The organism is Ensifer adhaerens, assembly GCF_028993555.1.
Classification (GTDB): Bacteria; Pseudomonadota; Alphaproteobacteria; order Rhizobiales; family Rhizobiaceae; genus Ensifer; species Ensifer adhaerens_I.
The window spans coordinates 2,965,001-3,190,538 of sequence record NZ_CP118610.1; the positions used below are offsets into that span (position 1 = coordinate 2,965,001).

Genomic DNA, 225,538 nt, shown 5'->3' on the forward strand with positions numbered 1-225,538 from the left:
AAGGGCGACGAGGCCCGCATCGTGCGCGCCACCATCTACTCGCGTAATCGCCATGTGCTGACCATGGCCGTCGACGACAAGGGCCGCTTCGTTCCGGGTGCGGAACCGCCGAAGCTCGACGCGGTCGCCACCGCGTTTGACGACAACGGCGCGCCGGTCATGACCAGCAGCCACGATCTGCCGCGCGTCTATGACGGCATCTACCGTGCCGCTCTTTCCTATGGCATGAGCTCCGACATGGTCGGCCTCGTCGTCAAGCTGCTCGCCAGCAACGTCGATTTCCAGGCACAGCTGAAGCCGACGGACTCGCTCGAAGCCTTCTTCTCCGTGACCGACGAGCGCGGCATGGCGACGGAAGACTCCGAGCTTCTCTATGTCCGAGCCAAATTCGGCGATGCGGTCACGGCCTTCTACCGGTTCCAGGATCCGGAAGACAATTCGATCGACTACTTCGACACCGAAGGCAAGAGCATCCGCCAGTTCCTGCTGCGCAACCCCGTGCCGAACGGCCATTTCCGCTCCGGCTTCGGCATGCGCCGCCATCCGATCCTCGGCTTCTCGCGCATGCATACCGGCGTCGACTGGGCCGCTCCACGCGGAACACCGATCATTGCCGCCGGCAGCGGTGTCGTGGAGAAGGCCAGCTGGGATTCTGGCGGTTATGGCAACCAGACGCTGATCCGCCACGCCAATGGCTACGTGTCGTCGTACAACCACCAGAGCGCCATCGCCAAGAACGTCAAGGTCGGCAACAAGGTCGTCCAGGGCCAGGTGATCGGCTGGGTTGGCACGACGGGCCTTTCGACCGGTCCGCACCTGCACTACGAGTTGATCGTCAACGGCAACAAAGTCGATCCTCTGCGCATTCGCCTTCCAGGCGGCAAGTCGCTTTCCGGCGACGCACTGGCGAAGTTCGAGAAGGAACGCGACCGCATCGACGAGTTGCTGAGCAAGGATGGCTCCGGCGCCGAAGTCGCAAGCAACTAGAGCAAGTCCCGGAAAAGTGTAAAACGGTTTTCCGTCCGGAATTGCGCAGGTGCAACGAGTTCGATCAATTCAACGTTTCGTCCAAACAATGAAATGATCTGCTCCCCTCCCCTCTTCAAAAGTCTGCACAAGCAAAAAGGCCGCCCCGAAGGGCGGCCTCAGACTGCTGACAAACCTCTGGCGCAAGCCGGAGGTTTTTGATTCATTGGGTTATGTTGAAGAAACCCGGCCTCGAACAGACCGCGCTTGAGATGGTGACGCTGGAACAGTTGGTCCCGAAGGATCACCTGCTGCGCAAGATCGATGCGGTGATCGACTTTTCCTTCATCCACGCTCGGGTTGCTGGGCTTTACTGCGCCGACAACGGCCGGCCGCCGCTCGATCCGACGTTGATGTTCAAGGCGCTGTTTCTCGGCTACCTGTTTGGGGTGCGCTCGGAGCGGCAGTTGGTGCGCGAGATCGAGGTCAATGTCGCCTATCGCTGGTTCTTGCGGCTGAAGCTGGCCGACCCGGTCTTCGATGCCTCGACGCTCAGCCAGAACCGTCGTCGCCGGTACAACGACACCTCGGTTGCCCAAGACATCTTCGATGCGATCGTCGAGCAGGCGATCGGCCACGGGCTGGTCGATGGCACGGTGCTCTACACCGACTCGACCCATCTGAAGGCCAATGCCAACAAGGGCAGATACGACCTGCAGATGATTGAGAAGTCGCGCGCCGATTACTGGGCCGATCTCGACCGGGCGATCCAGGCCGAGCGCGCCTTGCATGAGCAGAAACCGCTGAAGACCAAGGCGCGCGCGCCTGAGGTCAAGGAAACCAAGGTGTCGCGCACCGATCCCGACAGCGGCTACATGGTGCGCGACGGCAAGCCAAAGGGCTTCTTCTATCTCGACCATCGCACGGTGGACGGCCGGCACGCGATCATCACCGATACCCATGTGACGCCGGCCAACGTGCATGACAGCATCGTCTATCTCGATCGGCTGGACCGGCAACGCCAGCGCTTCGCCTTCGACGTCAAGGCGGTGGGGCTTGATGCCGGCTATGCCACGTCCGGCATTGCCCAGGGACTGGAGCAGCGCGCCATCCTCGGCGTCACCGGCTATCGCAATCCGACCCCGCCCAAAGACGGCATGATGCGCAAATCGAAGTTTGTCTACGACGGCCAGGACGACGGCTATCGCTGCCCGCAAGGCCAGGTGCTCGCCTATGCCACCACCGACCGCAACGGCTATCGCCACTACCGCTCCGACCCGACGATCTGCCGCGATTGCCCGCTGCTGGCCTCATGCACATCGAACGCCGCCGCCACCCGCACCATCACCCGCCACGTCTGGGCCGAGGCTCGCGAGCGCACCGATGCCAATCGCCTGACCGCCTGGGGCAAGGCGATCTACAAACGCCGAAAGGAGACGGTCGAACGCTCCTTTGCCGACGCCAAGCAGCTTCACGGCCATCGCTATGCCCGCTTCCGAAGTCAAATCCGCGTCGCATGCCAGTGCCTGCTGGCAGCCGCTGCCCAGAACATCAAAAAGATCGCCATGGCGATGACCAAAGCGCCAAAGGGCAGCATGGCGTAAGCCAACGCACCCTGCTTTCTCTCCGACAAATCAAACCACAACAAAAAATGCCTGACCAAAAACAAAACCCGCCGAAAATATCGACGGGTTTGTCAGTGGTCTGAGGCCGCCCCGAAGGGCGGCCTCTGTCTTTGGTCTTATGCCTTGTCAGGCGGCTTCCTTGTCCGCCGTTGCTCCGCGCTTGAAGTTGAGGCGGTCGGAGCCCGAGAGCACCTTGACGGATGAACCATCGGGGAACTCGCCCTGCAGGATCTTCTCGGCGAGCGGGTCCTGCACGTACTTCTGGATCGCCCGCTTCAGCGGACGGGCGCCATAGGCCGGATCGTAACCCTTGTCGGCGAGGAATGCGCGAGCATCGTCCTCAAGTTCCAGCGTGATCTTGCGCTCGGCAAGCAGCTTGCGCAGCCTTTCGAGCTGGATATCGACGATCGCGCCCATCTCCGAGCGACGCAGGCGGTGGAACAGGATGATCTCGTCCACGCGGTTCAGGAATTCCGGCCGGAAGGCAGCCTTCACCACCTCCATCACCTGGTCGCGAACCGCATCGCTGTCTTCGTTTTCACCAAGCCCGACCAGATACTCCGCGCCAAGGTTTGAGGTCATGATGATCATCGTGTTGCGGAAGTCGACGGTGCGCCCCTGACCATCGGTCAGGCGACCATCATCAAGCACCTGCAGAAGCACGTTGAAGACATCCGGATGCGCCTTCTCGATCTCGTCAAACAGCACGACCTGGTAGGGCCGGCGACGGACGGACTCGGTCAATGCGCCGCCTTCCTCGTAACCGACATAGCCAGGAGGCGCGCCGATCAGCCGGGCCACGGAGTGCTTCTCCATGTATTCCGACATGTCGATCCGCATCAGCGCCGTCTCATCGTCGAACAGGAAGCGGGCAAGAGCCTTGGTGAGCTCCGTCTTGCCGACGCCGGTCGGGCCGAGGAATATGAACGAGCCGATCGGCCGGTTCGGATCCTGGAGCCCGGCGCGCGAGCGCCGGACGGCACGGGAGACCGCCTGCACGGCGTCGCCCTGGCCGACGACCCACTTCGCCAGTTCGTCTTCCATCCGGAGCAGCTTGTCGCGTTCGCCTTCCAGCATCTTGTCAACCGGGATACCGGTCCAGCGCGAAACCACGTGCGCGATGTTGTCGGGGGTCACAACCTCCTGCACCATCGGATTGGCATTGGCGTTCTCCTGGCTTTCGGCATCCGCCAATTCCTTTTCGAGCTTCGGAATGACACCGTAGGTCAGTTCGCCAGCGCGCTGGAACTCGCCCTTGCGCTGGACGATCGCCAGTTCGTTGCGGGCTTCGTCGAGCTGCTTCTTGAGATCGGCAGCACGGCCGAGCTTCTGCTTTTCCGCCTGCCAGCGGGCAGTCAGGGCCGATGCCTGCTCTTCGAGCGAAACAAGGTCGAGCTCGAGCTTCTCCAGCCGATCCTTCGACGATGCGTCGGTTTCCTTCTTCAGGGCCTCGCGCTCGATCTTCAGCTGGATGATGCGCCGGTCGAGCTCATCGAGCTCTTCCGGCTTGGAGTCCACCTGCATGCGCAGACGCGACGCCGCCTCGTCCATCAGGTCGATCGCCTTGTCCGGCAGGAACCGGTCGGTGATGTAACGATTGGAGAGGGTCGCCGCGGCAACCAGGGCCGAGTCCGAAATCCGGACCTTGTGGTGCTGCTCGTACTTTTCCTTCAGGCCACGCAGGATCGAGATCGTGTCCTCGACCGTCGGCTCCTCGACCATGACAGGCTGGAACCGGCGGGCAAGTGCCGCATCCTTCTCGACGTGCTTGCGGTATTCGTCGAGCGTGGTGGCGCCGACGCAATGCAGCTCGCCGCGGGCAAGCGCCGGCTTCAGCAGGTTGGAGGCATCCATCGCCCCTTCCGCCTTGCCCGCACCGACCAGCGTGTGCATCTCGTCGATGAACAGGATGATCTCGCCGTTTTCGGCCTGCACCTCGTTGAGAACGGCTTTCAGCCGCTCCTCGAACTCGCCGCGGAACTTCGCACCGGCAATCAGCGCACCCATGTCGAGCGCCATCAGCCGCTTGTCCTTGAGGCTTTCCGGCACGTCGCCATTGACGATGCGCAGCGCCAGGCCCTCGGCAATCGCCGTCTTGCCGACGCCGGGCTCACCGATCAGCAAGGGGTTGTTCTTGGTGCGGCGCGACAGCACCTGGATGGTGCGGCGGATTTCGTCGTCGCGGCCGATCACCGGGTCGAGCTTGCCTTCGCGGGCATCGGCCGTCAGGTCGCGCGCATATTTCTTGAGGCTGTCGAAGCCCTGTTCGGCATTGGCGCTATCGGCAGTGCGGCCCTTGCGGATGTCGTTGATCACCTGGTTGAGCTTGGTCGGGGTCACGCCGGCCTTGGCCAGTATGCCAGAGGTGGCGGCGGAACTCTCGATTGCGAGCGCAAGCAGCAACCGTTCGACGGTGACGAAGCTGTCGCCAGCCTTCTTCGCGGCCTCTTCCGCACTCGAAAAGACCCGGGCGAGCGGCTGCGACAGGTAAACGGAACCATTGCCGCCGGAAACCTTGGGGAGCTTGGCAAGTGCGGCATCGTTGCCGGCGCGCGCCTCGCGGGCGTCACCTCCGGCCCGCTCGATCAGCGAAGCGGCCATGCCTTGATCATCGTCGAGCAGCACCTTCAGCACATGCTCGGGCGTGAACTGCTGGTGTCCTTGTGCCAGCGCATAGGTCTGTGCCGACTGCAGGAAACCGCGCACGCGCTCGGAATATTTTTCAATGTTCATACTCTACCTCCATAACCCGGCAGGCCCATCTCGTGGCGCCCGTCGGTGGTTCAGGATCAGGCTCCCGCATTCGGCAAGCCTGTCAGTGTGGAGCGATCCCCGCCTTGCGCCGGATCAACGCATCCGAAGCGAATATGGGGCACCGATTTTGGAAATTAAAGAGCCGTCGCCGGTCTCTGGACGGAAATCTGCAACCCAAATATGCGACCGCCCGACGGTTTGCCAGGCGGCCGCATTTGTACTCGAGGAGGCGCGAAGCCTGTTGGTTCGCTAAGCCGCCAGCAGCGACCGTTCGGCGAATGACGCACCGAACTCTTGCATGCGGCGCACGTAGTAGGCCGGGTCGATCAAAACCTCCGGGAGATAGAGGCCGGGGGCCGAGGCTTCGCCGCCTTCTAGGCCGAGCATACGCTCCACCGCAAGCGCAATACCAAGGGCAGTTAGCGGCGCCTGACCCTCGGGGTGCACGATCTCATGGCGGTGGCCGAGAGGCCGGCCATCCCTTCCCCGTCCCACGATATCGATGACGATCTCCGTCGAAAACGGCTCGCCGCGACGCCGGCTCGCGGATTCGCTGTAGGCGAGATCCAGCCGGATATCGCCGGCATTGGTCCTGGCCGAAAGCGCCATGACATCGAAGGGTGAGTAGGCGACCGCGTCGAGTTCGACACCGTCGATGCTGACGTAGCGCGCCTTCGAATCCTCGCCGCCGGCCCAGTGGAGCTTGCCGTCCCTGACCGTCAACGCCGCAGGCGCAAGGCCGGTGATGCGATTGTAGTCGGCAAGTGCTGCCGGCCCGCCCATATCCTGTTCGTCAAGCAGAACTCCGATACGGATCGTGTCGATCGCCTCATAGGCTTTGGCGAATTCGAGGATCGGGAAGATGGCGGCGCCGGCGAGCCAATGGCTGGCGAGCAGGATCGGCGCCTTGTCCGGCGCGTGGATATACTGCGCCATCTCCGGCCCCACCTCGAATGTGCCGCTGGAAAGGCTGATATAGGGAATGCCGTGGCGCTGCGCGTAGCGCATCGAACTCAGCTTCTCGTCCTTCAGGAAGATCACGACGGCACTGAAGCGCGGCCCGTCGCCAAGGCCAAGATCCGGCCGCGCCAGATCGACACTGACGCCGATAGCGTTTCCGACCTCGCTTGCGACGGCCTCAGCCTTGCCGAGATCACGACCACCGATCGCGATCGGCAATGTCGGGTGTAGCCGGCGGATGATTTTCGCTGCCTGCGATCCAACGACCCCGGAACCGCCGATGATCAAAACAGGCTGAAACTTGCTCGACATCTTCCTATCTCCTAAACGAAAGGTGTCCGGCGGTTTGCCGAACCTACCATTAGTAAGTTACTATTAGTAGATAAGTTGCCGAACGCCACTTTCAAGAGCCGCGAGCCGACGCGAAAAGGATTGCGATCGATGGCCCCGACCAAAAGCCGAAAGCTGGCCAAGCCCGAACGGCGTGCGCAGTTGATCGAGACTGCCAAGGAGATCCTGCGCGAATGCGGGGCCGATGCGCTGACGCTCGGCCACCTCGCGGAGCGCGCCGGCGTCAGCAAGCCGATCGCCTACGAGCATTTCGGTACGCGCGAGCGGCTGTTAATCGCGCTTTCCCAGGAGATCGAAGATCGCCACGCAGCCAAGCTGCAGGCAGCACTTGAGGACGCACCGAAAGCGCTCGATGTGGTCGCCGACATCATCAGCTCGGTTTACATCGACTGCGCCGTCGACAGTGGTGAGGAATGGCAGGCCATCTCCGGGGCGCTGCGCGGCAGCGCCGACATGATAGCGACGCAGCAGCAGCAGGCCGACGACTATGTCGCTGCGATCCAGGCGGCACTCGGACCTTTCGCGAAAATCCCCGCGGACGATTTGCGCCTGCGGTGCACCGGTATTGCAGGAGCGGCCGAGGCGATCGGCCGTGAACTGATCCGCGGTCGAACAAATGAGGCGGCCGCCAGCGCCAATCTCGCGGCACTGATCGTCGACAGCGTCGACGTTTGACCGCCCATCGCCCGACCGAGACAAAGAAAAACCCGGCCGTGACAGGCCGGGTTTTTGTCGTGCCCTGAGAACGGGCAACGCTGATGGACTGCCGCTTACTCGGAAGCAGCGAGCGCCGGCGCTTCCGGAGCGGCATCGCCCGAAGCCTGGGCTTCGTCAGCGGCACCTTCCTGGGCGCTGCGACGCGGACGGCGCGGACGCGGCGTGTTGCGGCGGCGCGTTGCGGCGCGGCCCGAGGCAGCCGGAGCTTCCTCTTCCATCGCGACTTCCGCCGGTGTGCCTTCGATCACCGGCTGCGGACCAGTGCCGTCGATGACGACAGGCTGCGGCTCGGGAGCGGGCGCTGCCGCAGGCGCGGCAACCGGGGTCGGCATGTCGTCGCTGTAGCCCTGATCCAGGTCGTCCTGATCCTGATCGGACCCGTCGTGACCGCGGAAATCCTGACGCTCGTCACGCTGGAACCGGTCCTGCATCTGCGCCTGTGCGGCAGCAATGATGCGGTTGTAGTGTTCGGCGTGCTGCAGGTAGTTTTCCGCCATCACCCGGTCGCCGGAGCTCTGGGCATCGCGCGCGAGCGCTGAGTACTTCTCGGCGATGTGCTGGGCAGTACCGCGAATCTTCACATCCGGGCCGGAGCTGTCGTAGGTCCGCGTCAGCGGGTTCGAGCCCTTGCGGTTGTGATTGTTGTTATTGCCATTGTTGTTATTGTTATTGTTGTTATTCCGCCCGCGGCCGCGCTTGTTTTGCTGTCCTGGCCTCATAGTACATTCACCCGAATTCTCTTGATAATGATGATCATGTGGTTTCGTCTTCCGGCCGGATCCGTTCACGCCCGACAGAACACACACCGTTGTGCTCGCACAATGGCGGCTTCGGCGCCGACTGACGTCAAATTAACAGGTACCTGCACAAGGCACGTGTTGAACCCTAGCAACTCTTTCTTGAGAGCAATCCCCGTGGCCAGGTCATACCGGAACGAATCTTAGGTCCATGACCTTCTGCCCAGTGCGCGGGCAAACTAGCCCGCTTCCTCTGGGATTCCAAGCCCTTTCTTTGCCTGAGCAAGAAAGAAGATGCGTCAGTGCAGCATTTTTTCAACGGTTGATGTCGCGTTCGAAGATCAGGACGCGGTCATTACCGCCGAGATCCTTCGCTTCTTCACGCAGACGGAAATTTTCGGCGTTAAACAACGCCGTCACCGCCTCTTTCTGGTCGAAACCGATTTCCAAGCCTATCACGCCGTTTGTCTCAAGATGATGACCAGCCTGAGAAGCGATGGCGCGATAGGCATCAAGCCCATCTTTTCCGCCATCAAGCGCTGCCGCCGGGTCGTGAAGTCTCACCTCCGGCTCAAGCTCGTCAACGACACTGGACCGAATATACGGCGGATTTGAGACGATCACATCGTAGCAGCCATCCACCTTTTCGTACCAGTTGCTGAGAAGCGGCCGGAACCGATCCCCAACACCGAGCGCCGCTGCATTCGCCGTCGCCGTTGCCAGTGCGTCCTTGGAAATATCGGTAGCCGTGCCGCTGGCTTCAAGAACCTGCGACAGCAGCGCAATACAAATCGCGCCAGTGCCGGTGCCAAGATCGATGAGCGCGCAGCTGCCTTTTCGCGCAACCACCTCACGCAGATAGGGGATCATCCGATCGACGAGCGTTTCGGTGTCGGGGCGCGGCTCCAGTGTTTCCTTCGAAAGCTTCAGCGGCAGGCCAAAGAATTCGCGTTCACCAAGAATGCGATAGACTGGTTCGCGCGCCAGTCGCCGTGCGACCGCCGCCCGGATCCGCGCGGCGTCCGCCTCCGACAGGGGCTCCCTACCCCGCGATACGACCGCGCTCAGCGAGATGTCGAGCAGGCCGGAGATCAAGTGCCGTGCATCGAGCGCTGCATGCTCGATGCCGCCCGCCTGCAGGCGATCGCGGCTTTCGGCAACGAGGCTCGCGAGCGTCTCGGCCATCTCCCTAGCCCCGTTGTTCGCCGAGCTGCGCCAGCTGGCTTGCCTGGTAGTCGGCGAGCAGCGCATCGACGACCTCGTCGATCTCACCCATCATCATTCGATCTAGTTTGTAGAGCGTCAGATTGATGCGGTGGTCGGTCAGGCGGCCCTGCGGGAAATTGTAGGTACGGATGCGTTCGGAGCGATCGCCCGAGCCCACCTGGCTCTTGCGGTCGGCCGATCGTTCGCTGTCGGCGCGCTGGCGCTCCATGTCGTATAGGCGCGAGCGCAGAACCTGCATCGCCTTGGCGCGGTTCTGGTGCTGTGACTTTTCCGAACTGGTGACGACGAGTCCCGTCGGAAGGTGGGTGATGCGCACAGCAGAGTCCGTCGTGTTGACGTGCTGGCCGCCGGCGCCCGACGAGCGCATCGTGTCGATGCGGATATCTTCAGGCCGGATCTCGATATCGATGTCTTCGGCCTCAGGCAGCACGGCGACCGTGGCGGCTGACGTGTGGATGCGGCCGCTGGCCTCCGTCTCCGGTACGCGCTGGACCCGGTGAACACCGGATTCGAACTTCAGCCGCGAAAACACACCGCGCCCCGAAACTGTCGCGATGATTTCCTTGAAGCCACCGGCTTCACCGTCGCTCGCCGAAAGCACCTCGACACGCCAGCCCTTGGCCGAAGCATAGCGCTCGTACATGCGAAAAAGGTCGCCGGCAAAGAGTGCCGCTTCCGATCCGCCGGTACCGGCGCGAATTTCGAGGATCGCGCTCTTCTCGTCGGCCGCATCCTTCGGCAGAAGCAGGATCTGGATTTCCTGTTCCAATGCCTCGATCGATGCTTCGACCTCGGGCTTTTCCATTTCGGCGAGATCGCGCATCTCCCGGTCGGTCGATTTGTCCGAGAGCATCGCCGTAATATCGGCAAGCTCGGTCGTCGCCTTTTCATAGGCGCGGATCTTCGTCACGACCGGCTGCAGTTCGGAATATTCCGAGGCGAGTTTGACATAGACGTCCGCGGCCGGGCCGGCCGACATGCGGGCCTCGATCTCACCGAACCGACGTTCCAGTTCGCGCATCTTTTCAACGGGAAGTTTTGCCAAGCCTCACTCCAAATGCGTCTTCCCTCGCCCGGAACATGGTCTGGACGAGGGTCGCGACGCGCCAATTCAATCTAAACCGGAATGCCGTTTTCCGCGGCGAAATCCACCAGCATCTGGCGAACGGGCGTCTGATCGCGTGTGTCGTCCAGGGCCGCGTTGAGGGCGGAACCAAGCTTGCCCGCGTCGAGCGCCAGAAGCATCGCCTTGATTGGCCCGACGGCCGTCGGCGACATCGAAACCGAACGGAAGCCCAAGCCCAGCAACGCCATGGCCGAAAGCGGCTTGCTTGCCATCTCGCCGCAGAGCGTCACCGGGGTTTCGTGTCGGTCGCCGGCGCGCACGATGTCGCGCAGGATCCTGAGGAACGGCCTTCCAAGCACGTCGAATCGATCAGACACGCGGGCATTGCCGCGATCGACAGCCATCGCGAACTGGAAGAGATCGTTCGAGCCGACCGAGACGAAGTCCACTTCCATCATCAACTCGTCGAGCTGCCACAAGAGAGCGGGCACTTCAAGCATGGCGCCGAATTGCAGCTTGCGCGGCAATTGCTCGCCAAGTTTCGATTGCCGCTCGATTTCCTTCTGCAGCAGGTCGCGTGCAATCCTGAGTTCGGAAACTTCGGTGACCATCGGCAGCATCAGCTTGAGCTCGGCACCGGCCGCCGCGCGCAGCATCGCGCGAAGCTGGGTGCGCAACAGCCCCGGCCGGTCGAGCGAAAGCCGGATCGCCCGCCAGCCGAGCGCCGGGTTCTCCTCTTCCGCCGCGCGGAAATAGGGCACCACCTTGTCGCCGCCGATGTCGAGCGTGCGGAAGGTCACGGGCTTGCCGCCCGTCTGCTTCAGTACATTTCGGTAGAACGCTTCCTGCTCTTCCGCCTTCGGCATGGTCGAGGCGATCATGAACTGGAGTTCGGTGCGGAACAGGCCGATGCCTTCCGCGCCCGCCTCGTTCAGATGCGGCAGGTCGACCAACAGGCCGGCATTCATCTGCAGCGTGATGCGCTTGCCATCCCTGGTCAGTGGCTCGACGTCCTTCAGCGCACGGAACTGCGCCTGACGCCGTGCCCGGAAGCGAACTTTTTCCTCGTAGGCCCTCTGCAGGTCGCCGAGCGGGCGCAGGTGGACCTTCGCGTCATCGCCGTCGATGATGATCGCGTCGCGATTTTCGGCAAGCGCGACCGCGCCGGTCGCCTGCCCGATGACAGGAATGCCCATGGCACGGGCAACGATCACCACGTGGCTGGTGACGGCGCCCTCTTCGAGCACCAGGCCGCGCACGTTTTCGCGCGGGTAGTCGAGCAGTTCGGCAGCGCCCATGGCCCGCGCGACGATCACCGCATCGTTCGGGAAGTCGCTGGCCGAAAGCTTGGCGCCATAGCCGGACAGCTGGCGCAGAAGACGGTTGGCCAGATCGTCGAAATCGTGCATGCGCTCGCGCAGATAGGGATCCGTCAGACGGATCATGCGCGCCTTGGTTTCGCTCTGCACCCGCTCGACCGCGGCTTCCGCCGTCAAACCGTTGCGGATCGCCTCTTCGAGCTTGCGCACCCAACCCCGGTCGTGGGCGAACATGCGGTAGGTTTCGAGCACCGCCCGGTGCTCGCCCTCCATCGACACCTCGCGGCGCGACAGCATGTCGTCGATCGAGATGCGCAGCGACCCCAACGCCTCGGCAAGCCGCTGCAATTCCTGGTCGGTATCCTCGTTAAGGAGGTTGGTGACAACGATCCTCGGTTCGTGCAGGACGACATAACCGAGACCGATGCCTTCGCCGTAGCTGTTGCCTTCGATCGAGACCGGGCGCGAGAGATCAAGCTCGAGACCGGGCTTGGTGATCTTCTTGAGCTCGCCGGTCGCCACCATCTCGGCGAGAACCATGGCGGTCGTCTCAAGCGCCTCGACTTCGTCCTCGCGATAGTTGCGCATCGCCTTGTTCTGAACGACGAGAACGCCAAGCGCGCGGCCCGTGCGCAGGATCGGCACGCCGAGGAACGAGTGGTAAATCTCTTCGCCGGTTTCCGGAAGGTAGGTAAAGGCCGGATGCGACTGGGCGTCGGACAGGTTGAGTGGCCGCGCAGAGGCGGCGATGGTGCCGACGAGGCCCTGGCCCATCTTCAACTGCGCCAGGTGGACGGCCGCCTTGTTCAGACCTTCCGTCGCGTAGAGTTCGAGCACGCCGTCGGAACGCAGCACATAGACCGAACACACTTCCGCGACCATGTTCTGCGCGATCTGGCGCACGATACGGTCAAGGCGCTCCTGCGGCTCCAGCGGTTCCGCCATCAACTCGCGCAACCGCTTGAGGAGAACGCGCGGACCTGCGGAAAGGTCTCTCATCGCGTGGGGTCTCCCGAAATAGAGGTGACGGCAGTAACGGGATACGCGGCAAAAACCGCCGCGAATCCCAAATCGGTCGTCTGTCGATTAACTCTTATCGAGACCGTAGGCGGAATGCAAAGTGCGAACCGCCAATTCCGCATAAGGACCGTCGATCAGGATCGAAATCTTGATCTCCGAAGTGGTGATCGCCTTGATGTTGATGCCCTTGTCTGCCAGCGCGCGGAATGCGGAGGCTGCAACGCCGGCATGGCTACGCATGCCGATGCCGATGACCGAAACCTTGACAAGGCCGGCCTCGGACTGGACGACGTCGTAGCCGATCTTTTCCTTGTTGTCGCCGAGCACCTTCAGCGCCTTGTCGACATCACCCGACGGAACCGTGAAGGTCATGTCGGTCTTCGAACCGTCTTCGGAAATGTTCTGGACGATCATGTCGACGTTGATATGGGCTTCAGCCAAGGGGCCGAAGATCGCGGCGGAGACGCCCGGCCGGTCGGCAAGACGGCGCAGCGAAATCTGGGCTTCATCCTTGGCATAGGCAATGCCGGTTACGACTTCCTGTTCCACGATCTCATCCTCATCACAAATCAGCGTACCGGGCGGATTGAGAAGGTCACCCATGCCCGGCGCATCGGGATCTTCGAAAGACGAACGCACGAAGGTGCGAACCTTGTGCACCATGGCGAGCTCGACCGAGCGCACCTGCAGCACCTTGGCGCCGAGCGATGCCATTTCCAGCATTTCCTCGAACGCGATTTTCTTCAGCCGCCGCGCCTTCGGCTCGATGCGCGGGTCGGTCGTGTAGACGCCATCGACGTCGGTATAGATGTCGCAACGGTCGGCCTTGACCCCGGCGGCGATCGCCACCGCTGAGGTGTCGGAGCCGCCGCGGCCGAGCGTGGCGACGCGATTGTCCGGCCCAAGCCCCTGGAAGCCGGCGATAACGGCGACCTGGCCCTCACCCATGCGGCGGATGAGTTCGGCGCCGTCGATGTCGAGAATGCGGGCGGCGCCATGGGCGTTGTCGGTGCGGATCGGGATCTGCCAGCCCTGCCAGGAACGGGCGTTGATGCCCATCGACTGCAGCGCGATTGCAAGAAGACCGGAGGTTACCTGTTCGCCGGAAGCAACGATCGCGTCGTATTCGCGCGCATCGTAGAAGGGCGAGTTGGCGCCGGTTGCCTTCGGCATGTTCTGCACCCAGCCGACCAGTTCGTTGGTCTTGCCGGACATGGCGGAAACGACGACGGCAACCTCGTGGCCGGCATCAACCTCGCGTTTCACATGGCGTGCGACATTGTGGATGCGTTCCAAATCAGCGACGGACGTTCCGCCGAATTTCATCACGATGCGTGCCATGTGCCTCTACCGGTACCCAATTTGCGCGCGTGAGGCGCGCGTGACAGGAAAGCCCCCGCCGGCGCCCGACGGTCAAAAAGCTTGGGAGACTTCTCGGACATCGGCAGTCACCGCTTCGGGGAGCGGAAAGTCGCGGCGTCTCTTAGCGGATCAGGGGGCCGCGCGCAATGGCAAGGCGGCAGGAATAAGGCACAAGCCGGGGACTGGAAACGTGCGCCGGCTCTCAGCGTGCCACTTGAAATTGCGACCACGCCAGCTACGCTGCCATTGGGTGATTTGGGGGTCGACATGCTGACAAGACGCATAGCTGCAACCGGACGCGCCGCTGGCTATCTCGCCGGCACACTCTCGACTATGCTCGTGTATTCGACACCGGCGCGCGCCGCCGACTTCGACCAGGCGCGCATGGCGCCGCAGAGCGACTGGACGGTGATTGTCAGCCCCTATGTCTGGGCGGCCAGCCTGAAAGGCGACGCATCTCTCGCCGGCTTCGAGACAGATGTCGACGTGCCCTTCAGAGATACGCTCGACCATCTCGATCTGGCATTGATGGGCAATATCGAGCTGACCAACGGTCAATGGGGTGTCTATTTCGACGGCCAATACGTCCGCACCAGCCAGGACGAAGAGTTGCTCTCCCATGAGATCGGCCTCGATATCAAGATGACAACGCTGGCGTTCGGTGCGTTCTATCAGGTCTACGAGCAGGAACTTGGCGGCAACACCGCCTTCGGCAAGCCCCGAACGCTCTCGATCGAGCCGACCGTCGGCCTGCGCTGGACAAAGCTCGAAGCGGACGTGTCGGTGCTCGGGTTCAATACGAGCAAGAGCGCCGACTGGACCGATCCCTTCGTCGGGTTGCGCGTCAATGCCGACCTCAGCGAACGCTGGAACCTCGTCGCCGAGGCCGATGTCGGCGGTTTCGATGTCGGCTCGAAGCTCAGCGTCAACGCCCAGGCCTATCTCGGATACCGCACCGAAATGTTCGGCCAGCCGACGATTCTGCGCGCCGGCTACCGGCTGCTCTATCAGGACTACGAAAGCGACGACTTTACCGGAACGAACAAGTTCCGCTGGGACGTGAACCAGCATGGTCCGGTCATCGGATTTTCCATGCTGTTCTAGAGCTCCGTGCGTCCTTGAATGCACGAAGGACGCAGCACGACACATTCAACCCGCAAAGGAGAATGGCATGCTGTTCATCGGAAAGTCCGCTGTTCGTTCTGTGACCTCGGCGCTTGCCGCCCTTCTGATGCTCGGCCAATCCACCGCCGATGCCTGCACCCGTCTCGTCTATCTCGGCCCGAACGACAACGTCATCACCGCCCGGTCGATGGACTGGAAGAGCGATGTTGCGACCAATCTCTGGGTCCTACCGCGCGGCATCGAACGAGACGGTCAGGCGGGCCCGAACTCGTTCAAATGGACGGCGAAATACGGCAGCGTCGTTGCTACAGGCTATGACGTCTCCACCACCGACGGCGTCAACGAGGCGGGTCTCAATGCCAACCTGCTCTGGCTGGTCGAATCCGAGTATCCCAAGTTCGATGACAAATCGAAACCGGGCCTGACGATCGCCGCCTGGGCGCAATATGTGCTCGACAGCTTCGCCACCGTCGAAGAGGCGGTCGCGGCGCTCGAAAACGAGCCCTTCACCATCGTCACCGACAACGTGCCCGGCGAAAACCGCCTGACGACGCTGCACCTTTCGATCTCGGACAAGACCGGCGACAGCGCCATCGTCGAATACATCGGCGGCAAGCAGGTGATCCATCACGGGCGCCAATACCAGGTGATGACCAATTCGCCGACCTTTGACGAACAACTGGCGTTGAATGCCTACTGGAAGCAGATCGGCGGTACCGTCATGCTGCCGGGCACGAACCGCGCTGCCGATCGCTTCGCTCGCGCGTCCTTCTACGTCAACGCCATCCCGAAGGACGAGAACGCGGATCGGGCGCTGGCAAGCGTCTTCAGCGTCATTCGCAATGCCTCCGTGCCCTATGGCATCAACACGCCAGAGGAACCGAACATCTCCTCGACCCGCTGGCGTATCGTCGTCGACCACAAGCGCAAGCTCTACTTCTTCGAGTCCGCGCTGACACCGAACACGTTCAGGGTCGACCTGAAGAAGATCGATTTCGCCAAGGAGACCGGCAAGGTGATGCAACTCGACCTCGGCGAAAACCAGGACCACACCTATTCGGGCGACGCCACTGGCAACTTCAAACCGGCCGAACCGTTCAAGTTCCTCGGCCTGCAGATGTGAGCGTCCGGACCCGAGGCCATTGAAAATTGCGCATGACGATGGTATTCCCACCGTGCAACTCAATTCGAGAAAGGGGGGCTGCACGTGATGACATTTTTCCGGCACCACCGCCAGCGTGGCCCCGTCCAAGCCCTGCAGATGCGTTTGCAGGGCTGACCAGACATCCTTTCGCGAAATCGCGAGCCTATCCCTGGTCTGCCCAGAGTGATGCAGTGCGGAACCGTTTCGGTTCAGACGCCTGCATTGTCTTCCAATACCGAGCCGATGCGGCCCGAGCACAGCATGTCTGTGTTGCGGGCTCGACCATCCGAAACCCCGGCCTGAAGTGCCGCCCCGGATGATCCGCCATCGCTCGTGCAGTCCAGAGAACGACCATGGCCTTGATCAATATCCGCAACCTCGGCGTCAGCCTGAGTGCACCACTATTCTCCAGTCTCAACCTCTCCGTCGCATCAGGTGACCGGATCGGCATCGTCGCTGCCAACGGCCGCGGGAAGTCGACGCTCTTGAAGTCGATCGCAGGCACCTTCGAGCCAACCGTGGGCGAAATCACCCGTTCGCGCGGCCTGACGGTCGGCCATGTCGAGCAGAATGTGCCTGCCGCCTTGCTGCCCCTCTCCTTCCACGACGCCGTTCTCTCCGCACTTCCGGCCGACCAGGCGGAAAACGAAAGCTGGCGTGTCGACATCGTGCTCGATCAGCTCGATGTTCCGGAGGTTCTGCGCCGCCGTGCCGTCTCGGAATTGAGCGGCGGTTGGCAGCGGCTGGCGCTTCTTGCCCGCGTCTGGGTGACCGACCCCGACGCGTTGCTCTTGGACGAGCCGACCAACCATCTCGACCTCGCCAAGATCGCCCGGCTCGAAGCCTGGTTGAACGCACTGCCGCGGGACGTGCCGGTGCTGGTTGCCAGCCACGACCGCGCCTTCCTTGACGCCACCACCAACCGCACGCTGTTCCTGAGGCCTGAGCAATCGCCGATCTTCGCGCTTGCCTATTCGCGGGCGCGCGCCGCTCTCGACGAGGTCGATGCATCGGAGGAACGGCGCTACCAGCGCGACATGAAGGTGGCGCAGCAATTGCGCCGGCAGGCCGCCAAGCTCAACAACATCGGCATCAACTCCGGCAGCGATCTTCTGACGGTGAAGACCAAGCAGTTGAAGCAGCGGGCGGAGCGGCTGGAGGATGCGGCGAAGCCTGCGCATCAGGAGCGCTCCGCCGGCGCGATCCGGCTCGCCAATCGCGGCACCCACGCCAAGATCCTGGTGACGCTCGACGACGTGCAGGTCGAGACGCCCGATGGCACAACGCTCTTCCGCACCGGCAAGCGCTGGATCTGCCAGGGCGACCGCATTGTGCTGCTCGGCGAAAACGGGGCGGGCAAGACCCGCCTCGTCAACCTCATCCGCACGGCGATCGAGGAACCTTCCCGCGCGCCGGAAAACCTGAAGGCAACGCCCTCGCTGGTGCTCGGCTACAGCGACCAGGCGCTGGTGGGATTGTCGGACGACGAGACGCCGCTTGCAGCATTGTCGCGCCGCTTTTCGCTCGGTGACCAGCGGGCCCGCACCCTGCTGGTCGGCGCCGGTGTCGGCATCGACATGCAGGAAAAGGCGATCGGCCGGTTGTCGGGCGGCCAGAAGGCCCGCCTTGCGATGCTGGTGCTGCGCTTGAGGGAGCCCAACTTCTACCTGCTCGACGAGCCGACCAACCATTTGGACATCGAGGGCCAGGAGGCGCTCGAGGCCGAGTTGTTGAAACACGAGACGAGTTGCCTGCTGGTCTCCCACGACCGTAGCTTCGTGCGCAATGTCGGCGATCGTTTCTGGCTGATCGAAAAGCGTCGCCTCGTCGAGGTGGAAGATCCCGAAGAGTTCTTCGCCTCGGCTGCAGCAAGCGAACTTGGCTAGCGATCGCACAGGTACGCCCATGCTCACCGTACCGGTGACGCCCGCGTGGAGCGGGCGTCACCTTCCACAACGCCGCTAGGTACGCGACTTGGCGGCAACTCGCCCCGATTCCGAAAAGCAGCTCACGCAGGTGTGCTTCCGAGCACGCCTATCCGACTCAATAACTAAACCACTTGCAAAACAATATCAGTTTTGACAGATTTCTCTGTGCAGCCCATGGCGAAACGGGAGAAATGCGATGCGCAAGGTCATCATGTGGGACATGGTCAGCGTCGACGGCTTCTTCGAAGCACCCGGCCATGACATCGGCTGGTTCGTCTTCGAAGACGAACTCGCGGCCTATATCGGCCAAACCCAGCTCGGAACGGGTACCTTGCTGTTTGGCCGTGTGACCTACGAGATGATGGCCAGCTATTGGCCGTCGGCAGAGGGCGATATCGCCACCTTCATGAATGGCGTTGAGAAGTTCGTGTTTTCGCGCACGCTGAAATCGGCCGATTGGCACAACACGACACTCGTCAGCGGCGACGCCGTCACGGAAGTCGAGCGGCTGAAACGGCTCGACGACGGCACCATCTTCGTTTTCGGTAGCGCGGATTTCGCAGCCGGTCTGATCGAGAAAGGCCTCGTCGACGAGTATCGCCTCGGCATCAATCCCGTGCTTCTCGGCAATGGCGTACCGCTGTTCAAGCCGGGGCTGACGCGGACGAACCTCAAGCTGACCCACACGCGCCCGCTGAAGTCGGGTGTGGTCATCCTGCACTACCAGCCGGTGCCAGATGCCTGACAAGGAAGGAACGGGCACCATCCACCCGCATGCGCCGATCTGGCCCAGCGCCACCTCTTGACTTCCTTGTCCGATCGTCCGACTTCACCAATGAAGATGCAAGGAGACGGCGACATGAGCGAGACCGCACGCACGACCATCGACCAGAGCGAAGTGGACCGGTTTTCCGCCATGGCCGCGGAGTGGTGGGACCCGACCGGCAAGTTCCGCCCGCTGCACAAGTTCAATCCCGTTCGCCTCGCCTATATCCGCGACAAGATGGCCGAGCATTTCGGCCGCGATCCCAAGGCCCCCCAGCCGCTCAAAGGTCTGCGGCTGCTCGACATCGGTTGCGGTGGCGGCCTGTTGTCGGAGCCGATGGCGCGCATGGGTGCCGACGTTCTCGGCGCCGACGCCTCGGAGAAAAACATCGGCATAGCCAAGACGCATGCGGCCGGCAGCGGCGTCGCCGTCGATTATCGCGCTGTGACGGCAGAAGCGCTCGCCGAAGCCGGCGAGAGTTTCGACATCGTGCTCAACATGGAAGTGGTCGAGCACGTCGCCGACGTCGATTTCTTCATGACCACCTGCGCCCACATGGTACGCCCCGGCGGCCTGATGTTCGTCGCCACCATCAACCGCACGATGAAGGCGGCAGCCCTTGCCATCTTTGCCGCCGAGAACGTGCTTCGTTGGCTACCGCGCGGCACCCACCAGTACGAAAAGCTGGTGCGTCCGGAAGAGCTGGAAAAGCCGCTTTCGGCGAGTGGCATGGAAGTGACCGAGCGGACCGGCGTGTTCTTCAATCCGCTCGCCAACCAGTGGAACCTCTCCAAGGACATGGACGTCAACTACATGCTCGTCGCCAAGCGGCCAATTTAACGGTCGCCGCAGACTGTTCGCAGGTCGAGATTACCCGACCTGCGACCTTGCCTGCCATTCGCGCTTCAAGAGCGCATAGACGAACTCGTCGCCCCAGATGCCGTTGAACCGGTCGTTCTCGATGAGATGCGCCTCGCGCCGCATGCCGAGGCGCTCGACGACTCCAATCGAGCCCTTGTTCAGCGCATCGAGCCGGGCAAAAATCCGGTGGAAGTTGAGCGTCGAAAAGCCGAAGTCGAGGACGGCTCGCATCGCCTCGGTGGCATAGCCCTTGCCGGCAAATGCCGGATTGAAGATGTAGCCGCTCTCCGCCTGCTCGGCCGCCCGGCTCGCGAGTTTCAGCAGGACTTCGCCGATCATGGCGCCATCCTCCTGGCGTTCGACCGCGAACACCGCGACATCTCCGTCTTCATCGAGGCGCGGTGCCGACGCTTTGGCGAACTTCGCCCGCGCAGCCGTCTCGTCCAGCGGCTCCTGGTAGAGATAGCGATAGACGTCCGGCAGCCGGTGATAGGCGAAGAAGGCTGGAAAATCGTCGGGCACGAATGGCCGAATGACGAGGCGATCGGTGGAAATGCGAAGCTCGGACAATGTCATTGGTTGAAAATTCTCCCATTGCGATGCCGCGAGGTGGGAAGCAAGACGTTGTTTTTAAAGAGCAGGCAACCAAAAACGCGAAGCCGAGGCGCCAATCGGCCGCGTCAATTGACCTCGTCAGGCAAGATCGGCAGCGGCGCGACCGCAATTCCTTCTTCGAGCAACGCCACGGCCTCTTCCGCCGTCGCCTTGCCGATCAGGCCGCGTTCCTCCGCTTCGCCATAGTGGATCTTGCGCGCTTCCTCGGGAAAGCGCTCGCCGACGTCCTCCGCGTTTTCGCGCACGGTCTTCACCAGCTCGCGGATCTTGGCGACCGTTTCCTTCTGCGCCTGATCCATGATTACCGCCCGCGTCGCTTCCTTCTTGCGTGCGGTCGCGACCGACGGCGCCATCAGTTGCTTGGCGATGGACGTTGAATTGCAACTGGGGCAGGAAACCAGTTTTCGGTCGACCTGGCGGTCGAAATCGTCGCTCGACGAGAACCAGCCTTCAAACGCGTGGCCGTTGTCGCAGGAAATTGTGTAACGGATCAAGCGGCAACGCCTCCCTTCCCGGTTGGCGCCACTTCATCGAGCACGAAACTGCGGGCGTTCTTCAAATTCGGTATTTTGCTGCGCGCAGCGTGCACGGCGGCAACGTCGATCTCGGCGAGCACGATCGCCTCGCCGCTCGGACCGGCCGAGCCGAGCACCCTGCCCCAGGGATCGACAATCATCGAATGACCGAAGGTCTCGCGCCCGTCCTCATGGGTGCCGCCTTGCGCCGCGGCGATGACGAAAAGGCCGTTCTCGATGGCGCGGGCGCGAAGCAGGATTTCCCAATGCGCCTCACCGGTCTGGCGCGTGAAGGCCGCGGGCACCGACATGATCTCGGCACCGGCGACCGCCTGCTGCCGGAAAAGTTCCGGGAAGCGCACGTCGTAGCAGATGGTGAAACCGAGCTTGCCGAAGTCGAGATCCGCGACATGCGCCGTGTTGCCGGGCTGATAGGCAGCGCTTTCGCGCCAGCTTTCGCCGTTGTCGAGGTCGACGTCGAACATGTGGATCTTGTCGTAGTGGCAGATCTTCCGTCCGTCCGGTCCGAACAACAGGCCGCGATTGGCGATCTTGCCGTCGGCAAGCGCGATCGGCGTCGAGCCGACATGGAGATAGATGCCGAGTTCGCCGGCAAGCATCGCAGCCTCGGCGGCGATGATGTCGTTCGGCTCATCTCTCAGGACCGCGCGCAAGGCCGCCCGGTCCCGCTGCAGCGCACCGGTCATTTCCGGCGTCTGGATATACGTGGCTCCCCGGGCAGCAGCCTCACGCGCAAGCCGCACCATCGTCTCCGCATTCTTCTGCGGATCGACGCCGGAACACATCTGAATGGCCGCGGCCGTGAAAGTCATCTTCGTCCAACTCCCGGCGTTCGCCGCTCACCGAGCGGGTCATCACCTTTGCAGGGTTGCGGTGCCTCAGGCAGCCAGCATCGCGTCGAGCTTGCCGGCGCGTTCCAGCGCGTGCAGGTCGTCACAGCCGCCGACATGAATGTCGTTGATGAAGATCTGCGGGAAGGTCGAGCCGCCATGCGCCTTTTCGATCATCACCTGCCGCACCTTCGGATCATAGGTTGCGTCATGCTCGAGGAAGGGCACGCCCTTGGTTTCCAGTAGTTTCTTGGCGGCCGAACAATAGCCACAGAACTGACGCGTATAAATGACCACTGAAGCCATGATCCTGAATCGCTCCTTCGCCGGCCACCGTGCCGGACAACTGATTGTCATATAAGACCGGATATGGCTCTTGCAAAGGTCAAAACCGTGACCGGCCCGGCCCCCGCCCGCTTCAGCGCACGGGTCGCTGCGGAGACGGTTGCACCGGTCGTATACACATCGTCCACGAGAACCACGCTTTTCCCACGGAGACCCGCCTTGCCGCTTTCCGAGATCGCGAAGGCGCCGCGCACATTGTCCTCACGCGCCTGCCGGGTGAGACCCACCTGTCGGCTTGTGCGTCGGACGCGCTTGAGCACGTCGGGTTGATAAGGCCTGCCGGAGAGCCGCGCGATGGCCCGCGCCAGTTCCGCCGATTGATTGAACCGGCGCTTCCAGAGCCGAAGAGCATGCAATGGCACCGGGATGATCGCATCGGCCGAAGCCACGGCACCGTCGCTCGCCCGGATCATCCATTCCGCCATCATCGGCGCGAGATCGGTCCGGTCGCGATATTTCAGGCCGTGCACCAGATCGCGGGCAATGCCCTCATGGATTGCCACCGACCGCAGACGGTCGAACGCCGGCGGATTGGCAATGGCTTCGGGCGAAACGGAACCCGGCCCATGGTCGACGGAAAAGGGCGTCCCGAGAATGTCGCAAAAAGGGCGCTCGATCAGCGGCAGCGTCGACCAGCAAGGCGCGCAAACAGCCCGGTGGTTGCCAATCATCTGGCCGCAACCGCAACAGACCGGCGGATAGACGAGATCGATGGCCCCGGAGACGAGTCGCCGCAGCACGCGTCCCCACCCTTCCTCCGGAAACAGCGGTCTCTCCCATGCCATGCAGTTGACTTTGAACCTCCGAAGGTCTCTTTGCTCGCCAGCTTGCGGAGACAGTATCGTGGAAAAAATCTTTGACCAGAGCCTCGTCGAGGCACATCGGGCAAGGGCGCTCAGAGACGCCGATCCGAAGGCCGGTTTCCTTCTCGATATCGTCGCGCAGGAACTCGCCGAACGCGTCAGCGTAGTCGAACGTCATTTCGATCGCGCGCTGGAGCTGCATGGCTACACCGGGCAAACCGCCCACCAACTCATGGCAACCGGCAAGGTCGGTGCCGTCGAGCGCGTCGAAACGGATACGCGTTTTGGTTCAGCGCAAAGACCGGTAACGATCGCCTCGCTCGAGGAGGTTCCGGGCGAACCGGAAAGCTTCAACCTGGTGGTTTCGCCGCTCTCCCTGCACCTGACCAATGATACGCCGGGCGCCTTCATCCAGGTTCGCCGGGCGTTGAAGCCCGATGGGCTTTTTCTGGCCGCTATCCCGGGTAGCGGTACGCTGCAGGAACTGCGCGAGGCGCTTCTGGCCGCAGAGGCGGAGTTGACGGGCGGAGCCAGTCCCCGGGTCATCCCCTTCGCCGATGTCCGCGATGTCGGCGCACTGCTGCAGCGCGCCGGCTTCGCGCTGCCGGTCACCGACACAGAAACCTATACGGTGCGTTACGATTCACTGTTTGCGCTGATCCGCGACTTGCGCGCCATGGGCATGACCAGCCCGCTCGCGGCCCGAAGCCGCCTGCCCGTCTCACGTCGCTTCTTCCTGCGGGCCGCGGAAATCTATGCCGAACGCTTCTCCGATCCGGACGGTCGCGTCCGCGCGACCTTCTCTATCATCTACCTGTCCGGCTGGGCGCCGCATGAAAGCCAGCAGAAGCCTTTGAAGCCGGGGTCCGCGAAGCAGCGGCTGTCGACAGCGCTCGGCACCAAGGAGCAACCGCTTTAACAGGGGCGGTCGGGCGCGCCTCGAACTCAAGCCCCCTGAAAGGCCGTCGCGACAGAGTTGTAGACGGCTGAGAGGACGTTGCCGATCTGTTCGGCTCCGAGGATCACGCTCAGGGAGACGATGGCGGCGATGAGCGCATACTCGATTGCGATGCCAGCGCTTCGATCACGAAACAGGCGTTTCAGCTTTTCCATGCGTCCCCAGTCCGGTTCATGTTCAATCCGAAACGTGCGGCAGCAGCCGAAAACCGGAGGGGTTCTGGTCAGCACCCGCTCTTGCGACCGTCCGCATCGATGATGCAGACCGCACCAGGCATTTCCTGCAACACGCTACGCCGTACCGTGTAGCGCTTGGTGGTCCCGCTCGAAGGGATGGAGCCGGTGGAAATGTTGTCGTAGTCGACGGGTGTATTGGCCATGATGCGCCTGTCGTTCTTCGAAGACAGCATCGGCGTCAAGATCAGCGTCAGCGCGATCACTGCCGTTCCAAACAGCAGGGACAGATTGAGCACACCCGTCCGGCGGGACTGATTAGTCACCAGATCCTTTTCCTGAACCGTGCTCCAGAAATCGTCGTCCACCATCCCAGCCTCACAAACACATGAAAGCACAGCGAACGCAAGCGCCCTTCCCAAGCTTGGTTCCACCGCACTGCCTGAAATCAGTACGCCGTTCACCAACAATGCGTACCGAAAATGAATTGAGCTATCTTTGCGCGAGGGAGATAAACGATCGATTAATAATCAATCGGATTTCGGGTAGGTTCAGAGCAAATCCATAAGAAATGGTATCAGCGGCTCGTCAGCCGGCGGCATCGGATAGTCGCGCAGGGCTTTTGGCCGGACCCATTTGATCGCCTGGCCCTCCCGTCCGATCGCCACCCCTTCGTAGCGCCGGCAGACATAGAGCGGCATCAAGAGGTGGAAATCCTCATAGGTGTGGCTGGCGAAGGTCAGCGGCGCGAGGCACGCAACTTTGGTTCGGATCCCGAGTTCCTCGTCCAGCTCACGGATCAAGGTTTCCTCGGGCGTCTCGCCGGCTTCCACCTTGCCGCCCGGAAACTCCCAGAGGCCCGCAAGCGACTTTCCTTCCGGCCGTTGCGCCAGCAGGATCCGACCGTCACTATCGACCAGAGCGCAGGCCGCAACGAGTACGATCTTCTTTCCGTTGATGTCCATGACCTCAAGCCCCAGGCGTTCTGTAGATGTAGCTGTAGACTTCGGAGAAACCGGCGCCACGATAAAGCGCGAGCGCCGCGCTGTTTTCCGCCTCGACCTGCAGCCAGGCCTTTTTGGCGCCTCGGAGGCGCGCCCAGCGCAGGCAGACGTCGAGCATCGCCTTGCCGACACCCTTCCCGCGAACCCGCTCGTCCACGGCAAACTGCATGATGCCGGCGAGGTCGTTGTCCTGAACGACGAGTGCCACGGCGGTCGGCCCGGTCTCGGCATCCTCAAACAGGAAGAGACCGCTTTCCGGCTTGATCGCGTTGATGATCTCTGCGAGTGCAGCCTTCCTCTTCGGGTCGCTCTTGGCGATCCCGATACAGGCATCAACAAAGCGGCCGATATCCTTGATCGGCAGGTGATCGATGCCTTCGCCGAACTCACGCTCGGCAAGATCGGCCGTCATCACCAGGCTGCGGCTGAATGCCGTCCAGCCTTCAGCATCCATATGGGCAACGAGTTGCGGCGGCGTCAGCGGCGTCTGGCGCACGGTCAGCGGCCGCCCGTAGTCGGCAAAGCGCCTGGCGGCCTTCTCGAGGCGCACCGCAATATCGCGATAATCGGACGGATCGAGCGGGTTGACGGAATTCAGCCGCTTGGAATCGTGACCGGCGTTGAGCCGGATCAGCCAGCTGCCGTCATATTGCACCGATGCCGCCGGCCAGGCCCGGAAGCCAACGGCCTCGAGACGGCGCACGCTCGGAAGATCTACCATTACCATTTCCCCACCTTCGGCCGCGACGTTGCCCGCCGGCCGAGCATCACTCGATGTCATCTTGCTACCTCTGGCCAGTCTGGAATGCCAGACTGCTTGCGATCGGTCGACCGGAGCCTCAGCTCCGGTAATCGCCGTTGATCTCGACATATTCCTTCGTCAGGTCACAGGTGTAGACCGTGGCGCGACCGGAGCCGAGGCCGATGTCAACGCGGATCGTGATGTCCTCAGCCTTCATGACCGCGGTGGCTGCCGCTTCCGAATAGGTCGGATCACGCTCGCCTTCGACAGCCACGCGCACGTCGCCGAACCAAATCGCCAGCCGATCGCGTTCCGCCATCTCACCCGATTTGCCGACGGCCATGACCACGCGGCCCCAATTGGCGTCCTCGCCGGCAACGGCCGTCTTGACCAGCGGCGAATTGGCGATCGACAGCGCGATGCGCTTGGCGGCTGCGTCGTTTTCCGCACCTTCGACGGTGACTGCGACCATCTTGCGTGCGCCTTCGCCATCGCGCACCACTTGGAGCGCCAGGTCGCGCAGCAGGTCGTTGAGCGCGACGCGGAAGGCGTCGAGGCGCGCGTCGGCTGCATCGGAGATCACCTGCTGCCCGTCAGCGGCCGCAGCCCCCGTTGCAAAGAGCATCAGCGTGTCGGAGGTCGACGTATCGCTGTCGACCGTGACCGAGTTGAAGGTCGGGCCGACACCGGCGGAAAGCAGAGCCTGCAATGCGGCCGGCGCGATGTCTGCATCGGTGACCACGAAGGAGAGCATCGTTGCCATGTCGGGCGCGATCATGCCGGCGCCCTTGGCGATACCGTTGATAGTGACCTTGACGCCACCGATTTCGGCCGTGCGGGTCGCAACCTTCGGATAGGTGTCCGTCGTCATGATCGCCTTGGCGGCTTCGAACCAGAAATCCTCCTTGCCGGCAACGGCCAGATCGTCGAGTACGCCGGCAAACTTGGTCGCATCCAGCGGTTCGCCGATGACGCCGGTCGATGCGAGGAACACTTCGCTCTCCGCGCAACCGACTGCCTTCGCCGCCGACTTCGCGGTCAATTCCGTGGCTTCGCGGCCCTTCTTGCCGGTAAAGGCATTGGCGTTGCCGGAGTTGACGACGACGGCGCGCGCGACGCCGCCTGAAAGGTTCTGACGGCAGAAATCAACAGGAGCGGACGGGCACTTGGAGCGGGTGAAAACGCCGGCTACGGCGGCCGGCGTGTCGAACACCATCATCAGCACGTCGGTGCGGTTCTTGTACTTGATGCCGGCAGCGGCAGTCGCCATGCGGACACCGCGAACGGAAGGCATTTCGGCGAAAGTTTTCGGAGCAAGCGGAGAAACGGAGCCGGACATGGGAAACCTGCTGTGACGTGTTGGAGCCAAAGCATTTCCAGGAAAAGTGCGTAGCGGTTTTCCGTCAGGAAATGCCTGAGAACAAAGATCTGGAGCGATTTACAACCGAAGCTGCTCCAGATCGATCTTGCGACAAATGCCCGAACGGTTTTCACCGCCGGGCATCGACAAAAAGCGGTGACGGCAGGTCCCGCCAGAGGCAGGCCTGCCGATCGAAATTACTTGGCTTCCTGCGCCTTGTTGGCCTCGTCATAGGCCTTCTTCAGCGCGGGATCGGAAATCTCGACGCCTGCGTCCTTCTTGGCGGCGGCAAGCAGTTCAACGTATTTGTCACGCATGACAAGCTGACGAACCTGCGGCTCGACCTGCTCCAGCGGCGGCGGTGCCTGCGGGCGCTTGTCTTCGACCAGGATCACGTGGAAGCCGAACTGGGTCTTGACCGGGGTCTTGGTGTAGGCGCCCTTGTCGAGCGCGAAGACGACCGTATCGAATTCCGGCACCATGCGGCCCTTGGTGAAGTAGCCGAGGTCGCCACCGTCGTCCTTGTTCGGATCGGTCGACTTCGCCTTGGCGAGATCGACGAAGCTCTTGCCGGCGTCGAGTTCCTTGATGATTTCCTTGGCCTCATCCTCGGTCTTGACCAGGATGTGACGTGCCTTCACCTCTTCCTGCGGCGGGATCGCGGCGATCTCCTTGTCGTAGCGCGCCTTCACCTCTTCCTTGGTGATGGCATCGACGACATGCTTCTTGAAGTAGGCGTTGTGCAGTTCGCGCTCGGTCAGGTAGGCGACGCGCTGCTTGAAGGTCGCATCATCCTGCAGGCCTTCCTTCTCGGCCGTCTTCGACAGGAGCTTGACGTCGATGATGGCCGAAAGCGCGGCGGCACGCTTCTGCTCTTCCGGCATCTGCTGAAGCTGCGGGTCGAGACCGCCCAGCGCGAGCGTGAGTTCGGACTGGCGCACTTCCTCGCCGCCAACCTTGGCGATCACCGGATCGGCGTCTTCCGCCCGCGCGCCACCATGAACGGCCATCGCCGCAACCAGTGCCGCGGCGGCCAGGGTTTTCAACTTGGACATGCTCACTAACCTTTCACATTAGCCTTCGGTGCAATTACCTGCGGCTTGTAGCGGCTGCACACCACCAGAATGTGGCGGTTCTGTAGCCGTCCGGCAGTGCAAGTGCGTTGACATAATTCGACCCCCCTCTTATCTGTCACGCAACCTCGCGTCCAGAACAGTTTCCGGGCGTTTCACGGCATTGCGCGGTTTTCGCGGCGCGGCCATGAGACCTAAGGCAACAAAAAAGAAAGGACCATTCGTATGGTCAGTCTCGGCGGCCTAGCCCGCAAGTTGTTTGGCTCTTCCAACGATCGCCGTGTGCGTGGCTACAAGGCCAGGGTGGATGCCATCAACGCACTTGAAGCCGACATGAAGGCTTTGTCGGACGAGGCACTCGCCGCCAAGACCGTGGAATTCCGCCAGCAGTTCGCCGACGGCAAGACGCTCGATGACCTGCTGGTGCCGGCCTTTGCAGTTGCCCGCGAAGCGGCCCGCCGCGTGCTCGGCCTGCGTCCGTTCGACGTTCAGCTCATCGGCGGCATGATCCTGCACGAACGTGCGATCGCCGAAATGAAGACCGGTGAAGGCAAGACCCTCGTCGCGACGCTTCCGGTCTATCTGAACGCGCTCGCCAGCAAGGGCGTACATGTCGTGACGGTCAACGATTACCTCGCCCAGCGCGATGCCGGCACCATGGGCCGCGTCTACAGCTTCCTTGGCCTGACGACGGGCGTCATCGTCCACGGGCTGACGGACGAACAGCGCCGCGATGCCTATGCCTGCGACATCACCTACGCTACCAACAACGAGCTCGGCTTCGACTATCTGCGCGACAACATGAAGTACGAGCGCGGCCAGATGGTCCAGCGCGGCCACTTCTTCGCAATCGTCGACGAAGTGGACTCGATCCTCGTCGACGAAGCGCGCACGCCGCTGATCATCTCAGGTCCGCTCGACGACCGCTCGGATCTCTACAACACGATCAACGAATTCATTCCGCTGCTTTCGGCCGAAGATTACGAAATCGACGAAAAGCAGCGCTCCGCCAACTTCTCGGAAGACGGCACGGAGAAGCTCGAGAACCTGCTGCGCGAGGCGGGTCTTCTCAAGGGTGAATCGCTCTACGACATCGAAAACGTCGCGATCGTCCACCACGTCAACAACGCGCTCAAGGCCCACAAGCTGTTCCAGCGCGACAAGGACTACATCGTGCGCAACGGCGAGATCGTCATCATCGACGAATTCACCGGCCGCATGATGCCGGGTCGCCGTTACTCGGAAGGCCAGCACCAGGCACTTGAAGCCAAGGAAAAGGTACAGATCCAGCCCGAGAACCAGACGCTCGCCTCGATCACCTTCCAGAACTACTTCCGCATGTATTCCAAGCTTGGCGGCATGACCGGCACGGCAGCGACCGAAGCGGAAGAATTCGGCAACATCTACGGCCTCGAAGTGGTCGAAGTGCCGACCAACCTGCCGATCAAACGTATCGACGAGGACGACGAGGTCTATCGTACGCAGGGCGAGAAGCTGAAGGCCATCATCGACGAGATCAAGTCGGCGCATGAGCGCGGCCAGCCGATGCTGGTCGGCACGACGTCGATCGAAAAGTCCGAACAGCTGGCCGACCTCCTCAAGAAGTCCGGCTTTGCCAACTTCCAGGTTCTGAACGCCCGCTATCACGAGCAGGAAGCCTTCATCGTCGCGCAGGCCGGCGTTCCGGGTGCCGTCACGATCGCCACCAACATGGCCGGCCGCGGTACCGACATCCAGCTCGGCGGCAACATCGACATGCGCATCCAGCAGGAGCTCTCGGAAGTCGAGCCGGGTCCGGAACGCGACGCCCGCATCGAGGCTATCCGCGCCGAAGTGCAGAAGCTGAAAGAGCAGGCGCTCGCCGCCGGCGGCCTTTACGTTCTCGCCACCGAGCGTCACGAAAGCCGCCGCATCGACAACCAGCTTCGCGGCCGTTCCGGCCGTCAGGGCGACCCGGGCCGCTCCAAGTTCTACCTGTCGCTTCAGGACGACCTGATGCGCATCTTCGGCTCCGACCGCATGGACAGCATGCTGCAGAAGCTGGGCCTCAAGGAAGGCGAAGCAATCGTCCATCCCTGGATCAACAAGGCGCTCGAGCGCGCACAGAAGAAGGTCGAAGCGCGCAACTTCGACATCCGCAAGAATCTTCTGAAGTACGACGACGTCCTCAACGACCAGCGCAAGGTGATCTTCGAGCAGCGCATCGAGCTGATGGATGCCGAGAGCGTCACGGAAACCGTGACCGACATGCGCACTGAAGTCGTCGAGGACATGGTCAGCAAGCGCATCCCCGAGAAGGCCTATGCCGAGCAGTGGGATGTTGCGGGCCTCAAGGCCGACGTGCAGCAATACCTCAATCTCGACCTGCCGATCACCGAATGGGCTGCCGAGGAAGGCATCGACGAGGCCGATATCCTCGAGCGCGTTTCCGCCGCTGCCGAAAAGGAAGCCGCCGACCGTGCGGAACGTTTCGGTCCGGAGATCATGCAGTATGTCGAGCGCTCGGTCGTACTGCAGACGCTCGACCATCTCTGGCGCGAGCACATCGTCAACCTCGACCACCTGCGCTCGGTTATCGGTTTCCGCGGCTACGCACAGCGCGACCCGTTGCAGGAATACAAGTCCGAGGCCTTCGAACTGTTCCAGGCCTTGCTTGGCAACCTGCGCCAGGCGGTCACCGCACAACTCATGCGCGTCGAACTGGTGCGCGAAGCAGCCGAAGCGCCGCAACCGGCACCGCCGGTCATGCACGGCCACCATATCGACCCGCTGACCGGCGAAGACGACTTCGGCGGCGGCGGCGCAACGCTTCTGGCGGCACCGCCGGTGCAGCGCGACGCGACCAATCCGCTGTCATGGGGCAAGGTCTCGCGCAACGAGCTCTGCCCCTGCGGTTCCGGCAAGAAATACAAGCACTGCCACGGCATCTACGAAGCCTAAGCAACGCCAGGGCTCTCCCGGCGCCCTTTCTCAATCGAAAAATGCCGCCTCTCTGGCGGCATTTTTCTTTCTCAAGGCCGTACCTAGCGATCGAACGTTTTCGCGTGGCCGACTTCGGCTATCGCATCGGCCGTCGATTTCAAGGTGATGATGTCGACGCCCAGAGCGCGGAGCGCGCGCGCCGCCACGCCATGGGACATGCCTGCAACAATTCCGACGACATGAGCACCGAGCAGCGGGCTGTGACCCTTCCGGGCTGCTGCCAGTGCCTGCATGATTTCCCGACCCGAGGGAGCAGCCTGATGGATGCCGGCATTTGCCGACATCGGCGTGCCGGTCGGCATCTCCGCTCTCAGACCGATTGAGCGAAGGGCATCGCCATACTGCCGTTCGATCGCGGCCCTCAGGGCTTCGGGCTCCACCCCCGCCCGTTCGAAGGCGAGACGCGCGGTGCCATCCGGCAGATCGAGTGCTGCCAAGAGGAAATGTTCGGCACCGGGTTCCCGCTGGTGATCCTGCAAAGCGTGGGCTTCCGCCCGCTCGCAGAGACGCTTGACGGTGCTCATGTCATTTAGCTTGGATTTGATTTCTTGGAACATCGCAATCCCCTTATGTGGAACTGTTATCCGCCGCCACGTCAGATAGCCGCTTGTGGGCCGCCTGTTTGGTGATGCCGAGGGCTTGGGCGATCCTGGACCACGGCCAGCCCTGGCGCAGGGCTGAACGCACGGCCTGGCGCTCGATGCTGTCGGCCAGTCGACGCAGAGCAACGACAGCGGCGAGCGCTTCGTCAGGGTCGGTCGGAACGGTAATGTCGCGCAAGTCAACCATGCGTCAACTTTAGTTGACGATATTGATGTCGTCAACTAAAGTTGACGGCCGTCGAGAGCCTGCTGCCATTGTCCTCAATCGGCATGGTTGCCCCCCATTCGTTACAACCGCGCTGAACCGTTTGTTAACGCTGTTCTGGCAGTACTGAAGCCCTGTATTGCGTAATCTCAGGGTGTTCTCGTGTTCATGGCGGTATGTCAAACGGCCGGACGAATGCTGCCGTCGGCGCTGAGACACCGTCTGTCCGCGCTGATCGGCGCAGTCGTCGCGATCCTGACCGGCACCGACATGAAGAACACGGCCAGCCGGATGGCGCTCGTCGCCTTCACGGTTCGCATATTCAGCGCCGCAATCGCCTTTCTGTCGCAGATCATCCTGGCCCGGATGATGGGTGAGTTCGAATACGGCATCTTCGTCTTCGTCTGGGTGCTGGTGATCCTCTTCGGCAGCCTCTCCTGCGTCGGCTTCCATTCCGTCGTGATCCGGTTCCTGCCGGAATATCAGGCAACTTCTGCGCTCGACGAGATCCGTGGCGTCACGACGACGGTGCGCGTTTTCGCGCTTGCCTCCGCCACCACGGTCGCCGTCGTCGGCCTGCTCGGCCTCTGGCTCTTCTCAGCGCACATCGAGGCCTACTACCTCCTGCCGCTCTATCTCGGCCTCTTCACCTTGCCGATGATCGCCCTTGGCGACGTCATGGACGGGACATCGCGAGCCCATGGCTGGGCGCTCGCTGCCCTCAGCCCCACCTTCATCATCCGCCCGCTGCTGGTGCTGGCATTCATGGTGCTGGCGGTTTCGGCGGGCGCGCCGCACACGGCGCAAACCGCGATGGTCGCAGCCATGGCGGCTGCCTATGTGACCACCGTGTCGCAGTTCCTCGTGCTCACCTACCGGCTCCGCTCGCGCTACGTGGAAGGACCCCGGCGGGTCGAGCTTGGCCGCTGGCTCCGGGTCTCGATCCCGATCTTCCTGGTCGATGGCTTCGGCTTCCTGCTGACCAATTCCGATGTCGTGATCGTCGGCCTCTATCTCGATCCCGATGACGTCGCGATCTATTTCGCAGCAGCCAAGACCATGGCGCTGGTGCATTTCGTCATGTTCGCGGTGAAGGCGGCAGCGGGTCCACGCGTTTCGACCGCCATGGCCCGTGACCGCCGGCAGCTCGCCGGCATCGCGATCGAAAGCGCGCGTTGGGCCTTCTGGCCGTCGCTTCTGGTGGGCGCGCTGGTGCTGCTCGCAGGCCCGTTCCTGCTCTCCCTCTTCGGGCCCGCCTTCGTCACCGGCATGCCCTTGATGATGATCCTCTTTGGCGGGATTCTCGCCAAGGCCTTCGTCGGGCCGGCGGAAACACTCCTGACGATGGCAGGCCAGCAGACGCTCTGCGTGATCCTTTATGCCGGTGCGCTGGTGGCCAACATCGCACTCAACCTCACTCTCATCCCTCTCCTCGGACTGAGCGGCGCTGCTCTTGCAACCGCAGGTGCAATGTTCGTCGAGGCGATGTTGCTGCATATCGCCGTCCGGCGTACCTTCGGCTTCGCGCTCTTCGCCTTCGCGAGCGTGCGGGCCGGCAATGATAACAACGGGGCTGTCCATCCATGATCGGCAATACCAATCTTCCGAGCGATGCAAACAGTCGCGCCGCCCGGGTCCTTGGCGGGCTGGCACAGCCAGGCGACGCTGGCCCGACCGCAGAGCATTTGATCGAAGTCGGCCGCCCTGGTCGCCACCTTGCCATCTACCCGGCCAAGGCCGGCTACGAGTTGCAGCGTGAGCTCGACTTCCTGTCGAACCGGGCGCTCGAGCCGAACGTCTTCTTCACCGGCCGCTTTCTTGCCCCGGCGATGCCGCGCCTTGAGGAACGAGTGATCCGGCTCGCGATCATGCGAGACAACGATGAACGCCGCAGCCGACTGCGCTTCCTGATGCCGTTCTCGATCGAAAAGCCCGGCTTCTCGATCGGTGCGCCAATCATTCGCGCCTGGTCGAACCCCTTCGGTCCGCTCGGCGTCCCACTGCTCGACGCCGAGGATGCGGCCGAGACCATCGACAATTTGTTCGAGGCGTTTGCAGCACCGGCAACCGGCCTGCCCTCGATCCTGGTGCTGCCCGACATGCGATTGAACGGCAAGGTCGCCCGCCTCACCCGCGCCGTCGCCATCGGCCGCAACCTGCCTCTGACAGTGACCGACACGTTCAGCCGGCCGATGCTCGAAAGCCTGCTCGACGGCCCGACCTATCTTCGCAACGCCATCAGCCCGGCGCATTTCCGCGAGTTGCGCCGTCAGTGGAACAACCTCGCAAAAGAAGGCGTGCTGAACTATTCGGTCGCTCGCCAGCCCGCGGAGATCCGCCTGCGCATGGAGGAATTCCTGGCGCTCGAAGCATCCGGATGGAAGGGGAAGAGCCGCAGCGCCATGGTACTCGATCGGTTCCGGGCGGCCTTTGCCCGCGAGGCGATCACCAATCTTGCCGACGGCGACAGCGTGCGCATCCACACGCTCGACCTCGACGGCCATGCGATCGCATCCATGGTCGTGTTCCTGATGTCGGGCGAGGCCTACACCTGGAAGACCGCCTACGACGAGCGTTATGCCAAGTTCTCGCCCGGCAAGCTGCTGCTTGCGGAACTGACGGAGTGGCACCTCGACGATGCCAACATCGCCCGTTCCGATTCCTGCGCCGTGCCGGACCACCCGATCATGAGCCGGTTCTGGCAAGAGCGCGAGGACATGGGCACGCTGGTGATCGGCCTGCAGCAGACCCGCGACCGAGAAGTACGCCAGGTCGCCGCCCAGCTCCACCTCTACCGCAACACCCGCAACATGGCGCGGATCCTGCGCGACAAGATCAAGGCGCTGGCCGGGCGCTAGCGCAATTCCAGGAAAAGTGTGCGCGGTTTTCCGTCCGAAATTGCGCTATTTTCAACGCGCTGGCCCGGTCAGCCAAGCTGACGCTGATGTGGGTCAGGATGCCGACGCTCTAACCTCGTCTCCGCGCGCCTCTGCGGCAGCCTGCTCACGCAGGAATCGTCTGATCACCTTGCCCGAGGTCGTCAGCGGCAGGCTGTCGACGAAGGCGATCTCGCGCGGATACTCGTGCATCGAGAGCCGGGTCTTCACCCACTCGCGAATAGACGTTGCGACACGCTCGTCACCAACCACGCCGGGCCTGAGCACGACATAGGCCTTGACGATCTCGGTGCGAACCGGATCGGGCTTGCCGACGGCAGCGGCGAGCTGCACATCCGGATGACCGGCAAGGCAATCCTCGATCTCCCCGGGACCGATGCGGTAACCCGACGAGGTGATGACATCATCGTCGCGGCCGAAGAAGGTGAAATAACCCTCCTCGTCCATCACGCCCTGGTCCCCCGTCGTCATCCAGTCGCCGATGAACTTCTTCTCGGTCGCCGCTTCGTTGCCCCAATAGCCGAGGAACATCACCGGATCCGGTCGCTTCACCGCCACCTGACCGACGCTGCCGGCCGGCAGTTCGCGGCCGTCGCCGTCGATGATCGCGACACGATGGCCGGGTGCCGCCTTGCCCATCGCTCCCGGCTTGACGACGCCGAGATCGGCGGCCGAGGAGATGACGATGTTGCACTCGGTCTGGCCGTAGAACTCGCTCACTTCGAGACCGAGCGCCGCCTTTGCCCATTCATAGGTTTCGCGACCGAGGGACTCGCCGGCCGAACCGATGGTCCGCAGATTGAGGCGATAGCGCTCGCGCGGATTTTCGACCGCCTTCATCAGCCTGAGCGCCGTCGGCGGAATGAAGGCGTTGCGCACGTCCATCTCTTCCAGGATGCGGAACGCCGTATGCGGATCGAACTTCTGCGCCGGCGACGACACGACGGGGACACCATGCAGCAGCGACGGCAGCAACGCGTTGAGCAAGCCACCCGCCCAGGCCCAGTCGGCCGGCGTCCACATGCGGTCGCCAGGCTGCGGCAGAAAGTGATGGTGGAACTCGAAGCCCGGCAGATGGCCGAGCAGCACACGATGCCCATGCAGCGCGCCCTTCGGCGGTCCTGTGGTGCCCGAAGTGTAGATCATCAGGGCCGGATCGTCGGGTCCGGTATCCGCCGGAAAAAAGCCGGAAGTGTCGCCGGACGCAAGTGCCGAAAAGGCAATCGTGTCTGGCTGCGGTTCGTCCTCTGCCAGCACGACCAGCCGCAGGTCCGGCAGCCGGTCACGGATCGCGGCGATACGCTCGAAGCCGAAAGCGTTGGTGACAACAGCCGAGACGCCAGCGTCGCGCAGCCGGTATTCGAGTGCCTCGACGCCGAAGAGCAGCGCGAGCGGCAGGGCAATCGCACCATGCTTGTAGATCGCCGCATGGGCGATCGCCGTTTCGAAACCTTGCGGCAACAGGATCGCAACGCGCTCGCCGGTGGCAATGCCTTCCCCCGCAAGCCCCTTAGCAAGGGCCGAGGATTGCCGGGCGAGTTCACCATAGGTCAGCGCCCGATGCGCGCCGTCGGGGTCGAAATGCTGAAGACAGACACGCTCCGGGTCGCGCGCCGCCCAGGCATCGCTGACCGCCACGCCGATGTTGAACCTTTCCGGGATCTGCCATCGGAAGGCGCGGTAGAGTTCGTCGTAAGTCTCTATTCTCGGTAACATGACGCTGCCATGACAGATTTGTGCTGCAGCGCACCTAACACCTTCGAGCACGTCTGTTCAATGACTGGCGCGGCAAGCACTGGCCAAGGCGCGTCCGACCGGAAACATCGTCGGGCGGGATGACGTTGGTGAATTCGGTGGTGGTGCCCCATGCCGAAGCACGGCAACAGCCTAAATTCAAACACTTGCGGTCTTGTGGGACATAACCACGGCCTTCCGATTTGTTATGTTTTTTCTCGCACATGTCTCACGGATCTGTTGCAAACTCTGACGGAAGCAGCAGAGTCACCTGCAGCACGATGACGTGAGCGAATGCCCAACGACCCTGGCTAAAAGAGCACTAATCATGAAGGTAAGTCCAAGGCAGATGGAGGCAGTACTAGCCCTCCCAGGCGTTGAACGGCTCGATCACTTTATAAAAGTCATCGCCGATTGGCAGGAGGTATGGGGGTTGTACCAAGATGGCTGGGCTCTAACCGCAGCGGATGATGGAACAACTGTTTTCCCACTCTGGCCTGCAAAGGAATATGCACAACTCTGCGCACTGAGCGAGTGGAAAGGGTTTGAGCCACGCGCAATCAGCTTGATCGACTTCACGGAAGTGCTGTTGCCGCGGTTGAAGATGGAAGGTGTCTTCCCGGGCGCATTTTTCACACCGACGAGCAAAGGTATCACGCCGCCGGTGGATGAACTGGTGGCGGCACTTGAGGCAGAGTTGCAGAAATATTGATCAGGTAACAGGTCACATGGGCGTTGGGCGAGATCAAAGAACGTGCCATAGCGGGGCTGTTCCCGGAGGGCCTGCGAAGATCCAACGATTTCAATCGGCTACCGGAACGGTAGCGCTGAACCGTCTCACACAATCCCCCCCGATTTCTTTTGGCCGTTTTGTCGCGTAGTCACGAAGGAACTCTTTGAGGTATGCGTGTTGCTTCGGAGGCTACTTGGCCAGCTCCAGTAGCACCAACTAATGTAATCTCGTGCATGTGAGCTAACGGCGGCGCCTGGCACCATGGTTCAAGCCGCCCAGAAGAACCCAGCGTCAGCAGTTGCTGATTAGGCTGATGAAATCCCTGAAACAAATCTCGAAGGAGGCGTGCCATGCACGATCTGGATTCGTTTGGGCGGATGTCTGACGCGGGCTCGACTGATAGACAGCCGTCGGTAGCTGAGTTGTTTCCCACGTTGGAAGAGAAATACGTTGTCCGTGATACTGGCGCGATACACAGGAGCGTATGCTCATGAAGTATCGGTATGCACAAACAGCAGACGGCGCGACAGTTGACATCGTGGACCTATCCAGAGAGCGGCCCCGGGAACAAGGGCAGTTCATTTGCTTCAGCTGTAAACGCGACCTTATTCCAGTACTTGGCCTCCGCCGCGAGAAACACTTTCGCCACCGGTTCGAAGGCGAAGTACCGTGTACTCGCGAAACGTACCTGCACACCCTCGCCAAGAAACAAATAGTCGACGGGTTCGTGGCGGCGGTCCAATCTCAAAGGCCGTACACCCTAACGCTACCTGTCGAACGCCATTGCACCCGGTGGATGGATGAATTGGGCGTCACTTGCGTACAAGCGATGGGGTGGCACGATTTCGATCTCACTCATTACTTTGACAGGGTTGAAGAAGAAGCGGGTGTAGATGGATTCGTATCGGACGTTTTGCTCACTTCATCGAAAAGCAACGAGACGCTCCTGATTGAAGTTGCGGTCACGCATCGGTGCGAGGCGAATAAAATCAATAGTGGGCTACGGATCGTAGAAGTTTCTGTCACCGTCGAAGACCAGATCCGTCCTTTGTCCGGCGGTATCGATACTCGATCGAACAATGTATCTACCCACAACCTGAGGCCACAGCCTCCGCAGGATGTCCACTGCCGAGCCAACTGCGGCACTGAGTTGGCAGCATTTTTCGTCTACAAAAGCGGCAAGACGCGCATGTTGACCGACATTCCGAGCAAGATAGTAGAGGAAAGGAAGCGCGCGGATCTAATCTACAACCGCGTCGGGAGGGTAGATCACCCCTTTGTTGACTATCGAAGCGAGGCGCTCCGGGCGCTCACGGAAGGTGTTCCAATTAAATGCTGCCTTCTGTGCCGATATGCGGGCTTCGACACCTTGGAAAAGCCGGTGTTCTGCAAAATTCGGAAGTTTGAAGTCGGGGTCAACGAAGCCGCGACGTGTTCTCATTACCGCCCGGAGTACACCGAGTTTGGGTCGCAAGGCATTTCGATCGAGATCAGAAAGGGCTACTGGACCAAGATCACCAACATACATCGGAACTGAGCTGGGAGACGGAACGAGCAACGTAAATGCGCTCCCCGTTCTTTGGGATCGTCAACGATGTGGCGCCTCATCCAGCGCATATGGTGCCCCATGCCGGGGTCGAACCAGCACTCCTTTCGGAACTCGATTTTGAGTCGAGCGCGTCTACCAATTCCGCCAATGGGGCTCAGGGAAGTGCGATATCAGCGGCTCGGATTTACACTGAGGATTTCGCGATGGTCAACCACCATTTTCAAGAAGCGGCGATGACAATCACGAAAGCGTGCGGACCTGTCGCGGCTACCGCGATTTACAGGGCGCGCGATCGTGCCTAAGAAGGCGCCATCCAGTTTGCACTGCGGCATGTGTCGGTTCCGAGCAGCCGCCCGCGAGGTACAGATGATCGACACCGCCACCCAATCCCGCCAGCACCTGCTGATCGCCATTGTCGTGACACTCGGCATGGCAGCGACCGTCGGTGGGGCGCTCGGCTTCGAGCATATCGGTGGCTATATCCCCTGCGCGCTCTGCCTTTTGCAGCGCGATCCCTACTATTGGGGCATCCCGGTTGGCATTCTCGCCATCATCACCAGCGCGCTGAAGCTGCCGGTCTGGCTCACGCGCACGCTGCTCGCCATCGTCGGCATCCTGATGCTCGTCGGCGCCGGCATGGGCGTCTATCACGCGGGCGCCGAATGGCACTTCTGGGAAGGTCCCTCCACCTGCGCGACGACGGCGCAGGGTGTGTCGTCGAATGTCGGCGACCTGCTCGGCGATCTCGATTCCAAGCACGGTCCGTCCTGCACGGAGGCCGCATTGCGGGTGCTCGGCCTTTCCTTTGCCGGGTGGAACGTGATCGCCAGCCTCATCCTCGCAGCGATCGCGCTTCGCGGCGCTGCAAAGGCGCGCTGATCTCCCAGGCGGCTCCAGGAAGCAGGACACCATCGCAACGTGACCACCCGACAGGGGTAGGCAAGCGCACGCACCTGTCCTGATCCCGCTTTGGGGCTTGATCCGGCAAGAAGGCACGAACAGCGTCAGGGCTGCAGTTCGACGTCCCAGTAAAGATAGTCCATCCAGCTTTCATGCAGATGGTTCGGCGGGAAGAGCCGGCCGTTGTTGTGCAGATCCTGTACCGTCGGCTGGTAGGGCCTCTGGTGCGGGAACATGCCGGCCTGCTTCGGCAGCTTGCTGCCCTTGCGCAGATTGCAGGGGGAGCAGGCTGCGACGACATTGTCCCAGGTCGTCTGGCCGCCGTGAGCGCGGGGCACCACGTGATCGAAGGTGAGATCGTCGGGCGAACCGCAATACTGGCATTCGAATTTATCGCGCAGGAACACGTTGAACCGGGTGAAGGCCGGGTGGCGCGAGGGCTGCACGTAGCTCTTGAGGCAAACAACGCTCGGCAGTCGCATCGAGAAACTCGGAGACGACACCGAATGTTCGTACTCGGCAAGGATGTTTACGCGGTCAAGGAAGACGGCCTTGATCGCGTCCTGCCAGGACCAAAGCGACAAGGGGTAGTAACTAAGCGGCCGATAGTCAGCGTTCAAGACGAGCGCTGGTAAGGCCTGAGGTGAGACTGCAATCGTCAAGCGTATTCTCCTGATCGATTCGGCATCTGCACCTTCTATATTAGGCCCGTTGCAACAGGATTGTGAAGCCGGAAACAAAAATGCATGCGCTGGATTCGCTTTTTCCTTCAAGGTGTCACAGGAACGGCATCACGCCGCATTTCTTGCGCATAATAGGCCCAGAAGAGCCGCGCGGCGACACTGCGCCAAGGCGACCAGGAGGCGGCGAGCGAATCAATTTCACGGGCGGTCGGGCGCAACTCGAGGCCCAGTCCGTGGCCGATCGCATTCTGCAGCGCCACGTCACCTGAGGGGAAGACGTCCGGGTGCCCGGCGCAGAAGAGCAGATAGACCTCCGCCGTCCAGCGCCCAACGCCCTTGATCGCCGTCAGATCCCGGATCGCCTCGGTCGCTTCGGCGTCGCAGATCGCATCGAGATCGATCTCGCCGCCCACCACCACATCGGCGACACGACGCAACGCATCCGCCTTGGCGCGCGAGAGGCCGATGACGCGGCAGTCCTCGTCGCTGAGCGAAATCACGCCTGAGGCGGAGACCTCGCCGAGCCTCTGCTCCATCCGCCGCCAGATCGCCGCCGCGCTTGCCTTCGATACCATCTGCGAGACGATGATGCTGGCGAGGCCACGATACCCGGGATCGGTTCGGCGAAGCGGCACCGGCCCTGCCCTGGCAACGACATGCTCCAGGCGTGCGTCGAGCATCACCAGACCGGAAAGCCCGGCTTCGATATCCTCATGTGTCCGGATGATCCGCATGACGCCTCCACAAAGCGGATGATTTTTATACGCCTTCCATGGCAAAGGGGAAGGATGCCAGACACGCCACCCGTTTTCCGCTTTGCCCCCAGCCCGAACGGCCTGCTCCACCTTGGTCATGCGCTTTCTGCGGTGCTGAACCACGACATGGCGAAGGCCGCGAACGGGCGTTTCCTCCTGCGCATCGAGGATATCGACCAGACCCGTTGCCGCCAGGAATTCGAGGCCGCAATCGTCGAGGACCTCGCCTGGCTCGGCCTCGACTGGGAGCGTCCCATGCGCCGCCAGTCGGAACACCTCGATGCCTATGCCTCAGCGCTTGAACGGCTGAACGGGCTCGGCGTGCTCTACCCTTCGGTCATGACCCGCGGCGAGATCAAGGCAGCCGTTGCCGAAGCCGAAGCCGACGGACAGACCTGGCCGCGCGATCCGGATGGCAGCCCGCTCTATCCCGGACGCGAGCGAACCTATTCGACCGGCGAGCGGACAGCCTTGCTCGAGAGTGGCAGAGCCTATGCCTGGCGGCTCGACATGCAGAAAGCGATCAGCCTCCTCGGCAACGCCTCTCTCACCTGGAGCGAGAGCGGTGCCGGGCCAGTGGGCGAAACCGGCATCATCGTGGCTGACCCTGGCGCCTGGGGCGACGTCATCCTGTCGCGCTCCGATGCGCCGTCGAGCTATCATCTGTCCGTCGTGACGGATGATGCGCTGCAAGGCGTCACCCATGTCGTGCGCGGCCGCGACCTCTATCACTCAACCGCCGTGCATCGGCTGCTGCAGCACCTTCTCGACCTGCCGGAGCCGCTCTATCATCACCACCGGCTGATCCTTGGCCCGGACGGCCGCAAGCTTTCCAAGAGCAACCAGGACACCGGCATTGCCGCGTTCCGTGCCGCCGGCCACACCCCGCAAGAGGTCCGGGCTCTAGTCGTCTAGGTCCTCTTCTTCGCGGCTTGCATCGCTGCCGTTGCGGAACTGAAAGCTGCGCCTCACCATGCGCTTGACCCGGTATTTCAGGATCGCGGCGTTGATCTCGGCACCGATGATGAAGATCGCCGCGATCATGTAAAGGAACACGAGCACGATCATGATCGACGCCAGGCCCGCATAGGTCGAGACATAGGTGGCGAAGGTCGCCAGATAGGAGGCAAAGGCATAGGCGCCGATCGTCCAGCAGACGAGCGTCAGCACGATGCCGGGGAGCACGTCGACCACCTTGCGGTGACCGTCCGGTAGCCAGAGATGCGACACGAGCAATCCGCCGGTCAACATGACCAGAGCGAGCGGCAGGCTCCAGTTGTCGACCGTCGCCAGCACGCCGCCGAGCCACGGCCACCATTCCCCGGCGTAACGCACCGCCAGGGGCACTGCGACCAGCAGGATGCTGAGTGCCGCAAGGATCAGCACGCCGGCGAGCACGAAGCCGAGGCTCGCAAGCCGGGTCACGTACCAATAGCGGCTTTCGGTAACGCGATAGGCGCGGTTCAGCGAGACGCGTAGCGCCTCCACGCCGTTGGAGGCGAAATAGGCCGCAGCAAGAACGGAAATGGTCAAAAGCCCGCCGCGCGGGATCGTCAGCACCCGCACGATCTCGTCGGCGACAGGCTTTGCGATCGACTCGGGCCAGGCGTCGAAAATCAGGTGCACGGCCGTTTCGGCGAATTGGTCGGCACCGAGAAAGCTGCCGAGTGCCGTGCCGAAGATCAGAAAGGGAAAGACGGCAAGCAGCGACGACAGAGCCACATGGCTCGCCATCGCCCAACCGTCATCGAGGCTGAAGTGCCAGAGCGCATCGAAGACAACTTTCCAGGTGATGCGTATGAATGCTGGCATTCCATTCCAATCCTGCAGGGCTCCACGACCGCATACTCCCGCGCTACCGTCCCGGTGCCGTTTCCTTGGCTTCACACGATCCCAACGGCGACAACGCTGGCGGGTTCCGGCTTGCGCAATTCAATTGTATCCCGCCGATGAATATGGGAAACGGAGGCAGGATTTCTACAGGAATCGATCGGATGACTGATCGCCCCACAATCATTGTCACCGGATGTTCGTCCGGGATCGGCGCCTATTGTGCGCGTGCGCTCCATGCCGATGGCTGGCGCGTCTTTGCCACCGTGCGCCGCGAGGAAGACCGGCAGTCCCTTGAAGCTGAGGGTATCGAAACCTTCCTGATGGACTACACCAAGCCGGAAACCATCGCCGCTCTGGCGGACACGGTGCTGGCGCTTTCCGGCGGACGGATCGACGCGCTGTTCAACAACGGCGCCTATGGCCAGGCAGGTGCCGTCGAGGACCTGCCAACCGAAGCGCTTCGGCTTCAGCTCGAGACCAACGTTATTGGCTGGCATGACCTGACGCGGCGGGTAATTCCGTCGATGCGGGCGCGTGGCAGCGGCCGCATCGTCCAGTGCTCCTCCATCCTCGGCATCGTTCCCTATCGCTGGCGCGGCGCCTACAACGCCTCCAAGTTTGCGATCGAGGGCCTGTCGCTCACGCTCAAGATGGAGCTTGCCGGTAGCGGCATCGAGGTGAGCCTCATCGAGCCCGGGCCGATTGCATCCAAGTTCACGACCAATGCGGTCGCCTATATCGAACGCTTCATCGACCTCAAGAATTCGGTGCACCGCGTCGAATACGAACGCCAGATGCGCCGCCTGAAAGGTGAAAGCAAACCCGCCCCCGGCAAGCTCGGCCCGGATGCTGTTTATGCGGTTTTGAAGCACGCGCTCACAGCAAAGAAGCCGAAACCGCACTATATTGTAACAAGGCCCGCCAGGCAGGGCGCGCTTCTGAAGAAGCTCCTGCCGGCTGCATTGTTTTATCGCATCATCGGCCGACTTGGCTGAAGTAGAATTGCAAGGAAGAGTTCGATGTCCAGCTTCTTTACCGGCCTGACCCTGTTCGTCATGGGCTTGGTCGTGATCGTCCTGATCCGCGGCCTCGTGAACATGGCAAAGGGCGGCAGCGGCAACACCTCCAACAAGCTGATGCAGGCACGCGTGCTGCTGCAGGCGATCGCGATCGTCCTGATCATGGTGACGCTGTGGCTCACCGGCGGTGGCCGCCCGACCTAAATGACGCAATTCCGGACGGAAAGCCGTTCCACACCTTTCCTGGAATTGCTCCAGAGGACCGTGACGACAGATGGTGAAGCTCAACAAGATCTACACCCGGACGGGTGACAATGGCACCACCGGGCTTGTTGCAGGTCCGCGCCGCCTCAAGAGCGACCTGCGGGTCGATGCCTATGGCGCTGTGGATGAAACCAACGCCTTCGTAGGCCTGGCACGGCAGCACACCGCCGATATGTTCGCGCTCGACGACGCGCTGATGCGCATCCAGAACGATCTCTTCGATCTCGGCGCGGATCTCGCGACGCCGGATACGGGCGAACCACCGCAATACGAACCGCTCCGCATCGTGGCAGCGCAGGTGGCCTGGCTCGAGACCGAAATCGACCGGCTGAATGCCGAGCTCGAACCCTTGCGTTCCTTCGTGCTGCCGGCCGGCAGTGCCGCTTCTGCCGCGCTGCATGTTGCCCGCACCGTGGCGCGGCGGGCCGAGCGGCAGATGGTGGCGCTCGCCAACGCCGAAGGCGAGATCGTCAGCAAAGAGGCGATCGCCTATATCAACCGGCTCTCCGATTTCCTGTTCGTGGCGGCGCGCTCGGCAAATGACAAAGGTCAGGCCGACGTCCTTTGGATTCCCGGAAAAAACAGATAACGTCCGCTTCGACATCGTTCCCCGACCAGGATTTGGCCTGGGAACCGTGGCATGAATCCGCGCTTCGGGAGACCGCATGTTCATACCGCTTCACGACACGAACACCCTGAAGCACATCAAGGTCCAGTACGTCACGATCAGCCTGATCGCTATCAACATCATCGTCTGGTTGATCACCGGCCCCATTGCCTCGGAAGAGTTCGCCAATGCCGCGATCCTCGGCTTCGGCTATATCCCGGCACTCATTTTCGACTATGCCCAACTCGATCCGTCACTGATTATCGTTCCCGACGGCTTCACCTTCATCACCTATTCCTTCCTGCATGGCGACTTCATGCATCTGGCGATGAACATGCTGTTTCTCTGGGTGTTCGGCGACAATGTCGAAGACGCGCTCGGGCACGTCCGCTACCTCGTCTTCTATCTTCTTTGTGCCGCCGCGGGGGCGCTGGCACATGGGCTTCTCGACCCGGCGTCCGAAGCGCCGCTGATCGGCGCGTCCGGCGCGATCTCCGGCGTCGTTGCCGCCTATTTCCTGCTGCATCCGAAGGTGCGCGTCTGGGTTCTGGTGTTCTTCCGCATCCCGCTGCCCCTTCCCGCGGCCATTCCACTGGCCTTCTGGATCGGCCAGCAATTCTTCATGCTGGTCGTCGATCCTGGCAGCGGCGTTTCCTGGAGCGCCCATGTCGGAGGCATTGTCGCGGGCCTCGTGCTGGTGGTCATTTTGCGACGCCGCGACGTGCCGCTTTTCGACCGCACCATCGTCACGCCGCGCGCCGTCCGACACAAGGCGGAGCCGGTCACGGCCGGACAGCAGCCGCCTCCGGATGCGACAAAACCGCCGATGCCTTGGGGTCGCCAGACCTGAGCGGAGCGCGGCCTTTGCCCCCCAATCGGAGCGGATCTGGCGACATTTCAAGGACTTGCCAGCCGCCGGCCTCGCATTGACCACCTGTGGACGACTGGCATCGGAAGCTGCTTGCCATGCACCTATCTTACGTGTACGTAAACGTAATTCCAATTCTCGGGATTATATCGATTTAGCGCCATGCACAGCGATTGTAATTGGAGAAAAAACGCGTATCGATGTCGCCAACCGACAATCAGGCGGCTCCGTTAAGGCGCATTTTCCTGCGAAAGCTCTTGGAGGGAAGAATCCATGAAAATACTTGTGACGGTGAAGCGGGTGGTTGACTACAACGTCAAGATCCGCGTGAAGGCAGACGGTTCGGGCGTCGAACTTGCGAACGTGAAGATGTCGATGAACCCGTTCGACGAGATCTCGGTCGAAGAAGCGCTCAGGCTGAAGGAAGCCGGCAAGGCTGAGGAAGTCGTCGTCGTTTCCGTCGGTCCGGCCAAGGCCGAAGAGACGCTCAGGACCGCGCTCGCCATGGGTGCCGACCGGGCCATCCTGGTCGAGACCGAGGACCAGGTCGAGCCGCTCGCCGTTGCCAAGATCGTCAAGGGCGTCGCCGACGCCGAACAGCCGGGGCTGATCATCGTCGGTAAGCAGGCAATCGATGATGACAGCAACCAGACCGGCCAGATGCTGTCGGCGCTGCTCGGCTGGGCGCAGGGCACCTTTGCCTCCAAGGTCGAGATCGGCGATGGCAAGGCAACCGTCACCCGTGAAGTCGATGGCGGTCTGCAGACCATCGACATCAAGCTGCCGGCCGTCGTCACCACCGACCTGCGTTTGAACGAGCCGCGTTATGCCTCGCTGCCCAACATCATGAAGGCGAAGAAGAAGCCGCTCGACAAGAAGTCGCCGGCCGACTTCGGCGTTGACACGGCCGCCCGCCTGAAGGTGCTGAAGACCGAGGAGCCGTCGGGCCGCAAGGCCGGCATCAAGGTCAAGTCGGTCGCCGAGCTGGTCGAAAAGCTCAAGACCGAAGCCGGCGTCCTCTAAGTTCAGGAAAGGGAGATTACATCATGGCCATTCTTCTTCTGGCTGACCACGACAGCAACCACCTTTCCGACCAGACCGCCAAGGCGCTGAGCGCGGCCTCGAAGATCGGAGCCGAGGTTCACATCCTCGTCGCCGGTGCCGGCGCCAAGGTGGCAGCCGAGCAGGCGTCGAAGCTTGCCGGCGTTGCCAAGGTGCTGGTTGCCGAGGACGCTTCGCTTGCCAACAACCTCGCCGAACCGCTGGCCGCGCTGATCGTCTCGCTTGCCGGCAGCTACGACACCATCGTTGCCGCCGCCACCTCGGTCGGCAAGAACGTCATGCCGCGCGTTGCCGCGCTGCTCGACGTTTCCCAGGTCTCGGAAATCATCGAGGTCGTTTCGCCCGACACCTTCAAACGGCCGATCTATGCCGGCAACGCCATCCAGACGGTGCAGACGACGGAAGAAAAGCGCGTCATCACCGTGCGCACCGCCTCGTTCGCCTCCGCCGCTGAAGGCGGTTCGGCGGCAATCGAAACCGTCTCGGCTGCCGCCAACCCGGGTGTTTCCTCCTTCGTCGCCGACGCGCTGTCGTCGTCCGACCGTCCGGAACTGACCTCGGCCAAGATCATCATCTCCGGTGGCCGCGCGCTCGGTTCGTCGGAGAAATTCCAGGAAGTAATCCTGCCGGTGGCCGACAAGCTCGGTGCTGCCGTCGGTGCAAGTCGTGCCGCGGTCGACGCCGGTTATGCCCCGAATGACTGGCAGGTCGGCCAGACCGGCAAGGTGGTCGCCCCCGATCTCTACATCGCCTGCGGCATTTCCGGTGCGATCCAGCACCTCGCCGGCATGAAGGATTCGAAGGTCATCGTCGCGATCAACAAGGACGAAGAGGCACCGATCTTCCAGGTCGCCGATTACGGCCTGGTTGCCGATCTCTTCGAAGCGCTGCCAGAGTTGCAGAAGGCCCTGTAACCCAAGGCAAGAGCCCGCCGGCCGCCCATGAAAAGGGCTGGCAAAAGCGCGGACTTGGCATTAACAATCTACCGGGCCGGCCAAACCGGCCCGGTTTGCGTGTCTGATGGCGGCCTCACCGCCAACCCTTTGAAGATGGATGTTCGCCGCAATGATCAAGACGGTCGGAATTATTGGTGCCGGGCAAATGGGCTGTGGCATCGCGCATGTTTCGGCAATCGCCGGATACAAGGTGCAGATCTACGATCTTGCCGCTGAACGGATCGAAGCAGGCCTTGCCACCATCAACGGCAACCTCGCCCGCCAGGTATCGTCCGGCAAGATGACCGACGAGGCCCGCAAGGCAGCACTTGCGTTGATCAAGGGTTCGTCCGACATCAACGACCTGTCGCAGGCCGACCTGGTCATCGAGGCCGTCACTGAAGACGAGACGATCAAGCGCAAGATTTACGGCCAGGTTTGTCCGATCCTGAAGCCGGAAGCGATTCTGGCCACCAACACCTCGTCTCTGTCGATCACCCGGCTGGCCTCGGCCACCGATCGCCCCGAGCATTTCATGGGCATCCATTTCATGAACCCGGTTCCGGTCATGAAGCTGGTCGAGCTCGTGCGCGGAATTGCCACGGACGAGCAGACCTTCAAGACCGCCAAGGAATTCGTGGCGACGCTCGACAAGACCGTAACGGTCGCCGAAGATTTCCCGGCCTTCATCGTCAACCGCATCCTGCTGCCGATGATCAACGAGGCGATCTACACGCTTTACGAAGGCGTCGGCAGCGTCGAGGCCATCGACACGGCGATGAAGCTTGGTGCCAACCATCCGATGGGTCCGCTGCAGCTGGCCGACTTCATCGGCCTCGACACCTGCCTGTCGATCATGCAGGTGCTCTATGACGGTCTGGCGGATTCGAAGTACCGCCCCTGCCCGCTTCTGGTAAAATATGTCGAGGCTGGCTGGCTCGGCCGCAAATCCGGCCGCGGCTTCTATGATTACCGTGGCGAAGTGCCGGTTCCGACCCGTTAAGTCTTGAGCCTCGGAGGCATTCAAGTACGAGATGCCTGTTCGGTCGGTATAAACTCGACCCTGAATACGTCTTCGAAAGAAGATGCCCGCGGCGATCGTAGTACAATCTAAAGAAGCTGCCGTTACTCTCTCCCAGTCAGGCGGGAGAGAGAATGAGTTCGCAAGGCATATCCGCAATAGCAGCGCGGTCGGTCCCCTCATTGTTGAGTGCGAAGGCGTGGCGCTTTGCGCTGGTGCTCGGTGTCGCGCCCAATCTGGCGATGCTCCTGGTGTTGCCGTTCTACGTGGTCGCGCGACCGCTTTCACCACTCCTCTACGTGCTTGCGGGGTCACTGGCACCGCGCGCCCGGCCGGTGCTCGCCTACCTTCTGTTCCCGCTCATTGCCATCGTCGATTTGGGCCTCGTGGCGATGGCGGTGTTCAATCTGCCGTTCGGTACTGCGATCCAGTCGATGCGCTACATGGCGTCTCTGGATCTCACCTCATCGGTCTTCTACGTGGTGGTGTTCGGTTTCTTTGTCGCCAACGGCGTTGCCATCGCCTGCCTTTTCAATCGCAATCGCAAGGTCTTGCAGGGCGCAATGGTGCTGCCGGCGGTCCTGGTCGCAATCGGCGTGGCGTCGCTGGAGCGTCAAGTCAATCGCCCTTTCCTGAAGCAGCCTGCTCAATCATTTGAAAGCGCTCTCTCGATCAATGGCGTCGACCCCGCAGCCCTGGCAGATGCTGGCCGCAACGTGTTGTTCGTCATGGTGGAGGGGCTTGGCGCGTTGTCTGACCCCGCGCACGCCGCAATTCTCTCGCAGCGCCTCCAGCCGGCCCTCGATACCGGGCGCTACACGCTTTCAAGCGGTCTCAGCAACTTCGAGGGCTCGACGACCGGGGCTGAATCCCGCGAACTCTGTGGGCAATGGGGTGACCACACGGACTATCTTGACCAGGCCACCTACGACTGCTTCCCCGCCGCGATGGCCGACGTCGGCTACCGCACCATCTCCTATCACGGCTTTTCTCAAGAGATGTTCGAACGGGAGACCTGGTATCCCAGAATTGGCTTCCAGGAATCGCACTTTATCGAGGGTCTTGCGACCGCCGGTGATCGGTTCGCCCGGCGCTGCGGCAGCGTATTTGCGGGCTTGTGCGACAAGGACGTCGCGGACGCCATCCGCGATCGGCTGTTGAAACAACCGACCGAGCGGAAATTCCTGTACTGGCTGACGCTGAATACCCACATACCATACGTGCGCAAGCAGGATGGTGATCTGAAGTGTGGCAGCGAGGCGGCCGCGATAGCGAACGCGCAAGTCTGCGAGTTGACCGAGTTGTGGGCCGACGTCTTTGACAGCGTTGCAACGATTGCCAAGGACCCGACCCTGCCGCCGACCGACATTTTCATCGTCGGCGATCATCCCACACCGCTATGGAGCCGCGCAGCGGCAGGGCATTTCACACCCCACAAGATTCAGTGGTACCTGTTGCGCGACAACCGGGACGTACCTGGCAGAGAGTAAACCCTATCCTCCAACGGCAGCCGTGATCAGCGCCTTGGCATCGTCGCTGTCCCAGGCGGCCGGGCCGTTCATCGAGCCGATGAGGCAGCCCTTGTCGTCAAGCAGCAGGGTCGCCGGCAGACCGAAGGCAAGGCCTTCCTTCTTCATGTTGTTGAACACGCCCATGGACGCATCGCGGTAGTAGCCAAGCTCATGCACCGCGGTTTCGTCGAGAAAAGCCTTCGGCTTCTCGTCGTCGCCGACATCGATGTTGATCGCGACCACCTCGAACTTGTCGCTGCCGAGCGACTTCTGCAGCGCATTGAGCGCCGGCATTTCCTCGCGGCAGGGCACACACCAGGTGGCCCAGAGATTGACGAGTAGGGTCTTGCCGGCAAAGGCCGACACATTGGTCGGCTTGCCATCCGGTCCATTGAAGTCGAGCGCGATCGGCCGCGGCGAGGATGCCGGCGCCATCGCGGCGACATGACCCTTCATGAACGGTGTCAGCGACGCGACCTTGGCTGATGTCAGAGGGCAGCTGGCACTGGCCGTTTCGGTCGCCTCGCCATTGCCAGACCCCGTCTCCTTCACGTATACCGCTGCCGCACCGACGATCACGCCAAACAGGGCGGCGAGCGCGAACAGTTTCACGGCCGGGGGGGATTTCTTCTGGTCGGGCATTTCATTCTCCAAGGCGGGCATTCTTCATGACTGACGGCAATTCCGAGACGAAATCCTCCAACCAGATGTGGGGCGGTCGTTTTGCCTCGGGTCCGGACGCGATCATGGAGGAAATAAATGCCTCGATCGGCTTCGACAAGAAGCTCTATGCCCAGGACATCCGCGGCTCAATAGCGCATGCGACGATGCTGGCGCATCAAGGCATCATTTCGGCTGAAGACAAAGACAAGATCGTTCACGGCCTCAACACGATCCTGTCAGAGATCGAAAGCGGTCAGTTCGAGTTCTCGCGCCGCCTCGAAGACATCCACATGAACATCGAAGCACGGCTTGCAACGCTGATCGGCCCCTCGGCCGGCCGCCTGCACACCGCCCGCTCGCGCAACGACCAGGTGGCGCTCGACTTCCGCCTCTGGGTCAAGGAAGAGCTGCAGCGCACCGAAAAGGCGCTGACGGCGCTGATCGCCGCCTTCCTCGACCGCGCCGAAGAACATGCCGATACCGTCATGCCGGGCTTCACCCATCTGCAGACCGCGCAGCCCGTCACCTTTGGCCATCATTGCATGGCCTATGTCGAGATGTTCGGCCGCGACCGCTCGCGCGTGCGCCACGCCATCGAGCATATGGACGAAAGCCCGATCGGTGCTGCAGCCCTTGCCGGCACCGGCTTCCCGATCGACCGGCACATGACGGCCAAGGCACTCGGCTTCGCAGGCCCTACCCGCAACTCGATCGACACTGTGTCGGACCGCGACTTTGCGCTCGAATTCCTGTCGATGGCGTCGATCACCGCCACGCATCTGTCGCGCCTGGCCGAGGAAATCGTCATCTGGTCGACGCCGCAGTTCGGCTTCATCCGCCTGTCGGACGCGTTTTCGACCGGTTCCTCGATCATGCCGCAGAAGAAGAACCCGGATGCCGCCGAGCTGGTGCGCGCCAAGACCGGCCGCATCAACGGTTCGCTGATCGCCCTGCTCACGGTCATGAAGGGTTTGCCGCTCGCCTATTCCAAGGACATGCAGGAAGACAAGGAACAGGTCTTCGATGCCGCCGAGAGCCTCGAACTGGCGATTGCCGCCATGACCGGCATGGTGCGCGACATGACCATCCGCACTGACCGCATGAAGGCGGCTGCCGGTTCCGGCTATTCGACCGCGACCGATCTCGCCGACTGGCTGGTGCGCGAGGCGGGACTGCCTTTCCGTGACGCCCACCACGTCACCGGCCGCGCCGTGGCGCTTGCCGAACAGAAGGCCTGCGATCTGGCTGACCTCTCGCTTGCCGATCTGCAATCGATCCATGCCGATATCACCGAGAAGGTCTTCGACGTTCTGACGGTCGAGGCTTCGGTTGCCAGCCGCACCTCCTTCGGCGGCACTGCCCCGAACGAAGTGCGCAAGCAGATCGCCTGGTGGCGCGCCCGCAACTAGGCGGCCGACCGCGCTCTGCGGGCGTTTTGCGCCCGCAGAAACAGGGTGCACAAGCGCCTGAAAAATCGATAAGACATCGCACCAGCATCAGTTCCCGCAAAGGAAAATAACGATGACATTCACGAAGGCGGCCCGGCTTGCGCTCCTGCTGGCGATCCCCGGGCTGGTTCTTTTCGGTTGCGGACGCAAGGGCGATCTCGACCGCCCCGGTTCGACGGCACCGATTAACACCAAGGCGCCCGCCGGCACCGTCGAGCAGAAGGAAAAACCGGACGACCGTCCCTTCCTGCTCGATCCTCTCCTCTAGATCGTTCATCGTTTCCCGCGAAACACTGACTTGATCTAATTCTTTGAAATTTCGCAGTTCCGAACGGAAGAATCGCTACAAACTTTCCTGGAATTGCTCAAAGCCGAGCTGCAGCCCGTGAACCACTTCCAGTACCGCGACGGAATCCTCTACGCTGAAGACGTGCCGGTCACCGACATCGCGCGCGCCGTCGGCACACCTTTCTACTGCTATTCGACCGCCACGCTCGAGCGTCACTACACGGTCTTCTCCAAGGCCTTCGCCGATGTCGATGCGATGGTCTGCTATGCGATGAAGGCCAACTCGAACCAGGCGGTGCTGAAAACGCTCGGTCGGCTGGGCGCGGGCGTCGATGTCGTCTCGGGCGGCGAACTGCGCCGCGCACTTGCGGCCGGCATTCCGGCAAGCCGGATCATGTTCTCCGGTGTCGGCAAGACGCCGCAGGAAATGGATCTCGCGCTGGAGGCCGGCATCTATTGCTTCAACGTCGAGTCCGAGCCGGAACTCGAGGTGCTGAACCAGCGTGCCGTGCGCGCCGGCAAGCGCGCCCATGTTTCCTTCCGCATCAACCCTGATGTCGACGCCAAGACCCACGCCAAGATCTCGACGGGTAAAAAGGAAAACAAGTTCGGCATTTCCTGGGAGCGTGCCCGCGCCGTCTATGCGCACGCCGCCTCCCTGCCCGGCATCCAGGTGACCGGCATCGACATGCATATCGGCAGCCAGATCACCGAGTTGCAGCCGTTCGACGACGCCTTCAAGCTGCTGCGCGAACTGGTCGACACGCTGCGCTCCGACGGTCATTCGATCGACCACGTCGACATCGGCGGGGGCTTGGGCATTCCCTACAAGGACGACAACAACCCGCCGCCGCTGCCGGATGCCTACGCGGAAATCGTCAAGAGCCAGCTGCAGTCACTCAACTGCAAGATCGTCACCGAGCCGGGCCGGCTGATCGTCGGCAACGCCGGCATTCTCGTGACCGAAGTGATCTACGTGAAGGATGGCGGCGACAAGACTTTCGTCATCGTCGACGGCGCGATGAACGACCTCATCCGCCCGACGCTTTATGAGGCCTATCACGAGATCCGCCCTGTTCGCATCTCTGCGGCCAACGCCCCTCGCATCCGCGCCGACGTCGTCGGGCCGGTCTGCGAGACCGGCGATTATCTGGCGCTCGATCGCGAGATGGCGATGCCGAAACCCGGCGATCTCTTCGCCATCAGCTCGGCCGGTGCCTATGGCGCCGTCCAGGCCGGCACCTACAATTCCCGTCTGCTGATCCCTGAAGTTCTGGTCAAGGGCGACCGCTTCCATGTGGTTCGTCCGCGTCAGGACCATGACGCCCTGATCGGCCTCGATTCGATTCCGGACTGGCTCGCCTGAGGCGACCCGCACCGACGACGACAATCTGTGGATCGGCCACCCGGGCGATCACGATTCTGTTTGCGCCCTCGTCTTCGCCACAAACGATGGTATCCTGAAGACCAGCGGGATAAGCTGAGCTGCGCCGTTTCCGGCCGCATCTCGCTTTACGATATAGGGTCAGCCACGAGCGTTTGATGGGCGACCGAAAGGAAACTTGGGCGGATGACGCAATTCCGGCAGGATGAAACGCCACAACCGAAGCCGTTTTCGAGAGCCCTGGCATTGAAGAGATGGCTGGCGCGCTCGGTGCTGGTCGCCGAACAGCTTCTGCCGCGCATTCTTCTGCCCGGCTCCATCGTGCTTCTGTTTCTCGCCTTTGCCTGGCTCGGCTTCTTCCGGGTGGCACCGTTCTGGCTGCATGCCGCAGCCCTTTTTGTCTTCGCCATCGGTTTCCTCGCATCCCTGTTTCCGCTGACGCGCATTCGTTTGCCCGGAAATGTCGACGCCGACCGCATGCTGGAAGAGCGCAACGCCCTGCCCCACCAGGCAATCCGCGTCCAGGACGATCGGCCGGCAATCGACAATCCGCTCGGCGAAGCGCTGTGGCGCGAGCACCAGGTCCGCATGGCGCGGATGATCGGCGCGCTGGATACGGGGTTTCCTCGCCCTGATATCGCCCGGCACGATCCTTTTGCCCTGCGCGCCGTACCGGTGCTTCTCGCCTGCGTCGCCTTTGCCTATTCCTATTCCAACCGCGCCGGCCTGCTCAGCGACGCGCTGCGCCTGCCGCAAGCTTCGGTCGAGACGGCTGACATCCGCATCGATGCGTGGGTTACGCCGCCTGCCTATACCGGCCGTGCCCCAATCTTCCTCACGGGCAAGCCGGAGGCCGCATCGGTTGCCGGCGACGCCGGAGCCATCACCATCCCGCAATTCAGCGACGTGACGGTCCGGGTCACCGGGGCGGGACCGGACCAGATCGTCCGCTTTGCGGAAAGCGGCGCCACCAAGGCGATCGCCATTCCGGCGGCCGGCGAGAAAGCCGAGGAAACGAAGCCCAAACCCAAGGTGGGAGAAGCCGGGCCCAAGGTCGCCGAAATGGCTGCATCCGAGCCTGCCCGCAACCCGAATGCCGTGCGCAACCATGTCTACAAGGTCGTCAAGGACGGCGAGCTTGTCGTCGGTGATCGGCGCTGGGCTTTCAAGATCATTCCGGATGGCGTACCGCAGATTTCCTTCGACGGCATTCCTCGTCCGACCCCCAATGCGGCGCTGGAGATCCCCTTCGCCGCAACGGATGATTACGGCATTGCCCAGGCCTGGGCCGAGATCCAGCCGCTCGACAAAGCTCCGGAGGGAGCTCGCCCGCTCTATCCGCTGCCGGAATACCGGCTCGACCTGCCGCGCCGCAATGCGCGCGAAGCCAAGGGCACGACCAGCCGAAACCTCAGCGAACATCCGCTCGCCGGCAAGCGCGTGCGGGTCACCCTCGTCGCCCGCGACGCCGCGGGCCAGGAGGGGCGCAGCCCGCCGCAGGAAATGATCCTGCCCGCCCGCCAGTTCACCCAGCCACTCGCCGGCGCCGTCGCCGAGCAACGCCAGGTCTTCGCCCTCGATGCCAACGACCTGCCGCGCGCGCTCGACCTCAACGATGCCGTTGCCTCTCTTGCCGAGGACTGGATCCCCAACCTCACGCATTTCCTGCTGCTGAAATCGGCCCGCACGCGCATGGCGCTTGCCTACAACGACGACATGCTGCGTGACGCCGCCGGATACCTGTGGGAGATTGCGCTTGGCATCGAAGACGGCGACCTGTCGCTCGCCGAGCGGCGCCTGCGTGACGCGCAGCAGGCGCTCTCGGACGCGCTGGAACGCAACGCGTCAGACCAGGAAATTGCCAAGCTGATGCAGGAACTGCGCCAGGCCATGCAGGAATACATGCAGGCTCTCGCCCAGCAGGCGGCCAAAGACCCGCGCATGGCTGGCAAGATGAACCCGAACAACATCCTGCGCCAGCAGGACCTCGAAAGGATGATGAACCAGATCGAGAACCTGGCGCGCTCCGGCGCGCGCGATCAGGCGCGCCAGATGCTATCGGAACTGCAGCGCATGATGAACAATCTGCAGGCCGGCCGCGGCCAGCAGCAGATGGGCCAGCAGAACGATGCCATGAGCCAGCAGATCGAGAAGCTCGGCAAGTTGCTGCAGGATCAACAAAAGCTCATGGACGAGACTTTCAAGCTCGACCAGGCGCAGCGCGACCGGATGCAGCGCGGCGATCCGTTGCAGGGCGAGGACAATGAGCTTTTCGGTCAGGAGATGCCGCAGGATCCCGGCCAGCGCGGCGATCCGAATGGCCAGCCCAATCCGCTCGACGACATGACCGCCGAACAGTTGAAGGATGCGCTCAAGCAGTTGAAGCAGCAGCAGGATGCGCTTGGCAAGCAGCTAGGCGAGCTCAACAAGAGCCTCGAAAGCATGGGCGTCAAGCCGGGCAAGGGCTTCGGCGAGGCCCAGCGGGAAATGGACGGCGCATCCGGCGCACTTGGCAAGGGCCAGGGCGAACAGGCGGTCGGCAATCAGGGCCGCGCGCTACAGGCGCTGCGCCAGGGTGCCCAGGACATGATGAACCAGATGCAGAGCCAGGGTCAGGGCCCCGGCATGGGCGTCCCGCAATTCGGCCAGAACGGGCGCGACCCGCTTGGCAGGCCTCAGAACAACCGGGGTCCGGAGTTCGGCGATCACGTGAAGGTGCCCGAGGAATTTGACACGCAACGCGCCCGTCAGATCCTCGAAGAGATCCGCCGCCGGCTCGGGGATAACCTGTCGCCGGAGGCCGAGCGGCAATATCTCGAGCGTCTGCTCGACATGCAATGAACCCGCAGCCGGTTCAGACCAGCCGATCCAATGCACACGCGGCTTGCGATGGGCGTAGCCTAACGCCCACGACCTCGGCAGCGATCAATTGTCGGATTGGGGTTCGTCAGGCTGCCAGCGCCAGCGCAACGGCCTTGCGGATATCGGGAAGGGAAAAGGGCTTGGAGATGACGTCGACGATCTTGTCGGCCAGATCATCGGCCCGTTCGCGCTGTTCGGCATAGCCGGTCATCAGCAGGATCTTCATTGCCGGAAAGGCAGCCGACGCCTGGTGCGTAAGTTCGATGCCGTCCATGACCGGCATGCGAATGTCGGAAAGCAGAAGATCGAAAGCCTCGGTCTGGAGGCAGGCAAGGCCATCGGCACCGTCGCCCGCCTCCACCGTCTCATGACCGTCGAGCTTCAGTGCCCGCGCGACGAAGGAACGCAACGCATCCTCGTCCTCGGTAATCAGGATCTTCGCCATCATGGCCTCCGCGTTTCCGAGGCGCGGCTTTCACGCCGACGCCCGCACCTGATCCAAAAGGTTACAGCGGGCGCCGGTCATCGACCGGACACAACGGCGCTGCAGCACCGCGAATCCGATAGGGAATCACCACGCGGCGCATCCCCAACCAACCAGTTTTTCGTTTGTGTTCGGTAAACGCGCGGCGACCGGATTTCAGGATCGTCGTGCCGTTCCGGCACAACTCACTCGGCGTCGCCGGTGACGACGCCGACGAACGGCAGCTCGCGGAAGGCATAGGCGACATCCATGCCGTAGCCGACGACGAAGTGATCGGGACATTCGAAACCGACATAATCGGCTTCGAGCTCGACCTTGCGCTTGACCCGCTTGTCGAGCAGCACGGCGATCGTCACGTTGCGCGCGCCGCGCTCGTACATCAGTTCCTTGGCAAAACGCAGTGTCCGGCCGGATTCGAGAATATCGTCGATCAGAAGCACGTCACGCCCATGCACGTCGCTGTCGATATCCTTGATGATCTTCACGCCCTGCGAGACCGTACCGAGCCCGTAGCTCGACAGCGTGATGAACTCGACTTCCGGTGCAAGTCCGGTGTTGTGCATGGCGCGGATCAGGTCCGCAGCAAAGATGAACGATCCCTTGAGCACCGCGATCACCAGCAGATCCTTGTGCGGACCGTTGACGATCATCCCTGCCAACTCGCTGTTGCGCGCGGCAATCGTTTCGGCCGTGTAGAGAGGTTCGATATTTTTACCGCGAACAACGGGCATCAAGGCTTCTCCAGCGTTTCATCCAGAAGACCAAGGCCTTCCCATCCGCGCCGCTTAGCACAATCAGCGGGCTGAAACACCGTTTTCAGCGAAGGAAACCGTCACATCGGGCATTTTTCCACCTGCATAGGGCAGCCGCGTCATGAAATGACGGCTCTCGCCCGGTGCGATTGCCGCACCTTCGGGCATCACGCGCGTGGTCGTTACCGGACGTCCGTTGGCCGCCACCCCCACCATTACGAGCGGCAGTCGCTGTTCGACATCCGACCGGTTGTCGATCGAGCCGTAGACGGAAAGGACGCGCATTCCACCGGAGTAGTCCAGTGCACTCGTGACCCCTGATATCGCGAGCGGCCGAACATCGGCCTGTCCGTCGCCCGCGGAACCGACGATCACCAGAAAGGATGCAAGTGCGAAACCCGCCACCAGGCCGGCGAAGCGGCGCGCAGGCATGTCGCGAAGCCGCGCTTCGGCATGGCTCAACAATCGGCCGGCAAGCGACGTTTCATCGGTGACGACTGTCAAGGTCGGGCGTTTCTGATTTTCGACCTTGGCATTGTCATTGAACACCGGATAGCGCGTTCGGCGCGACGAGGGAGCAATCACCTCGAACTCGGCATCGACATAGTCGACGCGTCGCGGCATCGCCGCTCCCTCACGTGCGCCCCGTTCGGGCGGCAGGAAGTCCGCCGAAGCGCCGGCGGTTTTGGTCCGGAATGCGTGCATGACCATTTCCTCCTGTCCCACAGGGGGACGGTGCGGCCACTGGACCCTACCGTCGCGACTGCGAAACCATCGGGCAATGCGCGAACCCTTGGCCTGCAAGAATCTAGGCATTGCATCAAATCTTTCCGACACGTAAACCGGAATGGTTAATGTTTCGGAAAGACGTCGCGAAAGCGGCACCTTTTCATGAAAAATTAACCGCTGCTTAACCATGATTCCGCTGGCGGTTTTGCCTTTCGAGGCTGGTCGTCCTATGCGCGGAGGACCGGAACCGGCCGTCGGTTGCAGGGCCGTGAGAGAGACTGGGCTGCCGCTTGATTCATTTTGAGAACGTCGGACTACGCTATGGCATGGGACCGGAAATCCTCCGGGACCTGACCTTCGATATTCCGCGCCGTTCGTTCCAGTTCCTGACCGGCCCGTCGGGCGCCGGCAAGACCACACTTTTGAGATTGCTTTTTCTCTCGCTGCAGCCGACGCGCGGCCTGATCCGGATGTTCGACCGCAACATCTCGTCGATCCCGCGCGAGGAGTTCCCGATGCTGCGCCGGCGCGTCGGCATCGTCTTCCAGGATTTTCGCCTGCTCGAACATCTCACGACCTATGAGAATGTCGCCCTGCCCCTGCGCGTGCGCGGCAAGGAAGAGGCGAGCTATCGGGCCGACGTGATCGAACTGTTGAAGTGGGTCGGCCTCGGCGAGCGCATCAATGTCCTGCCGCCGGTTCTTTCCGGCGGCGAGAAGCAGCGCGCGGCGATCGCCCGGGCACTGATCGATCGGCCGGAGATTCTGCTTGCCGACGAGCCGACCGGCAACGTCGATCCGCCGATGGCCAGACGCCTCCTCAATCTCTTCCTGGAACTGAACCGGCTCGGCACGGCAGTGGTGATCGCCACGCACGATCTGTCGCTGATGGATCAGGTGGAAGCACGGCGCATGATCCTTTCCCAGGGACGGCTCGATATCTATGAGTGACAGCCGCACGAAACGCCAGAACAGCGCACCAGAGCAGCAGCCGGAACAGCGGCCCCGCCGGACGGAAATGCGCGTACGGCCGACCGGCCCGATCGTGCCCTCGACCAATGTCTCCGGCCACGCGCTGATGTGCGTCATCGCCATCATGTCGTTCCTGGCCTGCCTGACGCTCGGCGGCGTCAGCATGGTCCGGGCAACGGCCCAGAGCTGGCAGTCGCAGATCTCCCGCGAGATCACCATCCAGATCAAGCCGGACGACAACCTCGACATGGAGAAGGCGCTCGCGGATGCCCGCGATCTGGCCCTCACCTTCAGCGGTACGGCCGACGGCAAGATCGTCGATCGCGCCGCCACCGCGCGCCTGCTCGAACCCTGGCTCGGCGAAGGCCTCGATCTCGATGAGTTGCCGGTACCGCGGCTGATCATCATCACCATCGACGAAAACAACCCGCCCGATTTCGCCGCCATGCGCAAGGCGCTGACCGAGACGATCCCGCAAGCCTTCCTCGACGATCACCGCACCTGGGTCGACCGGCTCGTCGCCATGGCCAATACCACGGCGATGATCGGCACCGGCGTGCTGGCCCTCGTCTTCTCCGCCATGGTACTCACGGTGATCTTCGCCACCCGCGGCGCACTTTCCGGCAACCGCCACATCGTCGAGGTGCTGCACTTCGTCGGCGCCGAGGCCGGTTTCGTCGCCTCCGAATTCCAGAAGCATTTTCTCCGGATCAGCCTCAAGGGCGCCGGCACCGGCGGCCTGCTCGCCGCCCTTTCCTTCGCGCTTGCCGGCTTCTGGCAGTCGCGGACATTGGCAACGCCGCAGACGGACCAGGCAACCGCGCTCTTCGGCACCTTCACCATCGGCTATGGTGGCTACCTCGGCATCGCCGCCATCATCGTCGTCATCGCCATCCTGACAACCGTAACCGCCCGCCTCACCGTCATGCGCACGATCTACGAGATCGATCTCATCCGTTCGGACCCAGGCCGCACGGACCTCTATCAGAGCTGACCTGTTCGATGTTTCGCCGTGCCTCGATCCATTCCTTGCCGTAATCTGTGGCTATGTGAAGAGAATCATGATGGCGCGAGAGTTACGCGGGAACGGGATGGCCGAAGGAGGCAAATGGCAGGGGAGAGCCGACGATCGCCGGCGGCCCCGCAGTCTCTTGCGCAAAATTCTCCGGCGCACCTTCTTCGTCCTGCTGTTGCCGCTGGCGCTCCTGATCGCCGCCTTCCTGAATTTTGCCGACACGGTCGCATCACTGCAGCCGCCCGTGCATCCCAAGGCGGATGCGATCGTCGTGCTGACCGGCGGTTTCCAGCGCATCGACCAGGCGGTCGATCTTCTGAAAGGCGGCGCGGGCAAGCGCCTGCTCATCTCCGGCGTCCACCCGACGACGACAGGCAGCCAGATTCGCCGCAACACCCAGAGCTCCGCCGATCTCTTCAAATGCTGCGTCGATATCGGTCATGAGGCGATCGATACCATCGGCAACGCCACCGAGACCGCGCAATGGATCCGTGATCGCGGCTATACGAGCGTGCTCGTCGTTACCAACAATTATCATATGCCACGCAGTCTGCTGGAGCTTCGGCGCACCCGCCCGGAGACGGAGTTCATCCCCTACCCGGTCGTCAATTCGGATCTGAAGACGACGAACTGGCTGCGCAACCCGATGGTGCTGAAATCGATCCTGCTGGAATTCGGGAAATACACGATCGCATCGGTTCGCGATTTCGCCGGCGCCCGGCCGACGAGCGGTCTGCGCACGGATTCCTCACGCGCCACGCCGGCCGAAGAATAGAAGGCATCGAGAAGGTCGCCGGCCTAAAGTGAGGGAGGGCAGTTTTCCTTCGGCACGGTTTCGTGTAGGCAGCGATCAATCGGCCTGACGCCGGTTCTTGAGAACTCGCCTACGAGAGCGTGCCTGATGATCGCCTTGCGTTCGATCCTTTTCAACACGGTGTTCTACGCCAATCTGATCGTGCAGATGATCGTGCTGACGCCGATCTATTTCCTGCTGCCGCGCAAGAAGGCCTGGTTCGTTCCCAAGAACTGGGTGCGCAGCAATCACTGGCTGCTCGAAAAAATGGTCGGCACGACCTTCGAGATCGAAGGCTTGGAGAACATCCCTGATGTCCCCTACATCTTCGCCCCCAAGCACCAGTCCTTCTGGGACGCCTACGCACTTTTGCCCTGGCTCAGCGATCCCTTTTACATCCTGAAGCGCGAACTCACCTGGATCCCGCTCTTCGGCTGGTATGTGCTCAAGCAACGCATGGTTCCGGTCAATCGCGCGGCTCGCGGCAAGGCAATGACCGGCGTGATGAACCGCACCAAGCAGGAAATGGCAACCGGCCGCGAGCTCATCATCTATCCGGAAGGCACGCGCCGGCCGCCCGGCGCCCCGCCGGAATACAAATACGGCATCGCACGCCTCTACCGCGATCTGGGCGTGCCGGTGGTGCCGGTCGCCATGCATCCCGGGCTCTTCTGGCCGCGCCGCAAGTTCCTGCGTTTTCCCGGTCACTTCAAGGTCCGCATCCTGCCGCCGATCGAGGCCGGCATGGACCCGGACGCATTCCTTGCCAGGCTGGTGGAAGTCACGGAGAAGGCCAGCGACGAGTTGCTCGTCGAAACGGTGAAAAACAATCCGCACCTGCCGCTGCCGCCAACCGCCGAGCAACGGCTGAAGGAACTGAAGGCGGCGGGCGGGGCCTGAGCCCTCAGGCCCGCGCGCGCTGGCGCGTCTGCTCGAGCAGGCTCACCACCTCTTCCAGCCAGTGATCGCGAATGCCCATTTCTTTCAGATGGGCAAGCGTGTTGAACACATACTCGCTGTTCGGCCCGGATTTCCCCGTCGACACCGCAACGATATCGGCCGCCTCGCCGGTGCTGAGCGTACCGGCATATTGGACATGAGCGCGGTCGATGACATAGGCGAGCGCCGGCACCCGCCGTCCGTCGGCAAGCAGCACCGGCATCGTGCGCTCCTTGTAGACATGCGTGACCAGTTCACGCTCACGCAGATAGTCGACGACATCGGTTGCCTGCCCGCGCTCGACGCGGAAGGCCGTGCCGATGCAGGAGCCGCCACGGTCGAGACCAAGCACCAGTCCCGGCCGCTGTTCGGTGCCGCGGTGCACCCAGGAATGGACGCAGAGTGAACGGCGATAGCCGAATGCGCGCGCCGTCAGCTTTTCCTCGAAGGTAAAGCCGGGGTTCCACATCAGCGACCCGTAGCCAAAGACCCAAAATTCGTCCATATCCACTGTCATTCAACCCGCGCTGTCTGCTCTCGCCACCGAATCATGATCGGCTCTCAGGAATGGTCAGCCATGTCGGTTTCTACGGCACAGCATCTCGGCACGAAAGAGACAAGCTCGTCCTTGTGCACCCGAAGACAAGAATAGTTTTGCGGATCGGCGGCGCCACCCGAAAGGCAGCCGCAGTCCAGTTTAGAGTGAGGTATCCGCGCCCATGTCGGCAACCGCAGTTTCCAATCCCTCGTCAGTCAGCCGGAAATTCCGCTGGCTGACAGCAGGCATCGTGCTTGTCGCCGGCATCTATTCGGCCGGCTGGTTCCTCGCCGCCGATCAGATCGAGAAGCGTCTTGCGGCCCGCCTCGCCGATGGGCAGGCGGCCGGGCTTGGCGGCGAATGCACGAACATGGACGTGCGCGGCTTTCCGTTCCGCATCGGCCTCTTCTGCGACAAGGTCCACCTCGACGACACTCGCCACGGCACGTCCGCCTCCTTCGGAGCGCTGCGGACGGCCGCACAGGTCTATCAGCCCGGCCATGCCGTGATCGAACTCGATGGCCCGGCCGAGATCCGCGCGTCGCCCGGCCTCAACGTCTTCGCCGACTGGACCCTGCTGCATGCGAGCGTGCGCGCGACCTTGTCCGGTGTCGACCGCACCTCGCTCACCTATGACAATCTCAACGGCCGGGTGCGCCTCCCGCTCTCGGGCGACGGGCTTGGCTTCGGCGCCAGCCACGGCGAACTGCACCTTCGCCAGAACGGCGCTGACCTTGATGCCGCCTTGAGCGTCGACAAGCTCGACCTGCGTCCGGAGGAAGGGCCGAGCTACGCACCGCCGGCCGCCGTGGCTGCGGACCTGACCTTTACCGACAAGGCCGGATGGATGGCGACCACGCCGACACCGGAGATGTTTCGCGGCAGCAAGGGCGAACTCAGGCTGCTCACCCTTGATCTCGGCTCCGGCATGAACGCCAAGCTTTCCGGACCCTTCTCGGTCAACGATCAGGGACTGATCTCCGGCGAGTTCTCGCTGACGATGTCGAATATCGAGGCCTGGCGGGCCAATCTGGTCAAGCTGATCCCCGACGACGCCAACCTCGTGGACAACACCGCCAACATGCTGAAGGCGCTCGCCAACGGCAAGGACGAGGCGACCGTGAAACTCAACGTGCGCGACGGCACGGCGTTTCTCGCCTTCATTCCGATCGGTGTACTGCCGACGCTTTGATCGAAGGCCGCCTTCTGCGGCACCCGCAGCGAAAAACAGAAAAGCCCGGGTCGCGGATCATTCCGCCAGCCGGGCTTTCTTGTTGGCTTAGTCGCTATTTCTGATCCATGGCATGCCGGCCGAAGTCCGGCATCGCCGTGTCCTGGCCCGCCTGGATGATCGAGCGGCGGATGGCGCGGGTGCGGGTAAAGAGGTCGAAGAGCTTGTCACCGTCGCCCCAGCGGATCGCCCGCTGCAGATAGGCGAGATCTTCGGAAAACCGCGCCAGCATCTCCAGGATCGCATCCTTGTTGTGCAGGCAGACGTCACGCCACATGGTCGGGTCGGAGGCCGCCAGACGGGTGAAATCGCGAAAGCCCGACGCCGAATACTTAATGACTTCGGATTCGGTGACTGTCTCAAGATCATCGGCCGTGCCGACAATGTTGTAGGCGATGATGTGCGGCAGGTGCGAGACGATCGCCAGCACCTTGTCGTGGTGCTCGGCGTCCATTTCCTCGACCATCGAGCCGAGCGTTTCCCAGAAACGCCGCAGCCGGGCGACCGCTTCCCCGTCAGCACCTTCCGGCGGCGTCAGGATGCACCAACGGCCGCGAAAGAGGCCGACGAAGCCGGCATCCGGGCCCGAATGCTCGGTACCGGCGATCGGATGGCCCGGCACGAAATGTACGGTCTCCGGCAGATGCGGCGCCATTTGCGCAATCACCGAGCCTTTGGTCGAACCGACATCGGTCACGATCGCGCCAGGCTTCAGATGCGCCGCAATCTCGGCCGCGACAGCACCGGAGGCACCGACCGGGACCGAGACGATGACGAGGTCCGCGTCACGAACGGCTTCCGCCGCAGACAGCGTATAGCGGTCGCCGAGCCCGAGCTCCTGCGTACGCTTCAAAGTCGCCTCGCTGCGCGTGGAAACGACGAGCGTACCGGCAAGCTGCTTCTCGCGGATTTCGCGCGCGATCGACGAGCCGATCAGGCCGATACCGATGAGGGCGATCGTTTCAAACTGCTGAGCCATTATTTCCGTCCCATGAATTCGGTCAGCGCCGCGATGACGCCTTCGTTGGCTTCTTCCGAGCCGATGGTCATGCGCAGTGCGTTCGGGAAGCCGTAGCTGCGGACCGCACGCAGGATATAGCCACGGCTGGTCAGGAAATCATCGGCCTCATCGGCCCGCTTGCCGTTTTCTTCCGGAAAGTGGATCAGCACGAAATTCGTGACCGAGGGCGTGATGCGCAACCCGATCGCTTCGAGCGCTTCGCTGACACGCGCGAGCCAGGTGAGATTGTGATCAACTGCCGTCGCAACAAAAGCCTGATCACGGATCGCCGCAGCCCCCGCAGCGATCGAGGGCGCACTGAGGTTGAACGGCCCGCGCACACGGTCGACCGCATCGATCACCTCCGGCGGCGCGTACATCCAGCCGATGCGCAAGCCCGCAAGGCCGTAGATCTTCGAGAAGGTGCGGGTCATCACCACATTGCGGCTGGCCGAGACAAGCTCCAGACCGGCGGCATAGTCGTTGCGGCGCACATACTCGGCATAGGCCGCATCAAGCACCAGCAGCACGCCTTCAGGCAGCCCCGCATGCAGCCGACGGACTTCATCGACGGGGATGTAGGTGCCGGTCGGATTGGCGGGGTTGGCGAGGAAGACGACCTTCGTGCGCTCAGTCACCGCCGCGAGAATGGCATCGACGTCGACGCGCGCATCCTTCTCCTTGACGGTAATGGGCGTCGCGCCCGCAGCCATGATCTGGATCTTGTAGACGAGGAAGCCGTGCTCGGTGATGATGCCTTCATCGCCGGGGCCGAGATAGGTGTGGCAGAGGAGCCCCAGCAGTTCGTCCGAGCCGTTGCCGCACATGATGTTGGCCGGGTTGAGGCCGTGCACAGCGCCGATCGCCTCTCTCAGCGCCCGCGCCTGGCCATCCGGATAACGCTCCAGGTTGAAGGCAGCCGCCTGGAAAGCCTCGATCGCCTTGGGGCTGGCGCCAAGCGGCGTCTCGTTGGACGAGAGTTTGTGCACCTTGGCGACACCCGGCGCGTGCTCCTTGCCCGGCACATAAGCGGCAATATCCAGAATGCCGGAACGCGGTTCGGGGCTCTTCGAAGCAAGGCTCATAGGGTCAGCTTTCTTTGGCCATCAAAGTGCTGCAGCGACGGGTACGTGCCTTGGGAGGCGCGCGGCGCTGCAAGCAGGAAAAGAGGTCAAGCCATTAGCGGCGCAAGCGGCTTTTGTCGAGGGTACGCCGCGGCTCCGGTGTTGGTTAGCGGGTGGGATGCGGCCGCTCACGCGTGCTCGGTACGCCCTGCGGCGCCAGCACCGGTACGAAGACGCGGCGCGATGCGCGTGCGGCGACTGGCAGCCCCTGGTAAAGCCGCTTCTGCGCCTCAACAACAATAACGCCGGAAAAGACAGGCCAGAGCGATCGACCGAGCCGCTCGAAGCCCCGACGCAGCCGCAGGATCGCCCTGAGCTTCGACGGTGGGAAGAACAGCGCATCCGCCGTGGCGCCCGGTGTGAAGTTGGTCTCACGCAGCAGCGCCGTCAGCTGCCCGCGCGAATAGGGCCGACCGGACCCGAAGGGTGTATGCTCCATGCGCGCCCAGACGCCGCGCCTATTGGGCACGACGATGACGAGTCGGCCGCCCGGCGCCAGCACCCGCCAGATCTCCTTCATGGTTTCCCGCGGGCTTTCGGCGAATTCCAACGAATGCACCATCAGCACCCGATCGATCGAGGCGTCGGGCAGCGGTAGTTCCTCATCGAACACCAGCGCCGTCGAGGAGAGCTCGGCAACCGGCCAGTTCACCGCCCCCTGCCCGGCCGGCATGAAGGCGAAGGTGCGCTCGGTATCCTTGCGGAACCGTTCGAGATAGGGAACGGCATAGCCGAGACCGACCAGCCGCTCGTCCGGAAGCCGCGCCCAGACGGACGAAAGCGCCATGGTGACGGATTGCTCCGCCATACGGCCGAGTTCGGAGTGATAGAATTCGCGCAGGTCGACGATATCGGTGTGCATTCGCAACATGTTAGCTTCGAAGCGGTAGACTTCAAGGTAAGGCTCGCTACATTCGGCAGCATTCCCTCTCTCCTGACCGGAGGACGTGCCATGGCCGCGCTCGAACTCGACCTCTTCCTCTGCCGCACCGACAATTTCGGCGTGCTGGTCCATGACCCCGAAAGCGGCCTGACCGCCTCGATCGACGCGCCGGAAGAGGCGCCCATTCTGGAGGCACTGGAGCGGCGCGGCTGGAAGCTCACCCATATCCTGACGACCCATCATCACGGCGACCACGTGGCGGCAAATGACGCCCTGAAGCAACGCTTCGGCGTCACGATCATCGGCCCCTTCGGCGAAGCCTCGAAGATACCGGGCCTCGACAGGACCGTGCGCCATGGCGAGCGTTTCGATTTTGCCGGCCGTTCCGTCGAGGTGGTCGAGACCCCGGGCCACACGGCCGGCCATATCTGCTTCCACTTCCCGCAGGATAAGCTGCTCTTTGCCGCCGACACCCTGTTCGCGCTCGGCTGTGGCCGCCTGTTCGAGGGGACGCCGGCGACCATGTGGCAGTCGCTCAGCCGGCTCATGGCGTTGCCGGACGACACGGCTGTCTATTTCGGCCATGAATACACGCTGTCCAACGCCCGCTTCGCGGTGACCGTCGACCCGGAGAATGCCGAACTCAAGGCGCGCGCGGCTGAAATCGAGGAGACACGCTGCGACGGCGGTTTCACCGCACCGACGACGATCGGCCTGGAGAAGCGCACGAACCCGTTCCTGCGCGCTAGCGACCCCGGCATTCGCGCCCATCTCGGCATGCAGAACGCCGACGATGCCGCGGTTTTCGCCGAAATCCGCAAGCGGAAGGATAATTTCTAGTGGCTGAGGCGCAATCGGCGGCGGAGATCATCCAGGCACTCGGCTTGGTGCGCCATCCGGAGGGCGGATGGTACATCGAGACCTTCCGCGATACGGCCGGCGGCCCACGTGGGCATTCGACGGCGATCTACTACCTGCTGGAGCGCGGCGAGCGCTCGCACTGGCATCGTGTGCGCGATGCGGTCGAGATCTGGCATCACCACGCCGGCGCGCCGCTCGAACTCAGCATCGCCGAGGACGGGCATCCCGCCGAGACGCTGCGGCTCGGGTCCGACATTCTGAACGGGGAACGACCGCAGGGCGTGGTCCCGGCTAACTGGTGGCAGTCCGCCGCCTCGCTTGGCGATTGGACCCTGGTCGGTTGCACCGTCGCGCCGGCATTTGATTTCGCCGCCTTCGAAATGGCGGCTCCCGATTGGCAGCCGACCAATCGATAGCAGACCTTGCTTACTCCGCCGGCTGAGCCACCACCGCTCGCTTTGGGAAAATCATGTCCTTCGCCGCCAGTACCGCCCCGCCGGTCACGAACAGGCAGGCGAGTGCGATGCGCCAGGACGGCTCCGCGAAACCGAACAGGATCAGGATCAGCGTCGAAAGCACCGGTGCCGCATAGCTGCAAACGCCGAGAAGCTGGATATTGCCGTTCTTCACGCCGAAGTCCCAGGCATAGAACGCCGCCCCGACCGGCAGCAGGCCGAGGCCGAGGACCGCCAGCCACTCGAAGGTGTTTGCGGGCCAGACGGTCGTTTCGAGCGCCAGATGGCAGGCGAAAGACAGGATCGAGGTGGCAAGACAAAAGCCAGTGACAACATCCGTCGAGACCGCTTCGAAGCGGCGGGTGATGAGAGAATAGCCGGACCAGGTGAAGGCGCAGAGGAAGGCGGCGCCGTAGCCGAGCAGATAGGCATCGTCGAAGGCAACGCCATTGCGCGCCACGATCAGGATCGTGCCCATGAGGCCGGCGAGCGCGCCGGCAAGATGATACCAGCGCAAGCGCTCGCCCGGCAGCAGCGCCGAGCCGACAACGATCAGAAGCGGCCAGAGATAGGCGATCAGCCCGGCTTCCACTGCCGGGGCGTTGCGCAGGGCCGTGAAGTAGAGAAAGTGATAGCCGAACAGGCCGGCGATACCCGTGATCCAGACCTTGGCGGGCTGCTTGAGCAGCGCCAGGCGCTCCGGCCTCATTGCCAGCACGACAAGTCCTGGCAGGCTGCCGATCAGGAAGCAGATCGCCGAAAGCTGGAACGGCGGCATCTTGCCGGATGCTGCCGTGAACAGCGCGAGCAGCGACCACATCAGGATGGCAGAAAAGCCGATCAACGTTGCCTTGAATTTCATAGTCGTCCCCTCGCGCGGCCTCTCTCGCGGAAACCTGCGCCGATAAAATCACCGTGCTTCGTGGTATTTAACCTTTTAGTTGCACGCGGTCGCGCGTCAACCACCAAATCGCGTCGCCGAGACCGTGACCGGCCCAAGCTTGGTGGGGATGCGGACATAGACGGGGGCGTAGACGTTGACCGCTTGCGCCTTGGCAAACCAGATCTCCATCGTCTGCAGACGACGCAGATACTCGACGTCCTCGCGGCCCTTCTTGTATCCGGCCTTCGGCACGAAACGGATGCCGCAGACGATTACTTCCCCTTCGAAGCCCTTCGTCTTGAAGGGTCTGGTGCCCTTTGGGGAGAGCTTGATGTCGAGCCGCGACTCGCCATCAAAGATCGGCAACGTGTTCGGGCAGACGCGCGCCTCGGCGGGAATGATGAGGCCGGAAAGCGGGTCGAGCACGTTGCGCATGTCGCGCGAGGTGACGGGCACCCAGTTCTTCGGCAACGGCGTGCGCTTGGGTGTCATGCTCGCATGCACGACATTGCCGTTGCGATAGGTGACGCTGATCGCCCGCCCCTTCGAACCGCTGCGATAGGACATCGAATATTGCGACGCCCGCAGGTGATCCTTGTCGATCACACCCGAAACCTGAGTCTGACCCGAGGTCCGGCTGAGGATATCGAGCAGACCGGCCGACTTCAGCGTTCCCGATATCGTGTAGCGATTCTTCTGCAGTTCGGTGTGGAAGGAGGCGCGGGCAACCGGCAGACCGGCCAGCGAGATGCTGTAATCCGTCAGATGCTCGACATCGGCGGCCGATGATACTGTGGAAAACGAGACCGCGGACAGCAGCGCCGCCACGCGAAAGCCATTTCGCAACTTCATGCCTTGAAAAATCCATCGCTTGAACATCGCCGCAATACCCTGAAATGCAGGCTCTTTGCGGCTTTTCTACGCCCAGTTCGCTGCAGCCGCACGTCGGGCCGACCCTGTGGTCGCCACACGTCCTCATGCAAGAAATAACGCATAGCAAAACCGCTTGGAATGGGTCTCGCAAGGCATTATTCTTCAGAGAACCAAGCGTCACATCTGAAGATCGGTCGGGAAAAACCGCGGGTTTTCCCAGAATGCAAGAGGTTTGGCTTGACGGGCGGGCCGTCTCTGACTATAGAACCGCGACTTTCCAATAATGGCCTAGGAACGCGGCCTGGGCTCTGGGCCCGCTACCGCATTGTCCGGCGGCGATAAAGAGAATAGGTGTACCATGTCCCGTAGTTGCGAATTGACCGGCAAGGGCGTCCAGTCGGGCAACAATGTAAGCCACGCCAACAACAAGACCAAGCGTCGGTTCCTTCCGAACCTTTGCAACGTCACGCTGATTTCCGACGCTCTCGGCCAGCGCTACCGTCTGCGCGTTTCCGCTGCAGCTCTCCGCTCGGTTGAACACCGTGGCGGCCTCGACGCCTTCCTGCTGAAGTCGGACGAAAACGAGCTGAGCATGCGCGCTCGCCTGCTGCGTCGCCAGATCGTCAAGAAGGTTGCTGAAGCCGCCTGATCGGCGCCAGCGTCCTGTCTTCGACACGCGTTTAAAAGGCTTGCGGGTTCATCCGGCAAGCCTTTTTCTCGTGCGCATATTTTACATTCGTCGGCCGGATGCTCGCTTCCGGCTTTCATCCCTCTAGCTGGTGGCATCTCCCAGGATAAAAAAATGCTGATCAACCGCACGTTCTTCGTCTATGTCGCGCTGATGACCCTCGTGGTCGTGGCCTCGAATTTCCTCGTTCAATACCCCCTGCCGGGCTCGATTGCCGGCATGCAGCTCGGCGATCTGCTCACCTGGGGTGCCTTCAGCTATCCCTTCGCCTTCCTGGTGACCGACCTTACCAACCGCCAGTTCGGCCCGCGCATTGCGCGCCGCGTCGTGGTTGTCGGCTTTATGGTGGCGATCCTCTTGTCCTTCGTCGCCGCCACGCCGCGCATCGCGATCGCCTCTGGCTCAGCCTTCCTGTTCGGTCAGCTCCTGGATATCTCGGTGTTCAACAGGCTGCGCCGTCAAAGCTGGTGGCATGCGCCGCTTGCGGGCTCGCTGATCGGCTCGGCGCTCGACACCGCGATGTTCTTCTCCTTCGCCTTTGCGCCGTTCTTCGTGTTCTTCGGCGCAAACGACAGCTTCGCTCTGGAAACCGCGCCCCTGCTCGGCGTGCTCACGACGGAAGCTCCGCGCTGGATCTCGTGGGCAATCGGCGACTTGAGCGTCAAGATCCTCTGCGGCCTCGTCATGCTGCTGCCCTATGGCGCATTGATGAGCATCGTCAAGCCGATGCCGGCAGCAGAAGCCAAGGCATCCGTCTAAGCAAAGTCTGCCGAAAAAGGATCGAGCCGATGATTGCGGTCAGACGACCGCAATCATCGGCTCTTTCGTTTTGAGAGCCCGGATCACTGGCCCCTTGGGCCAAACAAGAGGCTATTGCGTCAGCACGGTCGTGAAACGGAACTCGAGCATCAAATTACGCTCGAGGATGGAGTGGTTGTCATCCGAAACGACGATCACCCGAACTTCACCATCCGGCCGCGCAACGACGTCGAGCCCTTCCATATTGTCGATCTGGTGGCGCATATCGGCTTCAAGGATGACCTCACCATCGACCACGGCGCCGGGCTTGATCGCATCGCCGGCAATACGCCGGATCTGCATGCCGAGCCCCGAACCAAACGAGAAGCGCCGCTCCAGAAGCAGCAGGTCGCCGTTCGGCAGGAACGCGCCGTCGGTTACCGCATAGGGATCCTTGCGCACCACAGCAAACGCGCCGCGCTGCGGCCCGTCGAGAATGCCCGCGAGCAAATTGTCCGCCTTGTCGACGCTGCGTTCTGCGACGGCGATCGTTGCGCCGGCCAGGGGACTGTCCTTTGGCGCTACCGCGATGGTCTCGATGCCGCCATTGTTGCGCAGTTCCTTGATCGAAAACGGCAATGGCAGGCTCCCGATCGGCGTCGATGCCGCAAAGCCAGGGTCCGGGTAGATGTCGATCCGATGCGCCTGTTCGTAGGAGACGACCACCTGCCCCGCCCGCAGCGCCAGTCCTTCCGCATCGACCTTCCACTTCGCCAGGCCAACGTCGCCGTTGCGGTCGGCCATCGGCGTGGCAGTGAGATCCGCGAGACCGGAAAGCCGGCCGTCGTCATCGCGGGTGACGGCACCTTCGAGCCAATGCCCGGTGTCCATGATCGCGATGAAACTGTTGCCATCCGGTCGAAAACGGATCGCCGACACGGCGCCGAACAGGGAATTCGGTGAGGTCATTTCCAGCCCGCCGACGAACTCCAACGCGCCGAACCGGGTGGCGTTCGATCCAACCGCGAAACTGCCGATCTGACGGCTGCGGATCGGCAGCGTTTCGCTATTCGAGGCGGCCCATGCCGAGCCGGTCGACGACAGAAGCAGGAGGGCTAGAAGTCCACGACCGAGCATAGGGAGAAATACCTTCAGGAGAACAGCATCATGAATGAAGCAGAGCACGACGACGCGAAACACCTGCCAAGGCGCACCGAGACCATCGCTGCAGCTTGGTAGACTGTAAAACTTTGTCCGTAAATTGACTTCGAGCAGGGCCGCAACGTGCTGACGCCGGTTGGCGTTCGGAAGCGGCACACGCCACCTCCGAACGAAACAGATTACCCCGCGCGACGAAGGCGCGAGGAACCACGCCGTTGGCTCTCGTCCTCAAAGAGCGCCGCCAGTTGCTCGGTCATTGCACCGGCAAGCTCGTCGGCGTCGACGATGGTCACGGCACGGCGGTAGTAGCGCGTCACGTCGTGACCAATACCGATCGCCAGAAGTTCGACCGGCGAGCGCGTCTCGATCTGCTCGATGACCGCGCGCAGGTGCCGTTCCAGATAGTTTCCGGGATTGACCGAAAGCGTCGAGTCATCGACCGGCGCACCGTCGGAGATCATCATCAGGATGCGGCGCTGTTCGCGCCGCGCCATCAGCCGCTCATGCGCCCACATCAGTGCTTCGCCGTCGATGTTTTCCTTCAGCAGCCCCTCGCGCATCATCAGGCCGAGATTGCGGCGCGCCCGGCGCCACGGAGCGTCGGCGGACTTGTAGATGATATGGCGCAGGTCGTTGAGCCGGCCCGGTGCCTGTGGCTTGCCGCCGGCCAGCCACTTCTCGCGCGACTGCCCGCCCTTCCACGCCTTGGTGGTGAAGCCGAGGATCTCGACCTTGACGCCGCAACGCTCAAGCGTGCGCGCCAGGATATCGGCGCAGGTCGCCGCAACGGTGATCGGACGACCACGCATCGAGCCGGAATTGTCGATCAGCAGCGTCACGACGGTATCGCGGAAATTGGTGTCTTTCTCGCGCTTGAAGGAAAGCGGCTGCATCGGGTCGATGACGATGCGCTGCAGGCGGGCCGTGTCGAGATAGCCCTCCTCAAGGTCGAACTCCCAGGAACGGTTCTGCTGCGCCATCAGCCGGCGCTGCAGGCGGTTGGCAAGCCGTCCGACCGCACCCTGGAGATGCGAAAGCTGCTTGTCGAGGAAGGCACGCAGACGGTCGAGTTCCGCTTCGTCGCACAGCTCTTCGGAAGCAATCGTCTCGTCGAACTCGCGGGTGAAGACGGCGTAGTCGACCTTCTCGTTGAAGTCGGAAAACGGCTGGTTCGGGCGCTTGACTTCGCCGGGCGTCTCGCTGTCCTCGTCGCCCTCGTCCTGCAGGTCGTCGTCGGAGATCTCCGCGCCGTCCATCTCGCCTTCTTCCATCTGCTCTTCGGCAGCCTGGTTTTCGTCGGCGGGTGCGGCGTCGTCACCGGCTTCCTCGTCGCTGGCGTTCTCGTCCTGCTCCTGGCTGCGCGGCTGGTCCTCGTCGGTCTCGCTTTCCTGCTCGTCCGGCTCGTTGTCGTCGTCGCCATACTTCTCGGCGACCTCCATCGACGTCAGCATGTCGCGCACGACGCGGGCGAAAGCCTGCTGGTCGTTGATGGCCGACGACAGGTTCTTGATGTCCCCGGCAGCCTTGCCCTCGATGAACTCCCGCCAGAGGTCGAGCACCTTGCCGGCAGAGGCCGGCGGCTTCTCGCCAGTCAGCTTCTCGCGCACCAGAAGCGCCACGGCCTCGCCGAGCGGCGCATCGGCCTGCCGCTCGATCGTTGCGAAATTCGCCTTGGCGTATTTCTCCTCGAGCATGACGTTGAGGTTCTTGGCAACGCCTGCCATGCGCAGCGCGCCGATCGCCTCGACGCGCGCCTGTTCCACGGCATCGAAGATCGCGCGGGCGTCCGCGCCCTGCGGCGACATGGTCGCGTGGATACGTGCGTCGTGACAGGCCTTGCGCAGCGCCATGCTGTCGCCGAGACCGCGGGTGACGGCAAGCTCCTGCAGTGTCGGGCGCTTGGAAAGCTCCGGCAGGCGGATGCGCTCCCCGGTCATGCCCGGTCGCTCGTTGGCAAAGGCCACTTCCACCTCGGCATCGCCCGCGATCGATCGGATGCAGCCGGAAAGCGCCCGCTTGAACGGCTCCGCAGCATTCTCGCGCGTGGTTGGCTTTGCCTTCGAGTTCGAGCTCACGACAGTTCCTTCTTCAGCCAGAGACGATGAAAGCCCGGCGGGAAATCATCGAGTTTGCCATAAACGTCATAACCCAGCTTCTGATAGAAGCCGTCGCCCTGGAAGCTGAACGTGTCGACATAGATGTAGCGGGCGCCGCGACTTGCGGCGATCGCTTCGACACGCGCAACGAGCTCGCGCCCGCTGCCCGATCCTCTCAGCGCCTCGTCTACCCAGAGCAGTTCGATGAAGCACCAGTTCCAAGCGGTGTAGGCGACGATGCCGCCTACGATCTCGTCGCTGTCATCACGCACCGAAACGGCGAAGCGCTTGTATTTGGCACTTCCTGCCTTTTCGAGGTTGAAGGCCTTGAGGCCCTTGAAGACCGCATTGGCGGTCTTCGTGACGCTCTTCTCCTCAACGAAGCGAAGCGCCGCTGCGCCCTTCGCCTCCGCCATGGCTCAGGCGGTGGCTTCCAGCACGATGTTGGCAGCACTTTCCTTCAGCTCGATGCCGAAGGCGCGCTGGTAGTGCTCGGCGACCAGCGCTCGCTCCAACTCGTCGCACTTGTTGAGGAAGGTCACGCGGAAGGCAAAGGCGATATCGCCGAATATGTGGGCGTTCTCAGCCCAGGTGATGACCGTACGCGGGCTCATGACGGTCGAAAGGTCGCCGTTGATGAAGGCCGCGCGCGTCAGGTCCGCAACGCGCACCATCTTGGAAACGGTTTCGCGGCCCTTGTCGGCCGTGAAGCCCTTGACCTTGGCAGCGACGATGTCGACTTCCTTGTCGTGCGGCAGATAGTTCAGCGTTGTGACGATCGACCAGCGGTCCATCTGCGCCTGGTTGATCTGCTGCGTGCCGTGATAGAGGCCGGTCGTGTCGCCGAGACCGACGGTGTTGGCGGTCGCAAACAGACGGAAGGCCGGGTGCGGACGGATGACGCGGCTCTGGTCGAGCAGCGTCAGACGACCGGACGATTCCAGAACGCGCTGGATGACGAACATGACGTCCGGACGGCCGGCATCGTACTCGTCGAAAACGAGCGCGACATTGTGCTGGTAGGCCCAGGGCAGAATGCCGTCCTTGAACTCGGTGACCTGCAGACCGTCCTTGACGACGATCGCGTCCTTGCCGACGAGGTCGATACGGCTGACATGGCTGTCGAGGTTGACGCGCACGCACGGCCAGTTGAGGCGGGCAGCGACCTGCTCGATATGGGTCGACTTGCCGGTACCGTGATAGCCCGACACCATCACGCGTCGGTTGTGGGCGAAGCCTGCGAGAATGGCGAGCGTCGTTTCGCGGTCGAAGAGGTAGTCCGGATCAAGGTCAGGCACATAGGCGTCGCCCTTCGAATAGGCAGGAACGCGCAAATCCGTATCAATGCCGAAAACCTCCCGGACAGAAATCGTGGTGTCGGGGAGGTTGGAAATGTCGAGGTCAATCTTGCTCATCATGTCTCCAGAGCGGCCACCGGACGGCACCCGCGCATTCGCCTGCAAAAGTGCTTCTGTAATAATCCGGGTTGTTAGCAGAAACCAGCCTGTTTTAACAATTGGTAGGCTTGAATAACGGCGCGAAAACGCTCTTCCGATCCTCTATCTCCGCCATTGGCATCCGGGTGATGCTTTTTGACCAGATCCTTGTAGGCCGCCTTGATATCGGCCGCCGTCGCCGAAGCGCCGAGACCGAGCGTATCGAAGGCTTTCGCCTCGAGCGTCTTCAACTTGCGCTGGCGCGGCTCCGGCCGGCCGGAGCGCGCCCGCGCCTCGCTGACGAAGCCGAAGGGATCGCGCATGCGCGCCTGGGCGCCCGCGGTGCCGGATCGCATCTGCGACTGCGTCGGACCGTTCTTGGCATTCTTGTTGACACCAACAGTCCAGGTCGGGCGGTGGCCGGTGATCGCTTCCTTCTGATAGCGGGCAACTTCGCTGTCGGAGAGGCCGGAGAAGAAATTGTAGCCCTTGTTGTATTCCTTCACGTGCTCGAAGCAGAACATGAAGTACTGGCCCTCGGCATTGCGACCGACGGGGGCCCGATGCACGCCCTTCTGATCGCAACCGTCCCACTGACAGATGGGCGCAGCCGGTTCCGCCTGCGGCTCCACCTTGCGCCGGGTTCGAATGCGATCGAAGTATTTTGAATCGAGTCTCATGGCGCTCATTATGGGGTTTGGCCGAGGCCACAACAAGAATTGACAAAGCGGAATGTTGCTGGCTTTGTGCGGGCATTTTGCGCCGCCTGGCCCGCGATTGCCGGGTTCTGCTGAATTGCGAGGGGGCGTCAAGCAAACAGCAAATTGGGACGGAAGAATGTCGCTTACGGAAACGATCGAAAAGAAGCTGATCGAGGCCTTCCATCCTGAACGGCTCATGGTCATCAACGAGAGCCACATGCATGCCGGCCATCAGCCGGGTTTCGATGGCAGCGGCGAATCCCATATGCGCGTGCGCATCGTTTCGAGCGCCTTTACCGGCATGAGCCGCGTCGCCCGTCATCGCGCCATCAACGATCTCCTGAAGCCGGAACTCGATGCCGGCCTGCACGCCCTTGCGGTCGAGCCCGCGGCTCCCGGCGAAGCGACCCGCTGGTAGCAATCAAGCCGTCGGAGCGGCACCGTCTTCCGCTGGGCGGATGCGCAGTTTGGTGATGCGGTTCTTCACCCGCTTCATCACGATGAAGCGTTTGCCGTGGAAGGTGAAGGCCTGGCGCTCCTCGGGAATGCTCTTGGACTCGTGGATCACCAGACCGGCAACCGTCGTTGCCTCCTCGTCCGGCAATGACCAGTCGAGCGCACGGTTGAGGTCGCGGATCGGCACCGAGCCGTCGACGACGATCGAGCCGTCGGCCTCCTGGCGCACGCCCTGGATATCGAGGTCGTGTTCGTCCGCAATGTCGCCGACGATTTCCTCCAGAATGTCTTCCAGCGTCACAAGGCCCTGAACCTGGCCGTACTCGTCGACGACGATCGCCAGATGCAGCTTGCGGCGGAGAAACGCGTTGAGCTGGTCCTTGAGGTTGGTCGTATCGGGCACAAACCACGGCTTCTGCGCGATCTTGACGATGTCGAGGTTCTCCGGCTCGACATTCGGCTCTGCGAGCGCTCGCAGGAGATCTTTGGAATGCACCACACCGATAATGTTGTCGGTCGAGCCACGCCAGAGCGGCAGCCGCGTAAACGGGCTTTCGAGGATGTCGCGGACACAGACCTCCGGCGGTTCCTCGGCGTTGATCGCGCGCATGCTGGTGCGGTGGATCATGATGTCGGAGACTTCGAGCTCGCCGAGATCGAGCACGCCGCCCAGCCGATCGCGGTCGGCCTTGATCACCGAGCCTTCCCGGTGCAGGAAATCCACCGCGCCGCGCAGTTCCTCGTGCGCCGAAAGCATCGACATATCGGCGGCAAGATTGACACCGAAGAGATTGAGCAGACGCCGGACGATGCCGTTGACGAGGCTGGAGACCGGCCCGACGATCGCGACGAAGGGCCGAACCAAGGGCGCAACAGCGAGCGCGAAGCGATCCGGCGAAGCAATCGCCCAGCTCTTCGGCAGAACCTCGGAGAAGATCACGAGCAGCACCGTCAGGGCCAGCGTCGCGATCGCCACGCCGCTATCGCCGAAAAGACCGATCAGCAGGCTCGTCGTCAACGACGACGCAAGGATGTTGACGAGACTGTTTCCGATCAGGAGCGTGCCGATCAGCCGGTCACGCCGTTCGATCAGCCGGTTGACGACGCCAGCGCGTTCCTCGCCATTGTTTTCGAGCGTATGCATGCGCGAGCGCGACGCGGCCGTCAGCGCAGTCTCGGATCCCGAGAAGAACGCCGACAGCACGAGCAGGCCGAAGACCGAGAGGATCGACAGCCAGTATTCAGCCAGAAAAGCTATAAAGGCTTCGCCGGTCATTGCGGATGTTTTTCCCTCAGGAAGCTCAATACCTCCGATGCCGGAACGTCATCGGCGACGAAGGATTGTCCGACGCCGCGCGTCAGGATGAAGGTGAGCTTGCCGCCCTTGACCTTCTTGTCCTGGGCGATCGCATCCATCAGCCGTTCGGCCGGGGGCAAGATACCCGGGATTTCCGACATGCGGGTCGGCAGGCCCACGGTCTTCAGATGGGTTTCGACACGGGCGGCATCGTCCGGGCTCGCAAGGTTCATGCGTGCCGAGAACTGATGCGCGAGCACCATGCCGATCGAAACGCCCTCGCCATGCACCAGCCGGGCGCTGTCATATTCGGTCGCCGCCTCGAGTGCATGGCCGAAGGTGTGGCCAAGATTGAGCAGCGCGCGCAAGCCATTCTCGCGCTCGTCCGCCGCAACGACATCGGCCTTGGCCTGGCAACTGACCGCGATCGCCTCGATCCGAGCCGCGCCCCCGGCAAAGACCGCCTGCCAGTTCTTTTCGAGCCAGGCAAAGAAATCCGGCTTGTCGATCAGTCCGTACTTCGCAACCTCGGCATAACCGGCGCGGAATTCGCGCTCACTCAGCGTGTCGAGCACGTCGGTATCGGCCAGCACCAGGTCTGGCTGATGGAAAACGCCGATCAGATTCTTGCCGTGCGGCGAATTGATACCGGTCTTGCCGCCGACCGAGGAATCGACCTGCGCCAGCAGCGAGGTCGGGATCTGGATGAACCGCGAGCCGCGACGCGCGATGCCGGCGGCAAAGCCGGTGAGGTCGCCGATGACGCCGCCGCCAAGCGCGATGACCGCATCGTTGCGCTCGATGCGGGCACCGAGCACGGTCTCGCAGACCGTGATCAGATGCTCATAACTCTTGGTCTTCTCGCCGGCCGGCAGCACGAGCGATACAGCGTCGATGTCGCGTCCCTTGAGGCTCGCCATCAGCGGCTCGAGATAGCGCGGCGCCACGTTCTCGTCGGTGATGACGGCCATCTTGCGCCCCTTGAGGCGGGCTGCGATCTCCTGGCCGGCGGCGGCAATCAGCCCGGGGCCGATCAGGATATCGTAGGAACGGTCACCGAGATCGACGCGGACCTTGCGTTCTGCGGCGGGCGCAACATGGCTATTCATGGTTTCTCTTGTCCTGGTATTCGATGACGGCGGTGAGAACGTCTTCCACCATCGTCTCTTTCTTCACATCGCGTGACAGTACCGTCAGATCGGCTTCCGAGTAGATCGGGTAGCGCGCGTTCATCAGGTTCTGGAGCGTCTGCTTGGGATTTTCCGTCTTCAGGAGCGGCCGGGTATCGCGCTTGTTGACCCGCTCCCAGAGCACGTCAAGTTCGGCATTGAGCCAGATCGTCAGGCCACCCTTCTTGATCTGTCGGCGCGAGCGCTCGTTGATATAGGCACCGCCGCCCGTCGAGACCACGCGCGGCCCGCTGCGCAAAAGCCGTTTCAGCACCCGCGTTTCCAGCGCCCGGAACTCCTCCTCGCCGTAGCGGGCGAAGAGGTCGCTGATCGTCATGCGCGAAACGCGCTCGATCTCGTGGTCGGAATCGACGAAAGGTATGCCGAGCGCCTGGGCGGTCAATCGTCCGATTGCCGACTTGCCGGCGCCCATGAGGCCTATGAACACGAGATTGCGTTTACCGAGTACAAGCTTCGCCCGCTCGGCAAGCGTTGCGGAAACCGGTTCGATCACGTCGTTCATTGGACTTCTTATTCCCCATTCCCTTTCGGTATCGACAAATCGGGGTGTAGCGTCAAGTCGTCGCGCGCGTCCGCTCACGGTTCTTGAACTCGGCCGAAGCGGCGTTCATATAGGTCTGGCACCCGCCATCGCGCCCGCGTGTTCATTCGAACGCGTCAACAGCGCTGGCCGTTTGAACGCCTGCATGCGTATCCTGGTCTCCGCTTCGATCCAAGGGCACATGCAGAGGAGATTGAAATGCCGACCCTATTCCGGTTCCTGTTCTTCTGCGTCGTTATCGCCGGAATAGTCTACGGCACGATGGTCTCTCTCGTCACCTTCGTCGAGCCCGTAGAGCGGGACGTGACCGTGAAAATCCCGTCCGAGCGGGTGAACAAGGCCCAATGAGCGATCTTTCCGCAGCCCATGTCGAGGCCTTCCTCGAAATGATGAGCGCCGAGCGCGGTGCTGCGGTCAACACGCTGCAATCCTATGAGCGTGACCTGGAGGATGCCGCCTCGCACCTGCGCACGCTCGGAACCGGGCTGACGGCGGCAACCCCGGACGACCTTCGAACCTACCTCGCGCATCTCTCGGGCCAGGGTTTCAAGCCCTCCTCACAGGCACGACGCCTCTCGGCGCTGCGGCAATTCTACAAGTTCCTCTACGCCGAAGGCATGCGCGGCGACGATCCGACCGGCATCCTCGACGCCCCGAAGAAGGGGCGCAGCCTGCCGAAGACGCTGAGCGTCGATGACGTCTCCCGGCTGATCGGCCAGGCAGAGACCGAAGCCGCCGCTGGCGGCCAGGATCGCCTCGCAAAGTTGCGCATGCATGCGCTGATCGAACTGCTCTATGCCACCGGCATGCGTGTCAGCGAGCTGGTCTCCCTTCCTGCAAGTGTGCTTCAGCAGAACGGCCGCTTCCTGGTCGTCCGCGGCAAGGGCAACAAAGAGCGGCTTGTACCGCTCTCGCAAGCGGCGATCCGGGCGATGCGGGCCTACGGCGAGGCGCTCGCCGAGGAGATGGCGAGGCAAGAGGCAGGCGGCCGCGAAAGTCCGTGGCTCTTCCCCTCCTCCGGCAAGCAAGGCTTCCTGCCGCGCCAGGTTTTTGCGCGCGATCTGAAATCGCTCGCCGCCCGCGCCGGCATAAGGGTCGCCACGATCTCCCCGCACGTGCTGCGCCATGCCTTTGCCAGCCACCTGCTCGCCAATGGCGCCGACCTTCGGGCCGTGCAGGAACTGCTGGGACATTCGGACATTTCAACGACACAAATCTATACGCATGTGCTGGAAGAACGGCTGCACAACCTCGTGCAAAACCATCACCCTCTTGCCAAACAGGCGAAAAAACAGGATTAGGACGGCCGGGCACGCTGGTTTCGGCCCGCTGGCCCTTGTCGCAAAATGATCGGAAACGCATCTCATGCACAACTATCTCGATTTCGAAAAACCCATCTCCGACCTCGAAGGCAAGATTCTCGAATTGAAGAAGCTCGCCGGCGAAGACGAGAGCGTGAACACTTCGGATGAGATCGAACGCCTGGAGACGCGCGTCCGCGACGCGATGGTCGAGATCTATTCCAAGCTGACGCCCTGGCAGAAGACCCAGGTCGCCCGTCACCCGTCGCGCCCGCACTTCCTGGATTACGCTGCCGAGCTCTTCACCGAGTTCACGCCGCTTGCCGGCGACCGCAACTTCGCCAACGATGACGCCATCCAGGCCGGCCTTGCGCGTTTTCGCGGCATGCCGGTCGCCGTTCTCGGCCAAGAAAAGGGCAACGACACCAAGTCGCGCATCAAGCACAATTTCGGCAGTCCCCGTCCTGAAGGTTACCGCAAGGCAATCCGCGTCATGGAAATGGCCGATCGCTTCGGCCTGCCGCTGATCACGCTGGTCGATACCGCAGGTGCCTACCCGGGCGTCGGCGCCGAGGAACGCGGCCAGGCGGAAGCGATTGCCCGCTCGACCGAGATGTGCCTCAACGTACGCGTGCCGATCGTCACCGTCGTCATCGGCGAAGGCGGCTCCGGCGGCGCGATCGCGATCGCCACCGGCAACCGCGTCTACATGCTGGAGCACGCGATCTACAGCGTCATATCGCCGGAAGGCGCTGCCTCGATCCTGTGGCGCGATTCCACCCGCGCCAAGGAAGCGGCCAGCAACATGAAGATCACGTCTGAGGATCTGAAGGCGCTCGGCGTCATCGACGGCGTCATTCAGGAGCCGGTCGGCGGCGCGCACCGCGATCCGAACGCGGTCATCGGCCGCACCGGCACTGTCATCGCCGACGCGCTGAAGGAGCTTTCCGGACGCAGCGGCGACCAGTTGCGCACGGATCGCCGGCAGAAGTACCTCAATATCGGCCGCAACCTCTAAGCTGGAACGGGATGCGGGCAGGTAATCCCTCGCCCTCTGTCCCCTCTCGCCTTTGATGGTTCGCGATTGCGCAAGCGGATTTCGCAACCGCAAATCGGAGTGTGGCCAAATCTTGGCCATATTCATGAGGTCATGAACAGCGCATCGGCAGGGACGCCCTGCAGGGTTAAGAATTCGTGAAGTATAATCGCTTAGTGATTCTCTAAAGAGCCCACCTCCGCGGACAAGGGCTCTCCTAGTCGAGTTTGGGTTTGAACGGGCCTCTGCTGATGCGTTTCTGGAACCTTGTAGCTTCCGCCGCCATTGTCGCCGCGCTTGCCGGCTGCACCAATGAAGCGCTGGACACGACGACATCGGTCGACATCAAGTCCGTCAAGAACAAGACCGAATACCAGGTCTCTGCTCCGATGGTCAAAAAGATGAGCGAACTCGGGATGCAGAAGCAGGCCCCGATCGCGCTGCGCATCTTCAAGGAAGAGGGTACGCTCGAAGTCTGGAAGGCCAACACCGCCAACCGCTTCCAGCTGCTGAAGACTTACAAGATCTGCGCATGGTCCGGAAAGCTTGGCCCCAAGGTGAAGGAAGGCGACCGTCAGGCGCCGGAAGGCTTCTACCCGCTCTTCCCGCACCAGATGAACCCCAACTCGAACTATTATCTGGCCATCAACACCGGCTATCCCAACGCCTTCGACAAGGCCAATGGCCGTCAGGGAACGCACCTGATGATCCACGGCGCCTGCTCGTCGTCGGGCTGCTACTCCATGACCGACGAGCAGATGATCGAGATTTTCGCGCTCGCGCGGGATAGCTTCAAGGGCGGCCAGGAAAGCGTTCAGCTCCAGGCCTTCCCCTTCCGCATGACCGCGGAAAACATGGCGCGCCACCGAGACAACCCGAACATCGACTTCTGGAAGATGCTGAAGGTCGGCTACGACCAGTTCGAGGTCACCAAGCGTCCGCCTGAAGTCAAGGTCTGCGAGAAGAAGTACGTCTTCAACCAGCAGGCCTCCAGCCCGTTCAATCCGAGTGGCCAGTGCCCGGCCATGTCGACGCCGCCCGCCTTGCAGGTGGCGATGGCAAGCTTCGAGAAGAGCTACCAGACCGACTACGACAAGGCCATGAAGAAGTATGACGGCATGGTCTGGTACGAGCCGAGCGAAGCCGAGCGCAAGGCGATCGTCGCCAAGCAGCGCGTCGGCCGCGAACTCGCCTATGCGCCGACCGGCAACTCCCTTGACGCAGGCAAGATGATGAAGGCGAGCGATCTCGAGAAGAAGATCGCCCTGCAAAAGGAAGCGGAAGAAACCAAGCAGGCCGTCGAGATCCAGAAGAAGGAGTTCGAAAAGGCGACCGACGGCGGCAAGCACGTCCCGGTCCCGGCCGCCAACCCGATCCCGCAGCTGGTGATGCAGGCGGCCGTCGAGCCCGAGAAGAAATCCTTCTGGAGCCTGTTCTCGAAGAGCGAGCCTGAGTTGCAGATGCCCGCACCGGTCGTCGTGACGCCGGATCAACCGGCAAGCGGACAGCAAGCCGCCGTTCCGCCGCAGGCACAGGAGCCGGCAAAGACGACGAAACAGGCACGTGCTGCAGCGCCCGCATCTGCCGAGCAGCAGACGGCCGCAGTTGCAGCGGCACCGGCACCCGATGCGGTGGCGGAAACGCCTGTCCTCACCGAAGAGCCGCCGAAGAAGCGCCCCTTCTGGAAGATCTGGGGCAAGTGATGCCTGACGAGACCAGGATCATCTACGACCTCAGGGGGCTTAAGTGCCCCCTTCCCGTTTTGAAGACGCGCAAGCGCATGGCCTCGCTGGCCCCGGGCGCATTGCTGGAGATCGAGACGACAGATCCTCTGGCGGTGATCGATATCCCACATTTCTGCAACGAGGACGGCCACACGCTCGAAGAGGCGGCGCCCGCCGACGGCGGCCACCGGTTCCTCATCCGTAAGGGCGCCTGAGACGCCCCGAGCCACCACGCAGCTTGGCGAGTTTTGTGCCGTCGCAACTCCGGACGGAAAACCGCTTCGCACTTTTCCTGGAGTTTGGTCGAAAGCGGGCGCAACTCCAGACAGAAAACCGCTTCGCACTTTTCCTGGAGCTTGGCCGAAAGCGGGCGCAACTCCGGACAGAAAACCGCTTCGCACTTTTCCTGGAGTTGCTTAGAACCGCATGCCGGGCACAGCGAGCGGGTTGTCGGAGAGTGCCTGCGCATCCGGCCGGTCGATACGCGGCTTGCCGGTAAAGGCATCGAACAGGTCGCGGACGAAAGCTTCTTCCAGCCCCTTGGTAATCAGCACCATGCGAGTGCGCCGATCGTTCGGATCCGGCCAGGCGGAAAGCCGCTCCGGCGTGTGGAAGACATTCTGCACACCGTGCAGCACCAGCGGCCGGTCCGGCCTGTCGGCAACCGCAACGATCGCCTTCATCCGAAGCAGCTTCTCGCCATGCGCCGAGCGCAGGAGGTCGATGAACATATCAAGTGCCATCGGCTCGATCGGCCGATCGTGCACGATGCTGAACGAGCGAATGTCGCCGCCGTGCCGGTTCACATGATGATGATGGTGATTATCGTGGTCGTGGTCGTGGTCGTGGTGGTGGTGGTGGTGGTGATCATCATGATGATGGTGATGATGGTCGTGGTGCGCCTCATCCTGCAGCCAGCGCCCGACATCGGCAATCTTCGAGGATGGATCATAGAGGCCGCAGGCGAAAAGCGCTGAGCGCCCCGCCTCGTCACTGTCGCCGTCGATCAGCGGCGCACGCGGGTTGAGCGCCCGGATCCGTGCCGTCAGAACGTCGCGTTGGGATGCATCGGCGAGACTGGCCTTGCTGACGACGATGCGGTCGGCGACCGCAACCTGCTTCAGCGCTTCCTCGTGGTTCGCGATCGTCTGCAGGCCGTTGACGGCGTCGACGACGGTGACCACGCCGTCCAGCCGGAAGTTCTGCGCGATGACCGGATTTCCGATCACCGATTGCAGCACCGGCGCCGGGTCGGCAAGGCCGGTCGTCTCGATGACGATGCGCTTCAGCGGCCTGATCTTGCCGGTTTGCATCCGGTCCATCAGATCGGCAAGCGTATCGACCAGTTCGCCGCGCACGGTGCAGCAAAGGCAACCGTCGGAAAGCTCGATGACGCCGTCGCTGGAGGCTTCTACCAGCAGATGGTCGATCGAAACATCGCCGAACTCGTTGATGATAACCGCAGTGTCCGAGAGATCCGGATCCTTCAGCAACCGGTTGAGCAACGTTGTCTTGCCCGCACCGAGGAAGCCGGTGAGGATCGAGACCGGCACCGCCGGCAAGGGACTAGCCATCATGAACTCCGATCAGAAGGTCGGCCGCGGCACGGGGATCGGCACATTGGCGGCATCGCCCTGGCCGACCGGGTCGCCGGCAATCTTCGGCGCCTTCTCGCCGCTGCCGGCGATCAGGCCGGCGAAGGCGAGCTTCAGCGGCCGGTTGATTTCGTGGATATAGGGCGAAAGCAGCTTCTGGCGCCCGGCCTCATCGCGGCCTTCGCTGCGCACCTTGGCGGCCGCCTTCGAGCAGATCTGCTTGCTGACGTCGGCCACCATGTCTCGCGTCTCGCCATAGGGCGGGATCTGCACCAGCGACGGTTTTCCGGTGCCATTCGTCGTCAGCGCCATTTGCAACAGCCGCGCGGATTCGTCGGTACGCGCGCCGAGGCTATCTTCGCCGAGCACGACCGAAACGACGCTGCGCCCGTCTCGGGTGGCAGACGAAACTTGGTTGAAGCCGGAGGCACAGATGAAGCCCGTCTTCATGCCGTCGGCCCCTTCGAAGCGGCCGATCAGCTTGTTGTAGTTCGGATAGTCCTTCTTGCCGGTGGTAATGCCCTCCAGCGAGAAATAGGAAGCATATTGCGGGAACTCGCGCTTCAGCGTGATCGCCAGCACCGCAAGATCGCGCGCCGTCGTATACTGGCCGGGGCCGGGCAAGCCATTGGGATTGATAAAGTTCGACGACATCATGCCGATGCGGCGTGCCTCGGCGTTCATGCGCTCGATGAAGGCGGGCTCGGAACCGCCGACCGTCTCGGCGATCGCGACCGCGACGTCGTTTGCCGATTTGACCAGCATCATCTTCAGCGCGCTGTCGAGCGTCATCGCCTGGCCGGGCTTGTAGAACATCTTGCTCGGCGGCTCGGACGCCGCATTCTTCGTCATGACGACCGGGCTTTCGAGCGTGAGCTGTCCCGACTTGATGGCGCGGAAGGCCGTATAAGCCGTCATCAGCTTGGTCAGCGACGCCGGATACCATTTCTGGAAGATGTCCTGGTGCTCGTAGACCTTCAGCGAATTGACGTCGACGACGAGCCGCGGATTGGCCGCAGCCGGCAGCGCCGCAAGAAGCGTCGCGCAGGTTGCCGCCGTCACTCCCAGCGCCTTCATCTTGCCACGCATGAAAAATCCTGCTGTCACCACAATAGAACCTCGAAATTCCGCTGTTGCCTCGTCTCGTCCGGCTATTTAGCCTATATGGCGAGGAGATGGCAAAGCCCATTCACGGGCACCCCTGCCAATCCACCGCAGATACAACAGTGATCGAACAGACCGACAGGACGAACCGATGCCGATACTCAACCGTGCCGCCGAACTCCAGAACGAAGTCACCGAATGGCGGCGCCACCTGCACAGGAACCCGGAGCTCCTGTTCGCGGTCGAAAATACGGCATCCTTCGTCGAAAAGAAACTCAAGGAGTTCGGCGTTGACGAAGTCGTGACGGGGCTTGGCCGCACCGGCGTCGTCGGCCTGATCCGCGGCAATCTCGGCGCAGGCCGCACCATCGGCCTTCGCGCCGACATGGACGCGCTGCCGATCACCGAGACCAGCGGCAAGCCCTGGGCTTCGGAAACGTCCGGCAAGATGCATGCCTGCGGCCATGACGGCCACACCGCCATGCTTCTCGGCGCGGCAAAGTATCTGGCCGAAACCCGCAACTTCACCGGCAGTGTCGCCGTCATCTTTCAGCCGGCCGAAGAAGGCGGCGGCGGCGGCAACGAGATGGTCAAGGATGGCATGATGGAGCGCTTTGCGATCGCCGAAGTCTACGGCATGCACAACATGCCGGGCATGCCCATTGGTCACTTCGGCAGCCGCGTCGGCCCGATCATGGCCTCGACCGACGAGTTCACCATCACCGTCAAGGGCCGCGGGGGCCATGCGGCCCAGCCGCACAAGACAATCGACCCGATCGTCGTCGGCACGCAGATCGTCACCGCGCTGCAGACCATCGCCTCGCGCACGGTCGATCCACTTGCCTCCGTCGTCGTCTCCGTTACCAAGTTCCATGCCGGCTTTGCCCACAACGTCATTCCGGAAGACGCCGTTCTTGGCGGCACCGTGCGCACGCTGATGCCTGAGGTGCGCGACATCGGCGAGGCTCGCATCCGCACGATCGCGGAGGGTGTCGCCGGCATCTACGGTGCGACGGTCGAGGTTGCCTACAACCGAAACTACCCGGTGACCGTGAACCATACCGACGAGACCGGCTATGCGCTGCAGGCAGCGGCCGAGATCGCCGGCGCAAGCAACGTCAAGCCGTCGCTCGACCCGATGATGGGCGGCGAGGATTTCTCCTACATGCTGATCGCCCGCCCCGGCGCTTTCGTGTTCATGGGCAATGGCGACACTGCCGGGCTGCATCACCCGGCTTACGACTTCAACGACGAGGCGATCCCGCACGGCATTTCCTACTGGGTCAAGCTCGCGGAAACGCGACTTGCCGCCTGAGGCACGGGCGGGAGGCACCATGCATCAGATCGACAAAATTGACCGCAGAATTCTGAACATCCTCCAGGCGGATGGGCGCATCACCAATCTGGAGCTCGCCGATCGCATCGGCCTGTCGCCGACGGCGACCAGCGAGCGCCTGCGTCGGCTGTTGAAGGAAGGCTACGTCTCGGGTTTCGGCGCGCGACTGGACCCACACAAGCTCGGCTTCGGCTTGCTGGTCTTCATCGAGGTCATGCTCGACAAGACGACGCCCGACGTCTTCGACCAGTTCGCCGCTGCCGTCAAACAGGCGCCGGCCGTGCTCGAATGTCACATGGTGGCGGGTGGGTTCGATTACCTCGTCAAGACGCGGTTCGAGGATATGGCCGCCTATCGCAACTTCCTCGGCCAGGTGCTCTGGACGCTTCCGGGCGTCAAGGAAACCCGCACCTACGCGGTCATGGAAGAGATCAAGAACGACGGGCCGCTGCCGCTCGTTTGATCTCACTGCCGCGAACAGAAATCGGCCCGGAAACCATCGGATTCCGGGCCGCTTCATTTCAGTTCAGGCGGCGTCCTGCAGCGACGCCATGTCGATCACGAAACGGTAGCGCACGTCGCTCTTGACCACGCGCTCATAGGCCGCGTTGATCTCCTGGATGCGGATCGTTTCGATTTCCGAGACGATGTCGTGCTCGCCGCAGAAGTCGAGCATTTCCTGGGTCTCCTTGATCGAGCCGATCATCGAACCGGAAATGCTACGGCGCGCCGGTACCAGCGAGAAGGCATGGACCGGCACGGCATTTTCCGGAATGCCGACCAGCACGAAGTCGCCGTCGACCTTGAGCAGATTGACGTAGGCGTTCCAGTCGATCTCGGCAGCAACGGTGCAGATGATGAGATCGAACGTGCCTGCCAGCGCCTTGAAGGTCTCCGGATCGTTGGTGGCATAGTAGTGGTCGGCACCGAGCTTCAGCCCGTCTTCTTTCTTGGAAAGCGTCTGGCTGAGAACGGTCACGTCAGCGCCCATGGCATGTGCCAGCTTGACGCCCATATGACCGAGACCACCCATGCCGACGATCGCGACCTTCTTGCCGGGACCGGCCTTCCAGTGACGCAGCGGCGAATAAAGCGTGATGCCGGCGCAAAGAAGCGGTGCCGCAGCATCGAGCGGCAGGTTTTCCGGAATCGAAAGGACATAGCCTTCCTTGACGACGATGCTATCGGAATAGCCACCCTGGGTCGGCGTCTTGCCGTCGGCTTCGACGCCGTTATAGGTGACGATCAGGCCCGGCATGTAGTGTTCCAGATCCACATCGCGGCTAGCGCAGGTGGTGCAGGAATCGACGAAGCAGCCGACACCGGCGCGGTCACCGACCTTGAACTTGGTGACTTTGGAGCCGACCGCTGTGACGATGCCGACGATCTCGTGGCCGGGGACCATCGGGAATGCCGAGTTGCCCCACTCGTTGCGGGCCTGGTGGATGTCGGAGTGGCAGACGCCGCAATATTTGATCTCGATCACCACGTCGTCGTCGCGCGGCTCGCGACGCTCGAAGGTGAAGGGCGTCAGCGGCTTCGACGCATCGGTCGCCGCATATCCTCTTGCAATGGCCATCAGTCTGTCCTCATTTTGGGAAAGGGTGCAGGTCCGGAGGGAGCCCGGCCTGACGCACCGCCGAATATGGGCGCGCTGAAGGCAAAGGCGTTAGAGCGATCCTGCAAAGTTTTTGCACGATCCTCCGAGATTGCAGCAGGGGCCCTGGAGATGACGCGTCGAAGCCTTATTTGCGCAGCACCTCGCACAATGCTAAGCATCTGGAAAGGCCATAGAATATGACAGTCACGCGACAGACCGCCCGCCACCAGATGATCGATGTGATTGCCCGGTTCGCCGAGCGCGACGGCGACCACATGACCGGGATTTCCGGGTTGACCCTTCATCGCCATGGCGGCGACGCCCCGGTCAACTGCTCCGCCTACCGCCCAAGTCTCGCGATCATCGTGCAAGGAGCCAAGCGCGTCGTGCTCGGTGAAGAGACGCTGATCTATGGCGCTTCGGACTATCTGCTGACATCGATCGATCTGCCGGTTCTCTCCCAGGTTTGCGAGGCCTCGGCAGAGGAGCCCTACCTCAGCATGGCCTTCACGCTCGATCCCGGCAAGATCCAGGCGCTGCTCGCCTCATTGCCCCAACTACCGCAGCCCGCCGCCTCGCCTCGCGGCATGACGGTCAGCAAGATCAACTCTGAACTCGAAGATGCCGCCCTTCGGCTCCTGCGTCTGCTGGAACGTCCGGACGACATTCCGGCGCTGCTGCCGCTGATCGAGCAGGAGATCCTCTATCGCCTCTTGACCGGACCGCACGGCCACCGCCTGAGGCAGATGGCGACGACCGACAGCCAGCCGCACCAGGTGGGCCGTGCCGTCGCCTGGCTCAAGGAACATTACTCGCGCCCCTTGCGGATCGACGATCTCGCCAACCGTGTTTCCATGAGCGTTTCGTCGCTGCACCACCACTTCAAGGCGATCACGGCGATGAGCCCGCTGCAATACCAGAAGCAGCTTCGTCTGCAGGAAGCGCGACGGCTGATGCTGGAGGAACAGTTGGATGCGGGCGATGCCGGCCATCAGGTCGGCTACGAAAGCCAGTCACAGTTCAGCCGCGAATATGCCCGCCACTTCGGCGAGCCGCCGATGCGCGACATCGGCCGGGTGCGCCGCTCGTTGCTCGAACGCTTCGGCGGCGAAGCGGAATTGCTCAGCGAAGGCTAAACGTCAGCTCCAGCGTATACTCGCCGGGGTACCGAGTTCGGCCGAATTCCCGGTTTCAGCTCCGTTCGATATCGCGCCTGAGCACGATCGAGGTCGTCAGATCCTCGACATTGTCCATCGTCGCCACTTCGTTGCGCAACTCGTTGAGGGCGTTGATCGACCCGACCTCCACCTCGACGACGAGATCGAGCTGGCCGCTGACGGACGACACCTTACGCACGGAGGAAAAGCCGGCCAGCCGGTCGAGCACGCCGATTGACGGCGTCCGCTGCAGCGTGACCAGCAGGAAGGCCTGGATCGTTCCCTCGTCCAGCTGCCCGATATCGGCGCGATAGCCGCGGATGACGCCGGCCTTTTCGAGCCGGCCGACCCGCTCGGTCGTCGCACTTCGGGACAGCCCGATCCGGCCCGCCAGCGACTTCATCGGGATGCGCGCCTCTTGCGAGAGGATGCTGAGGATGGTGCGGTCGATCGCGTCTATGTCCTGCATCTCTGCTCCTACGAGGCCCGCCGACAAGATGACGGTTATTATAAACATAGTGCCGGTGCAACCGGCATATTGCCGGATGCATCCCATCACCGCTCATGTAACTCTCGCTTTTGAGATGAGGGTCCCATGAACGATATGCTGAAGACGACGCCTGACTTTTCGACCGATGCCGCAGCCGCACTGCTGAAGGAGCACTACGGCCTCCAAGGCGCGCTGTCGCTGCTTGCCAGCGAACGCGACCAGAATTTCAAGGTCGAGACCAAGGGCGATGGCACCTACATCCTGAAGATCATCAATGGTGCCGAACCCGAAGCCGAAAGCGATTTCCAGACGGCGCTGCTCGGCCACGTCGGCACCCACGCCGCCGATCTGCCGGTGCCGCATATCCGCCCAACGCTATCAGGCGCGAGCCTCGCTTCGACCACGAGTGCGCGTGGCGTCACCCATCGCCTGCGGCTCGTCAGCTGGGTCGAGGGCCTGCCACTCGCCGAAACCGGACGCAGCGACGCGGCCCTTCAGTCGCTCGGGCACATGCTCGGCCGCTTCGACGCCTCGCTCAAAGGATTCATGCATCCGGGCGCGCTGCGCGATCTCGACTGGGACATCCGCCATGCCGGCCGTTCGGCCGACCGCCTGCATCACGTCGCCGCTGCCGAAGACCGCGCGCTGCTCGAGCGCTTCCTCGCCCGCTTCGAAACATCAGTCGCACCGCGGCTTGCAACCCTTCGCGCCGCCGTCATCCACAACGACGCCAACGACTGGAACGTGCTGGTCGCCAAGGCCGACCACGACCAGATCTCTGGATTGATCGACTTCGGCGACGCGCTGCATGCGCCTATCATTGCCGAAGTGGCGATTGCCGCCGCCTATGCCGGGCTCGATCATCCCGATCCGATCGGCGCTGCCGCCGTGATCGCCCGCGGCTTCCATGCCGAGTATCCGCTGACGGAAGAGGAGATCGACCTCCTGTTCGATCTCATCGCCATGCGGCTTGTGACGTCGGTCACCATTTCGGCCTCACGCCGCGCCCACACCGACGACAATCCCTATCTCGCGATCAGTGAGCGGCCAGCCTGGACGCTGCTGCGCAAGCTCGACCGGATGAACCCGCGTTTCGCCACCGCCATCCTGCGCAAGGCCTGCGGCTTCGAGGCGACCCCCGGCGCCCGCAAGGTCGCCGCCTGGATCGGCGCCAACCGCAAGTCGCTGAAGCCGCTGCTCGAACGCCCGGCCGCCACCTACCCGGCAGCGCTGGTGCCCTATGGCGACCCCACCCATCCGATGACGGTGAAATCGGCTGGCGAACAGCCGGACGAAGCTCAGGCGATCTGGGAAGACTATTGCCGTGAGCGCGGCATCGAACTCGGCATCGGCCCCTTCGGTGAAGAACGCACCGTCTATGCCGGCGAGATGTTCGTCTCCCGTTTTATCGACCACACCCGCCGCACCCGCCATCTCGGCCTCGACCTGTTCATGGCTGCCGGCACCAGGCTCTACACTCCCCTAGCCGCCACCGTCGTCAGTGTCGAGATCGAAAAGGATCCGCTCGGTTATGGCTGCCTGATCGCGCTTCGCCATGAGCCCGAGGGCTGCCCGCCCTTCGTCACGCTGTGGGGCCACATGGCGCATGAAGCGATGGACCGCATCCAGGCCGGCGACCGACTGGAGGCCGGCGCGCTCGTCGGCGAGATGGGGGCGCCTAAGGAAAATGGCGGCTGGGCGCCGCATCTGCATCTGCAGCTTTCGACCGACACCACTCTTTCGGCAACCGAAATCCTTGGCGTCGGCGAGCCGCAATTTCTCGACGTCTGGGCCGAGCTCTTCCCGGATGCCCGCACCTTCGCCGGCATCGCGGAGGAATTCTACGAGAAGAAGGGCCGCTCGCACGAGGAAATCGTTAAACGGCGCAAGGAATTGTTGCTGCCGAACCTCTCGATCTCCTACGACAAGCCGATCAAGTTCGTGCGCGGCGAAGGCGTCTGGCTGATCGACGACAGCGGCCGCGCCTATCTCGACTGCTTCAACAATGTCTGCCACATCGGCCACGCCCATCCGGCGGTGGTCGAGGCGATGGCCAAGCAGGCCGCGATCCTCAACACCAACACCCGCTATCTGCACGACAACATCGTCGCCTATGCCGAGCGGCTGACCGCGACGCTGCCGAAGGAGCTGACGGTCGCCGGCTTCGTCAACAGCGGCTCGGAGGCCAACAGCCTGGCACTCCGGCTGATGCGCGCCCATACCGGCCGCGAAAACGCCATCACGCTCGACTGGTCCTATCACGGCACGACGCAGGAGCTGATCGACATCAGCCCCTACAAGTTCCGCCGCAAGGGCGGCAAGGGACCGAAGCCGCATGTCCATGTGGCAACCATTCCCGACAGCTACCACGCGCCGACGGACTGGCCGGCAGAGGAACACGGCAAGCGCTTCGCCGAAAGCGTCGCCGAACTGATCGCGGCGATGCAGGCCAAGGGCGAAGGTCCGGGCTTCTTCATCGCGGAATCGATCCCGAGCGTCGCCGGCCAGGTGTTCCTGCCGGAGGGCTATCTGAAGGAAGTCTATCGGCTCGTGCGCGAGGCGGGCGGCGTCTGCATCGCCGACGAGGTGCAGGTCGGCTTCGGCCGTGTCGGCAGCCATTGGTGGGCGTTCGAGACCCAAGGCGTCGTGCCGGACATCGTCACCATGGGCAAGCCGATCGGCGATGGCCATCCGTTGGCGGCCGTCGTTACGACCCGCGAGATCACAGACAGCTTCAACAACGGCATGGAGTATTTCAACACCTTCGGCGGCAATCCGGTTTCCTGCGCCGTCGGCCTTGCGGTGCTCGACGTGATCGAGGGACAGAATCTGCGCGGCAATGCGCTTACGATCGGCAACTACCTGATGGACGCCTTCCGCGCCATGCAGGCCCGCTACGAGGTGATTGGCGACGTGCGTGGCATGGGCCTTTTCCTCGGCATCGAGCTTGTTGGCGACCGCAAGACCAAGGCGCCGGCAACCGAGTTCGCCCGGGCCGTCTCCAACGGCGCGCGGCGGCGGGGCGTCCTGATGGGCACCGAAGGTCCGCATGACAACATCCTGAAAATGCGTCCGCCGATGATCTTCTCGAAACGCGATGCCGATCATCTGATCGCCGTGCTCGAAGAGACCTTCGCAGACGTGGCAAAGACGCTCGGCTAGCACCGGGCCGAACAGCAGCAAAACCGAACGGATTGGCCGGGATGCGCGACACGCATCCCGGCAGCGAAGACGCATGCCCAAAACACTGGAAGAGGAGAACAGGACAATGAGATTTGGAATTCTAGCACTTGCGAGCGCGGCGTTTCTCGCCGGCACAGCCGCCAACGCCGGCATGCTCGACGTCATCAAGGAGCGCGGCGAGCTTCGCTGCGGCGTCAGCCAGGGCGTGCTCGGCTTTTCCGCCCCCAACGACAAGGGCGAATGGACCGGCTTCGACATCGATTTCTGCCGCGCCGTCGCAGCCGTGGCCCTCGGCAATCCGGACAAGGTGAAGTACGTGCCGCTCTCGACCAAGGAGCGCTTCGCAGCCCTGCAGTCGGGTGAGGCCGACCTGCTGTCGCGCCAGACTACCTGGACACTGTCGCGCGACACCGATCTCGGCATGAGCTTCGTCGGCGTCAACTATTACGACGGCCAGGCCTTCATGGTGCGCAGCGATCTCGGCGTGAAGAGCGTCAAGGAGCTTTCGGGCGCCTCCGTCTGCACCGAGACCGGCACGACGACAGAGCAGAACATGGCGGACTACTTCGGCGCCAACAACATCCAGTATCAGGTGGTCGCTTTCGAAAAGGCCGACCAGACGATCCAGGCCTTCAACACCGCCCGCTGCGACGTCTATTCGACCGACGCCTCAGCGCTTTATGCCCAGCGCCTGACGCTGAACGACCCGGACCGCTTCGTCGTGTTGCCGGAAGTGATCTCCAAGGAACCGCTCGGCCCGGCCGTTCGCCAGGGCGACGACCAGTGGTTCAAGATCGTGCGCTGGACACTGTTTGCGCTCACCGAGGCCGAAGAGCTCGGCATCACCAAGGACAATGCCGCCAAGCTCCTCGAAAGCGGCACAACCGCACAGAAGCGCTTCCTCGGCATCGAGAACGAGGCCGGCAAATCGCTCGGGCTTGATCCGAAATGGGCCTACCAGGCGGTTTCCGCCGTCGGCAACTATGGCGAAGTCTTTGAACGCCACCTCGGCAAGGACAGCCCGCTCAAGATCGATCGCGGCCTCAACAAACTCTGGAGTAATGGCGGCCTGATGTACGCTCCGCCGGCACGCTGATCCCCAGAGCAATTCCAGCAAGGGTCTCCGTTTGGAATTGCTCGACCATGGAAAAGCGCCAACGAGACGCCGCGGCCCTCCCCGCGGCGTCTTCGTTTTTTGGGCCGCCCGGGAAGCACGCGCACTCGCCACCCGGCGGTTCAACAGTCAGGCGGGTCACCCGATTGGCTCCACACTGGCCACCGGCCCCCAACCCAACAAGCAAAAACGCCGCGACGGATATCCGTCGCGGCGTTTACTGTAAGCTTGAAGGTTGGCCGATCTTGCGGCCGCTGGCTCGTCAGAGCTTGACGATCGTCTTGCGGGCAAGCAGCCCCTGCGGCGCGAAGAGCAGCACGCCGATGACGAGCAGGATGGTGAAGGCGTCGCGATAGCTCAAGAGGCTTTCCGGCAGATAGGCCTGCAGGAACACCTCGATGAAGCCGAGCAGAAAGCCGCCGGCGACCGCACCCGACAGGCTGCCGAGCCCGCCGATGATCGCGGCGATGAAGGCCTTCAGCACCGGCAGGAAACCCATCAACGGATCGACGCTGCCGCGCTGGGCCACCCAGAGGATGCCAGCGACGCCCGCGAGCAGGCCAGAGATCGCAAAGGCGGTGGCAACCACCGCATTGGCGCGGATGCCCATCAGCCGGACGATGGCGAAATCTTCGGAGGCCGCGCGCATGGCCCGGCCGAGCACGCTGGTGCGCAGGAAGAGATTGAGGCCGACGAGCATGATGATCGTCACCAGGATGGAGGTTCCCTGGATGAGGCCGAGATGCAGGCCGCCGATCTCGATCGTGCCGGAAAAGCTCTCCGGCATCGGCACCGGTTTCGGCCGGGCGGAAATGAAGTTCTGGAAGAGAACGCGCAGGATGGCACTGACGGCAAAGCTCGTCAGAAGCAGCGTCGTGCCGCTGGCGCCGCGTACCGGCCGGAAGGCGATACGCTCCATCAGCATGGCGAGCACGATTGCGATCGTCAGTGCGGCGCAGACGGCCAACGGAAACGGCAGCCCCAGCAACAAGGCGAAGCAGAGACCATAGCCGGCCGCCGTCATCAGCTCGCCATGGGCAAAATTGATGAGCCCCATGATCGAGAAGACGACCGCAAGGCCAAGGGCGAGGAGCGCATAGGTGCCGCCGAGGCTGAGCGCATTGACGAGCTGCTGCAGGAACATGTCCATGGTTTTGACCTCTTGCCCGCGGGGCCTCAGGCGCCGAGATAGGCGCCCTGGATTTCGGTTGAATTGCGAAGCTCGGCGGCCGTCCCCGACAACACGATCCGGCCGTTGGCCATGACGTAGCCGGCATCGGCGATCTCGAGCGACAACGAGACGTTCTGCTCGACGAGCAGGATCGTCAGGCCTTTTTGCCGGAGGCCAGCGATCAGGTCGAAGATCAGGTCCACCACCTGCGGCGCAAGGCCGAGCGATGGCTCGTCCAGCAACAGGAGATCCGGCGACGACATCATGGAGCGGGCGATCGCCAGCATCTGCTGCTCGCCGCCCGACAGCGAGCCGGCCTTCTGGGTGAGCCGCTCCTTCAGGATCGGAAAGCGCGACAGCATGTCTTCCCGCACTTCCGCTATCGCACCGCGCGCCTTGTGCATGGCGCCGCCAAGAAGCAGGTGTTCGTCAACCGTCAGGCTCGGAAAGATGCGCCGTCCCTCGGGCGTCAGCGTCATGCCAAGCCGGACGATCTGTTCCGGCGCAAGGCTGGAAATGTCCTGCCCGTTGAACGAAACGCGCCCCGCCTTCTTGGCTGCCAGCCCGACCAGCGAATTCAACGTCGAACTCTTGCCGGCACCGTTGGCGCCGAGCAAGGTGACGATCTGCCCCTTGCCGACGGTGAGGTCGACGCCCTTCAGCGCTTCGACCGCGCCATAGGCGACCTTGAGACCGCTGACTTCCAGAAGCGGCTTTGGAACGGGAATTTCACTCATCATCATCGGGGCAAAGTCCTTGCCATGAATTGCGGAGCGCCAACGGCCGGCGGCAGCAGCGGCGATCCCAGACAGACCGGAGATCGCCGCCAAAGGTCGATCAGGGTGCCGGAATGTCGGCAGCGGCCGGGACGCCCTGGCTGATCAGTTCGCGGTTGCCGCCTTCGATGCGCACCAGCGACACCGAACGCAGCGGCATGCCCTGCGTGCCGGCATAGCTGATCGGGCCGGTCACACCCTGGACGTTTTCGAGCGAGGCAATCGCGTTGCGGATGGCGACCGGATCGATGCTGTTGGCTTCCGTTACCGCCGCGTCGATCACCTTGCCGAGGTCGTAGCCGTTGGCGATATAGACCGTGTCCGGCACCTGGCCGAATTTCTCCTTGTACTTCACATTGAAGTCGGCGAGCGGGCTGCCTTCGCTGGCAAAACCTGCTGTCGTGAAGACGACGCCATCAACCGTCGCACCGAGACCGAAGGTGGTGGGCGAGTCGATGCCGTCGCTGCCGAGGATCGGGATCGTCACGCCGGCGCCGCGCAACTGGCGGATGAAGGCCGGGAAATCAGGTTCGTAGGCTGCGGTCATGATGACGTCAGGTGCCGGGTTCATCGCCTTGATCTTGGTGACCTCGGCGCCGAAATCCTGCTGACCCATGCTGAAGGTGCCCTCGCCGAGCAACTCGCCACCCTTGGCGGTGAAGGCGGCGGCGAAATATTCCGGCAGCTTCAGCGTATAGGCGCTGTCGGGCGACTTAAGAATGTAGGCCTTCTTGTAGCCCTTTTCGGTCGCGTAGGTGGCGAGTACCGAAGCCTGGACGTTGTCGGCCGGGTAGTTGCCGAACATGTAGTCGCCGACGGCGAGCGGCATAGTCGGGGTCGTGGCGCAGAAGGAGAAGGCCGGGATCTGGGCTGCCTGGGTCACCTGACCGGCAGCGATCGACGGATCGGCGTCGCAGGGGGTGATCACGATCTTGACGCCCTGGTCGACCAGTTCCTGGGCCACCAGGGCCGTCTGGGCCGCATCCGAGCGGGTGTCCTTGGCAACGAGCTTGATCGGGAACTTGCCGGCCGCACCACCGGCGGCGTTGATTTCCTCGACGGCCATTTCCAGGCCCTTCAGCGACGGCTGGTCGTAGGGTGCAAGGCCGCCAGTCTGGGCGGTTGCAAGGCCGATGACCAGGTCTTCGGCAAGGGCCGGCAGCGGCGAAAGCGCGATGCCACTAAGAATGGTGGTGAGGCACAGGGCCCTGACGTTCGATTTCATCTGAAAAGTTCCCTCTTTGATTATGCAGGCTTGTGAACGCCCGGCGCACCGGACGGAAAATCTGAGGCGGCGGCGGTTTCACTGCGTGCCCGGGCCGATGAGCGGCGACGGCCGATATAGGCCTCGATGACATCCGGGTTCGCCTGGATTTCCGCCGGCGTGCCGATGGCGATCTGCTGGCCCTTGTTGAGCACGACGACGACGTCGCAAAGCCGCATGATCAGCTTCAGATCGTGTTCGACGACGAGCAGACCGAGTCTGTACTTCGTGCGGATACGGTCGAGCACATGCATCAGCTCTTCGGTCTCGGCCGGGTTCATGCCGGCCGCCGGTTCGTCGAGCAGCAGGTAGCGCGGCTTCAGCGCCAGCGCACGGGCGATTTCCAACCGTCGCTGGGCGCCGTAGGAAAGTGTGCCCGCCAGCCGGTCGGCAAATCCGTCAAGGCCGACCTCGGCCAGCACGGTCAGGGCGCGGGCGGCCGGATCTTCGCCATTGGCCTTCAACGCGCTTGCCGCAACCGTGACGTTTTCGAGGACCGTCAGGTTCTTGAACAGGCGGATGTTCTGGAAGGTGCGCGCCAGGCCCGCAACCGGGACGGCATGAACGGCAAGCGAAGCGACATCCTGACCGTCGATCAGCACGCGCCCCATCGATGGCGGCACGACGCCGGACACGCTGTTGATCAGCGTCGACTTGCCGGCACCGTTCGGGCCGATGAGACCGGTGACAAGGCCGGGCTTGATCTCGAAGTTGGCGTTTTCCAGCGCGACGAGACCGGCAAACCTCTTGCCGAGATTTTCGACCCGGAGCGTGCCTTGGCCCGCTGAAGCTGTAACGGCCGCAGGCGTGCTACTCACCGGCGCAACGTCCTTCGCAGCGGCGCGCTTGAACCAGCCGAAACGCTCGTCGAGCTCGCGCACGCCGAAGAGACCGTCCTGCAGACGGTACATGACGACGAGGATCGCCACGCCGATGCCGATATCGGTGAGGCCAAAGACGGTTGGCAGCTTAAGGAAGCCGAGATCGACGCCACCTTCAAGCTTACGCAAGAGCTCAACGATCAGCATGATCACGGCAGCGCCACCGACGGCACCCGAAACCGTGGTGATGCCGCCAAGGATGAGCATCGCCAAAAGCATGAAGGTGAGGTTGAAGTAGAAATCCTTGGGCGAGAAGGCGCCGAGGAAATGCGCGAGCAAGGCACCGGCGGCCCCGGCAAGTATGGCGCCGAGAACCCAGCCGAAGAAACGGTGCAGCTTGACGTTGACGCCGACGGCGGTCGAGGCGATCTCGTCTTCACGCGAGGCCCGAAGCTTCAGGCCGGCGCTTGAATCCCGATAAAGGCGGGCAACGGCAACGGCCGCAATGGCAAAGGGCAGCGCCACCCAGAGATTGACGGCGCGCGGGATGCCGAAAAAGGTCTGGCTGCCACGGGTGAAATCGGTCGAGGCGACGAGCACGACGTGCACGATGACGAGAAAGCCGAGGGTGGCGATCGAGGCTGACGAGCCAGCCAATCGCGCGACCGGAATGCCGATCAACACCGCAACCAGGGCGACAACCAAAAGCGCAAGCGCAAGTGCCGGCAAGAAGGGCATGCCGATACCCGCCAACCATTCCGGCAGATGCGGCAGCGCCGTCTTCTGGATGATCGGGTTGAGCGTAAGCAGGCCCGACGCATAGGCGCCGATCGCCATGAACCCGACGTGACCAAAGGAAACGATACCGGAATTGCCGGCATAGATGCCGATGCCGAGCACGGCGATGACGTTGATCATGAACAACGTCACGAGGCGCTCGCCGCTGCCCGGAAAGAACAGCGAGGCGACGACGGCGGCTGCCAGCATCGGCAGCGACGTTACAAGGATACCAACGACGGTTTCTCGCCTGACGCGCACCATCTGCATTCCCCCAGATTTTCGGCCCGCCTCATGTTTTTGGCTCGGGCCCGTTCCCGAAATGAACGTTATCGCAGATCGACCAAATGTCAATCTTGTTTCAAAAAACATTATCTGCTAGCAATTCTGTAACAAAAAGTAGAAATTGGGGTTCACGCCATCATTTTTGGGAGGCAGAAATCGTGGCAATCCGGGATCGACTGACAGACGGCGCCATCACCTTCACGCGCTCGGAACTGAAGATCGTGCGGCAGCTGTTGTCGAACTATCCGGCAGCCGGGCTGAACACGGTCGCGCATCTCGCCGCCGCCGCCGGCGTCAGCAATCCAACCGTCGTGCGCTTCGCCAACACGTTGGGCTTCGAGGGCTATCCTGAGTTCCAGAAGGCGCTGCTCAGCGAAGTGCAGGAGCGCATGAGCTCGCCGCTCTCCATGCTCGACGAGCGGCGCCCGTCGCTGGAGCAGGAGAATTTCTACCAGTACTTCCTGCGCGCCAGCATCCATGCGCTCGAATCCTCGATGCAGATGCTGCCTTCGGAAGATTTCGAGGCTGCGGTCGATGCCGCGGCCGACATGGGTGCCCGCGTCCACTGCCTCGGCGGCCGTTTCAGCGGCTTCCTCGCCGGACTGCTCTGGTCGCACATGAAGCAGCTGCGCGGCGAGACGCGCTGGATCAACGGCAGCCAGGCCGACCAGGTCGACCAGCTCGTCGATCTCGGCAAGCGCGATGTGCTCTTCGTCTACGACTACCGCCGCTACCAGAACGATACGATCCGGTTCGCCCGCCAGGCAGCGGCGCAAGGTGCGCGCATCGTGCTCTTCACCGACCGCTGGGTTTCGCCGATCGCCGATTTCGCCACCGTGACGCTGACAGCACCCGTCGACACCGTCTCGCCCTACGACACCATGGTGCCGGCGATCGCCCAGACCGAAGCGCTGATCGCGGCGCTGACGGCCCGCCTTGCCACCCAGTCACGGGGCCGCATCGAGCGCATGGAGGAACTGCGCCGCGGCTATCAGATCACCGAGGACGCCTTCAATCCGCAGGTCGAGGACGACCGCTGACCGTTACCGCCGCATGGCGAACCAGACAAACCGAGGAGAATCCGAATGAGTGCAGTTACCGTAAAGGTTGGCGACGATCTCTTGAGGCGCGACAGCGCCTATGAGGCCGGCCGCACCTCGCTGCTGTTCGTCGACATGCAGCGCATCTGGTGCGAGCCGAACCTCGACCCGACCCATCCGCAGGATGCCGACAGCTACTACCACAAGCGCCTGCGCCAGACAGTCATTCCCAACCAGGTCCGCATCCTGGAAGCGGCGCGCAAGGCCGGCTGCGAAGTGCTGCACACGATCATCGAAAGCCTGACGCTCGACGGTCGCGATCGCTCCCTCGACCACAAGCTCTCCGACATGCATGTGCCGAAGGGCTCGCCCGAGGGGCAAGTCATTCCGGAACTGGCACCGATCGACAACGAGATCGTGCTGCCGAAGACGTCGTCGGGCGTCTTCAACTCGACCAACATCGACTACATCCTGCGCAATCTCAACACTCGCTACCTGATCATTGCCGGCGTCATCACCGACCAGTGCGTCGACATGGCGGTGCGGGATGCGGCCGACCGCGGCTACCTCGTCACCGTCGTCAACGACGCCTGCGCCACCTACAGCGAGCAGCGGCACGACGCGGCACTGCGCGCCTACTCGGGCTATTGCTGGACGACCGACACCGACACCGTTGTCGGCCGCCTCGGCGCCCTGCGCCAAGCTTGAATCGCCGCCCGGAAAACAGAGACAAGAGGGAAACCCCATGACCGAAATCAACAACGGCAAGGCGGCCGCCGAACTGACGGAGCTCGCCACCTTCGTCACGACAGATATCGCCGGCATCACCCGCGGCCGCAGCTTCGCAGCCTCCCAGATTGACGACTATCTGCGCAAGGGCGTGGGCTGGGTGCCGGCCAACCTGGCGCTGACGCCCTTCGACCTGATTGCCGAGAACAATCCATGGGGCTCGGCCGGCGACCTCCGGCTGATGGCGGATCCCGCCAGCAAGGCGCGCGTCACCTGCCTGCCCGATGAAACGCCGCTGCATTTCTACCATTCCGATATCACCGACCTTCAGGGCAATGCCTGGGACTGCTGCGTGCGCAGCTTCCTGAAACAGACGCTGAAGGAGTACGAAAAGATCGGCCTCAAGGTTGTCTCGGCGGTCGAGCAGGAATTCCAGCTTCTCGGCGTCGACTGGCCGGACGCCCCCTCCTTCGGCCTGCGCGCTCAGCGTCGGGCCGAGCCCTTCGGCTCGCTTTTGATGACCGCGTTGCAGGAGGCGGATGCTGAACCGGAAATGTTCCTGCCGGAATACGGCAAGGACCAATTCGAAATCACCTGCCGCCCGGCCGACGCGTTGACCGCCGCCGACCGCGGCGCCACGATCCGAGCGATCACCAAGGAAGTTGCAGCCCTCTTTGGCTGGAACGCGAGCTTCGCCCCGAAGACGGCGTCCAACGGCGTCGGCAACGGCGTGCATCTGCATGTGAGCTTCACCGATCTCGACGGCAATCCGGTGACCTTCGACGCCTCGCGCCCGGGCCGCCTGTCGAAGGTCGCTGGTTCCTTCGCCGCTGGCGTCATCAGGCATCTGCCGGCGCTGACCGCGTTCACCGCCCCGTCGGTGCTTTCCTACATGCGGCTCGTGCCGCATCACTGGAGTGCCGCCTATACCTGCCTCGGCGAAAAGAACCGCGAAGCGACGCTCCGCATCTGCCCGACGCTGGACCTGCCGGGCAGCAATCCAGCCAAGCAGTTCAACATGGAGTATCGTGCCGCCGATGCCTGCGCCAGCCCGCATCTGTCGCTGGCGGTGCTGCTGAAGGCCGGCCTCGAAGGCATCAAGGCAGGGCTCGAACAGCCGCCGCTGATCAACTCCGACCCGTCCGATTTCTCGGATGAAGACCAGAAGAAGCTCGGCATCCGCCGCCTGCCTGCCAGCCTGCCGGAAGCACTCGATACGCTTGCCGCCGACCCTGTCGTTACCGGCTGGTTCTCCAAGGATTTCCTCGACTGCTACGTAGCGATGAAGCGCAAGGAGATCGAGATCGTTGAAGGGCTTTCCCCGGACGAACTCTGTGCCCGCTATGCGGCGGTCTATTGATTGACGGATGGGCAGCCCATGACCTCGACAACGGCCATCAAGAGCCCCGAACACGGCGTGCGACCTGACCCGAGCGCGCCGCTGCTTGCGATCGACGAACTGCCGCCTTATGCGGTCTTCAACCCGGACGGCGCCTCGCCGATCCTGCTCCTGTGCGAGCATGCGTCCAACCGCATGCCGCGCGCACTCGGCGACATGGGCCTGCCGCTTCACGAGCGCCAGCGCCACATCGCCTGGGATATCGGCGCCATGGCGCTCGCCCAGCGCTTGAGCGTCAGCCTCGACGCGCCGCTGTTCTTCACCAACTATTCGCGCCTGGTGATCGACTGCAACCGGCCACTGGCCGCACCCTCGATGATCCCCGAGATCAGCGAGACGACGGAGATCCCAGCCAATCGCAATCTGAGCGACGCCGAGCGGCAGCAGCGGATCGACACGCTGTTTAGGCCATACGCTGATGCCGTCACCCGCCGGCTCGACCGGCTGGAAGGCGAAGGAAAACGACCCTTCGTCGTCGGCATCCATAGCTTCACGCCTGTCTATTTCGGCAAGCCGCGTCCCTGGCAGGCTGGCATTCTCTACCGCGATGCGGTTGGCTTTGCCCATTCGCTGATCCGCGAACTTTCGAGCGAGCCGCAGCTGACGATCGGCGACAACGAGCCTTACAACATCCATCCGGACGAGGATTACACCGTGCCCGTCCACGCCGACGCGCGCGGACTTCCCGGGGTTCTGGTCGAGGTGCGGCACGATCTGATCGACACCGATGCGGGCGTCGCCGTCTGGGGCGAGCGGCTCACCCGGTGTCTTAAAGCCAGCATCGGGGAGCAAGAGTTGTGACCACGCTCTACGAAAGAGACAGGGCGGCGATCGCGAACCTGCAGAAACTGCGCTTCTTCCCGCTCGCCGTGACCGGGGGCCGGGGTGCCAGGCTTGTAGAGGAGAATGGCCGTGAACTGATCGACCTATCCGGCGCCTGGGGTGCGGCAAGCCTCGGCTATGGCCACCCCACGCTTGTCGAGGCGATCTCCGGCGCTGCGGCAAATCCGGCCGGCGCCAGCGTACTCTCTGCCGCCAATGGACCGGCGACGGCGCTTGCCGAAAAACTGCTCGCAGCGTTTCCGGGCTCAGGCGACAACAGGGTCTGGTTCGGCCATTCCGGATCCGACGCCAACGAGGCCGCATTCCGCGCCGTCACGAAAGCGACGGGACGGTCGGGCGTCATCGCCTTTGTCGGCGCCTACCACGGCTGCACCACCGGCTCGATGGCCTTCTCCGGCCACAGCGTCCAGGCGGATGCTACCAAGGCCGAAGGTCTGCTGCTGCTCCCCTACCCTGATCCATTCCGCCCTTACCGCGACGACCCGACGGGCGGCACAATCCTCGCCGAGTTGCGAGCGCGCCTCGAAGCGGCACCGGACCATTTCGCCGTCGCCTTCATCGAGCCGATCCAGTCCGATGGCGGCCTGATCGTCCCGCCGCCCGACTTCTTCCGCGCGTTTGCCGAAATCTGCCGTCAATACGGCGTGCTCGTCGTCTGCGACGAGGTGAAGGTCGGGCTCGGCCGCAGCGGTCGGCTGCATTGCTTCGAGCACGAGGATTTCGTTCCTGACATCCTGACCATCGGCAAGGGGCTCGGCGGCGGACTGCCGCTCTCTGCCGTGATCGGTCCGTCGTGCATATTGGATTGCGCCAGCGCCTTTGCCATGCAGACGCTACACGGCAATCCAATCTCCGCCGCCGCCGGGCTGGCGGTCCTCGATGCCATCGAGCGTGAGCAACTCTCGCAGGAGGCGGAACGCAAGGGCCAACGGTTACGTCAGGGCTTGCAGCGCCTCGCCGAGCGCCATCGCCTGATTGGCGACGTTCGCGGGCGCGGCCTTGCCTGCGGTGTCGAACTCGTCACCGACCATGAGAACCGGACGCCGGCGTCGCGTGAAACGGCCAAGCTCATCTACCGCGCCTATGAACTCGGGCTCGTCCTCTATTATGTCGGGATGAATTCGAACGTGCTGGAGATGACCCCGCCGCTGACGATCACCGACGCGGACATAGACGCAGCGCTCGAAATCCTGGACCGGGCCTTCGACGACGTGATCGGCGGTCGCGTTTCTGACGCCGTGCTCGCGGATTTCGCCGGCTGGTAGGCCTGGTTCGGCGGCAGCGCTGCCGCCGACGACCTTACCAGCCTTCCTCCAGCGCGCGGCCCAGCATGTCGGCAAAGAAGTCGGCGCTCTCCTTGCTGAGGCAGAGCGGCGGCTTGATCTTCAGGATATTCAGATGGTCGCCGGTCGGCTGCATGATGACGCCGAGATCGAGCAGGCGATCGCAGATCGCCGCCGTCTCTTCCGTGGCCGGTAACAGGGTTTCCCGGTCGCGCACGAATTCGACACCGAGATAAAGCCCCATGCCGTGCACAGCGCCGATCAGCGGGAAACGTTGTCCGAGCGCTTCGAGGCGGGCTTTCAAGTAGCCGCCGACGACGCGCGCATTTTCGGGAAGCCGCTCTTCCGTCAGGATGTCGAGCACGGTCTGGCCGACGACGGAACTGACGGGGCTGCCGCCGGCGGACGAGAAGAAGTACCCCTCCTTCTCCAGCGCATCGGCGATTTCGCGGCGGGTGATGACGGCGCCGAGCGGATGTCCGTTGCCCATGCCCTTGGCGACGGTGATGATGTCAGGCACGACGCCCTGCTCTTCGAAGCCCCAGAAATAGTCGCCGAGGCGGCCATACCCGACCTGCACCTCATCGGCGATGCACACGCCGCCGCGGGCTCGCACCATGGCATAGACGGCGTCGAGATAGCCTTTCGGCAAGGGGATGCCGCCGGCATTGCCGTAGACGGGCTCGCAGATGAACCCGGCAAGCTTCTCGTCCGCAGCGTCCAGCTCGGCAAGCTTCGTGACGACGGAGCGGACATAGCTGTCTGTCGTATCGGCGCCACGGAACTCGCCGCGATAGGTGTTGGGGGCCGGCACCGGATGCACCCAGGCCGGGCGGGTTTCAAGCGCCTGCGGATTGTCGGCGATCGAAGTGGAGACCGCATCGCTGGCGACGGTCCAGCCATGATAGGCCTCGAGCAGGCTCACGACGTTGCGGGCGCCGGAATGGGCCCAGGCGAGCCTGAGCGCCAGATCGTTGGCCTCCGAGCCGCTATTGACCAGGAACACCGTGTCGAGCCCTTCGGGCGCAAGCGCCGCCAGCCGCGTCGAGAATTCGGCGACGGAGGCGTAGTGGAAGCGTGAATTGGTGTTGAGCAGCGACCATTGCCGCCCGACGGCAGACGCCAGCCGAGGATGCCCATGGCCGAGGATGGTCACGTTATTGACCATGTCGAGATAGCTGCGACCCTCCACGTCGAAGAGATATTCCTTCCATCCACGCTCGATCTGCGGTGGTTTCAGGTAGTAGTTCTTCTGCGGCTTGGCGAAGTGCTGCTGTCGTCGGGTTAGCAACGCTTCGCTGTGCAGTTCCGGCGCATCGCATTCGAAGCCGAGGACGCCGGCCGGTGACGGGCACAGCGCCTTCCACGACTCCGCCTGATGCGGCATCACGAAGAGCGGCGGAACGAGGCCGTGCTCGCGGCAAAGCTGGACACGAATCAGACCATAGGACTGCTGCTCGCCGGAGACGACACCGAGTACCGCGCCATCAGCCGCGGTCTCCCCGAGATCGCCAGCGACCGAGACACCTTCAAGGAAGAGGCTCGCCTCGGCTCCCTCCAGAACCAGCAGCCCATCCTGCCGCAGGATGCGCCCCGCAAACGGGGCATTGATCTCGCGGCCCGCTTCCAGGCAGATGTCGACATGCAGCGCCAGCGTCGCGTCGGGCTTCGGCGATCGCAGTTGCGTCTCGGTCATGCGGTATTCGCCGTAGCGGGTGGTCGCGACACCGATCGCATGGGCGGCGTGCTGCAGCACGGAAATCGGCAGGCCCTGATGCTGCCAGCGTTCCTCCGGCAACAGCGGGCTGAGGATCGAGAGGTCGATCTGGCGCACGTCGGTCGGTCCGATCCCCTGGATGAGGCTATCTCCGGCCACCGGCTGCGATACGGGCGCGAGCGCCACCGCCGCCAGAATGGCGTGCTCCATCAGCACCGGCGGAACCGAGGTCGCGACGTCGAAGATCTCCCGCTCGTGCGCAGCGTTGCCCTCGACGTAAGTGTTGCCGCGCTCGCGGGAAAGTTGATGCTCGGAGCTCGCCACCAGCACGGCGGCGCGGGCGACGATCAGCGGCCAGAGCGCCTTCAGCTCCACCTCGGTCAGCGGGCACGCGGCGTGAAACGCCTTGACCGCCGGCAGGATGAACCAGGGGTCGCCATCAGCATGATGCAGCAAAGAGGCGCAGGTCACGGCAAGTTCGGCGACCAGCCACCCCTTGAGGATATCGCCGAAATCGATGACGCCGTCCGGGATCGGCCGGCCGGCCGCATCCGGTTGGCTCACCACGTTGTCGTCGGTGACATCATGATGGATCGCCTGAATGCGCAAATCCGGTATCAAGGGCTGCAAACGCCGCATGGCGCCGACCATGATCTCGGCGATGCGCTTTTTGCGCTGCTGGTCCGCCATGTCGGTAAGAAGATGCAGCACGACGGGACCGGCGCGGCGCAGGTCCCATTGCAGTTCGCGTTCAAGCCCGGGATGCTCGAAGTCCTGCAGCGCCGCGGCGAGCCGCCCGGCCAGTGCGCCGAGCGCGGCAACCGCTTCCCGCGAGAGATGCTTGCGCCGGGTCAGCGGCTCGCCATCGAGGAAACTCAGCAGACGGATCCGGTAGTCCTGATCGCGAACCGTGACGCTCTCGATCGCCTCGCCCTTGAGCGAAGGCACGACTTCCGCAACACGCGCCGAAGTCAGGCGCTCGGAAAGATGCCCCAAGGCAGCATTCTGGGCCTCCAATTCGAGCGCCCCATACTCCGCACGGCAGATCTTCAGCACGTAGCGTCGCTCGCCGGTATCGATGCGATAATTGCGATCCTGCTGGCTGCCGAGTTCGTTGATCGTGCCTGAGAGACCGTAATGCTCGGCCAGCAACACCCGCGCCTCATCGGCACTGACATCGGGCCTGGGCAGCTCGGTGCGAAGCTTCAGCGCGTCCTCAACCATGATCTCGTCATCCTCCCATTCGGCGGTCGATCCTCCGAATCGACCGGAATATTGTCGAGATTAGAGCGGGATAGGAAAAGATGTGCGGTTTTCTGCCGAAGCCCGATCCCGATCTACTGCGACATGCCCTCAAGGCGATAGCGCGTGCCGGGATAGAGCAGCCGCGCGGTCGTCACATTGGCCGTCTCCGACCAGGTGCGGCGCCGGATCATCAGGCAGGGTTCGTTGCGGTCAATTCCGAGCAGCTTGCATTCCCACGGCTGCGGCGACACCGCCTCGACGATCTGCTCGGTGCGCGTGATCGGCGCGACCGCAGTGAGATAGGCATTCGGCGTCATCGCCTGGAAATCCTGCTCCAGATAACGCGGGCAGATTGCCGAATTGACGAAACGGTCCTCGATCTGGATCGGCAGGCCGTTTTCCGAATGCACCATGATCGAATGGAAGACGCGCGCGCCGGTGGCAAGGCCGAGTGCGTAGCCGATCTCCGGCGTAGCCACCTCTTCCTGCAGAAGCGTCATTAACGACGTGTGCGTATGGCCGCGCTCGTGAATCTCGTCAGCGATGTTGCGGACTTCCAGAAGTGCGGTGCTGCCCTTGTGGGCGGCCACGAAGGAGCCGACGCCCTGCACCCGCGTGATTGCACCCTCGGTCGCCAGTTCCCTGAGCGCCCGGTTGGCAGTCATGCGGCTGACGCCGAGGTCGGCGACGATCTCGTTTTCCGAGGGGATGCGGTGATGGGCCGGCCACTCACCGCTCTCGATGCGGCTGCGGATGAACTGTTTGACCGCTTCGTAGCGCGGCACCGGACCATCCTCGAAGCCGGCCGTATCGTTCCGTTTTCTGAGTGCCGTCATCAACTCACGCCCCGCCTTTCCGGAATGCCGAACAAATCATGCGCATTCACCCTCGAATCTTTTCGTTCATTTCACGCTTGCGCGCCAGCGTAAAATATCTATAGTTCCATATACAACTACGTACAGGAAAATGCACATGGCAACTTTTCCCGTCAACCGGATCTTTGCAGAACGGGCGCTCCTGCCCGGCGGCTGGGCCCAAAACGTCGCGATAACGCTCGATGCGTCCGGGCGGATTGCAGCGATCGAAACCGGCAGCAGCGCCGCCAATGGCGAGCGCGCGGTTGGACCGCTGATTCCGGCAATGGCCAATCTGCACTCCCATGCCTTCCAGCGCGCCATGGCCGGCCTTGCCGAAGTGGCCGGCAGCGGCGACGACAGCTTCTGGACCTGGCGCGAGGAAATGTATCGCACCGTCGGCCTTGTAACCCCTGACGATGTCGAGGCGATCGCCGCCAAGCTCTATATGGAGATGCTGAAGGGCGGTTTTGGCCACGTGGCCGAATTTCACTATCTGCACCATCAGGCCGACGGCACGCCCTATACTGACCCGGCCGAGATGTCGCTGCGTATTCTCGCCGCTGCCCGCACCACCGGCATCGGCCTCACGCACCTTCCGGTTTTCTACGCCCACGCCAATTTCGGTGGTGTCGCGCCAAATCCGGGCCAACGGCCGTTCCTGCATGATCCGGATCGGTTCCTCGCCCTCCTCCAGCGTCTCGAGCCGCTTTGCCGCGAGGCCGACCACACGCTCGGCTACGCCATCCATTCGCTGCGCGCAGCAACGCCCGAGGAAATGCGCACGATCCTTGAGGCAGCGCCCGTCGCCGGTCCGATTCACATCCACGTCGCCGAGCAGACCAAGGAAGTCGACGACAGCCTCGCTTGGAGCGGCCGCCGCCCGGTCGAATGGCTGCTTGACGAAATGCCGGTCGATCAGCGCTGGTGCGCCATCCACGCCACGCATCTGACGGAAAGCGAACGGCAGCGCCTGGCACGTTCCGGCGCCGTCGCCGGTCTCTGCCCAGCGACCGAAGCCAATCTCGGCGACGGCATCTTCCCGGCAGTCGACTTCATGGCCGAAGGCGGCACCTTCGGCATCGGCACCGACAGCCACGTGGCGACCAGCGTTGCAGAGGAACTGCGCCTGCTCGAATATGGCCAGCGGCTGCGGGACCGCCGCCGCAACCGGCTTGCCACCGGGCCGGGCGCCTCGATCGGCCGGACCATCTTCGACGCAGCGCTCAAGGGCGGCGCCCAGGCGGCGGGCCAGAAGACCGCGGGCATCACCGTCGGCGCACGCGCCGATTTCGTCGTGCTCGACGGCGGCAATCCCTATATCGCCGCCGCCACTGACAACCAGATCCTCGACCGTTGGCTTTTTGCACTCGGCGGCGAGAGCGTTCGCGACGTGATGGTCGCGGGCGAGTGGAAGATCCGGAACGGACGCCACGACCGGGAGGAAGAAATCGACCGCGCCTTCGCGCGGGTGCTGATGAAACTCAAATAGTCGTCAAAGCCAAAATCAATACAGGGAACAGCTTAATGTCGATCAACAAACTGAAACTCACGCTTGCGGCCACAGGCCTGGTGCTTGCCGCCTCCACCGGCAGCGCCAGCGCCTCCTATTGCGGTGATGGCAAGACCGTCACCTTCGCCGGCATCGATTGGGAGAGCGGCGCCTTCATCACTGAAGTGATGAAGACCATCCTTTCCAAGGGCTACGATTGCCAGGTTGATTCGATCCCCGGCAACTCGGTGACGCTGGAGCAGGCAACGGCCAACAACGACGTGCAGATCTTTGCCGAGGAATGGCTGGGCCGCTCCGATATCTGGAACAAGGCCGTCGAGGAAAAGAAGGTCGTCGCCGTCGGCAAGACCTTCGTCGGCGCAAGCGAAGGCTGGTTCGTGCCGGAATACGTCATCAAGGGTGACGCCAGCCGCAACATCGAGGCCAAAGCCCCGGACCTGAAGAGCGTGTCGCAGCTTTCCGACCCCAAGATCGTCGAACTCTTCGCCGACCCGGAAGAGCCGGCCAAGGGCCGTTTCCTCAATTGCCCGTCGGGCTGGACCTGCGAGGGTGTCAGCTCCGCCAAGCTCGAAGCCTACAAGCTCGGCGAGACCTACGTGAACTTCCGCCCAGGCACCGGCACGGCGCTCGATTCCGCCATCACGTCCGCCTATCTCCAGGGCGAGCCGATCCTCTTCTATTACTGGTCGCCGACCGCCATCATGGGCAAGTTCAAGCTCGTTCAGCTCGAGGAGCCGGCCTACAACGAAGCCTGCTGGAAGGAGCTTTCGAGCGCGACCGGCAAGCGCGATCAAGGCTGCGCCTTCCCGTCGGTCGACGTCTCCTATGGCCTCAACAGCACATTTGCGCAGGAGGCGCCCGAGATTGTCGCCATCCTCGAAAAGGCGACCTTCCCGCTCGACGCTGTCAATGGCAGCCTTGCCTACATGGCCGACAACAAGGTCGACGCGACGGCTGCTGCCGCCGAGTTCCTGAAGACCAAGGCCGATGTCTGGGGCAAGTGGGTTTCCGATGAAGCCCGTGGCAAGATCGAAGCCAGCCTGAAGTAATCCCGCAATCGCCAGGTCCGGGCTCCGCCGCACGCATGGCGGGGCCGGGCTCGGCCTCTTGCGACCATACCCGAGGCAAGCGCCATTGATGGCCGCAGGAGGCGGCCGCCTTTGGTCCGAGCAAGGAACGTTTCCGATGTTTCCGGATTCTCTCAATCTCTCCATCCGTGGGCCGGTGAACGACTTCATCCAGGCGCTGGTCAGCGGCTATGGATGGGTCTTCAAGGCGATCAGCGGTGTTATCCTGAAAGCCGTTCTGTTCATCGAATGGATCCTGCGTGGCCTGCCCTGGTGGGTCGTCATCCTCATTTTCATGGCGCTCGCCTGGCAGAGTTCCAAGCGCTGGACCCTGACGGTCGCCGTCGGCGTTCTGCTGTTCTTCGTCGGCGTGCTCGGCCTCTGGGACCTGACGATGCAGACGCTGGCCCTGATGCTGATGGCAACCATTGTCTCTGTCGTCATCGGCGTACCCATGGGCATCCTCGTCGCAAAGAGTAGGGTGATGCGCAACATCACGCTCCCGGTGCTCGACGTCATGCAGACCATGCCGAGCTTCGTCTACCTGATCCCGGCGCTCATGCTCTTCGGCCTCGGCAAGGTTCCGGCGATCCTCGCCACCATCATCTACGCCGTGCCGCCGCTCATTCGCCTCACCGATCTCGGCATCCGCCAGGTCGACCACGAGGTGGTGGAAGCGGCGACAGCCTTTGGCGGCAGCCCCAACCAGATCCTCTTCGGCGTCGAGCTGCCGCTCGCGACCCCGACGATCATGGCCGGCCTCAACCAGACGATCATGATGGCGCTGTCGATGGTGGTCGTCGCCTCGATGATCGGCGCCCGCGGCCTCGGCGAGCAGGTGCTGAACGGCATCCAGACGCTCGACGTCGGCAAGGGGCTCGAAGCCGGCATCGGCATCGTCATTCTCGCGATCGTTCTCGACCGCATCACGCAAGGCTTCGGCAAGAGCCGGACGGAGGATCCCCGCAATGGCTGATATCGAGATCCGCAACGTCTACAAGATCTTCGGGCAGGACGCCAAAGCCGCACTCGCCATGGCCAAGGAGGGGCTCAACAAGTCCGAGATCCTCGCCCGCTCCGGCTGCAGCGTCGGCCTCAACAATGTCAGCCTGACGATCGGCGCCGGCAAGATCTTCGTGATCATGGGGCTTTCCGGTTCCGGCAAGTCGACACTGGTGCGCCACATCAACCGGCTGATCGAACCGACGAGCGGCGAAGTGGCGTTCGACGGCAACAACATCTTGGACCTCGACGCCAAGGCGTTGCGCACCTTCCGCATGCACCGCGTCAGCATGGTGTTCCAGAGCTTTGCCTTGATGCCACATCGCACGGTGCTGCAGAACGTCGTCTACGGCCAGCGCGTGCGCGGTCTTCCCAAGGCCGAAGCCCGCGACATCGGCATGAAGTGGATCGAGACCGTGGGTCTCGCCGGCTACGACGCCAAGTTTCCGCACCAGCTTTCCGGCGGCATGAAGCAGCGCGTCGGCTTGGCTAGGGCACTCGCCGCCGATACCGACGTGATCCTGATGGACGAGGCCTTCTCGGCCCTCGACCCGCTGATCCGCGCTGACATGCAGGACCAGTTGCTGCAACTGCAGCAGAACCTTGCAAAGACCATCGTCTTCATCACCCATGATCTCGGCGAGGCGCTGCGCATCGGTTCGGAGATCGCCATCCTCAAGGATGGCCAGGTGGTGCAGGTCGGCACGCCGGACGATATTCTGGAGCGGCCGGCCAACGATTATGTTGCCCGCTTCGTGCAACGCCGCCAGGGACGACCGGAAGCCCATGACTGAGAGCATAATACTTGACACACCACTGACGTGGCCGGAAATCGCGGCGGTCGCCAATGGCGCCCGCCTGACCCTTTCCGATACCGCCCGGCAACGCATCGTCAATGCCCGACGGATCGTCGATGCCCTGGTCGAGCGCGGCATCCGCGGTTACGGCATCAACACCGGCGTCGGCGCGCTGTGCGATGTCATCATCGACCGCAAGAACCAGCAGGCGCTGTCGCGCAACATCATCCTCAGCCACGCCTGTGGCGTCGGCGAGCCGCTTGCCCGGCCGGAAGCCCGGGCGGTGATGGCGGCCCAGATCGCCAACTTCGCCCATGGCTATTCCGGCGTGCGCATCGAAACGGTCGTGGCACTGCTGGCGCTGCTCAATGCCGACCTCATCCCCGACATTCCCTCGCGCGGATCGGTCGGCTATCTGACCCATGCCGCGGCAATCGGCCTCGTACTGATCGGCCACGGAACGGTCGACGACGGCAAGGGCAAGATCAGCGGTGCGGAAGCCCTCGCCCGCATCGACCTCAAGCCTTTGCAACTGGAGGCGAAGGAAGGGCTGAGCCTGGTCAACGGCACGCCCTGCGCGACGGGACTTGCGGCCCTCGCTCTGTCACGCGCGACCCGCCTCTTCGACTGGGCGGATGCGGCGGCCGCCATGACCTACGAAAACCTCGGCAGCCAGGCCAACGCCTTTGCCGCCGTCCCGCTGGCGCTTCGCCGCTCCAAGGGGCTTGAAGACGTTGGGGCATCGCTGCGCGCCTATCTCGCCGAAAGCCCGATGCTTGCCGAGACTGCCGGCACGCGCACGCAGGACCCCTTGAGCCTTCGCGCCGTGCCGCATGTGCATGGCGCCGCCCGCGATGCGCTGGCCCAAGTTGCCGAAGTCGTCGACCGGGAGCTTGCAAGCCTCACCGACAACCCCGCCGTATCCGGCACACCAGATGCGCCGGAAGTCCACTCACAGGCCCACGCGGTGGGTGCTGCCCTCGGCCTTGCCATGGATAGCCTTTCGGTCGCCGTTGCCGAGGTCGCCGCCATTTCCGAACGCCGTATCGACCGGCTGGTCAACCCGCTGGTCAGCGGTCTGCCGGCCTTCCTTGCCGGCGACAGCGGCGTCTCCTCCGGCTTCATGATCGCGCAGTACACCGCTGCCTCTCTTGCCGCTGAAAACCGGCGTCTGGCGGCACCCGCGAGCCTCGACGGCGGCATCACCTCGGCGCTGCAGGAGGATATCCTCACCCACGCGACGCCGGCCGCCTGGAAGGCGCTGTCGATCGCCGACAATCTCGAAACGATCCTATCGATCGAACTGCTCGCCGCATCGCAGGCCTATGACCTGCAGCCACGCGGCCGCGCGGAGCGCACCGACGCGCTCTACCGGCGCATCCGCGCAGCTATCCCGACCTATGCCGACGACCGGCCACTGAACGGCGACTTTGCGCGCATGCGCGCAATCATCGAAGAGAACCTGCCATGAAGATCCTGCGCGCGAAAAACTACAAGCGCATGCCGTGGAAGAACGGCGGCGGCGAGACCGTGGAGATCGCCGTTTTCCCGGAAAAAGCGTCGCTCGGCGATTTCGACTGGCGTGTGAGCATGGCGACGGTGGCCACAGACGGCCCCTTCTCCAGTTTCCCCGGCATCGACCGCACGCTCTCGATCCTGCAGGGCAAGGGCATGCGGCTGATGATCGATGGGCGCGAACCTGTGGTGATGACCGGAGAAACACCGCCGCTCCCCTTCCCCGCCGACGTCGCGACCTCGGCGACGCTGGTCGACGGTCCGATCGTCGACCTCAACGTCATGACACGGCGCGGCCGCCTTGCTCACTCGGTCCAGCGTCTGGCGATCGACCGTCCGCAAACAGTGGAAGGCTCGGCAGGAACGACCCTCGTCCTTTGTCATGGCGGCGCGGTGCGCCTGTCCGCGGCAGAAGCCACGGCCGACCTCGCAACGGGCGACACGGCAGTCCTTGGAGGCCCAGCCACCATCACGATCGAACCGGCGGCCTCTGCCGTTCTGTTCGTGATTACCATCGACAAGCCGGCCGCCTGATCGGGGCCGGCTTGCGCCGTTCATCCGCGGCGCAAATGCAGGAGCGGATAGGGGCGCCCTGCATCATCGACCGGTGAACGGCCGACTGTCTTGAAACCCATACGCTCATAAAATCCCGCGCCCGATGCATTCTGCTCGTTGACGTCGACAGTCAGAACCGGATGCAGGCTCATTGCGTGCTCGACGAGCCGTCGGCCGACACCGACGCCGCGCGCATCGGCGTGGACGAAGAGCGAATCGATCTGTGCATCGCTCATACCCATGAAGCCGAGCGCCTGATCATGCTCGTCAGCTGCGATCCAGAACTCGGCGGCGAGCAGATACTGGTCGCGCACCAGCGCCTCGATAGCCGCAAAATCCTCCGGCGTCAGGAAGTCGTGCGTGGCGATGACGGCGCTGCGCCAGATCTCGAAGGTGCGCGGAAAATCGGACGAACGGGAGGGGCGAATGGAAATGGTCATGAAACAATCACTTTGAAAATACGGCGTCGCTGCGGACTGCAGAGCTTGCAGCTCACGCGCAGGTACGAAACAGGACGCCAGGACGAAGATTTCCGGGCACGAATCCGGCCAGGCGAGAGGCGCGCACCTTAATCGAGAGCGCCGATCGCAAGCCGTTTGGCCAGGTGCGCTTTTCATGCAACGCTGATTAAGTTTCCAGTAACCATATCTCATGTTCCCCGGGGAACAGCGCAATTGACGCCACACGATAGTCTCCATGTCACGGTTTCTACCGACACACGCCAACAAACGCAGGGCTCGGAGGACAAGGACATGATCAAAACCGCTTTCGGCGTCAACGTCACCGTACTGGTCTTCTCGATCACCGTGATCGCGATCATGCACTTCGCCCTGTCCCAATATCGCGCAGCCGAAATCGCCGACATCAGCCTACCCGACTACTCGACGATCACATCATCGATCAGCAGGTGATCTTTTCGTTTTCTCAGTTGGGCGTTCGCCAAGTCCCGGCGAACGCAACGTCGACCCTATGAGCGGTCGACCGGCGTCCTTTACCTTCCGCCGACACAATCCCAGAGCCTTGCAACCGCCGCTGGCGCGCCTTTCAGGTCGACCCTGACCTCAGTGTCATCGACACGAAGCATGAGTTCGACGCTTTGCTCGATTGGCGCTTGGAAGCCACCTTCCTCACCCCCGCCGCGCACGACCAGTTGCTGCGGCGTGAGAACCTCGACACTGACTGCGGGATAAGGCTTGCCATCGAAAAGCAACTCGGCGCTGGGAGGTGTCTCAGTCTTGAACGACCAGGCTTCGTTGTAGAATCCAAGATCAAATGCCTCGTTGACGTTCGCATGGACCATGAAGGTTGTCGCTCCCTCGGTGTCTCGCGACATCACGCAGCCATTCGCGCTGTCGCCCTTCAGGCGCGAACCACTCCAAACGCCGAACCTAAAAGCGCGATCCGCGTCGTTGGCAGTCTCCTCGATCCCATAGTTCAGGAGGTTGGGCTGTGTACCATCCGTCCTGAATTGCAAGACGTAGGCACCTTTCTCGGCATCGGTTCCTTCACATTTGGTCGTCGCCGGTCCTTTGAAAGGGTTCCCGTAGGAACAGCCACCCGTCACCGCTTTCGAGCTGATCGGCCCACCATCTTGCCCACGGTTCACGATGACCCTGTCTACACTCTGAAGCTGGCTATCGGCGTCCGGCTTCTTGCCTTCGATGCCGCTGAAGGTAACAGCGCCACCGGAGCCGATATTCACCGTGAATCCCGTGCGGCCGGTGCGGTAGATCGACTGGATAAGCCGACCGTCGCAGGTATTCGTCATGTCTTCGCCTGCAACGACCAAACGCTCACAGATGCCCGTCACCATCGCCACGCCAGTCAGATCGCCCATCTCTTGCGCAGCGGCCGGCAGACCGGCAAGGCTGCCCGGCATCGCGGTTGCAGCCATCATACTCGAGCGGAGGCTGATCGTCGCACGCATTCTTATCTCCCCAATTCGATCGAATATCCACGGTTGCAATCACGCTACAAAGCTTTCGACTTGGCCGCCAGTGCCGTCAGCACTGTGTAACGTGGATTGAGCGAAGGATTATGATACGAAACGCCGATCGACGAATGAGCGCTTGAGAGAGCGCCGAACAGGACATTGAGAAAGGCCGACAAAATGGCAGAATCGCAAAACGAACTGAAGCTCAGCGCCTTCACGTTCCACGAACAGGCGGTCCGCGCCTCCGTCGGCGGCAAGCAGCTGGCGCTTGATGCCCTCGAACTCGGCGGCGAAATCCTGGTCGTGCTCACATGGCTCGGCAATTCCGAGCGAGGGCTGCGCAAGCCGGAATATGTCCTGCCCTTGAGCGCGGTTACGCACCAGGCGCTCAACAGCGATCCCGAAGCCAAGTACAAATGGGCGATCGGCGCGCCGCTGCCGCAATCGCTGTTTGACGGCAGTGCATCACGGCAGTTCAGAAGGCAGTTCGGGGTCAGAAGCGGGCCGGCACTGACGTTACCGTTGAAGCCGACGAAGCATTGACGTGACGGAGAGCGAGGCTAGGTCGGGCACCGCATGACGGTGATAACGTGAAGGCGTTAGGCTCGTTGCCGTCGCCTCGCGAACCGAAACTCAGGAGGACAGGACAAAGTGCATCACCCGCGTCTTGCGGACTTTTTTATCGATGCTCTCGGACTGAGAAGGAAAAATGGTAGCGGAGGAGGGATTCGAACCCCCGACACAAGGATTATGATTCCTCTGCTCTAACCTACTGAGCTACTCCGCCGGGTACCGCGTCAGGGCTTCGAAGGGGAAGCCGTCTTGACTGGACGGGCGGCTTATAAGGCGCCGTTCCCGCCAGTGTCAAGCCAAGTCTCCGGGAAAATGTGAAGTTTTCACAACAGCCCGGATATCAACGGCTTCAGGCCGCCGCCGGCGCCGAAAGCAGCGCCTTCAGGGCCGCTTCCGCACTGGCTTCGCGCTCCGATTTGCGAATAAATCCGCCGCCATAGACGCGCGCATCCTCACCGACGCCGGAATAGAGTGCGCAGGCCTGACCGGGCGCGATGCCGGCCTCGCCTTCGGCAAGCTCCACATAGATGCCCTCGTCGTCCATCGCGAGCACGGCAGGCGCCGGCTGGCGGGTGGAGCGCACCTTGGCGAAACAGTCGAAGCCGCGCGCAGCCGCCAGTTCGACGTCCTCATCGCCCAGCCAGTTGACGTCACGCAGATAGACGCGGCGGGTTTCGAGCGCCTCCTTGGGGCCGACGATCACCCGGCGCGAGCGGGCATCGAGATAGACGACATAGAGCGGCTCGCCGGTGGCAATGCCGATGCCGCGGCGCTGGCCGATCGTATAGTGCAGGATGCCCTCGTGCGTGCCGAGCACGCGGCCGTCGAGATGCACGATCTCACCGGAAAGTGCGGCGTTCGGCTTCAGCTTCGCGACGATATCGCTGTACTTGCCCTGCGGCACGAAACAGATGTCCTGGCTGTCAGCCTTCTGGGCGACGACGAGGCCCATTTCTTCGGCAAACTTGCGCGTTTCGGCCTTGGAGTAGCCACCGAGTGGAAAGCGCAGATAGTCGATCTGTTCCTGGGTTGTTGCAAACAGGAAGTAGCTCTGGTCGCGGTCGGCGTCCGTCGGCCGGTAAAGCGCCCGCTGGCCGGCATAGCGCGGGTTCGGGCTCGGGCGCGAGCGGATGTAGTGGCCGGTCGCCAGCGCATCGGCACCGAGTTCCTTGGCGGTCGCAAGCAGATCGGCGAACTTGACCGTCTGGTTGCAGGCAACACAGGGGATCGGCGTCTCGCCGGCGATGTAGCTTTCGGCAAACGGATTGATCACCGTTTCGCGGAAGCGTGCTTCGTAGTCGAGCACGTAATGCGGAATACCGAGCGTTTCGCAGACGCGGCGGGCATCGTCGATGTCCTGGCCGGCGCAGCAGGAGCCGGCGCGGTGAACGGCAGCACCGTGATCGTAAAGCTGCAGCGTGATGCCGAGAACGTCGTAGCCCTCGCGTTTGAGCAGGCCGGCAACGACGGAACTATCGACGCCGCCAGACATGGCAACGACGACACGCGTATCTTCGGGCTTGCGGTCAAAATCGAGACTGTTCACGGGATCCAATCCGGCCTTCGGGCGGCAATCCATGCGCCTGCCCTGTTTCACGCTTCATGCGATGCACTGCCGCGAGACCATCTCGGCCCGGCGGGTTCTCGTGGCGACATATAGAAACTTGTCCGTCCGGCGGCAAGGCCGGCACCTAAAGGCCCGTCGCGCCCGCCACTGAACAGCGCAACGCGGATCAGATCAGCTTCAGCCGCATGGCGCGGGCGATCGCCTGCATGCGGTTGACCGCGTCGAGCTTGCGGGTCGCGCTCTTGAAGTAGCTGCTGACCGTATAGGTCGAGATGCCCAGGATGATGGCAATCTCGTCGCTGCTCTTGCCCGCGGCCGCCCAACGCAGGCATTCCACTTCGCGGCTCGACAGCTTCTCGCGCGCCGAATTGCCGGTGTCGAAGGTGCGCTCCAGGCATTCGAAAAGCTGAACCAGCGTCAGATAGAGTGTCGCGCATTCGACGCCGGCCGGTGCCTCGCGGCGGCCGGACAACATGGCGATAAAGGGATCACCATTGCTCGTGTGCAGGAGCACGGCGAAGTGACGGGCCATCTCCGGGTGAGCGAGCAGCCGGTGCACCATGGCCTCGTCCACCGGCTTTGCGGCGATATCGAGGAGTTCGGGCCCGCCGGTTACCGGCAGCTTCGTAAACCGCAGCCGCTCGACCAACGTGCTCGACTGGAAGGTTTCGCAGGCGTCGTACTGGCGGACGAGCTCCGACGGCCAGTTGCTGAGCACCAGTCGCTCGGAAAAACGCTGTTGTTCGGCGAGCGGCATGCGCGCGATCATGAAATGGCCGAAGCCATAGCGGGCGATCAGCCGCCGCATGAGATGCAGAAGTTCATACTCGGTGCGGACGGCAGCCGTGTCGACATCCGAAAAAATATCTGCCGCTTCAGCCTCGCGCAGCAAGGCCGGTTCATTCGATTCCTTCATCTGCGATCACCACATCCCCAGGCGCCACCGCGCCCGGTCGAGAGAATACAAAACGCTTCAGATCACCTGAAGCATGAACTTCACCCCGGCGAACAAAATACAGCCGCCGCTACCGGCCTGTCCGCGCAAGAAACGCGTCCGGTTGTGAAAACTATGACGATGCACCAAGAATGATTGCGGGAGCGCACATACGACGCTCATCCTTATTTCGGCGCCTCGTTACCAAGAATTTTAGTTAAAGTGAAATGTGGTAATTGCATGGCTCCCATGACAATTCCGGGATAATCCAGGCTCTTCTCAAGCAATCACAAGGATAGGGCGCACAGCCCCATGAATTGAATGGAAGCGGATCGTCGATATGGCGCCCCGCCGAAGTGTCTCAAATTATGAGCAAATTGTTACTTCCTGCTTAGGCAAATGTTAAATGTGGCAGGCTAAGGTCTCGGTCATATGGTCTTGAGTTTGTGTAGAGAGTCCCATGACCGAAATGATGCGACCACGCGTAAAATATGTCATCGGCCCCGATGGCAGCCCTCTGACGATTGCGGACCTGCCGCCGGCCAATACCCGGCGCTGGGTGATCCGCCGCAAGGCAGAGGTGGTTGCCGCCGTACGCGGTGGCCTGTTGAGCCTTGAGGAGGCGTGCGAACGCTATACCCTCACGGTCGAAGAATTCCTGTCCTGGCAGTCCTCGATCAACGATCATGGTCTTGCCGGCCTGCGCACCACTCGCATCCAGCAGTATCGCCACTAGTTCGCCCATTGCAGGGCCATAGGTCGAGCGGCGGCTTCGGGTTTCCCGGGGCCGCCGCCGTCGTTTGAGCCTCGCGGCGAAAGGCGATTGGTGCTGTTTCGGGAACAGTCTGTGTGCCGGCAGTACCGGTTTCGTGGATTTCGATTTCCGGATTTCTGCGCTAGCTTTCGGACAAGGTAAACCGGTTCGCCAAGGAAGGCTGTCATGGAAATCGCACACGAGGAAACTGGATCGCACGGCCGCTACTCGACCGTTGTCGAGGGGCATACCGGGGAAATGACCTATTCGCGCACATCTGCGCAATTGATCATCGTCGATCACACGCTCGTTCCGGATGCGCTGCGCGGCAAGGGCGTCGGCCAGGCGCTCGCCAAACATGCGATCGAGGAAGCCCGCAAGGGCGGCTGGAAGATCATTCCGCTCTGCCCCTTCATGAAGTCGCAGGCGATGCGGCACCCCGAATGGCAGGACGTCATCCAGGCATGAGACACGGCTGTCGGCCGTCAAACCCATCCCGATCTCAAAATGAGAAGACCCGCCCGAACGCCAAGGCATCGGGCGGGTCTTTTCGTCCTGTCACGATCGTGCCGGATCGGGTCATGCCAAACGCATGATCCGACAAGGCTGGAAATATCTGCCCCGAAACGGGCTACCCGTCTGACCAGCGCACAAATTCCCCAGACCGGAATCGACCTGGAGATCAAATCGTCCGTTGGATCAAAGGCTTGCGACTCGTCAGCGCCCGGTCGGGGCGCAAGAACCGCAGCTTATGCCCGCAGGCGGGTCGATGTGTCCCGCTCTTCGAGGGCCGCCGCCTTCGCGTATTCAGCCTGCACTTCTTCGAGCGCGAGCTCGGCAGCATCCTGCTGCGCCTTCAGTTCGCGAATGGAAACCTGAAGATTGTCGGCTCTCTGACGTGCGGCCTTGGCGAAGGTGGGATAGGCGAAGTGCTGGGGATCGGAGATGCCCGACTTCTTCTCCTCGAAAATAATCTGATTTTCCAGATCCTTGGTCATCCGTTCGAACTCAGCCATCATCATCTGAAGCTGGTTCAGCTGACGCTGCTTCTCGCGGACCTGAAACTCCTTCAGGCGGACAAGGCTCTCACGTGCTTTCATACGCAATACTCCCGTGGATAACGAGACCCCGGTTACTGATTTGCCCGCAAGCCGGCCCAAACGGGACCGGCAACGAAAAATCTTCAGCGATATTAACAAAAGCCTACCGCTGGTAACCTTTCGTTTACGGGCATCGTTAATCATAGGCGTGATGATTTAAGGCTCCGTAAATGCTGAGGCACGAAATGTGACCGCCCCGGCATTAACGAGTCGGAAGAGTCAGATAGCGGTATTTCCTCATGTTTCACATGAGATTAGCCGTTCTGGATTCACGTTTGAAATCAGGAGACTGCTAAAAATATTTAACAATCTCGATACACCTTGCCAGAGGGAATCAGAATTTGTTAACCATTTGGTGGCAGCCTCCAAATCAGGCAACGACTGGATCCGTATCGCGTAAGGGTGCCACGACGACCTTGGGCGGCGGAAAAGGGGAAGAATATGCGGGTTCTATTAATTGAAGACGACAATGCAACGGCTCAGAGCATTGAGCTGATGCTCAAGTCCGAGAGTTTCAATGTCTACACCACCGACCTCGGTGAAGAAGGCGTCGATCTCGGCAAACTTTATGACTACGACATCATCCTTCTCGACCTCAATCTGCCGGATATGTCCGGCTATGAAGTCTTGAGAACGCTGCGTCTTTCCAAGGTGAAGACCCCGATCCTGATTCTGTCGGGCATGGCCGGCATCGAAGACAAGGTCCGCGGCCTGGGCTTCGGCGCCGATGATTACATGACCAAGCCCTTCCACAAGGACGAGCTGGTCGCCCGTATTCACGCCATCGTCCGTCGTTCCAAGGGTCACGCCCAGTCGGTCATCTCCACCGGCGAGCTGATCGTCAACCTGGATGCCAAGACGGTCGAAGTCGGCGGACAGCGCGTCCACCTGACCGGCAAGGAATACCAGATGCTCGAGCTGCTTTCGCTGCGCAAGGGCACGACGCTGACCAAGGAAATGTTCCTGAACCATCTCTACGGCGGCATGGACGAGCCGGAACTGAAGATCATCGACGTCTTCATCTGCAAGCTGCGCAAAAAGCTCGCAAACGCTGCCGGCGGCGCCAACTACATCGAGACCGTCTGGGGCCGCGGCTACGTGCTGCGCGAGCCGGATGGCGCCGAGTACGCCGAAACCGCCTGATTTCCCGTCCGGGCTTGCACCTAACCCGCATGATGCGGGCCCAGATAGCTCACAAAACCCGCCATGTGCGGGTTTTGTTGTTTCCAGCCTTACCTCACGTCGCCCTCCTCAAGAGGCGTCGCCCCTCCCCCGGCGCATGAAGAAGCACCGACCAGCGGCAGACACGAAAAAGCCGCGGCATTGGCCACGGCTTTCGTTTCACGCGCTGCTTGTGAGCGAGACGGTTCAGGCCGCCATCGACTGGCTTGCGAAAACGCTGGTCAGGATCTTGCGGTCGAAAGGCTTCAGCAGGAAATCGTCGGCGCCGGCGCGCTTGCCGGCCATCATCTTCTTCAGATCCGCCTCGACGACGCAGTAATAGATCCGGACCGACGGGCCGTTCGGAAGCCGGCGGATGTTGCCGATGAGCTCGAGCGCGCCATCCAGTCCGGCGTCGATGACCAGGATGTTCGGGAGTTCAGCTTCGCAGCGGACAAGCGCCTCGAGGCTGTTCGATGCCTCGTAAACCATGAAGCCCATGCCGGACAGGATACGTTTCCCAACTTTCCGGACGACATCCGAGCCGTCGGCAATCATCAAGCGCCGCATGTCCAACTCCCTTCGCAACTTACCTATACGCGTACTCGCAGGCTTGAAACAACTCTATACAAATTTGGGAAAGATTTCGTTACGGAGTTTGCTTAACGACGTCTTTCTTCATCACGACAACCTTTTGAAAACATTAAGTTTTCTACGAATGCACGCTAGCAGAAGGTAAACAAAACGCACGCAAGCGGCCCCACGCCAGGGCGCGGAACCGCACGTTTTAGGGTTTTCGAATGGAGTAATCTGAGCCGGAAATGAAACCTCAGGCTGCAACGCGGGTGGTGAAGATGATCTCTTCTCCGGTCGATGCAACCTCGATCGTCATACCGGCTTCCTCGCCAAGCAGCACCGTGTAGTAAGGCTGGATCGAATGCGCGTCGACGGCTTCCTCCGGCGTACCGGACAAGAGTTCCGTCAGCCTGGGAGGCACGCGCATCATGCGACCCTTCGCAACCAGGGTGAAGACGGCGTCGAATTCCGGGTTCTCCAGCGTGACGTCGATGGAACCGCCACGCGGGATCGCGCCGTAGGCGATGAGGAAGAGATTCAGGAGCAGCTTGACCCGGTTCTTCGCGATGATCGCGCGCGGGCCGTGCCAGTTGACCTCGGTCTTCTTCTCGGCGGCCGCGAAGTCCTTGGCGGCCTTCTCCGCTTCACCGGTGTCGATCGAGGCACCGACCGAGCCGGAGGCGCCGAATGCGAGACGGGCAAACTTCAGGCGGACCGACGCGTTGAGCGCGCTCGTCCGGATCAGGTCCATCGCGTCAGCGTCGGCGCCGCCCTCGTCCAGCAGCTCCAGGCCGTTGTTGATGGCACCGACTGGCGAGATGATGTCGTGGCAAACCCGGCTGCACAGAAGCGCGGCCAGATCGGGTCCCGTCAGTGTCAGGTTCGGATTCGTTGCCATCGTGTATCCTTGTTGGTTCCGCCGGCCCGCCGCTTGGGGGCACGCGCCATCGTGACGCCGGTAAAGCCTCACGCGAAAAGACGCAAGTCATGGGCTGCCCGGCGCAGCCGTTCATCAGTGCATCATAATGACACCACATTTGGTAAACCGATTGTTAAGACCATCGGTTCAAATTGCATGGAATTGGTCCAGACCCCTCACTGGTCGCACAGTGATCTGACTGGCGGCCACTGCAAACCCGCAAGCGAGCAATTTTCGCGCCTGACGGAGGAAACGATGCATCAGATCATGAAGGCAGCCACACAGGCCTGCCGTGTTGTCCTGTCCACGATGTTGCTGGTCGCCGTTGCCCAAACGACAGCGCATGCCCAGTCCGCGAACAACAGCCAATATACGATGCAGGAAATCGTCGATGCCGGTCACGGCTTCTTCGGCGAAACTTCGGGCGGCCTGGCCAAGGTCGTCGAACGCGCCTTCGAGCGCTACGGCCTGCCGAACGGTTACATTCTCGGCCAGGAAGGCTCCGGCGCATTCATCGCCGGCCTGACCTACGGCGAAGGCGAACTCAACACCAAGAATGCCGGCCAGCACAGCGTCTTCTGGCAGGGCCCGTCGCTCGGCATCGACTGGGGCGGCCAGGGCAGCCGCGCCATGATGCTCGTCTACAATCTGCCGAGCGTTCCGGCGCTCTACAAGCGCTTCGGCGGTGTCTCCGGTTCGGCCTATGTCGTCGCCGGCGTCGGCATGACGGTACTGACCGACGAACAGATCGTCGTCGTTCCGATCCGCACCGGTATCGGTGCGCGGCTCGGCGTCAATGTCGGCTACCTCAAGATGACCCAGACCCCCACCTGGAACCCTTTCTGAGCTCCCGGTCGGGTGAGCGCAGGCAAAATCCGGCGCCAAACACTTGCAGCGCACGAAACGTCATGTTTAGTGCAAGGAAGCGGAAATACGGAGCGCCTGCCGGACCTGCTGCACGTGTCCTTGGAGCGATCTGAGGACAGGACATGCAGCGTCGAAAGTGCTGCAGCGACCTTTTGTGCGTCCAATGGAACGCGCGGCGCTGCAGAGGTCCGGCAGACGCTCCGGTTCCGACACAGTTTTGAAACGGCCAGCTTGTGATCCAATTCGCGCTTCTCTTTGCCCTGGGCTTTCTGACGGCGATCATCATCGGTCTGCTGGTCGCGCCGGCGATCCACCGCCGCATCGTGCGCTTTGCCGAAGATCGACTGAAGGCCACCATGCCCCTCAGCCCGCAGGAGGTGCGCGCGCAGAAGGACGCTGCCCGCGCCGCCTACGCCGCTGAAAACGCGCGCACGCAGCAGGCCCTGAAGCGCGAGCGCGACAAGGGCGTGTCGCTGATGCTTACCAACGAGAAGAGTTTGCACGAGGCACGGCGCCTTAGCGGCGAGAATGCCGACCTGCATGCGCAACTCGCCGACATGAACGTGGAAGCGGCAGACATGCGCTCCGCCATCCGGCAATTCGAACAGCGCCTGGAACGGATGAAGGCAACGCTCGACAGCGTCGAGCGCGACAATGTCAGCAAATCCGACGAGATACAGAAGCTTGGCGTCCACCTCAGTCAGCATGCCGCAGACATCGACAATCTCAAGATCACCCTGGCGGCGCGCGAGACCGAGATCGAGCATCTGAAGAGCCGGATAGCCACGCTGCGCGACGAGCGCGAGGCCTTGCGTGGCGATCTCAAGGCCGAGACCACCCATGCCAAGGAAATGGAACTCCGGCTCTCACGCGATGAAACGCGGCTACACCGGCTGGAGGACAAGCTCGCGCGCGAGATGGCAACCAGCGCTGACCGCGAAAGCGCGCTCGAACGGCGCGCGGGAGAAATCGAACGGTTGAAGACCAAGGTCAAGGATACCAATCAGGAAATGCGCGATGCAGCCAAAGCCCTGCGCGCCGCAGGCATCGCCTTCCCGCTGAGGAAGGAACGCCGGCCGGCCACCGAACAGGCTGCCAATGGTTCCGTATCCCCGTCCGATCAGCCGGCCAGCGAGATTGCTGGTTCTGCAGCCGCCGATGATCTGCGCAACCGCGCCACCGCACTTTCGGAACGCTTGACCAATTCGAAATCTGCCGCCCATGACGACGCTCTGCGCGACGAGGTTGCGGCAATTGCCGCCGGCATGGTTGCCTTGACGGCGACGAACGAAGGCCCCTCCTCCCCCATCCTCAATCTGCTGGCAGGTGAAGAGCAAGGCACGACCAAGCGGGAGAGTTTGGCGAAGCGGGCGAAAGACATTCTGCCGCGCGAATAGGGGCCGCTGGGCGGACAGACCGTCGACACCTTTGACGCACGCGCCGGTCACCAGATCACAAGGCCGAGCCGGCTGTTGCCCACCGAGAAGTCTTGGAATCTTGTGTATCAGATACGGCCGTTGACCAACGCCACCTGGTGCAGGGCAATACCGGCAGCCGTCGAGACGTTGAGGCTATCGAGGCCCGGGCGCTGGCGGATGCGCGCCGTGCGGATCGAGGTTAGCACCGATTGCGGCAGCCCCTCACCTTCGGTTCCCATGAGAAGCGCTGTGCGCGTCGCCGGGGGGATTGCACCAAGATCGGTTTCACCGGCGGGCGAGAGCCCCCAGATCGCAAAGCCTGCGCCCTGCAGCCGCTCCAGCATGGCAGCCACCGAACCTTCACGCGCAAAGGGCACCGTCAGCACCGAGCCGACGGAGACGCGTATCGCCTTGCGATACATCGGATCGCAGCTTGTCTCGTCCATCAGCACGGCATCGACGCCGAAGGCCGCGGCATTGCGGAAGAGCGCGCCCATGTTGTCGTGGTTGGAGATGCCGCAGGCCGCAAGCACCAGGCTCGACGCCGGCAGCGACGCGATCAAGGCATCGCGGCCGGGCTCGCCTTGCCGGCGGCCGAGCGCGAGCACGCCCCGGTGCATGTTGAAGCCGGCGATCGCGTCGAACACCTGCGCCTCCGCCACATAGACGGGCACCGCCGAGGGAAATCGTTCGAGAATATCCCGAACGCCGTCTAGGCGGTTTTCGAGCAGCAGGATCGCCTCGGCGGCAAAGCCGCGCCCTGCTTCGTGCGCCGCCCCCAACATGCGCAGCACCACCGTGCCTTCGGCAATGAAGCGGCCCTGCCGCCCGGTCAGGTCGCGCTCCTTGATCGAGATGAAGCCGGCAATCCGGGGATCGGCGGGGTCATCGACGCGTTGGACGGACGGGAGGGCGCTCGTCATGCCGTCAATTGGTTCTGACGGTGATGTCGGCGACGATGCGGCCGGCAGCGATGTCGAACACGATGGCCCGCGGCTCCGATCCCGGAAGGTGACCGTAGAAGAGTACCTGCGAGCCGGAGAGCGCCACATTCGTGACCGTGAAGCCGGCGGGCAGTGCGGCCACCGCATTGACCGGCGCTTCGCTCGGGACCACGGCAGTGGCAGCCTGGACGGGCGCCTTGGCGTCCGTGCGCGTCAGCTTGTAGACAATCGTCCCAAGGACGGCCATAAGCATGACCAACATGACGCCGGCCGAGACGAGTTGAAGCTTCACCATCTTGCGGCGGACATTTTCCATGGCCGGATCTAGCGGCTTGTCTTCCTGGTCATCGGGCTCGATTGCGGTCATGGTTGGCCTTTTTTCGGATTTGGAACGGAATGAACGACCCCTTTAAACAAGCGACGGCCAATAGGAAAGTCCTGACCGCGGGCGAGGATGCCTCGGGACGCCTGGATTCCTTCCTCACGGACGCACTTTCGGGTGAATTCTCTCGCAACCGGATCAAGAGCCTGATCGAACAGGGCGCGGTGTCGATCAACGGCAAACCCGTGACCGAAGCGAAGAAGAAGGTCCATCCCGGCGATGTCTTCGATATCGACCTGCCCGAGCCGGAAGATCCTGAACCGAAGGGCGAAGACATCCCGCTCGACGTGCTCTACGAAGACGACGACCTGATCGTGCTTTGCAAACCCGCCGGTCTCGTCGTTCATCCAGGCGCCGGCAATTGGACCGGCACGCTGGTCAATGCGCTCATCCATCATTGCGGCAGCAGCCTGTCGGGCATCGGCGGCGTCAAGCGCCCGGGCATCGTCCATCGCCTCGACAAGGAGACGAGCGGCGTCATGGTCGTTGCCAAGAACGATGCTGCCCATCGCCATCTCTCAGAGCAATTTGCCGACCACGGCCGCACTGGTCCACTTGAACGGGCCTATCGCGCCGTCGTCTGGGGACGCCCGCGCCAGTTGAAGGGAACGATCGACGCCCCGCTCGGGCGGGCCGTCGACCGGACGAAGCGCGCGGTCAAGCGCGAAGACAGCGACGATGCCCGCGAGGCGATCACCCATTACGAGGTCGTCGAGCGCTATCTCGAAAAACCCGACGGCACCTGCCTGGCGTCAACGGTGGAATGCCATCTCGAAACAGGGCGCACGCATCAGATCCGCGTGCACATGGCCCATATCGGCCATCCGCTGATCGGCGATCCGGAATATGGCGCCGCCTTCCGCACCAAGGCGAATTTGTTGCCGGATGCGGCCAAGGCCGTCGTCAATCAATTCCACCGCCAGGCCTTGCACGCCTTCATGCTGCAATTCGAACATCCCACGACCGGCGAGACCATGCATTTCGAAGCGCCCATGCCGGTCGACATGGAGCAATTGATCGAGGCCCTTCGCAGCGAAGCGTGATCGCGCCCCTTGAATTCCGGTGTCGGGATTCCAATCTAAGCTCAAGTCTCTGTTCGTGACTTTCCTGTCGCCCGGCCTCACAGATTGGTGAAACCGGACTCCTTGAATCATGCTTTCGCCGTACTTATTTTCTAGGCTCGTGGGGTCTTGACGAAGACCCACATGCCCGGCTTGCCGACCGGAGGCCGGAGACTATTAAGGGGGGTGCTTCATATGGCCCGAAACAATTTGCCGACCATTGCCGCTGGAGAAGGCGGCCTCAATCGTTATCTCGACGAAATCCGCAAGTTTCCGATGCTGGAACCGCAGGAAGAGTACATGCTCGCCAAGCGGTACCAGGAACATGACGACCGCAAAGCGGCACATAAGCTGGTCACCAGCCACCTTCGCCTCGTCGCCAAGATTGCGATGGGCTATCGCGGCTACGGCCTGCCGATCGGCGAAGTCGTATCCGAAGGCAACGTCGGCCTGATGCAGGCCGTCAAGAAGTTCGAACCCGATCGCGGCTTCCGCCTCGCCACCTACGCGATGTGGTGGATCAAGGCGGCGATCCAGGAATACATCCTGCGCTCGTGGTCGCTGGTGAAGATGGGCACGACCGCCAACCAGAAGCGGCTGTTCTTCAACCTGCGTCGCCTCAAGGGCAAGATCCAGGCGCTCGATGAGGGCGACCTGAAGCCTGAACAGGTCAAGGAAATCGCCACCACGCTCAAGGTGAGCGAGGACGAGGTGGTTTCGATGAACCGCCGCCTTTCCGGCGACGCATCGCTCAACGCGCCGATCAAGGCGAGTGAAGGCGACTCCGGACAGTGGCAGGACTGGCTCGTTGACGACCACGACAACCAGGAAGAGATCCTGATCGAGCAGGACGAGCTTGAAAGCCGCAGGGCGCTGCTCGCCAACGCCATGAAGGTACTCAACGATCGCGAGCGCCGTATTTTCGAAGCACGCCGCCTGACCGAAGACCCGCTGACGCTCGAAGATCTTTCGGCTGAGTTCGACATCAGCCGCGAGCGCGTACGTCAGATCGAGGTCCGTGCCTTCGAGAAGGTCCAGGACGCCGTGCGCAAGGCCGCTCTCGAGCGCGCCAATGCATTGCGGGTCGTCGAGGGCGCATAACGCCCTTCGCGGTACCCGGGCGCCAACGGTCGCCCGTCATCGATAGAAGCCAAACAAAAAACCCGGCGGATAGCCCCCGCCGGGTTTTTCTTTGTCCTGTCGGATGGCGCTGCCTTACTGACTGTTGGTCGCAGCATCCGTTGCCGGTGCGGCCGCCCAGGCGCGCAGTGCCTGGTTGAAGGCATCGTTTCCGCTCGGCCCCTTTTCCAGCGTCAACAATGCGCGGCGCCCGTTCCTGTAGGTGAGCGGAATGTCGATCCAGCTGCGGCTGCGCAGCAGTTCGATGTTGTTGCCGATCGCGTCCTTCGAATCGTTGAGCGCGATCATGTGGAAATCGTCGGTGATCTTGGCCGGAACCGCAATCAGCGCGTCGCCGCGATCCTGCTCCGTACGCTTCATCGAAACGCGTTGAACGCTGTCGATCGCGCCGCCTTCGAAGTTCGGCGGCAGCGAGAAGACGAATTCGATGACATGGCTTGCCGGCAACGACTCGTCGGCGTTGCGCTTGATCGTCATCAGCGCGGTCAGACCGCGGTCCGGAATGGTGATCTGTGCCTGGATGGCCGGTTCAGGCTTGGCGTCGCCACCAGGCGATTCTTCCTTGACCGACCAAGCAACGGTTCCCGGAATGGCGGTCGGCGATGACTGGCCGAGACGCTCTTCGTAGAGGAACATCTTTTCGCCATTGGCGATGGCAATCTCCGGCGTCGTCGGCTGACCACCGGTCTGCTGGCCCGCAGGCGGTGTGCCTGCCGTCTGCCCGGCCGTTCCACCTTGGGCAGTGGCCGTTTCGACGGGCTTGCTCGCCTCGGTCTGCTGCGCCACGGACTTGCCCTCCTGCGCAGCGCTTTCGCCGCTTGCGGTGGCAGGACCATTGTCAACTTCGGAGCCGTCACCAAGAAGGCGCTGCGTGAACTTGGTCGAGCTGTTGTCCGGGACCGCCGTGTCGTCGTGCTGTGCCGGTTCCGGCTGCGTCGTTTCCCCTTGAGTTTCCGCCGGTGGGGCGCCCTGTTCTGCCGGCGATCCGCCGTTGCTGGAAACGGCCGAGGTGACCGATGCAACGATGCCAGAAAGCCAGGCATTGCCGGCTTCCCGGTTCTGCCAGTAGGCGAAGCCGCCGCCTCCGAGCACCAGCAAGGTGACTGCAGCGATGGCGAGACGCTTGATGTTGAAACGCGATGGCTTCGGGGTGGCCCGGTAGGATGTCGGCCGCGATGCCGTGGGCGCCGATACCTCGGCGCCACGTTCCGGCTCACGCGCAGCCGTCGATGCTGCAGCACCCGCCGTCGCCGCAGCGGCGGCACCTTCGAAACCGAGCAGGTCGTCAATGTGGTCCCAGGCCGTACCTGCACGTTCCTGCTGGCTCTGAGCAGTATCGGTCGAGGCGGCCTGTCCGGTTTTCTCCACCGGCCATGACCAATCGGCAATCTCTGGTTCCGCGCTCTTCTCGGTTCGCCGTTCCTCGAATGGCGCGAAGGGGTCGTTATCGTCAAACGACCAGTTGCGCGCAGTGTCAGCCTTGGGGAGCTCCGCTTCGGTCCGCGGGATCTGTGCCGGCGCATCCTGCTGCAACTCTTCCACCGGATGCATGCCGAGGAGCTCGGGCGTGTGGGCCGGCTCTTCTTCGCCGACCTGCTGGTCGGCAGGAGCGTGCGTCACTGCGGGAGAGGCGGTCTCCCATTCCGGCAGATCCCACTCCGAGGCGGCCGACTTTTCTTCAGCCACCACAGCCGGGGTTTCATCCCATGTCGGCTCTTCGACGGACCGGGGTTCCTCGTCTATCGACGGAGGAACGACGGTCTCTTCATGGGTCTCGACCGGAGCGGGCTCAGAATATTCCGCGGCTTCGTAAACCGGGGCGTCTGCCTGCGGCTCGTCGACGATGGGGGCGCTCGGCTCCTCGACCGATACCTCGGTCGCCTCGACATGTTCGGCAACCGGCTCTTCCGCATCCGGCGTCGCCGGGGCGACCTCAACGGCTTCAACGTAGTGTTCGGTGTACTGTTCCGGTTCTTCGTGAACCGCAGCACCGTGGTCAGGCGCCGCGGTGCTTTCGACTTCGGGAGCCACTTCCTCGGCAACCGCAACCGGCTGGCTTTCACCAACCGGTTCAGGCTGCGTTTCGGGTTCCGAAGGGCCGTACTCGACGGGCGGCTCGACGGCTACGGCTTCGGGCGCTTCCTCCACCACCTCCGTCTCTTCGACCGCGGGCAAGGCTTCGGCATATTCGCTGTCGACCTCGACGATGGCGTTTTCGAGTTTCGCCAACTGGCGATTGATCATGTCGTCCGACGGACGCGGGTTCATGTTTTCGAGTTGGCGGCGCACGGCCGCGCGCGCCTTCTCGTATACCCTGTCCCGCATTTCGGGTGTGTTTTCCGACAGGCCGTCAACGGTCCTGCGAATAACTGCAACAAAATCCGCCATTAGTACTTTCTCATACGCCCAGGTATGTCGTTGCGATCGCGACGCAATGTCATTTCGCCGACACTAGTCCTCAAAGGGGTCCGTCACAAGTATTGTGTCGTCCCGCTCGGGGCTGGTCGAAAGAAGAGCAACCGGCGCACCGATCAGTTCTTCGACCTGGCGAACGTATTTGATCGCTTGCGCCGGAAGTTCCGCCCAGCTGCGTGCGCCGACCGTCGATTCCTTCCAGCCTTCGAGTGTAACATACACTGGCTTTGCCGAAGCTTGCTGCGCCTGGCTCGCCGGCAGATGGTCGATCTGCTGTCCGTCCAGAGTATAACCGACGCAGATCTTCAGTTCGTCGAGGCCATCGAGCACGTCGAGTTTGGTGAGTGCGATGCCGGTAATGCCGTTGGCGGCAACAGACTGGCGCACCAGGGCCGCGTCAAACCAGCCGCAGCGGCGCTTGCGGCCTGTGACCGTGCCGAACTCATGACCCTTTTCGCCGAGGAACTGGCCGATTTCATCGGTGAGCTCGGTCGGAAACGGGCCCTCGCCGACGCGCGTCGTGTAGGCCTTGGTGATGCCGAGGATGTAGCCGAGCGAACCCGGGCCCATGCCCGAACCGGCAGCGGCCTGGCCGGCAACCGTGTTCGACGAAGTGACGAAGGGATAGGTGCCGTGGTCGATGTCGAGCAGCGTGCCCTGCGCACCTTCAAACAGGATGCGTGCGCCCCTGCGGCGAGCCTTGTCAAGCAGAACCCAGATGGTTTCCATGAACGGCAGCACCTTGGCGGCAACAGAAGAGAGCTCCTGCATGATCGCCTCGTGGCTGATTTCCGTTTCGCCGAGGCCGCGGCGCAGCGCGTTGTGGTGCGTCAACAGGCGGTCGACCTTGGCCGGCAGCGTATCGAGATCGGCGAGGTCCATGACGCGGATCGCGCGACGGCCGACCTTGTCTTCGTAGGCCGGGCCGATGCCGCGGCGCGTGGTGCCGATCTTGGTGCCGCTGTTGGAGGCCGCATCTTCGCGGATGCCATCAAGCTCGCGGTGCAGTGACAGGATCAGCGTCGCATTGTCGGCGATGCGCAGATTGTCCGGCGTGATCGCAATGCCCTGCTTGCCGAGCTTGTCGATCTCAGCGATCAGCGCATGCGGATCGATGACGACGCCATTGCCGATGACGGCAAGCTTGCCGGGACGCACGACGCCGGAGGGGAGCAGCGACAGCTTGTAGCTGACGCCGTCGATCACCAGGGTATGGCCGGCATTGTGACCGCCCTGGAAGCGCACGACGATATCGGCGCGCTCGGAGAGCCAATCCACAATCTTGCCTTTGCCTTCGTCACCCCATTGGGAGCCGACCACTACGACATTCGTCATAATTCTCTTCCTGTGCAGGCGCGCAAACGAGGCTGCGCTGTTCTCAAACCCGCGCATCTATACTGTGTTGTCATCTGGAAAGCGACCCCGTTATGTCCGGCGTTCCGCCCTTTTTGCATGACAAGGCCGGGATTTAGCGCCTATATCTTCGTCTCTCCCGCCATCGCGCCTACAGGGCGCCCATCCCCGTACAGGTCAGAGCATCGTGAATTCCAGGGCCTACTTCTATCTCTGCATCACCGCGCTGTTCTGGGGCGGCAATTCCGTCGCCGGCAAGATAGCGGTCGGGCACGTAAGCCCGATGATGCTGACGACCCTGCGCTGGGTCTTCGCCCTGATCGTCATCCTGGTGCTGATGACACCGCAGATCCGCCGCGACTGGGACAAGATCCGCAAGCACTGGCTGCAGCTTCTCGCCTATGGCGCGATCGGTTTCACCACCTTCAACGCCCTGCTCTATTCGGCGCTGAAATATACGAGCGCGATCAACGCCGTCATTCTCCAGGCCGGCATTCCGATGCTGATCTTCCTGTTCAACTTCGTGCTGTTCCGCACGCGAGCGTCGATCGCCCAGGTGATCGGCTTCACCGTGACCCTGATCGGCGTATTGGTGACCGCGGCCCATGGCGACATTTCGAGCCTGTTGTCGCTTGAGTTCAATTTCGGCGACGCGTTGATGATCATCGCCTGTGTCGTCTATGCCGGCTATACCGTGGCGCTTCGCTACAAGCCAACGATGCACTGGCAAAGCTTCATCGCAGCGCCGGCCTTCGGCGCGCTCTTGAGCGCAATACCGCTGTTGTTCTGGGAAATCGGCACCGGCACGGCGATCGCGCCGGATACCACCGGCTGGGTCATCGTTCTCTATGCGGCGATCTTCCCGTCACTGATGTCGCAGGTGCTCTATGTGCGCGGGGTCGAGATGATCGGCGCCAACCGCGCCGGCCTTTTCATCAACGCCATTCCGGTCTTCGGGACGTTGCTCTCGGTGCTGCTGATCGGCGAGACCTTCCATCTCTTCCACCTCGCCGCGTTGCTCCTGGTGCTCGGCGGGATCGCGATTGCCGAAAGGGGTCGCCCGCGCTAGCCGTGTTCGCGCCTGCCGGGCAGGCGTCGCGCGATGCAATCGCTAGAACTGGGGAGGCGACTTAAGGCTTGATTAGCAGATGGGTGTTTCTGTCGCCGCCAGGATATTCTCCCTGGGGCTAAGGCAGTGAAAAATATTAGAATTTCGACACGTATCTATCTGTTGACGGCGATGGCGCTGGTCTTCATGGCGACAGCCATGGCCTACAAGACACAGGTTGCCAACTCGGAAGTCAGCCAGGAGCGACAACAGATGCTGCGCAACATCACCGAAGCGGCGATCTCGACGATCGCAAGCTTCGAGGAACAGGAGCGCAACGGTGCGCTGACCCGGGAAGAAGCCCAGGGGCGCGCTATTTCGGCCGTGATGGCGATGCGGTTCGGCCAGGACGGCTACTTCTTCATCAATAGCTTCGACGGCATGATGATCGCCCATCCGCTGGCGAAGAAACTTGTTGGTACCGACATCCGCGGCCTCAAGGATACCAACGGCAAGGCCTTCAACGTCGAGCTGATCGCGCTTGCCCAGAACCCGGGCAGCGGCATCGTCAACTATTACTGGGACAAGCCCGGCCATGAGGAACCGGTCGAGAAGTACTCCTACATCCAGGGTTTCAAGCCCTGGGGCTGGGGCGTCGGCACCGGCGTCTACGCCGATGATCTCGCCGCCAAATATAACGCTTCGCTGCTGATGACGATCATCACCACGGCGATTGCCGCGATCGCGACGCTTGCAGCCGCCATGGCGATCGGCCGCTCAATCAGCCGGCCGATCAACCGGTTGAAGGACGTCATGCTCGAAGTATCGAACAACGACACCCGTTCGGAGGTTCCAGATACCGATCGCCGCGACGAGATCGGCCACATGGCGGACGCCCTCGTTGTCCTGCGTGCCTCGGTGATCGAACGCAACGCACTCGAAGTTCGCCAGCGCGAGCAACAGGTGGCGCTCGACAGCGAGCGCAGCGCCAACGAGGAAATGCAGCAGGCGACCGCGCGCGTTCAGGCTCATGTCGTCAGCACAATCGGCGGCGCGCTCGAACGGCTCGCGAGTGGCGACCTCACCATGCACGTTCCCGATCTCGGCGCCGACTACGAGAAACTGCGTCAGGACTTCAACACCGCCGTTGCGGCGCTGCGTTCGACGGTTAGCGCGATCGCCGACTCCACCTCTGTGGTCACCGGCAATGCCAACGAGATCAGCAAGGCGGCCAACGACCTGTCGCAGCGCACCGAGCAGCAGGCGGCCTCCCTTGAAGAAACGGCAGCCGCTCTCGACGAGATCACCTCTGCGGTTCAGAACTCGACAAATCGCGCGGACGAGGCAAGCCGCATGGTCGCCGAAGCGCGCAAGGGGGCGGCAACCTCGAGCGAAGTGGTGCGCGACGCGATCAACGCGATGGGGCGCATCGAACATTCATCCTCGAAGATCGGCGAGATCATCGGCGTGATCGACGACATCGCCTTCCAGACGAATCTGCTGGCACTGAATGCAGGCGTCGAAGCGGCGCGCGCCGGCGATGCCGGCAAGGGCTTTGCCGTCGTCGCGCAGGAAGTGCGCGAGCTGGCGCAACGCTCGGCAACCGCCGCCAAGGAGATCAAGGGACTGATCACAGCGTCCGGCGTTGAGGTTTCGGCCGGCGTGCGCCTCGTCGAAGCGACAGGATCGGCTCTCGGCGATATCGAGCGGCGGGTTAACGAGATCAACGACCGCATCGTCGCCATTGCGACCGCTGCCCGGGAGCAGTCGGTCGGACTGCGTGAGATCAACACCGCTGTCAACCAGATGGACCAGATGACGCAGCAGAATGCTGCCATGGTCGAACAGACGTCAGCGGCGAGCCAGGCGCTGGCCGGCGAAAGCAACGTGCTTTCCGGTCGGCTCGCCCAATTTACCGTCGAGGAGAGAGAGTGGCGTCCGGCGGCACGGCGGGCGGCCTGAGGCCAGTCGGCTGAGACAAAAGAAATGGCGCCGGTTTCCGGCGCCATTTTTCATTGGTCAGGCAAGCAGCCGCTCCATGTAGAGCGCGTCCTCGCCATAGCTCGAGAGCTTCAGCGCCAGCCGCTCGTCCATGCGCACTTCGAAACCTTGCCTCTCCCAGAAGCCACGCGATCCATTGACCGAAACGAGCGACATCGACCGGAACCCTTCAGTCCGGGCAACATCCTCAAGCACCGGCAACACGCCGCCCCCTGCCCCGGTGCCACGCATTTCCGGCAACAGAGCAAGGTCATGGATGTACCAGGTGTCGGCAGTATCAGGAATTTCACCAAGCATGGTGTTCAGCGACGGTGGCGCACCCTTGAGCCACGGGTGGCTCAGCACATACCCCCGCGATTGTCCCTTGGAATCGAGCATGAAGCAGCCGGCGGGGCTGAGAGCGATGCGATCGGCAAGCACACTGTCATCCTCGGGGAAGGCCTGGTGCACCACGAGCTGGATCTCCGATACGGAGGCCAGGTCGGGCAAGCTGGCTTCGCGCCAGCGGAACGTCATGTCGGTCATCTCAAGTCACAAGCGGTCTAAAACAGGAAAACGCACCGGCGGTTCGCCGATGCGTGCTGCATTGTCCCAAGATTGGGTCGACAAAGCGGCAGATTGCGCTGCCGCTTGTCATGCGGGCATCAATCGATGTTGAAGACCAGCGGCTTTGCCTGGCGGATTGCCGGATTGGCGCGCAGCTTGTCAAGCACCGCATCGGAAACGGCCCCGTCAACGTAGAGCAGCGCGATCGCGTCACCGGCTTCTTTCTCGCGGCCGAGCTGGAAGTTGGCGATGTTGACGCCGGCATCGCCAAGCGTCATGCCGATGAAGCCGATCATGCCGGGAACGTCGGTGTTGGTGATGTAGACCATGTGGCTGCCGACATCCGCGTCAAGGTTGATGCCCTTGATCTGGATGAAGCGCGGCTTACCGTCCGAGAACACCGTGCCGGCGACGGAGCGGGTCTGGTTGGCGGTCTTGACCGTCAGCTTGATGTAACCGTCGAAGACGCCGGTCTTGTCGCGCTTGACCTCGGACAGGATGATGCCCTTTTCCTTGATCATGACCGGCGCCGAAACCATGTTGACGTCGGCGACCTGCGGCCGGATCAGACCGGCAAGCACGGCGCTCGTCAACGCCTTGGTGTTCATGCCGGCGGTCGAGCCGTCATAGAGGATCTCGATTTCCTTGATCGCACTTTCGGTCACCTGGCCAACGAAGGCGCCGAGCACGTCGGCAAGCCGGATGAACGGCTTCAGGATCGGCGCTTCCTCGGCGGTGATCGACGGCATGTTGATGGCGTTGGAAACGGCACCCTTGACCAGGTAGTCCGACATCTGTTCGGCGACCTGCAACGCGACGTTTTCCTGGGCTTCCGTGGTCGAAGCGCCGAGATGCGGCGTGCAGACGACGTTCGGCAGGCCGAAGAGCGGGCTTTCCGTCGCAGGTTCGACCTCGAAGACGTCGAATCCGGCACCGGCTACATGACCCGACTTGATCGCTTCGGCGAGAGCCTTCTCATCGACGAGACCGCCGCGGGCGCAGTTGACGATGCGCACGCCCGGCTTGGTCTTGGCAAGTGCCTCGGCGCTCAGGATGTTGCGGGTCTTGTCGGTCAGCGGCACGTGCAGGGTAATGAAGTCCGCCTGGGCGAGCAGCTCTTCGAGCTCGACCTTGGTGACACCCATTTCCTCGGCGCGCTCCTTGGACAGGAACGGGTCATAGGCAAGCACGTGCATCTTGAGGCCGATGGCGCGCGAGCAGACGATCGAGCCGATGTTACCGGCGCCGATGACGCCGAGCGTCTTGCCAGTGATTTCAACACCCATGAAGCGCGATTTTTCCCACTTGCCGGCCTGGGTCGAGGTATCGGCGGCGGGAAGCTGGCGGGCAACGGCAAAGAGCAGCGCGATCGCATGTTCGGCTGTTGTGATCGAGTTGCCGAAGGGCGTGTTCATCACGATGATACCGCGGCGCGAGGCAGCCGGGATATCGACATTGTCGACGCCGATGCCGGCGCGGCCGATGACCTTGAGGTTGGTCGCAGCCGCGATCAGCTTTTCCGTCGCCTTGGTGGCCGAACGGATCGCCAGGCCATCATAGTTGCCGATGATTTCGGCGAGCTTGTCCTTGTCCTTGCCGAGCTTCGGCTGGAAATCCACTTCGACGCCGCGGTCGCGGAAGATCTGGACGGCGGTTTCCGACAGTTCGTCGGATACGAGAACGCGAGGTGCCATGAGAGGCCTCCTTAAAGATCAGGTCTGAATGGGAATGCGGTAGCCAAGCCTCGCTCCCATGGGGAGCGAAGCGGATCACTCAAATCAGTGTGAGATACGGGCGAAGTCCATTGTCCCTCACCCCTTGTCTGATCAGGCCGCGGCCTGGGTCAAAGTCGCCTTCTGGGTCTCGAAAGCCCAGGTCAGCCACGGCATCAGCGCCTTCATGTCGGCTGCCTCGATCGTTGCACCCGCCCAGATGCGAAGACCCGACGGCGCATCGCGATAGTGACCGATGTCGAAGGCGACGCCTTCCTTCTCGAGAAGGGCAACGACGCCCTTGGCAAAGGCCGCCTGTCCGTCGGCGTCGAGCGCCAGAACGTCCCTGTCGACGATCTTCAGGCAGACCGACGTGTTGGAGCGGGTCTCGTCCTTGACCGCCAGGTTGGCGATCCAGTCATTGGCGGCAACGAAGTCGAAAATCGCCTCCGCATTCGCGTCGGCGCGGGCCATCAGCCCCTTGAGCCCGCCGACCTGCTGAGCCCAGAGAAGCGCATCGATGTAGTCTTCGACGCAGAGCATCGACGGCGTGTTGATGGTTTCGCCGGTGAAGATGCCCTCGATCAGCTTGCCGCCCGAGGTCATGCGGAAGATCTTCGGCAGCGGCCAGGCCGGAACGTAGGTCACGAGACGTTCGACGGCACGCGGCGACAGGATGATGACGCCGTGGGCGCCCTCACCGCCGAGAACCTTCTGCCAGGAGAAGGTGACGACGTCGAGCTTGGCGAAATCGAGGTTCTGCGCGAAGGCGGCAGAGGTCGCATCGCAGATCGTCAGGCCCTTGCGGTCGGCCGGGATGAAGTCGGCGTTCGGCACGCGCACGCCCGAGGTCGTGCCGTTCCAGGTGAAGACCACGTCACGGTCGAAGTCGATCTTGGAAAGGTCGGGAAGTTCGCCGTAGCCGGCCTCAAGCTTGCGAACGTCGGCGAGCTTCAGCTGCTTGACGACATCCGTCACCCAGCCGGCGCCGAAGCTTTCCCAGGCGACCATGTCGACGCCGCGCTGACCCAGCAGCGACCAGAGCGCCATTTCGACGGCGCCGGTATCGGAAGCAGGCACGATGCCGATGCGGTAGTCGGCCGGCACTTCAAGAATGTCACGGGTAAGATCGATGGCCTGCTTCAGCTTCGTCTTGCCGATCTTGGCACGGTGCGAACGACCGAGCGGTGCATCGGAGAGAGCATCGAGCGACCAACCGGGGCGCTTCGAGCAAGGGCCAGAAGAAAAATGGGTATTGTTCGGACGGAGGTCCGGCTGTGCAGGCTTTGCCATGTGCTATCCTTCCAGATAGATAGCCCTTCGTTGGGGAAGGGTGTCCCGCCGTCGTCGATATTGTGGACGGGATCGGAAGTCAAGCGCTTTGTCGCAATCGAGAAGATTTATGGCGTCGCGGGCAAGATCTGCAAAAACAGGGCGGTGTCTGCCGACCGATTGTTGCCGGCCGGCACTTTCATCCTGGCAATAGAGTGAGGCATCGGCGGAGAAGCGTGACCGGGCTCTCGCCGAAACGATGTTGTTTCAAGGCGTTAGAAGGAGAAGCGCAGGCCAGCGCGAATCTCGTGGCGGGACAGACCGTCGTCGAAGCCCTTGTTGCCGCTCGCGCCCACCAACGCCTCGGCGCCGAAGCCGAACATCTCGCCATCGGCAATATGGGAATAGCGATAGCCGACATCGAGCTTCAGCTGGTCGCTGAGGTCATAGGAGACACCCGCCATCAGCGCATAGGTGAAACGCCAGCTGTCGCGTCCCTCGTAGGAAGTCGAGGTGGGAGAGCCCACGCAGGCGCCGCCGCCGACCACACAAGTGGCACTTTCGATTGCCGTGTCCCAGTTGAGGCGTGTCGCGCCGATGCCGCCGCCGACATAGGGCGTGAAGCCGGCTAGCGTGCCGAAATCCACATAGGCGTTCGCCATCAGCCCGAGGGCGGAGTAATCGGCTCCGGTCGAGAAAGCGCAGGATGTGCCTGCCCCCTGTCCGGCGCAAGGACTAGCAGACGCAGACGAACCGCTGAACCGGCCCTCGAAATAGTCGGCCGTCAGGTCGGCGCGAATCGTGTCGGTGAATTGATAGCCGACGCCGAGCGAACCGGAGAACGGCTTGTCAAAGCGGGCGTTGTCGAAGGAGACGCTGTCATAGGTCAGCGTACCCGCATCGAAGGTGCGATAATAGGGATCGCCTTCGCCCCGCCAGGGCGCATAGCCGATATCGCCACGCACATAGATCGCGCTTGCGCCGACAGTCTCTTTCTCGATGGTGATCTCCGGGGCATTCAGGAGATCCTCGTCAGCCGCCAGCGCGGCGCCGGAGAGAAGCAGGCCGGCACCAAAAGCGGCTCCACAGAACCCGTTTCGCCAATCCATGCCATGCCCTTTCGCTGCCATACGCGGGATGGCAATGCCATCGCTGCTTCGTTCAGCGTTAACTATTGGCAGTGACTGGTTAACCTCCGGTTAAGCATGCCTGTTAAGAAAAGCGCAAAGATTGGTGACAACGAAAAAGGCCACCCGAAGGTGGCCTTGATACTGGTCTGATACAGTCCGATCACTTGTAGACGATCGGCGGCGGCTCGTAGGGAACTTCGCAGGTATTGCCGAAGGAGTAGCGCAGACCGGCGCGCGCCTCGTGGATGTAGAAGCCGTCGTCAAAGCCCGGACCACCGCCGTTGGCGTAGCCGAACATGTCGCCGTCATCGACCTGGCGGAAGCGATAGCCGATATCGGCCTTCAGGTTGCATGTCAGGTCGATCGCGGTACCGGCCATGAGTGCGTAGGTGAAGCGCCAGCTATCCTCGCCGCCATGATTGGTCGTCGGGTCGCATCGGGTGGGGTCACCATCTACGCAGCTCGTGTTGCGCAGTCCGTCCCAGCTCACACGCGTCGCACCGATACCGGCGCCGACGTACGGAGTGAAAGCACCGTAGGTGCCGATGTCGACATAGGCGTTGGCCATGAGGCTCCACGCGGAAACCGAGCTTATGTCACGCGAAACGCAAGGCTCGCCCGGGAAGAGCCCGCAGCCGCCGCTGGTCGAGCCGGCAAAGTCGCCATTGCCCCAGTAATCGGCCGTTATATCGGCGCGGAAGTAGTTGTTGAACTGGTAACCGACACCGCCGCCGATCACCCAGGAGTCATCGATATCGGCCGAGTCGAAATCCGCGATCGAGCCACTCGGCCCCCCCTGGTAGAAGTTCGCGCCGCGCAAATGGTTCCAGGCGTAACCGACGTCGCCGCGCAGGTACCAGCCGCTGGTCTGGATGACCTCGACGGGCTGCTCCGGCACCGGTTCCATAGGCGGTTGGTAGACATCCGCAGCAAATGCCGCCGTGCCGCTGAGCAACACAGCAACAACGCCACTCAAAATTCTCTTCATGGCCCACTCCAATACATTCCGTTGCTTGGTTCACCACGAAACCGGTGCCCAAATCCCGATGTTGGCTATGGATAATGAGGAGGAAAGGTTAAGTTCCGATTAACTACAAACGTTTACCGAGATTGTTAAGAAAGCAGCCTATTCTTGCGGTTGCTGTCCGGCGTTACTGTCGGCCATACTGTTCCCATAAGGAATAGCTAAATAGATCGTCAGGACAATGCACTAGATCGCCTCCGAAAGGAGGCAACGCTTTTCAGATCGGAGTTCCAATGACGGAACGACCTCGCCCCGAGCAAGCTACGTCAGAATAAAAAAGAGGCCGATGCGTCGCACCGGCCCTGGAGGGAAATCAGTCTCGGGATGTATCAGGCGGCGTTTCGAGCGCTGCCGATGACATTGACGAGTTCGTCGACGATGCGCTCGACCTGGCCGCGATCGTCGCCTTCCGCCATCACGCGAATGAGCGGCTCGGTGCCGGAGGGACGGATCAGCAGGCGGCCGGATTTGGCGAGCTCCGCTTCGGCATCGGCGATCGCCTGGCGCACGGTGGCGTCTTCGAGCGGCTTGCCGGCGGAAACGCGAACGTTCTTCAGCACCTGCGGCACCGGTTCGAAGCGGTGGCACACCTCGCTCACCGCCTTGCCCTGGCGCTTGATCACCGCGAGGATCTGCAGAGCAGCGACAAGACCATCGCCCGTCGTGCCGAAATCGGAGAGCACAATGTGGCCGGACTGTTCACCGCCGACGTTCAGGCCGTCCTGGCGCATCTGCTCGACGACATAACGGTCACCGACCTTGGTGCGCCGCAGATCGATACCGCGTCCCTTGAGGTAGCGCTCGAGGCCGAGGTTGGACATGACGGTGGCCGCAACCGCGCCGCCGCGAAGCATGCCGTCTTCGGCCCAGCTGTCGGCAATTACGGCCATCAGCTGGTCGCCGTCGATGACAGTGCCGTTCTCGTCAACCATCAGCACACGGTCGGCATCGCCATCAAGCGCAATGCCGATATCGGCGCGCACTTCGTGGACCTTTCTCGACAGCGTCGCGGGATGGGTGGAGCCGCAATCGAGATTGATGTTGAGACCGTTCGGTTCGGTACCGATGGTAACGACTTCCGCACCCAGCTCCCAAAGCGCCGTCGGCGCCACCTTGTAGGCTGCACCATTGGCGCAGTCGACCGCGATCCTCAGGCCCTGCAGCGTGACGTCACGCGGCAGCGTGCGCTTGGCGTGTTCCAGATAGCGATAGATGTCACCATCGACGCGTTTCGCGCGACCGATGTCTTCCGACTTCGCCAGCTGTCCCGAGAGATCCTGGTCTAGCAGCGCTTCGATCTTCTCTTCGATATCGTCGGAAAGCTTGTAGCCGTCTGGGCCGAAAAGCTTGATGCCGTTGTCCTGGAAAGGATTGTGCGAGGCAGAGATCATCACGCCGATATCGGCGCGCAGCGAGCGGGTGAGCATGGCGACACCCGGCGTCGGGATCGGCCCGAGCAGGAAGACGTCAAGACCGGCGGCCGTGAAGCCCGCCACCATGGCGTTCTCGAGCATGTAGCCCGAAAGGCGCGTATCCTTGCCGATCACCACGCGGTGGCGGTGGGCACCGTTGCGAAAGATCGTACCGACCGCAATGCCGACCCGCATTGCCAGATCCGGTGTCATGGGAAACAAGTTGGACTGGCCGCGGATACCGTCGGTGCCGAAATACTTTCGCTTCATAAGAACTCCATCGTTCTGCCGGGTCAGGGCTGGCTTGGCCACCTCCGCCTGTCTGCGTTTTGCGCGACTGGGTTTCATTGACCGGACCTCATTCATACTTCCTGGATGCCATCTGCCTGGCGACCAGCGTCCCATCCAAGGGCAACCATCGCAGACACGTCATGTCTTCTTTGACACAAAAGCGCACCAAACGGCAGCGAGGCTAACATCAGAAATCGTTACATCCCGTTACCAAATGCCAGAGGGCGCACGGCAACGAAAAGCCGCCGCTCCACTTGAGGAGCGGCGGCTTGGATATTCTGCCAGCAGTGGCAATTATTGCGGCTGCGGCTCGAACCCACCTTCGGATTCTTCGCCCTTGTTGCCCGCCGGACCTTCCTTCTTGGAACCAGCCGACGGAACGGCCGAGCCACGATGCGGCGGCGTGTCGTCGCCAAGGTCGCGTGCCGGCTTTTCGCCGCGGATCAGCGCTTTGATTTCTTCACCGGTCAGCGTCTCGTATTCGAGCAGACCTTCGGCAAGCGCCACGAATTCGTGGTTCTTGTCGGTGAGGATCTTGCGGGCAGTCTCGTAGGCCTCGTCGATCAGGCGACGGATTTCGTTGTCGATCTTCTGAGCGGTCGCTTCCGACACGTTCTTCTGCTGGGCAACGGAATGGCCGAGGAACACTTCCTGCTGGTTCTCGCCGTAGGAAACCTGTCCGAGCTGGTCGGAGAAGCCCCACTGCGTCACCATCGCACGGGCAAGCTTCGTTGCCTGTTCGATATCCGACGATGCGCCCGAGGTGATGTTCTCCTTGCCGAAGGTCAGTTCCTCGGCAACGCGTCCGCCCATCATGATGGCAAGGCGCGAGACCATCCACTTGTAGCTCATCGAGTAGCGGTCGCCTTCCGGCAGCTGCATGACCATGCCGAGTGCGCGACCGCGCGGAATGATCGTCGCCTTGTGCAGCGGATCCGCCGAGGGAACGTTCAGCGCGAGGATCGCGTGACCGGCTTCGTGATAGGCGGTCAGCTTCTTTTCGGCCTCGGTCATGGCCGACGAACGACGCTCCGCACCCATCATGATCTTGTCCTTGGCATCCTCGAACTCGAGCATGGTGACAAGACGCTTGTTGCGGCGGGCGGCCATCAGCGCCGCCTCGTTGACGAGGTTCATGAGGTCGGCACCGGAGAAGCCGGGTGTACCGCGGGCGAGCACCTTGAGGTCGACGTTCGGCGCCAGCGGCACGTTGCGCACATGCACCTTGAGGATACGCTCGCGGCCGTTGATGTCCGGGTTCGGCACGACGACCTGGCGGTCGAAGCGGCCCGGACGCAGAAGCGCCGGATCGAGAACATCAGGACGGTTGGTCGCTGCGATCAGGATGATACCTTCATTGGCTTCGAAGCCGTCCATCTCGACCAGCAACTGGTTGAGCGTCTGTTCGCGCTCGTCGTTACCGCCGCCGAGACCGGCGCCGCGATGGCGACCGACAGCATCGATTTCGTCGATGAAGATGATGCAGGGCGCATTCTTCTTTGCCTGCTCGAACATGTCGCGGACGCGGCTGGCGCCGACGCCGACGAACATTTCAACGAAATCGGAACCGGAGATGGTGAAGAACGGAACGTTGGCTTCGCCCGCAACCGAGCGCGCAAGCAGCGTCTTACCGGTACCGGGAGGACCGACAAGCAGCACGCCGCGCGGAATACGGCCGCCGAGGCGCTGGAACTTCTGCGGATCGCGCAGGAACTCGACGATTTCTTCCAGATCCTGCTTGGCTTCGTCAACGCCGGCGACGTCGTCAAAGGTGACGCGGCCATGCGCTTCGGTCAGAAGCTTGGCCTTGGACTTGCCGAAGCCCATGGCGCCGCGCGAACCGCCCTGCATCTGGCGCATGAAGAACAACCAGACGCCGAGGATCAGAAGCATCGGAAGAAGCGTACCGATGTAGCTGAGGAAGCCGGACGAGCCGTCGGTTTCCGGGCGAACCGTGACCGTCACGTCCTTGGCTTCGAGGCGCTCGGTCAGCGCCGTATCGACCGATGGCGCGTAGGTCTGGAAGGTAGCGCCGCTTTCAGAATAGCTGCCGATCACTTTCGAGCCGGTGATCACGACTTCCTTGACGCGGCTCGCATCCACATCCTTGAGGAACTGCGAGAACGGAATCTCGCGCGAGCCGGTGCGCTCCGTCGGCTGCTGAAACATGCTGAACAGCGCGATCAGCAAAAGCGCTATGATTGCCCAAAGGGCAAGATTACGAAAATTAGGGTTCATCGAACTCCCCGGAACCTGTCACGGCCCGCGCATTTCGCCGGGCCGCTGTCTTGCTCCCTAACATAGGGTTCTGGCGACGCATTGCCAAGGCAAACCGGCTTCTACCGTTCCATTTCTGTCAATAGATCGTGAACCGGTGGCGGAAGATAACGCTCTCGTCCGAACAATCCGGCGATCCTGTCCGCCATGATCCTGTCGAAACCCGGCAAAAAGGTGTCGTAGAGCCCGATCCGCGGCTCGATTGTGGCAGATGCGACATTTTTGACATCGCGAGATACGATGCGGGGCGCCGACAGTGAGGCACGACCGGCAACGCCCGGTGGCAGGCCTGCGGCAATAAGTCTCTCGTGTTGTGGTCCGCGACCGCCTTCCACCGTCAGTGAAAGAGGACCCTCGCCGTCATTTCGGACCAGGAAGCGGCCATCCCAGACGCCGGTTTGCCCAGCCTGCAGTATCAGATCCTCGATACCGCGTGCCTCGCGATAGAGATAGAGGCCGGTCGAGCGCCGATCGAAGACGACCCGCCCCGCAGTCAGCCGCCCAGGTGTCTCCTGCTCCAGGAAGGCCACCAGGCGTTCCACCGTCTCGGCCGCGGGCAGATGTGCGCGTCCACCGATGACGGTCGTCAGCGCAAGCAACGCCCTTCGCCAATCAATGTCGCGACACTGTCCGGCCGTCGACGGTGAGACTTCCGCGACCAACGCCGAATGCACCCGCACGTGCCGTTCGAGCAAGGCGGCGGCCGCCACCGACGATCGTGCCCGGGAGCGGGCATCCCAGGCACCGGCGCCGGTTTCCGGCGAAAATGCCAGATGGGCTCGCGCGCGTACCCGCTCGAATCCCGTGTTCACATTGCTCGGATCATCGAACCAGCCGACTTTCCGGTCGGTGAGAAAGGTGCGAATGGCAGTGCGGTCGACCGTGAGGAACGGTCGCAGCACCCAGATGCGCCGGTCATAGAGCGTAGCATCCGCCATGCCGGCGGCGCCGGGTCCCTCCCCTCGCTGCGTGCGCATCAGGATCGTCTCTCGCTGGTCGTCGAATGTATGACCTGTGACGATTGAGGACGCTTCGAAGCGCTGCGCTGCGTCGGCCAGCAATGCATAGCGCACCTCGCGCGCCGCTGCCTGAATGCCGGTCCTGGGCTTCGGCCCGTCCCATCGCGCAATCATATGCGGAACGCCCAGGCTCTCGCAGAACGCCGCGACACCGCGCGCCTCTTCGGCCGACTCCGACCTCAACGCATGATCGACAGTGCAGGCGGCCAGGGAAAACTGTGTGGGCTTGGTTGCCTCGATCGCCTCGTTGAGGGCGAGAAGCAGTCCTTTCGAGTCGCTCCCGCCGGAGACGGCCACGAGGATACGTGCAGGTCTATCGAAGGAGGCAAGAAATCGTTTTGCCGTTTCGACAACGGCCATTGGCGGGTGGGCCTCAGCAGCCAAAACGGCTTTGCTCGCTCGTCACCTTTGCCTTTACCGCCGGCGAAGCCTTCGGGTAGCGCTTGTTGACCTCGCGCAGCGTCGCGCAGGCAGTTTCCTTGTTGTCGAGCGCGCCGAGCGACATGCCGAGCTTCAGCAGCATTTCCGGCGCCTTCGGCGACTTGCCGTGGGCCTGGTGCGCGTTCAGGAAGGTCTTGGCCGCATCGCTGTACTTGCCTTGCGAATATTGCGCCTCGCCCAGCCAGAAGCTGGCATCGGCCGCCTTGTCGCCCTGCGGGAACGCCGCCAGATAGTCGCCGAATTCCTGTTCCGCCGTGCTGTAATCGCCGGAAAGAACGTGGCCATAGGCCGACTGGTAGAGATCGCCGGGGTTGTCGAGCGAGGCCGTCTGCTGGTTGCCCGGATTGGCGTTCAGGCCGCCATCGTTCGTGGGCAGACCAGCGCCGGCTTCCACGCCGGGCGGTGTCGCGTTTGCTCCGGGTTGCGCATCGGTCGTGGTCGAGACTGGATTGCCGCTCTGGTCGAAGACGATCTGGCCGAGCGTGGTCGGCGGAGCGGCACCATTGGTGCCCTGGTCACCACCGGACGGAAGGCCGGAGGAGGCCATGTCGTTGCCGCCGCCTGCCGGTGGCATGGTCTGGCTATCCGTCACCCCGGGGGTGACGGACGCCTGATCGCTGGTCTTTGGCGTCTGCAAAGCGCCGCTCTTCTTCGGGGAGGCCTTGCCGCTTTCCAGGTCCTGGAAGCGGAATTCGTTGTCCTCCTGGAACTTCCGGATCTGCTCCTGCATCTGCAGAAGCTGGAAGCTCATTTCTTCGATACGCCCGTTGAGCGAGCGGATCTGTTCCTCAAGCTGGCCAATCCGTGCGGTCTCGGCCGACTGTACCTTCACCACGGGCAGCTTCCGCTGCGCGCCGGCTTGAGCTTCAGTCGTTCGGGCCAGCAGCCCTGAAAGCGGCATGGCGTTCGCCGTCTGGCCCAGGCCCGCAAGGGCCGCAAGACCGATCAGCCCCGCCACGACAAATTTCTTCATTTCATTTGTCCTGTTCGAATACCGGTTGTCCCACCCTTGACCAGGGGCCCGCAATACATCTCGCCGAGTCAACTGGGTGATTGCCGCACAGTTTTCCAATTGCCCTGAAAAAGCAACGGAGTTCGGCCAAAGTGTGGTAAAAAAGCAAAGGGCGGCTGAGAGCCGCCCTTTTAATTTAGAAGTCTGTGATCTTGGGAACACGGTGCGTTTCCCCGAACACGACACGCTACCCGACCGAGCCACGCTCGGCCGTGAGATTACATGCCAGCGCCACCGAGAACGGTAACTGCACGACGGTTCTGCGACCAGCACGAGATGTCGTCGCAGACGGCAACAGGCTTTTCCTTGCCGTAGGAGATCGTCTTCATGCGGTTGGAGGGAACGCCCTGGCTGATGAGGTAGTCGCGGGTGGAGGCCGCACGACGGGCGCCGAGCGCAAGGTTGTATTCGCGCGTGCCGCGTTCGTCGGCATGGCCTTCGATGGTGATCGCGTAGTTCGGGTACTTGGCGAGCCACTGAGCCTGGCGGGCGAGCGTCTGCTGCGCGTCGGCACGGATCGAAGTGGAGTCGGTGTCGAAGAAGATGCGGTCGCCGACGTTGACGGTGAAGTCCTGCTGCGAGCCCGGCGTTGCAGCGCCCGCGCCGCCGAGGCCGAGCTCGTTGGCGTTGTTCGGCATGTTCTTCTTCGATGCACAACCAGCGATAGCAAGCGTCATGACCAGGGCGATCATGACCGGGTTGCGAGCGATGGTCTGCATGCGGCCTACGGCCGGGGTGTCAATTCGGCTCATGCGCCGGTCTCCTTGGAAGTGTCTGAATTCACGGTTGCCAGACTGTAACCGGAAGCGGTTAATCGCTTTTCAACAGTTATGGTTAACAAATCGATAATTTCGGCTCGGCGCCTGCTAGACCAGCACTTTGCGGCGAGAAAGCGGCATCGCTGCCACATTTTCCCGCCGCAAATCGGGGCAGGCCAGAGCGGGATGAGGAAAAGTGTGTGCGGTTTTCCGCCCGCATCCCGCTCCTCATCGTGATCTACTCGAGAAGCGGCGACCAGGCCGGGTCGGATGCAAAGCCCTGCGTCTGGATCTGCTGCTCGTTGTAACCGGTCAGGTCGATCGAATAGAGCTGAGGTCCGCCGGCGCCGGCGTTTTGACGGAAGAACATCAGCACGCGGCCGTTCGGCGCCCAGGTGGGGCCTTCGTTGTGGAAGCCGGTGGTCAGGATGCGCTCGCCCGAACCGTCAGTCTTCATGACGCCGATCGAGAACTTGCCGCCCGACTGCTTGGTGAAGGCGATGAGGTCGCCACGCGGAGACCAGACCGGCGTCGAGTAGGAGCCATCGCCGAACGAGATGCGGCGCTGGCCGGAGCCATCGGCGCCCATCACGTAGATCTGCTGGCGTCCGCCACGGTCGCTTTCAAAGGCGATCTGGCTGCCGTCGGGCGAATAGGACGGAGCCGTGTCGATAGCCGCGGTATTGGTAAGACGGGTGGTCGTGCGCGAACGCAGGTCCATCGTGTAGATGTTGGCGTTGCCGTCCTGCTGAAGGCTCATGATGACCCGCTGGCCATCCGGCGAGAAGCGCGGCGAGAAGGTCATGCCGGGGAAGTTGCCGACGACTTCACGCTGTCCGGTCTCAAGCTGCAGCAGGTAAACGCGCGGCTGCTGGTTTTCGAACGACATGTAGGTGACTTCCTGGCGGTTCGGCGAGAAACGCGGCGTCAGAACGATGTCGTTGGAGTTGGTGAGCGCGCGGGCGTTGAAGCCGTCCTGGTCCATGATGGCCAGCTGACGCTTGCGTGCCGTCTTCGGGCCGCTCTCGGCGACATAGACGATACGCGTATCGAAGTAGCCCTTTTCGCCGGTGATGCGCTCATAGATCGCATCGGCGATGATGTGGGCGACACGGCGCCAGTTTTCCGGCTGCGTGAAGAACTGCTGACCGGTCATCTGCGTGCCGGAGAAGGTATCCCAGAGGCGGAACTCCGCCTTCAGCCTGCCGTCACCTTCCTGCGTCACGCGGCCGGTGACGAGCGCCTGCGCATTGATGACCTTCCAGTCCTCGAAGCGCGGCGTCGCATCCGGGTTGCTGATCTTCTCGATGAAGGCGCCCTTGTTGATCGGCGCGAACAGGCCCGAGCGCTTCAGGTCGGCAGCGACCACGTCCGAGATCTTCTGACCGAGTTCGCCCTGAAGGAAATCGGTAATCGCGATCGGCAGGGGTTCGACATTACCCTTGTTGATGTTGATTTCGACGACGGCGTTCGCCGGTGTCGCCGCGATAACCGCGGCTAACATGCCCGCGGCCACCATCAGGGCACGGAAAAGAGAGACCTTGATCATTGAGACAAGCCTTTCAGCTTAATACGAAGGGTTTGTGCGGTTGTGTTTGGCCATCCGGCATGGGTTCCAATCCCGGCGGCTCAGAGTGCGAAATCCGAGGGGTCGAAGTTCAGCACGAGGGTATTCCATCCTTTTTCGCCGTCATATTTTTCAGGCGGCAGGTTCTGTAGCGGTGCCGAGCGGCGCAGCGCGCGCAGCGTGCTGCTCTCGACGGCGCGGCGCGTTCCTTCCGGACCGCCCGTGGCGGTCACCTCCGGCTCACCGACGATGTTGCCGGCCGGATCCAGCTGGACCTTGATCGTGACGCGGACTTCGTCGACGCCCGTAAGACCGGCCATCAGCGACCATTTGTCCTGGATCTGACCCTTCACACCGTCGATCTCGTTGGCGCTCAAGCCCACGCCGATCGTCTTCTTGCCGCCGAGGGCCGCTTCCTGCTTGGAACTCTTGGCGCCGCCCGCAGACGGTTTATCCCGGTTAAGCAGTGTAGCGATCTCATCGGGGTTGAACTCGCTTTCCTCGGTGGACGCCTGCTTCTTCTGCTCCTTCGGCGTCTGCTCGTCCTTGCGCTCCGGCGTCTTGGCGCTTTGGGCCGGCTTTTCGACCTTGGGCTTTGCGGCGGGCGTCGGCACCTTTTCGGGCAGCGCTTCGGCTTCCGGGTTCTCGGCTGGCTTTTCTTCGGCCGGCGCCGGATCCGGCTTGGTCTCGGGCTTCACTTCCTGTTTCGGTTCCGGCAGCGCCGCGACTTCGGTCGCCGGTTCGGAGGCGGGCTTCGTCTCCTCGACCTTCTTGATTTCCTGCTCGACCGGATCGGGCGTCGGCTCGGGTTTTTCGTTCTTCTCAGGCGATGCCGTGGCTTCGCTCTTCGACGGCTTGGCGTTCGGCGTCGGCGGCGTCTTCAGGTCGGTGTCGTTGTCGCCGACGTTTTCGGCCGGCTGGTTCGTCTCCGGACGCTTGGTCGGAACCGGCGACGAATGCTCCTTCTTCGGTGCCTTCTTGTCGCCCTGCTGAACCTGCGTCATTTCCGAATAGGGAACGATGTCGACAGGCAAAGCCTCGACGTCGGCGACCTGGAAGTCAGCCGGGCTGCCAAGCGACACCAGCGCCCAGGTCAAGACCATGGCGTGGAGGACAGCAGATGTAGCGAGACTGCCCTTCATCGTGGACGATCACTTTTCCTGTTCTTGCAGCGTGACGAGGCCGAGGTTCTTGAAACCGGCGGCCGAGATGCGGGCCATGACCTTCATGACCGTGCCGTAGTCGGCATTGGTGTCGCCGCGCACGTAGATGCGTTCGTTGTAGCCGGTGGTAGCGATAGCCTCGAGCTTCGGCACGACCTCGTCGATGGCGATCGGCGTTTCCTGCAGATAGATCTCGCCGGCCGGATTGACCGAGACGGTGATCGGCTGCGTATCGGAATTCAGCGCCTTCGCCTGCGTTTCCGGCAGGTCGATGGGCACGCCTACCGTCATCATCGGTGCTGCCACCATGAAGATGATCAACAGCACGAGCATCACGTCAACGAAAGGCGTGACGTTGATTTCGCTCATCACGGCTTTCTTGCCGCCGCGGCGACGACGTCCGCCGCCCGAACCCTTGGCTCCGCCAACCGACATACCCATCAGCGTGGTCTCCGTATTCTCTGGCGATTATTGCGCGGCCTGGCGCGGGCTCTGCAGCTTCTCGTCGATTTGCCGCGAAAGGATGGCCGAGAACTCATCGGCGAAAGCTTCCATGCGTGCCGAGAGCTTGCCGGCATCGGCCGAGAACTTGTTGTAGGCGATAACCGCCGGGATAGCGGCGAGAAGGCCGATCGCGGTGGCAAGCAGTGCTTCCGCGATACCGGGCGCGACGACCGCAAGGTTGGTCGACTTCGAACCGGCGATCGCCTGGAACGAGGTCATGATACCGACGACCGTACCGAAGAGGCCGATGAAGGGTGCGGCCGAACCGATGGTCGCCAGCGAACCGAGGCGGGCTTCCAGCGATTCCGATTCCCGTGACAGCGTCACGTCCATGGCGCGGTCGATACGCATCTGTAGGCCGATCGGCGATCGGGCGCCACGCTCGAAGCTCTTCTTCCATTCGCGCATGGCGGAAACGAAGATCGCACCCATGCCGGCCGTCTGTCGGTCGGCGAGCGTGCGGTAGAGCTCCTCCAGCGACTGTCCGGACCAGAACACCTGCTCGAAGCTGTCGAGCTGACGGCGCACACGGCCGTAGTTCAGCGTCTTGTCGACGACGATCGCCCAGGTCCAGACCGAGGCGGCAATCAGCCCCAGCATGACCAGCTTCACGACAAAGCCCGCCTGCATGAACAGCGACCAGAGGGTCACATCGTGCGTCGCAGCGGCCAATCCAACCTGTTCCATCGTCTTCAGTCCCCGAATCCAAACACCCGGCAAGAGCGGTTCATGCTCGTGACCGGGTAGCCCAAACGTCCTGTTTGCAAGAGTGCCCGGCACCGCCGCAGATCGCACCATCGCGACCTTAATTAGCTTTAGGTTGCCTTCTTGCCGTCAATTTTGGTCAAAGGATGACGTGCACTGCACAAATCCTGATACAGTGATTAAGACACCATTATGGTTAAGCAACCGTTACCATGCTGTGTCTTTGCAGCGTCACTTCGTCGCCGGAACCTCCGCTCGCTGCGCACGTTCCTTCGGCAGGCCTGATCCAGAATGACATTACGAAAAGACGTCACTCTCGTAATATTCTGAAAGTGGCGCCCCGAGCGGACCAGGTTTGAGGCCGGCCAGGAGACATTGACCGTCCAACCGAGATGCGGGTGACAAGATGACCGAATCCGAAGATGCAACCAGCAATCGCGGCCGAGGCAAGCCAGCCACCGCGACACCCAAGGCCTCATCTGCGAAGCCACATCCGGCCGCTCCCGATGAGATCGTTTCCGGTATCAAGATCACCCACCCCGACCGGATGCTGTTCGATGGCCAGGGCATCACCAAGCTGGATCTCGCCCGCTACTATACGATCGTTGCCGATCGCATGCTGCCATATGCCGCCGGGCATCTTCTGTCCCTCGTCCGCGCTCCACAGGGCGTGAAGGGTCCGCGCTTCTACCAGAAACATGCCGCTGACGGCTTCCCCGACGAGATCAAGGAAGTGCCCGTCAAGGAAAGCTCCGGCGAAACCGAAAACTACATGTATGTGCGCGACGCCCAAGGGCTGGTCGCCGCGGTGCAGATGGGTTCGCTTGAATTCCACATCTGGGGCTCGCGCTGCGACACGCTCGAAACGCCGGACCGAATGGTCTTCGACCTCGATCCTGACGAGGGTCTTGATTTCGGCATCGTCAAGACGGCAGCCATCGCCTTGAGGGACGCGCTCTCGGCCATCGGATTGAAGTCGATGCCGATGGTCACAGGCGGAAAGGGCGTGCATGTGGTCGTGCCCTTGACGGGACACGCCACCTGGCTGGAAGCCAAGGCCTTCGCCAAAGCCTTTGCGCAGGGTTTCGCCGAACGCGAACCGGAGAGGTTCGTCGCCACCATGTCGAAGGAGAAACGCAAGGGGCGCATCTTCATCGACTGGCTGAGAAACGAGCGTGGCGCCACCGCAATCGCTCCCTACTCGACACGGGCGCGTGCCGGCGGACCGGTCGCCACCCCCGTGAGCTGGGACGAACTCTTCGGTCTTCAGGCCGCCAACAGCTTCCACATCCCCGAGATACTCGAACGCATCGAAGGCGGCACCGATCCCTGGCAAGACGTCGCCGGCATCCGCCAGTCGCTGACCCGGAAGATCCTGGATAGCGTCGGAGTGAAGGAGGCGGACTAAGCCGCCTCCACTCCGCACAGTCCCTCGACCCACGAACGCACCGCCGTCCCGATTGCGTCGGGGTGATCCTCCTGCAGATGGTGCGCACCGGCTCCGAGCCTTAGCAGCCGGCAGTTCTTGAGCTCACGCGCATAGGCCTCCGCCTCCCTCGGCGAAATCAAAGCGCCAGGGTCGCCGGAAAACAGCAGCTTCGGGTAGTCCGAGCACTTCAGGGCAGTATGATCGTCCGTGCTGATCCTATGGAAATCGCTGGGCGCACCTTCGATCGGCAGTTCGCGTGGCAGGCGGAGCACCGGCCGGCGCGACGCCGCATCCGGAAACGGCGCGCGATAGGCGGCCATTTCCGCGTCGGTCAGCTTGCGCAGGATCGCATTGGGGACCACCCGCTCGATGAAGACGTTTTCCTCCAGGATCAGTCGCTCGCCGATACCCTCGGTGCGAAACGCCCTGAACAGTTCGCGTGCCTGCGGTTTCTGGTGAAAGGCTTCATAGGTTTCGGCCGGACGGATGTACTCCATGAAGGCGAGTCCCAGCACCTTCTCCGGATTGAGTGCCGCAAAGTGGAAGGCAAGCGCCGTTCCCCAATCCTGGGCCACGAGGAAAAGCGGATCCGGGGCAACCTTTTCGATGAAGGCTTCGAGATAGCGGAACTGGTCGAGGAAGGAATAGTCGATGTCGGGCTTGGCCGAATGACCATAGCCGACGAGATCCGGCGCGATGCAGCGCCCGACCGTCGTCACATGGGGCAAGATGTTGCGCCAGATGTAGGACGATGTCGGGTTGCCGTGCAGGAACAGCACCGTCGGCCCGGAGCCCATCTCGACATAGGCCATCGACGCCCCCAACACGTCGACGAATGACTTGCCCGCAGCAGATGCCTCTTCACGCATGCCTTCCTCCATCAAACACGGTTGAAAAAACGATCTTCCTGAAGGTCGCAAGCGGCCCCGGACTGCGGTCGACCTTCATGCGCAGCATCGCACCCTGCCAGGCGCTGAGCAGGAAATCGGCAAGCTCTGCAGCCGAGCCGAGCGGGGCGATCTCGCCCTTCTCCAGGCCTTCGGCAATGCAATCCTCGAACGGGCCGCGCCAGGTTACGAAGAGGCCCGACAGGTGCGCCCGAAGCCGTTCGTTGTCGAACGAGGCCTCGAGACTGAGATTGCCGATCATGCAGCCGCGACCGTAGTCGGCATCGGCGAGCTTGCCGGTGATGAGGTCGATGTAGCGACGCAACCGGTCGACCGGCCGCAAGCTCCTGTCGCCGAGCGCCTCTTCGACGAGGCCTGAGACATAGGCGAAGTAGCGGTCGAGCACCTCGATGACGAAGTCTTCTTTCGAGGCGAAGTGATTGGTGAAGGACCCCGGGCGCGCACCCGCGGCCGCAACGATGTCGCGCACGCCGGTGCCGGCATAGCCTGTGTTCCACACGAGCTGATCGCCCGCCTTCAGAAGATTTTCACGTATCGATTTTCTGGACATGCAGAAATAATACGTACGTACGTATTATTGTCAATCGGCAAGACGGCAGACGCGGAAACGGCGCCCCATCCAATGAAAAACGCCCCACGAGGGGGCGTTCCGCAGAGATGACCGACGTGTGGCGACGTGCCTAGCCGGCGCTCTCCTTCGCATGCTGGAACTTGTAGGCCAGCGCCTCCGGCAGCCGCCGCGGGCGGCCCTGGCCGTTGATGACGGCGATGATCACCTTGGCGGCAATCAGCAACTGCTCGCCGCGGCGGATTTCCTGCTGCAGCACCATCTTGGCGCCGCCGGCTTTCTCCGTGACCGTCGTGATCGTCAGGATATCGTCCATGCGCGCAGGCAGCTTGAAGTCGATCTCCATACGATGCACGACGAAGACGAGCCCTTCGCTGTCTCCTTCGATCGCAAGCGTCGCCTGCTCGACGCCGAGCAGGCGCAGGAAGTCGGTGCGGGCACGCTCCATGAAATGCAGGTAGCGGGCGTGATAGACGACGCCGGAAAAATCGGTGTCTTCGTAGTAGACGCGCTGGATCAACTGGTGACCGTTTTCGGTCAGTTCGCCTGCGAGCGAAATCTGGGACATGCTTTTCTCCGCAAGTACATCCCGTTTCCTGTGCAGGAACAAAAAGCCATTTGCAAGCATTGCAGCCTTGTCACAATCCTATCCTATCACGTGACGGACTTCCTTCCCTCGATCAGGAGAACGTGCATGAAGATTGCGATTCTCGGCGGCGACGGTTTCGTCGGTTGGCCCACGGCTCTTCACCTTTCCGATACGGGCCACGACGTTCACATCCTCGACAATCTCTCGCGCCGGTGGATCGATACGGAACTCGGCGTGCAGTCACTGACGCCGATGGATTCGATCCAGGAACGCACCCGCATCTGGCACGCAGAGACCGGTCGCCGCATCCATTTCAACCTGATCGATCTTGCCCGCGACTACGAACTGCTCAAGAACTGGCTCGCCGAGCATCGCCCGGATGCGATCGTGCATTTCGCTGAGCAGCGCGCTGCGCCCTATTCGATGAAGAGTGACCGCCACAAGAACTACACGGTCAACAACAACGTCAACGCTACGCACAATCTGCTGAATGCGCTGGTCGAACTCGGCCTCGACGCGCATCTCGTGCACCTCGGCACCATGGGCGTCTATGGCTACTCCACGATCGGCGCGGCGATCCCCGAGGGGTACCTGCCCGTCGGCGTCAAGACGATGGGTGGCGAGACCGTCAGCCAGGAGATCCTGTATCCGTCCAATCCGGGCTCGATCTACCACATGACCAAGTGCCTGGATCAGCTGCTGTTCCAATTCTATGCCAAGAACGACGGCTTGCGGATCACCGACCTGCACCAGGGCATCGTCTGGGGCACCCATACCGAACAGACGCGCCGCCACCCGCAGCTCATCAACCGCTTCGACTATGACGGCGACTACGGCACGGTCTTGAACCGCTTCCTGATCCAGGCGGCGATCGGCTATCCGTTGACGGTACATGGCACCGGCGGCCAGACACGCGCCTTCATTCATATCCAGGACTCTGTCCGTTGCATCGATCTGGCGCTGAAGAATCCGCCGGCCCGCGGCAGCCGCGTTGAGATCTTCAACCAGATGACCGAGACCCATCGGGTGCGCGACCTCGCCGAGATGATCGCCTCGATAACGGGTTCGCAGATCGCCTGGCTGCCCAACCCGCGCAAGGAAGCGGCCGAGAACGAACTCGTCGTTCACAATGAGAAGTTCCTGAGCCTCGGTCTCAACCCGACGCGGCTGCAGGACGGGCTGCTGTCGGAAATCGTCGATGTCGCCAAGAAATTCGCCTATCGTGTCGACAGAACGCGCGTGCCCGCCGTCTCCGCCTGGACCAAGGACATCGCGCCGCTCATCAACCACGACCCGGAGGGCAAGCGGCTGAAATCCGTTTCATGACATCGAACGATCCTTCGGAGGGGCTGCGCCCCTCCTCACCGCCCACCGCCGATCATGCCTTCGTGACACTCGTCACCAATGCCGACTATGCGCTCGGCGCACGCGCGCTCGCTCGCTCCATCCGCCTCACAGGGACAGCCGCCGACATTGTGGTGCTGCATACCGGCGGCGTTTCGCTCGAAGCGCTCGCGCCGCTTTCCGAGTTCGGCTGTCGTCTGGTCGAGACCGACCTTTTGCCGCTCTCCGATGCCTTCAACGAGCGGCATCAGCGCCGGAACGTGCATGAAAAGGCACCCTTCACCAAGGGACGCAAACCGGACTTCCACTCGCCGCTCGACAATTTCTGCAAGCTCCGGCTCTGGCAACTCGCCGAATACCGACGCTGCGTCTTCATCGACGCCGACGCAATCGTGCTCAGGAACATCGACCGGCTGTTCGCCTATCCGGAATTCTCGGCGGCACCGAATGTCTATGAGAGCCTCGCAGACTTTCATCGGCTGAATTCCGGCGTCTTCGTTGCCGAACCGTCATTGACGACATTCGACAGGATGCTCGCCCGCCTCGACGCACCCGACGCATTCTGGCCACGCACCGACCAGACCTTCCTGCAGACTTTCTTCCAGGATTGGCACGGCCTGCCGGTGACGATGAACATGCTGCAATATGTCTGGTTCAACATGCCCGATCTCTGGGACTGGCGCTCGATCGGCGTGCTGCACTACCAGTATGAAAAGCCCTGGGAGAAGGATCACCCGCGCTCCGATACGCTCAGGCCGCTGATCGATCTCTGGTTCGCCTATCTGACCGGCGAGGGCATCCCGGACATCGCCTCTCTTGCCAATCCGGTGAAGCGATGACCAGGGTGCTGGTCTCCGGTGGCGCCGGCTTCGTCGGTCGCTTCATCGTCGAACATCTGATGCAGAACGGACATGAAGTGATCGTCGGTGGCCGAACCCCGCCTCCGACCGGTTGCTTTTCGAGACCCGTCGATTTCGTGCCGCTGTTCCTCGATCCGGACCTGAACCAGTCTGCGGCCTTCGACGACGCGGAGGGCTTTGTCCATACCGCCTTCGAACATGTCGAAGGCAAGTATCGCGGCGGTGAAGGCGACGATCCGGACGGCTTTCGCCGCGCCAATATCGACGGAACCGTGCGCCTTTTCGAAGCCGCTCGCACCGCCGGCGTCAAACGCTGCGTGTTCCTGTCGAGCCGTGCCGTCTACGGCAGCCGGCTTGTCGGCACGGTCGACGAGACAACGCCGACTGCTCCGGACACGCTTTATGGCGACGTGAAAGCCATTGCAGAGAACCGACTTCGGGCGCTCGCGACCGAGAATTTCATTCCGGCGAGCCTGCGCGTCACCGGCGTCTACGGCGCTGCCGGTCCTGGCAGGCAGCACAAATGGACCGAGCTGTTTGCGGGCTACCTCGATGAAAAACCGATCCAGCCGCGGATCGGGACAGAGGTTCACGGCGACGACGTCGGTGCTGCGGTGCGATTGATGCTGGAAGCAGATAGCGCCACGGTGCGTGGCGAGGCCTTCAACGTTTCGGACCTTCTGCTCGATGTCAGGCAAATCCTGTCGGTGGTACAGAGGCTCACCTCCTGTCCGCATGCATTGCCAGAGGCTGCTACGGCGGAGCGCTATCTTGTCATGTCGACCGAGAAGCTGCGCCGGCTTGGCTGGCAACCGGGCGGATTCGAACGGTTGGTTACGACGATCGGCGACTTGGTCAGAAACTCAAGACCCGCGTAAGCCGCTGGAGTGGCATACGGGGCAAGCCTAACCAAGGTCGATGACGACGATCTCCGGTGGCACGCCGAAACGGACCGGTGCGAGCGAGCAGCCGAGACCACCGGAGACGATCAGGTTGCAGTCGTCCTCGACCATGTGGCCATAGGCGTAGCGATCGCCGAAACGCGACGGCACCACCGGTGCGTAGCCGAGAAGCCGCACCTGGCCGCCATGGGTATGGCCCGACAGTGTCAACGCGACCCGAGAGGGAACGCTCGGGAAGATATCGGGCTCATGTGCCAGCAGAATGATCGGATCGCCGTCGCTCACCTGTGCGAGCGTACCGTCGAGATCGTCGAGACCGGTCATGCGCTGGCGTTGCCATTTCTTGCCCGGAACCAGGGCGAGTTGGTCTTCGAGACCGGCGATCCAGAAGCCCTGCCCGTCCTTTTCCAGCCGGATTGCCCGGTTGCTGTAGACGTTGATGCCGACATCCTGCAGCGCCTTGTGCCCGAAGGTCGGGCCACCGCCATTTCGTTGCGCGGTCTTGTCCTCCCACCAGTCGTGATTGCCCATGACGGCATGGACGCCGAGCGGCGCCGTGAGCGTGGCAAGCGCCTTCGACCATTCGCTGGAATGCACGTAGCTGGTGACGAAGTTCATCCCGGCCACGTAGTCGCCAAGAAGCACCGTGACATCGCCGCCGAGACTGTTGGCTTGCCGGCAGATCGAAGCGATGCGGCTCGCCGGCATCCAGGGTTCGCAGGCATGGATATCCGTGAGCATGACGACACGCAGCTTCAAGCCGGGCGTCCAGCCGGGCGGCGTCAGCGTGTAGCGGGTCACGCTCAGGCGCGCCAAAGGCTCGACGGCAAATGCATAGCCACCGAGCGCCGCCATGCTGGCGATGCCGCCGCCGATCACTTTCAATAATCCGCGGCGGGTAATCATCTATTCGTCCTCGAGTGTCAGTCGGAACTGCGCCGCCTCGACCTCTTTCGGCGGATTGAGCCCGATATGTTTCCAGGCATTTGCGGTCAAGATACGACCGCGCGGTGTCCGCTGGATGAAACCTTGCTGGATCAGATAGGGCTCGATGATGTCTTCGATCGCATCGCGCGGTTCCGAGAGACCGGCGGCGATGGTTTCGATCCCAACAGGCCCGCCGGCGAAATTCTGCGCGATCATGAAGAGATAGCGGCGGTCGAGCTGGTCGAGCCCCATATTGTCGACGAGCAGCCGTGTCAGCGCTTCGTCGGCGATCTCTCGTGTCACGGCTTCCGCACGCGCGACTTCAGCGAAATCGCGCACCCGGCGCAACAGCCGACCGGCAATGCGCGGTGTGCCGCGGGCGCGGCGCGCGATTTCGCGCGCACCGTCGTCGGTCATGCCGAGACCCATCAGCCTGGCGCCACGCCGTACGATCGATTCCAGTTCCTCGACGGTGTAGAAATTGAGACGTACGGGAATGCCGAAACGGTCGCGAAGCGGCGTCGTCAACAGGCCGAGGCGCGTCGTTGCCGCCACCAGCGTGAACTTCGAAAGATCGATCTTCACCGAACGCGCCGCAGGACCTTCGCCGATGATGAGATCGAGCTGGAAATCCTCCATCGCCGGATAGAGAATTTCCTCGACCGCCGGATTGAGCCGGTGGATTTCGTCGATGAAGAGCACGTCGCGCTCTTCGAGATTGGTGAGCAAGGCCGCAAGATCGCCGGCCTTGGCAATGACAGGGCCGGAGGTCGAGCGGAAATTGACCCCGAGTTCCTTGGCCATGATCTGCGCCAGCGTCGTCTTGCCGAGGCCGGGCGGGCCGACGAACAGCACGTGGTCCAGCGCCTCACCGCGGTTCTTGGCGGCTTCGATGAAGATCTTCAGGTTGGCGCGCGCTTCGGCCTGGCCGGTGAATTCGTCCAGCGACTGCGGGCGCATGGTCGCATCGAGATCCTCACCACGTTTTTCCGGCGTTATCAGACGTGCCGCGTCAGTCATGCATTCGTTCCAATTGGTCGGTCGTCATGGCGCAGGTACGTATCTGCGCCCGGCCCTCTTCCGTTCTGCCTTGAGCGCCCCGCCAAGGCAAGCGATCATCGCGCCAGTTCCTTGAGGCCGAGGCGAATGAGCTTGGCGCTGTCGCCGCCTTCGCCGCCGTTTTTCAGCGCAGCCGCAACGGCGTTTGCTGCCTGGTCGCGCGAATAGCCGAGATTGGTCAGCGCTGAAACCGCATCCGATACCGGCGCGGAAGCGACCCCTTCGCCAAGCTCCTGCTTGAGGCCGATCGATGCCGCCATCTCGCCGGCAAAGGACGGCGCCTTGTTCTTGAGCTCGGTGACGATGCGAACCGCCACCTTGGGCCCGACCCCCGGCGCGCGCGAGACCGAAGTCTTGTCCTGCAGAGCGATTGCATTTGCCAGCTCGCCCGGCGTCAATGTCGAGAGAACTGCAAGCGCCACTTTCGAGCCGACGCCCTGCACGCTCTGCAACAACCGGAACCATTCCCGTTCCAGCGCGGTCAGGAAGCCGAAGAGCTTCAACTGGTCCTCGCGCACATAGGTCTCGATGAAGAGTATCGCCGCCTCGCCCGCCGATCCGAGCTTGGACAGCGTGCGCGCCGAACAAAAGGCGACATAGCCGACGCCATGCACGTCGAGCACGACATGATCCTCGCCGATCTCGTCGATGGTACCCTTCAGTTTGCCGATCATATGGCGTCTCTCGCGGTGGGGGGATGGTCGCCCAGACCATCGGAAAATTTCCTGTCTACAGCGCCGCGCGTCTTTCAAGACGCGCTAAGGTCGCTGCAACACTTTAGATCTGCTGCAACTACGCCATCAATGCGGCAAGCCGGCTCGTCACCGATTGCCGGTTGTGCGCATGGCAGATGGCGATCGCCAATGCGTCCGCCGCATCGTTGCCCTTGAACTCGACCTTTGGCATCAGAACCTTGATCATCATGTGGATCTGCTGTTTCTCGCCGTGGCCGACGCCGATCACGGCCTTCTTGACGGCGTTCGGCGCATACTCCGCGACCCTCAGGCCCGCGCGCGCCGGCACCAGCATGGCAATGCCGCGCGCCTGGCCGAGCTTCAGCGTCGCCGTCGCATCCTTGTTGACAAAGGTCTGTTCCACCGCCGCCTCGTGCGGCTGGTAACTGTGGACCACCTCGGCAAGCCCATCGTGCAGCTGGCAGAGCCGCGACGCGAGATCCATATCGCCATCGGAAGTAACCGTGCCGGAAGCGACGAAACGCAGCGAATTGCCGAGCGTTTCGATAATGCCCCAGCCGGTGCGCCGGAGGCCCGGATCGATACCGATGATGCGAATCGTGTTCTGCATGAAATTCACCCTATGACTACAGCCCGGACGCTGCCAGCAAAAAGTGAACAAAACAAAAACATACACACAGCCGAGACGGCATGTCAGCTTTTCTTCACCATCGCCCTTGGATTGAGGAAAATTGAGCTTACATAGCCTTTCATCAATTTCCCTCAATGAAGGCTTTTGCCATGGCGACTTTCTCCGTCCTCGATCTCTCCCCGATCACGCAAGGCGGCAGCGTCGCCCAGTCGCTCGAAAACTCGCGCCGCCTGGCCCAGGCTGCCGAGGAGAACGGATACCAGCGCTTCTGGCTTGCCGAACATCACGGCATGAAGGGGATTGCAAGTGCTGCGACCTCGATCGTGATCTCCCATGTGGCCGCGGCGACGAAGACGATCCGCGTCGGCTCAGGCGGCATCATGCTGCCGAACCATTCACCACTGGTGATCGCCGAGCAGTTCGGCACGCTGGCAGCACTTTATCCCGGCCGCATCGACCTCGGCCTTGGCCGCGCACCCGGCACCGACATGCGCACCGCCCAGGCGCTACGGCGCAACATGGAAGCGAGCGGCAACAATTTCCCCAACGACGTGGTCGAACTGCAGGCCCTCCTCGGCCCGGTGGCCGAGGATCAGAAGATCATCGCCGTACCGGGCGCCGATACCAACGTACCGATCTGGCTGTTGGGCTCGAGCCACTTCAGTGCGCACCTCGCCGGCATGCTCGGCCTGCCCTTCGCCTTCGCCTCGCATTTCGCGCCGGACATGCTCTTGTCGGCGCTCGAAATCTACCGCGAACGCTTCACGCCGTCCGAGACCCTCGCCAAACCGCATGTCATGGTCGGCGTCATGGGTGTCGCCGCCGACACCGACGCGGAGGCGAACTACCTCTTCACTTCAATGCAGCAATCCTTTGTGGCGCTGCGTCGCAACGCGCGCGGACAATTCCCACCACCGGTGCAATCGATGGATGGGCTGTGGAACTATGACGAAAAGATCTTCGTCGATCATTCGATGATGTATGCCGTGGTCGGCGGGCCGGAGACGATCCGCCGCAAGATCGGGACCTTCCTCGAGCAGACGAAGGCCGACGAGCTGATCATCTCCATGCCGATCTTCGACATGGACGCGCGCCTGCATTCGCTTCGCCTCTTCGCCGACGCCCAAAGCGATCTCGCCAAGGCAGCCTGAGACTGCGCGATCAGATCACGCCGAACGCCGGCGCGATCTCTTCCAGGCGGGTGAAAAACCGATCCGGTCCGAGTTTTTGCAGGAAGGCCGGGTCGGCATAACCCCAAGCCACCGCTCCTGCGGCGATGCCCGCCTTGCGCGCAGCCTCAATGTCACGCGCTTCGTCGCCGATCGCCAGGAAGCGAGCCGGGTCCAGGCCGGAGTATCGGATCGTCTTCTTGAAATGCTGGGCCTTGCCGAAGAGAGCGGCACCACACTCGAAGATGTCCACTGCCGCAACCGCTTCTCCGAGCGCAGCGCGAATTCCCTCTTCAGCATTCGAACTGACGATGGCAATGCCGATACCGGCAGCCTTCAAGCGCATGAGCAGTTCTGCGACACCCGGAAACAGCCGCACGGATGCGGCCTCGGCCGCCATCGCCCGGCGCATGAAAACGGCAATCTGCGGCAGCTTCCACACGGGCACGCCAAGATGCGCGATGATCTCGCGATTGCCCATCGTCCTCAGCGACTGGAATTCCTCGACGGAAAGCTCGCGGAAACCGTAGTGCCGCGCGGCTCTGTTGCAGGCAAGCATGAAGTTCGCCGCCGTATCGGCCAGCGTGCCATCGAAATCGAAGATCGCGAACTCATAGATCATCGGCACCACACTAAAGCATCCTGCTTTGGAGTGGAATTATCGGATACGAAAGATGGCCTAGAATCAACGCGCTAGAGCACTGGGGTGCAAGCCGCACCGGGCTCGAAGAAAAAACCCGTGCCCTCTCGGACACGGGTGCACAATACGGAAACGATCGGTCTGCCAATCAGGCCGAGAGCTTCGCGAGGATTTCGTCCGAAACTTCGAAGTTTGAGTAGACGTTCTGAACGTCGTCGTCATCTTCAAGGGTGTCGATGAGCTTCATCAGCGACTGCGCCTTTTCTTCGTCGACCGGAACGCTGTTCTGCGCCTTCCAGATCGCCTTGACGGTTTCGGCTTCGCCGAGCGTGTCTTCGAGCGCCTTGGACACTTCGCCGATCGCTTCGAAACCGCAGATGATCGTGTGGCCGTCCTCGTCGGTGGTCACGTCGTCAGCGCCAGCTTCGATCGCCGCTTCCATCACCTTGTCGGCATCGCCGACCGACAGCTTGTAGGTGATTTCGCCGACGCGGTCGAAGGAGAAGGAAACCGAGCCGGTTTCGCCGAGCGCGCCACCGGCTTTGGTGAAGGTCGAGCGCACGTTGGAAGCGGTGCGGTTGCGGTTGTCGGTCAGCGCCTCGACGATGACGGCGACGCCGCCCGGGCCGTAACCCTCGTAGCGGACTTCTTCGTAGTTTTCCGCGTCGCCGCCGGAGGCCTTCTTGATCGCCCGTTCGATGTTGTCCTTCGGCATCGATTGCGCCTTGGCGTTCTGGATCGCCAGACGCAGGCGCGGGTTCATAGCGGGATCGGCCATGCCGGTCTTGGCGGCAACCGTGATTTCGCGCGCGAGCTTGGAAAACATTTTCGAGCGCACCGCATCCTGACGGCCCTTGCGGTGCATGATGTTCTTGAACTGTGAATGGCCAGCCATGGCACCCTCTGCATGCATGAATTTGAATGGAATGGGGCGCCTTATAGTTTTATTGCCGCTTTCCGTCCAGCCGGGGGGCGGCTTTTCAATCGGCCGACACCTGCGCGCGGCTCAAGAGGAAGCTGTGCCCGTCGTCGCGGCGACAGGAAAGACCGGTGCGCTCCGACACGCAGGAGAATGGTCCTCGCGACCAACTTTGCCCGTAGTCGAGCACCGCTCCGGTCGAACAGCAGCCCGGATCGCCGACGGCGTGATCGAGCGTAGCCGCACCGGCCCGGCCGAGCGTCGCCCGGACATAACGCGGCGCGACGATATCGCAGGCAAGTTCCGGGCCGCCATCCTGAGGCTGGTAGACCGGCGTGCCGCCAACCGGCGTGTAGATGCAGCCGATATTGCCCGAAGGCATCATGAACAGTTCCTGCTCGCCCACGGGCTGTGCCGCCGTTTCGGGCAGGTCTTGCGGCTGTTGTCCCTCGGGAGAGGGCATGCGTGGCGGCGGCGCGCCGCCCGCTTTGGCCAATGTCGAGAGGGACAGGAAAATCGAAACGCCGACCACAAGCAACTTCATTGGGCGATCCTGAGTGTTCAGACGCCCTTGAGAATATAAATCAGCGGTTTGCTTGGCAAGGAACGCAACGATACCTTGACGCTGGTGCTGTCGGCGAAGCGCTTGTCGTAGTCGTCACCGAACATGTCGAGAAAAGCGTCGATCGGCGGACCACGGCGGTGCATCGGCAGGATCAGCGACGACCGCAGCCGGCCGACGACACGGCTCATGCTTTCTGCTCCCATGGTCAGGCCGCCATCAACGGGCACCATAAGCACGTCGAGCCGGCCGATCTGGCGATAGTGGCTGTCGTCGAGTTCGTGGTGAAGATGGCCGAGGTGGCCGATGCAGAGATCCGCCACCTCGAAGATGAAGATCGAATTGCCATCGTGCTCCATCACGCCCCCGCCGGCGCGGATATCGGTCGTGACGTTGCGAATGTAGGTGTCGCCGACCACGAGGTCGTGACGGGCAGGTCTTCCGTTGTCGCCCCAGCCATGCAGGACGTTCTTGATCGCCGGGTCGGGCGTCAGCGTGTAATGGCTCGAATGCGCCTTGTTCATCGTTGCGACCGTCGGTGGCGCCGAGGGCGCGAACCAGCCATTGTAATCGGTCGCGATCGACACACCGCCTGGCGTCTCGATCAGAAAGGTGGAATGGCCGAGATAGGTGATCGCGACTTCACCGACCACGGCCGTTCCCTTGGTGGCGGCAACAGGCGTGAAGCTGGCGAAGGTCGCCTGCGGCATGGCCTCTGCAATCGCCTGGCATTGACTGGCGTGTTGGGGCTGTTGTTGTTGGGCATGCGCGACCGACGGCCAGAACGCGTGAATGAGCCATATGGCGGCGAACGTGTAGACAAGGTACCGGAGCATCAGCCTTCACCTCTCTCACTTGCTTGCTTGACCTCGGGCCCGAAGGGCACGCGGCAGATAGCCGTTGAACAGCGAATGGAAGCCTTTGCCTTCGCTCGGCCTGATGTTGGCGTCACGGGCAGCCAGAGAATTGTTCAAGGGCCCGGCCGCGTCCAGTTACAAACGGCCGGCCCCGCTCACGTTTACGTCACCGCCCCCAACAGCGAACGAGAACGTTACCTGATCAACGACAAATGCCCCGGCATCACTGCCGGGGCATCGCAACATTGTTGGTGCCGGTGACCTACTCCGCGGGATGGGTGGCGGGCTCGGTCACCACGGCCGGTTTGCGCCGCCGGAACGACCTGAGGGCCACATAGAACACCGGCGTCAGGAACAGGCCGAGGAAGGTCACACCGAGCATGCCCGAGAACACGGCGGTGCCGAGCGACTGGCGCATTTCCGCACCCGGGCCGGTCGCGATCATCAGCGGCACGACGCCGAGGATGAAAGCGAAGGCGGTCATCAGAATCGGCCTCAAGCGCAACTGGCTCGCCTCCACCGCCGCCTCGATCGGTGTCTTGCCCTCGTCCTCGCCTTGCCGCGCGAACTCGACGATGAGGATCGCGTTCTTGGCCGCAAGGCCGATCAGCACGATGAGCCCGATCTGGGTCAGCACGTTGTTGTCGAGGCCGCGGAGGAACACGCCGACCAGCGCTGCGAGCACACCGAGCGGCACGATCAGGATGATCGCGAGCGGCAGTACCCAGCTTTCATATTGGGCAGAAAGCGCCAGGAACACGAAGACCACCGACAGTGCGAAGATGAACACCGCGGTGTTGCCGGTCTGGCGCTCCTGGAAGGCAAGCTCCGTCCACTCGAAGGTCGTGCCCTGCGGCAGGATCTGGGCGGCGAGCGCCTCCATCTTGTCGAGGGCGGTGCCCGTCGATACGCCCGGTGCCGGGTTGCCCTGTATCGGCACCGAAACGTACATGTTGTAGCGCTGAACCAGCGTCGGTCCGGCAGTATCACGGATCTCCACAAGCGTGCCCATCGGCACCAGCGCGCCGGTGGCGGAGCGAACCTTCAAGGCCAGGATATCGTCACGCTCGATACGGTACTGCTGATCGGCCTGCGCCCGCACCTGGTAGACACGGCCGAAGGCGTTGAAGTCATTGACGTAGGACGTCCCGAGGTTGATCGACAGCGCCTCGAAGATGTTGGGGATCGGCACGTTGAGCGTGCGCGCCTTGTCGCGGTCGATCGCCAGGAAGTATTGCGGGCTGGAGGCGGAGAAGGTGGTGAAGACACCCGTCAGGCCTTCCGTCTGGTTGGCGGCCCCCATCATCTGATAGGCAAGCCCCAGCGCGCGGCCCATGTCGGCGCTCTGCCGGTCCATGATCTGCATCTTGAAGCCGCCGGAGTTGCCGATGCCGCGCACAGACGGCGGCGGCACTGCGATGATGAAGGCTTCCTGGATGCTTTGCAGGCTGCCGTAGAGCTGTCCGATGATCTGGTTGGCACCCTGCCCGTGCTTCAGCCTCTCTTCGAAACTTTCAAAGGAGGCAAAGACCACGCCCGAGTTGGAGGCGTTGGTGAAGGTGGCACCGTTGAAGCCGGCAAAGGCAACGGCGCTCTTCACGCCAGGCACGTCCTCGATGATCTTCGAGGCGCGTTTGACCACGGCGTCCGTCCGGTCGAGCGAGGCTCCGTCGGGCAACTGGATGACGACGATTGCGTAGCCCTGGTCCATGGTCGGCACGAAGCCGCGCGGCACGATCTGCGCCATGTACCAGGTGGCGCCGAGCAGGCCGATGAAGACAAGCAGTGCCACCGCGAGTGCCGTCTTGGTCGACACCAGCTTGCGCACCATCCAGGCGTAGCCCTCGGCCATACGGTCGAAGCCGTTGTTGAAGCCGTTGGCAAGGGCCTTACCGAAGCGTGTCAGCGGGTTACGGCTCTCATGGTGACCGTTCTCGTGTGGCTTCAGCAGGATTGCCGCCAGCGCCGGTGACAGGGTCAGCGAGTTGAAGGCGGAAATGACAGTTGCGACCGAGATCGTCACGGCGAACTGCAGATAGAACTGGCCGGCGATGCCTGGGATGAAGGCCGTCGGAACGAAGACGGCGGTCAGCACCAGCGAGATGGCGATGACGGCAGCCCCCACTTCGTCCATGGTCACGTGCGAAGCCTCGCGCGGGGTCATGCCGCGCGCCAGATTTCGCTCGACGTTCTCCACCACCACGATCGCATCGTCGACGACGATACCGATCGCCAGCACCAGGCCGAACAGCGTCAGCATGTTCAGCGAGAAGCCGAAGGCGTAGAGGAAGGCGAACGTGCCGACCAGCGACACGGGGATGGCCACGATCGGGATGATCGCCGTGCGCCACGATTGCAGGAAGACGAGCACGACGATGGCGACGAGGATCGCCGCTTCGGCGATCGTCTTGTAAACCTCGTTGATCGATTCCGAGATGAACTCGGTCGGGTTGTAGACGATCCGGTACTCGAGCCCTTCGGGGAAGTCGCGCGAGACGTCGGTCATCACCTTCTGGATCTGCTCGGCGGCGTCGAGCGCATTGGTGCCAGGCCGCGAGAAGATGCCGAGCGCCACCGCCGGGCTGCCGTCGAGATAGCTGTTGTTGACATATTCGCGGGCGCCGAGCTCGACGCGCGCAACGTCCTGCAGCTGCACGAGGCGGCCGCTTTCCGTGGCCTTCACAATGACGTAGCGGAACTGCCTGGCATCGCTGAAGCGGCCGTCGGTGGTGACGGTATACTGGAAAGCGCTGTCGCCGGGCGCCGGCGGTCCGCCAATCGAGCCGCCGGAAACCTGCACGTTCTGTTCGCGCAGCGCCTGCACGACGTCACCGGCCGTCATGCCATAGGCGGACAGTTTCTCCGGATCGAGCCAGACGCGAAGCGCATATTCGCGCTCGCCGAACAGGATGACGTCGCCGACGCCATCAAGTCGGACAAGCAGATCGCGAATGCGCGTGCGCGCATAGTTAGAGACGTAAAGCTGGTCGTAGCGCTCGGTCGGCGAGAGCAGGTGCACGACCATCATCAGATCAGGCGAGCTTTTGGCCGTGGTAATGCCGATGCGCCGGACTTCTTCGGGCAGGCGCGGTTCGGCGATCGACACGCGGTTCTGCACCAGCACTTGTGCCTGATCGAGGTCGGTGCCGAGCTTGAAGGTGATCGTCAGCGCCATCGAACCGTCAGCGGTCGAATAAGAGGACATGTAGAGCATGTTCTCGACGCCGTTGATCTCCTGCTCGAGCGGTGTGGCCACGGTGTTGGCAACCGTATTGGCGTCGGCGCCGGGATAGGCCGCGCGCACGACAATGGTCGGCGGCGCAATTTCCGGATACTGCGCCACCGGGAGTTGGAAATAGGCGATGCTGCCGACGATCAGAAGGACGATCGAAAGCACCGATGCGAAGATCGGCCGGTCAACGAAGAAGTGAGCGAACCTCATTGCGCCGCCCCCGTGGCTGGCGCCGCCGCGGTTGGCCCTTCGGGCGGCAACTGGATCGTCTCGGGCTTGACCTTCGTGCCCGGACGCGCCCGCATCAGGCCATTGACGACGATGGTTTCGTCACCCGTCATGCCTGAGCGGATCACCCGGTAGCCGTGCAGCCTCGGCCCGAGCCGCACCGGCTTGGTCACCACAGTTCCGTCGCCGGTCACCTCGTAGACGATGCGCTCGTTCTGGTCGGCGCCGATCGCCTCATCCGGAATGAGCACGGCCTTGTAGGTGTTCGAGCCTTCGATCTGTACACGGCCGAAGAGGCCGGGCTGCAGCACCAGGTTCGGGTTGTCGAGACGGGCGCGCACGCGCATCGTGCCGCTCTGCGGGTCGACACGGTTTTCGGCGAAGTCGAGCTTGCCCTTGAACGGCTCTTCATTGGAATCGGCAATCGTGACCAGCACTTCCAGTGAACCGCCGCCTTCCTGCAGCGCGCTGCCGCGTTCGCGGGCAACCCGCGCATAGGAGAGCAATCGCCGCTCGTCGACGTCGAAATAGAAGTCGATCGGATCGAGCGAGACAATCGTCGTCAACACGGTCTGATCGGCCTGTACGAGATTACCGGTCGAAAGCAGACGCCGGTCGACACGACCACTGAGCGGCGCGGTTATGGTCGTGTAGTCGAGGTCGAGCTTGGCGCGCTCGACCGCTGCTTCCGAGCCGCGCACCAGCGCCTGCGCCGAAAGCAGCTCGCGGCGGTGATCGTCGAGTGTCGAGATCGACAGCGTTCCGGTGCCCGTCAGCGACTGCGTCCGCTTGAACTGCGCGTCGGCAAATTCCAGCGTCGAGCGCGCCGATTCCAGGGTCGACTCGGCCTGGGAGAGGGCCGTGCGATAGGGACGCTGGTCAATGACGAAGAGTTTGTCGCCCTTTTTCACCAGGGCGCCATCGGTGAAATTGACCTCGTCGAGATAGCCGCCGATGCGGGCACGGACCTGCACCTCGTCGACCGGCTCGAACCGGCCGATGAACTCGTCGCTGTCGATCACGTCACGCACGACCGGCTTGGCGACGGTCACGACGGGCAATTGCGCGTCCTGTGCTCGGGCTCCAACCGCGGAAAGAAGGGAAAGAGAAGCGCCGACGATCATCGGCAAATGCCACTTAGACAACATGCATGCCCTCCGAATGCACTTTGGATGACGATGAGCAGCCCGACCGACCAACCACCGCAATCGCTTTGAATACTTCAGAGCAGGACATCAGCGGAAAATCGCCGCCTTACCTCTCCCGCTCCGTACAAATCCTCGGATCGGCAGCGATCCAGGAGGCAAAATCACACAAGCAATTAAATGATAAAGCGGTCTCCGCTCTGGGCCGGCGAACGCTGTTGGATCGAGATCGCCGGGCAGAGAGCGCCTGCTCCCGATTGTCCGGTGACAGCAGCACAAGCCCGCAATCCGTGACTGCGGGCGGTCTTCGTTCTGGAAAACACTCGAATACATCACGCCCCGGCCCGGCGTGATTTCGCGATAACCTGCCATCATTTGATGGGGTTGTCACCTTGAAAAAAATCAATTCCCGGAAGGCGATAAGTGGCGAAGCGCGCTTCAACCAGAAGCGCGTTCGACAAGCCGAAATGCTGCTCGCTTCGCCTTAGGACCAGAAGTCCGGGATCGTTTCGGTCAGTCTCGGGCCGAGGCGCAGCGGCGCGACCTTTTCGGCAAGGCCGGTGCGGTCGGAGATTTCGACACCGAGACCGCAGATCGTCGCCGGGCCGGAGGCGGCCTCGAAACGCCCCTTCGGCATCTTCGAAATGAACCGGTTGAGCGGTTCCTCCTTGTCCATGCCGAGCGAGGAATCGTAGTCGCCGCACATGCCGGCGTCGCTCATATAGGCCGTGCCGCCATTCAGGATCTGGTGGTCGGCGGTCGGCACGTGCGTATGGGTGCCAACGACGAGGCTGGCGCGGCCATCGACGAAATGGCCGAAACACTGCTTCTCGCTGGTCGCCTCCGCATGGAAATCGAAGACGATCGCATCCGCCTGCTCGCCGAGCGGGCAGGCGTCGAGGATGGCCTCGGCCGACTTGAAGGGGTCATCGAGCTCCGGATGCATGAAGACGCGGCCCATCACATTGGCGACCAGCACGCGGGCGCCGTTGCGGGCGAAGAACAGGTTGGAGCCACGGCCGGGCGTGCCGGCCGGATAGTTGGCCGGGCGCAGGAACTGGTCGTGCCGCTCGCAGAAGACGACCGCTTCCTTCTGGTCCCAGACGTGATTGCCCGTCGTCACCACGTCGGCGCCAGCGTTGATCGTCTCAAGGAAGATATCTTCGGTGATGCCGAAACCGCCGGCGGCGTTCTCGCCGTTGACGATGACAAAATCGAGCTTGAGGTCACCGATCAGTCCCGGAAGCCGCTCCCAGACCGCCGTACGGCCCGTCTTGCCCACCATATCTCCCAGAAACAGAAGCCTCATGCTCGCACAAATCCCACCAGGGCAGCCCCGGCGGAAGCGCGTCAGCGGTTGTTGCGTCCGGAACTGCGTAAAACAAAGAAATAGAGCGTCTACACGATCCCGACCGCGCAGGGAACGCCTTAGATGGAATCACCGAAAACGGTGCAACGGCCCGCCGCACCGCCCTTTGCGATCTCAAGGCTTTAGCCGACTCCATGGTCTCGGCGAAATGAACTCAGAAATGCCGAAACCCGCTCTCGGTCAGTACGGCATCCAGTGCGACATCGTGCGGTTCGGATGGGACGGATGCCACTTCCTGGCAGTCGAAGGCGATGCCGATCAGCTTTGGTAGGTGACCCTTGTTGCGCAACCGGTCGATGGCGCGGTCGTAATAGCCGGCGCCATAGCCGATCCGGTGGCCGGTCGAATCGAAAGCGGAAAGCGGTACGAGCATGATATCCGGATCGAGTTCCGGTGCCTCCGGACCAGGCCCCGTGGTGCCGAAGCCGGTGGCGATGATGTCGGCACCGTCGAGCAATTCACGGAAAATGATCGTCTGCTTGTCGACGATCGCGGGCAGGCAGAGCCTGGCGCCTCGTTGTTTCAGCCGCGCCATCAGCGGCCGGATGTCGACCTCGGAGCGGATCGGCCAGAAGCCGGAGACGATGTGCCCGGGATCGAGTGCTATGACGTCACCCGCGTGATCGGCCATGGTCAGGCTCGCTTCGATCCTGAACTCCGGCGACATCGCATCGCGCAACGCCAGCCTTTCCTTGCGCAGTGCTGCCTTCAAATCCCTCGGTGACATCCGTCCCTCTCCTGCCAACCCGCTGCCCGCCATCGTCGCCGCAGAAAAATCACTTCCCGAAATGGCACAAGCTCCCCATCTCTCGCCGATTCCCGGGCCGGCCACCAGCCTGTTTACGCCATCCCGTCATTCCCCCACCCATCGGCATCGCCGCGTTTGCAGCGGTTTGCGACAATCACGTCACTCCCTTCCCGGTTCGGCACAGCATTAGCTTTCCATTCATCATGGGCAAGGGTTCCGCTTTCGCGACACGGGAGGCGCGTGCAAATAAGGACACGATTTCAAATAATTAGCAGGAACTAATGCCCGTGTTCGATGTATGGACGCGCTCCTGCAGGCAGCAGTGGAAAAGCCGACGTCCATGAAGGACCAGATGAACGAACTCGACCCGTTGGAACTGCGCTGCCTGACGCTCGCCGCACGCGGCCGCACGCGACAGGACATGATGCGCGAGACCGACATTCCGCTCGACCGGATCGATCGGGCGCTGACGGATGCCATGCGCAAGTTGCAGGCGGGCAATCTCGCCGAAGCGGTATTTCGCGCCGCCAGACTCGATCTCATCTCCTGATCCCGCATCTGTCGGCAAGATCGCTCACAACAGCCAATGTGACCGGTAGGCGATCGCCAGCCTTTCCCGCCGCATGATGTCGGGTCCCTCGTGATAAATCCCCGCATCGCGCAGGAGCGCCGGCTTTCCAGACGGCACGTCCACCGGCGCCCCGGGAAACAGGACGTCGCGAGACCAGTGCGTCGCTCGACGCCGGAATGCGATGGAGGCTTCGGAGAACGCGAAGAGAGCAAGCACGCTCATAACAAATGACCCTGCGCAAGATGATCGGATCAGATGATCTTCGTCCTCGCGTTGACATCTGACAAACGAATTGCAAGCATGGCTGCTATCAGAACTTCTGATGGATACAACCATGTCCCTCCCCCTCGACAGCGACCTGCTCAGGACCTTTCTTGCGGTCGTCGACACCGGCAATGTCACACGCGCCGCCAACATTGTCGGGCGCACGCAATCCGCCGTCAGCATGCAGATCAAGAAGCTCGAGGACATGCTCGGCGATGCGCTGTTCGAGCGCCACTCACGTGGCGTCGTGCCGACGCCGCAGGGATTGCGACTGCTCGACAATGCGAGACGCATCGTCACGCTGCTCGACGACACGGCCGCGACGATGCGTCAGCCCGCTCTCGACGGCGCCGTCCGGATCGGCATACCCGAGGAATACATCAACTCCACCTTGCCGAAGGCGCTTGGAACGTTCGCCGCCATCCATCCCGGCGTCGAAGTGACCGTCCAGCAGGGCGCGTCGATGACCAACGTCGCAGCGCTGGAAGCCGGCGAGCTCGATCTCGCTGTCGTCTTCGAACCCGGCGGGCGAACGAAGAACGAAGTTCTGATGATGGACCCGACCGTCTGGGTCACCTCGGAAAAGCACCGTACCGACGAGCGGCGTCCGCTGCCGATTGCCACCTATACCTATCTGGAAGGCGGCTGGTGCGACGACCTCGCCCAGCGCAATCTCAGGAAATGCCGCCTGGAAAGCCGCGTTGCCTATGTCAGTCGCACGAGCGGCGGCCTGATGGCGGCGGTGATGTCGGGCCTCGCCATCGCGCCGCTCGCCCGCAGCAGCATTCCGGCGGGATGCCGCGAACTGACGGTCGATGACGGCTATGAGGTGATCGACCACTCGAACGTCGTCTTGCGGATATCGAAGGCGGGAAACGGCAAGGACCGGATCGTCGAGGCCATGGCCGATGCCATTCGCCGGGCCTTTGCCGGAGATTGAAACGGTCGCCTGAAGGAGGGAGAGAAGGTGCGATCCACACAACCGATGGATAGTTTACGATCCCGGGTGCCTACAAAGTAGGTGGGCGCCATGTGTCCGGACCCACGAGCCCGGACAGGGACAGCTCCCTTGAGATCGAGTATGGCCCCGGGGATTGTGGTTCCTGTCGGGAAGCGCAGACCGCACCCGATATATAAAGTGTCTCGGTGCTTCGCGCCAGAGGCTCGCCACCGAAACCTTTAGCTTGCCGATGTCGTGGCGCGGCCGTTCAGCTTGGCGGCGATGCTGTGGATTTGCGCCGTGACTTCGCTGAGCGCAGAGGCCAACGCCTCCTCGCTCTTCATCTGGTCGGACATGGCCGCGTCGCGACCGCTGGTCAGATTGCCAACCTCGGCCTCGAGGCTCTTCAGCCGGCGGTTCACCTCGCTGAGCTCGTCCATGACCATGATTCCGGCCATGACGGTGAGGCGCAGATCGCCGATCTCGCCGAACTGGCTCTTGAGGTGCCCGACATATTGATCGAAATTGGTGGCAAGCTCGATCAGATGATCTTCCTGCCCTTCCTCGCAGGCCATCCGGTAGGCCTTGCCGTCGATCGATACTGTCACCTGCGCCATGTCGCTTGTTCCTAGCGGTCGAGCACCGCCCGAATGGTTTCCATCGCCGTCACGAGGCGCCGGGAAACCTCGCGGTTGACCTCCTCGAGCCGATTTGCCCGGAACTGCGACTGATCGAGCTCCTGTGCGAGCCGCGAGCGGTCGGTGTTGACGCGCCGCACCTCACTCTCGAACTCGCCGAAATCCCGTTCCCTGTCAAACCGACCGTCGATCGCATTCTCCAGGGATTGCACTGCGTTGCGCAGTTCATCGATCGCCGCTTTGACAGTCTTTGCCGGCATGTGTTCCGAATACCTCGCCCGTGAGGCCGAATCGCCCGAATCCCGTCCGCCGCTTCGGCTCGATCTTTTTTAAACCTATTACGTAAGTCTCAACAATGCCAAGCTCCGCAAACAACTACGGAAGCTGTGGATGGATTGCGTAGCCGGCTTTCTTCAACGGCAGTGCGAAAGCTCTGTTGCATTGCGAGACAAGGACCGGAGCGACCTGCCGTCAAATGGCCGCGGAAGGCCCGTATTTATTGACTCGCACGGCGCACCTGCTATGTGTCAGCCGCTTCTTGCGCGGTCTTTGGAGGATAGAGACCGTTCCCTGACCACCGAACGCAAACGGAACAGTCATGATCTCTCGCGAAAAACACGACCGGATGGCAAATGCGATCCGATTCCTCTCCATGGATGCCGTCGAGAAGGCAAATTCCGGCCACCCTGGCCTGCCCATGGGTGCAGCCGACATAGCGACAGTCCTCTTTACGCGCTATCTGAGCTTCGACCCCAAGAACCCCTCCTGGCCGAACCGCGACCGCTTCGTGCTGTCGGCCGGCCATGGCTCGATGCTGCTTTATTCGCTGCTCTATTTGACGGGCTACGAAGACATCACCATCGACGAGATCAAGAACTTCCGCCAGCTCGGCGCCCGTACCGCCGGCCACCCGGAGTACGGCCACGCCGCCGGCATCGAGACGACCACCGGTCCGCTCGGTCAGGGCATTGCCAATGCCGTCGGCATGGCGATCGCCGAGCGCAAGCTGCGCGACGAATTCGGCTCCGACCTGATGCAGCACTATACCTATGTGCTCGCCGGTGACGGCTGCCTCATGGAAGGCATCAGCCAGGAAGCGATTGCGCTCGCCGGCCACCTGAAGCTCAACAAGCTGATCGTCTTCTGGGACGACAACAACATCTCGATCGACGGCCCGATCTCGATCGCCGACTCGACCGACCAGCACGCCCGCTTCCGCGCCAGCAAGTGGAACACCATCGCCGTCGACGGCCACGATCCGGAAGCAATCGCCGCTGCGATCGACGAAGCGCAGAAATCCGACAAGCCGACGATGATCGCCTGCAAGACGACGATCGGTTTCGGTGCGCCGAACAAGGCCGGCACCCACAAGGTTCACGGCTCGCCGCTCGGCGCCGAGGAAATCGCCGCCACCCGCAAGGCGCTCGGCTGGGAATCCGAAGCTTTCGTCGTTCCTTCCGACGTGCTCGATGCCTGGCGTCTGGCCGGCCTGCGCTCGACCAAGAGCCGCAAGGAATGGGAAGAGCGCCTCGAAAAGAGCGATGCCGAGAAGAAGGCCCAGTTCGTTCGCCGCTTCTCCGGCGAACTCGAAGGCCGCCTCTCGTCTGCGATCGACGACTACAAGAAGAAGCTTGCCGAGACCAAGCCGTCGCCGGCAACCCGCAAGGCGTCCGAAGACGCGCTCGAAGTCATCAACGGTGTGCTGGCCGAAACCATCGGTGGCTCGGCTGACCTCACCGGCTCGAACAACACCAAGACGAGCCAGACCAAGTCGATCACCCCCGACGACTTCTCCGGCCGCTACATCCACTGGGGTGTGCGCGAGCACGGCATGGCCGCTGCCATGAACGGCATGGCGCTGCATGGCGGCGTCATCCCCTATTCCGGCGGCTTCCTGATCTTCTCGGACTATTGCCGTCCGTCGATCCGCCTGGCCGCGCTGATGGGCATCCGCGTCATCCACGTGCTGACGCACGATTCCATCGGTCTCGGTGAAGACGGCCCGACGCACCAGCCGGTCGAGCACATGGCAGCGCTTCGGGCGATCCCGAACCTGCTGATGTTCCGCCCGGCCGACGCCACGGAAACGGCAGAATGCTGGCAGCTCGCGCTCGAGAGCCACAACCGCCCGTCCGGTATCGCGCTCACCCGCCAGAACCTGATGGCGGTCCGCACCGAATATGAGGAAGAGAACCTCTGCGCCCGTGGCGCCTATGACCTGATCTCGGCCGCCGACGCCAAGGTCACGATCTTCGCCACCGGCTCGGAAGTCGAGATCGCCGTCAAGGCCTGCCAGACGCTGACCGCCAAGGGCATTTCGACCCGCGTCGTCTCCGTTCCCTGCTTCGAGCTTTTTGCCGAGCAGAGCGAGGACTACCAGCAGGCGATCATCGGCAACTCGCCGGTCAAGATCGCCGTGGAAGCCGGCATCCGCCAGGGCTGGGATCACTTCATCGGCAGCGACGGCACCTTCATCGGCATGTCGTCCTTCGGTGCCTCCGGTCCCTACAAGGAGCTTTACAAGCACTTCGGCATCACACCCGAGGCGGTGGTTGCCGCTGCCGAAACAAAGCTCGCCTGACCAATCTGCGGGGCGCGCCGAAAGGTGCGCCCCGCTTTTTTCGCACTACGTCATCCAGACAGGGAGAGACCCATGACAGTGAAAGTCGCCATCAACGGTTTTGGCCGCATCGGCCGCAACGTGCTTCGCGCCATCGTCGAATCCGGCCGCAAGGACATCGAAGTCGTTGCGATCAACGACCTCGGCCCCGTTGAGACCAACGCTCACCTGCTGCGCTATGACTCGATCCACGGTCGGTTCCCGGCCGAGGTCAAGGTCGAAGGCGACACGATCACCATCAACGGTGGCAAGCCGATCAAGGTGACGGCGATCAAGGATCCGGCAACGCTGCCGCACAAGGAACTCGGCGTCGACATCGCGATGGAATGCACCGGCATCTTCACCGCCCGCGACAAGGCCGCAGCCCATCTGACCGCCGGCGCCAAGCGCGTCATCGTCTCGGCTCCGGCCGACGGCGCTGACCTGACGGTCGTTTACGGCGTCAACCACGACCAGCTGACCAAGGACCACCTGGTCATCTCCAACGCCTCGTGCACCACGAACTGCCTGGTTCCGGTGGTCAAGGTCCTGAACGATGTCATCGGCATCAACCACGGCTTCATGACCACGATCCACTCCTACACGAACGACCAGCCGTCGCTCGACCAGATGCACAAGGACCTTTACCGCGCCCGCGCTGCCGCTCTGTCGATGATCCCGACCTCGACCGGTGCCGCCAAGGCTGTTGGCCTTGTTCTGCCGGAACTGAAGGGCAAGCTCGACGGCACGTCGATCCGCGTCCCGACCCCGAACGTCTCGGTCGTCGACTTCAAGTTCGTCGCCAAGCGCAACACCTCGGTCGAGGAAATCACCAACGCCATCAAGGCCGCCGCCAACGGCGCGCTCAAGGGCGTTCTCGGCTACACGGAAGAGCCGCTCGTTTCGCGCGACTTCAACCATGACAGCCATTCCTCGATCTTCGCGATCGACCAGACCAAGGTCGTCGAAGGCAACTTCGTTCGTATCCTCACCTGGTACGACAACGAATGGGGCTTCTCGAACCGCATGGCCGACACGGCAGTCGCCTTCGCCAAGCTCATCTAACGCAGATGTTTCGCGCCCTTTCCCCAACGACGGTCCGCTGGCGTCCGCTGGAAGGGGAAGGGCTCGAACACCTGACGCTGACGCAAACTGATACCACCGACGGCGCGGTCATCCGCGCCGTCGGCGTTCTCATTGGCAACCGCGGCGGTACGCCCTATGGCGTGCGCTACCGGGTCGATTGCGACAACACCTGGCATGTCCGCAAGTTGATGGTCGACACGACCGACGGCCGGAGCCTGCATCTGCGCTCGGACGTTCCGGGCCAGTGGATGACAGCGCGAGGCGCTCCCCTGCCTGAGTTCGATGGCTGCATCGATATCGATCTCGCCGGCACGCCCTTCACCAACACGCTTCCGATCCGCCGCCTTGGCCTCGATCGCAAGTCCGGCACCGTGGAGCTCAAGATGCTCTATGTGCCGTTCGACACGTTCGAGCCCGTTGTGGACGGCCAGCACTACACCTGCCTCGATGATTTCAGGCTCTATCGCTACGAGGCCGAGGACCGCAGCTTTGCCGCGGACCTGCCCGTGGACGAGGACGGCCTCGTCATCGACTATCCCACCCTTTTCCAGAGACTATCACCGGAGACTATCTGATGACTTTCAAGACCCTCGACGATCTGACCGACATCGCCGGCAAGCGCGTGCTGGTGCGCGTCGATCTCAACGTGCCGGTCAAGGACGGCGTGGTGACGGACGCGACCCGCATCGAGCGCGTGGCGCCGACCATCCGCGAACTGTCCGAAAAGGGCGCCAAGGTCATCCTGCTCGCCCATTTCGGCCGCCCGAAGGGAGAGCCCGTCGCCGACATGTCGCTGAAGACGATCGCGCCGGCCGTCGAAGACGTGCTCGACCAGCGCGTCCATTTCGCCGCCGATTGCATCGGCGACAAGGCCAAGAACGCCATTGCCGAAATGAGCGACGGCGACGTGCTGCTGCTTGAAAACACCCGCTTCCACAAGGGCGAGGAAAAGAACGAGGCGGCCTTCGTCGAAGCGCTTGCCGCCAACGGCGACATCTACGTCAACGACGCTTTCTCCGCCGCACACCGCGCCCATGCCTCGACCGAGGGCCTTGCCCATCATCTGCCCGCCTATGCCGGCCGTACCATGCAGGCCGAGCTCGAAGCGCTGGAAAAGGGCCTCGGCCAGCCGAAGCGGCCGGTCGTCGCGATCGTCGGCGGCGCCAAGGTCTCGACCAAGATCGACCTTTTGCAGAACCTTGTGACCAAGGTCGATGCGCTGGTCATCGGTGGCGGCATGGCCAACACCTTCATCGCCGCCAAGGGCGTCAATGTCGGCAAGTCGCTGTGCGAGCATGACCTTGCAGACACCGCCAAGGCGATCATTGCCGCTGCCGACAAGGCCGGATGCGCCATCGTGCTTCCGGAAGACGGCGTGATTGCCCGCGAGTTCAAGGCCGGCGCCGACAACGAAGTGGTCGACATCAACGCGATCCCCGCCGATGCCATGGTTCTCGACGTCGGTCCGAAGTCGATCGCTGCCGTCAACGACTGGATCTCCAAGGCCGAAACGCTCGTCTGGAACGGCCCGCTCGGCGCCTTCGAAATCGCCCCCTTCGACAAGGCGACGGTTGCCGTTGCCAAGCACGCGGCCGCCCGTACCCGCCAGGGTTCTCTGGTCTCGGTAGCCGGCGGTGGCGATACCGTTGCGGCCCTGAACCATGCCGAAGTTGCGGACGATTTCAGCTACGTCTCGACCGCTGGCGGCGCGTTCCTCGAGTGGATGGAAGGCAAGCCGCTCCCGGGCGTCGACATCCTCAAGCAGAAGTAAGACATGCAACCGGCGCGTGGGGAGCCTCTCGCGCGCCGGCCACCAAGAAAAAACCTCATTTATTCAAACGATTAAACAAATTTAAATCGTTTCAGTCGATTTTCTCGCCATTTTCCGGGACAATTTCACCTGTTACTCGCGCTCCTCGTCTGGAGCGTGGCGGCTGCCCCGTGCGCCGTCGGCCCAGAAGCTGTTTCAGTTTTCGCCCGATCGTGACGATCGGCGCTGTCTAGGGAGAGAAAAAGCATGACGGAAAAATTGGAAGACATCGCCGTCGCCATGGTTGCCAATGGCCGCGGGCTGCTCGCCGCCGACGAGTCCACGGCAACGATCAAGAAGCGCTTCGACACGATCGGTCTCGAATCCACCGAGACCTCCAGGCGAGACTATCGCGAGATGTTGCTGCGCGCCAACGAGGCAATGCGCAAGTACATTTCCGGCGTCATTCTCTATGAGGAAACCCTTTTCCAGCATGCGGTCGACGGCACGCCGCTCGTCGACATCATCCGCGCCGCGGGCTCCATCCCCGGCATCAAGGTCGATGCCGGCGCCAAGCCGATGACAAACTTCCCGGCAGAAACCATCACAGAGGGCCTCGACGGCCTCGCCCAACGGCTGGCGCGATATTACGAGGCCGGCGCGCGCTTTGCAAAGTGGCGCGGCGTAATCTCCATCTCCGACACGCTGCCAAGCGCGGGCGCCGTTCGTGCCAACGCCCATGCGCTCGCCCGCTACGCGGCCCTTTGCCAGGACGCCGGCATCGTGCCGATCGTGGAGCCGGAGGTGCTGATGGACGGCGCCCCGGGCGACCACTCGATCGATCGTTCGGAGCATGTGACGGAGTGGACGCTGCGCACCACTTTTGAAGAACTGGCCGCCATGCGGGTCAAGCTCGAGGGCATGATCCTGAAACCGAGCATGGTGATCGACGGCAAGAAGGCGCGCAAGGCCTCGGTGGCCGAGGTGGCCGAACGCACGATCCGGGTGCTGAGGCGCACCGTTCCCTCGGCCGTTCCCGGCATCGCCTTCCTCTCCGGCGGTCAGTCGACCGAAGAGGCCACCGCCCATCTCTCTGCGATCAACGCGAGCCACGATCTTCCGTGGAAGCTCACCTTCTCCTATGGCCGTGCGCTGCAGCAGGAAGCGCTCGACGCCTGGCACGGCAAGGCCGACAACATTGGTGCCGGCCAGCGCGCCTTCTCGCACCGCGCCCACATGTGCAGCCTCGCAGCCAAGGGCACCTGGAAAAAGGACCTCGAGAAGGCCGCGTAAGGCAGGGTCGAGAACCAAGGGGCCGCAGCAAGTCGGCCCCTTTTTCTCCGGCTTCATCCGCAGCAGGAAAGCGCCGTCAATATTACGGCGCGCCTGAAAGGCAGGGCAACCCAGGACCAGGCTGTCCCTGCCGGGCGGAACTTGTCACCGGAACAAGTTGGCGCCTTTGACGGGTGCGATCGCCGGCTTAAGTCTTGGCTTTGCAGCCAACTCCAGTGAAAGCCGGTGCCATGACCTCAGCCGCCTCGCCGCAATCCATCGCCTACGTCACTGTCGACGTCTTTACCACTGAGCGTTTCGCCGGCAACCAGCTCGCCGTCATACCGGATGCCCGGGGCCTGACCGACCAGCAGATGCAGGCAATCGCGACCGAGTTCGGCTATTCCGAAGTCACCTTCGTGCTGCCGCCACGCGACCCCGCCAACACGGCGGAGGTCCGGATCTTCACGCCGACGATGGAAATTCCCTTTGCCGGTCACCCGAATGTCGGCACCGCCTTCGTGCTCGGCCGGCAGAAGGAAATCTTCGGCCGTGTACCCGGAGACATCCTGCGCTTCGAGGAAAAGGCTGGGCTGGTCGAGGCGACGTTGTCGCGGGAGAAGGGCGAGGTCATCGGTGCCCGCATCGTCGTGCCGCGCGGTCTGACGGCCGGCCCGGACATCGACGTCGGGACGATCGCAGCCTGCGCATCGCTTACGTCGGAAGCCATCAGTACGCGCATCCACACGCCAATCCGCCTTTCCGTCGGCCTGCCTTTCGCGGTCGCCGAGGTCAGTGATATCGCGACACTTTCGACGGCGCGGCCGAACGTGACCGCGTTCCAGACGGCCAATGCCCGCTACAAGCCGGAGGAAGACAGTTTCAGCCTGTTCCTCTACGTTCGCTCGGCAGAGGCGCCGTGGCAGATCCGGGCGCGCATGTTCGCGCCGCTCGACAATGTCAACGAGGATCCCGCGACCGGCAGCGCCTCCGCAGCGCTCTCCGCTTACCTCGTGTCGCTGGTGCCGGATCAGGAGATCGATGTCGAGATCACGATCGAACAGGGTGTGGAGATGGGCCGGCGCAGCCTTATCGGGGCGCATGTCCGCAAGCAGGGCGGCACCGTTCGCCAAGTCAGCCTTTCCGGCAATTGCGTCAGTGCCATGCGCGGGCTGATCGAGCTGTAGTGCTTTCCCTCTTAGGTCTTTAGGCGGCGTCGCCGGGCTCCGGCAACAGCGTCAGAATATCGGCAAACATATCCCGCCATTCGGCGTCGTCCATCTCGACGAAGCCGAAACCGCGCAGCAGAAAGACGCCTTCGGCGGCAAGGAAGGCCAGCCGTGCCCGGCGCCCCGCCTCGGTCGAAAGGTCGATGCCATCGAGACGGGCGCGGTACCAGGCGCGGTTCTTCTGCATATGCTCTTCCCGCTGCAGCAGTGCTGCCATCATGCCGGATGTGCGGGCATTGTCGGCCGTGTTCATCTGCGCGGTCACCGACGCATGGGCGCGCATCGCCTTGACCGGATCAGGATCGTCGCCGCCTTCCGCCGCAACCGCGGTATCGAACTCGTCGAACCAACGCTGCATCATCGCGTCGATCAGGCCGTCCTTGTTGCCGAAGCAATACTGCACGCCGCCTTTGGTGATACCGGAGGCCTTGGCGACGGCATCGATCGTCAGGCCGGCAGCGCCGACGGAGTTCACGATCGCCTCCGCCGCATCCAAAACCTTGTCACGATCGATTGTTCGACGTCGTCCCATCTTGACTTCCTATTTCAAATCCATACGTACGTATTTAAATAATGAACCTGACCTTAACAAGACCTAGCCGCCAATTCGCTGTGGGTGGCCATTGAGGTGTACCATGCATTCGCAAAATCGCTGGCTCATACTGGCCATCGTATCGAGCGCACTTCTTTTGATCGTCGTCGATATGACGGTGCTCTATACTGCTCTTCCCCGCCTGACCCATGACCTCGGCGCGAGCGCATCCGAAAAGCTCTGGATCGTCAACGCCTACGCCCTCGTCGTTGCCGGCCTTCTGCCCGGCCTCGGCACGCTCGGCGATCGGCTCGGGCACAAGAAGCCCTTCATCGTCGGTCTCGCGGTCTTCGGCGTCGCGTCACTGATTGCGGCCTACGCCCCTACCCCAGAGGTCCTGATCGGCGGGCGCGTGTTGCTCGCGGTCGGCGCCGCGCTGATGATGCCGGCAACGCTGTCGATCATCCGCCTCACCTTCACCGACGAGCGCGAGCGGGCGCTGGCGATCGGCGTCTGGGCTGCGATCGCCTCCGGCGGAGCGGCCATCGGGCCGGTTCTCGGCGGCTTTCTGCTCGAATATTTCTGGTGGGGCTCGGTCTTCCTGATCAACGTGCCAATCGTTGCCATTGCCCTCATGCTCGGCATTGTCGTGCTGCCGAACAACCCCGGCAATCCCAAGCATCCGTGGGATGCGCTCGCTTCGTTCCAGATCATGGTGGGCCTCGTTGGCCTTGCCTATGCCGTGAAGGAGACGAGCAAGCGTGAACCGTCGCTTGAAGCCGGGCTCGCCGCTGCCGTCATCGGCGCCATCGCGCTCTTCCTTTTTGTGCGCCGCCAGCGCCGGAGCACCCATCCGCTGATCGATTTCAGCCTCTTCCGCAATGCGGCGTTTTCCTCGGGCGTCGCTGCAGCGTTGGTGGCGTCCGCCTCGATCGTCGGCATCGAGCTGGTCCTGAGCCAGCAGCTGCAACTCGTCGATAGCCTTTCGCCGCTTCAGGCCGGCCTTTTCATTCTGCCGATCCCGCTCGCGGCCTTCGTCGCCGGCCCGCTGACCGGCACCCTGCTGCCACGCCTGGGGGCGGAGGTGGTGCTGCGCTCGGGCCTCATCCTCGCAGCGCTCGGCCTCGGCGGATATCTGCTGGTCCATGAGGCCGGCGCGCTGACCCAGATCGTCACGCTCGTCGTCCTCGGCCTGGGCATCGGTGCCTCGATGACCGCCGCCTCCAGCGCCATCATGTTCAACGCCCCGCCGGAGCGGGCCGGCATGGCGGCATCGATCGAGGAGGTCTCCTTCGAGCTCGGCGGCGCGATCGGTATTGCCATCCTCGGCACCGTGATGTCCGTCGTCTACACCGCTTTCCTCGTGCTGCCGGAGGGTGCAGCCATTTCGCCAATGGCGCGCGACAGCCTCGATGAGGCTCTGCTTCTCGCCGAGAAACTGCCGCCGGAACTGGCGAGCGAACTCGTCACCCGTGCCCGGCTCGCCTTCGAACAGGCATTCACCGCGGTGGTGATCGCTGCAACAGCCATGCTGTTTGTCACCGGCTCGGCCATCTGGTGGCTGACGGGGGGCCGCAGCACTGCGCCGGCGGAATCCCGTCGGGCGAGCCACCACTGAAAGCGACCGCCGGCCGGCCCCCGCCCGGCGGTCAGCGCAACCGCGCCTCGCATTTCGCGATCGCCTCGACCATTGCCTGGAAGCGCACGTGATGGCGAACCGCGTCGAGGTCGGAGTCCTGCTTGAACCAGAGCAGTTGGTAGCACGAACTCTGCGGCAGCAGGGTTTCAAGCAGATCAAGCGCCACATCGATGTCGCCGAGAATGGAATAGACGCAGGCCGTATTGTAGCGGGCGACCACGTCGTCCGGATCAATTGCCAGAGCGCGTGCCGCCCATTCCCGCGCACGATCCGCCTCGCCCATGTGAGCCAGCGCCAGCGCGCCGCGATGTGCCGGCCCTGAGTTCTCCGGATTGAGCTCCAGCGCCCGCTCCGCGCGAGATATCCCGACCCTTGCCCATTGCACCCGTTCGGCGTCACGGCCAAGCGACTTATAGGCGCTCATCAGGTGGATCGGCGACAGGTAGTCGTCCGGGCGGATGTCTGCCGCACGCTTGAAAAACTGGATCGCCGTTTCGAAGGCACCCTGCATGAACAGGAAACGCGCATAGTGGAAGTTCGCCTCATAGAGACTGGCATCCAGCGTCAGCGCCCGCTCGAATTCGGCGACCGCCTCATCGTCCTGGCCGTCCTGGTGCAGCACCAGGCCGCGTGAGGCATGAGCCTCCGCCAGATCCGGATCGAGCGCCAGCGCCTTGTCGGTCATGGACAGGATGCTTTGCAGCGGGAACTCGTCCTCGTGCCAGTCGCGCAATGCCGACTCGCAATCGGCAATGCCGGCATAGGCGCGGGCAAAATCGGGGTCGAGTTCCACCGCCTTCAAGAACATGCGCCGGGCAAGCAGCAGATAGGAACGGGTCCAGGCATGCGAGAACTGCCGGCCGCGCAGGTAGTAGGTATAGGCTTCGACGCTCGTGGTCGGGTCGTTCTCGATTGCTCGCCTCTCGGCCGGCAAAAGCTTGACCTTGAGCTGATCGACGATCGCGTGGGTGATCTCATCCTGAATGGCGAAGATATCGGTCAGGTCGCGGTCATAGCGGTCGGCCCAGAGGTGTGTGCCGGTCAAGGCATCGATGAGCTGGCCGGTGATGCGCACCCGCGAACCCGCCTTGCGCACGCTGCCCTCGAGGATGTAGCGGACGCCCAGTTCCTGGGCCACCTGCTTCACCTTCACCGACCGCCCCTTGTAGGTAAACACGGTGTTGCGGGCCACGACATGCAACTTCGAGATCTTCGACAGATCCGTGATGATGTCTTCGGTGATGCCGTCGGAGAAATATTCCTGCTCCGGATCATGGCTCATGTTGGTAAACGGAAGCACGCCGACGGAGAGCCCGTAGCCGTCATCGAGCACGACAGGACCGACCCCGCTTGGCGCTGCCGCAACCTTCGTCGGCGCACCGAGCGCCACCGAATAGACATGCACGCCGGCGGCGATGTTCTTCAGCGTGTGCTCACCCTTGTCGATGAAACCGATATCGAGGCGCGTGCCGACGTGATCGCGCACCGTGGCGGAAACGGCAACACCGGATGGCTCCGCCAGCCCTTCGAGACGGGCGGCGACATTGACGCCGTCGCCGAAGATATCTCCATCCTCGACGATGATATCGCCCAGATGCACACCGATGCGCAGTTCGATGCGCTTTAGCTGCGGCACGCTTTCATTGCGGATCAGCATGCCACGCTGAATATCGACGGCGCAGGCGACCGCATTCACGACGCTCGCAAACTCGACGAGAATGCCGTCGCCGGTCAGTTTGACGATGCGCCCCTTGTGGCGGTGGATCTTGGGATCGACGAGTTCGTTCTTGTGCCGTTTCATAGCGGCCAGCGTGCCGGTCTCGTCAGCGCCGATCAGGCGGCTGTATCCCACGACATCGGCAGCGAGAATGGCAGCGAGACGGCGTTCCAAGAAACCCTCGAATTCACTTCCCGAATGAAAGAGGTAATCTAGCGCGTTATTCCCCATCTGTCCTGCGCCCTTTTGTAGTTGTAGCGAATATACGTACAACCCAATAGCATCGGGCGATCGGCCCTGGAGTTTCCAAGGAAACGGGTACTTACGGGCAAATTGGTCCAGCTAGGGCCGGATCAGCACGGTCACCATCATCATGACGATGGCAAAGACCGCGATCTTCCAGAAGTCCCGGCGGCGGCGCAAACCCGGAATGCCGAGCGGCCACAGAAGCTGGATGACCATTGCCAGGAGCAGGATAAGGGCGAGCGCCTTCTGCATGTTGCCCTCGTGTTCCGGGAGGCTGCCTTGACCGGCAAAGCGTTCGCAACGCCGGCACTCTTCGTCGCACGGAGCACCGCCTCCCCCAAGGACTAGCGATACGCTGCGCTTGGCAAAAAGGGCTAGTGTTTCCGCAGGCGATTTGCAATGACCGGTTTCCTTCAATCGTCTTCGTTTGAAGGGCAAATCGTGCGGCAACACAAAGCGCTGTAAAGAGAAACCGGCTGGCAATTCACCAGGCACCGCCCTAACTTGCTGACGGCAGAACGAATTTCGGATGGATGATGAGAAAGAACCTGCTCCCGGTTGCCGCCCTCCTGCTCGGCACCTTGTTTCTCTTTCTGGGCAATGGTCTCCAGGGGCTGCTTCTTCCCGTTCGCGGTACTGCTGAAGGATATCCGACCACCATCCTCGGCCTGATCGGTACGTCCTGGGCAGCCGGCTTCGTTCTCGGCTGCTTCTTTGCCCCGAATGTCGTCAAGCGCATCGGCCATGTGCGCGCTTTCAGCGTCTTTGCTTCACTGATCGCCATCGTTGCGCTTACGACCGGCATCCTGATCGATTCCACCTGGTGGCTGATCCTGCGGGCGCTGACCGGTTTTGCCACCGCCGGCACGTCGATGATCATCGAAAGCTGGCTGAACGAGCGCGCCACCAACGAGAGCCGCGGCGTGATCTTTTCGCTCTATATCGCCATAACCCTCTTCGGCGTCGTCGGCGGCCAGATGATGGTCCCCTTCGGCGATACCTCGACCAGCTTCTTCTTCATGATCTGCGGCATCCTTTATTGCCTCGCCATGCTGCCGACGCTTCTGTCCAAGGCCGCCTCGCCGCAGCCGTTGAAGCAGGTCCGCCTTGACCTGCGCGCGCTTTACCGGAACTCGCCGGTCTCCTTCCTCGGCATCCTGCTCGTCGGCATCGCCAATGGAGCCTTCGGCACGCTCGGCGCCGTCTTCGGGCGACAGGCCGGCCTTTCCGACAGCACGGTCGCGGCCATGATGAGCGTGGCGATCTTCGCGGGGGCGGTGATGCAGCTGCCCGCCGGCCGCCTCTCCGATCGCATCGACCGTCGCTATGTCCTGGCCGCCCTTGCCGGCGTCGGCGCCCTCGCCGGCCTGCTCATCTTCCTGATCGAGCCGAGCCAGGTGTGGATCGTGCTGACGCTGATCGCGATCTATGGTGCTGCCGCCAACGCGCTCTATCCGATCGCCGTTTCCCACGCCAACGACTTCGCAACCGCCGAGGACTTCGTGAAGGTCTCCGGTGGCCTGCTGCTGCTCTATGGCATCGGCACGATCATCGGCCCGACGATCGGCGGCCCGGTCATGACGGCAGCCGGCCCATACGGTTTGTTCATGATTACCGCCTGTGCCCACATTTTGATCACAGCCTATGCCATCATCCGCAGCCGGATGCGCGCGCCCGTGCCGGTCTCCGACCGCGACGCCTTCTCGCCGGTCAATGCCGGCGCGCCGACGACACCGGAAAGCCTGCAGCTTTCGCCGCGCGCTGCCCCGCTTGAGGAAGCGCGTAGCGAACCGGACAACAACCAGAAATGGGAGGATCAGACAGATGAGCCTGTTTGACGACGACCGACCACAAAAGAAGCTGGTGCACGAAATCGGCAGCGATCTTTCACTGCTTTCAGTCGATGAACTCACCCAGCGCATCGCGCTGTTGACGGAGGAAATCACCCGGCTCGAAGCCGAGAGGACACGCAAATCCGCAAGCCGCTCGGCCGCCGAAAGCCTGTTTCGCTGAGCCCTTGCGCAAGCGGGCGCGGCGCAGCAAAACGAAGCGCTTTTAACGGCAAATTAAGCATTATCTGCGATTGTCAGGGCATCCGGAGCTTTCCGGTTTCAGACAATTTCTCCGACTGGCGAATGGGTCTGATTTTTCTCCCTGTTTTACCTTGAGAGCCGCTTTTCGCGGCTCTTTTTTTGTTTTGGCATAGCTTCCGCTAAAGAACTGTGGAGATTAACCCTTTCTTAAGAATACCCTTGCGCGAAATGCGCTATCGGATCATTCTTCGAGCATAGAGGCGGGCAAGGATTTATTTCCTATAACCGCCCACTACCTGACTGTCGTGATGCGTTTGAACCAGGGAAAACAGGTCATGTCCGAGAGAGGATTGAATACGGTCAGTTTCGCAGGACACGCAGCGTCCTCGGCACAATTCAAGACACTCTATTCGGAAGGCATGGGTCTGGTCGAGGAAACGGCCACCTATCTCGATGGCCCCGGCCGCGCCGCCTCGAAGGTTCTGCCGCGCATGGCATCGGTGCTCTATGCAGCTGAATCCATGCGCCTCACCACCCGCCTGATGCAGATGGCTTCCTGGCTGCTCCTGCAGCGCGCCGTCAACAACGGTGAGATGAGCCGCGACCAGGTGATGTCGGAAAAGAGCAAGGTTCGCCTCGACAGCTTCAACGTCGACAAGTCCGCGCCTGGCTGGGCCGAACTGCCGGAGTCCTTCCGCGATCTCATCGAGCGCTCGCTGCGCCTGCAGAACCGCGTCGCCCTGCTCGATCGCGAAATCTATCGCCCGCACGAAGCCGCTGCCATCGTTCCGGACAACCAGAATGGCGTCAAGGCGCAGATCAAGCTGTTGCAGACGGCCTTCGGCACCAACTGATAGCCTTTCGCGTCTGCATGCGGAAACGGGACCCGGCCATCGCCGGGTTTTTTGTTTTGCGTCGCGGCTGTCACGAACGGGTGCGCCGCATCTTCGCCAAAAGAAACAGCGCCAGCGCACAACTTAGGAAGCCAAGAGCCATTGGCAGTCCCCGATGGCCTAGCCACTGCATGGCTAGTCCTGTCGCGGGCGACCCCACGATGCCGCCGAGACCCCACGCAACCGCGAAGGCCGCATTGCCAGCAATCAGGGCCTGGCCAGTGAAGCGTTCGCCGAGCTGGATCAACGACATCGTGTAGATGCCGAATGAGCCCCCGCCCCAGACGAAGACGAGCGGCCAGACGAGCCAGGAAGTGAAGACCCAGGGCAGCAGCAGGCATCCGGCCAGCGAGACCAGCACACAGAACAACATCGCCCGCATCGAACCGGTCTGCTCGGCCAAGCGCCCGAGAAATATCTGCAGCAGCGCATTGCCGGTGATGAAACAGGTAATGAGAGAGGCGATCCGCTCCTCGGCACTGCCGCGCGTGGCGCCATAGGTGGCAAACATCGAAAGCAGGATCTGTTCGAAAGCGGCAGCGGTGAAAACCGCAAACAGGAGGAGAGGCGCCAGCGCCAGGAACCCACCGACGGAAGTGGCCTCGCCATCCTGCGGCATATCAGGCAGGCGCGGCACGACTGTCAGCAAGATCATCCCGCAGAAAAGGAAGGCCACGATGCCGATCAGGAAGGGCGACCAGCCAACCGTGCCGACGAGGCCGAGCGACAACGGCCCGATGGCGAAGCCGCCCGAAACAACCGAAGAATAGAGGCCCATGATGCGGCCCCGGCGTGACGGCGGAGTGATCGTGATCAGCCAGGTTTCACTGATCACGGAAAGCGGATTGGCAAAGAAACCAAGCAGGAAACGTAGCGGCATCCAGGCCCAGAGGTCCTGCGTCCAGGCGATCGCGATCAGGGTCAGCGCTGCAAACAACGAGCAGAGAACAGCAAGCCACGCCGCGCCGAAGCGCCGAACCAGCGCCGGAATGAGGGGAGCGGAAAGGATGAAACCCAGCGGCGTCATCGCCGCCGACAGGCCGATCAGTCCGGGGGGCGTTCCCTGCCGCTCCAGGATGAAGCTGAGCAGCGGATAGGTCAGCCCTTGGGCAACCGCAAACACCGTGACCGTTGCGATCGTGCCGGCTATCGGCGCCCACAGGATTGGTTGTTCTTGTGGCACGGTCGCGTCGCGCAAGTGACGGCGCTCGGTCGCGACACGCAGAGGCTCTTGATCCGATATCATTCCGAAGCGCGCCTCATGCCTGCCAGAAACGTTTGGCGCTTTCGATCTCGACCTGCGGTTCTGTGAGGCCGATATCGGCGATCAAATGCGGGTCGTTCTTCGAGGTTTGTTCGAGATCCCGGCGAAAGCGGACCCTCCTGTCCCAGGCCGCGACAGCGCCTCCGAGCGTTGCAAGGCCGGTGCGCAAAGGCATCGAGTGCTGTTCTCGCACGCGTGGCGCCTGATGCCGGGATAGAGGAATGGGAATGTGGTTCATGGCAGTCTCCATAATCGGCCCGAAAGACCGGTGAATTCTGCAGGACACGAACCGGGGTGTAATTAAGCGCTTCCAAAAAGTTCTCAAAAACGTCCAAACGCACTATAGATGCGCCCATGCAGGAAACCCGCTTCGCCTTTGGTTCCTTCGTGCTTGATCCGGGTGCGGGAACGCTCCTGCGGGACGGCGATCCCGTTGCCATCGGCTACCGCGGACTAAGGCTGCTTGCGGCGCTCGTTGAACGGTCCGGCGAAATCCTGGGCAAAGCTGAACTGTTGGATGCGGCCTGGCCGGCAACCGCTGTCGAGGAAGGCAACCTTACCGTCCAGATCGCGCAGCTCAGGAAGCTGCTTGGCCCCGCCGCCGATGGCAGCGAGTGGATCTCGACGATCCCGCGCGTCGGCTATCGCTTCACAGGAACCACAAGGACGCTCGGTGCGGCAAAGCGGCGCGCGCTCTCCTTGCCGGATAGGCCGTCGGTCGCCGTGCTGCCCTTCGTCAACCTCAGCAACGATCCCGAGCAGGAGCCCTTCGCGGATGGGCTGACCGAGGACCTGATCACCGACCTGTCCAGAACCCCCGGCCTGTTTGTCATCGCGCGCAACTCGTCCTTCGTCTACAAAGGCAAGCCGGTGGATGTGCGCACAATCGCGGAAGACCTGGGCGTGCGTTACCTGCTGGAAGGCAGCGCCAGGCGTGCGGCAGGTCGCGTGCGTATCAATGCGCAATTGGTCGACACCCAGAGCGGCGATCATCTCTGGGCGGAACGCTTCGATCGCGGCCTGGAAGACATCTTCGCCGTTCAGGACGAGGTTGCGGCAAAGATCGTGGAAGCGTTGCTCGGACAATTGCGCCCACCGCCGCTGCCGCGCAACCGACCCGGCAACATGGAGGCTTACGATCTCTGCGTACGGGCCCGCAGGCTGATGGATGACACGCCGCAGGCGGCCCAGGAAGCGCACCTGATGCTGACGCGTGCGGTTTCGCTCGACCCCGACTATGCCGAGGCCTACCGTTGGCTGGCCATGAACCACTGGATGGGACGGGTGCACTCCGGCGGACCGACGGAGACAGCCCGCAGCCTTGCCCTGGAACTGGCGCGCAAAGCAGTCACGATCGACCCAAACGATGCCGGCAGCCGCTGGATCCTGGCCTACCTTCTTGCCTATGAGCGCAGCTTTGCCGAGGCGGATGCCGAATTCGCCAGGGCGATCGAACTCGACCCGAACGAAGCCGACACCTGGGCGGCGTTGTCCGACGTCGCGGTTCTCGCCGGGCGGGTCGAAGAGGGCCTCGCGCATATCCGCAAGGCGTTCAGGCTGAACCCGTTTCCGGCAAGCTGGTACTATCTGACGCTCGGCCAGGCGCAATATGCGGCCGGCGACTATGCAGCCGCCATCGAGACCCTGCGCAGGGACGAGACCTATCGCACGAGTTCACGCCGGTTCCTGGCGGCAAGCCTCGCCCAGGTCGGTCGCCTCGACGAGGCGCGCGCGGAAGCGGAGCTTTTTCTCGTCGCCAACCCGGGTTTCACCATCCGCCACTGGGCTGCGACCGAGCCGCTGCGTGACGATGCCATGCTTGCGCATTTCGTCGAGGGCTTTCGCAAGGCCGGACTTCCCAAGTGACGGGCAAGCGCGGCCATCCCGCACGGCCAACAAAAAGCCCGGCGCGATGGCCGGGCTTTGAGAATGCCGAAGAGGCGTCAATTAGAGGCCGAGGCCCTCGAAGCGCTTCTTGAACTTGGAGACGCGGCCGCCGCGGTCCATGAGCTGCTGGTTGCCGCCCGTCCAAGCCGGGTGCGACTTCGGGTCGATTTCCAGGTTCATGGTGGCGCCTTCCGAACCCCAGGTCGAGCGGGTTTCGTATTCGGTGCCGTCAGTCATGACTACCTTGATGACGTGGTAATCGGGATGGATGTCTGCCTTCATAACGATCTTCCTAGAGTTCCAGGGTCCAATTGTCGCAAGGCATTGCGACTTCGAGACCGAACACGTAAATGAAGCCGCGGACCGGCTGAAGGGCCACGGCTTCCCAATTCGATGCCGTGCCTATACATCAAGGTCTGCGGGATAACAAGTGCCGCGCGGAAGACTCATGGGCAAACCCTTTCCTCCGTGGTTGGCGAAAGGGGTCAAGTGTCCGTACGAGAAAACCAGACGCCAGCGCGCAAATCCATTCGCCCGCTCACCACGCTCTTACCTTACCTCGCTCGCTACCGCCACCTGGTCGTCGGCGCCGGTATTTCGCTCATCCTAGCCGCAGTGACCACGCTGGCGCTGCCGCTCGCGGTCAGGCGCATGGTCGACAACGGTTTCTCCAGTCCCGACAGCGGTTTCATCAACACCTACTTCTCGATGCTGATGATGCTGGCCATCGTGCTCGCGCTGGCGAGCGCGGCGCGCTACTACTTCGTCATCACGCTCGGCGAGCGCATCGTTGCCGACCTCAGGCGCAACGTCTTCGATAGCGTCACGCGGCTTTCCGCCTCCTTCTTCGACGTCAACCAGTCCGGCGAGATCGTCTCGCGGCTGACTGCCGATACGACCCAGGTCAAGTCCGCGGTCGGCGCCACCGCTTCGGTCGCGCTGCGCAACCTGATCCTGTGTCTCGGCGCCATCGGCATGATGGTCTATACCAGCCCGAAGCTATCGAGCCTGGTGCTGATCGCGATCCCGATCATCGTCTTCCCGCTCGTCGGCTTCGGCCGCTCCGTCCGCCGCCGCTCGCGCGAAGCGCAGGACACACTCGCCAAGGCGTCCGCCTATGCCGGCGAAGCAATCGCGGCATCCCGCACCGTGCAGGCCTTCAATGGCGAGGCACTCGCCAACAACCATTTCGGAGCCGCCGTCGAGGACGCCTATGGCGCTGCGCGCGCCGCGATCAAGGCGCGTTCTGTGCTTACCGCCTTCGCCATCACCATGGTCTTCGGCAGCGTCGTCGCGGTGCTGTGGTTCGGCGCGCATGACGTGCTTTCTGGCAACCTTTCCGCCGGCACCCTCAGCCAGTTCCTGCTCTACTCGGTCTTTGCCGCGGGCAGCCTCGGCTCGCTCTCGGAAGTCTGGGGCGAACTCTCGCAGGCCGCCGGAGCCGCCGAGCGGCTCAACGAACTGCTGACGGAGGTCCCCGAGATCCAGGCGCCGGCAAACCCCGTCGCCATGCCCGTACCGGCCACAGGCGCCATTGCCTTCGACGACGTCTATTTCGCCTATCCGGCGCGGCCCGACTACAAGAGCCTGAACGGGCTCAGCTTTGCGATCAAGCCCGGCGAAACTGTCGCCATCGTCGGCCCGTCTGGCGCCGGCAAGAGCACGGTCTTCTCCATGCTCCTGCGCTTCTACGATCCCGCCAAGGGCACGGTAACGGTCGATGGGCTCGATGTCCGTACCGTTGACCCCAAGGAACTGCGCGACCGGCTGGCGATCGTGCCGCAGGATGTCACCATCTTTGCCTCCTCGGTTCACGACAACATCGCCTTCGGCGTGCCCGGCGCGACCCGGGAGGCGGTGCGCGCTGCGGCCGCCGCTGCCCAGGCGGATGAATTCATCAACCGCCTCGACAATGGCTACGACACGCTTGTCGGCGAACGCGGCATCACCCTGTCCGGCGGCCAGCGCCAGCGCATCGCCATTGCCCGCGCGATCCTCAAGAACGCACCGATCCTGCTTCTCGACGAGGCCACCTCGGCGCTCGACGCCGAAAGCGAGACCTTGGTGCAGAAAGCCCTCGATGGCCTGCTGCACGAACGTACGACGATCATCATCGCCCACCGGCTCGCGACCGTACTGAAGGCAGACCGCATCCTGGTCATGGATCACGGCCGGATCGTCGAGGAAGGAACCCACGTCTCCCTCATCCGCCAGGGTGGCCTCTATGCCAAGCTTGCGCGGCTGCAGTTCAACCACGGCGCCGAAGCACTGTTCGTCGCCACGCAAAGCTGAGCCGCCGGAGGCGGTTCAGACCCTGCCCGTCCGATTTTACACCAGACGGTTGTCGACCGAGGGCCGCGCCCTATTGTTATGGGGCCGGCCTGCGGCGCCGCGTGCGTTCCGACGCGCCAAGGTTGCTGTAACTTGCTGAACTGCTGCATGAATTCGTCCCTGGACCGATCTCGTTTTAGGGAATTGTGCAGTTGCGGGCCGGTTTGCTGTTTGCTGAACGTGTGGGAGGAAATTCGCATGGCATTTTCGCAACTGACCCGGCGCGCAACGCTGACGCTGGGCCTGATGGCGCTATCCGCGCTGCCCTTTGGCATCCCGGCCCTCGCCCAGGGTTTCCCGGACCGGCCGATAACCATGGTCGTTCCCTTCGCCGCCGGCGGCTCGACCGACGTGGTGGCCCGCATCGTCGCACAAAAAATGTCCGAAGATCTCGGCGAGCAGGTGATTGTCCAGAATGTCGCCGGCGCCGGTGGCAATCTCGGCGCGGCCAATGTCGCGCGCGCCGATCCGGACGGCTATACGATCCTCATGGGAACCGTCGCCACGCACGCGCTCAACCCGCTGATCCTCAAGACCAAGCCCTACGATCCAGAGAAGGATTTCGCCCCCATCTCGCTGCTGGTCATCGTGCCCAACGTGCTGGTCGTCAATCCCGAACTCCCCGCCAAGAACGTCGCGGAACTTCTGGCGCTCCTGAAGGCCAAGCCCGACGAATACAGCTACGCTTCGTCCGGCAACGGCACGCCGCTGCATCTGTCCGGCGAGCTTTTCAAGAAGATGGCCGGCGTCAGCATGCAGCATATCCCCTACAAGGGCGCCGGCCCGGCGCTGAACGACGTCATCGGCAACCAGGTGCCGATCATGTTCGACAATCTCCCTTCCTCATCCGGCCACATCAAGGCAGGAACCCTGCGCGCGCTTGCCGTGACGACAGCGGAGCGCGCGCCTTCCTTCCCCGATGTGCCGACGGTCGCCGAAAGCGGCATCCCCGGCTACGAGACCTACACCTGGAACGCGCTCTTCGCCCCGGCGAACACACCGCAGCCGGTGGTCGCCCGCCTCAACGAGGCGGCAAACAAGGCCATGAAGGATCCCGCCGTTGTCGAACGCATGAAGGAATTCAGCGCCAAGATCGTCGGCTCGACCCCGGAAGAGCTGAAGCTGCATGTGTCGGCAGAGCTGGCGAAGTGGACGCCGGTCGTGCGTGACGCCAACGTGCAGATGGATTGAAGGGCAATCTACCGCCACTCCTCATCCGCCGGCCGGCACCTTCTCCCCACGCGCGGGGAGAAGGGATTTGTGGCAGCGCCGTGCCGACCGTCTCAACCGTCGTCTCAAAACATTGGAAGCATTGCGAGGTTTGGTGGCCTGGCTTCCGCGGTGACGTTTGCAAAGAAGAAGTTGCGGCACGCTCGGCCGTTCCCTCGCCCCGCCTTCTGGGAGAGGGCTAGGGTGGGGAGCAATCGGCTGATAGCGACGATCACCGGCACAATGGACATTACGCCCCGGCGGCACCCCGCCCCGCCATCCGGCCAGAAAAGATGCAGCCGCCAAGGAAGGTGCCTTCGAGCGCATTGTAGCCATGCATGCCGCCGCCACCGAAACCAGCGACTTCGCCAGCCGCGTAGAGACCCGGCACCGGCTCGCCAGACTGCTCCAGCACCTGGCCCGAGAGGTCTGTCTGCAGACCGCCAAGCGTCTTGCGTGTCAGGATATGCAGGCGAACGGCGATCAGCGGCCCGGCTTTCGGATCGAGCAGCCTATGCGGCTTGGCGGTGCGCAGCAGCCGATCGCCACGATAGGCGCGGGCGCCACGGATCGCCGTGACCTGGGCGTCCTTTGAGAACGGGTTGGTGATCTCGCGATCGCGCGCCTCGATCTGCTGGCGAAGATGGTCGAGCGACAGCCGATCCTCGCCCGTGAGCGCGTTCATCGCCGGCACAAGGTCTTCAAGCCGGTCCCGGACGATGAAATCCTCACCCTTGTCCATGAAGGCCTGGACTGGGCCGGGCGGATTCTTGCCGAGCCGCTTCAGGAGCAGCGAGATGCTCTTGCCGGTCAGGTCCGGGTTCTGTTCCGAACCGGAAAGCGCAAACTCCTTCTTGATGATTGCCCGCGTCAGGATGAACCAGCTGTAGTCGTGGCCGCTGTCACGGATCGCCTGCAGGGTCCCGAGCGTATCGAAGCCCGGCATCGCCGGAGCGGAAAAGCGGTTGCCGTCGGCGTCGCACCAGAACGACGACGGACCAGGCAGGATGCGGATGCCATGATCCGGCCAGATCGGATCGAAGTTCCTGAGCCCCTCGGTATAGTGCCACATGCGGTCCGAGTTGATGACCGAACCGCGCGCCCGGCTGGCGATCTCCAGCATGCGCCCGTCGACGTGATGCGGCACGCCCGAGACCATGGTTGCCGGCGGTTGGCCAAGCCGCTTGCGCGGCCAGTTGCGGCGAACGAGATCGTGATTGCCGCCGATACCACCCGAGGTAACGACGACCGCGCCGGCCGAAAGCTCGAAATCGCCGGCGACGTCGCGTGAACTGCGCTCGCCCCTTCCGACCGGGTCCTCCTTCAGCAAAGCACCGCGGGCGCCCGCCACCTTTCCATCCGTGGTAATGAGCTCATCGACCCGATGGCGGAACCGGAAGCGCACCAGACCACGACTTTCCGCCTCCCGCGTCAGCCGCACGAAAGGTTCGAGCACCGCCGGCCCGGTACCCCAGGTGACGTGGAAGCGCGGCACCGAGTTTCCGTGACCATGGGCAAGTCCGCCGCCACGCTCGGCCCAGCCGACGACCGGAAACCAGCGCATGCCAAGGGAATGCAGCCAGCGGCGCTTTTCGCCAGCGGCAAAGTCGAGATAGGCTTCGGCCCAGAGCCGCGGCCAATGGTCTTCCGGACGGTCGAACTGCGAAGATCCCAGCCAGTCCTGCCGGGCAAGCTCGCGCGTGTCGCGAATGCCCATGCGCCGCTGCTCGGGGCTATCGACGAAGAACAGGCCGCCAAGCGACCAGAAAGCCTGGCCGCCAAGGTTCTGTTCGCCTTCCTGATCGAGAACGATCACCTTGCGCCCAAGGGCGGCTGCCTCCGAGGCGGCAACCAGGCCGGCAAGACCCGCACCGATGACCAATACATCGCAATCCATGAAATGCCCTCCCCTGCATCCCATACAGCGCCGCCATACGAATGGCCGCAGCAACAGTTACGCGTACGTCAAGGTCAATTCAAGAGTCGGGTGCTGGCCACGGTGTGTTTCGGTACCGCCGCCTATTTTTCGGTCAGCTTGAGCTCGATGCGGCGGTTCTGGGCCCGGGCCTCCGGGGTCTCGCCCGGCGCAATCGGCTGATACTCGCCGAAGCCGGCCGCGACCAGGCGATCGGCAGGAACCCCCTTCGAGATCAGGAACTTGACGACCGAGGTGGCACGCGCCGAGGAAAGCTCCCAGTTATCGGCATAGCGGCCGCTTCCGGAAAGCTGTACATTGTCGGTATGGCCGTCGACGCGCAGCACCCAGTTGATCTCCGCAGGGATTTCCTTGGCGAGATCGAGCAGCGCCGAAGCCAGCTTCGCCATCTCCGCCTGTCCATCAGGATTGAGTTCACTGCCACCGGACGGGAACAGCACTTCCGACTGGAACACGAAGCGGTCGCCGACGATGCGGATGTTTTCGCGGTCGGAGAGGATTTCCCTCAAGCGCCCGAAGAAATCGGAGCGATAGCGGTTGAGCTCCTGCACACGCTGGGCAAGCGCCACGTTCAGGCGGCGCCCGAGGTCGGCGATCTTCGTCTGCGACGCCTGGTCCTTCGCCTCAGATGCCTGAAGCGCGACCTCGATGGCGGCGATCTGGTTGCGCAGCGCCGCGATCTGCTGGTTCAAGAGCTCGATCTGGCTCAACGCCCGGGCGCTGACCTCGCGCTCGTTCTCAAGCTCCGAGCCGAGACGTCCGATCTTCTGGTTGGCGGCATCGCTGCTGCCGGCGCCCTGGTCTAGCAGCGCCTGCAGGCGCGAGCGCTCGCCTTCCGACTGGGACAGGGAAGCCTGGAGATTGGCGAGCGAATCCTCGAGATCCTGCTTGCCGCTCTTCTCAAGCGCCAGGAGCTGCGTAAGCTCGTTGATCTGGCTGTTCAGCCGGGTCAGCACTTCATCCTTGCCGCTGATTTCGCGGCTCAGCAGAAACTGCCCGAGAACGAACACGGTGAGCAGAAACATGATCGAAAGCAGGAGCGTCGACAGAGCATCGACGAAGCCCGGCCAATAATCGATCGTGCGCTGCGAGCGGCCTTTGCGGGCGAGCGCCATGGATTACTCTCCTCCGGTCTCGTCCAACTGTCCGAGCTTGGCCGGCAGCGGCGGCCTTTCGCCGGTGACGGTGAGCCGCTCCCCGCCGATGCGCGATGACAATCTGTCGAGCGTCCTGCGCATCGCCTTGGCCTCTTCCTGCTGGGCTTCGATCCAGTCCCGGAGCATCTGCTGCTCGCCGCGCATGTTTTTCACCAGGCCCTGGATACCTTCTGCAAGGCTTGCCATGGCAGCGGTCGTACGCTGGCTCGAACCGCCCTCCTGGTTGAGACGGACCAGCTGATCCGTGAGTTTTTTCAGCTCTTCGACCGGAGCCCCCGACGGCGCGTCGAGCGTCGGCGTCAGCTCGGAGCCGACATCGGTCACGGAAGAAAGCCAGTTTTCGAGCTCGGTATAGAAACGGTTCTGGGCGCGGCCGGCCTGCAGGTCGAGGAAGCCGAGGATCAGCGAACCGGAAAGACCGAAGAGCGATGTCGAGAACGCCGTACCCATGCCGGTCAACGGCGCCGACAGGCCGCTTTTCAAGGCCGCCAGAATGTCTTCGGTGGTTCCCGAACCGGCATCCAGCGACTGGATGACCGTATTGATCGAACCGATCGTACCCAAAAGGCCCCAGAAAGTGCCAAGCAGGCCGAGGAACACGAGAAGGCCGGTCAGATAGCGTGAGATATCGCGGGATTCATCGAGACGGGTCGCAATCGAATCCAGAATGGAGCGTAGCGCCGTCGTCGAGATCGCCGTCTGACGGGCACCGATCAGCGCCCGCATCGGCGCCAGCAGCACCGGATCGCGGCCCACCTTGTCGGCGCTGCCGGCGGCGCGAAAGGAATTGAACCAGCGCACTTCGGGACGTAAGCCCAGCACATGGTTGAAGACGAGCAGGATGCCGATCAACAGCACCCCAAGGATCAAGCCGTTGAGGCCGGGGTTGGCCAGAAAGGCGTTGTGTGCCTGCCGAAAGAGGATTGCGCCCACGAAACCGACGATGATCAGGAAGACCACCATGATCCAGAAATAGTGCATGGGGCTCGAAAGCTTGTGCGGATTATAGCTTTCTTCCATGCCTTCCCGACCGTTCCATCCGGACAGATGCAGTTGCGTCATGGGTATAAGTATCTCCCGGTTCTTACATGTCGGAACGGCGCCGCGCCGGTCCGGAGCCTACTGCATAATTCCCGAAACCGAAATCGATTCAAGGATGAAATTCAGCCGTTTCCCAAAGTGAGGCGACGGCTGCGGCACCCGTAGATAGGCACAGGCATGTGGCACTGTCGTGTTGCCTCATTCCGGATCAACCGGAAAAGCAAAGCCTCCGACGCAGGTGAGCGCCGGAGGCCGAGCGTCAAAACAAGGATCGCTGCTTACTTGGTCGGCACCGGGCGGTGCACGACATCCTTCAGTGCCTTGACGATGTACTCGTTGCCACAGACGATCGAACCGTCGTCGACCGGCTTGGCGCCGCCGTTGATATCGTGCGCCCAGCCGCCGGCCTCCCGGATCAGCAGCACGCCGGCAGCGATGTCCCAGGCGGCGAGGTCGCGTTCCCAGTAGCCGTCGTAGCGGCCGGCAGCCACATAGGCGAGGTCGAGCGAGGCAGCGCCCATGCGGCGGATGCCTGCGACTTCGCCCATGACGTGGCGCAGTTCGATCAGGTACTTGCCGTGGTTGCCGCGGCCGAGATGCGGCGTGCCGGTGGCGATCACCGCGTCGGAAAGATGCTTGCGCGAGGCGACCCGCAGGCGACGGTCGTTGAGGAAGGCGCCACCGCCACGCTCGGCAGTGTAAAGTTCATCGGTCGCGGGGTTGAAGACGACGGCGCCGACGATCTCACCCTGACGCTCCAGTGCGATCGATACCGCGAAATGCGGAATGCCGTGCAGGAAGTTGGTGGTGCCGTCGAGCGGATCGACGATCCAGCGATGCGCACCGTCGGTGCCGATGATCTCTTCACCTTCCTCGCCGAGGAAGCCGTAGGTCGGGCGGGCCTTCAGGAGCTCTTCGCGGATGAGTTTTTCGGCCTTGCGGTCGGCCTGCGAGACATAGTCGCCAGGCCCCTTGAGCGAGACCTGCAGGTTCTGGACTTCGCCGAAATCGCGGGCCAACGACTTGCCCGCCTTGAAGGCGGCCTGAACCATGACATTGAGAAGTGCTGAACGGGCCATCTGGCGATCCCTTGATAACGAAGGCCGATCGAACGCGATCGATCGGACGTTGAACCTGCTTGACGGAACACGGCCGCATTGCCGGCCCTTCTGCATATTCCCTCGATCGGAACCGATCCAAGGACGTAGGGCAAGCCGCTGATTGAGCTCCGTCGTCAAAAAACCGAGTGAGTAATCACTCCGCTCGCGTTGCGGCCAAACTGTCGCGGCCCCACGAGCAAAACCGCGGCCTCAGAACCACAGATGGCCCGCAAATTCAAGCGAAATAGCATTTTCGTCGAGCAGCCACGGCGGATTCCGTCGCAATCTGCACCGTTCAGCTCCGGCGATACTTGTTGGCGGCGCTGAGTGCCTGCTTCTGCTGCTCTTCATTGAGACCGAGATAGAAGTCCTCGAGCGAGTCGTCCTTCAGGCCGGCGCGACGCGAAAGCACATACCATTTCGCCGCCTCGACCGGATTGGGCCTGGTGCCGATGGCGTTGACATAGAGATGCGAAAGCCGGTTCTGCGCAACCACATTTCCGCCCTCGGCCGCCCGCCGCATCCAACCGAAACCCTCTTCGAGATTGCGCTCGCCGGCAATGCCCTCGATCATCCAGATGGCGATATCGAGCTGAGCGGTGTCGTAGCCCGCCCGCGCCGCGCGGATCAGCCATTCGCGCGCCCGCGCCCGCTTGCTCTCCTCGATGCCATCGACATTGACCAGAATCTGCGACAGCGCATATTGCGCATCCGCAATGCCCTGTTCGGCCGACTTTTCATAATAGGGCATCGCCAGTTTCAGTCCCTTCGGCCCGGGATTGTCGGCGACAAGCGTCTGGCCGTAGTTGAACTGCGCCGAGCCATTGCCGAGATCGGCCGCCTTCTTCATCAGCTCTTCGGATTTCTTCCGGTCGCGCTTGACGTAACGGCCCTCCATCAGGATCAGCGCGTATTTGAACATAGCGGCGGGATCGCCCTTTTCCGCCGCCTGGCCGTACCAGAAGGCAGCCTGCTGGGGATTGCGCACGACGCCCAGTCCCTGCTGCAGGATCTCGGCGATCAGCGTCTGCGCCGCCGGATCGCCAAGCTGCGCCCGCGGCAGCGCCAGATCCATCGCGGTCAGGTAGTAGCCACGCTGGAACGCGCCATAGGCATCGTCCACCTTGCCGGTGAAGGGCTTTTCCGCTGGCAGGGCCGGCAATTCGGCGCCCATGCGATCGAAAACAGTGACGCCGGACGATGGGACGGAGCCGTCCGCAGGCTTCTTGTTGGGGCCGACAGCGGACTTGCCATCTTTCTGGTCGGTCGGCGTCGCGCCCTCCGGCATCGCCGCACCGTTGAAAGGCGTGATGCGGCCGCGCTTCTCGACGCCGGCGTCCTCGCCACCGCCCTTCTGCTCCTGCGCATGCGCCGGCAGTGCCAGGGCAACAGCCATGGCAACAAGGGAAAAACCTCGACTCAATCTGGAAGGCAGGCGGCTCAACATCGAAACGTCTTAATCTTCAAACCGTGGCGCTTTTTCGTCAAGAAGTGCGTTGACCGCAGCAACGACGGAAGGCGCCTGACCGGGTTCGCCGAAGACGGCAAGGCGAAGCGCCACGAACTCGGCACCAGTCTCCGCCACGGCCAATGCCGATTGCGGGTCGGTGCCGCCCATGACGATGCAGGGGATCTCGATCATCGACGCCCACCATTCGGCGAGCGCCAGGTTCTTCGGATGCGCCTCCGGCTTGATGTCGCCATCGGTCTTGCCGAAGAACACGTAATCCGGGCGCACCTCGCCGATCTCCAGCGCGTGGTGACGGTCGGCGGCATTACCCCCGCCGACGATCAGTTTCGGGGTGTGTTTCTCGACCGCCTCGCCAAGCGCTTCCGCATTGCCGGCAATGTGCAGACCATCAGCCTTGGCGCGCCCGGCCACGCGGGAGTCGCCCTCGATGAGCGCAGCGGCGCCGGCTTCCTGAATGACCGGCACCAGACGCTCGGCATGTTTCTGGAACTCGGTATCGTCAAGTGCGTATTGCGGCACGATCACGGAGGCGACGTCGCCGCCCTTCAGGGCTTCGGCAAGCACCTTTGCGCGTTCCGCCGCATCGGGCATGTCGGGCGCGATCAGCACCAGGCGGCAACGTTCTGTTGTCATATCAAGACATCCATTTCCGGCTGCATCCGCCAGGGTGGCGAAACCAGCGCTCGATTTCATTTGGGAAAACCGATAGACGGAGACTGCAAAAGGATCAACCGCCACCCATGCTTCCTGATCTCGACTTCTATCTTATCGCCATTCCGGCAGTTCTGCTCGTTGGTCTCAGCAAGGGTGGCATGGGGGAAGCACTTTCGCTGATGGGTGTTCCGATCCTGTCGATGGCGGTGTCACCCGTCCAGGCGGCCGCCCTGCTTCTCCCGATCCTGATCGCTATGGATCTTGTCTCGCTCTGGATGTGGCGCAAGCACGGCGATCGCACCACCCTCTTCATGTTGTTGCCCGGCGCCATCGTCGGCATCTTCATCGGCTGGGCGACCTCTGCCTACGTCTCGCGTGACCTCCTTCGCCTCATCATCGGTCTGATCACCGTGCTCTTCGTGCTCCGATACGTCTACAATGTCTGGCGCATACGTCTTGGCATCACGATCGCGCCGAAGAAGCAGCGGGCCGGGCCGGCAACACTCTGGGGCTCCTTTGCCGGTTATGGCAGCTTCGTCGCGCACGCCGGCGGCCCGCCTTTCCAGATCTACGCGTTGCCACTGCAACTCGATCCGCGCGAATATACCGGCACCATCGTGCGCTTCTTTGCGATCCTGAATGCGGTGAAGCTCATCCCCTATTTCGCGCTTGGGCAGCTGGATCTCAGTAACCTGAAAATCTCGGCGACGCTCTTTCCGCTCGCCATCGTCGCAACCATGTGCGGCGCCTGGATCGTTCGCCGCATGAAGCCGCAGATCTTCTACCCCTTCATGTATACCATGGCCTTCATCGCAGGCTCGAAACTGCTGTGGGACGGTATCAACAGCCTGGCCGCAGGCGGCTGAACCGAGGCCCCAAGTATTACGGAAATATTGCAAAGCAAAATTAGCATTCCGCATCGCACAAATTTCTTGCTGCTTTGCAAAATTTCGCCTAACGTCCGGCCATGACGATCGCGGACCCTTTCGATGCCATTGCGGACCCGAACCGGCGCCACCTGCTGGAGGAACTGCGGCGCGCGCCGAAAACCGTAAACGAACTGGCGGAGGGCCTGCCGATCAGCCGCCCGGCCGTATCGCAGCACCTGAAGGCCTTGCTGGATTGCAATCTGGTCTCGGTTTCGGCGAGCGGTACTCGGCGGATCTACGCGATCAACCGTCCGGGTTTCGACCGTCTCAATCTGTGGCTCGACCAGTTCTGGTCCTGAGCCCGGCAGCCGCTTACGGCGCCGCGCGTCTTTGTCAGAGGCGCAAAGGTCGCTGTAGCTCTTTGAATTTCTGTATGTTTTTGTCCCTTGATCGGCTATGATCAAAGGGAGACCTGCAGCAGGCGACGCCCGAAAGAAACAGACCGGGCGCCAAGCCCGGTCCAGCATTCCGTATCTTCCGTCGTGGGGGATTGGTTCTAAACCTTGTTGCGCCTACTCAGAGGGGAGATGGCGCCTCCCGATAATCCTGGGAAATACCGTTGATAATCAGTGAGTCGAGGAACGAAGCCTTTCGATTTCGTCCTTGATGCGCAGCTTCCTCCGCTTGATGTCGGTAATCAGCTCGTCTTCCACCGACGGCTGATTCAATGCCGCATGGAGCTCCTGCTCCAGGACGCCATGTTTTTTCTCAAGCGTTGCAAGATGAGCCTCAACAGTCATTTGGCAGTCCCTTCCTTTTGCTTGCATCCGGCGTGTGAATGCCGGATGTTCCATGGTTGTAACCTTACTACAGTGCCATGCCATTTTTCATTTGTCGAAGGCGAAATGATGACGACGGATAACTTCCCGTTACCGCCCAAGATGTGATAGAGCGACGCATGGAATTCCGGTTCGAGGAGGACTTCGCGCCGGGCTGATGGGGATCGCTTTGCATGCCGGACCAGGACCAGGCCGAACTCAGACTGACCGCCGCGCGGCTGAGGCAGGAACATGAAGACTACGACGCTGCCATCAACGCCATGATCGAGACCGGCTGCGACGCGCTGAGAATCCAGCGCATGAAGAAGAAGAAGCTGGCGATCAAGGACAAGATCAGCAAGATCGAAGACCAGATCATCCCCGACATCATTGCCTGAACGCGGAACAGGACAGACGTGATCGACACCACGACCCCACCCGTCGCCATCATCATGGGAAGCCAGTCGGACTGGGAGACGATGAAGAACGCCGCCGATACGCTCGACGCGCTCGACATTGCCTATGAGGCTCGCATCGTTTCCGCCCATCGCACCCCGGATCGGCTCGTGAACTTCGCCAAGGGCGCCCGCGACGAGGGCTTCAAGGTGATCATCGCCGGCGCCGGAGGGGCGGCCCATCTGCCCGGCATGTGCGCCTCGATGACGCCGCTGCCGGTCTTTGGCGTACCGGTTCAGTCGAAGGCGCTTTCCGGCCAGGACAGCCTGCTCTCGATCGTCCAGATGCCCGCCGGCATTCCCGTTGGAACGCTCGCGATCGGCCGCGCCGGCGCCGTCAACGCCGCCCTTCTTGCTGCAGCCGTGCTCGCACTCAGTGACGACGACCTCGCCGACCGGCTTGACGACTGGCGCGAGCAGCAGACGATTTCGGTCGCCGAGTACCCGGTGGACGAGGCATGACCACCATCGGCATTATCGGTGGCGGCCAGCTCGGCCGCATGCTGGCGATGGCAGCTGCCCGATTGAACTTCCGCACCGTCATCCTCGAGCCGCAGGTCGACTGTCCGGCGGCACAGGTCGCCAACGATCAGATCGTTGCTGCCTATGACGACGAAGCCGCGCTCAGCCAACTCGCGACCGTCAGCGACATCATCACCTACGAATTCGAGAACGTGCCTGTCGCGGCCGCCGAGCGGCTCGCCGCGAAACGACCTGTCCTCCCGCCTGCAAAGGCGCTGGAAGTCGCGCAGGACCGCCTCGTCGAAAAACGCTTCATCAACGACTGCGGCATTGCGACGGCGCGCTTTCACGCCGTCGACAGCCAGACCGACCTGGAAACAGCGCTTGCCGATTTCGGCGGCACCGGCGTGCTCAAGACCCGCCGCCTCGGTTACGACGGCAAGGGCCAGCGCGTCTTCCGCTCCGCCGGGGACAGTCCGGCCGGCGCCTTTGCAGCGCTCGGCGGCGTGCCCCTGATCCTTGAGAGCTTTGTGCCGTTCGAGCGCGAGATTTCGATCATCGCCGCCCGCGCCACCGACGGCACGGTCGCCTGCTTCGACCCGGCCGAGAACGTCCATCGCAACGGCATCCTCCACACCTCGACGGTGCCGGCAGCCGTTGGCGGCGACACGGCGGATGCCGCCCGCAAGGCGGCCAAGGCCATCCTCGATGCGCTCGGCTATGTCGGCGTCATCGGCGTCGAATTCTTCGTGCTTGCCGATGGCAGCCTGATTGCCAACGAAATGGCGCCGCGCGTGCACAATTCCGGCCATTGGACGGAAGCCGCCTGCGTCGTCTCGCAGTTCGAGCAGCATATTCGCGCCGTCACGGGATTGCCGCTCGGCAATCCCCGTCGCCACTCCGACTGCGTCATGCAGAACCTGATCGGCGACGACCTCAACGATGTTCCGGCATGGCTTGCAACGGATGATGTCCTGGTGCACCTCTACGGCAAGACCGAGGCGCGACCCGGCCGCAAGATGGGCCATGTCACACAGCTCCTCCGCAGCTGAAGGCCACAGAAATGCGGGGCAAGGCGGCAAAATGGGGCGTCTTGTGGTTGACACAACAGGGGTGACACGGTATTGCCATCCCACCTTAAAGGAGCGCGCTCACCGGCGCGCTTTTGATTGTTAGAGATACCGGGCGAATTTTCGTTCCCCGAAACCTGCGGATCAGGAAAATGAAGATCAAGAATTCGCTCAAGTCGCTGAAGACCCGTCACCGCGAAAACCGTCTGGTTCGTCGCAAGGGCCGCATCTACATCATCAACAAGTCGAACCCGCGCTTCAAGGCTCGTCAGGGCTGATCCACGCCGGGTGGCGGGACATCCCTTCGGCGATGTCCCAAAATTGATTATGAAGTTGTTCCATGGCGAGCTAACATGCTCGCCATGCGAGTTTTTGTACCCCTGATTCTGGCGTGCTCCGCCCTGCTCGCCACCTCCATAGGAGCTGGCAGTTTCTCGTTCGCGGCGGAAGCATCGACCCAGACGGAATCCGCCAGCCTTACCACACCCAAGCAACGACTGGACGGCCTGTTCGCGGACCTCAAGAAGGAACGCGACGCCGACAAGGCGCGTGAACTCGCCAATCAGATCCGTATGGAATGGCAGGATTCCGGCAGCGCCACCGTCAATCTCCTGATGCAGTGGGCCGACAAGGCCATCACCGACAACAAGCAGGCTGCCGCGCTCGACATCCTCGATCAGGTCATCACGCTTGCGCCCAACTATGTCGAAGGCTGGAACCGCCGCGCGACCTTGCATTACGCGATGGGCAATTACCGGAAATCGATGTCGGACATCAACCGTGTGCTGACGATCGAGCCTCGCCATTTCGGTGCGCTTGCCGGCATGGCAGCGATCCTCGGCGCCTCCGGCAAGGACGAGCTTGCCATGCGGGCCTGGGAGCAGTTCCTGGACATCTATCCCGCCGATCGAAAGGCGCAGGAGCAGCTCGGAGAGTTGGCCGAGAAGCTCGCCGGCAGCAAGACCTGACCGCACCGGCGCAGTCTGTTGCAGAGCCCGTCAGCGCCCCTCCCTGTCGGTGCGACCACACTTCTCGACCTACAGCGCCGCGCGTCTTATGAGACGCGCAAAGGTCGCTGTAGCACTTTGAATTGCTGCATGTTTCCTTCAATCGGTTACGATTGAAGGAAACATGCAGCAGCGACAACCACTCGTCGTTTCATGGAACCGATCTGGCTGGAATGGCATCGCACCTGGGGTGGCCACCTTCCCGCGCCCCTCTCGCAATGGACCTGCGGCCGCACGAGCCTGTTTCTTGTGCGCGCCTTGAATGCCGAAGGCCTCGATGCCTGCGGGGTCTCGGGCACACCGCGTGCGGGTCCCCTTGAGCCGGAGATCGGTCCATTCGGCTTCCTCCACAACGGCAGCTGGCAGGGCCACGCCTGGGTCGAATGCGGCGACTTCATCCTCGACATCACCGCCGACCAGTTCGGTGCGCCTCCGATCCTCGTTGTCGACCGCGCAGACACCCGTTACAACAAGGGTGAGCGGGATACCGCCCTGCCAGAGTTCGTGCTTGCCCGCCAGCGCGCCGTGGAGGCCATCTGGCCACGATGGCTGGCTATGAGTTCCCCAAACCTGCAACGTTGACGCGGATACCACGTTGGGCCAAGGACGCCGGAAGACAGATTGAGACAATGGTTCCAGCTACCGTCCTGTTGATCGGGCTTGCGCTCGCCGGCATCGCCTACAGCCTCTGGCACGCGCGGGCCTTCACCCGGCGGTTTCCCAATGCCGGCAAGCTCATCGACATCGGCGGCTATCGCATGAACAGCGTGCACCTGCCGGCGGGCGGGCAGGCGGATCTCTTGCCCGTCGTCTTCATCCATGGCGCCGGCGGCAATCTGCTCGACCAGTTGCACGCCTTCGCGCCAGCCCTTGACGGTCGCGCCGAGATGCTGTTCGTCGATCGTCCGGGCCACGGCTACTCCGAGCGAGGCGGAGCGGAAAACGACCTCCCGGACGGCCAGGCGACGGCGATCGCAAAGCTGATGGCCAGGCGCGGCATCCGTCGCGCCATCATCGTCGGCCATTCCTTCGGCGGCGCCATTGCCGCGAGCTTCGCCCTGCATCATCCGGAGAAGACTGCCGGCCTCGTCCTGCTGGCGCCTGCAACACACCCCTGGCCGGGCGGCGTCGACTGGTATTACCGCCTCACGGCCCTGCCCCTCCTCGGCTGGCTCTTTGCCCATACGCTGGTAACGCCCCTGGGGCAGCGTCGCATCGAAGGCGGCACGCACTCGATCTTTTCACCCAATCCGCGCCCCGACGATTACATCGACAAGACCGGCCCGCATCTGGTGCTTCGTCCCGCAACCTTCCGCAACAATGCGCGCGACATCGCCAATCTCCATGCCTATCTGACCGCGACTGCGCCGCGCTACCGAGAGATCACCGCACAGACCGTGATCATCACCGGCGACAGCGACGGCATCGTGCTGGCCGACATCCATTCCCGCGGACTGGCACGCGATATCCCCGGCGCGGAACTGCTGTGGATCGGCAATCTCGGCCACAAGCCCGATTATGTGGTCACGGACGTTGTCGTCGCAGCACTCGAAAAGATGGCAGGCCAGCCGACCGATCTCGAGCAAATAAAAAGGCGGGCCGAAGCCCGCCTGATCGCGTCGTCCGAAGCCATCGGTCAAGTCTGACCCGCTTCGCACGTTCCCAAGGCTGCGTCAGACGCCGCTCTTGCCGTCGGAGCCGATATAGGCGATGCGCAACATGTTGGTGGCGCCTGGCGTGCCCAAGGGCACGCCGGCGGAGATGATAACGCGCTCGCCGGGCTTGCCGAAGCCTTCGGCCGCAACGATGCGGCAGGCGCGGTTGACCATATCGTCGAGGTCCGTCGCGTCCTCGGTGACGACGCAATGCAGGCCCCATACGACCGAGAGGCGGCGCGCCGTCTGGACGATCGGCGAGAGGGCAATGATCGGAACCTGCGGCCGTTCGCGGGCGGCGCGAAGACCGGTGGTGCCGGACGAGGTGTAGCAGACGATCGCGGAGAGACGGAGCGTTTCGGCGATCTGGTGGGCAGCAAGCGAAATCGCGTCGGCACCGGTTGCCTCCGGCGGCGTGCGCTGCGCGTAGATGATGCTGGAATAGTGCGGGTCGCGCTCGACGTTGCTGGCGATCGACGCCATGGTCGACACGGCCTCCACCGGATACTCGCCCGAAGCCGATTCTGCCGACAGCATGACGGCGTCGGCGCCTTCGAAGACGGCCGTTGCGACGTCGGAAACTTCGGCACGCGTCGGGACCGGCGCCGAGATCATCGATTCCAGCATCTGGGTAGCCACGACCACCGGCTTGCCGGCGCGGCGACATGCGCGCGTCAGCTGCTTCTGCAGACCAGGCACCGATTCCAGCGGCATTTCAACGCCGAGGTCGCCACGCGCGACCATGAGGGCGTCCGACAGCTCGATGATCTCGTCGATGCGGTCGAGTGCCTGCGGCTTTTCGATCTTCGACATCAGGCCAACGCGGCCGCGGGCGATCTTGCGAACCTCGGCCAGGTCCTCCGGTCGCTGCACGAAGGAGAGCGCCACCCAATCGAACTCGCCGGTCGCCAGAACCGCGTCGAGGTCGGAGCGGTCCTTGTCGGTCAGGACGCCGACTGCGAGCAGCGTGTCCGGCAGGCTGACGCCCTTGCGGTCGGAAATCTTGGTGCCGGCGACAACCGTCGTGACGATGCTCTTGCCGTCGGTCTTTTCAGCCTTCAGGTGCAGCTTGCCGTCATCGATCAGCAGGCGATGGCCAGGCTTGACCGCTTCGAGGATTTCCGGATGAGGCAGATAGACGCGGGTGTTGTCACCCGGCTCGTCCCTGTTGTCGAGCGTGAAGGTCTGGCCGACCTTGAGATCCACCTTGCCTTCCGCGAACTTGCCGACGCGCAGCTTCGGCCCTTGCAGGTCGCCGAGAATGCCGATCGGCCGACCGCAACGCGCTTCGACCGCACGGATACGCTGAACCAGCGTGCGCATTACGTCGTGGCTTGCATGGCTCATGTTGATACGGAACAGATCAGCCCCGGCCTCGTGCAGCTTCTGGATCATCTGCTCATCGGAAGACGCCGGTCCGAGCGTGGCGAGGATTTTGACTTTTCTGTTCCGCTTCATCAATTCTGGCTTTCTTGCGTGCCGGGCGTTTCGGAGAGCTGAACCATCCAGCTCCCTTGCCGCCCCGTGTCGTATTCTTTGAATCCCATGCGCTGGAAGCCGCGGGCAAAGCAGTCCTGCACGCCCGTGATCTTGAACTCGTTCTCGGCGACGCACATGTTGACGTCACCGGTCCAGCGGCCGCCGCGGGCCGCATCTTCCGCGTAGAGATAATAGTATCGTGACTGAAGCTCGCCCTCGATCAGGGTCGCGCAGGTGGTGGCCGGAACCTGCCACCAACCCTCCGTTACCCAGCCTTCCTTGGCCCGGTAGCCGATTGCCACGCCGACGAGATTTTGTGTGCCGTTGCAGACGCGAAAATCGGCGCGCGCTTCATCGGCAAACAGAAATGAGCTTGAGGTTGCCAGGAAAAACAGGAGGATGCCTCCCAGTGTCGTCAGCCCCGGCTTCGCTTTGGAAAAAGGATTTCTGGACACGGTTTCCGATGGAACTCCGTTTTGATTTGCGTGGCACTTTCTTGCGACGGCCAGCCCCGAAAGTCAACGCAACTCTAATCGATTACAATCGGCAAATTGCTTTCAAATTGCGCTAAACAGTTGCGCGTTTCTTGCGATTGACGCGCGCGCGTGCGATCAGCGAGGACGAGGCTAGACAACAGACTGGACCGGCATGCAACACTATTCTCCCTATGAGATTATCGAAGCCAAGCCTGCAACCGGGCTCGTACTGCTGGCCGACCACGCGATGAACCGATTGCCGACGGAGTACGGCAGCCTCGGTCTCCCCGCCTCGGCGTTCGAACGGCATATCGCCTATGACATCGGCGTCGAAGCGCTGGTGCGGCGGCTCTCGCGCATGCTCGATGCACCGGCCGTGCTCGGTTGCTTCTCCCGACTGCTGATCGATCCCAATCGCGGTGAAGACGACCCGACGCTGATCATGAAGATTTCCGACGGCGCGATCGTGCCCGGCAACCACCCGATCAGCGCAGAGGAATGGGAGAACCGCCTGAACCGGTTCCACCGCCCCTATCATCGCGCCGTTTCCGAGACGATCGGCCGAAGCGCCGAGGCGCATGGCGCAGCACCGCTCGTCATTTCGATCCACTCCTACACACCGGCCTGGAAGGGTGTCGCCCGCCCCTGGCACGCTGCCGTCCTCTGGGACAATGATCCGCGCGCCGTTCTGCCCTTGATCGCGAAGCTCGAAGCATCGGGCGACATCGCCGTCGGCAACAACGAACCCTATGACGGCGCACTGCGCGGAGATACCATGTTCCGGCACTGCATGGCGCCGGGTATAGCTCACGCGCTGATCGAGGTGCGCCAGGACCTGATCGCCGACGAGGCGGGTATTGCTGCCTGGGCCGAGCGGCTGGCGCCGATCCTTGCAAGTCTCAACGCCATGCCCGATCTACATCGCTACGAGCGCCACGCCTCCCGCACCGGCGCCTATGAGAGCCTTTCCGGATTTGCGCCCGGAAAGGCCGGGTAACTGAAGAGGATCAACGTCCATGACTGAACTGACCCCGGATCAGCAGATCGCGTTCGAGGCAGCCGCCTTTCGCCGTCTCGTCGCCCATCTGCGCGAACGCTCCGATGTCCAGAACATCGATCTGATGAACCTCGCCGGCTTCTGCCGCAATTGTCTTTCCAACTGGTACCGCGAAGCCGCCGAGCAGGCGGGCGTTGCTCTCGCCAAGGAGGAATCGCGCGAGATCATCTACGGCATGCCTTATGAGGAATGGCGCGAGCGTCACCAGAGGGAAGCAACCGCCGAGCAGAAGGCAGCCCTCGAGATCAACAAGCCGAAGGAATAAGGACGTTTCGCCGGCGCTTACCACGGAAATGACCGCGTTGTTGCGCATTGACCCTTGACCTTGGCGGCCGTTCGCGGCACGTCACGGCACCCAAGAAATTCAATTCCCCGTACAAGGAGAAGACCATGTCGGATGCTCACGGCGTCGCACGCGATCAGCTTCGTGCTTTCATCGAGCGGATCGAACGCCTGGAAGAAGAAAAGAAGACCATCGCCGACGACATCAAGGACGTCTACGGCGAAGCCAAGTCCATGGGCTTCGACACCAAGATCCTGCGCAAGGTCATCTCGATCCGCAAACAGGACCACGACGAGCGTATGGAACAGGAAGCGATCCTCGACACCTACCTCCAGGCGCTCGGCATGGTGCCGGCAGCCGACGAAGAATAAGTACGTCCTGCAGGCTGCCGACCGGCGGCTTTCGTCCGGACAGCGATGGGGGAGCAGACTGCTCCCGGCGCGACCAGGGACGACAACGCTCGAAAGCGCGACACAGAATCAAAAAGCCCGCCGATCGGCGGGCTTTTTCGTGTCTGCTGTTTGGCGAAACTCAGTTCGTGCTGAACTTCTTCACTTCCATGAAGTTGACCGCGTTGCCGCTGAAGCGGGCCGTATCCACGGTGCCAGCGCCGCTCGAGAAGCCGGCGGCATAGACCGTGGTCGGCGCAGTGCGGAGCGACTTGCTGACGAAGCGCGGTGCCTTGACCGGCTTGGACAGCGTCGCCACACGACCGGTCGTCAGCGCCCATTCGGAAATGATCTTCTGGGTCAGCTTCGGCTCGGTGCGCACCGACGAGCGGGTTGCGGCATCGGCATCGTTCTTCTTCGGTCGACCACCCTTTGCCGGTGCTTCGGCCTGCGCGTCGAAGGCATTGTCGAAGACGGTCGCACGGGCGTTCGTGTTCGACTGCGGCGCATAGGCCGCCATTTCGATCGGCTGTTGCGATACAGGCTCGCGCTGTGCCGGCGTCGGCGCAGCAAGCGCCACGCGGGTCGCAGCCTCGGCGGCAACGTCACGCGGCGGCTCTGCAGACGCAACGACCGGGCGCTCCGCGAAGGACGGAACCACGACCTGTGCATCGGCAACGGCAGCAAGGGCCGCATCACCCGCGGGCCGCACGGCCGGAACCGGCACGAAACCAAGCGCCTGCACATCCGCGGAAGGATCGGCCGAGGCGACAAGGGTGTTCATGTCGCGTCGGTCAAGCATCTGCGGCACCGGCACCTTCATCGAGCCGAGATCGGCGAATTCGCTCGGCATTTCCGAGGTCTGCGGCAGGGCAGCAGCAAGCGCATCCTGTGCCGGGTTCTTCTGCGGCGCCACCAGCGCAACGGCTACACCGCCATCGGCAGGCGCATCCTTGAAGGCAGGACGAACGGCCGGAACCGGCGCATTGATGTTCTGTTCGGCTGTCGCAGTGGCAGCGGCTGTCGGTTCGGCAGCAACCGAACCGGCGACGCCTGGCAGCGCTTCCTCGGCAGCAGGAGCGGAAGCCGTCTGAACCTTGGCGGGCGCAGCGCCGCCTTCATCGTCAGCACCCGGGCCAGCCGCGATCGCCGACGGTTCTTCATCTTCGTCGCCGCCACCGCCAAAGAGCATGGCGAACAGGTTGCCGCGACGCTTGCCGCTTGCCGTATCGCCCGGGCCAGTGGCACCGCCGCCAGCGACTTCGATCGCCGAAGCACCAACGCGACGCTTGTAGTCGGCGACCGCCTGGTCATAGCCGGGAAGCGGCTTTCCGTCGGACGGCAGATGCATGGTCTTGCCATCGGGGAAGAGGCGCGCGAGTTCGGCACGGCTCATGCGCGGCCAGGCGCGAACGCCACCAACATCCATGTGGACGAAAGGCGAGCCGGAAGTCGGATAGTAGCCGACACCACCCACCTGGAACTTCACGCCGATTTCGCGCAGCGTCTTCAGCTTCACGTCGGGCAGATAGAAGTCCATCGCCTTACCGAGCATGTGCTGGCTCTTCTTGGCGACGCCCTTGGAGCGCGAACGCAGCATGCCGTTGGTTGCCGGCGAACGATAAGCCGAGACGACGTGGATATAATCGCGCGAACCGCTCTTCTGGTAGACTTCCCAGACAAGGTCGAGCAGGCGTGGATCCATCTTTGTCGGTTCGTTGCGACGCCAGTCGCGAAGGAAACGGTTGATCTCCTGCAGGCCCTTCGGGTCGTAGCGGCCATTGCGCTTGAAGGTGATCTGCGCCTTTTCCTGGGTATGAATGAAATAGAGTTTCAGTGTCCGGGTCTGGCCCGCGGCCTCCACGGGAGGCGCGAAGCCTGGCGTCACGAGGGAAGCCGCAATAGCAACGGATGTCAGAACCTGCGGCACCTTACGGGTAAAGGCCGCGCAGACTCTCGCTAAGGAGCCGAGCGGCTTCTTAAAACCGAACAAATTTGGCATTCAATCCCCGTCCGACGGACAACCGTGCTTTGCTGTCTCAGATGACTGTCAAATAAGGTGACAGCATGGCAAATATGCCACAGTCGTCACCGCCCCTTATAATATAGTGAACAGTTCACTAACAAGGTCTAAACGGCGGTGACGGATTAGCACGGCTAATGAATCGTGAATGCGTCGATTTTATGCCGCCTCCCGCAGCGGGTTCTCGGGATCGATGCCATAATCCTTCAGCTTGCGGTAGAGCGTCGACCGGCCGATACCGAGCTTGCGGGCCACCTGGCTCATCTGTCCGCGGTAGAATTTCAGCGCAAAACGAATCAGTTCCTCTTCCACTTCGGCAAGCTTGCGGACATCGCCGCCCTCGTCGACGCTGGCGATCGCGTTCTCCATGCGCGGGTCGTGCCCGGCATCGCCTTCCATCGATTTCGCCGCACTCGCGAAGTCCGGATAGACATTGGGCACCTGTTCCGCCGGCGCGGTCTCCCGTTCCGGGCCTGCTTCGCCCCAGGAGAAGCCGGAGCGGTCGGAAACGACGTAGCCCGGGATCTGGGTGGCGATCTGCGGGAAATCCTTCACCGTCAGCTCGTTGCCTTCGGCAAGGACGACGGCCCGGAAGATCGCGTTTTCGAGCTGCCGGATGTTGCCCGGCCAGTCATAGGCTGTCAGTAACGCCAGGGCACCGCTCGAAATGGCAAGCGGTGTGTGCAGGCGCTGCTCGGCGGCAAAGCGCTCGACGAAGGAACGCACCAGGACCGGAATGTCTTCCTTGCGCCGACGCAGCGCCGGAATGGTGATCGGGAAGACGTTGAGGCGATAGTAGAGGTCTTCGCGGAACCGCCCCTCGCGCACCTCGTTGATCAGGTCCTTGTTGGTGGCCGAAATCAGCCGCACATTGACCTTCTGCGGATGGCGTGCGCCGATCGTCTCGATCTCGCCCTGCTGCACCGCACGCAGGAGCTTGACCTGAACTTCGAGCGGCAGGTCGCCGATCTCGTCGAGGAACAGGGTACCGCCGTCCGCATCGACGAACTTGCCGGTGTGTTTTTCCGTAGCACCAGTGAAGGCGCCCTTTTCGTGGCCGAAGAGAATGCTCTCGACCAGATTGTGCGGGATCGCGCCACAGTTGACGGTGACGAAGGGCTTGCCAACCCGGTCGCTCGCCGACTGGATGGCACGGGCCACCATTTCCTTGCCAACGCCGGACTCGCCTTCGAGCACGATCGGAATGTTGGACTGGGCGGCACGGCGCGCAAGGTCGATGACCCGGATCATCGCCGGGCTTGCCGAAACGATGTCTTCAAAGCCGACGGCGCCGCCGCGCGGACGGCGCGAGGTTTTGACCTTGCCGTCGCGGCTCGCCATCTTCAGCGCATTGCTGATCGCGACCGACAGCCGCTCAGGCGAGACGGGCTTCACCAGGAAGTCGAAGGCACCCGCCTGCATCGCGTGTACCACGGTTTCGATACCGCCCTGGCCGGTCTGCACGATGACCGGCGTATCGACACCGCGCTCAGCCAGCGCTTCAAGGAAGCCGTGACCGTTCATCTCCGGCATCAACAGGTCGAGCAGGATGACATTGATCATGCCGCCCTTGCGCTCCAGGAGCTCCAAACCGCTGCGGCCGTTGTCGGCGAGATGCGCCACATGGCCGAGACGCTCGATCATGTTCGTCAGCAACCGGCGCTGCACCGGATCGTCATCAATGACGAGAATATGTGATGTCACGGAAGCCTCCTGCTCTGGACACGCGGTACTTTTTGGCCAACCTCATGTGCCAAATCACGTCAGGCATCTGTGCCATAAAGGGCTGAACATCATGTTTTGAGAAATGCTTGCATTTTATCCATTGCCGGCGATAGCAATGGGACCCATATCGCTTGCCTTCTTCCTGTCACGAACGAGAGAAATCCGACGATGACCTTCCGCCCCTTCGCTCCCGAGCAATCCGTTGTCCGAGCCGCCACAGGCCAGTCCCATGGCGCTGCCGCGGATCTCGGCGACCTGCCCTCCTGGCGGCTCGAAGATCTCTATCCGTCCTCCACATCGGATGCCTTTCGCAACGACCTGAAGAAGGCCGAAACCGGTTCGATCGCCTTCGAAACCAAGTGGAAGGGCAAGCTGGCCGAGGCCGCAACGAAGAACGGCAACGACGGCATCGGCGCCGCCGTCCGGGAATTCGAAGCGCTCGAAGACGTCATGGGGCGTATCGCGTCCTTTGCCGGTCTCACCTATTTCTCCGACACGTCCAAGCCCGAGAACGGCAAGCTTTACGGCGACGTACAGTCGAAGCTCACCGACATGTCGGCGCATCTCCTGTTCTTCTCGCTCGAGCTCAACCGGATCGATGACGCGATCCTCGACAAGGCGCTCGAAAATGATGCGCTTGCCGCGCACTACAAGCCCTGGCTGACCGACCTGCGCATGGACAAGCCCTATCAGCTCGACGACAAGCTGGAGCAACTGTTCCTCGAAAAATCAATGACGGGTGCGGCCGCCTTCAACCGGCTGTTCGACGAGACGATGGCAAGCCTCACCTTCAATGTCGATGGTGAAGCCCTGCCGCTGGAAGTCGCCCTGAACCTGTTGCAGGATCCGGCGACCGAGGTTCGCAAGAAGGCCGCGATGGCGCTTGCCGAAACCTTCAAGGCCAACATCCGCACCTTCACGCTGATCACCAACACGCTCGCCAAGGACAAGGAAATCTCCGACCGCTGGCGTGGTTTTCAGGATATCGCCGACAGCCGGCATCTCGCCAACCGCGTCGAGCGCGAGGTCGTCGATGCACTGGCCGAAGCCGTCAAGTCCGCCTATCCGCGCCTGTCGCATCGCTACTACACGATGAAGGCAAAGTGGCTCGGCATGCAGGAGATGGATTTCTGGGATCGCAACGCGCCGTTGCCGGAAACGCCGAATGCACTGATTTCCTGGAACGAGGCCAAGGATACGGTGCTGTCAGCGTATAATGCATTTGCTCCGGAAATGGCCGCGATCGCCCGCCGCTTCTTCGATGAGAGCTGGATCGACGCGCCGGTGCGCCCCGGCAAGGCACCGGGTGCCTTCGCCCATCCGACGGTTCCGTCAGCGCATCCTTACGTACTCGTCAACTACATGGGCAAGCCGCGCGACGTGATGACGCTTGCGCACGAACTCGGTCACGGCGTGCATCAGGTTCTCGCCGGCGGACAGGGCGCGCTGATGGCGTCGACCCCGCTGACGCTTGCCGAAACCGCATCGGTGTTCGGCGAGATGCTGACCTTCCGCGCGCTGCTTGACCGGACGAAGGACAAGCGCGAGCGCAAGGCCATGCTTTCCCAGAAAGTGGAGGACATGATCAATACGGTCGTGCGCCAGATCGCCTTCTACGAGTTCGAGCGGAAGGTCCACACGGCCCGCAAGGAAGGCGAGTTGACGGCGGACGACATCGGCAAGCTGTGGCTGTCGGTGCAGAACGAGAGCCTCGGCCCGGCGATCCGGATTTCCGAGGGCTATGAGACCTACTGGGCCTATATCCCGCACTTCATCCACTCGCCTTTCTACGTCTACGCCTATGCCTTCGGCGACTGCCTGGTGAACTCGCTCTACGCCGTCTACCAGAACGCCGAAAAGGGCTTCCAGGAGAAGTACTTCGAGCTGCTGAAGGCCGGCGGCACCAAACACCATTCCGAGCTGCTCGCCCCCTTCGGCCTTGATGCCACCGATCCGTCGTTCTGGGCACAGGGACTGTCGATGATCGAAGGGCTCATCGATGAACTCGAGGCGCTTGATAAGGCCTGAGCCGGGCACAGGTCCGGATCACGGCGCGATCGACAAGACGACTTTATGAGCGACACCGCACCCTATGTGCTGTTCCGGGACGACAGCGAGAACCGCACCACGGTTTTCGCTGAACCTTCCCGCGTCATCACCGCGCGCACGAAGGCCGAGTTCACCCGCGGCCTCGCCGAACTCGAGCGCGCCCACAGGGCGGGCAAGTGGATCGCAGGCTTCATGGCCTACGAGGCCGGTCACCTCTTCGAGGAGAAACTCTCAAGGTTTGCCGAGGAAGGTCGCGAGACGCCGCTGATGTCGTTCGGCATCTTCGATGCACCCGCGGAAGACCACCCTCTCGCCGAGCCGCAACGCCGGACCGAGAACGAACCGTTCCTCGCCGAGCCGCGCGCCGGCTGGGACTTCGACACCTACCGCGAGCGCTTCGATCGCCTGCACCAGCATCTGCGAAAGGGTGATTGCTACCAGGCCAACCTGACGATGCCGATCCGCGCCCGCTGGTCCGGTGACCCACGCGCTGCCTTCTGGTCGCTGATCGACCGCCAGCCGGTGAAGTACGGCGCGCTCGTCGCCCTCGACGGCCCGGTCCTCCTGTCGCGATCGCCAGAACTCTTCTTCCGCGTCGATGTGGACGGCTGGATCGAAACGCACCCGATGAAGGGTACGGCCAAGCGCGGCGCATCTGCGGCCGAAGACGCCGAGATCATCGCGGCGATGCGCGCCGACGAAAAGACCCAGGCCGAAAACCGCATGATCGTCGATCTCCTGCGCAACGACATCTCGCGCATCACCGAAGTCGGCACGCTCAGCGTGCCTAAGCTCTTCGAGATCGAGACCTACCCGACCGTGCACCAGATGGTGAGCCATGTCCGGGCCAAGCTCTTGCCCGAGATCAGCCTCAGCAACATCTTCGCCGCCCTCTTCCCCTGCGGCTCCATCACCGGCGCGCCGAAGATGCGGGCGATGGAAATCCTGCATGATCTGGAAGACGGACCACGCGACGCCTATTGTGGTGCCATCGGCTTCATCGCGCCGAACGGGGTCATGCGCTTCAGCGTCGCGATCCGCACCATATCGCTTTTCCCGAGCGGCGAGGCCGTCTTCAATGTCGGCGGCGGCATCGTCTTCGACAGCAACGCCCAGTCCGAGTACGAGGAATGCCTGTTGAAGGCCCGCTTCGCGGTCGGCGACGACAAGATCGCGCTGGGCGACGACAGGATCGCGCTCGG

The 225,538-nt window shown here is 62.6% G+C and carries 214 protein-coding genes, 2 tRNA genes, 1 other RNA gene and 2 pseudogenes (1 of these 219 only partly in view); 104 read left to right on the forward strand and 115 right to left on the reverse strand.

Annotation, left to right across the window (positions count from 1 at the left end; genetic code table 11):
- Nucleotides 1–987, forward strand: partial view of a M23 family metallopeptidase gene (locus tag PWG15_RS14520; protein ID WP_275020921.1) — the 3' portion only. 981 nt of this gene lie to the left of the window's left edge; 987 of the gene's 1,968 nt are visible here — the last part of the coding sequence; the start codon falls outside the window, past its left edge; its stop codon occupies nt 985–987.
- 212 nt (nt 988–1,199) lie between these two features.
- A complete protein-coding gene (locus PWG15_RS14525; RefSeq protein ID WP_275020922.1) occupies nt 1,200–2,570 on the forward strand; it encodes an IS1182 family transposase in 1,371 nt (456 codons plus the stop codon).
- 147 nt (nt 2,571–2,717) lie between these two features.
- Here the strand turns inward: PWG15_RS14525 and clpB are convergent, their stop codons facing one another.
- Together clpB and PWG15_RS14535 are read right to left on the reverse strand one after the other, a co-directional pair.
- Nucleotides 2,718–5,324 carry an ATP-dependent chaperone ClpB gene (gene clpB, locus PWG15_RS14530; RefSeq protein WP_275020923.1) on the reverse strand — a complete coding sequence of 869 codons (2,607 nt, stop codon included), beginning with the start codon at nt 5,322–5,324 and terminating at the stop codon, nt 2,718–2,720.
- A 270-nt stretch (nt 5,325–5,594) separates the two neighbouring features.
- The gene (locus tag PWG15_RS14535; RefSeq protein WP_275020924.1) at nt 5,595–6,617 is read right to left on the reverse strand and encodes an SDR family oxidoreductase; all 1,023 of its coding nucleotides are present in this window, start codon (nt 6,615–6,617) and stop codon (nt 5,595–5,597) included.
- A gap of 129 nt (nt 6,618–6,746) precedes the next feature.
- Between PWG15_RS14535 and PWG15_RS14540 the strand changes: the two genes are divergently transcribed.
- Complete coding sequence (locus PWG15_RS14540) at nt 6,747–7,331, forward strand: TetR/AcrR family transcriptional regulator (protein ID WP_275020925.1); 585 nt, start codon at nt 6,747–6,749, stop codon at nt 7,329–7,331.
- A 95-nt stretch (nt 7,332–7,426) separates the two neighbouring features.
- On the opposite strand, the gene PWG15_RS14545 is transcribed toward PWG15_RS14540, so the two are convergent.
- From PWG15_RS14545 to PWG15_RS14565, 5 genes are all read right to left on the reverse strand, one after another.
- Nucleotides 7,427–8,092: a DUF4167 domain-containing protein gene (locus tag PWG15_RS14545; protein ID WP_275020926.1), complete on the reverse strand. Its 666-nt coding sequence runs from the start codon at nt 8,090–8,092 to the stop codon at nt 7,427–7,429.
- Between the two features lie 333 nt (nt 8,093–8,425).
- A complete protein-coding gene (prmC, locus tag PWG15_RS14550) occupies nt 8,426–9,295 on the reverse strand; it encodes a peptide chain release factor N(5)-glutamine methyltransferase (protein WP_275020927.1) in 870 nt (289 codons plus the stop codon).
- 4 nt (nt 9,296–9,299) lie between these two features.
- Nucleotides 9,300–10,382, reverse strand: coding sequence for a peptide chain release factor 1 (prfA, locus tag PWG15_RS14555; protein ID WP_275020928.1), 1,083 nt, complete (start codon nt 10,380–10,382; stop codon nt 9,300–9,302).
- A gap of 71 nt (nt 10,383–10,453) precedes the next feature.
- The gene (gene ptsP / locus PWG15_RS14560; RefSeq protein WP_275020929.1) at nt 10,454–12,721 is read right to left on the reverse strand and encodes a phosphoenolpyruvate--protein phosphotransferase; all 2,268 of its coding nucleotides are present in this window, start codon (nt 12,719–12,721) and stop codon (nt 10,454–10,456) included.
- An 87-nt stretch (nt 12,722–12,808) separates the two neighbouring features.
- On the reverse strand, nt 12,809–14,083 hold the full coding sequence (locus tag PWG15_RS14565) for an aspartate kinase (RefSeq protein WP_275020930.1): 1,275 nt from the start codon (nt 14,081–14,083) through the stop codon (nt 12,809–12,811).
- A 288-nt stretch (nt 14,084–14,371) separates the two neighbouring features.
- On the opposite strand from PWG15_RS14565, the gene PWG15_RS14570 reads away from it, so the two are divergent.
- From PWG15_RS14570 to ubiG, 5 genes are all read left to right on the forward strand, one after another.
- Nucleotides 14,372–15,208, forward strand: a complete 837-nt coding sequence (locus tag PWG15_RS14570; RefSeq protein WP_275020931.1) for a hypothetical protein — start codon at nt 14,372–14,374, stop codon at nt 15,206–15,208.
- A 127-nt stretch (nt 15,209–15,335) separates the two neighbouring features.
- Nucleotides 15,336–16,352, forward strand: a complete 1,017-nt coding sequence (locus PWG15_RS14575) for a linear amide C-N hydrolase (RefSeq protein ID WP_425536762.1) — start codon at nt 15,336–15,338, stop codon at nt 16,350–16,352.
- A 374-nt stretch (nt 16,353–16,726) separates the two neighbouring features.
- On the forward strand, nt 16,727–18,259 hold the full coding sequence (locus PWG15_RS14580; RefSeq protein ID WP_275020934.1) for an ABC-F family ATP-binding cassette domain-containing protein: 1,533 nt from the start codon (nt 16,727–16,729) through the stop codon (nt 18,257–18,259).
- A gap of 238 nt (nt 18,260–18,497) precedes the next feature.
- Nucleotides 18,498–19,046: a dihydrofolate reductase family protein gene (locus PWG15_RS14585; RefSeq protein ID WP_275020935.1), complete on the forward strand. Its 549-nt coding sequence runs from the start codon at nt 18,498–18,500 to the stop codon at nt 19,044–19,046.
- Between the two features lie 114 nt (nt 19,047–19,160).
- Nucleotides 19,161–19,907 (forward strand): bifunctional 2-polyprenyl-6-hydroxyphenol methylase/3-demethylubiquinol 3-O-methyltransferase UbiG, encoded by a 747-nt coding sequence (ubiG, locus tag PWG15_RS14590; protein ID WP_275020936.1) that lies wholly within the window; start codon nt 19,161–19,163, stop codon nt 19,905–19,907.
- Between the two features lie 30 nt (nt 19,908–19,937).
- On the opposite strand, the gene PWG15_RS14595 is transcribed toward ubiG, so the two are convergent.
- The 5 genes from PWG15_RS14595 to PWG15_RS14615 form a co-directional block, all read right to left on the reverse strand.
- Nucleotides 19,938–20,504, reverse strand: a complete 567-nt coding sequence (locus tag PWG15_RS14595; protein WP_275020937.1) for a GNAT family N-acetyltransferase — start codon at nt 20,502–20,504, stop codon at nt 19,938–19,940.
- A gap of 104 nt (nt 20,505–20,608) precedes the next feature.
- Nucleotides 20,609–21,037, reverse strand: a complete 429-nt coding sequence (locus tag PWG15_RS14600) for a DUF1178 family protein (RefSeq protein WP_275020938.1) — start codon at nt 21,035–21,037, stop codon at nt 20,609–20,611.
- Nucleotides 21,034–21,891 carry a carbon-nitrogen hydrolase family protein gene (locus tag PWG15_RS14605; protein ID WP_275020939.1) on the reverse strand — a complete coding sequence of 286 codons (858 nt, stop codon included), beginning with the start codon at nt 21,889–21,891 and terminating at the stop codon, nt 21,034–21,036. The genes PWG15_RS14600 and PWG15_RS14605 overlap by 4 nt, the downstream gene beginning before the upstream one ends.
- A 66-nt stretch (nt 21,892–21,957) precedes the next feature.
- A complete protein-coding gene (gene grxC / locus PWG15_RS14610; protein WP_065377243.1) occupies nt 21,958–22,215 on the reverse strand; it encodes a glutaredoxin 3 in 258 nt (85 codons plus the stop codon).
- Between the two features lie 47 nt (nt 22,216–22,262).
- Nucleotides 22,263–23,039, reverse strand: coding sequence for a ComF family protein (locus tag PWG15_RS14615; protein WP_275020940.1), 777 nt, complete (start codon nt 23,037–23,039; stop codon nt 22,263–22,265).
- Between the two features lie 58 nt (nt 23,040–23,097).
- Here PWG15_RS14615 and PWG15_RS14620 point away from each other — a divergent pair, with 58 nt between their 5' ends.
- On the forward strand, nt 23,098–23,976 hold the full coding sequence (locus PWG15_RS14620; protein ID WP_275020941.1) for a methyltransferase domain-containing protein: 879 nt from the start codon (nt 23,098–23,100) through the stop codon (nt 23,974–23,976).
- Between the two features lie 26 nt (nt 23,977–24,002).
- Here PWG15_RS14620 and PWG15_RS14625 read toward each other — a convergent pair whose 3' ends face one another.
- From PWG15_RS14625 to PWG15_RS14650, 6 genes are all read right to left on the reverse strand, one after another.
- A complete protein-coding gene (locus tag PWG15_RS14625; protein ID WP_082616149.1) occupies nt 24,003–24,170 on the reverse strand; it encodes a Flp family type IVb pilin in 168 nt (55 codons plus the stop codon).
- Nucleotides 24,171–24,238: 68 nt separating this feature from the next.
- Nucleotides 24,239–24,559 (reverse strand): hypothetical protein, encoded by a 321-nt coding sequence (locus PWG15_RS14630; protein WP_057254791.1) that lies wholly within the window; start codon nt 24,557–24,559, stop codon nt 24,239–24,241.
- Between the two features lie 180 nt (nt 24,560–24,739).
- Nucleotides 24,740–25,153: an 8-oxo-dGTP diphosphatase MutT gene (gene mutT, locus PWG15_RS14635; RefSeq protein ID WP_275020949.1), complete on the reverse strand. Its 414-nt coding sequence runs from the start codon at nt 25,151–25,153 to the stop codon at nt 24,740–24,742.
- Nucleotides 25,154–25,157: 4 nt separating this feature from the next.
- Entirely contained in the window at nt 25,158–25,973 is an 816-nt protein-coding gene (locus PWG15_RS14640; RefSeq protein ID WP_275020951.1) for a GNAT family N-acetyltransferase, read from the reverse strand.
- Between the two features lie 58 nt (nt 25,974–26,031).
- Nucleotides 26,032–27,273, reverse strand: a complete 1,242-nt coding sequence (gene argJ / locus PWG15_RS14645; protein ID WP_275020954.1) for a bifunctional glutamate N-acetyltransferase/amino-acid acetyltransferase ArgJ — start codon at nt 27,271–27,273, stop codon at nt 26,032–26,034.
- A 218-nt stretch (nt 27,274–27,491) separates the two neighbouring features.
- Nucleotides 27,492–28,349 carry a peptidylprolyl isomerase gene (locus PWG15_RS14650; protein WP_275020956.1) on the reverse strand — a complete coding sequence of 286 codons (858 nt, stop codon included), beginning with the start codon at nt 28,347–28,349 and terminating at the stop codon, nt 27,492–27,494.
- Between the two features lie 243 nt (nt 28,350–28,592).
- On the opposite strand from PWG15_RS14650, the gene secA reads away from it, so the two are divergent.
- Nucleotides 28,593–31,307, forward strand: coding sequence for a preprotein translocase subunit SecA (gene secA / locus PWG15_RS14655; RefSeq protein ID WP_275020957.1), 2,715 nt, complete (start codon nt 28,593–28,595; stop codon nt 31,305–31,307).
- Nucleotides 31,308–31,390: 83 nt separating this feature from the next.
- On the opposite strand, the gene PWG15_RS14660 is transcribed toward secA, so the two are convergent.
- Together PWG15_RS14660 and PWG15_RS14665 are read right to left on the reverse strand one after the other, a co-directional pair.
- Entirely contained in the window at nt 31,391–31,906 is a 516-nt protein-coding gene (locus PWG15_RS14660; protein WP_275020960.1) for a Clp protease N-terminal domain-containing protein, read from the reverse strand.
- Between the two features lie 10 nt (nt 31,907–31,916).
- Nucleotides 31,917–32,138 carry a hypothetical protein gene (locus PWG15_RS14665; protein ID WP_275020962.1) on the reverse strand — a complete coding sequence of 74 codons (222 nt, stop codon included), beginning with the start codon at nt 32,136–32,138 and terminating at the stop codon, nt 31,917–31,919.
- 213 nt (nt 32,139–32,351) lie between these two features.
- On the opposite strand from PWG15_RS14665, the gene PWG15_RS14670 reads away from it, so the two are divergent.
- Entirely contained in the window at nt 32,352–33,743 is a 1,392-nt protein-coding gene (locus PWG15_RS14670) for a lipopolysaccharide biosynthesis protein (protein ID WP_275024431.1), read from the forward strand.
- Complete coding sequence (locus PWG15_RS14675) at nt 33,740–35,014, forward strand: GNAT family N-acetyltransferase (protein ID WP_275020963.1); 1,275 nt, start codon at nt 33,740–33,742, stop codon at nt 35,012–35,014. Before PWG15_RS14670 ends, PWG15_RS14675 begins: the two co-directional genes overlap by 4 nt.
- A 93-nt stretch (nt 35,015–35,107) precedes the next feature.
- On the opposite strand, the gene PWG15_RS14680 is transcribed toward PWG15_RS14675, so the two are convergent.
- A complete protein-coding gene (locus tag PWG15_RS14680) occupies nt 35,108–36,769 on the reverse strand; it encodes an AMP-binding protein (protein ID WP_275020965.1) in 1,662 nt (553 codons plus the stop codon).
- Between the two features lie 346 nt (nt 36,770–37,115).
- Here PWG15_RS14680 and PWG15_RS14685 point away from each other — a divergent pair, with 346 nt between their 5' ends.
- Together PWG15_RS14685 and PWG15_RS14690 are read left to right on the forward strand one after the other, a co-directional pair.
- Entirely contained in the window at nt 37,116–37,499 is a 384-nt protein-coding gene (locus tag PWG15_RS14685; RefSeq protein ID WP_275020967.1) for a DUF2750 domain-containing protein, read from the forward strand.
- 511 nt (nt 37,500–38,010) lie between these two features.
- On the forward strand, nt 38,011–39,057 hold the full coding sequence (locus PWG15_RS14690) for a competence protein CoiA family protein (RefSeq protein ID WP_275020968.1): 1,047 nt from the start codon (nt 38,011–38,013) through the stop codon (nt 39,055–39,057).
- 81 nt (nt 39,058–39,138) lie between these two features.
- Here PWG15_RS14690 and PWG15_RS14695 read toward each other — a convergent pair.
- Nucleotides 39,139–39,223, reverse strand: a tRNA-Leu gene (locus PWG15_RS14695).
- A gap of 212 nt (nt 39,224–39,435) precedes the next feature.
- Between PWG15_RS14695 and PWG15_RS14700 the strand changes: the two genes are divergently transcribed.
- Complete coding sequence (locus PWG15_RS14700) at nt 39,436–39,948, forward strand: disulfide bond formation protein B (protein ID WP_275020970.1); 513 nt, start codon at nt 39,436–39,438, stop codon at nt 39,946–39,948.
- A gap of 125 nt (nt 39,949–40,073) precedes the next feature.
- Here the strand turns inward: PWG15_RS14700 and PWG15_RS14705 are convergent, their stop codons facing one another.
- Together PWG15_RS14705 and PWG15_RS14710 are read right to left on the reverse strand one after the other, a co-directional pair.
- A complete protein-coding gene (locus PWG15_RS14705; RefSeq protein WP_043623031.1) occupies nt 40,074–40,631 on the reverse strand; it encodes an HNH endonuclease in 558 nt (185 codons plus the stop codon).
- 107 nt (nt 40,632–40,738) lie between these two features.
- A complete protein-coding gene (locus PWG15_RS14710) occupies nt 40,739–41,386 on the reverse strand; it encodes a DNA-3-methyladenine glycosylase family protein (protein WP_275020975.1) in 648 nt (215 codons plus the stop codon).
- Between the two features lie 54 nt (nt 41,387–41,440).
- Here PWG15_RS14710 and gluQRS point away from each other — a divergent pair, with 54 nt between their 5' ends.
- Nucleotides 41,441–42,322, forward strand: coding sequence for a tRNA glutamyl-Q(34) synthetase GluQRS (gene gluQRS / locus PWG15_RS14715; protein WP_275020977.1), 882 nt, complete (start codon nt 41,441–41,443; stop codon nt 42,320–42,322).
- Here gluQRS and PWG15_RS14720 read toward each other — a convergent pair.
- Nucleotides 42,311–43,219, reverse strand: coding sequence for a YihY/virulence factor BrkB family protein (locus tag PWG15_RS14720; RefSeq protein ID WP_275020979.1), 909 nt, complete (start codon nt 43,217–43,219; stop codon nt 42,311–42,313). The genes gluQRS and PWG15_RS14720 overlap by 12 nt on opposite strands.
- 182 nt (nt 43,220–43,401) lie before the next feature.
- On the opposite strand from PWG15_RS14720, the gene PWG15_RS14725 reads away from it, so the two are divergent.
- The 8 genes from PWG15_RS14725 to PWG15_RS14760 all read left to right on the forward strand — a co-directional run bounded on the left by PWG15_RS14725 (nt 43,402) and on the right by PWG15_RS14760 (nt 50,506).
- Nucleotides 43,402–44,235, forward strand: a complete 834-nt coding sequence (locus PWG15_RS14725) for an SDR family oxidoreductase (protein WP_275020981.1) — start codon at nt 43,402–43,404, stop codon at nt 44,233–44,235.
- A gap of 24 nt (nt 44,236–44,259) precedes the next feature.
- A complete protein-coding gene (locus tag PWG15_RS14730) occupies nt 44,260–44,463 on the forward strand; it encodes a twin transmembrane helix small protein (protein ID WP_113541334.1) in 204 nt (67 codons plus the stop codon).
- A 70-nt stretch (nt 44,464–44,533) separates the two neighbouring features.
- Nucleotides 44,534–45,112 carry a cob(I)yrinic acid a,c-diamide adenosyltransferase gene (locus PWG15_RS14735; protein WP_275020984.1) on the forward strand — a complete coding sequence of 193 codons (579 nt, stop codon included), beginning with the start codon at nt 44,534–44,536 and terminating at the stop codon, nt 45,110–45,112.
- 76 nt (nt 45,113–45,188) lie between these two features.
- A complete protein-coding gene (locus PWG15_RS14740; RefSeq protein ID WP_275020986.1) occupies nt 45,189–45,980 on the forward strand; it encodes a rhomboid family intramembrane serine protease in 792 nt (263 codons plus the stop codon).
- Nucleotides 45,981–46,271: 291 nt separating this feature from the next.
- The gene (locus PWG15_RS14745) at nt 46,272–47,021 is read left to right on the forward strand and encodes an electron transfer flavoprotein subunit beta/FixA family protein (protein WP_275020989.1); all 750 of its coding nucleotides are present in this window, start codon (nt 46,272–46,274) and stop codon (nt 47,019–47,021) included.
- A gap of 23 nt (nt 47,022–47,044) precedes the next feature.
- Nucleotides 47,045–47,974, forward strand: coding sequence for an electron transfer flavoprotein subunit alpha/FixB family protein (locus tag PWG15_RS14750; RefSeq protein ID WP_275020991.1), 930 nt, complete (start codon nt 47,045–47,047; stop codon nt 47,972–47,974).
- Between the two features lie 151 nt (nt 47,975–48,125).
- The gene (locus PWG15_RS14755) at nt 48,126–48,998 is read left to right on the forward strand and encodes a 3-hydroxybutyryl-CoA dehydrogenase (protein WP_065375356.1); all 873 of its coding nucleotides are present in this window, start codon (nt 48,126–48,128) and stop codon (nt 48,996–48,998) included.
- A 152-nt stretch (nt 48,999–49,150) separates the two neighbouring features.
- Nucleotides 49,151–50,506 carry a sulfatase-like hydrolase/transferase gene (locus tag PWG15_RS14760; protein ID WP_275020994.1) on the forward strand — a complete coding sequence of 452 codons (1,356 nt, stop codon included), beginning with the start codon at nt 49,151–49,153 and terminating at the stop codon, nt 50,504–50,506.
- Nucleotides 50,507–50,509: 3 nt separating this feature from the next.
- Here the strand turns inward: PWG15_RS14760 and tlpA are convergent, their stop codons facing one another.
- Nucleotides 50,510–51,169: a thiol:disulfide interchange protein TlpA gene (tlpA, locus tag PWG15_RS14765; RefSeq protein WP_275020996.1), complete on the reverse strand. Its 660-nt coding sequence runs from the start codon at nt 51,167–51,169 to the stop codon at nt 50,510–50,512.
- A gap of 26 nt (nt 51,170–51,195) precedes the next feature.
- Here tlpA and argH point away from each other — a divergent pair, with 26 nt between their 5' ends.
- From argH to PWG15_RS14785, 4 genes are all read left to right on the forward strand, one after another.
- A complete protein-coding gene (gene argH / locus PWG15_RS14770; RefSeq protein ID WP_275020998.1) occupies nt 51,196–52,599 on the forward strand; it encodes an argininosuccinate lyase in 1,404 nt (467 codons plus the stop codon).
- Between the two features lie 112 nt (nt 52,600–52,711).
- Nucleotides 52,712–52,906: an LPS translocon maturation chaperone LptM gene (gene lptM / locus PWG15_RS14775; protein WP_275021000.1), complete on the forward strand. Its 195-nt coding sequence runs from the start codon at nt 52,712–52,714 to the stop codon at nt 52,904–52,906.
- A 117-nt stretch (nt 52,907–53,023) separates the two neighbouring features.
- Nucleotides 53,024–54,292 carry a diaminopimelate decarboxylase gene (gene lysA, locus PWG15_RS14780; RefSeq protein ID WP_275021002.1) on the forward strand — a complete coding sequence of 423 codons (1,269 nt, stop codon included), beginning with the start codon at nt 53,024–53,026 and terminating at the stop codon, nt 54,290–54,292.
- A 204-nt stretch (nt 54,293–54,496) separates the two neighbouring features.
- Nucleotides 54,497–57,151 (forward strand): TIGR02302 family protein, encoded by a 2,655-nt coding sequence (locus PWG15_RS14785; protein WP_275021004.1) that lies wholly within the window; start codon nt 54,497–54,499, stop codon nt 57,149–57,151.
- Between the two features lie 106 nt (nt 57,152–57,257).
- On the opposite strand, the gene PWG15_RS14790 is transcribed toward PWG15_RS14785, so the two are convergent.
- The 3 genes from PWG15_RS14790 to PWG15_RS14800 form a co-directional block, all read right to left on the reverse strand.
- Nucleotides 57,258–57,617: a response regulator gene (locus PWG15_RS14790; RefSeq protein ID WP_173520548.1), complete on the reverse strand. Its 360-nt coding sequence runs from the start codon at nt 57,615–57,617 to the stop codon at nt 57,258–57,260.
- A gap of 224 nt (nt 57,618–57,841) precedes the next feature.
- Nucleotides 57,842–58,387, reverse strand: coding sequence for a hypoxanthine phosphoribosyltransferase (gene hpt, locus PWG15_RS14795; RefSeq protein ID WP_057254766.1), 546 nt, complete (start codon nt 58,385–58,387; stop codon nt 57,842–57,844).
- Nucleotides 58,388–58,450: 63 nt separating this feature from the next.
- Nucleotides 58,451–59,113: a hypothetical protein gene (locus tag PWG15_RS14800; protein ID WP_275021008.1), complete on the reverse strand. Its 663-nt coding sequence runs from the start codon at nt 59,111–59,113 to the stop codon at nt 58,451–58,453.
- 314 nt (nt 59,114–59,427) lie between these two features.
- Here PWG15_RS14800 and ftsE point away from each other — a divergent pair, with 314 nt between their 5' ends.
- The 4 genes from ftsE (at nt 59,428) to PWG15_RS14820 (ending at nt 62,816) form a co-directional block, all read left to right on the forward strand.
- Nucleotides 59,428–60,087 carry a cell division ATP-binding protein FtsE gene (gene ftsE, locus PWG15_RS14805; protein ID WP_043623069.1) on the forward strand — a complete coding sequence of 220 codons (660 nt, stop codon included), beginning with the start codon at nt 59,428–59,430 and terminating at the stop codon, nt 60,085–60,087.
- A 67-nt stretch (nt 60,088–60,154) separates the two neighbouring features.
- Nucleotides 60,155–61,102, forward strand: a complete 948-nt coding sequence (locus PWG15_RS14810; RefSeq protein ID WP_425536763.1) for a cell division protein FtsX — start codon at nt 60,155–60,157, stop codon at nt 61,100–61,102.
- Nucleotides 61,103–61,199: 97 nt separating this feature from the next.
- The gene (locus PWG15_RS14815; protein ID WP_275021012.1) at nt 61,200–61,898 is read left to right on the forward strand and encodes a YdcF family protein; all 699 of its coding nucleotides are present in this window, start codon (nt 61,200–61,202) and stop codon (nt 61,896–61,898) included.
- Nucleotides 61,899–62,024: 126 nt separating this feature from the next.
- The gene (locus tag PWG15_RS14820) at nt 62,025–62,816 is read left to right on the forward strand and encodes a lysophospholipid acyltransferase family protein (protein WP_275021015.1); all 792 of its coding nucleotides are present in this window, start codon (nt 62,025–62,027) and stop codon (nt 62,814–62,816) included.
- 4 nt (nt 62,817–62,820) lie between these two features.
- On the opposite strand, the gene PWG15_RS14825 is transcribed toward PWG15_RS14820, so the two are convergent.
- The gene (locus PWG15_RS14825; protein ID WP_275021017.1) at nt 62,821–63,372 is read right to left on the reverse strand and encodes a gamma-glutamylcyclotransferase; all 552 of its coding nucleotides are present in this window, start codon (nt 63,370–63,372) and stop codon (nt 62,821–62,823) included.
- Nucleotides 63,373–63,574: 202 nt separating this feature from the next.
- Between PWG15_RS14825 and PWG15_RS14830 the strand changes: the two genes are divergently transcribed.
- Nucleotides 63,575–64,585, forward strand: a complete 1,011-nt coding sequence (locus PWG15_RS14830) for a DUF2125 domain-containing protein (protein ID WP_275021019.1) — start codon at nt 63,575–63,577, stop codon at nt 64,583–64,585.
- 94 nt (nt 64,586–64,679) lie between these two features.
- Here PWG15_RS14830 and PWG15_RS14835 read toward each other — a convergent pair whose 3' ends face one another.
- From PWG15_RS14835 to PWG15_RS14845, 3 genes are all read right to left on the reverse strand, one after another.
- Nucleotides 64,680–65,603 (reverse strand): prephenate/arogenate dehydrogenase family protein, encoded by a 924-nt coding sequence (locus tag PWG15_RS14835; protein ID WP_275021021.1) that lies wholly within the window; start codon nt 65,601–65,603, stop codon nt 64,680–64,682.
- Nucleotides 65,603–66,709 (reverse strand): histidinol-phosphate transaminase, encoded by a 1,107-nt coding sequence (gene hisC, locus PWG15_RS14840; protein ID WP_275021023.1) that lies wholly within the window; start codon nt 66,707–66,709, stop codon nt 65,603–65,605. Before hisC ends, PWG15_RS14835 begins: the two co-directional genes overlap by 1 nt.
- Nucleotides 66,710–66,854: 145 nt before the next feature.
- The gene (locus tag PWG15_RS14845; RefSeq protein ID WP_141679460.1) at nt 66,855–67,619 is read right to left on the reverse strand and encodes a class I SAM-dependent methyltransferase; all 765 of its coding nucleotides are present in this window, start codon (nt 67,617–67,619) and stop codon (nt 66,855–66,857) included.
- A gap of 81 nt (nt 67,620–67,700) precedes the next feature.
- Between PWG15_RS14845 and gloB the strand changes: the two genes are divergently transcribed.
- On the forward strand, nt 67,701–68,471 hold the full coding sequence (gene gloB, locus PWG15_RS14850) for a hydroxyacylglutathione hydrolase (protein ID WP_275021028.1): 771 nt from the start codon (nt 67,701–67,703) through the stop codon (nt 68,469–68,471).
- Nucleotides 68,471–68,908 carry a cupin domain-containing protein gene (locus PWG15_RS14855; RefSeq protein ID WP_275021030.1) on the forward strand — a complete coding sequence of 146 codons (438 nt, stop codon included), beginning with the start codon at nt 68,471–68,473 and terminating at the stop codon, nt 68,906–68,908. The genes gloB and PWG15_RS14855 overlap by 1 nt, the downstream gene beginning before the upstream one ends.
- Before the next feature lie 10 nt (nt 68,909–68,918).
- Here the strand turns inward: PWG15_RS14855 and yddG are convergent, their stop codons facing one another.
- Together yddG and PWG15_RS14865 are read right to left on the reverse strand one after the other, a co-directional pair.
- A complete protein-coding gene (gene yddG / locus PWG15_RS14860) occupies nt 68,919–69,809 on the reverse strand; it encodes an aromatic amino acid exporter YddG (RefSeq protein ID WP_275021032.1) in 891 nt (296 codons plus the stop codon).
- 96 nt (nt 69,810–69,905) lie between these two features.
- Entirely contained in the window at nt 69,906–70,682 is a 777-nt protein-coding gene (locus tag PWG15_RS14865; RefSeq protein WP_275021034.1) for a DUF3108 domain-containing protein, read from the reverse strand.
- Between the two features lie 379 nt (nt 70,683–71,061).
- Between PWG15_RS14865 and rpmB the strand changes: the two genes are divergently transcribed.
- Together rpmB and PWG15_RS14875 are read left to right on the forward strand one after the other, a co-directional pair.
- Nucleotides 71,062–71,352 carry a 50S ribosomal protein L28 gene (gene rpmB / locus PWG15_RS14870; RefSeq protein ID WP_034806568.1) on the forward strand — a complete coding sequence of 97 codons (291 nt, stop codon included), beginning with the start codon at nt 71,062–71,064 and terminating at the stop codon, nt 71,350–71,352.
- Nucleotides 71,353–71,505: 153 nt separating this feature from the next.
- A complete protein-coding gene (locus tag PWG15_RS14875) occupies nt 71,506–72,150 on the forward strand; it encodes a VUT family protein (protein ID WP_275021046.1) in 645 nt (214 codons plus the stop codon).
- A 111-nt stretch (nt 72,151–72,261) separates the two neighbouring features.
- Here the strand turns inward: PWG15_RS14875 and PWG15_RS14880 are convergent, their stop codons facing one another.
- The 5 genes from PWG15_RS14880 to PWG15_RS14900 form a co-directional block, all read right to left on the reverse strand.
- On the reverse strand, nt 72,262–73,266 hold the full coding sequence (locus PWG15_RS14880) for an esterase-like activity of phytase family protein (protein WP_275021048.1): 1,005 nt from the start codon (nt 73,264–73,266) through the stop codon (nt 72,262–72,264).
- A 203-nt stretch (nt 73,267–73,469) separates the two neighbouring features.
- The gene (gene cobT / locus PWG15_RS14885) at nt 73,470–75,365 is read right to left on the reverse strand and encodes a cobaltochelatase subunit CobT (protein ID WP_275021049.1); all 1,896 of its coding nucleotides are present in this window, start codon (nt 75,363–75,365) and stop codon (nt 73,470–73,472) included.
- On the reverse strand, nt 75,362–75,802 hold the full coding sequence (locus tag PWG15_RS14890) for a GNAT family N-acetyltransferase (RefSeq protein WP_275021051.1): 441 nt from the start codon (nt 75,800–75,802) through the stop codon (nt 75,362–75,364). Before PWG15_RS14890 ends, cobT begins: the two co-directional genes overlap by 4 nt.
- A gap of 3 nt (nt 75,803–75,805) precedes the next feature.
- Nucleotides 75,806–76,801 carry a cobaltochelatase subunit CobS gene (cobS, locus tag PWG15_RS14895; RefSeq protein WP_034806552.1) on the reverse strand — a complete coding sequence of 332 codons (996 nt, stop codon included), beginning with the start codon at nt 76,799–76,801 and terminating at the stop codon, nt 75,806–75,808.
- Between the two features lie 74 nt (nt 76,802–76,875).
- Entirely contained in the window at nt 76,876–77,511 is a 636-nt protein-coding gene (locus PWG15_RS14900; RefSeq protein ID WP_275021054.1) for a J domain-containing protein, read from the reverse strand.
- Between the two features lie 148 nt (nt 77,512–77,659).
- On the opposite strand from PWG15_RS14900, the gene PWG15_RS14905 reads away from it, so the two are divergent.
- The gene (locus PWG15_RS14905; protein WP_275021057.1) at nt 77,660–77,941 is read left to right on the forward strand and encodes a BolA family protein; all 282 of its coding nucleotides are present in this window, start codon (nt 77,660–77,662) and stop codon (nt 77,939–77,941) included.
- A 3-nt stretch (nt 77,942–77,944) separates the two neighbouring features.
- Here PWG15_RS14905 and PWG15_RS14910 read toward each other — a convergent pair whose 3' ends face one another.
- The 3 genes from PWG15_RS14910 to PWG15_RS14920 are packed head-to-tail and all read right to left on the reverse strand — an operon-like array spanning nt 77,945 to nt 80,968.
- On the reverse strand, nt 77,945–79,255 hold the full coding sequence (locus PWG15_RS14910) for an HlyC/CorC family transporter (protein ID WP_275021059.1): 1,311 nt from the start codon (nt 79,253–79,255) through the stop codon (nt 77,945–77,947).
- The gene (gene aroB / locus PWG15_RS14915; RefSeq protein WP_275021060.1) at nt 79,252–80,385 is read right to left on the reverse strand and encodes a 3-dehydroquinate synthase; all 1,134 of its coding nucleotides are present in this window, start codon (nt 80,383–80,385) and stop codon (nt 79,252–79,254) included. Before aroB ends, PWG15_RS14910 begins: the two co-directional genes overlap by 4 nt.
- Nucleotides 80,378–80,968, reverse strand: a complete 591-nt coding sequence (locus tag PWG15_RS14920) for a shikimate kinase (protein WP_275021062.1) — start codon at nt 80,966–80,968, stop codon at nt 80,378–80,380. The genes aroB and PWG15_RS14920 overlap by 8 nt, the downstream gene beginning before the upstream one ends.
- Before the next feature lie 237 nt (nt 80,969–81,205).
- Between PWG15_RS14920 and PWG15_RS14925 the strand changes: the two genes are divergently transcribed.
- From PWG15_RS14925 to PWG15_RS14945, 5 genes are all read left to right on the forward strand, one after another.
- Nucleotides 81,206–81,355, forward strand: coding sequence for a hypothetical protein (locus tag PWG15_RS14925; RefSeq protein ID WP_275021064.1), 150 nt, complete (start codon nt 81,206–81,208; stop codon nt 81,353–81,355).
- On the forward strand, nt 81,352–82,308 hold the full coding sequence (gene xerD / locus PWG15_RS14930; protein ID WP_275021066.1) for a site-specific tyrosine recombinase XerD: 957 nt from the start codon (nt 81,352–81,354) through the stop codon (nt 82,306–82,308). The genes PWG15_RS14925 and xerD overlap by 4 nt, the downstream gene beginning before the upstream one ends.
- 64 nt (nt 82,309–82,372) lie before the next feature.
- Nucleotides 82,373–83,326 carry an acetyl-CoA carboxylase carboxyltransferase subunit alpha gene (locus PWG15_RS14935; protein ID WP_275021068.1) on the forward strand — a complete coding sequence of 318 codons (954 nt, stop codon included), beginning with the start codon at nt 82,373–82,375 and terminating at the stop codon, nt 83,324–83,326.
- 269 nt (nt 83,327–83,595) lie between these two features.
- Complete coding sequence (locus PWG15_RS14940) at nt 83,596–85,047, forward strand: L,D-transpeptidase family protein (protein WP_275021070.1); 1,452 nt, start codon at nt 83,596–83,598, stop codon at nt 85,045–85,047.
- Complete coding sequence (locus PWG15_RS14945) at nt 85,047–85,283, forward strand: sulfurtransferase TusA family protein (RefSeq protein WP_275021072.1); 237 nt, start codon at nt 85,047–85,049, stop codon at nt 85,281–85,283. Before PWG15_RS14940 ends, PWG15_RS14945 begins: the two co-directional genes overlap by 1 nt.
- Nucleotides 85,284–85,484: 201 nt before the next feature.
- On the opposite strand, the gene PWG15_RS14950 is transcribed toward PWG15_RS14945, so the two are convergent.
- Both PWG15_RS14950 and PWG15_RS14955 read right to left on the reverse strand, forming a co-directional pair.
- Nucleotides 85,485–86,642: a CobW family GTP-binding protein gene (locus tag PWG15_RS14950; protein ID WP_275021074.1), complete on the reverse strand. Its 1,158-nt coding sequence runs from the start codon at nt 86,640–86,642 to the stop codon at nt 85,485–85,487.
- A gap of 12 nt (nt 86,643–86,654) precedes the next feature.
- Nucleotides 86,655–87,725, reverse strand: a complete 1,071-nt coding sequence (locus PWG15_RS14955) for a D-alanyl-D-alanine carboxypeptidase family protein (protein ID WP_425536764.1) — start codon at nt 87,723–87,725, stop codon at nt 86,655–86,657.
- 193 nt (nt 87,726–87,918) lie between these two features.
- Here PWG15_RS14955 and PWG15_RS14960 point away from each other — a divergent pair, with 193 nt between their 5' ends.
- Complete coding sequence (locus tag PWG15_RS14960) at nt 87,919–89,082, forward strand: M20 aminoacylase family protein (protein ID WP_275021078.1); 1,164 nt, start codon at nt 87,919–87,921, stop codon at nt 89,080–89,082.
- A 19-nt stretch (nt 89,083–89,101) separates the two neighbouring features.
- Complete coding sequence (locus tag PWG15_RS14965; protein ID WP_057254736.1) at nt 89,102–89,566, forward strand: Lrp/AsnC ligand binding domain-containing protein; 465 nt, start codon at nt 89,102–89,104, stop codon at nt 89,564–89,566.
- Nucleotides 89,567–89,629: 63 nt separating this feature from the next.
- Here PWG15_RS14965 and PWG15_RS14970 read toward each other — a convergent pair whose 3' ends face one another.
- Nucleotides 89,630–90,682 (reverse strand): NAD(P)-dependent alcohol dehydrogenase, encoded by a 1,053-nt coding sequence (locus PWG15_RS14970; protein WP_275021081.1) that lies wholly within the window; start codon nt 90,680–90,682, stop codon nt 89,630–89,632.
- A gap of 218 nt (nt 90,683–90,900) precedes the next feature.
- Here PWG15_RS14970 and PWG15_RS14975 point away from each other — a divergent pair, with 218 nt between their 5' ends.
- Complete coding sequence (locus tag PWG15_RS14975) at nt 90,901–91,839, forward strand: AraC family transcriptional regulator (protein ID WP_275021083.1); 939 nt, start codon at nt 90,901–90,903, stop codon at nt 91,837–91,839.
- A 55-nt stretch (nt 91,840–91,894) separates the two neighbouring features.
- Here PWG15_RS14975 and PWG15_RS14980 read toward each other — a convergent pair whose 3' ends face one another.
- On the reverse strand, nt 91,895–92,377 hold the full coding sequence (locus PWG15_RS14980; protein ID WP_275021085.1) for an Lrp/AsnC family transcriptional regulator: 483 nt from the start codon (nt 92,375–92,377) through the stop codon (nt 91,895–91,897).
- A gap of 78 nt (nt 92,378–92,455) precedes the next feature.
- Between PWG15_RS14980 and PWG15_RS14985 the strand changes: the two genes are divergently transcribed.
- Together PWG15_RS14985 and PWG15_RS14990 are read left to right on the forward strand one after the other, a co-directional pair.
- A complete protein-coding gene (locus PWG15_RS14985; RefSeq protein WP_275021087.1) occupies nt 92,456–95,512 on the forward strand; it encodes an aminotransferase class III-fold pyridoxal phosphate-dependent enzyme in 3,057 nt (1,018 codons plus the stop codon).
- A 106-nt stretch (nt 95,513–95,618) separates the two neighbouring features.
- Nucleotides 95,619–96,629 (forward strand): amino acid ABC transporter substrate-binding protein, encoded by a 1,011-nt coding sequence (locus tag PWG15_RS14990; protein ID WP_275021089.1) that lies wholly within the window; start codon nt 95,619–95,621, stop codon nt 96,627–96,629.
- Between the two features lie 280 nt (nt 96,630–96,909).
- Here PWG15_RS14990 and PWG15_RS14995 read toward each other — a convergent pair whose 3' ends face one another.
- The 4 genes from PWG15_RS14995 to PWG15_RS15010 form a co-directional block, all read right to left on the reverse strand.
- The gene (locus PWG15_RS14995) at nt 96,910–97,797 is read right to left on the reverse strand and encodes a branched-chain amino acid ABC transporter permease (protein WP_275021090.1); all 888 of its coding nucleotides are present in this window, start codon (nt 97,795–97,797) and stop codon (nt 96,910–96,912) included.
- Nucleotides 97,798–97,823: 26 nt separating this feature from the next.
- Nucleotides 97,824–98,561, reverse strand: coding sequence for an ABC transporter ATP-binding protein (locus tag PWG15_RS15000; protein ID WP_275021091.1), 738 nt, complete (start codon nt 98,559–98,561; stop codon nt 97,824–97,826).
- A 94-nt stretch (nt 98,562–98,655) separates the two neighbouring features.
- Nucleotides 98,656–99,819 (reverse strand): ABC transporter substrate-binding protein, encoded by a 1,164-nt coding sequence (locus tag PWG15_RS15005; protein ID WP_275021093.1) that lies wholly within the window; start codon nt 99,817–99,819, stop codon nt 98,656–98,658.
- A 20-nt stretch (nt 99,820–99,839) separates the two neighbouring features.
- On the reverse strand, nt 99,840–101,726 hold the full coding sequence (locus PWG15_RS15010) for a branched-chain amino acid ABC transporter ATP-binding protein/permease (RefSeq protein WP_275021095.1): 1,887 nt from the start codon (nt 101,724–101,726) through the stop codon (nt 99,840–99,842).
- Between the two features lie 173 nt (nt 101,727–101,899).
- On the opposite strand from PWG15_RS15010, the gene PWG15_RS15015 reads away from it, so the two are divergent.
- Genes PWG15_RS15015 through PWG15_RS15035 form a run of 5 tightly spaced genes read left to right on the forward strand, consistent with a single transcriptional unit; the run spans nt 101,900 to nt 107,017 of the window.
- Nucleotides 101,900–102,781 (forward strand): MurR/RpiR family transcriptional regulator, encoded by an 882-nt coding sequence (locus PWG15_RS15015; protein ID WP_275021097.1) that lies wholly within the window; start codon nt 101,900–101,902, stop codon nt 102,779–102,781.
- Between the two features lie 45 nt (nt 102,782–102,826).
- Complete coding sequence (locus PWG15_RS15020; protein ID WP_275021099.1) at nt 102,827–103,489, forward strand: cysteine hydrolase family protein; 663 nt, start codon at nt 102,827–102,829, stop codon at nt 103,487–103,489.
- Between the two features lie 37 nt (nt 103,490–103,526).
- A complete protein-coding gene (locus PWG15_RS15025) occupies nt 103,527–104,870 on the forward strand; it encodes a glutamine synthetase family protein (RefSeq protein WP_275021101.1) in 1,344 nt (447 codons plus the stop codon).
- 18 nt (nt 104,871–104,888) lie between these two features.
- The gene (locus PWG15_RS15030; RefSeq protein WP_275021103.1) at nt 104,889–105,710 is read left to right on the forward strand and encodes an N-formylglutamate amidohydrolase; all 822 of its coding nucleotides are present in this window, start codon (nt 104,889–104,891) and stop codon (nt 105,708–105,710) included.
- Nucleotides 105,707–107,017, forward strand: a complete 1,311-nt coding sequence (locus PWG15_RS15035) for an aspartate aminotransferase family protein (RefSeq protein ID WP_275021104.1) — start codon at nt 105,707–105,709, stop codon at nt 107,015–107,017. The genes PWG15_RS15030 and PWG15_RS15035 overlap by 4 nt, the downstream gene beginning before the upstream one ends.
- A gap of 34 nt (nt 107,018–107,051) precedes the next feature.
- On the opposite strand, the gene PWG15_RS15040 is transcribed toward PWG15_RS15035, so the two are convergent.
- A complete protein-coding gene (locus PWG15_RS15040; protein WP_275021106.1) occupies nt 107,052–109,976 on the reverse strand; it encodes an aminotransferase in 2,925 nt (974 codons plus the stop codon).
- A gap of 113 nt (nt 109,977–110,089) precedes the next feature.
- Nucleotides 110,090–110,833, reverse strand: a complete 744-nt coding sequence (gene hutC / locus PWG15_RS15045) for a histidine utilization transcriptional repressor HutC (RefSeq protein WP_275021108.1) — start codon at nt 110,831–110,833, stop codon at nt 110,090–110,092.
- Between the two features lie 136 nt (nt 110,834–110,969).
- On the opposite strand from hutC, the gene hutF reads away from it, so the two are divergent.
- From hutF to PWG15_RS15075, 6 genes are all read left to right on the forward strand, one after another.
- Nucleotides 110,970–112,343, forward strand: a complete 1,374-nt coding sequence (gene hutF / locus PWG15_RS15050; RefSeq protein WP_275021110.1) for a formimidoylglutamate deiminase — start codon at nt 110,970–110,972, stop codon at nt 112,341–112,343.
- A gap of 35 nt (nt 112,344–112,378) precedes the next feature.
- Nucleotides 112,379–113,413, forward strand: a complete 1,035-nt coding sequence (locus PWG15_RS15055) for an ABC transporter substrate-binding protein (protein WP_275021111.1) — start codon at nt 112,379–112,381, stop codon at nt 113,411–113,413.
- Nucleotides 113,414–113,549: 136 nt separating this feature from the next.
- The gene (locus tag PWG15_RS15060) at nt 113,550–114,407 is read left to right on the forward strand and encodes an ABC transporter permease (protein ID WP_275021113.1); all 858 of its coding nucleotides are present in this window, start codon (nt 113,550–113,552) and stop codon (nt 114,405–114,407) included.
- Nucleotides 114,400–115,227 carry a quaternary amine ABC transporter ATP-binding protein gene (locus PWG15_RS15065; RefSeq protein WP_275021115.1) on the forward strand — a complete coding sequence of 276 codons (828 nt, stop codon included), beginning with the start codon at nt 114,400–114,402 and terminating at the stop codon, nt 115,225–115,227. The genes PWG15_RS15060 and PWG15_RS15065 overlap by 8 nt, the downstream gene beginning before the upstream one ends.
- Complete coding sequence (locus PWG15_RS15070) at nt 115,220–116,701, forward strand: HAL/PAL/TAL family ammonia-lyase (RefSeq protein WP_275021116.1); 1,482 nt, start codon at nt 115,220–115,222, stop codon at nt 116,699–116,701. The genes PWG15_RS15065 and PWG15_RS15070 overlap by 8 nt, the downstream gene beginning before the upstream one ends.
- Entirely contained in the window at nt 116,698–117,279 is a 582-nt protein-coding gene (locus PWG15_RS15075) for a HutD/Ves family protein (RefSeq protein ID WP_275021118.1), read from the forward strand. The genes PWG15_RS15070 and PWG15_RS15075 overlap by 4 nt, the downstream gene beginning before the upstream one ends.
- A gap of 20 nt (nt 117,280–117,299) precedes the next feature.
- Here the strand turns inward: PWG15_RS15075 and PWG15_RS15080 are convergent, their stop codons facing one another.
- Entirely contained in the window at nt 117,300–117,740 is a 441-nt protein-coding gene (locus PWG15_RS15080; RefSeq protein ID WP_275021120.1) for an acetyltransferase, read from the reverse strand.
- 312 nt (nt 117,741–118,052) lie between these two features.
- Between PWG15_RS15080 and PWG15_RS15085 the strand changes: the two genes are divergently transcribed.
- Nucleotides 118,053–118,211: a hypothetical protein gene (locus PWG15_RS15085; RefSeq protein ID WP_275021122.1), complete on the forward strand. Its 159-nt coding sequence runs from the start codon at nt 118,053–118,055 to the stop codon at nt 118,209–118,211.
- 80 nt (nt 118,212–118,291) lie between these two features.
- Here the strand turns inward: PWG15_RS15085 and PWG15_RS15090 are convergent, their stop codons facing one another.
- Entirely contained in the window at nt 118,292–119,227 is a 936-nt protein-coding gene (locus PWG15_RS15090; protein WP_275021124.1) for a hypothetical protein, read from the reverse strand.
- A 183-nt stretch (nt 119,228–119,410) separates the two neighbouring features.
- Here PWG15_RS15090 and PWG15_RS15095 point away from each other — a divergent pair, with 183 nt between their 5' ends.
- Complete coding sequence (locus tag PWG15_RS15095; protein WP_275021126.1) at nt 119,411–119,776, forward strand: hypothetical protein; 366 nt, start codon at nt 119,411–119,413, stop codon at nt 119,774–119,776.
- 167 nt (nt 119,777–119,943) lie between these two features.
- Here the strand turns inward: PWG15_RS15095 and PWG15_RS15100 are convergent.
- The 3 genes from PWG15_RS15100 to PWG15_RS15110 form a co-directional block, all read right to left on the reverse strand.
- Nucleotides 119,944–120,020, reverse strand: a tRNA-Met gene (locus PWG15_RS15100).
- A 135-nt stretch (nt 120,021–120,155) separates the two neighbouring features.
- On the reverse strand, nt 120,156–121,385 hold the full coding sequence (gene mnmA / locus PWG15_RS15105; RefSeq protein WP_275021129.1) for a tRNA 2-thiouridine(34) synthase MnmA: 1,230 nt from the start codon (nt 121,383–121,385) through the stop codon (nt 120,156–120,158).
- A gap of 154 nt (nt 121,386–121,539) precedes the next feature.
- Nucleotides 121,540–122,289 (reverse strand): helix-turn-helix transcriptional regulator, encoded by a 750-nt coding sequence (locus PWG15_RS15110; protein ID WP_275021131.1) that lies wholly within the window; start codon nt 122,287–122,289, stop codon nt 121,540–121,542.
- Nucleotides 122,290–122,767: 478 nt separating this feature from the next.
- Here PWG15_RS15110 and PWG15_RS15115 point away from each other — a divergent pair, with 478 nt between their 5' ends.
- Nucleotides 122,768–123,043 (forward strand): CtrA inhibitor SciP, encoded by a 276-nt coding sequence (locus PWG15_RS15115; RefSeq protein WP_003527546.1) that lies wholly within the window; start codon nt 122,768–122,770, stop codon nt 123,041–123,043.
- A gap of 204 nt (nt 123,044–123,247) precedes the next feature.
- Nucleotides 123,248–123,529, forward strand: coding sequence for a GNAT family N-acetyltransferase (locus PWG15_RS15120; protein WP_275021177.1), 282 nt, complete (start codon nt 123,248–123,250; stop codon nt 123,527–123,529).
- 281 nt (nt 123,530–123,810) lie between these two features.
- Here PWG15_RS15120 and PWG15_RS15125 read toward each other — a convergent pair whose 3' ends face one another.
- The gene (locus PWG15_RS15125; RefSeq protein WP_057254717.1) at nt 123,811–124,161 is read right to left on the reverse strand and encodes a flagellin family protein; all 351 of its coding nucleotides are present in this window, start codon (nt 124,159–124,161) and stop codon (nt 123,811–123,813) included.
- 441 nt (nt 124,162–124,602) lie between these two features.
- On the opposite strand from PWG15_RS15125, the gene ctrA reads away from it, so the two are divergent.
- Nucleotides 124,603–125,304 carry a response regulator transcription factor CtrA gene (gene ctrA / locus PWG15_RS15130; RefSeq protein ID WP_275021180.1) on the forward strand — a complete coding sequence of 234 codons (702 nt, stop codon included), beginning with the start codon at nt 124,603–124,605 and terminating at the stop codon, nt 125,302–125,304.
- Between the two features lie 225 nt (nt 125,305–125,529).
- On the opposite strand, the gene PWG15_RS15135 is transcribed toward ctrA, so the two are convergent.
- On the reverse strand, nt 125,530–125,892 hold the full coding sequence (locus PWG15_RS15135; protein ID WP_275021183.1) for a response regulator: 363 nt from the start codon (nt 125,890–125,892) through the stop codon (nt 125,530–125,532).
- A 259-nt stretch (nt 125,893–126,151) separates the two neighbouring features.
- Nucleotides 126,152–126,796 carry a histidine phosphotransferase ChpT gene (gene chpT, locus PWG15_RS15140; protein WP_057254715.1) on the reverse strand — a complete coding sequence of 215 codons (645 nt, stop codon included), beginning with the start codon at nt 126,794–126,796 and terminating at the stop codon, nt 126,152–126,154.
- 276 nt (nt 126,797–127,072) lie between these two features.
- Between chpT and PWG15_RS15145 the strand changes: the two genes are divergently transcribed.
- Nucleotides 127,073–127,663 (forward strand): DUF1134 domain-containing protein, encoded by a 591-nt coding sequence (locus tag PWG15_RS15145; protein ID WP_275021186.1) that lies wholly within the window; start codon nt 127,073–127,075, stop codon nt 127,661–127,663.
- A 254-nt stretch (nt 127,664–127,917) separates the two neighbouring features.
- The gene (locus tag PWG15_RS15150) at nt 127,918–129,081 is read left to right on the forward strand and encodes a coiled-coil domain-containing protein (protein WP_275021188.1); all 1,164 of its coding nucleotides are present in this window, start codon (nt 127,918–127,920) and stop codon (nt 129,079–129,081) included.
- Nucleotides 129,082–129,188: 107 nt separating this feature from the next.
- On the opposite strand, the gene PWG15_RS15155 is transcribed toward PWG15_RS15150, so the two are convergent.
- Nucleotides 129,189–130,025: a TrmH family RNA methyltransferase gene (locus tag PWG15_RS15155; RefSeq protein ID WP_275021190.1), complete on the reverse strand. Its 837-nt coding sequence runs from the start codon at nt 130,023–130,025 to the stop codon at nt 129,189–129,191.
- Nucleotides 130,026–130,029: 4 nt separating this feature from the next.
- Nucleotides 130,030–130,413, reverse strand: coding sequence for a hypothetical protein (locus PWG15_RS15160; RefSeq protein WP_275021192.1), 384 nt, complete (start codon nt 130,411–130,413; stop codon nt 130,030–130,032).
- Nucleotides 130,414–130,442: 29 nt separating this feature from the next.
- On the opposite strand from PWG15_RS15160, the gene PWG15_RS15165 reads away from it, so the two are divergent.
- Both PWG15_RS15165 and rpoH read left to right on the forward strand, forming a co-directional pair.
- On the forward strand, nt 130,443–131,471 hold the full coding sequence (locus PWG15_RS15165) for an RluA family pseudouridine synthase (RefSeq protein WP_275021194.1): 1,029 nt from the start codon (nt 130,443–130,445) through the stop codon (nt 131,469–131,471).
- Between the two features lie 213 nt (nt 131,472–131,684).
- Nucleotides 131,685–132,590, forward strand: a complete 906-nt coding sequence (gene rpoH / locus PWG15_RS15170) for an RNA polymerase sigma factor RpoH (RefSeq protein ID WP_275021195.1) — start codon at nt 131,685–131,687, stop codon at nt 132,588–132,590.
- A 114-nt stretch (nt 132,591–132,704) separates the two neighbouring features.
- On the opposite strand, the gene PWG15_RS15175 is transcribed toward rpoH, so the two are convergent.
- Nucleotides 132,705–135,017, reverse strand: a complete 2,313-nt coding sequence (locus PWG15_RS15175; RefSeq protein ID WP_275021196.1) for a RodZ family helix-turn-helix domain-containing protein — start codon at nt 135,015–135,017, stop codon at nt 132,705–132,707.
- 63 nt (nt 135,018–135,080) lie between these two features.
- The gene (locus tag PWG15_RS15180; protein WP_275021198.1) at nt 135,081–136,379 is read right to left on the reverse strand and encodes an adenylosuccinate synthase; all 1,299 of its coding nucleotides are present in this window, start codon (nt 136,377–136,379) and stop codon (nt 135,081–135,083) included.
- A 205-nt stretch (nt 136,380–136,584) separates the two neighbouring features.
- Between PWG15_RS15180 and PWG15_RS15185 the strand changes: the two genes are divergently transcribed.
- Together PWG15_RS15185 and PWG15_RS15190 are read left to right on the forward strand one after the other, a co-directional pair.
- Nucleotides 136,585–137,466: a DMT family transporter gene (locus tag PWG15_RS15185; RefSeq protein WP_275021200.1), complete on the forward strand. Its 882-nt coding sequence runs from the start codon at nt 136,585–136,587 to the stop codon at nt 137,464–137,466.
- Between the two features lie 126 nt (nt 137,467–137,592).
- A complete protein-coding gene (locus tag PWG15_RS15190) occupies nt 137,593–139,407 on the forward strand; it encodes a methyl-accepting chemotaxis protein (RefSeq protein ID WP_275021202.1) in 1,815 nt (604 codons plus the stop codon).
- Between the two features lie 57 nt (nt 139,408–139,464).
- Here the strand turns inward: PWG15_RS15190 and PWG15_RS15195 are convergent, their stop codons facing one another.
- The 14 genes from PWG15_RS15195 to tolQ all read right to left on the reverse strand — a co-directional run bounded on the left by PWG15_RS15195 (nt 139,465) and on the right by tolQ (nt 156,261).
- Nucleotides 139,465–139,971 carry a GNAT family N-acetyltransferase gene (locus PWG15_RS15195; RefSeq protein WP_275021204.1) on the reverse strand — a complete coding sequence of 169 codons (507 nt, stop codon included), beginning with the start codon at nt 139,969–139,971 and terminating at the stop codon, nt 139,465–139,467.
- Nucleotides 139,972–140,090: 119 nt separating this feature from the next.
- Complete coding sequence (gene serA / locus PWG15_RS15200) at nt 140,091–141,686, reverse strand: phosphoglycerate dehydrogenase (RefSeq protein ID WP_275021206.1); 1,596 nt, start codon at nt 141,684–141,686, stop codon at nt 140,091–140,093.
- Nucleotides 141,687–141,818: 132 nt separating this feature from the next.
- On the reverse strand, nt 141,819–142,997 hold the full coding sequence (locus PWG15_RS15205; RefSeq protein ID WP_275021208.1) for a phosphoserine transaminase: 1,179 nt from the start codon (nt 142,995–142,997) through the stop codon (nt 141,819–141,821).
- 254 nt (nt 142,998–143,251) lie between these two features.
- Nucleotides 143,252–144,085, reverse strand: coding sequence for an outer membrane protein (locus PWG15_RS15210; protein ID WP_275021210.1), 834 nt, complete (start codon nt 144,083–144,085; stop codon nt 143,252–143,254).
- A 181-nt stretch (nt 144,086–144,266) separates the two neighbouring features.
- A complete protein-coding gene (locus tag PWG15_RS15215; RefSeq protein WP_275021211.1) occupies nt 144,267–145,094 on the reverse strand; it encodes an outer membrane protein in 828 nt (275 codons plus the stop codon).
- A gap of 365 nt (nt 145,095–145,459) precedes the next feature.
- Nucleotides 145,460–146,812, reverse strand: coding sequence for a phosphoglucosamine mutase (gene glmM, locus PWG15_RS15220; protein ID WP_275024432.1), 1,353 nt, complete (start codon nt 146,810–146,812; stop codon nt 145,460–145,462).
- 315 nt (nt 146,813–147,127) lie between these two features.
- The gene (gene ftsH / locus PWG15_RS15225; protein ID WP_275021213.1) at nt 147,128–149,071 is read right to left on the reverse strand and encodes an ATP-dependent zinc metalloprotease FtsH; all 1,944 of its coding nucleotides are present in this window, start codon (nt 149,069–149,071) and stop codon (nt 147,128–147,130) included.
- 101 nt (nt 149,072–149,172) lie between these two features.
- Nucleotides 149,173–150,489 (reverse strand): tRNA lysidine(34) synthetase TilS, encoded by a 1,317-nt coding sequence (gene tilS, locus PWG15_RS15230; protein WP_275021216.1) that lies wholly within the window; start codon nt 150,487–150,489, stop codon nt 149,173–149,175.
- A gap of 13 nt (nt 150,490–150,502) precedes the next feature.
- A complete protein-coding gene (ybgF, locus tag PWG15_RS15235; protein WP_275021218.1) occupies nt 150,503–151,543 on the reverse strand; it encodes a tol-pal system protein YbgF in 1,041 nt (346 codons plus the stop codon).
- A gap of 257 nt (nt 151,544–151,800) precedes the next feature.
- A complete protein-coding gene (gene pal, locus PWG15_RS15240) occupies nt 151,801–152,334 on the reverse strand; it encodes a peptidoglycan-associated lipoprotein Pal (protein WP_113538647.1) in 534 nt (177 codons plus the stop codon).
- Between the two features lie 244 nt (nt 152,335–152,578).
- Complete coding sequence (gene tolB, locus PWG15_RS15245; RefSeq protein WP_275021222.1) at nt 152,579–153,889, reverse strand: Tol-Pal system beta propeller repeat protein TolB; 1,311 nt, start codon at nt 153,887–153,889, stop codon at nt 152,579–152,581.
- 80 nt (nt 153,890–153,969) lie between these two features.
- Nucleotides 153,970–155,049 carry a cell envelope integrity protein TolA gene (locus PWG15_RS15250; RefSeq protein WP_275021225.1) on the reverse strand — a complete coding sequence of 360 codons (1,080 nt, stop codon included), beginning with the start codon at nt 155,047–155,049 and terminating at the stop codon, nt 153,970–153,972.
- A gap of 9 nt (nt 155,050–155,058) precedes the next feature.
- Nucleotides 155,059–155,511 (reverse strand): protein TolR, encoded by a 453-nt coding sequence (tolR, locus tag PWG15_RS15255; RefSeq protein WP_065778612.1) that lies wholly within the window; start codon nt 155,509–155,511, stop codon nt 155,059–155,061.
- A gap of 27 nt (nt 155,512–155,538) precedes the next feature.
- Complete coding sequence (gene tolQ / locus PWG15_RS15260; protein ID WP_057254694.1) at nt 155,539–156,261, reverse strand: protein TolQ; 723 nt, start codon at nt 156,259–156,261, stop codon at nt 155,539–155,541.
- A 469-nt stretch (nt 156,262–156,730) separates the two neighbouring features.
- Here tolQ and ligD point away from each other — a divergent pair.
- Nucleotides 156,731–157,687: pseudogene (ligD, locus tag PWG15_RS15265) on the forward strand (non-homologous end-joining DNA ligase); the annotation flags it as partial.
- Here the strand turns inward: ligD and PWG15_RS15270 are convergent.
- From PWG15_RS15270 to ybgC, 3 genes are all read right to left on the reverse strand, one after another.
- Nucleotides 157,684–158,577, reverse strand: coding sequence for a haloalkane dehalogenase (locus tag PWG15_RS15270; protein WP_275021231.1), 894 nt, complete (start codon nt 158,575–158,577; stop codon nt 157,684–157,686). The pseudogene ligD and the gene PWG15_RS15270 overlap by 4 nt on opposite strands.
- Nucleotides 158,570–159,166 carry a TetR/AcrR family transcriptional regulator gene (locus tag PWG15_RS15275; RefSeq protein WP_275021233.1) on the reverse strand — a complete coding sequence of 199 codons (597 nt, stop codon included), beginning with the start codon at nt 159,164–159,166 and terminating at the stop codon, nt 158,570–158,572. The genes PWG15_RS15270 and PWG15_RS15275 overlap by 8 nt, the downstream gene beginning before the upstream one ends.
- A 130-nt stretch (nt 159,167–159,296) precedes the next feature.
- A complete protein-coding gene (gene ybgC, locus PWG15_RS15280) occupies nt 159,297–159,752 on the reverse strand; it encodes a tol-pal system-associated acyl-CoA thioesterase (protein ID WP_275021234.1) in 456 nt (151 codons plus the stop codon).
- A 126-nt stretch (nt 159,753–159,878) separates the two neighbouring features.
- Here ybgC and PWG15_RS15285 point away from each other — a divergent pair, with 126 nt between their 5' ends.
- From PWG15_RS15285 to PWG15_RS15295, 3 genes are read left to right on the forward strand one after another with little or no spacing between them, the layout of a single operon-like run.
- A complete protein-coding gene (locus PWG15_RS15285) occupies nt 159,879–161,099 on the forward strand; it encodes an NAD-dependent epimerase/dehydratase family protein (protein WP_275021237.1) in 1,221 nt (406 codons plus the stop codon).
- Nucleotides 161,096–161,956 (forward strand): glycosyltransferase, encoded by an 861-nt coding sequence (locus tag PWG15_RS15290; protein WP_275021239.1) that lies wholly within the window; start codon nt 161,096–161,098, stop codon nt 161,954–161,956. Before PWG15_RS15285 ends, PWG15_RS15290 begins: the two co-directional genes overlap by 4 nt.
- On the forward strand, nt 161,953–162,855 hold the full coding sequence (locus tag PWG15_RS15295) for an NAD-dependent epimerase/dehydratase family protein (protein WP_275021241.1): 903 nt from the start codon (nt 161,953–161,955) through the stop codon (nt 162,853–162,855). The genes PWG15_RS15290 and PWG15_RS15295 overlap by 4 nt, the downstream gene beginning before the upstream one ends.
- 27 nt (nt 162,856–162,882) lie before the next feature.
- On the opposite strand, the gene PWG15_RS15300 is transcribed toward PWG15_RS15295, so the two are convergent.
- From PWG15_RS15300 to ruvC, 4 genes are all read right to left on the reverse strand, one after another.
- Nucleotides 162,883–163,785 (reverse strand): metallophosphoesterase, encoded by a 903-nt coding sequence (locus tag PWG15_RS15300; protein WP_275021243.1) that lies wholly within the window; start codon nt 163,783–163,785, stop codon nt 162,883–162,885.
- Complete coding sequence (gene ruvB, locus PWG15_RS15305; protein WP_275021245.1) at nt 163,786–164,826, reverse strand: Holliday junction branch migration DNA helicase RuvB; 1,041 nt, start codon at nt 164,824–164,826, stop codon at nt 163,786–163,788.
- Nucleotides 164,827–164,921: 95 nt separating this feature from the next.
- Nucleotides 164,922–165,539, reverse strand: a complete 618-nt coding sequence (gene ruvA, locus PWG15_RS15310) for a Holliday junction branch migration protein RuvA (protein WP_275021247.1) — start codon at nt 165,537–165,539, stop codon at nt 164,922–164,924.
- A gap of 118 nt (nt 165,540–165,657) precedes the next feature.
- The gene (ruvC, locus tag PWG15_RS15315) at nt 165,658–166,170 is read right to left on the reverse strand and encodes a crossover junction endodeoxyribonuclease RuvC (protein ID WP_113540908.1); all 513 of its coding nucleotides are present in this window, start codon (nt 166,168–166,170) and stop codon (nt 165,658–165,660) included.
- A gap of 170 nt (nt 166,171–166,340) precedes the next feature.
- Here ruvC and PWG15_RS15320 point away from each other — a divergent pair, with 170 nt between their 5' ends.
- Nucleotides 166,341–167,342 carry an LLM class flavin-dependent oxidoreductase gene (locus PWG15_RS15320; RefSeq protein ID WP_275021252.1) on the forward strand — a complete coding sequence of 334 codons (1,002 nt, stop codon included), beginning with the start codon at nt 166,341–166,343 and terminating at the stop codon, nt 167,340–167,342.
- Nucleotides 167,343–167,352: 10 nt separating this feature from the next.
- On the opposite strand, the gene PWG15_RS15325 is transcribed toward PWG15_RS15320, so the two are convergent.
- The 8 genes from PWG15_RS15325 to PWG15_RS15360 all read right to left on the reverse strand — a co-directional run bounded on the left by PWG15_RS15325 (nt 167,353) and on the right by PWG15_RS15360 (nt 177,039).
- Nucleotides 167,353–167,982 (reverse strand): HAD hydrolase-like protein, encoded by a 630-nt coding sequence (locus PWG15_RS15325; protein WP_275024433.1) that lies wholly within the window; start codon nt 167,980–167,982, stop codon nt 167,353–167,355.
- 166 nt (nt 167,983–168,148) lie between these two features.
- Complete coding sequence (locus PWG15_RS15330; RefSeq protein WP_275021254.1) at nt 168,149–168,895, reverse strand: YebC/PmpR family DNA-binding transcriptional regulator; 747 nt, start codon at nt 168,893–168,895, stop codon at nt 168,149–168,151.
- An 85-nt stretch (nt 168,896–168,980) separates the two neighbouring features.
- Complete coding sequence (locus PWG15_RS15335) at nt 168,981–169,463, reverse strand: hypothetical protein (RefSeq protein WP_275021255.1); 483 nt, start codon at nt 169,461–169,463, stop codon at nt 168,981–168,983.
- A gap of 17 nt (nt 169,464–169,480) precedes the next feature.
- A complete protein-coding gene (locus PWG15_RS15340; protein ID WP_275024434.1) occupies nt 169,481–170,320 on the reverse strand; it encodes an MBL fold metallo-hydrolase in 840 nt (279 codons plus the stop codon).
- Between the two features lie 280 nt (nt 170,321–170,600).
- A complete protein-coding gene (locus PWG15_RS15345; RefSeq protein ID WP_275021257.1) occupies nt 170,601–173,780 on the reverse strand; it encodes an efflux RND transporter permease subunit in 3,180 nt (1,059 codons plus the stop codon).
- Nucleotides 173,777–174,946: an efflux RND transporter periplasmic adaptor subunit gene (locus PWG15_RS15350; protein ID WP_275021259.1), complete on the reverse strand. Its 1,170-nt coding sequence runs from the start codon at nt 174,944–174,946 to the stop codon at nt 173,777–173,779. The genes PWG15_RS15345 and PWG15_RS15350 overlap by 4 nt, the downstream gene beginning before the upstream one ends.
- Nucleotides 174,947–175,427: 481 nt before the next feature.
- The gene (locus tag PWG15_RS15355; protein ID WP_275021262.1) at nt 175,428–176,252 is read right to left on the reverse strand and encodes a TIGR00282 family metallophosphoesterase; all 825 of its coding nucleotides are present in this window, start codon (nt 176,250–176,252) and stop codon (nt 175,428–175,430) included.
- A 214-nt stretch (nt 176,253–176,466) separates the two neighbouring features.
- Nucleotides 176,467–177,039 carry a 5-formyltetrahydrofolate cyclo-ligase gene (locus PWG15_RS15360; RefSeq protein ID WP_275021265.1) on the reverse strand — a complete coding sequence of 191 codons (573 nt, stop codon included), beginning with the start codon at nt 177,037–177,039 and terminating at the stop codon, nt 176,467–176,469.
- 361 nt (nt 177,040–177,400) lie between these two features.
- Between PWG15_RS15360 and PWG15_RS15365 the strand changes: the two genes are divergently transcribed.
- Nucleotides 177,401–177,610, forward strand: a complete 210-nt coding sequence (locus tag PWG15_RS15365; RefSeq protein ID WP_065375346.1) for a helix-turn-helix domain-containing protein — start codon at nt 177,401–177,403, stop codon at nt 177,608–177,610.
- Between the two features lie 24 nt (nt 177,611–177,634).
- Here PWG15_RS15365 and PWG15_RS15370 read toward each other — a convergent pair whose 3' ends face one another.
- Nucleotides 177,635–177,853 (reverse strand): hypothetical protein, encoded by a 219-nt coding sequence (locus PWG15_RS15370; RefSeq protein WP_275021269.1) that lies wholly within the window; start codon nt 177,851–177,853, stop codon nt 177,635–177,637.
- A 112-nt stretch (nt 177,854–177,965) separates the two neighbouring features.
- On the opposite strand from PWG15_RS15370, the gene PWG15_RS15375 reads away from it, so the two are divergent.
- Nucleotides 177,966–178,835, forward strand: coding sequence for a LysR family transcriptional regulator (locus PWG15_RS15375; protein ID WP_275021272.1), 870 nt, complete (start codon nt 177,966–177,968; stop codon nt 178,833–178,835).
- A gap of 27 nt (nt 178,836–178,862) precedes the next feature.
- Here the strand turns inward: PWG15_RS15375 and ssrS are convergent.
- From ssrS to PWG15_RS15390, 3 genes are all read right to left on the reverse strand, one after another.
- Nucleotides 178,863–179,020, reverse strand: a non-coding RNA gene (gene ssrS, locus PWG15_RS15380) — 6S RNA.
- A gap of 54 nt (nt 179,021–179,074) precedes the next feature.
- Entirely contained in the window at nt 179,075–179,452 is a 378-nt protein-coding gene (locus PWG15_RS15385) for a cell division protein ZapA (protein WP_275021274.1), read from the reverse strand.
- Between the two features lie 11 nt (nt 179,453–179,463).
- Nucleotides 179,464–179,733 carry a DUF4164 domain-containing protein gene (locus PWG15_RS15390; RefSeq protein WP_065375262.1) on the reverse strand — a complete coding sequence of 90 codons (270 nt, stop codon included), beginning with the start codon at nt 179,731–179,733 and terminating at the stop codon, nt 179,464–179,466.
- 338 nt (nt 179,734–180,071) lie between these two features.
- On the opposite strand from PWG15_RS15390, the gene tkt reads away from it, so the two are divergent.
- The 6 genes from tkt to PWG15_RS15420 all read left to right on the forward strand — a co-directional run bounded on the left by tkt (nt 180,072) and on the right by PWG15_RS15420 (nt 187,367).
- Nucleotides 180,072–182,054 carry a transketolase gene (gene tkt, locus PWG15_RS15395; RefSeq protein ID WP_275021276.1) on the forward strand — a complete coding sequence of 661 codons (1,983 nt, stop codon included), beginning with the start codon at nt 180,072–180,074 and terminating at the stop codon, nt 182,052–182,054.
- 72 nt (nt 182,055–182,126) lie between these two features.
- Nucleotides 182,127–183,137: a type I glyceraldehyde-3-phosphate dehydrogenase gene (gene gap, locus PWG15_RS15400; protein WP_275021278.1), complete on the forward strand. Its 1,011-nt coding sequence runs from the start codon at nt 182,127–182,129 to the stop codon at nt 183,135–183,137.
- Nucleotides 183,138–183,142: 5 nt separating this feature from the next.
- Nucleotides 183,143–183,733, forward strand: coding sequence for a putative glycolipid-binding domain-containing protein (locus tag PWG15_RS15405; protein WP_275021280.1), 591 nt, complete (start codon nt 183,143–183,145; stop codon nt 183,731–183,733).
- Nucleotides 183,733–184,929: a phosphoglycerate kinase gene (locus PWG15_RS15410; protein WP_275021282.1), complete on the forward strand. Its 1,197-nt coding sequence runs from the start codon at nt 183,733–183,735 to the stop codon at nt 184,927–184,929. The genes PWG15_RS15405 and PWG15_RS15410 overlap by 1 nt, the downstream gene beginning before the upstream one ends.
- Nucleotides 184,930–185,175: 246 nt before the next feature.
- The gene (locus tag PWG15_RS15415) at nt 185,176–186,201 is read left to right on the forward strand and encodes a class I fructose-bisphosphate aldolase (RefSeq protein ID WP_275021284.1); all 1,026 of its coding nucleotides are present in this window, start codon (nt 185,176–185,178) and stop codon (nt 186,199–186,201) included.
- 230 nt (nt 186,202–186,431) lie between these two features.
- A complete protein-coding gene (locus tag PWG15_RS15420; protein WP_275021287.1) occupies nt 186,432–187,367 on the forward strand; it encodes a PhzF family protein in 936 nt (311 codons plus the stop codon).
- Nucleotides 187,368–187,386: 19 nt separating this feature from the next.
- On the opposite strand, the gene PWG15_RS15425 is transcribed toward PWG15_RS15420, so the two are convergent.
- On the reverse strand, nt 187,387–187,941 hold the full coding sequence (locus PWG15_RS15425) for a TetR/AcrR family transcriptional regulator (RefSeq protein ID WP_275021289.1): 555 nt from the start codon (nt 187,939–187,941) through the stop codon (nt 187,387–187,389).
- A gap of 103 nt (nt 187,942–188,044) precedes the next feature.
- Here PWG15_RS15425 and PWG15_RS15430 point away from each other — a divergent pair, with 103 nt between their 5' ends.
- Nucleotides 188,045–189,559, forward strand: a complete 1,515-nt coding sequence (locus tag PWG15_RS15430) for an MFS transporter (RefSeq protein WP_275021291.1) — start codon at nt 188,045–188,047, stop codon at nt 189,557–189,559.
- A 31-nt stretch (nt 189,560–189,590) separates the two neighbouring features.
- Here PWG15_RS15430 and PWG15_RS15435 read toward each other — a convergent pair whose 3' ends face one another.
- On the reverse strand, nt 189,591–191,528 hold the full coding sequence (locus PWG15_RS15435) for a TPR end-of-group domain-containing protein (protein ID WP_275021292.1): 1,938 nt from the start codon (nt 191,526–191,528) through the stop codon (nt 189,591–189,593).
- A 111-nt stretch (nt 191,529–191,639) separates the two neighbouring features.
- A complete protein-coding gene (locus PWG15_RS15440; protein WP_093233901.1) occupies nt 191,640–191,795 on the reverse strand; it encodes a hypothetical protein in 156 nt (51 codons plus the stop codon).
- A 284-nt stretch (nt 191,796–192,079) separates the two neighbouring features.
- Here PWG15_RS15440 and PWG15_RS15445 point away from each other — a divergent pair, with 284 nt between their 5' ends.
- The 3 genes from PWG15_RS15445 to PWG15_RS15455 all read left to right on the forward strand — a co-directional run bounded on the left by PWG15_RS15445 (nt 192,080) and on the right by PWG15_RS15455 (nt 194,430).
- Entirely contained in the window at nt 192,080–193,381 is a 1,302-nt protein-coding gene (locus PWG15_RS15445) for an MFS transporter (protein ID WP_275021296.1), read from the forward strand.
- Complete coding sequence (locus PWG15_RS15450; RefSeq protein ID WP_113540880.1) at nt 193,368–193,556, forward strand: DUF1192 domain-containing protein; 189 nt, start codon at nt 193,368–193,370, stop codon at nt 193,554–193,556. Before PWG15_RS15445 ends, PWG15_RS15450 begins: the two co-directional genes overlap by 14 nt.
- 355 nt (nt 193,557–193,911) lie before the next feature.
- Nucleotides 193,912–194,430, forward strand: coding sequence for a protease adaptor protein RcdA (locus PWG15_RS15455; protein ID WP_043610604.1), 519 nt, complete (start codon nt 193,912–193,914; stop codon nt 194,428–194,430).
- A gap of 70 nt (nt 194,431–194,500) precedes the next feature.
- On the opposite strand, the gene PWG15_RS15460 is transcribed toward PWG15_RS15455, so the two are convergent.
- Nucleotides 194,501–195,715 (reverse strand): MFS transporter, encoded by a 1,215-nt coding sequence (locus PWG15_RS15460; protein ID WP_275021301.1) that lies wholly within the window; start codon nt 195,713–195,715, stop codon nt 194,501–194,503.
- A 13-nt stretch (nt 195,716–195,728) separates the two neighbouring features.
- On the reverse strand, nt 195,729–195,971 hold the full coding sequence (locus PWG15_RS15465; protein ID WP_275021303.1) for a DUF1127 domain-containing protein: 243 nt from the start codon (nt 195,969–195,971) through the stop codon (nt 195,729–195,731).
- A gap of 116 nt (nt 195,972–196,087) precedes the next feature.
- Here PWG15_RS15465 and PWG15_RS15470 point away from each other — a divergent pair, with 116 nt between their 5' ends.
- The gene (locus PWG15_RS15470) at nt 196,088–197,599 is read left to right on the forward strand and encodes a winged helix-turn-helix domain-containing tetratricopeptide repeat protein (protein ID WP_275021305.1); all 1,512 of its coding nucleotides are present in this window, start codon (nt 196,088–196,090) and stop codon (nt 197,597–197,599) included.
- 81 nt (nt 197,600–197,680) lie between these two features.
- Here the strand turns inward: PWG15_RS15470 and rpmE are convergent, their stop codons facing one another.
- Nucleotides 197,681–197,902: a 50S ribosomal protein L31 gene (gene rpmE / locus PWG15_RS15475; RefSeq protein WP_034806140.1), complete on the reverse strand. Its 222-nt coding sequence runs from the start codon at nt 197,900–197,902 to the stop codon at nt 197,681–197,683.
- Between the two features lie 207 nt (nt 197,903–198,109).
- Here rpmE and PWG15_RS15480 point away from each other — a divergent pair, with 207 nt between their 5' ends.
- Both PWG15_RS15480 and PWG15_RS15485 read left to right on the forward strand, forming a co-directional pair.
- A complete protein-coding gene (locus tag PWG15_RS15480; RefSeq protein WP_275021314.1) occupies nt 198,110–199,912 on the forward strand; it encodes an ABC transporter transmembrane domain-containing protein in 1,803 nt (600 codons plus the stop codon).
- A 237-nt stretch (nt 199,913–200,149) separates the two neighbouring features.
- On the forward strand, nt 200,150–201,142 hold the full coding sequence (locus PWG15_RS15485) for a Bug family tripartite tricarboxylate transporter substrate binding protein (protein ID WP_275021316.1): 993 nt from the start codon (nt 200,150–200,152) through the stop codon (nt 201,140–201,142).
- Between the two features lie 268 nt (nt 201,143–201,410).
- Here the strand turns inward: PWG15_RS15485 and PWG15_RS15490 are convergent, their stop codons facing one another.
- From PWG15_RS15490 to PWG15_RS15515, 6 genes are all read right to left on the reverse strand, one after another.
- Nucleotides 201,411–203,057 (reverse strand): FAD-binding dehydrogenase, encoded by a 1,647-nt coding sequence (locus PWG15_RS15490; RefSeq protein ID WP_275021318.1) that lies wholly within the window; start codon nt 203,055–203,057, stop codon nt 201,411–201,413.
- 122 nt (nt 203,058–203,179) lie between these two features.
- Nucleotides 203,180–204,211, reverse strand: a complete 1,032-nt coding sequence (locus PWG15_RS15495; protein WP_275021320.1) for a peptidoglycan -binding protein — start codon at nt 204,209–204,211, stop codon at nt 203,180–203,182.
- Between the two features lie 3 nt (nt 204,212–204,214).
- Nucleotides 204,215–205,315 (reverse strand): flagellar motor protein MotA, encoded by a 1,101-nt coding sequence (locus tag PWG15_RS15500; RefSeq protein ID WP_275021322.1) that lies wholly within the window; start codon nt 205,313–205,315, stop codon nt 204,215–204,217.
- A 257-nt stretch (nt 205,316–205,572) separates the two neighbouring features.
- Nucleotides 205,573–206,373, reverse strand: coding sequence for an inositol monophosphatase family protein (locus PWG15_RS15505; RefSeq protein ID WP_275021324.1), 801 nt, complete (start codon nt 206,371–206,373; stop codon nt 205,573–205,575).
- A gap of 316 nt (nt 206,374–206,689) precedes the next feature.
- The gene (locus PWG15_RS15510; RefSeq protein WP_275021326.1) at nt 206,690–207,790 is read right to left on the reverse strand and encodes a tetratricopeptide repeat protein; all 1,101 of its coding nucleotides are present in this window, start codon (nt 207,788–207,790) and stop codon (nt 206,690–206,692) included.
- 60 nt (nt 207,791–207,850) lie between these two features.
- Nucleotides 207,851–208,498, reverse strand: coding sequence for a thiamine phosphate synthase (locus PWG15_RS15515; RefSeq protein WP_275021328.1), 648 nt, complete (start codon nt 208,496–208,498; stop codon nt 207,851–207,853).
- A 107-nt stretch (nt 208,499–208,605) separates the two neighbouring features.
- Here PWG15_RS15515 and PWG15_RS15520 point away from each other — a divergent pair, with 107 nt between their 5' ends.
- Both PWG15_RS15520 and PWG15_RS15525 read left to right on the forward strand, forming a co-directional pair.
- Nucleotides 208,606–209,385 carry a sulfite exporter TauE/SafE family protein gene (locus PWG15_RS15520; RefSeq protein WP_275021330.1) on the forward strand — a complete coding sequence of 260 codons (780 nt, stop codon included), beginning with the start codon at nt 208,606–208,608 and terminating at the stop codon, nt 209,383–209,385.
- A 101-nt stretch (nt 209,386–209,486) separates the two neighbouring features.
- The gene (locus PWG15_RS15525; protein WP_034806124.1) at nt 209,487–209,747 is read left to right on the forward strand and encodes an ArsR/SmtB family transcription factor; all 261 of its coding nucleotides are present in this window, start codon (nt 209,487–209,489) and stop codon (nt 209,745–209,747) included.
- A 267-nt stretch (nt 209,748–210,014) separates the two neighbouring features.
- Here PWG15_RS15525 and PWG15_RS15530 read toward each other — a convergent pair whose 3' ends face one another.
- On the reverse strand, nt 210,015–210,188 hold the full coding sequence (locus tag PWG15_RS15530; protein WP_065375242.1) for a YdcH family protein: 174 nt from the start codon (nt 210,186–210,188) through the stop codon (nt 210,015–210,017).
- 212 nt (nt 210,189–210,400) lie between these two features.
- Between PWG15_RS15530 and PWG15_RS15535 the strand changes: the two genes are divergently transcribed.
- From PWG15_RS15535 to PWG15_RS15565, 7 genes are all read left to right on the forward strand, one after another.
- Nucleotides 210,401–210,604: a YdcH family protein gene (locus PWG15_RS15535; RefSeq protein WP_057254651.1), complete on the forward strand. Its 204-nt coding sequence runs from the start codon at nt 210,401–210,403 to the stop codon at nt 210,602–210,604.
- Nucleotides 210,605–210,658: 54 nt separating this feature from the next.
- Nucleotides 210,659–211,123: a 5-(carboxyamino)imidazole ribonucleotide mutase gene (gene purE, locus PWG15_RS15540; RefSeq protein ID WP_065375341.1), complete on the forward strand. Its 465-nt coding sequence runs from the start codon at nt 210,659–210,661 to the stop codon at nt 211,121–211,123.
- Entirely contained in the window at nt 211,120–212,175 is a 1,056-nt protein-coding gene (locus PWG15_RS15545; RefSeq protein ID WP_275021335.1) for a 5-(carboxyamino)imidazole ribonucleotide synthase, read from the forward strand. The genes purE and PWG15_RS15545 overlap by 4 nt, the downstream gene beginning before the upstream one ends.
- Before the next feature lie 170 nt (nt 212,176–212,345).
- Nucleotides 212,346–212,471: a type B 50S ribosomal protein L36 gene (ykgO, locus tag PWG15_RS15550; protein WP_034806120.1), complete on the forward strand. Its 126-nt coding sequence runs from the start codon at nt 212,346–212,348 to the stop codon at nt 212,469–212,471.
- Nucleotides 212,472–212,546: 75 nt separating this feature from the next.
- A complete protein-coding gene (locus PWG15_RS15555; protein WP_275021337.1) occupies nt 212,547–213,161 on the forward strand; it encodes a tetratricopeptide repeat protein in 615 nt (204 codons plus the stop codon).
- Nucleotides 213,162–213,353: 192 nt separating this feature from the next.
- On the forward strand, nt 213,354–213,782 hold the full coding sequence (locus tag PWG15_RS15560; RefSeq protein ID WP_275021338.1) for a hypothetical protein: 429 nt from the start codon (nt 213,354–213,356) through the stop codon (nt 213,780–213,782).
- A gap of 47 nt (nt 213,783–213,829) precedes the next feature.
- Nucleotides 213,830–214,846, forward strand: coding sequence for an alpha/beta fold hydrolase (locus PWG15_RS15565; RefSeq protein WP_275021340.1), 1,017 nt, complete (start codon nt 213,830–213,832; stop codon nt 214,844–214,846).
- Between the two features lie 27 nt (nt 214,847–214,873).
- Here the strand turns inward: PWG15_RS15565 and pyk are convergent, their stop codons facing one another.
- Together pyk and PWG15_RS15575 are read right to left on the reverse strand one after the other, a co-directional pair.
- Nucleotides 214,874–216,313, reverse strand: coding sequence for a pyruvate kinase (pyk, locus tag PWG15_RS15570; RefSeq protein ID WP_275021342.1), 1,440 nt, complete (start codon nt 216,311–216,313; stop codon nt 214,874–214,876).
- A complete protein-coding gene (locus PWG15_RS15575) occupies nt 216,313–216,789 on the reverse strand; it encodes a DUF1036 domain-containing protein (RefSeq protein WP_113540860.1) in 477 nt (158 codons plus the stop codon). Before PWG15_RS15575 ends, pyk begins: the two co-directional genes overlap by 1 nt.
- 193 nt (nt 216,790–216,982) lie before the next feature.
- Here PWG15_RS15575 and PWG15_RS15580 point away from each other — a divergent pair, with 193 nt between their 5' ends.
- The 3 genes from PWG15_RS15580 to PWG15_RS15590 all read left to right on the forward strand — a co-directional run bounded on the left by PWG15_RS15580 (nt 216,983) and on the right by PWG15_RS15590 (nt 218,521).
- Nucleotides 216,983–217,807, forward strand: a complete 825-nt coding sequence (locus PWG15_RS15580; protein WP_275021344.1) for an N-formylglutamate amidohydrolase — start codon at nt 216,983–216,985, stop codon at nt 217,805–217,807.
- A gap of 19 nt (nt 217,808–217,826) precedes the next feature.
- Nucleotides 217,827–218,132 carry a DUF1244 domain-containing protein gene (locus PWG15_RS15585; protein WP_275021346.1) on the forward strand — a complete coding sequence of 102 codons (306 nt, stop codon included), beginning with the start codon at nt 217,827–217,829 and terminating at the stop codon, nt 218,130–218,132.
- 125 nt (nt 218,133–218,257) lie between these two features.
- Nucleotides 218,258–218,521, forward strand: coding sequence for a DUF2312 domain-containing protein (locus PWG15_RS15590; RefSeq protein WP_065778663.1), 264 nt, complete (start codon nt 218,258–218,260; stop codon nt 218,519–218,521).
- 160 nt (nt 218,522–218,681) lie between these two features.
- Here PWG15_RS15590 and PWG15_RS15595 read toward each other — a convergent pair whose 3' ends face one another.
- Both PWG15_RS15595 and PWG15_RS15600 read right to left on the reverse strand, forming a co-directional pair.
- The gene (locus PWG15_RS15595) at nt 218,682–220,541 is read right to left on the reverse strand and encodes a peptidoglycan L,D-endopeptidase MepK (RefSeq protein ID WP_275021349.1); all 1,860 of its coding nucleotides are present in this window, start codon (nt 220,539–220,541) and stop codon (nt 218,682–218,684) included.
- A gap of 180 nt (nt 220,542–220,721) precedes the next feature.
- Nucleotides 220,722–222,266, reverse strand: a complete 1,545-nt coding sequence (locus PWG15_RS15600) for a sigma-54-dependent transcriptional regulator (RefSeq protein ID WP_275021350.1) — start codon at nt 222,264–222,266, stop codon at nt 220,722–220,724.
- Nucleotides 222,267–222,455: 189 nt separating this feature from the next.
- On the opposite strand from PWG15_RS15600, the gene PWG15_RS15605 reads away from it, so the two are divergent.
- Complete coding sequence (locus PWG15_RS15605; protein ID WP_275021352.1) at nt 222,456–224,315, forward strand: M3 family oligoendopeptidase; 1,860 nt, start codon at nt 222,456–222,458, stop codon at nt 224,313–224,315.
- A gap of 45 nt (nt 224,316–224,360) precedes the next feature.
- Nucleotides 224,361–225,512, forward strand: a pseudogene (locus PWG15_RS15610) (aminodeoxychorismate synthase component I); the annotation flags it as partial.
- Nucleotides 225,513–225,538: the final 26 nt, after the last annotated feature.

Excerpts from the sequence above, each read along its gene's own strand:
- PWG15_RS14525 (WP_275020922.1), top strand. The coding sequence starts at position 1,200 with ATGTTGAAGAAACCCGGCCTCGAACAGACCGCGCTTGAGATGGTGACG.
- clpB (WP_275020923.1), bottom strand. The coding sequence starts at position 5,324 with ATGAACATTGAAAAATATTCCGAGCGCGTGCGCGGTTTCCTGCAGTCG.
- PWG15_RS14535 (WP_275020924.1), bottom strand. The coding sequence starts at position 6,617 with ATGTCGAGCAAGTTTCAGCCTGTTTTGATCATCGGCGGTTCCGGGGTC.
- PWG15_RS14540 (WP_275020925.1), top strand. The coding sequence starts at position 6,747 with ATGGCCCCGACCAAAAGCCGAAAGCTGGCCAAGCCCGAACGGCGTGCG.
- PWG15_RS14545 (WP_275020926.1), bottom strand. The coding sequence starts at position 8,092 with ATGAGGCCAGGACAGCAAAACAAGCGCGGCCGCGGGCGGAATAACAAC.
- prmC (WP_275020927.1), bottom strand. The coding sequence starts at position 9,295 with ATGGCCGAGACGCTCGCGAGCCTCGTTGCCGAAAGCCGCGATCGCCTG.
- ptsP (WP_275020929.1), bottom strand. The coding sequence starts at position 12,721 with ATGAGAGACCTTTCCGCAGGTCCGCGCGTTCTCCTCAAGCGGTTGCGC.
- PWG15_RS14565 (WP_275020930.1), bottom strand. The coding sequence starts at position 14,083 with ATGGCACGCATCGTGATGAAATTCGGCGGAACGTCCGTCGCTGATTTG.
- PWG15_RS14570 (WP_275020931.1), top strand. The coding sequence starts at position 14,372 with ATGCTGACAAGACGCATAGCTGCAACCGGACGCGCCGCTGGCTATCTC.
- PWG15_RS14575 (WP_425536762.1), top strand. The coding sequence starts at position 15,336 with ATGCTCGGCCAATCCACCGCCGATGCCTGCACCCGTCTCGTCTATCTC.
- PWG15_RS14580 (WP_275020934.1), top strand. The coding sequence starts at position 16,727 with ATGGCCTTGATCAATATCCGCAACCTCGGCGTCAGCCTGAGTGCACCA.
- PWG15_RS14585 (WP_275020935.1), top strand. The coding sequence starts at position 18,498 with ATGCGCAAGGTCATCATGTGGGACATGGTCAGCGTCGACGGCTTCTTC.
- ubiG (WP_275020936.1), top strand. The coding sequence starts at position 19,161 with ATGAGCGAGACCGCACGCACGACCATCGACCAGAGCGAAGTGGACCGG.
- PWG15_RS14595 (WP_275020937.1), bottom strand. The coding sequence starts at position 20,504 with ATGACATTGTCCGAGCTTCGCATTTCCACCGATCGCCTCGTCATTCGG.
- PWG15_RS14605 (WP_275020939.1), bottom strand. The coding sequence starts at position 21,891 with ATGACTTTCACGGCCGCGGCCATTCAGATGTGTTCCGGCGTCGATCCG.
- grxC (WP_065377243.1), bottom strand. The coding sequence starts at position 22,215 with ATGGCTTCAGTGGTCATTTATACGCGTCAGTTCTGTGGCTATTGTTCG.
- PWG15_RS14615 (WP_275020940.1), bottom strand. The coding sequence starts at position 23,039 with ATGGCATGGGAGAGACCGCTGTTTCCGGAGGAAGGGTGGGGACGCGTG.
- PWG15_RS14625 (WP_082616149.1), bottom strand. The coding sequence starts at position 24,170 with ATGGAAAAGCTGAAACGCCTGTTTCGTGATCGAAGCGCTGGCATCGCA.
- PWG15_RS14630 (WP_057254791.1), bottom strand. The coding sequence starts at position 24,559 with ATGGTGGACGACGATTTCTGGAGCACGGTTCAGGAAAAGGATCTGGTG.
- mutT (WP_275020949.1), bottom strand. The coding sequence starts at position 25,153 with ATGGACATCAACGGAAAGAAGATCGTACTCGTTGCGGCCTGCGCTCTG.
- PWG15_RS14640 (WP_275020951.1), bottom strand. The coding sequence starts at position 25,973 with ATGACATCGAGTGATGCTCGGCCGGCGGGCAACGTCGCGGCCGAAGGT.
- argJ (WP_275020954.1), bottom strand. The coding sequence starts at position 27,273 with ATGTCCGGCTCCGTTTCTCCGCTTGCTCCGAAAACTTTCGCCGAAATG.
- PWG15_RS14650 (WP_275020956.1), bottom strand. The coding sequence starts at position 28,349 with ATGTCCAAGTTGAAAACCCTGGCCGCCGCGGCACTGGTTGCGGCGATG.
- secA (WP_275020957.1), top strand. The coding sequence starts at position 28,593 with ATGGTCAGTCTCGGCGGCCTAGCCCGCAAGTTGTTTGGCTCTTCCAAC.
- PWG15_RS14660 (WP_275020960.1), bottom strand. The coding sequence starts at position 31,906 with ATGTTCCAAGAAATCAAATCCAAGCTAAATGACATGAGCACCGTCAAG.
- PWG15_RS14665 (WP_275020962.1), bottom strand. The coding sequence starts at position 32,138 with ATGGTTGACTTGCGCGACATTACCGTTCCGACCGACCCTGACGAAGCG.
- PWG15_RS14670 (WP_275024431.1), top strand. The coding sequence starts at position 32,352 with ATGCTGCCGTCGGCGCTGAGACACCGTCTGTCCGCGCTGATCGGCGCA.
- PWG15_RS14675 (WP_275020963.1), top strand. The coding sequence starts at position 33,740 with ATGATCGGCAATACCAATCTTCCGAGCGATGCAAACAGTCGCGCCGCC.
- PWG15_RS14680 (WP_275020965.1), bottom strand. The coding sequence starts at position 36,769 with ATGTTACCGAGAATAGAGACTTACGACGAACTCTACCGCGCCTTCCGA.
- PWG15_RS14685 (WP_275020967.1), top strand. The coding sequence starts at position 37,116 with ATGAAGGTAAGTCCAAGGCAGATGGAGGCAGTACTAGCCCTCCCAGGC.
- PWG15_RS14690 (WP_275020968.1), top strand. The coding sequence starts at position 38,011 with ATGAAGTATCGGTATGCACAAACAGCAGACGGCGCGACAGTTGACATC.
- PWG15_RS14700 (WP_275020970.1), top strand. The coding sequence starts at position 39,436 with ATGATCGACACCGCCACCCAATCCCGCCAGCACCTGCTGATCGCCATT.
- PWG15_RS14710 (WP_275020975.1), bottom strand. The coding sequence starts at position 41,386 with ATGCGGATCATCCGGACACATGAGGATATCGAAGCCGGGCTTTCCGGT.
- gluQRS (WP_275020977.1), top strand. The coding sequence starts at position 41,441 with ATGCCAGACACGCCACCCGTTTTCCGCTTTGCCCCCAGCCCGAACGGC.
- PWG15_RS14720 (WP_275020979.1), bottom strand. The coding sequence starts at position 43,219 with ATGCCAGCATTCATACGCATCACCTGGAAAGTTGTCTTCGATGCGCTC.
- PWG15_RS14725 (WP_275020981.1), top strand. The coding sequence starts at position 43,402 with ATGACTGATCGCCCCACAATCATTGTCACCGGATGTTCGTCCGGGATC.
- PWG15_RS14730 (WP_113541334.1), top strand. The coding sequence starts at position 44,260 with ATGTCCAGCTTCTTTACCGGCCTGACCCTGTTCGTCATGGGCTTGGTC.
- PWG15_RS14735 (WP_275020984.1), top strand. The coding sequence starts at position 44,534 with ATGGTGAAGCTCAACAAGATCTACACCCGGACGGGTGACAATGGCACC.
- PWG15_RS14740 (WP_275020986.1), top strand. The coding sequence starts at position 45,189 with ATGTTCATACCGCTTCACGACACGAACACCCTGAAGCACATCAAGGTC.
- PWG15_RS14745 (WP_275020989.1), top strand. The coding sequence starts at position 46,272 with ATGAAAATACTTGTGACGGTGAAGCGGGTGGTTGACTACAACGTCAAG.
- PWG15_RS14750 (WP_275020991.1), top strand. The coding sequence starts at position 47,045 with ATGGCCATTCTTCTTCTGGCTGACCACGACAGCAACCACCTTTCCGAC.
- PWG15_RS14755 (WP_065375356.1), top strand. The coding sequence starts at position 48,126 with ATGATCAAGACGGTCGGAATTATTGGTGCCGGGCAAATGGGCTGTGGC.
- PWG15_RS14760 (WP_275020994.1), top strand. The coding sequence starts at position 49,151 with ATGAGTTCGCAAGGCATATCCGCAATAGCAGCGCGGTCGGTCCCCTCA.
- tlpA (WP_275020996.1), bottom strand. The coding sequence starts at position 51,169 with ATGCCCGACCAGAAGAAATCCCCCCCGGCCGTGAAACTGTTCGCGCTC.
- argH (WP_275020998.1), top strand. The coding sequence starts at position 51,196 with ATGACTGACGGCAATTCCGAGACGAAATCCTCCAACCAGATGTGGGGC.
- lptM (WP_275021000.1), top strand. The coding sequence starts at position 52,712 with ATGACATTCACGAAGGCGGCCCGGCTTGCGCTCCTGCTGGCGATCCCC.
- PWG15_RS14785 (WP_275021004.1), top strand. The coding sequence starts at position 54,497 with ATGACGCAATTCCGGCAGGATGAAACGCCACAACCGAAGCCGTTTTCG.
- PWG15_RS14790 (WP_173520548.1), bottom strand. The coding sequence starts at position 57,617 with ATGGCGAAGATCCTGATTACCGAGGACGAGGATGCGTTGCGTTCCTTC.
- hpt (WP_057254766.1), bottom strand. The coding sequence starts at position 58,387 with ATGCCCGTTGTTCGCGGTAAAAATATCGAACCTCTCTACACGGCCGAA.
- PWG15_RS14800 (WP_275021008.1), bottom strand. The coding sequence starts at position 59,113 with ATGCACGCATTCCGGACCAAAACCGCCGGCGCTTCGGCGGACTTCCTG.
- PWG15_RS14810 (WP_425536763.1), top strand. The coding sequence starts at position 60,155 with ATGCGCGTACGGCCGACCGGCCCGATCGTGCCCTCGACCAATGTCTCC.
- PWG15_RS14815 (WP_275021012.1), top strand. The coding sequence starts at position 61,200 with ATGGCCGAAGGAGGCAAATGGCAGGGGAGAGCCGACGATCGCCGGCGG.
- PWG15_RS14820 (WP_275021015.1), top strand. The coding sequence starts at position 62,025 with ATGATCGCCTTGCGTTCGATCCTTTTCAACACGGTGTTCTACGCCAAT.
- PWG15_RS14825 (WP_275021017.1), bottom strand. The coding sequence starts at position 63,372 with ATGACAGTGGATATGGACGAATTTTGGGTCTTTGGCTACGGGTCGCTG.
- PWG15_RS14830 (WP_275021019.1), top strand. The coding sequence starts at position 63,575 with ATGTCGGCAACCGCAGTTTCCAATCCCTCGTCAGTCAGCCGGAAATTC.
- PWG15_RS14835 (WP_275021021.1), bottom strand. The coding sequence starts at position 65,603 with ATGGCTCAGCAGTTTGAAACGATCGCCCTCATCGGTATCGGCCTGATC.
- hisC (WP_275021023.1), bottom strand. The coding sequence starts at position 66,709 with ATGAGCCTTGCTTCGAAGAGCCCCGAACCGCGTTCCGGCATTCTGGAT.
- PWG15_RS14845 (WP_141679460.1), bottom strand. The coding sequence starts at position 67,619 with ATGTTGCGAATGCACACCGATATCGTCGACCTGCGCGAATTCTATCAC.
- gloB (WP_275021028.1), top strand. The coding sequence starts at position 67,701 with ATGGCCGCGCTCGAACTCGACCTCTTCCTCTGCCGCACCGACAATTTC.
- yddG (WP_275021032.1), bottom strand. The coding sequence starts at position 69,809 with ATGAAATTCAAGGCAACGTTGATCGGCTTTTCTGCCATCCTGATGTGG.
- PWG15_RS14865 (WP_275021034.1), bottom strand. The coding sequence starts at position 70,682 with ATGAAGTTGCGAAATGGCTTTCGCGTGGCGGCGCTGCTGTCCGCGGTC.
- rpmB (WP_034806568.1), top strand. The coding sequence starts at position 71,062 with ATGTCCCGTAGTTGCGAATTGACCGGCAAGGGCGTCCAGTCGGGCAAC.
- PWG15_RS14875 (WP_275021046.1), top strand. The coding sequence starts at position 71,506 with ATGCTGATCAACCGCACGTTCTTCGTCTATGTCGCGCTGATGACCCTC.
- PWG15_RS14880 (WP_275021048.1), bottom strand. The coding sequence starts at position 73,266 with ATGCTCGGTCGTGGACTTCTAGCCCTCCTGCTTCTGTCGTCGACCGGC.
- PWG15_RS14890 (WP_275021051.1), bottom strand. The coding sequence starts at position 75,802 with ATGGCGGAGGCGAAGGGCGCAGCGGCGCTTCGCTTCGTTGAGGAGAAG.
- cobS (WP_034806552.1), bottom strand. The coding sequence starts at position 76,801 with ATGAGCAAGATTGACCTCGACATTTCCAACCTCCCCGACACCACGATT.
- PWG15_RS14900 (WP_275021054.1), bottom strand. The coding sequence starts at position 77,511 with ATGAGCGCCATGAGACTCGATTCAAAATACTTCGATCGCATTCGAACC.
- PWG15_RS14905 (WP_275021057.1), top strand. The coding sequence starts at position 77,660 with ATGTCGCTTACGGAAACGATCGAAAAGAAGCTGATCGAGGCCTTCCAT.
- PWG15_RS14910 (WP_275021059.1), bottom strand. The coding sequence starts at position 79,255 with ATGACCGGCGAAGCCTTTATAGCTTTTCTGGCTGAATACTGGCTGTCG.
- aroB (WP_275021060.1), bottom strand. The coding sequence starts at position 80,385 with ATGAATAGCCATGTTGCGCCCGCCGCAGAACGCAAGGTCCGCGTCGAT.
- PWG15_RS14920 (WP_275021062.1), bottom strand. The coding sequence starts at position 80,968 with ATGAACGACGTGATCGAACCGGTTTCCGCAACGCTTGCCGAGCGGGCG.
- PWG15_RS14925 (WP_275021064.1), top strand. The coding sequence starts at position 81,206 with ATGCCGACCCTATTCCGGTTCCTGTTCTTCTGCGTCGTTATCGCCGGA.
- xerD (WP_275021066.1), top strand. The coding sequence starts at position 81,352 with ATGAGCGATCTTTCCGCAGCCCATGTCGAGGCCTTCCTCGAAATGATG.
- PWG15_RS14935 (WP_275021068.1), top strand. The coding sequence starts at position 82,373 with ATGCACAACTATCTCGATTTCGAAAAACCCATCTCCGACCTCGAAGGC.
- PWG15_RS14940 (WP_275021070.1), top strand. The coding sequence starts at position 83,596 with ATGCGTTTCTGGAACCTTGTAGCTTCCGCCGCCATTGTCGCCGCGCTT.
- PWG15_RS14945 (WP_275021072.1), top strand. The coding sequence starts at position 85,047 with ATGCCTGACGAGACCAGGATCATCTACGACCTCAGGGGGCTTAAGTGC.
- PWG15_RS14950 (WP_275021074.1), bottom strand. The coding sequence starts at position 86,642 with ATGGCTAGTCCCTTGCCGGCGGTGCCGGTCTCGATCCTCACCGGCTTC.
- PWG15_RS14960 (WP_275021078.1), top strand. The coding sequence starts at position 87,919 with ATGCCGATACTCAACCGTGCCGCCGAACTCCAGAACGAAGTCACCGAA.
- PWG15_RS14965 (WP_057254736.1), top strand. The coding sequence starts at position 89,102 with ATGCATCAGATCGACAAAATTGACCGCAGAATTCTGAACATCCTCCAG.
- PWG15_RS14970 (WP_275021081.1), bottom strand. The coding sequence starts at position 90,682 with ATGGCCATTGCAAGAGGATATGCGGCGACCGATGCGTCGAAGCCGCTG.
- PWG15_RS14975 (WP_275021083.1), top strand. The coding sequence starts at position 90,901 with ATGACAGTCACGCGACAGACCGCCCGCCACCAGATGATCGATGTGATT.
- PWG15_RS14980 (WP_275021085.1), bottom strand. The coding sequence starts at position 92,377 with ATGTTTATAATAACCGTCATCTTGTCGGCGGGCCTCGTAGGAGCAGAG.
- PWG15_RS14985 (WP_275021087.1), top strand. The coding sequence starts at position 92,456 with ATGAACGATATGCTGAAGACGACGCCTGACTTTTCGACCGATGCCGCA.
- PWG15_RS14990 (WP_275021089.1), top strand. The coding sequence starts at position 95,619 with ATGAGATTTGGAATTCTAGCACTTGCGAGCGCGGCGTTTCTCGCCGGC.
- PWG15_RS14995 (WP_275021090.1), bottom strand. The coding sequence starts at position 97,797 with ATGGACATGTTCCTGCAGCAGCTCGTCAATGCGCTCAGCCTCGGCGGC.
- PWG15_RS15000 (WP_275021091.1), bottom strand. The coding sequence starts at position 98,561 with ATGATGATGAGTGAAATTCCCGTTCCAAAGCCGCTTCTGGAAGTCAGC.
- PWG15_RS15005 (WP_275021093.1), bottom strand. The coding sequence starts at position 99,819 with ATGAAATCGAACGTCAGGGCCCTGTGCCTCACCACCATTCTTAGTGGC.
- PWG15_RS15010 (WP_275021095.1), bottom strand. The coding sequence starts at position 101,726 with ATGCAGATGGTGCGCGTCAGGCGAGAAACCGTCGTTGGTATCCTTGTA.
- PWG15_RS15020 (WP_275021099.1), top strand. The coding sequence starts at position 102,827 with ATGAGTGCAGTTACCGTAAAGGTTGGCGACGATCTCTTGAGGCGCGAC.
- PWG15_RS15025 (WP_275021101.1), top strand. The coding sequence starts at position 103,527 with ATGACCGAAATCAACAACGGCAAGGCGGCCGCCGAACTGACGGAGCTC.
- PWG15_RS15030 (WP_275021103.1), top strand. The coding sequence starts at position 104,889 with ATGACCTCGACAACGGCCATCAAGAGCCCCGAACACGGCGTGCGACCT.
- PWG15_RS15040 (WP_275021106.1), bottom strand. The coding sequence starts at position 109,976 with ATGGTTGAGGACGCGCTGAAGCTTCGCACCGAGCTGCCCAGGCCCGAT.
- hutC (WP_275021108.1), bottom strand. The coding sequence starts at position 110,833 with ATGACGGCACTCAGAAAACGGAACGATACGGCCGGCTTCGAGGATGGT.
- hutF (WP_275021110.1), top strand. The coding sequence starts at position 110,970 with ATGGCAACTTTTCCCGTCAACCGGATCTTTGCAGAACGGGCGCTCCTG.
- PWG15_RS15055 (WP_275021111.1), top strand. The coding sequence starts at position 112,379 with ATGTCGATCAACAAACTGAAACTCACGCTTGCGGCCACAGGCCTGGTG.
- PWG15_RS15060 (WP_275021113.1), top strand. The coding sequence starts at position 113,550 with ATGTTTCCGGATTCTCTCAATCTCTCCATCCGTGGGCCGGTGAACGAC.
- PWG15_RS15065 (WP_275021115.1), top strand. The coding sequence starts at position 114,400 with ATGGCTGATATCGAGATCCGCAACGTCTACAAGATCTTCGGGCAGGAC.
- PWG15_RS15070 (WP_275021116.1), top strand. The coding sequence starts at position 115,220 with ATGACTGAGAGCATAATACTTGACACACCACTGACGTGGCCGGAAATC.
- PWG15_RS15075 (WP_275021118.1), top strand. The coding sequence starts at position 116,698 with ATGAAGATCCTGCGCGCGAAAAACTACAAGCGCATGCCGTGGAAGAAC.
- PWG15_RS15080 (WP_275021120.1), bottom strand. The coding sequence starts at position 117,740 with ATGACCATTTCCATTCGCCCCTCCCGTTCGTCCGATTTTCCGCGCACC.
- PWG15_RS15085 (WP_275021122.1), top strand. The coding sequence starts at position 118,053 with ATGATCAAAACCGCTTTCGGCGTCAACGTCACCGTACTGGTCTTCTCG.
- PWG15_RS15090 (WP_275021124.1), bottom strand. The coding sequence starts at position 119,227 with ATGCGTGCGACGATCAGCCTCCGCTCGAGTATGATGGCTGCAACCGCG.
- PWG15_RS15095 (WP_275021126.1), top strand. The coding sequence starts at position 119,411 with ATGGCAGAATCGCAAAACGAACTGAAGCTCAGCGCCTTCACGTTCCAC.
- mnmA (WP_275021129.1), bottom strand. The coding sequence starts at position 121,385 with ATGGATTGCCGCCCGAAGGCCGGATTGGATCCCGTGAACAGTCTCGAT.
- PWG15_RS15110 (WP_275021131.1), bottom strand. The coding sequence starts at position 122,289 with ATGAAGGAATCGAATGAACCGGCCTTGCTGCGCGAGGCTGAAGCGGCA.
- PWG15_RS15115 (WP_003527546.1), top strand. The coding sequence starts at position 122,768 with ATGACCGAAATGATGCGACCACGCGTAAAATATGTCATCGGCCCCGAT.
- PWG15_RS15120 (WP_275021177.1), top strand. The coding sequence starts at position 123,248 with ATGGAAATCGCACACGAGGAAACTGGATCGCACGGCCGCTACTCGACC.
- PWG15_RS15125 (WP_057254717.1), bottom strand. The coding sequence starts at position 124,161 with ATGAAAGCACGTGAGAGCCTTGTCCGCCTGAAGGAGTTTCAGGTCCGC.
- ctrA (WP_275021180.1), top strand. The coding sequence starts at position 124,603 with ATGCGGGTTCTATTAATTGAAGACGACAATGCAACGGCTCAGAGCATT.
- PWG15_RS15135 (WP_275021183.1), bottom strand. The coding sequence starts at position 125,892 with ATGCGGCGCTTGATGATTGCCGACGGCTCGGATGTCGTCCGGAAAGTT.
- chpT (WP_057254715.1), bottom strand. The coding sequence starts at position 126,796 with ATGGCAACGAATCCGAACCTGACACTGACGGGACCCGATCTGGCCGCG.
- PWG15_RS15145 (WP_275021186.1), top strand. The coding sequence starts at position 127,073 with ATGCATCAGATCATGAAGGCAGCCACACAGGCCTGCCGTGTTGTCCTG.
- PWG15_RS15155 (WP_275021190.1), bottom strand. The coding sequence starts at position 130,025 with ATGACGAGCGCCCTCCCGTCCGTCCAACGCGTCGATGACCCCGCCGAT.
- PWG15_RS15160 (WP_275021192.1), bottom strand. The coding sequence starts at position 130,413 with ATGACCGCAATCGAGCCCGATGACCAGGAAGACAAGCCGCTAGATCCG.
- PWG15_RS15165 (WP_275021194.1), top strand. The coding sequence starts at position 130,443 with ATGAACGACCCCTTTAAACAAGCGACGGCCAATAGGAAAGTCCTGACC.
- rpoH (WP_275021195.1), top strand. The coding sequence starts at position 131,685 with ATGGCCCGAAACAATTTGCCGACCATTGCCGCTGGAGAAGGCGGCCTC.
- PWG15_RS15175 (WP_275021196.1), bottom strand. The coding sequence starts at position 135,017 with ATGGCGGATTTTGTTGCAGTTATTCGCAGGACCGTTGACGGCCTGTCG.
- PWG15_RS15180 (WP_275021198.1), bottom strand. The coding sequence starts at position 136,379 with ATGACGAATGTCGTAGTGGTCGGCTCCCAATGGGGTGACGAAGGCAAA.
- PWG15_RS15195 (WP_275021204.1), bottom strand. The coding sequence starts at position 139,971 with ATGACCGACATGACGTTCCGCTGGCGCGAAGCCAGCTTGCCCGACCTG.
- serA (WP_275021206.1), bottom strand. The coding sequence starts at position 141,686 with ATGGCACCTCGCGTTCTCGTATCCGACGAACTGTCGGAAACCGCCGTC.
- PWG15_RS15205 (WP_275021208.1), bottom strand. The coding sequence starts at position 142,997 with ATGGCAAAGCCTGCACAGCCGGACCTCCGTCCGAACAATACCCATTTT.
- PWG15_RS15210 (WP_275021210.1), bottom strand. The coding sequence starts at position 144,085 with ATGGATTGGCGAAACGGGTTCTGTGGAGCCGCTTTTGGTGCCGGCCTG.
- PWG15_RS15215 (WP_275021211.1), bottom strand. The coding sequence starts at position 145,094 with ATGAAGAGAATTTTGAGTGGCGTTGTTGCTGTGTTGCTCAGCGGCACG.
- glmM (WP_275024432.1), bottom strand. The coding sequence starts at position 146,812 with ATGAAGCGAAAGTATTTCGGCACCGACGGTATCCGCGGCCAGTCCAAC.
- ftsH (WP_275021213.1), bottom strand. The coding sequence starts at position 149,071 with ATGAACCCTAATTTTCGTAATCTTGCCCTTTGGGCAATCATAGCGCTT.
- tilS (WP_275021216.1), bottom strand. The coding sequence starts at position 150,489 with ATGGCCGTTGTCGAAACGGCAAAACGATTTCTTGCCTCCTTCGATAGA.
- ybgF (WP_275021218.1), bottom strand. The coding sequence starts at position 151,543 with ATGAAGAAATTTGTCGTGGCGGGGCTGATCGGTCTTGCGGCCCTTGCG.
- pal (WP_113538647.1), bottom strand. The coding sequence starts at position 152,334 with ATGAGCCGAATTGACACCCCGGCCGTAGGCCGCATGCAGACCATCGCT.
- tolB (WP_275021222.1), bottom strand. The coding sequence starts at position 153,889 with ATGATCAAGGTCTCTCTTTTCCGTGCCCTGATGGTGGCCGCGGGCATG.
- PWG15_RS15250 (WP_275021225.1), bottom strand. The coding sequence starts at position 155,049 with ATGAAGGGCAGTCTCGCTACATCTGCTGTCCTCCACGCCATGGTCTTG.
- tolR (WP_065778612.1), bottom strand. The coding sequence starts at position 155,511 with ATGGGTATGTCGGTTGGCGGAGCCAAGGGTTCGGGCGGCGGACGTCGT.
- tolQ (WP_057254694.1), bottom strand. The coding sequence starts at position 156,261 with ATGGAACAGGTTGGATTGGCCGCTGCGACGCACGATGTGACCCTCTGG.
- PWG15_RS15270 (WP_275021231.1), bottom strand. The coding sequence starts at position 158,577 with ATGCGTGAAGAGGCATCTGCTGCGGGCAAGTCATTCGTCGACGTGTTG.
- PWG15_RS15275 (WP_275021233.1), bottom strand. The coding sequence starts at position 159,166 with ATGTCCAGAAAATCGATACGTGAAAATCTTCTGAAGGCGGGCGATCAG.
- ybgC (WP_275021234.1), bottom strand. The coding sequence starts at position 159,752 with ATGTCCCAGATTTCGCTCGCAGGCGAACTGACCGAAAACGGTCACCAG.
- PWG15_RS15285 (WP_275021237.1), top strand. The coding sequence starts at position 159,879 with ATGAAGATTGCGATTCTCGGCGGCGACGGTTTCGTCGGTTGGCCCACG.
- PWG15_RS15290 (WP_275021239.1), top strand. The coding sequence starts at position 161,096 with ATGACATCGAACGATCCTTCGGAGGGGCTGCGCCCCTCCTCACCGCCC.
- PWG15_RS15295 (WP_275021241.1), top strand. The coding sequence starts at position 161,953 with ATGACCAGGGTGCTGGTCTCCGGTGGCGCCGGCTTCGTCGGTCGCTTC.
- PWG15_RS15300 (WP_275021243.1), bottom strand. The coding sequence starts at position 163,785 with ATGATTACCCGCCGCGGATTATTGAAAGTGATCGGCGGCGGCATCGCC.
- ruvB (WP_275021245.1), bottom strand. The coding sequence starts at position 164,826 with ATGACTGACGCGGCACGTCTGATAACGCCGGAAAAACGTGGTGAGGAT.
- ruvA (WP_275021247.1), bottom strand. The coding sequence starts at position 165,539 with ATGATCGGCAAACTGAAGGGTACCATCGACGAGATCGGCGAGGATCAT.
- ruvC (WP_113540908.1), bottom strand. The coding sequence starts at position 166,170 with ATGCAGAACACGATTCGCATCATCGGTATCGATCCGGGCCTCCGGCGC.
- PWG15_RS15320 (WP_275021252.1), top strand. The coding sequence starts at position 166,341 with ATGGCGACTTTCTCCGTCCTCGATCTCTCCCCGATCACGCAAGGCGGC.
- PWG15_RS15325 (WP_275024433.1), bottom strand. The coding sequence starts at position 167,982 with ATGATCTATGAGTTCGCGATCTTCGATTTCGATGGCACGCTGGCCGAT.
- PWG15_RS15330 (WP_275021254.1), bottom strand. The coding sequence starts at position 168,895 with ATGGCTGGCCATTCACAGTTCAAGAACATCATGCACCGCAAGGGCCGT.
- PWG15_RS15335 (WP_275021255.1), bottom strand. The coding sequence starts at position 169,463 with ATGAAGTTGCTTGTGGTCGGCGTTTCGATTTTCCTGTCCCTCTCGACA.
- PWG15_RS15345 (WP_275021257.1), bottom strand. The coding sequence starts at position 173,780 with ATGAGGTTCGCTCACTTCTTCGTTGACCGGCCGATCTTCGCATCGGTG.
- PWG15_RS15350 (WP_275021259.1), bottom strand. The coding sequence starts at position 174,946 with ATGTTGTCTAAGTGGCATTTGCCGATGATCGTCGGCGCTTCTCTTTCC.
- PWG15_RS15355 (WP_275021262.1), bottom strand. The coding sequence starts at position 176,252 with ATGAGGCTTCTGTTTCTGGGAGATATGGTGGGCAAGACGGGCCGTACG.
- PWG15_RS15360 (WP_275021265.1), bottom strand. The coding sequence starts at position 177,039 with ATGTCACCGAGGGATTTGAAGGCAGCACTGCGCAAGGAAAGGCTGGCG.
- PWG15_RS15365 (WP_065375346.1), top strand. The coding sequence starts at position 177,401 with ATGAAGGACCAGATGAACGAACTCGACCCGTTGGAACTGCGCTGCCTG.
- PWG15_RS15370 (WP_275021269.1), bottom strand. The coding sequence starts at position 177,853 with ATGAGCGTGCTTGCTCTCTTCGCGTTCTCCGAAGCCTCCATCGCATTC.
- PWG15_RS15375 (WP_275021272.1), top strand. The coding sequence starts at position 177,966 with ATGTCCCTCCCCCTCGACAGCGACCTGCTCAGGACCTTTCTTGCGGTC.
- PWG15_RS15385 (WP_275021274.1), bottom strand. The coding sequence starts at position 179,452 with ATGGCGCAGGTGACAGTATCGATCGACGGCAAGGCCTACCGGATGGCC.
- PWG15_RS15390 (WP_065375262.1), bottom strand. The coding sequence starts at position 179,733 with ATGCCGGCAAAGACTGTCAAAGCGGCGATCGATGAACTGCGCAACGCA.
- tkt (WP_275021276.1), top strand. The coding sequence starts at position 180,072 with ATGATCTCTCGCGAAAAACACGACCGGATGGCAAATGCGATCCGATTC.
- gap (WP_275021278.1), top strand. The coding sequence starts at position 182,127 with ATGACAGTGAAAGTCGCCATCAACGGTTTTGGCCGCATCGGCCGCAAC.
- PWG15_RS15405 (WP_275021280.1), top strand. The coding sequence starts at position 183,143 with ATGTTTCGCGCCCTTTCCCCAACGACGGTCCGCTGGCGTCCGCTGGAA.
- PWG15_RS15410 (WP_275021282.1), top strand. The coding sequence starts at position 183,733 with ATGACTTTCAAGACCCTCGACGATCTGACCGACATCGCCGGCAAGCGC.
- PWG15_RS15415 (WP_275021284.1), top strand. The coding sequence starts at position 185,176 with ATGACGGAAAAATTGGAAGACATCGCCGTCGCCATGGTTGCCAATGGC.
- PWG15_RS15420 (WP_275021287.1), top strand. The coding sequence starts at position 186,432 with ATGACCTCAGCCGCCTCGCCGCAATCCATCGCCTACGTCACTGTCGAC.
- PWG15_RS15425 (WP_275021289.1), bottom strand. The coding sequence starts at position 187,941 with ATGGGACGACGTCGAACAATCGATCGTGACAAGGTTTTGGATGCGGCG.
- PWG15_RS15430 (WP_275021291.1), top strand. The coding sequence starts at position 188,045 with ATGCATTCGCAAAATCGCTGGCTCATACTGGCCATCGTATCGAGCGCA.
- PWG15_RS15435 (WP_275021292.1), bottom strand. The coding sequence starts at position 191,528 with ATGGGGAATAACGCGCTAGATTACCTCTTTCATTCGGGAAGTGAATTC.
- PWG15_RS15440 (WP_093233901.1), bottom strand. The coding sequence starts at position 191,795 with ATGCAGAAGGCGCTCGCCCTTATCCTGCTCCTGGCAATGGTCATCCAG.
- PWG15_RS15445 (WP_275021296.1), top strand. The coding sequence starts at position 192,080 with ATGAGAAAGAACCTGCTCCCGGTTGCCGCCCTCCTGCTCGGCACCTTG.
- PWG15_RS15450 (WP_113540880.1), top strand. The coding sequence starts at position 193,368 with ATGAGCCTGTTTGACGACGACCGACCACAAAAGAAGCTGGTGCACGAA.
- PWG15_RS15455 (WP_043610604.1), top strand. The coding sequence starts at position 193,912 with ATGTCCGAGAGAGGATTGAATACGGTCAGTTTCGCAGGACACGCAGCG.
- PWG15_RS15460 (WP_275021301.1), bottom strand. The coding sequence starts at position 195,715 with ATGATATCGGATCAAGAGCCTCTGCGTGTCGCGACCGAGCGCCGTCAC.
- PWG15_RS15465 (WP_275021303.1), bottom strand. The coding sequence starts at position 195,971 with ATGAACCACATTCCCATTCCTCTATCCCGGCATCAGGCGCCACGCGTG.
- PWG15_RS15470 (WP_275021305.1), top strand. The coding sequence starts at position 196,088 with ATGCAGGAAACCCGCTTCGCCTTTGGTTCCTTCGTGCTTGATCCGGGT.
- rpmE (WP_034806140.1), bottom strand. The coding sequence starts at position 197,902 with ATGAAGGCAGACATCCATCCCGATTACCACGTCATCAAGGTAGTCATG.
- PWG15_RS15485 (WP_275021316.1), top strand. The coding sequence starts at position 200,150 with ATGGCATTTTCGCAACTGACCCGGCGCGCAACGCTGACGCTGGGCCTG.
- PWG15_RS15490 (WP_275021318.1), bottom strand. The coding sequence starts at position 203,057 with ATGGATTGCGATGTATTGGTCATCGGTGCGGGTCTTGCCGGCCTGGTT.
- PWG15_RS15495 (WP_275021320.1), bottom strand. The coding sequence starts at position 204,211 with ATGGCGCTCGCCCGCAAAGGCCGCTCGCAGCGCACGATCGATTATTGG.
- PWG15_RS15500 (WP_275021322.1), bottom strand. The coding sequence starts at position 205,315 with ATGACGCAACTGCATCTGTCCGGATGGAACGGTCGGGAAGGCATGGAA.
- PWG15_RS15505 (WP_275021324.1), bottom strand. The coding sequence starts at position 206,373 with ATGGCCCGTTCAGCACTTCTCAATGTCATGGTTCAGGCCGCCTTCAAG.
- PWG15_RS15510 (WP_275021326.1), bottom strand. The coding sequence starts at position 207,790 with ATGGCTGTTGCCCTGGCACTGCCGGCGCATGCGCAGGAGCAGAAGGGC.
- PWG15_RS15515 (WP_275021328.1), bottom strand. The coding sequence starts at position 208,498 with ATGACAACAGAACGTTGCCGCCTGGTGCTGATCGCGCCCGACATGCCC.
- PWG15_RS15520 (WP_275021330.1), top strand. The coding sequence starts at position 208,606 with ATGCTTCCTGATCTCGACTTCTATCTTATCGCCATTCCGGCAGTTCTG.
- PWG15_RS15525 (WP_034806124.1), top strand. The coding sequence starts at position 209,487 with ATGACGATCGCGGACCCTTTCGATGCCATTGCGGACCCGAACCGGCGC.
- PWG15_RS15530 (WP_065375242.1), bottom strand. The coding sequence starts at position 210,188 with ATGACTGTTGAGGCTCATCTTGCAACGCTTGAGAAAAAACATGGCGTC.
- PWG15_RS15535 (WP_057254651.1), top strand. The coding sequence starts at position 210,401 with ATGCCGGACCAGGACCAGGCCGAACTCAGACTGACCGCCGCGCGGCTG.
- purE (WP_065375341.1), top strand. The coding sequence starts at position 210,659 with ATGGGAAGCCAGTCGGACTGGGAGACGATGAAGAACGCCGCCGATACG.
- PWG15_RS15545 (WP_275021335.1), top strand. The coding sequence starts at position 211,120 with ATGACCACCATCGGCATTATCGGTGGCGGCCAGCTCGGCCGCATGCTG.
- ykgO (WP_034806120.1), top strand. The coding sequence starts at position 212,346 with ATGAAGATCAAGAATTCGCTCAAGTCGCTGAAGACCCGTCACCGCGAA.
- PWG15_RS15555 (WP_275021337.1), top strand. The coding sequence starts at position 212,547 with ATGCTCGCCATGCGAGTTTTTGTACCCCTGATTCTGGCGTGCTCCGCC.
- PWG15_RS15560 (WP_275021338.1), top strand. The coding sequence starts at position 213,354 with ATGGAACCGATCTGGCTGGAATGGCATCGCACCTGGGGTGGCCACCTT.
- PWG15_RS15565 (WP_275021340.1), top strand. The coding sequence starts at position 213,830 with ATGGTTCCAGCTACCGTCCTGTTGATCGGGCTTGCGCTCGCCGGCATC.
- pyk (WP_275021342.1), bottom strand. The coding sequence starts at position 216,313 with ATGAAGCGGAACAGAAAAGTCAAAATCCTCGCCACGCTCGGACCGGCG.
- PWG15_RS15580 (WP_275021344.1), top strand. The coding sequence starts at position 216,983 with ATGCAACACTATTCTCCCTATGAGATTATCGAAGCCAAGCCTGCAACC.
- PWG15_RS15585 (WP_275021346.1), top strand. The coding sequence starts at position 217,827 with ATGACTGAACTGACCCCGGATCAGCAGATCGCGTTCGAGGCAGCCGCC.
- PWG15_RS15590 (WP_065778663.1), top strand. The coding sequence starts at position 218,258 with ATGTCGGATGCTCACGGCGTCGCACGCGATCAGCTTCGTGCTTTCATC.
- PWG15_RS15595 (WP_275021349.1), bottom strand. The coding sequence starts at position 220,541 with ATGCCAAATTTGTTCGGTTTTAAGAAGCCGCTCGGCTCCTTAGCGAGA.
- PWG15_RS15605 (WP_275021352.1), top strand. The coding sequence starts at position 222,456 with ATGACCTTCCGCCCCTTCGCTCCCGAGCAATCCGTTGTCCGAGCCGCC.